Raw genomic sequence first — 223,548 nt, 5'->3', positions numbered from 1 at the left:
CGCGCACCAGCCCTTCGGCCAGGTGCCGTGGCTGACCGATGGTGACATCTCGATCTTCGAGAGCGGCGCGATCCTGCTGCATCTGGGCCAGCTCAATGCCGAGCTGATGCCGACCGATCCGCGCGGCCGCAACGAGGCGATGGAATGGGTGTTCGCCGCGCTCAACTCGGTGGAGATGGCAAGCCTGCCCTGGACCATGTCGAAATTCATGGGTCATCCGAGCGACACAGCGGCGTGGAAATTCATGGACGACTTCCTCAAGCTCCGCCTCAAGCATCTCGAGCCGGTGCTGGCCGGCCGTGAATGGCTGGCGGGATCCTTCTCGGTCGCGGACATCCTGATGTCCGACGTGCTGCGCGTGGTCGATGGTTTCGACGGGCTGGCGGATAGTCCTGCCTGCCGCGCTTACGTCGCGCGAGCGATCGGCCGTCCGGCGTTCGCAAAGGCCCACGCCGATCAGATGGCGCATTTCGCTGCAGCGGATCAGGCGCGCGGGATGTGACCCACCGCACATAATTAACCCGGGGTTAGCCATAGGCTCACAGCCACTGGAACGAAGCAATTTGCCTCAAATTATCCCGGCGGAAGGTGACACATGGCCCGCATCGACTATCTCAGAGAGCAAGTAGCCCGCGCCGAGCGTCTGGCGAAGGCGATCCTCGACCAGCAAGCCTCGGAACGGCTTCAAGCCTTCGCCGCCGAATGTCGCGCGGAAATGCATGTTCTGACCGTCAAGACTGCGGCATGAAGCAGCGCACTACACCAGCTTCATCGGCGTATCGGCAACCACGCGCAAATCGATCCTGCCGATCAACGCCGACCGACGCGCCTCGGCAGCAGCGATCGCATCGTCCGTCTGTCGCAACGTGCTGATGTTCGAGCCAAGCGAGACGATGCCCCCGAGCACCAGCGCGATCGAGCCGAGCGCGGCGGTCTGACCAAACCCGAACAATCCGAGGATAGTGACCAGCAGCAGCGCCCCACCGCCGCCGATCGCGATCTTGGACGCCAGGATGTACTTCCGGCATCGCTCTGCGATCTCGGCGAGCCGCTCGATCCGATCTTCGATGTCGGAGATTTCGTCGGTCGGATCGTCTTCGGTCATGAGTTTCCAAATTACCGATGCTGAGTCACGAACGAAGCTTGATACCAGATAGTTGAACCCACCGGCTCAGCCGAACCACGCCAACCGCATCGCTTCCAAAAAAAACTTGTCGATCTGCACGCCTGAGGCGCCCCCAAGGACACTATCAATTCCGCACTCGGGGCACAGGGCCGTGGAATCCTCGTCCACCCATTCGACAATTCGTTCAGGGGCAAACGTCGTTCTGCAATAGAAACAGCCGCAGAGCTGGCTGCGCGCGATATCTGCGCGATGATTGCTGCACTTCTTGTGTGCTGCGCGTAACGGATGGTCCTCACCCAGGTCGAATACATTCGGCATGTGAGGCGACCATTTCCAGTGCCAGGCGGGTTACGCTTTCGCTAACCCGCCCTACATTTCCTCACAACGGCAAATTGTCGTGCTTCTTCGCCGGCATTTCCGTCTTCTTGTCCTTCAGCATCGCCAGCGCCCGTGCGATGCGGCGGCGGGTCGAATGCGGCATGATGACGTCGTCGATGTAGCCGCGCTCGGCTGCGATGAACGGTGACAGGAAGCGGTCTTCGTATTCCTTGGTGCGGGCGGCGATCTTGTCGGGGTCGCCGATGTCGCTGCGGAAGATGATTTCCACCGCGCCCTTGGCGCCCATCACCGCGATCTGGGCGGTCGGCCAGGCGTAGTTCATGTCGGCGCCGATTTCCTTCGACGCCATGACGTCGAAGGCGCCGCCATAGGCCTTGCGGGTGATGATGGTGACGAGCGGCACGGTGCACTGCGAGTAGGCGAACAGCAGCTTTGCGCCGTGCTTGATCAGACCGCCATATTCCTGCGCGGTGCCGGGCAGGAAGCCCGGCACGTCGACGAAGGTGACGATCGGGATGTTGAAGGCATCGCAGAAGCGCACGAAGCGCGCCGCTTTCCGCGAAGCATCGCTGTCGAGCACACCGGCCAGCACCATCGGCTGGTTGGCGACGAAGCCGACGGTGCGGCCGGCGATGCGGCCAAAACCCGTGACGATGTTCTTGGCGAAGGCCTCCGCGATCTCGAAGAAGTCGCCCTCGTCCACGACCTTCAGGATCAGCTCCTTCATGTCGTAGGGCTTGTTCGGATTGTCGGGGATCAGCGTGTCCAAGGACATGTCGATGCGGGCGGTGTCGTCGAAGCTCGGCCATTCCGGCACGCCGTCGGTGTTGTTGGACGGCAGGAAGTCGATCAGGCGACGCATCTGCAGCAGCGTCTCGACGTCATTCTCGAAGGCACCATCCGCGATCGAGGAGCGCGTAGCGTGTACCGAGGCGCCGCCGAGCTCTTCCGCCGTGACGACCTCGTTGGTGACGGTCTTCACCACATCGGGGCCGGTGACGAACATGTAGCTGGTGTTCTTCACCATGAAGATGAAGTCGGTCATCGCGGGCGAATAGACGTCGCCGCCGGCGCAGGGGCCCATGATGACGGAGATCTGCGGGATCACGCCGGAGGCAAGCACGTTGCGGCGGAACACGTAGGAATAGCCGGCGAGTGCTGCCACGCCCTCCTGGATGCGGGCGCCGCCCGCATCATAGAGACCGATGATGGGCGCACGCGCCTTCATCGCCATGTCCTGGAGCTTTGTGATCTTCAGCGCATGCGTTTCCGACAGCGAGCCGCCGAACACCGTGAAGTCCTTGGCGAACACAAAGGTCTTGCGGCCGTTGACGGTGCCCCAGCCGGTGACGACGCCGTCGCCGGGGATCTTGTTCTTCTCCATGCCGAACTCGGTGGAGCGATGCTCGACGAACATGTCGAACTCCTCGAACGATCCCTTGTCGAGCAGGAGCTCGATGCGCTCCCGCGCCGTCAGCTTGCCGCGGGCGTGCTGCGCCTCGATGCGCTTCTCGCCGCCGCCGAGCTTTGCACCGGCACGACGATCTTCAAGGGCATCCAGGATATGTTTCATTTGCTCCCGCCAGTTCTTAAGCCTTAAGTGACCCGGGTTCTAACACGGCATTTTGCAGGGCGGGAAGCGGCTTTCGGTGCCGCAGGGCTGCCCTGCCGCAGCGTGAAAGCGCAAGGAATTCCAGAGTTTTGCCCGGGAGACTAGCATGAGCGAAGCAACGGCCGAGACCGGCGCGGCAACGGGCGGCGTCAAGATCCTGCTGCGGCTGGAAGGCCTGACCTTGTTTACTGGGATGGTGGTGCTCTACTGGGCCTGGGACGGCTCGTGGACGGTGTTCGCCCTGCTCTTCCTCGTCCCCGATCTCAGCTTCCTGGCCTATCTTGCCGACGCCAAATTCGGCGCGCTGGTCTACAATGCTGCCCACAGCTACATGGCGCCGGTGGCGCTGCTGACGCTGGGCTTCGGCGTCGCCTCGCCCCTCACCTTGTCCATCGCCTTGATCTGGCTCGCCCATATCGGCATCGACCGGGCGTTGGGCTACGGCCTGAAATATTCCGCCGGCTTCGGCTTTACCCATCTGGGGCGGATCGGCCGGCAGAGCCGCACCTGACCCGCGCGCGATTTGGCGGCGGATGGCCGTCATTTTGTCACGCCGCGCCGGTTGACCGGGTCCGCCGATTCAGGCTTGCTCACGTCACGATCAGGCGCCGAATGTTGCGTGAGCTCAGTCGGTACGGCGGCGGTCATCACGTCCGGCTGCAAGCAAGCATCGCCCATGTCCGCCACGGTCGTTCCCCTGCCTCCGAACAGCGCATCCGACACCACTGACTTCCTGCGGCGAATGGCCAGCATGGTGTCGGGACGGAATGGCGAGATGCTGCTGCGCGCGGCCAGCCTGATCGAGTCGCTGACGCAGCGGGCGATGTCGGCCGAGCGGCTGTTTCACGAACAGCAGGAAGAGAGCAAGCGCCATGCCGAGCGGCATCAGGCCGCCGAGCTTGCCTCTAACGCCATGGTCAGCCAGATCGCCGCGCTGCGGACGCAGCTTGCCGAAGTCACCGCGGCCGCCGCCGCCGAACGGGCCGCGTTCGACACCGAGCGCGGCAAGCTGCTCAGCCTGATGCGGGATGCCGAAAACCACATCGGCAAGCTCACGACCGAGCTCGATAGCCTGCGCGCCTCGGTCGACGCATTCAACGAGACCGTCGTCTCCGTGCCGATCGAGGTGCTGCGGTTGGCGCGGACCCAATTCGACTATCTCTCCAGCGGCTTTGCGCGGAAGGGCGACGTGATCTCGCAGGCAATGAGCGAGATCGGCGGCTTCGCCATCGACCAGGCGCTGACGGCGAAGCAGCCGACCGACAAGGCGTGATGCGCCCGCGCGCAAATTGACAGCGCGCACGCTCGTTGATCTACTTCCTAAAAATCACAAGGGAGGATCCCATGCCGACGGCATTCCGCGTCGTTGCAGCGCTCATCGCGCTTTGCGTTTCAACTGCGCTCGCCGGCGCCCAATCGCTGCCGAAGGAAGCCGCGGCTCGAGTCGAGATCTTCCCGATCCCGTCACTCACCCTATCCGACCAGCAATTTCTCAGCGGCGATGCAACCGCCGGTAAACCGGTCACGGTCGCCGGCGAATTCCGCGTCGCGCAGGGGGCAGGCAAGATGCCGGTCGTGGTGCTGATGCACGGCTCGAGCGGCGTCGGCGCCACCACTGAAGCCTGGGTGCACGAATTCAACGCCATGGGCATCTCGACCTTCGTGATCGACGGCTTTACCGGCCGCGGGCTCACCGTGGTTGGACCGAACCAGGCCCTACTCGGACGGCTCAATCTCATCATCGACATCTATCGCTCGCTGGAGATTTTGGCGAAGCATCCGCGCGTCGATCCCGATCGCATCGTGCTGATGGGCTTTTCGCGCGGCGGCCAGGCGACGCTCTATGCGAGCCTCGACCGCTTCCACAAGCTCTGGAACAAGTCCGGTTTGCAGTTCGCGGCCTACATTCCGTTCTATCCGGATTGCTCGACCACGTATCAGACCGACACCGAAGTCGCGGCGCGCCCCATCCGCATCTTCCACGGCACGCCTGATGATTATAACCCCGTGAGGAGCCGCAAGGCCTTCGTCGAGCGGCTCAAGACCGCGGGCCGCGATGTCGCGCTGACCGAATACCCCGACAGCGCACACGGCTTCGACAGCGGCCTGCTCGGCGTCAACACGGTGACGGTCTCGGCCAACGCGCAGACCGTGCGCAACTGCCATATCAAGGAAGGCGACGGCGGCGTGCTAATGAACGGCGATACCAATGCGCCCTTCACCTACAAGGATCCTTGCGTCGAGCTCAACCCACATGTCGGTGGCAATCCGACGACGGCTGCGGAGTCGCGAAAAGCAGTGGTGGAATTTTTGCAGGCGTTATTCAAGTTGGGATAGCAGCCCTACACTCCGTCAGTGCGAGCGCAGCGAAGCAATCCAGAGTCCCTCCGCAGAAAGATTCCGGATTGCTTCGCCGCGCTCGCACTGACGCATGGAGAGATGCGCGCCAGTGTCGTGTGTCAGCGTCCCCGGCCCGACATGCGCAGCACGAACACCAGCACCTCGGCGACGGCCTTGTAGAGATCGGGCGGAATCTCCTCGCCGAGCTCGACCTTGGAGAGTGCGCCGGCCAGCACCTCATTCTCCTCGATCGGGATATCGTGGGCCTTGGCGATCTCGACGATCTTGGTACCGATCGTGCCCTTGCCCTTGGCGACGACGACAGGCGCGCCAGAGCCCTTCTCGTAGTGCAGCGCGATCGCGAGCTTGGATGGATCGCTCATGTGGCGCGATCCAGGAAATGGCCGGCGCGAGCGGGTGCCTGCCGCGGCGGTGTGCCGTCGCGCACCACGATGTCGCCAGGCTTGAGGTCCGCTTTGGTCAGTGCCTGATTGAGCTCACCGATCCCGGCGCGGAGCTGCTGTGCCGTCGCCGGCCGCTCGGCCCACATCCGCACAAAGGTCTTGTCGCCGTTGAGCGTGATCAGCGCGTGCACGGGACCGCTGGGCTCGACATTGAGGGTGAAGCGTGCGCGCCAGGCGCGCTTGGCGGAATCTGGCGTTTCATTGCCGCCATCGCGCGAAATCTCGAATTGCGCCATCGCGGTGCCCTGCGGGGTCGCAAATGGAATCTCGAAATTCCACTGCGGCACGGTCGGATCGATGCGATGCCCGCCGGCGTCGGTGCGGTCGGGCAGCGACGCCACCTGCAGCAGGGTCTGCCGCGCGATCGCGGCATCCGTGTCGTCGAGCAGCCGATGCACGGTCGCAGCGAGCGGCGCATCCGGCGCGAGCGATGGCAAAGCGATCGGTTGCGACGACGGCAGTGCGCCGCGGAACGGCGGTGGCGTCGTGGTACGCGCGGCCGCTTCGAAGACGTGGCTGTCGGGCACGGCCTTGTTCGAGCCCGGCACATTGCCGGTCATGCGCGGCAGGCTTTGCGTGACCTCTTGCAGCAAGGTCGCGGCAAGACCCGCGGAGATGGTTCGCGGGAGGGCCGCCTGCGGCGTTTCGCGGGCCGTGCCTGCCAACACGACGGCCGCAGGCACAGCCTCGCGCGGCAATTGCGCGGGTTGGGCAACCCCCGCCTCCGGCGATGGCAACGCCGCCTGCGCAGCTTCGCCCGTCACCTGCAGCGCTGAAGCTGCAATCTGCGACGTGGCCGGAAGGCTGGACGGCAGTGCGATGCTTGGCGCTGCGACTTGTGGCGCGGCGGTCTCGAGCGCGCCCGATGTCGCCGCCAGCGTCTGGCGCAGCACCAGCAGCGCCGCCTTCAGGTCCGGCACCGGGCCTGACGGCAGCGTCGTGCCGGACGCAAGCGAGGCCTCGAGAAACAGGCCCGACTTCTGAAAGGCGGATTCGATATCGCCGCCATCGAGGGCGGTATTGAGCGGCGTCTGTTGCACCAGCACGTCCAGCACGGCCTGCTTCAGGCCAGCAGGCAGATCGCTGCCGGTGACGACCGAGGCCAAATTGGCGAACAGCGGCGCCTGGCTGCCCTGCTTGGTCACGGCCTCGGTAGAAGCGACCGAAACGGCAACCTGCTCGGCGGGCGTCAGGGGATTGCGGACCGCGGTCGCGGATGGCGCAAGCGGCGGGCCGTCGACCAGCGAGGCCGCCGCCGGCGTCAGCGTGACCTGATCGGCGCTTGCCTCGCCTGCGCCGTTGACGACGGCAAGCCGGATGGTGCCGTCGTTCTGCGACACCGCGAGCTGGAGGTTTTGTCCTGGTGTCAGCGACACCTCCGACATCACGTCCATCGACAGATTGGCGATCGCGATCCGCACCAGATTGTCGGCGAGCACGCTGACAACCCTGGCATCGACCACGCTTCCGGCCTGAAGCACAAGATCAGGCGTCGTCGCATCAGCCACGGGGCTGGCGGCACTGACGGGAAGGATCGAGCTTATCGGCGTCGGCATCTCGGGGGCCCGGACATCTGGCCCCCACCCTAAGGCTCCGTCGTAAACCTCTCGTTAAGGACCTTTGACCGGGGCCGGATTAACGGCAGCCAGCACAGTCACGGCGGCCTCGAAGTCCCTGAGGCGCGTGGCCCGGCGGGCGGCCGCCTCCTCATCCACGCCCCATTGGTCGATGTTCCAGTCCTCATCGACGTGGGCAGCGGCCCAGACCTGGTCGGCGTCACGCACGCCATGGGCCAGGGCCAGCGCCAACAGCGCCGAGCCGGTCAGGGTCGTCACCACATGGAGGGCCGCGACCGACCAGGCATCCACCGGCAGCGCGGCGCGGGCAGCCCGGAGCGCCTCGTCCGGTTGCTTCACATGCATGATGCCTTCAGAGAGGATGAAATGCGCCCCCAGCGCCTCCGCGGCCCAGAACAGCACGGGGTCCCAATGCGCGGCCTCGCGGGCGACCAGCCCCTCGGGATGGCCGGCACGATAAAACAGCAAATCCGTCTCGAAGTATTTCGCGAGGTCATCGGTGACGAGGTCGACGCGATCGACGACGCCCTCGACCACGCTGTTGGCGATCCGCGTCAGCGGCATGGTCACTGGATCGATCGCCTCGCCCTGGGCGGCCCATTCCGCGGCCACCGCATCGGCGAGCGTCCGCGAAGGTATCACCACCTGGCGGGCGGAGGGTGTGCGGATCGGCTTGCCGTCGAGCGTGATGGCAAAACCGCCCTCGGCCTCGGTGGCGCCGGCCTCCTTGTAGAAGCGCTTGCGCTGCGGTGTCCGTGCCGACGCGCGCGCCGATTCCCGGGGATCCGGCGGCGGCTGGCTGGCTGCATCTTCGAACAATTCGCGCATGTGAGTTTTCGGTCCCGGTCGCTGGATGCTAGGCTTTTAAAGTAAGACTTGCGGCCGATAAAGCGAGCGGCGGGCATGAGGGAACTTGCGGGGATTGGGGCCCTGTTCACCGGGCTTTGGCTGGCCGCGGCCGAAGCCGGCTTTCGCACCCCGGAATCGCTGATCCGTAACGTCTACGCCTATTACGGCGAGGGTGCGCCGGAGCTGTCCAAGGGCCTGCCGCGGGACGATGCGACCACCCGGCAATTCTTCGACCCAAGCCTGCGCAAGGCGTGGTCCGCGCCGCGCAGCGAACCCTATGATTTCCTGGTGCAGAGCCCGAGCTGGAAGCTCGGCCCGATCACGATCGCAATCGTCCGCAGGCAATACGACAAGACCTATGTGGCCGCGAATTTCGACAATCGCGGCCGGAAGGTCGCGCTGAACTTCATCCTGGTCAACGGTCGCGAGGGCTGGCTGATCACGGATGTCGAAAGCCCGCATGACAGTTTGCGGATGTTTCTGGAGCAGTTTCGGAATTGAGGGCGATATGCGGGGACAGAGTTCCGCTTGTCGTCCCGGCACTAGTGCGCGATTGCGCACTAGGCCGGGACGACATCGCGGAAACCCTACTCCTCCGGCGCGTTCTCGATCGGATCGAACCGGCTTGCATCCAGCCCGAGCAGATTCCAAGACTGCTGCATGTGCAGCGGCAGCGGCGCGGTCGCGTCGATCACGCCGCCGCGCGGATGCGGGATGACGATGCGGCGCGCGAGCAGGTGTAGCCGGTTCTGCAGGCCGCCCGGCAGCTGCCAGTTCTCGATGTTGAAATATTTGGGATCGCCGACGATGGGATGGCCGATATGGGCCATGTGGGCGCGCAGCTGGTGAGTACGACCCGTCACGGGCTTCAATGACACCCAGGTCAGCTTGTTGCCGGCGGTCTCGACCACCGCGTAATAGGTCACCGCGTGGCTGGCGCCCTCGTCGCCATGCTGGGCGATGCGCATGATGGTATCGTCCTCGCTCTCCTCCTTGGCAAGGAATGTCGAGATGCGGCCCTGCTTCGGCTTCGGCAGGCCCGGCACCAGCGCCCAATAGACTTTTCGTGCCGAGCGCGAGCGGAATGCCCCGGTCAGATGCGAGGCGGCAAAGCGCGTCTTGGCGATCAGCAGGCAGCCAGAGGTCTCGCGGTCGATGCGGTGCACGAGACGCGGCTTCTGGCCCTTGGAATCGCGCATCACCTCGAGCATCTGGTCGATGTGCCGCGTCATGCCCGAGCCGCCCTGCACGGCGAGTCCGGCGGGCTTGTTCAGGACGAGGACGTCGTCGTCCTCGTAGATCGTCATCTCCTTCAGCGCCTTGAGCGTCTTCTGCGCGGCCTCCGAGAGCTCGCCGACAACCTTCGGCGCGTCGAGCTTGAGCGGCGGAATGCGAACGCTCTGGCCCTCCTCCAGGCGATCCTTGCTGTCGACGCGCTTGCCGTCGACGCGCAGCTCGCCTTTACGCACGACGCGCTGAATGTGGGAGAACGACAGGCCGGGAAACCGCGCTTCGAGAAAGCGATCGACGCGCATATTATTCTCGTCAGCCGTCACCGTGACGGTCTGCACCTTGGTCGGCAACAGCGCCTCGACGGACTTGGCCGGCGCGGCCCTTTCCACTTCAGCCCTCTCGAGCTTAGCCTTGGGCGGACGCCGCTCGGCGCGCTCGCCCGCAAAGCGCGGCGGCTTGCCACCCGGGCGCGGCCCAGCCTTCTTCGCGCTCCGCGCCTTGAATGGACGCGATTCCTTGCGCTCATCGCGGTCCCGAGGCTGCGGGTTCATTCTCTTGATGCGACGACTCATGCGGTTTTTCCAAGCTTTCGTGTCGACTGCGCGTTGGCGCGGCGGGGCAGCGACGCAACTTTCGCGCCCACCTCTTTCTCCGCCAGTCGCAGCTCATATTGCTGTTGCAGGTTCATCCAGAACTGCGGACTCGTACCAAACCAGTGGCCCAAGCGCAGGGCCGTATCGGCGGTAACGCCGCGCTGTCCGTTGATGATACCGGTGATGCGATTGACCGGCACGTCGATCTGGCGCGCCAGCTCGGCGGCGGTAATGCCGAGTTCGTGCAGCTCTTCGGCAAGCTGTTCGCCGGGATGAATAGGCGTGCGGGGCATAAACTTCCTTCAGTGATAGTCGATGATCTCAACATCGATTGGACCGGGCGATCCCTCCGGCCAACCGAAGCAGATTCGCCATTGATCGTTGATCCGGATCGAGAACTGTCCAGCGCGATCGCCCTTTAGGGATTCAAGTCGATTGCCGGGCAATGCCGCCAAATCGGCCGGACTGGTCGCCGCGTCTAACCTGTCGAGGCGCGTCTCTGCCTGCCTGGCAAATCCTGTGAATTCCTTGACGTGCTGGCCAGCGGCAAATCGCTCGGTGCGCTTGTCGCGGTAGCTGACGATCATTGCCTAAATCTAAGCAGGATTTACGAGTTACGTAAATAGTAAACTTGATCGAAGCGCCTACTTTCCACCCCGCTCCTTGCGCAGCTTGGCCCAATAATCCAGCCGCTTGCGGATCTCGCGCTCGAAACCGCGCTCCGGCGGGTCGTAGAAGGTCTGGCGCCCCAGAGCCTCCGGGAAGTAGTCTTGGCCGGAAAAGGCGTCGGGGGCGTCGTGATCGTATTCGTAAGCTGCGCCATAGCCTTCGGACTTCATCAGCTTGGTCGGCGAGTTCAGGATGTGCTTTGGTGGCAGCAGAGAGCCGGCCTGTTTTGCGACCTGCATCGCCGAGCCGAAAGCCGTATAGACCGCGTTCGATTTCGGCGCGGTGGCAAGATAAACGACGGCCTGCGCGATCGCGAGCTCGCCCTCGGGATGGCCGAGGAAGTCGAAAGCGTCTTTCGCCGCATTGGCGATGACCAGCGCCTGCGGATCGGCAAGCCCGATGTCCTCGACCGCCATGCGCACGACGCGGCGGGCCAGGAACAGCGGATCCTCGCCGGCGTCCAACATGCGGGCAAGGTAATACAGCGCCGCATCGGGATCGGAGCCGCGCACCGATTTATGCAGCGCCGAGATCAGATTGTAATGGCCGTCGGCGGATTTGTCGTAGATCGGCGCCCGGCGTTGCAGGATATCCTGCAGCTGCGCAGCGTTGAAGATCTCGTCCGCCCGCGCCGAACGCCAGACCTCTTCGGCGAGCGTCAGGGATGCGCGGCCATCGCCGTCGGCCATGCGCACCAGCACCGCCCTCGCCTCCGCGTCGAGCGGCAGCTTGCGGCCCTCGACTTGCTCGGCATGCACGAACAGCTTTTCGATCGCGGCGGCGTCGAGCGAGCGAAACACCAGCACGCGCGCGCGAGACAAAAGCGCCGCGTTGAGCTCGAAGGACGGATTCTCCGTGGTGGCGCCGACCATCACCACGGTGCCGTCCTCCATGACAGGCAGAAACGAATCCTGCTGGGCGCGGTTGAAGCGATGCACCTCGTCGACGAACAGCAGCGTGCCCTTGCCCATCTCGCGGCGCGCACGTGCGGCATCAAACGCCTTCTTGAGGTCCGCGACGCCGGAGAACACCGCCGAGATCTGCTCGAAATGCAGATCGGTGGCATCCGCCAAGAGCCGCGCCACCGTGGTCTTGCCGGTGCCGGGCGGGCCCCAAAACACCAGAGAACCGAGCGTGCGCGTCTCCAGCATGCGTGTCAGCGCGCCGTCGGGGCCAAGGATATGATCCTGGCCGACGACCTCCGACAACGCACGCGGCCGCAGCCGGTCCGGCAGCGGATGCGGGGCCTCGTGATCGAGCCCCGCCGCGGCAAAGAGAGTTGGCGTCTCCTGTGGTCGCTTCGGACTCATCCGCCCAGCGTAACGTTGATCTGCTGACCGCCGCGCACCAGCGCGATACGCCAGAGCCGTGGCTGCTCCTTGGCGGCTTTCTCCAGGTCGCTGGTCTTGGCAATCTTCTGGTTGTTCACGGACAGGATGATGTCGCCCTTCTGGAAGCCGACATTTTGCGCCGCCGTACCATCGCCGATGTCGGTCATGACGACGCCCTCGGTGTCGGCATCGAGATGCAGCTCGTCGGCCACCGCCGGCGTGATGGTGGAGATCCTTGCGCCCTGGAACGGCGAACGCGTGGTGATGACGAGCTCATTGCGGCCGCTGTCCGGCGCGGTCTCGAGCGCGATCGCCAGCTTGAGCGGCTTGCCGCCGCGCTGCACGTCGATCTGCGCGGCACCGCCGAGTGGACGGGTGGCGAAACGGTAGTCGAAGGCGTTGGGATCATCCACGACCTGGCCATCGATGCCGGTGATGAGATCGGACGACTTCAACCCGGCCTTCGCCGCAGGACCGTTGGGAACGACGCTCGCGACCAGTGCGCCGGTCGGCGAACGCAGGCCGAGGCTCTCGGCGATCTCGGGCGTCACCGCCTGCAGCTTCGCACCGAGCCACGGCCGCTTCACCGCCGTGCCGCCGCTCTTGGCGGAGGCGACGACGACGCGCACCATGTTGGCGGGGATCGCAAAGCCGATGCCCTGCGAGCCGCCGGAGCGCGAGTAGATCGCAGTGTTGATACCGGCGAGCCGGCCGTTCATGTCGACCAGCGCGCCGCCGGAATTGCCTGGATTGATCGCAGCGTCCGTCTGGATGAAGAACTGGTAGTCGGTGATGCCGACCTGCGTACGCGCCAGCGCCGAGATGATGCCGTGCGTCACGGTCTGGCCGACACCGAAGGGATTGCCGATCGCCATCACGACATCGCCGACCATCAACTCATCAGAATTGGTGAATTCGAGCGCCGGAAACTTCTCCTTGGTGTCCTTCAGACGCAGCACGGCGAGATCGCTGCGGGAATCCTTCAGCACGATCTCGGCCTCAAACTCGCGCTTGTCCGACAGCGACACCTTCACCTGGTCGGCGCCCTCGATGACATGGACGTTGGTGACGACGAGCCCGGACGCATCGACGATCACGCCCGACCCCAGCGACCGCTGCACCTGCTCCTGCTGCTGGCCCGGCACACCGAAGAAGCGGCGGAAGAGCGGATCGTCCAGCAACGGATTGCGGTTCTGCACCACCTTGGCGGCATAGACGTTGACGACCGCCGGCTGCACCCGCTGCACGATCGGCGCATAGGACAGCCGCAGCTCGGCCTGCGACGACGGCACGCGACGGTCCTGCGCGGCAGTCGGATTGAAGTGGGCCGAAAAGGCTATGCACAATGCCGTGACGACGGCAGTCGGGATCGATCGAAACATTCCTACCTCTTGGAAAAGACGCCGGAATATAGGCGCGTTCGCCCTCCAATAGAAGGGCGCCGAGCGGCAATATTCAGCCCTCCTCCGGCGCTTCGGGCGCACAAGCTTTGCGTGCGGAATCACAATTTGCTTGGGGCGGTGGATTGGCATGATGCCCGTCATCCTGCATTCTCATCCCGGGCGGATTCGGTTGCGGCGAATTGGCATCAGTGGGAACCGCGCAGCCGAACGCACATCGTCGCGGGGCAGTCATCGATCGCTTCTAGGCTCTCCCGTTCTCGACTTGGGGAAGTTCGTCAAACGATGGAGTCATGACGTGAGCAAAACAAGGATTGCAGTCACGGCGATTGGTCTCGCCGGTGCGCTGGCGGCCTCACAGGCCCAGGCCCAATCGGCAAGCAACAGCGAGCAGGAAATCGCGCTGTTGAAGCAGCAGTTGAAGATGCTGGAGCAGAAGCTCGACAAGCTTCAGAACCAGACCGCCGCAAACACGGCGGCCACGGCGAAAGCCAGAGCCGAGGCGAAGGCCGAGGCCAAGGCTGAAGCGCGCTCGGAGGCGAAGGCTGCCGTCGCAAACGCCAACGCGGCAATTCCGGTCAAGGGCCCGGTAGCCCCGTCCGGCGTCGTGGTAACGATGCCGAACAACCGGCCGACCATCTGCACTGCAGACGAGCAGAACTGCGTTGCCATCACCAGCCGCGTGCACTGGGACGTCGGCGGATACAACTACCGTCCCGACACGGCTTCAACAGTGCCGCAGAAGCTCGACAGCGGCGAGAACGTCCGACGTGCGCGTATCGGCATCGTCGGCAAGTTCTTCGGCGATTGGAATTACGCCTTGATCTACGACTTTGGCGGCACGGCCGACGGCTTTGGCGGTACCGGCGCGGCCGGCGCCACCTCGGTCGGCTTCCTTCCGGGTGGCGGGACGTCGGGCATCGAAAACGCCTATCTGAGCTACGCAGGGCTCAAGCCGTTCGGCGGCAAGATGGCGATCGAAGCCGGCGTGATGGACATCCCCTGGACGCTCGACGAATCCACCAGCTCCAACGACATCATGTTCATGGAGCGCGCCTCGGCGGGCATCATCGCGCAGAACATCGCGGCCGGCGACTTCCGCTCGGCCGTCGGTACCCGCTGGTGGAATGACCAGCTCTGGATGGGAGCCTACGTCACCGGACCGACCACGGGCCAGATCCACTCCGCCTCCAGCGTCTCCCCGCCCGGCACCAGCGAGCAATATGGCGCGGTCGCCCGCATCGCCGGCAACCCGATCAGCGGCAACGGCTATTCGGTGCATATCGGCGCCGACGCCGAATGGCTGATCCAGCCGCCGCGCAATCTGGTGACGCAGGCGCAAACGCTGACGCTCAGTGACCGGCCGGAGCTGCGGATCGACCCGACGACGCTGATCTCGACCGGCGCGATCGCGAACGTCTCAGGCGCCCAGGTCTACGGCGTCGAGGCGGCCGCGACCTATGGCTCCTTCATCGCACAGGGCGAATATTACTGGTTCAATGTCGACCGCACGGCGAATACGGGTCTGCCGCCGGTCGGCGCGTCGAGCCTGAAATTCGATGGCGGCTACGCGCAGGTCGGCTACGTCCTGACAGGCGAGAGCCGCGCCTACAATCCTGCGACGGCCTCCTACGGCGGCATCAAGCCGGCCAATCCTTTCTCACTCGCCGGTGGCGGCTGGGGCGCCTGGGAAATCGCCGGACGCGTGAGCACGATGAACCTGAACGATCAGCTCGCGACCGCGGCCGGCATCGCGGGTGGACGGCAAACCATCTACACCGCCGCGCTGAACTGGTACGTCAACAACAACGTTCGCTTCATGCTGGACTATCTGCATGGCGATATCTCCAAGCAGGCGAGCGCCACCTCCGCGGTGAATGCGGGCTCGACGTTCAATGCAGTGGCGATGCGCACGCAGGTCGCGTTCTGAGGCTCGACACCTCTCCCATTGGGAAAGGTCGCGCCGAAGGCGCGGGTGAGGGGTTACGCACGATAGAGGATAGCGGCGCGCCCTCACCCGAATTGCTTCGCAATTCAGCCTCTCCCCGCTGGGGAGAGGTAAAGAACGCCGGCGTCCTTCAAATATTCACGCCGCCCGCTTCGGCTTCTTCACGACCACCGGCGGCGGCGCAGAGGACAGCCGCTGCTGATGACTCTCGCCCCAGGCCTTGAGGATATCGATCACCGGCTTGAGGCTCTCGCCAAGCTCGGAGAGGCAGTATTCGACGCGCGGCGGCACTTCGGCATAGACCTTGCGAACGACAAGCTTGTCCTCCTCCAGCGCGCGCAGCTGTTTCGTCAGCATGCGCTGGGTGATGCCGGGCATCCGGCGGCGCAGTTCGCCGAAGCGCTGGGTGCCGCTCTGCAAGTGATAGAGGATCACGCCCTTCCATTTGCCGTCGATCAGGTCCAGCGTCGCCTCGACCGAGCAGCCCGGACGCCGGGCAAAATTGCGCCGTTTCATCTATGTTTTCCCAATAGTATCCAAACAGGGACTATATCCCCGAATTTACAGTACTTGCCAAACGGGAGCCAGAGCGACAGTTAGGGTGGCAGGCGAATACGCCATCTGATGGAGACAAGTCATGAAGGCCGTCGGCTACAAAAAATCGCTTCCGATCGAGGATCAGGACGCGCTGATCGATTTCGAGACCGCCAAGCCAGAGCCCAAAGGACGCGACATCCGTGTTGCCGTGAAGGCAATCTCGGCCAACCCGGTCGATTACAAGGTGCGCAAGCGCGCCGCCCCGCCGGAGGGCGAGACCAAGATTCTCGGCTATGACGCCGGCGGCGTGGTCGATGCCGTCGGCCCGGAGGTCTCATTGTTCAAGCCTGGCGACGAGGTGTTCTATGCCGGCTCGATCCTGCGCCAGGGCACCAATGCCGAATTCCATCTGGTCGACGAACGCATCGTCGGCAACAAGCCGAAATCGCTTTCGTTCGCGCAGGCCGCCGCCCTTCCCCTCACCTCCATCACCGCCTGGGAATTGCTGTTCGACCGCCTCGGCGCGGTCCCCGGCAAGAGCGTCGATCCGCGCACGCTCTTGATCACCGGCGGCGCCGGCGGTGTCGGCTCGATCCTGATCCAGCTCGCCCGCCGCCTCACCGGTCTCACCGTGATCGCGACTGCGACGCGGCCGGAGTCGCAGAAATGGTGCCTCGATCTCGGCGCCCATGCGGTGATCGATCACGGCAAGCCGATGAAGGAGCAGATCGAGAAGCTGAAGCTGCCGCCGGTCGCACTGGTGGCGAGTCTCACCTTCACGGATCAACACTACAAGGGCATCGCGGAATTGATGGCGCCGCAGGGCCGCTTCGGTCTGATCGACGATCCCCCGGAATTCGCCATGAGCACCTTCAAGGGCAAGGCGCTCTCGGTGCACTGGGAATCGATGTTCACGCGCTCCTCGTTCCAGACACCCGACATGATCGCCCAGCATCATCTGCTCAACGACGTCGCCGACCTCATCGACAAGGGCGTGCTGCGCACTACGCTCGATCAGACCTTCGGCACGATCAACGCAGCCAATCTCAAACGCGCGCACGCGCTGCTCGAGAGCGGCAAGTCGCGCGGCAAGATCGTGCTGGAGGGGTGGTAAATATGACCGCGTAGGGTGGGCCCACCCACCCTACGCGATCTCCCCAGATCACTGCTTCTGGGCTGCGGCCTGAAGCGCCTTCCAGTCGAACTTGTCCGCCAGCGCCAGGGCCTCTTCCTCGGCCAGGCCCTCATAGGCGAAATTGAACATCGCGTTCTTGTCGAGTGCCACCATCAGGTTGCCCGACTTGTCCTTGGTGTTGAAGGCCTTCAAAACGGGCACGCCGCGCACGGTCGTCGTGACCATATGCCCTTCCGGCGTCTGGAGATTCATGCCGCTCTGAAGCGGAGCCAATGCGCCCTCGGCGCTCTGGCCCACCATGATGATGGCATGAATCTTGGCCCCGCTGCGCTCGTAGTCACGGGTCGCAGTCGTCATGCTGGTGTCGGACATCTGCATCGACATGCCGTCCGCTTTGCCGCCCTGCCATCCACTCAGATCAACCAGAAGGGGCAGGAAGCGCTGAAACGGCTGGTCGGCCTTCGCGATGCCATGCGGCAAGATCGTTGCAAGGGCCAAGAACACAAACAAAAACAAGTATCGCGGTCTGAACATCGGTTTCCCCCGGAGGTTGAACGCCGGAAGATAGGGTTCCATTCATGGCGCGATAAAGGCGGCGCGCCCCGCGCGCCTCGCCTTCCCGGATGAGCAGATGTCGCCGGCTAGGCGATCGTATTGACGATGCCGCCTTCTGCGCGAAGCGCCGCACCGTTGGTGGCGGAGGCTTCCTTGGAGGCGACGTAGACCACCATATTGGCGATCTCGTCGACGCTGGCAAAGCGCTGGATCAGCGAGCTCGGACGGTGCTGCTTGACGAAATTGGCGGCGGCCTCGTCGACCGACTGACCGTTCTGCTTCGCGAGATCCCTCACAAAGGTCTCCACGCCCTCGGACATCGTCGGGCCAGGAAGCACTGAGTTGACGGTAACGCCGGTGCCGCGGGTGAGCTGCGCGAGGCCTCGCGCGACCGCGAGCTGAGCCGTCTTGCTCATGCCGTAGTGAATCATCTCGACGGGAATGTTGAGCCCTGACTCCGAGGAGATGAAGACGATGCGGCCCCAGTTGCGCTTGAGCATACCCTTCATATACGCACGCGACAGCCGCACGCCGCTCATCACATTGACCTCGAAGAAGCGGCTCCAGTCCTCGTCCGGAATGTCGAAAAAGTCTTTTGGCTCGAAGATGCCGGCATTGTTGACGAGGATGTCGACGTCCGGGAGCGCCGCCACGAGCGCGGCGCATCCTGCCGCGGTCGAGACGTCGGCGGCGATGCCGCGAACCTTGGCACCCGTCCCTTCCAGCTTGCGCACGGCCGCATCGACCTTGTCCTGGCCGCGCCCGTTGATCACCACGCTCGCGCCCGAGCCCGCAAGGCCCTTGGCGATGGCGTGGCCAATGCCGGCGGTCGAGCCGGTCACGAGGGCGGTCTTTCCGGAAAGGTCGATCTTCATAATCATCTCCATTGATGCTGAAGCGGATATCGTGCGCTGCACCGGCAGGCGCAATCACTGCTCACCGACGCGTGAGTATCTGTCACCGCAATAACGGACTTGTAGGGCGGGCAAAGCGCAGCCGTGCCCATGACTTCGTCGCTATTAGAGTGAGATGGCGGGCACGGCGCTTTGCGCCTTTGCCCCACCCTACGGCAGCTATTTCTTGGGCGGCAGCGTTCTAACAAACGCGACGATGGCATCGAGATCCTGCGGCGTCATGCTGGCATAAGCAGCATATGCCATCGGCGGCTTGAGCTTGCGACCGTCACGCGCAATGCCTTGCGCAATCGCACGTTTGATTTCGTCGTCGCCCCACTGCCCGAGGCCTGCCACGGGATCTGAGGTGATGTTGGGTGAGACGGACTCGCCCCATGGGCCCTTGAAGGTGCGACCGCCTTTGCCGGTCGCCGCGGTGAAATCGTGCACGGCGGACGGGCCTTCCGGCGTGTGGCATTCGAGGCAATGGGCGATGGTGAGCAGATAGCGCCCGCGCGCGAGCTTGTCGGAGAGTTCCTGCTCGCTCGCCTGCTTGCCGGCATAGGTCGGCATCTCCGGCTTCAAGGCGATCCTGTATTCCGGCGCCGGCATCTCGCGGCGCACCGGCGACACCGCGCGCAAGTAAGCTGCGAGCGCGTCGAGATCGTGGGCCGTGAGCACCGTGTAGAACGCGGTCGGCATGATCGGCGCGACCTTGGTGCCGTTCGGCCTGACACCGCTGACGAGGAAACGCTTCAGCTCGGCATCGCTCCAATTGCCGATGCCGGTGTCCTTGTCAGGCGTGATGTTGGAACCGGAGACCTTGAAAGCGGGCACGTCAAAAACCTGACTGCCGCCGGAGAGTGCGCGCGAGAGATCGAGCCCTTGCGGCCCGCGCGGCGTGTGGCAGTTGTGGCAGACCATCACGCTATTGACGAGATAGGCGCCGCGCTCGGCCAGGGTCTCGCCCATGGCCGGCGAGGTCAGCAGCACGAGTGCAGCGGCAATCGCAGTCCTCATCAGATCCCCCAGACAAAAACCGTCCCTGCAAAATCATCGTGCGCGGCATGAGAAAATGGCCGTGTCATACAAAAAAACGGCGCCCTTGGGCGCCGCTTTCTGAAAACTTCATGCCGTCCGGCTTACGCCGCCTCGGCTTCCTTCGCCTGCACCGGACCCGAATCCTGGCCCTTGGCATCGACGTCGCGGTCGACGAACTCGATCACGGCCATCGCGGCGTTGTCGCCGTAGCGGAAGCCGGCCTTGATGATGCGGGTGTAGCCGCCCTGGCGATCCTTGTAGCGGGGCGCCAGCACGTCGAACAGCTTCTTGACCTGGTCCTTGTCGCGCATCTCGGAGATAGCCTGACGGCGCATCGACAGGCCGCCTTTCTTGCCGAGGGTGACGAGCTTCTCGACGATCGGACGAAGCTCCTTGGCCTTGGGCAGCGTGGTGACGATCTGCTCGTGCTTGATCAGCGCGGCCGCCATGTTGGCGAACATCGCGCGGCGGTGCTCGGCCGTGCGGTTGAGCTTCCGATGAACCTTGCCGTGACGCATGTGTGAAGTCCTTACTTAAAACTGCCGCGACGGTTCGTCGGACATGTTGCTCAGGTGGGCTGCCTGCGTTCGCCCTGGTCAGTCATTCCGGACGGCGCGAAGCGACGATCTGGAATCTCGAGGTTCCGGGTTCGATGCTTACGCACCGCCCCGGAACGACGAATTCTCAGTAGTGATCCTCGAAGCGCTTGGCGAGCTCGTCGATGTTCTCCGGCGGCCAGCCGGGCACTTCCATGCCGAGATGCAGACCCATCTGGGCCAGCACTTCCTTGATCTCGTTCAGCGACTTGCGGCCGAAGTTCGGAGTGCGGAGCATTTCGGCTTCCGACTTCTGCACGAGGTCGCCGATGTAGACGATGTTGTCGTTCTTCAAGCAGTTGGCCGAACGCACCGACAGCTCGAGCTCGTCCACCTTCTTGAGGAAGGCCGGGTTGAAGGCGAGGTCCGGGATGATCTCCTGGGCGACTTCCTTGCGCGGCTCTTCGAAGTTGACGAACACGTTGAGCTGATCCTGCAGGATGCGGGCGGCGTAAGCCACCGAATCATCGGGCGAGATCGCGCCGTTGGTCTCGATCGTCATGGTCAGCTTGTCGTAGTCGAGGATCTGACCCTCGCGGGTGTTCTCGACCTTGTAGGAGACCTTGCGGACCGGCGAGTACAGGCTGTCGACCGGGATCAGGCCGATCGGCGCATCCTCGGGACGGTTGCGCTCGGCGGGCACGTAGCCCTTGCCGGTCGAGACCGTGAACTCCATGCGGATCTCGGCGCCCTCGTCGAGCGTGCAGATCTGCAGGTCCGGGTTCAGCACGGTGACGTCGCCGACGGTCTGGATGTCGCCGGCGGTGACGACGCCCGGGCCGCTCTTCTTCACGACCATGCGCTTGGGGCCTTCGCCCTGCATCTTGATCGAGATGTCCTTGATGTTCAGCACGATGTCGGTGACGTCCTCACGAACGCCAGCGATCGAGGAGAACTCGTGCAGCACGCCATCGATGTGCACCGACTGCACCGCCGCGCCCTGGAGCGAGGACAGCAGGATGCGACGCAGCGCATTGCCGAGCGTCTGGCCGAAACCACGCTCGAGCGGCTCGGCAACGATGGTCGCGAAACGCGAGGGGTCGCCGCCGGGCGTGACCTGGAGCTTGTTCGGCCGAATCAGTTCTTGCCAATTTTTCTGGATCGTCACTGTTTCACCCATACAGGCCAGTCGATTTGAAAATTCAAATACTGGCGTTGGAGAAAGGCCGCAGATCAATCCCGCGGCTTCTTAAAAAACGCTTTGCGGGCGACGATGCGCCCGCAACTTCGTATCAGACGCGCCGACGCTTGCGCGGACGGCAACCGTTGTGCGGGATCGTGGTCACGTCGCGGATCGAGGTGACGGTGAAGCCCGCGGCCTGCAGCGCGCGCAGCGCCGACTCACGGCCCGAACCGGGACCGGCGACTTCGACTTCCAGCGTGCGCATGCCGTGCTCCTGCGCCTTCTTGGAGACGTCTTCGGCGGCGACCTGCGCGGCATACGGGGTCGACTTGCGCGAGCCCTTGAAACCCATCGTGCCAGCGGAGGACCAGGCAATCGTATTGCCCTGCGCGTCAGTGATGGTGATGGTCGTGTTGTTGAACGACGAATTCACGTGCGCAACGCCGGAGGCGATGTTCTTGCGCTCACGACGGCGAACGCGGGTGGCTTCCTTGCCCATTGATGACCTTTCCTGGAGATCTCAAACGCCGCCGTAATGCCAGCGGCTACACCTGTGAAAATGCGAGTGGCGAATGGCGAGCAGCGAATGAATCCATTCGCCACCCCCAATTCGCCATTCGCGTCGAATTACTTCTTCTTGCCGGCGATGGCCTTGGCCGGGCCCTTGCGCGTACGCGCATTGGTGTGGGTGCGCTGGCCGCGCACCGGCAGACCGCGACGATGACGAAGGCCGCGGTAGCAGCCGAGGTCCATCAGACGCTTGATGTTGATGCCGACTTCGCGGCGCAGATCGCCCTCGACGAGATAGTCGCGGTCGATGACTTCGCGGATCTGGAGCACTTCAGCATCGCTGAGCTGATTGACTCGACGATCCTCGGGGATCTTCACCTTTTCGAGGATCTCACCAGCGATCTTCTGGCCGATGCCATGGATATACTGGAGCGCGATCAGCACGCGCTTGTTGGTCGGAATGTTCACGCCGGCAATACGGGCCACGGCCTTCTCTCCTGTTGCCGATCCCTCGTCAGGAATCGGGCTTTAAGTGCTTATGTTTCTCGGGCAGGTGTTCACAAACGCGAACACGACGCCCACCCCTGGTCTTCCTGGGGCCCGGCATCGTTTGAAACTATCCGACTTGGATGCGGGGCTTATTAAGGGATTCAGGGGGCTTACGTCAACCGCCGCTAGCGTTTAGCTCGCTTTTTCGTGACCTTTTTTGGTCCCCTCTTCGAACCTTTTTTGACGGCCTTCTTGACGGCCTTCTTGGCGGTCTTTTTGACGGCTTTCTTGACGGTCTTCTTGGCCGCCTTTTTGGCGCCTTTCCCGGCTTTTTTCGCGGGTTTGGCTGGTTTTGCAGCCTTCTTGGCCGCTTTCGCCGGCTTTTTCGCCGTTTTCTTGGCTGCCTTGGCCTTTTTGGCCGCCTTCTTGGCAGGCGCCGCCTGGGCCGCGCTGCGGGCATGTGTCTTGGGCTCGACCGCGCCCAGCGCCAGCAGCTGGCGGTGGACGGCGCGGGTGACCTCGTCGATGGCCATCATACCGTCGATGGTCGAGAGCTTCCGGCGCTCGGAATAGTAGTGAATCAGCGGTTCCGTCTGGCTTCGGTAGCTGGCGAGTCGGCGGGTCAGGACCTCCGGGGTGTCGTCGACCCGGACCTCCTCCCCGCGCTCGCGCATCTGGGCAACACGGGTCTCCACGCGGCTCAGCAGCGCGCTCTCGTTGACGCGGAGCTCGATCACAGCGTCAAGCTTGAGGTGCTTGTGGCGGAGCAGGTCATCCAGCGCCTCGGCCTGCGGCACGGTGCGCGGGAAGCCGTCGAGGATAAAGCCGTTCTTCGCATCCGGCTGATCGATGCGGTCGGAGATGATCCCCACCACGACCTCGTCCGGAACGAGCCCGCCGCCAGCCATGATCTCCTTGGCCTTCAGCCCGACGGGCGTCCCGGCCGCAACCGCTGCGCGCAACATCTCGCCGGTCGAGAGCTGAACGATGCCATAGCGCTGCACCAGCAGCTGCGCCTGGGTCCCCTTGCCCGATCCTGGCGGTCCCAGAAGTATAATTCTCATCGGCGTACGCCCCCCGGATTGGTGAGCGATACGTCGCGCACCATTGTTTGAAACTTCAGAAACAGTGCAAATCATAATCAGCGCCGCACCGCTACCCATATCATAGGGGAGCAAATGCCCGGACGCCAAGAAGAGCTTTGAAATCAGTGATTGCGCTGCAGTGAAGCAGCTCTGCCGATGCGAGCGGAAGGTTGTCGATCGCTTTTCGAAGGCGCCTCGCGCGGCGAATCGGCGGCGCAGGCGCGCCGCCTTGAGAGCACGCCGCGGCTCTACCTGCGGCGGCCCCGCAGCTTCGACTTGCGGATCAGGCCTTCATACTGATGCGCCAGCAGATAGCCTTGCACCTGCGCCACCGTATCCATGGTAACGCTGACCACGATCAGCAGCGAGGTACCGCCGAAGTAGAACGGCACCGAGGCGTAGGAGATCAGGATTTCCGGAATCAAGCAGACGATCGCCAAATAGATCGCGCCGAGCACGGTGATACGCGACAGCACGTAGTCGATATATTCAGCGGTGCGCTCGCCCGGACGGATGCCCGGAATGAAGCCGCCATGCTTCTTCAGATTGTCCGCTGTCTCGGTCGGGTTGAACACGATCGCGGTGTAGAAAAACGCGAAGAACACGATCAGCGCGAGATAGAGGATCAGAAACAGCGGACGGCCGTGGCCGAGCTGGGTCGTGATCCACTGAAACCATTCCGGCCCGCTGCCCGCGTTGAAGTTCGCAACCGTCGTCGGCAAGAGCAACAGCGAGGACGCGAAGATCGGTGGGATCACGCCGGAGGTGTTGAGCTTGAGCGGCAGATGCGAGGACTGGCCCTCGAACATCTTGTTGCCGACCTGGCGCTTCGGATACTGAATCAGGAGCCGGCGCTGCGCACGCTCCATGAACACGATGAAGGCGATCACGGCGACCGCCATCACGATCACGATCAGGATCAGGCCGGTCGACATCGCGCCCTGACGGCCGAGCTCGAGCATATTGGCGAGCGCCGCGGGCAGCTCGGCGACGATGCCGGAGAGAATGATCAGCGAGATGCCGTTGCCGATGCCGCGCGAGGTGATCTGCTCACCCAGCCACATCAGGAACATGGTGCCGCCGGTCAGCGTGATCGCGGTGGAGAGGCGGAAGAACATGCCGGGATCGCTGACGACATTGCCGGCGCCTTCGAGGCCGACGGCGATGCCGTAGGACTGGAACGCGGCCAGAATCACCGTCAGGTAGCGGGTGTACTGGTTCAGCGTCTTGCGGCCCGCCTCACCTTCCTTCTTCAAGGCCTCGAGCTGCGGCGAGACGGTGGTGAGGAGCTGGATGATGATCGAGGCCGAAATGTACGGCATGATGTTCAGCGCGAAGATCGCCATGCGGTGGATGCCACCGCCGGCGAACATGTTGAACATGCCAAGGATGCCGCCTGCCTGCGACTTGAACACCTGCTCCCAGATGTTGGGATCGATGCCCGGCAGCGGGATGTAGGTTCCGAGCCGGTAAACGAGCAGCGCACCCAGGGTGAACCAGATGCGCTTCTTCAGTTCGTCGGCCTTGGCAAACGCGCCGAAATTCAGGTTGGCTGCCAGTTGTTCCGCTGCTGAGGCCATTTTGGACTTTCTCCCGCCGCCTTTTGCGCCGTCATACCCGCGGCCGGGCTATTCTAGCGGACGCCGGACATTATCTGGGGCTTCGGCTTCGATAAGTCCATCGTCCCGCATGCGCAAAGGCCCGCGAGGCGCGGGCCAATGACGCAGTTGTTACGCCGCCTCGCCTTCTTCCTTGGCAGGGGCGAGGATCTTCACCGAACCGCCGGCCTTCTCGACCGCCTCGATCGCGGACTTGGTGGCGCCGTGCACTTCGATGTTCAGCTTGGCCTTGAGCTCGCCGCGGCCGAGCAGCCGCAGGCCGGCCTTGGCGCGGCGCAGCACGCCGGCCTTCACCAGCACCTCGACATTGACGACGGCACCGGCCTCGAGCTTCTTGGCATCGACCGCATCCTGGAGACGGTCGAGATTGATCTCGGCGTACTCGACGCGGAAGATGTTGTTGAAGCCGCGCTTGGGCAGACGGCGATGCAACGGCATCTGACCGCCTTCGAAGCCCTTGATGCGCACGCCCGAACGCGCGGTCTGGCCCTTGCCGCCGCGGCCGGACTGCTTGCCCTTGCCCGAACCAATGCCGCGGCCGACGCGCATACGCTTCTTGCGCGAGCCGGCGTTGTCGGCGATATCGCTGAGCTTCATCGCCCTGCTCCTTGTGTTTTGCGCATGATCTGGCCCGAAAACCGGGATCCACTTTTCGGGATCATGCGCGCAATTTTACTTCTCGTCGACGATGCGAACGAGATGGTGAACCTTTTCGATCATGCCGCGGACCGCCGGGGTATCCGGCAGTTCGCTGGTGCGGCCGATCTTGTTGAGCTTGAGCCCGATCAGCGTCGAGCGCTGCGAGTGATGGCGGCGAATTGCGCTGCCGGTCTGCTCAAGCTTGATCGTCTTTGCGGACTTAGCGGCGTCCTTGGCCATCGTGGTCTACTCCGAAAAGCGTTGGTTAGTCCGCAGCCGCCTCGGCATCGCCGCCGACGCGACGACCCTGAAGGGTGGACACCTTGATGTTGCGGCGTGCCGCGACCGAACGCGGGCTGTCCTGGTGCTTGAGCGCATCGAAGGTCGCGCGAACCATGTTGTATGGGTTCGACGAGCCGATCGACTTCGCCACCACGTCCTGGACGCCGAGCGTCTCGAACACGGCGCGCATCGGACCGCCGGCGATGATGCCGGTACCGGCCGGAGCTGCACGCAGGTAGACACGGCCCGCGCCATGACGGCCGGCGATGTCGTGATGCAGCGTACGGCCCTCACGCAGCGACACGCGGGTCAGGTTGCGCTTGGCGGATTCGGTGGCCTTGCGGATGGCTTCCGGCACTTCGCGCGCCTTGCCGTGACCAAAGCCGGCACGGCCCTTCTGATCGCCGATCACGACCAGCGCAGCGAAACCGAAGCGTTTACCGCCCTTGACGACCTTGGCGACGCGATTGATGTGCACCAGCTTGTCGACGAACTCGCTGTCGCGCTCCTCGCGCTCCCTGCGTTCACGTCCGCCGCCGCCGCGTTGATCGCGTCCACCACGTTGTTCGCGTTCTGCCATTTTTCCAATCCTTCAGAGGCTTGCGCCTCAATCCTCAAATTCTGTTAGAAGCTCAGCCCGCTCTCACGCGCTGCGTCGGCAAGAGCCTTGACGCGCCCGTGGTAGAGGTAGCTGCCGCGATCGAACACGACTTCCTTGACGCCCTTCTCGGCGGCGCGCTCGGCCAGCAGCTTGCCGACCGCCTTCGCCGCATCGATATCGGCGCCGGTCTTGCCGCCGTCGCGCATCGACTTCTCGAGCGACGAGGCAGAGGCCAGCGTCTCGCCCTTCAGGTCGTCGATGACCTGAGCGTAGATGTGCTTGGACGAGCGGAACACCGACAGACGCGGACGACCGCCACCGGAGCGGCGCAGCTTCAGCCGCACACTCCGCTTGCGCCGGGCATTGGTAACCTTGGCTTTGGACATGACCGGCTCCGTTACTTCTTCTTGCCTTCCTTGCGGAAGATGAATTCGCCAACATACTTCACGCCCTTGCCCTTGTAGGGCTCCGGCGGACGATAGGAGCGAATCTCGGCGGCGACCTGGCCGACGCGCTGAATGTCGCTGCCCGTCACCGTGATCTCGGTCGGCTTCGGCACGGTAATCGTGATCCCTTCCGGGATCGCATAGACCACGTCGTGGCTGTAACCGAGCGCGAGTTGCAGGTTCTTGCCCTGCATCGCGGCGCGGTAACCGACGCCGGTGATTTCAAGCTTCTTCTCGAAGCCCTTGGTGACGCCTTCGACCAGATTCGCGACCTGGGCGCGAGCGGTGCCGTACAGCGCCCGCGCGCGATTGGTCTCAGCCCGCGGCTTGACCTTGATCTGGCCGCTCTCGAGCTTCACCTCGACATCGTCATGGACGACGAACTGAAGCTGGCCCTTCGGCCCCTTCATCTTGACGGTCTGCCCATCGACGGTCGCGGTCACACCGGACGGCACCGCCACAGGCCTTTTGCCAACACGTGACATGGATCAAAAATCCTTCTCAGAACACCGTGAAGAGGACTTCACCGCCCACGTTCGCTTCACGCGCACTGTGGTCGGCCATGATCCCCTTCGGCGTCGACAACACCGAAATACCGAGTCCGTTATTGACCCGCGGCAGGTTCTTCACCGAGGCGTAAACGCGACGCCCGGGCTTGGAGACACGTTCGATCTCGCGGATGACGGGCTCGCCGTCGAAATACTTCAGCTCGATCTCGATCTCGCTGCGGCCCGAGGAGTGCTCGAGCGTCGCGTAACCGCGGATGTAGCCCTCGCTCTTCAGCACTTCGAGCACGTTCTCGCGCATCTTCGAGCCGGGCGTGGACACCTTGGTCTTGGAACGCATCTGCGCGTTGCGGATGCGGGTGATCAGATCGCTGATTGGATCGTGCGTAGACATCTAAACGACCCTCCTTACCAGCTCGACTTCACGAGGCCCGGGACCATGCCCTTGGAGCCAAGGTCGCGTAGCGCGATACGGGACAGCTTGTTCTTGCGGTAGTTCGAGCGCGGGCGGCCCGACAGCTCGCAACGCAGACGGATGCGGGTGGCCGACGAATTCCGCGGCATTTCCGCGAGCTTCAGGGTCGCGGCGAACCGCTCCTCCATCGGCAGCGTCTTGTCGGCGATGATCGCCTTCAGGCGCTCGCGCTTCGGGGCGGCATTCTTCACCATCCGCTTGCGCCGGTTGTTCTTCTCGACTGAACTCTTCTTTGCCATGCTTGGCTCCTGGGTATCCGCGTTTGAGAGGCTTTAGGTCAGCGTCTCACTGCCGGAACGGGAAATTGAAAGCGGTCAACAAGGCCCTCGCCTCTTCGTCGGTCTTGGCCGTGGTGCAGACGGTGATGTCCATACCGCGGGCTTCCGTGACCTTGTCGAAGTCGATCTCGGGGAAAATGATGTGCTCCTTGATGCCGAGCGAGTAGTTGCCGCGGCCGTCAAAGCTCTTCGGGTTCAGGCCGCGGAAGTCGCGGACGCGCGGCAGCGCGACCGTCACCAGGCGATCCAGGAACTCGTACATGCGGGCCTTGCGCAGCGTGACCTTGCAGCCGATCGGCTGGTTCTCACGCAGCTTGAAGGTCGCGATCGCGATACGCGAATAGGTCACGATCGCCTTCTGGCCGGCGATCTGGGTCAGCTCGGCAGCGGCGGTCTCGGCCTTCTTGCGGTCGTTGACCGAATCGCCAACGCCCATGTTCAGCACGATCTTGTCGAGGCGCGGAACCTGCATCACGTTCTCATAACCGAATTTCTCGGTCATGGCCGTGCGGATCTTCGCGTCGTATTCCGCGCGCAGGCGCGGGGTGTAAGCGGCCTCAGCCATCGATCTCAGCTCCCGAGCTCTTGGCGATGCGGACCTTCTTGCCGTCCGCCAGAATCTTGAATCCGACGCGGGTCGGCTTTCCGTCCTTGCCGACATACGCGATATTGGACAGTTGGATCGGCGCCTCTTTCGAGATGATGCCGCCCTCCTGGGCCTGCGTCTGCTTCTGATGACGCTTGACCATGTTGATGCCGCGCACGAGCGCCGTGCCGGCGTCGGGGCGAACTTCGAACACTTCGCCAGTGCGGCCCTTGTCGCGACCGGTCAGCACGACGACCTTGTCGCCCTTGCGGATCTTCGCAGCCATCACAGCACCTCCGGCGCGAGCGAGATGATCTTCATGTGGTTCTTGGCGCGCAGCTCGCGCGGCACGGGCCCGAAGATACGGGTGCCGACCGGCTCGGACTGATTATTGATCAGGACGGCGGCGTTGCGGTCGAAGCGGATGACCGAACCGTCGGCGCGGCGGATGTCCTTGCGGACACGCACCACGACGGCCTTCATCACGTCGCCCTTCTTCACCTTGCCACGCGGAATGGCTTCCTTGATCGAGACGACAATGATGTCGCCGATCGTGGCATAGCGGCGCTTGGAGCCCCCGAGCACCTTGATACACATGACACGGCGTGCGCCAGAATTGTCGGCCACGTCGAGGTTGGTCTGCATCTGAATCATTGATGCACCTCGTCCTCTTTCTCTTTGCGCCAGCCTAGCCGGCGCTCAACATTTCCCTGAAGTCAGTCGGCCAAGGCCAACAGATCAGGCGGTTTTCTTGTGCTCGCCCCGGATCACGATCCAGGACTTCAACTTCGAAATCGGCTTCGATTCCTCGATCCACACCATGTCGCCCGGCTTGAACTCGTTGTTCTCGTCGTGCGCGTGGTAGTTCTTCGAACGGCGGATCGTCTTCTTGTAGATCGGGTGCGTGAAGCGGCGATCGACGCGCACCACGACGGTCTTGGCAGTCTTGTCGCTGACGACCACGCCTTGCAAAGTACGTTTCGGCATATCCGTTAGCCCCTTACTTCTTCTTCGCGCGCGCTTGAGCGGCGACGGTCTTGATCCGGGCGATGTCACGACGGGCCTCGCGCAGGCGCGAGGTGTTCTCGAGCTGCCCGGTGGCACGCTGGAAGCGCAGGTTGAAGCGCTCCTTCTTCAGGTTCAGGACGGCGTCGTCCTGCTGGTCGGGGCTCATCGCGCGGATGTCTTCGATCTTCATCTGGGCCATGGCCATTACTCCGCAATGCGCTCGACGAAGCGCGTCTTGATCGGCAGCTTGGCGGCCGCCAGCGTCAGCGCCTCACGCGCCGTCTGGGTGTTGACGCCGTCGATCTCGAACAGCACCCGGCCCGGCTTGATGCGGGCCACCCACAGTTCCGGCGAACCCTTGCCGGAGCCCATGCGGACTTCGGCCGGCTTCTTCGACACCGGAACGTCGGGGAACACGCGGATCCAGACGCGGCCGGCGCGCTTCATGTGGCGGGTCAGCGCGCGGCGGGCGGCTTCGATCTGGCGCGCGGTGACGCGCTCAGGCTCGGTCGCCTTCAGGCCGAACTGGCCGAACGCCAACGTCGCGCCCGAAGACGCGACGCCGTGGATGCGGCCCTTATGCGCCTTCCGGAACTTCGTTTTCTTAGGTTGCATCATGGCTTTAAGCCCTCAAATTCCTGTGCGGCTTTAGGCTGCAGCATTGTCGCGGCGCCCACGGCCACCACGATCACCGCTGCCACCCGTCTCGCCTTCGGCCATTCTCTTGTCCTGGGCCATCGGATCGTGCTCGAGGATCTCGCCCTTGAAGATCCAGACCTTGACGCCGCAGGTGCCGAAGGTCGTGAACGCGGTCGCAACGCCGTAGTCGATGTCGGCGCGCAGCGTGTGCAGCGGCACGCGACCTTCGCGGTACCACTCCATGCGCGCGATTTCCGCACCGCCCAGACGACCCGAGCAGTTGATGCGGATGCCTTCCGCGCCGAGACGCATCGCCGACTGCACGGCGCGCTTCATGGCACGGCGGAACGCCACGCGGCGCTCCAGCTGCTGCGCGATCGACTCGGCCACCAGCGTCGCATCGAGCTCCGGCTTGCGGATTTCGACGATGTTGATGACGACGTCGGACGAGGTGATGTCCGCGACCTTCTTGCGAAGCTTGTCGATGTCGGCGCCCTTCTTGCCGATCACCACGCCCGGACGAGCCGAGTGAATGGTGACGCGGCACTTCTTGTGCGGACGCTCGATCACGATGCGGGCGACGGCCGCCTGCTTGAGCTCCTTGTGCAGGATCTCGCGAATCTTGACGTCCTCGTGCAGCAGCTTGCCGTATTCCTGCTTGCCGGCGAACCAGCGGGAATCCCAGGTCCGGTTGATGCCGAGACGCAGACCGATCGGATTGATCTTTTGACCCATCGTTTTCTCCTGCGACCCTTAAGCCGCTGCTGCTTCGGCTTCGACCTGACGAACAATGATCGTCAGCTGCGAAAATGGTTTGTAGACACGGCCCGAGCGGCCGCGGCCGCGGGCGGCAAAGCGCTTCATCACGAGGCCGTTGCCGACGAAGGCCTGCGCCACGACGAGATCGTCGACGTCGAGGTCATGGTTGTTCTCGGCATTGGCGATAGCCGATTCCAGGCACTTCTTCACGTCAACCGCGATCCGCTTGCGCGAAAACTGCAGGTCGGCGAGCGCAGCGGAAGCCTTCCGGCCGCGAATGAGCTGGGCGACCAGGTTGAGCTTCTGCGGGCTCACCCGCAGCATCCGGGCGACCGCCTTGGCCTCGTTCTCGGCGAGGCTCCGTTCGCGCTTAGGTTTGCTCATCGTTTAATCCTCAAGCCTTCTTGGCTTTCTTGTCGCCGGAGTGGCCATGGAAGGTCCGGGTCGGCGAGAACTCGCCGAACTTGTGACCGACCATTTCCTCGTTGACGGCCACCGGCACGTGCTTCTGACCGTTGTAGACGCCGAAGGTCAGGCCGACGAACTGCGGCAGGATCGTCGAGCGACGGCTCCAGATCTTGATGACGTCGTGACGGCCGGACGCGCGCGCGGCATCTGCCTTCTTGAGCAGAGAACCCTCGACGAACGGGCCTTTCCAGACTGAACGAACCATGTCCGTCGTTCCTTACTTCTTCCGCTTGTGGCGGCTTAGGAGAATGAATTTGTTGGTCGACTTGTTGGAGCGGGTCTTCTTGCCCTTGGTCGGCTTGCCCCACGGGGTGACCGGGTGGCGACCGCCCGAGGTACGACCTTCACCACCGCCGTGCGGATGGTCGATCGGGTTCATCGAAACGCCGCGGTTATGCGGCTTACGGCCCAACCAACGGTTGCGGCCGGCCTTGCCGATCGAGGTGTTCATGTGGTCCGGGTTCGACACCGCACCGATCGTGCCGCGGCACCGTCCGTGCACCAACCGCTGCTCACCCGAGTTCAGACGGATGATGACGTAGTCCTGGTCGCGACCGACGAGCTGGGCGTAGGTACCGGCGGAACGGGCGAGCTGGCCGCCCTTCCCGATCTTGACCTCGATGTTGTGGATGATCGTGCCGACCGGCATGTTGCCGAGCGGCATGACGTTGCCCGGCTTCACGTCGACATAGTTGCCGGCCACCACCGAATCGCCGACCGCCAAGCGTTGCGGCGCCAGGATATAGGCCTGAGTGCCGTCTTCATACTTGACCAGCGCGATGAACGCGGTGCGGTTCGGATCGTATTCCAGCCGCTCGACGGTCGCGGGCGCGTCGACCTTGTCGCGCTTGAAGTCGACGATGCGCAGCGTCTGCTTGTGACCGCCGCCGCGGAAGCGCACGGTGATGCGACCGGTGTTGTTGCGACCACCCGAGGAGTGCTTGCCTTCGGTGAGCGCCTTGACCGGCTTGCCCTTGTAGAGGGCTGAACGATCGACCATGACCAGCTGGCGCTGGCCCGGTGTCGTGGGATTGAATTTCTTCAGTGCCATCGTCGTGCGACCTTACAGACCGGTGGTCACGTCGATCCGATGACCCTCTTCGAGGGTCACGATCGCGCGCTTGGTGTTCGACTGCGAGCCGAGATTGCCGCGGAAGACCTTGGTCTTGCCCTTGCGGACCAGCGTGTTGACGCTCTTGACCTTGACGTCAAACAGCTTCTCGATCGCTTCCTTGATCTGCGGCTTGGTCGCCTTCGCGGCCACCTTGAACAGAACCTTGTTGTGCTCGGACGCCAGCGTCGCCTTTTCGGTGACGACCGGGGCGACGATCACGTCGTAGTGGCGGGCCTCGATGTTCTTCGTCATTTGAAGCGCGCCTCCAGCGCATCGATGGCGGCCTTGGTCAGAACGAGCTTCTGACGGCGCAGGATGTCATAGACGTTGATGCCCTGGATCGGCAGCACGTCCATGTTCGGGATGTTGCGGGCTGCAGCGGCAAAGCCGTTGTTGAGCTCGGCGCCGTCGATGATCAGCGCGTTGGTCAGACCGAGGCCCGAGAAGTGACCGAGCAGCGCCTTGGTCTTCGCGGCTTCCAGCGCGGCCTTGTCGATCACGAGCAGATCGCCGTCCTTGGCCTTGGCCGAGAGCGCATGCTTCAGAGCGAGCGCACGGACCTTCTTCGGCAAGTCGGTGGCGTGCGAACGCACGACCGGACCGAAGGCACGACCGCCGCCGCGGAACTGCGGCACGCGGGCCGAGCCGTGACGAGCACCGCCGGTGCCCTTCTGCTTGTACATCTTCTTGCCGGTGCGCCAGATCTCGGCGCGCCCCTTGGCCTTGTGAGTGCCGGCCTGACGCTTGTTGAGCTGCCACTGCACGCAACGCGCAATGATGTCCTGGCGCGGCTCAAGGCCGAAAATGGCGTCGGAGAGCTGGACCGAGCCCGCTTCCTTGCCCTCGAGGGTGGTGACCTTCAATTCCATCTCACGCACCCTCTTGCTGGGCCGCAGCCTCGGCTTCGCCGCCCGCAACCTTGAACTTGCCGGGCTTCGGAGCATCCTTCGGCAGCGGCTTCTTGACGGCGTCGCGCACACGGATCCAGCCGCCCTTGGAGCCGGGAACGGCGCCTTCGACGAGGATCAGGCCACGCTCGACGTCGAGCTGAACGACGCGGAGGTTGAGCGTGGTGATGCGGTCGACACCCATGTGGCCGGGCATCTTCTTGTTCTTCCAGGTCTTGCCGGGGTCCTGACGACCACCGGTCGAACCGATCGAACGGTGCGAGACCGACACACCGTGCGTGGCGCGCAGACCGCCGAAGTTCCAGCGCTTCATACCGCCGGCGAAGCCCTTACCCACCGAGGTGCCGGTGACGTCGACGAACTGGCCGACGACGAAGTGGTCGGCCAGGATCTCGGCGCCCACGGGGATCATGGCATCCGCGGAGACGCGGAATTCCTCGACCTGCCGCTTCGGCTCGACCTTGGCGACCGCGAACTGGCCGCGCTCTGCCTTGGGCATGTACACGGTCTTGCGGCTGCCAGAACCAAGCTGGAGCGCGACATAACCGTTCTTCTCTTCAGTGCGGTGGCCTACGACCTGGCAATTGCCGAGCTTCAGCACGGTCACGGGGATATGTTCGCCGGCCTCTGTAAAGACCCGCGTCATCCCGACCTTTTGTGCGATCACTCCGGAGCGCATCGGCGTGCTTCCTGTTCTTTCTGTCCGCTAGGTGCGAACGTGATCCAAAAATCTTAGAGCTTGATCTCGACGTCGACACCGGCGGCCAGGTCGAGCTTCATCAAAGCATCGACGGTCTGCGGGGTCGGATCGACGATGTCGAGCAGACGCTTGTGGGTGCGCATCTCGAACTGTTCGCGGCTCTTCTTGTCGACGTGGGGCGAACGGTTGACGGTGAACTTCTCGATGCGGGTGGGCAGCGGAATGGGTCCGCGGACCTGCGCACCGGTGCGCTTCGCCGTGTTCACGATCTCGCGGGTCGACGTATCGAGGATACGATGGTCGAACGCTTTGAGACGGATGCGAATATTTTGGCCGTTCATTGCCGTGGTCTCTCTTCGTTGGGTGGCGAATAGCGAATAGCGAATGTCACCATTCGCTACTCGCCGATCCCTATTCTCGTAATTACTCGATGATCGAAGCGACGACGCCGGCGCCGACGGTGCGGCCACCTTCGCGGATCGCGAAGCGGAGCTTCTCTTCCATCGCGATCGGCACGATCAGGTGCACTTCCATCGCGATGTTGTCGCCCGGCATCACCATCTCGGTACCTTCCGGCAGATGCACGACACCGGTCACGTCGGTGGTGCGGAAGTAGAACTGCGGACGGTAGTTGGTGAAGAACGGGGTGTGGCGACCGCCCTCTTCCTTGGTGAGGATGTAAGCCTCAGCCTTGAACTTGGTGTGCGGCTTGACCGAACCCGGCTTGCACAGCACCTGGCCGCGCTCGACGTCTTCACGCTTGGTGCCGCGGAGCAGCGCACCGATGTTGTCGCCGGCCTGGCCCTGATCGAGCAGCTTGCGGAACATTTCGACGCCGGTGACGGTGGTCTTCTGGGTGGCGCGGAGACCGACGATCTCGATTTCCTCGCCGACCTTGACGATGCCGCGCTCGACACGGCCGGTCACGACGGTGCCGCGGCCCGAGATCGAGAACACGTCTTCAACCGGCATCAGGAACGGCTGGTCGATCGGACGCTCCGGCTGCGGGATGTAGCTGTCGACGTTCTTCATCAGCTCGATGATGGCGTCGTGGCCGAGCTTCTTGTCCGAGTCTTCGAGAGCGGCGAGCGCCGAACCCTTGATGATCGGGATCTTGTCGCCCGGGAAGTCGTACTTCGAGAGCAGCTCGCGGACTTCGAGCTCGACGAGCTCGAGCAGTTCCGGATCGTCGACCATGTCGCACTTGTTGAGGAACACGACCAGCGCGGGCACGCCGACCTGGCGGGCGAGCAGGATGTGCTCGCGGGTCTGCGGCATCGGGCCGTCGGCGGCCGACACGACCAGGATCGCACCGTCCATCTGGGCGGCGCCGGTGATCATGTTCTTCACGTAGTCGGCGTGGCCGGGGCAGTCGACGTGGGCGTAGTGGCGGTTCGGCGTCTCGTACTCGACGTGCGCGGTCGAGATGGTGATGCCGCGCGCCTTCTCTTCCGGCGCCTTGTCGATCTGGTCGTACGCGGTGAACGTCGCACCGCCGGCTTCGGCGAGAACCTTGGTGATCGCCGCGGTCAGCGACGTCTTGCCATGGTCGACGTGACCGATGGTGCCGATGTTGCAGTGCGGCTTGTTACGTTCAAACTTTGCTTTGGCCATTTGACTCTCCGTTCAATCGTCAGCTTTAGACCGACGACAATCAGGCAAACTTCTTTTGGACTTCTGCCGACACGTTAGCCGGCGCTTCTGCGTAGTGATCGAACTGCATGGTGAAGGTCGCGCGCCCCTGGCTCATCGAGCGCAGGTTGTTCACGTAACCAAACATGTTCATGAGCGGCACCATCGCGTTGATGACGTTGGCGTTGCCGCGCATGTCCTGCCCCTGGATCTGACCGCGCCGGGAATTCAGATCGCCAATGACCGAACCGGTGTAGTCTTCCGGGGTCACCACCTCGACCTTCATGATCGGCTCGAGCAGGACGGACTTGCCCTTCTGCAGCGCCTCGCGGAAAGCCGCGCGCGATGCGATTTCGAAGGCGAGCGCCGACGAGTCGACGTCGTGATACTTGCCGTCGACGAGCTGCACCTTGACGTCGACCACGGGGAAGCCCGCGACCACGCCAGAGCTCATCACACTGTTGAGGCCCTTTTCGACGCCGGGGATGTATTCCTTCGGCACCGCGCCGCCGACGATCTTCGACTCGAACTCGTAACCCTTGCCGGGCTCGTTCGGCTCGACGACGATCGACACTTCGGCGAACTGACCGGTACCGCCGGTCTGCTTCTTGTGGGTGTACTTGACCTCGGCCTTCTTGGTGACACGCTCACGGAACGCAACCTGCGGCGCGCCGATGTTGGCATCGACCTTGTAGGTACGCTTGAGAATGTCGACCTTGATGTCGAGATGGAGTTCGCCCATGCCCTTGAGGATGGTCTGGCCGGACTCCTGGTCGGTCGACACGCGGAAGGACGGATCCTCCGCAGCGAGCTTCGCCAGCGCCACGCCCAGCTTTTCCTGGTCGGCCTTGGACTTCGGCTCGATCGCGATCTCGATGACCGGCTCGGGGAATTCCATCTTTTCCAGGATCACCTGCTTGTCGGGGTCGCACAGCGTGTCACCGGTGCGCGCTTCCTTCAGGCCGGCCAGCGCGACGATGTCGCCGGCATAGGCTTCCTTGATGTCTTCGCGGTTGTTCGCATGCATCAGCAGCATGCGCCCGATGCGCTCCTTCTTCTCGCGGGTCGAGTTCACGACGCCGGTGCCGCTCTGCAGGACGCCGGAGTAGATGCGGCAGAAGGTGATGGTGCCGACGAACGGGTCGTCCATGATCTTGAACGCGAGCAGCGCGAGCGGCTCCTTGTCATCGGCCTTGCGCACGACCTCGTTGCCGCGGTCGTCGGTGCCCTTGATCGCAGGCACGTCGATCGGCGACGGCAGATAGTCGACGACGGCGTCGAGCAGCGGCTGCACGCCCTTGTTCTTGAAGGCCGAACCGCACAGCACGGGATAGAACGCGCCGGTGAGCACCGCCTTGCGGATCAGTCGCTTCAGCGTCTCTTCGTCCGGCTCCTTGCCGTCGAGATAGGCAGCCATGGCATCGTCGTCGAGCTCGACGGCGGCTTCCACCATCTTCTCGCGGTATTCCTTGGCCTGCTCGACCAGATCTTCGGGAATATCGACATAGTCGAACTTCGCGCCGAGCGATTCATCGTTCCAGATGATGCCCTGCATCTTCACGAGGTCAACGAGACCCTTGAAGTTGTTCTCGGCGCCGATCGGAAGCTGGATCGCAATCGGCTTGGCACCAAGGCGATCAACGATGTCGGCCAGACACTTGAAGAAGTCGGCGCCGGTCTTGTCCATCTTGTTGGCGAAGACGATGCGCGGAACCTTGTACTTGTCGCCCTGGCGCCAAACGGTCTCGGTCTGGGGCTCAACGCCCTGGTTCGAGTCGAGCACGCAGACGGCGCCGTCGAGCACGCGCAGCGAACGCTCGACTTCGATGGTGAAGTCGACGTGGCCAGGGGTGTCGATGATGTTCAGGCGCTTGCCGGCCCAGAACGCGGTGGTCGCAGCCGAGGTGATCGTGATGCCACGCTCCTGCTCCTGCTCCATCCAGTCCATCGTCGCGGCACCTTCGTGCACTTCGCCGATCTTGTGGCTCTTGCCGGTGTAATAGAGGATGCGCTCGGTCGTCGTGGTCTTGCCGGCATCGATATGCGCCATGATACCGAAGTTGCGGTAATTCTCTATGGCATGAACGCGAGGCATGGGCTGTTCCTTAGATTCCGTGTTTCGCCGTTACCAGCGATAGTGCGAGAAGGCGCGGTTGGCTTCCGCCATCCGGTGCACGTCTTCGCGCTTCTTGACGGCGTTGCCACGGTTGTTCGATGCATCCAGGAGCTCGGCCGAAAGCCGCTCCGTCATCGTCTTCTCGTTACGCTCGCGCGCCGCCGAGATCAGCCAGCGGATGCCCAGCGCCTGACGGCGGGTCGAGCGAACTTCGACCGGGACCTGGTAGGTCGCACCACCGACGCGGCGGGAGCGCACTTCGATCGTCGGCATGACGTTCTCGAGCGCCTGCTCGAACACGCCGAGCGGGTTCTGCTTGGTCTTGCTTTCGATGAGCCCGAACGCACCGTAGACGATGCCTTCGGCGACCGACTTCTTGCCGGCGTACATCACCGAGTTCATGAACTTCGTGACGACGATGTTCCCGAACTTCGGATCGGGAAGAACTTCGCGCTTTTCCGCTGAGTGGCGACGAGACATTGAGCTGGTTCCCGCTTACTTCGGACGCTTGGCGCCGTACTTCGAACGACGCTGCTTACGGTTCTTGACGCCCTGGGTATCCAGTACGCCGCGGAGGATGTGGTAGCGCACGCCGGGCAAGTCCTTGACGCGACCGCCGCGGATCATGACCACCGAGTGCTCCTGGAGGTTATGGCCTTCACCGGGGATGTAACCGATCACCTCGAAACCGTTGGTCAGGCGCACCTTGGCGACCTTACGAAGCGCCGAGTTCGGCTTCTTCGGGGTCGTCGTATAGACGCGGGTGCAAACACCACGCTTCTGTGGCGACTGCTGCAGCGCCGGCACCTTCTTGCGCGACTTCTGCACTTCACGCGGTTGAGCGATCAGCTGGTTGATCGTCGGCATCCTGGCCTTACCCTTTGTTATCGCAACCCCTTGCGGGTCTGCTGTCTTGCCGCGGCCCATTGGGACCGCAAATTCTTTCGAGCTACCCGCTCGCCGGGGCCCGCCCTGCGCAGAACAATCCACACAAAGCGAAATCGCGCCAACCGCCCATCGCTGAGTGGAAAGCGCTTCGACGCCACAGAGGACCGCAGTATTGAGGCCGATCAGCGTAAAGCCGCGGCCCGCGCACTGAGGTCATGCATCCGAATTCGGTCTCACGAGAACAGGCTCGAGAGACCTAAAATCGCACTGGCATTGCCTAGCTATTATCGACAGCGTTTGAGCGGCATTCGTCGAGGTTGGTGCCCGTTTTGCGATCCCTGAGGATCAACGGGTGGCCCGTTCCGACGTTGGCAATGCTCACCGCCTGTCGTTAAGTGAGGCGCTTTCTATAAGTGAGAATCGATCAAGTCAAGGCGAAACGACAGTCACAAAGCGCTTCTCGCACCTTGGGAAATCGCCCGCTTGGCGCCCTCACTGCGCGCCCCGGATATGGGAAGGAAGCGCAGGTTCCGCTAGCCCTAGACCGGTTTATATCCGGGTGAAATATACTTTTATAACCAATGCTAAGGCTTTTTTTCCTGTTGATGCGTCAATCTGCCGCCTTCGGCAGAGACAGGCGCCATGCGGTACACCGACATTGCCATCATCGGCGGGGGACTCGCCGGATCAACGGCCGCCGCGATGCTCGGGCGCGCCGGCATTTCGGCGGTGCTGATCGACCCGCACGAGGCCTATCCAGCCGATTTTCGCGTCGAGAAACTCAGCGGTCATGGGCAAGTCGAGCGATTCCAGCGCACGGGAATCGCCGACTCAGTCCTGCGCCGTGCGACTTTCTCCGGCGAGAACTGGATCGCGCGCTTCGGTCATCTCCTCGACAAGGCGCCAAGCCGGCAGTTCAACATCCTCTACGATTCCCTGGTTAACGCGATCCGCGACGAGATTCCCGACACAATCGAGCGAATCTGGAGCAAGGCGGTGTCGGTCGAGACCAGCACCGAGCGGCAGAGAATCGCGCTCGGCAACGACGAGACGATCTCAGCCCGTCTGGTCGTGCTCGCCAACGGCCTGAACGTCGGCCTGCGCCACCAGCTTGGTATCAAGCGAACCGTCATCAGCGCCTGCCATTCGATCTCGATCGGCTTCGACGTGGTGCCGGCCGGGCGGAATTCGTTCGACTTCCCGGCCCTGACCTATTTCTCGGAGCATCCAAGCGACCGCATCCCCTACATCTCGCTGTTTCCGGTCGGCACCCGGATGCGGGCCAATCTGTTCGTGTATCGCGGCTTCGACGATCCCTGGCTGCGCGAATTTCGCCGTGCGCCGGCCGAGACGTTGAACGCCGCCCTGCCCCGGCTCAAGCGCATCACCGGTCCGTTCGACATCATCGGCGAGATGAAGATCCGCCCGGTCGATCTCTATGTGAACGACTCCAGTCACCAACCGGGCGTGGTGCTGGCGGGCGACGCTTTCGCGACCTCCTGCCCCGTTGCCGGCACCGGCTGCGACAAGGTGTTCACCGACGTCGAGCGGCTCTGCAATGTCCACATCCCGCAATGGCTTGCGTCCGACGGGATGGATACGGGCAAGATCGCCGCCTTCTACGCCGATCCGGTCAAGCGGGCCTGCGACCAATGGGCGGCAGCCAAAGCCTTCGACTTCCGCTCGGTTTCGGTTGCGACGAACCCCTACTGGACCGCACAGCGCTGGGCGCGCTTCATGGCGTGGTCGACCCAGGGATTATTGCGGAGGCTCGGAGGCGCGTTCCATCTCGAGCCGAACTTCCTCGGTCACTCCTCGTCGTCCTCGTCCTCATCATCCTCGTCGAGGTCATCCTCATCGTCTTCGTCATCGTCGCTATCGTCGTCGGCCTGAGCGGCCGCGCCGTGGGGCTGATGGATCTGGTCGTTCCACAGCTTGCGATAGGTGCCGTTCCTGGCGAGCAGCTCGGCATGCGAGCCGCGCTCGATCGCCCTGCCCCCTGAAATCACGATGATCTCGTCCATCTCGACCACCGACGTCAGGCGGTGTGTCGACCAGATCATGGTGCGGCCCTTGGCGACCTTGAGCAAGGTGCGGTTGATCGCGGCCTCCGTGGTCTGGTCGAGCGCCGAGGTGGCTTCATCGAGCAGCAGCACGGAGGGATTGCGGATGATCGCGCGCGCGATCGCGAGGCGCTGGCGCTGGCCGCCCGAAAGCGTATCGCCACGCTCGCCGACCGGGGTGTCGTAGCGTTGCGGCAGGCTCATGATGTAGCGGTGGATCTCCGCCTTCTTGGCAGCGTCCTCCACCTCCTCGTCAGTCGCACCCTCCTTGCCGAGCCGGATGTTCTCGCGGATCGACATGTTGAACAACATGTTCTCCTGGAACACCACTGCCATGCTCCGGCGCAGCGAATCCAGCGTTACCTTGCGGACGTCGACACCATCGATGGTGACACGCCCCTCGTCCGGCACGTAGAGCCGCAGGATCAGATTGAGCAGCGTGCTCTTGCCGGAGCCGGAGGGACCGACGATGGCGATGCTCTTGCCGACATTGAGCTTGAGGCTGAGATTGTCCAGCACCGGCGTCTGGCCGCCCTCGTACTGGAACGTCACGTGGTCGAAGGTGATGTCGTTGGTGATGCGCGGCAGATCGGGCGCGCCGGGGCGATCGGCGCCCCGCGTCGGCTCGTCAAGCAACTCCTGGATGTGGCGGATCGCAGCGGCCGAGGAAATCGACACCGGAATGAAGTGCATCACGTGGGCGATGTTGTAGGAGACCTCCCAGAACGCGCTCTCGAAGGTGACGAAGGTGCCGATGGTGATCTGGCCCTTGGTCGCCAGATAGGCACCGATCGCAAGCACGACGAGGTGCAGCAGCAGCACCGAGATGGTGACCGTCCGTTCCACCATCGTCGACAGGAACCCGGCGGCCGCAATCCTGTTGCGGGTCTCGTCGTTGCGGAAGTTGAAGAAGCCGAACATCTTGCGCTGCAGGCTGAACGCCTTGATCACGGCCTGCGCCGCCACGTTCTCCTGCACCATGCCGAGCAGCGCGCTTTCGTTGAGCTTCTGCTCGTAATTGGCCTGCACCGCCTTCGGCGTCAGGATGCGCGGGCCGATCAGCGTGATCGGAAACACCAGCAGCGCGACCACCGCGAGCTGCCAGTTCAGGAACAGCATCAGGATGATGCCGGCGATCAACTCCAGGAACGGCAGCGCGGCACTGTTGGCAAAGGTCTTGACCGAGCCTTCGAAGGCCGAGAGGTCGACCGAGAAGCGCGACAGGATCTCGCCGCGCTTGGTGCGCCCGAAATAGGCCGCCGGCAGGTCCTGGACGTGCTCGAACAGGCGCTTGCGGACGTCGGAGATGACGCAGGCCGCCAGCCGCGCGTCCCAGCGCTCGTACCAGACCGCGACGATCGAGGTGAAGATGCCGGCGACCGCGAGCACGCCGAGGATCTTGTACAGCGCCTGGAAATCCTCCTCGCCGAGCGCATCGTCGATGAGGAACTTGAGGCTGAGCGGCATGATGACGTTGAACAGCGTCTCGACCAGAACGCCGAACGCCACATAGCCCAGGATGCGCTTGTAATTGGACAGGAACGGCTTGACGAAGCCTAGGATGGTCGCAAGCGCGCCGGCGGCTTCCCGGGCGGTAAAGACGACGAGATCCTCGTCATCATCGTCGTCAAGTTCGAGCTCGTCGTCCTCGTCTTCGTCGTCCGCGTCGTCTTCCGACTCGGGCTCGTGACCGGCGGCAAGCTTGTCCTCGAGCTCGGCTGCCTCTTGCGCGGCGAGCTTCTGTTTGTCGGGAGAGAGGGGCTTGGACGCCATGAAACCAACCGATGCTGACGGCCGGCATGACCGCAGAGAAAGCAGGGAAATAGCGGAGCGCCGCTATGACACCGATTCTATGCGATCAGGATGAATTCGGCAAAACAATTGGCGAATTCATCCGCCCTGTGATTCTAGTCGTCGTCTTCGTCCTCGACCTTGTCGAAGAAGGAATAGCGCAGGCTGTCGGCGTCGGCATACCACTGCCCCGGCCCCTTGTTGGCGGCGAGCGTCGCGGTCCAGAGCGCGTCGGTGCAGTCCTTGCGGTGCATCGACAGATCGAAACCATTGCCGAAGAACAGTTCAGACCATTCCCACCAGGTGCCGAGCTTCTTGACCCCGCGCAGCAGATCATAGCGGTCGATCACGGCTGATGCCATGTCCGAGGTGATCGAGCCGAACACGAGGCCGGTCTTGACCACGCGGTTCAACTCACGGATCGCGCGGACCACCTGCTTCGGGGCCACATGGCAGAGGCTGGTCTCGAACACGTAGTCGAACGCGCCATCCTTGAACGGCATGTCGGTGATCGAACCGAGCTTGTTGTACTTCTTCAGCGCCTTCGGCGTCTTGGCATGAATGGCGCGGTTGTTCTCGATGCCCCAGGCATCGATGCCGCGCTCACGCAGCGCGCCGACCAGTTCGCCACTGGCAGAGCCTGCAACCAGGAGCTTGGCACCTCTCGCCTTGCCCCAGACGATGCCGATCAGCCTGGTCAGATAGTCGGGATCGGTGAAGTGGCTCCACGCCTCGCTATAGGGCCCGAGGCCGCGATAATTATCGAAATAGTCGCGGTCGATCTTGTCGGAGATCGGCTCGCCGTCCTCCTGCGCGCGCTCGCGGCGCAGCCGCATCATCTCGGTCAGGATAATGTCGGTCGCCGCATCCGAGGAGTCGAGCAGGCCGTTCAGCGTGGAGTCGAACAGATAATCGCCGACCACGACGATGCCGGGATGCTCCTTCGGCTCGGGCCGGTGATTGGTCATGACGTCGCGCACCGGCAGACCGCCCGGGATCGCGTTCACCGACGACAGCCAGCGGTGGATCTTGCCTTCCATGAAATGCGCACGCGCATTGCCGAGCGAGGCCGGCAGCGATTTCAGTGCGGCGTCGATCAGCTCCTGGTCCGACAGATTGGCGAAGGCCAGCGCATCGGAGCCGGGGATGAGCCAGTTCAGGACGCCGTGCTTGCCGACGTCATGGCGTGCGCCCTCGTTGTAGACGCAGCAGCCGCCGAATGCTTCCGACATGAACCAGGCGCCAGGAATCTTGTCGCCCCAGAACGGGGAGTCGAACAGGATCGAAACGCGCAGGTAGTGCGCGGGACGGTCGAAATAGGCGACGTGCTTGACCATCGACTTGCGCAGCTGCTCGCCTTCCCACCCCATCGTGGAGAGCCAGGAATGCGGCAGGCAGACCAGCACGAGATCGAAGTCGCGCGTCTCCGGTCCCTTCCCGTTCATCATCTTGAGTTGATAGCGGCCGGTCGCCGCCTTGCCGACCGCGAGGACGCGATGATTGAGCTGGATGTCGGCATTGACCTCCGACTGCAGGCATTCGATCAGCTGCTCGTTGCCGTTCTGGATGGAATAGAGGCCGATATAGCCGTCGACATCCATCAGATAGTTCTTGAGCGCGTTGAGGCCGTTGGTGTTGTGGCTCTCGGTTGCGATGTCCGAGCGCGCCATCACCTTGAAGAAACGCTTTGCGGTCTCGTCCTCGACCTCCTCGTCGAGCACCTGCTCGGCGGTCTTGTAGGCCCAGGGGTTCTCGTTGTCGTGCGCGCCGACGCCCTCGTAATATTCGATTGGCGACATCGCTTCGGCACAGCGCTTGCGGAAGGCCTCGATCGCAGCCGCGGTCTTGGCGCCGTATTTGCGGCGCATGCCGGGGACGTCGTTCAGCAGTTCGCCGCCAAGGTGCACCTGCTCGGCGTCCATCGGAATGGTCTGAAGTCCGAAATGCTGGATCAGCTCGCGCAGCGGATCGGGACCCGTCATCGAGTAGTCGTAGATCTCGGCAACGCCGGCCTCGTACATCGCCGGGGCGGAATCGAATTTGCGCGTGACGATCTTGCCGCCAAGCCGGTCGGACGCTTCGTAGATGGTGATGCGGCAGAGGTCGCCGAGCTTACGCTTCAGGTACCAGGCGCTCATCAGCCCGCCGGGGCCGCCGCCTACGATTGCGAGATCAAGCATATCAGTTCCGTGGTCTCCGGCCCTGCCCCCGTCACGGGACCACCGGTCTAAGCTCCCCTAGCAGAAGCGCTTTTCTGACTGAAGGGAAGATGAACAAAGGTTGATCCCGCATCGCAACAGGTAATCAAAGCAGCAAAAAGGCCGGCTTTCGCCGGCCTTTTCGTTGTCCTCGGTATTCCTACGGATGAACCATCATTCCGCCGGCGGCAGCGCAGGAAGCTCGGCTTCCGGCGCCGGCGACACGACCGCCGCCTGCTTCTCGCGCTCGTCGAGAATCAGCTTGTCGCGCTTCATCGCGACTTCGCGGATCTTGGCCATGGAGGCGCCGGTGCCCGCCGGGATCAGCCGGCCGACGATGACGTTCTCCTTGAGGCCTTCGAGTGGATCGACCTTGCCGTTGACCGCCGCTTCCGTGAGGACGCGGGTGGTCTCCTGGAACGAGGCCGCCGAGAAGAAGGAGCGGGTCTGCAGGCTCGCCTTGGTGATGCCGAGCAGAACCGGCGTCCCCGTGGCGGGCTTCTTGCCCTCTTCCTTGGCCTTCTCGTTCAGCGCGTCGAACTCGATCTTGTCGACCTGCTCGCCGGAGATCATGTCCGTGTCGCCCTGGTCGGTGACTTCCACCTTCTGGAGCATCTGACGGACAATCACCTCGATGTGCTTGTCGTTGATGAGCACGCCCTGGAGCCGGTAGACCTCCTGGATCTCGTTGACCAGATAGGCCGCGAGCTCTTCGATGCCCTTGACCGCGAGAATGTCGTGCGGCGCCGGGTTGCCTTCCACGATGAAGTCGCCCTTTTCGACGACGTCGCCGTCCTGAAGGTGGATGTGCTTGCCCTTCGGGATCAGGTACTCGCGCGGCTCGTCGGTCTTGTCCATCGGCTCGATCGAGATGCGACGCTTGTTCTTGTAGTCGCGCCCAAACCGGATGGTGCCCGCGATTTCGGCGATGATCGCCGCATCCTTCGGACGCCGTGCCTCGAACAGTTCCGCCACCCGCGGCAGACCGCCGGTGATGTCACGCGTCTTGGCGCTTTCGGTCGAGACGCGGGCGAGAATGTCACCCGGGTTGACCTTGGCTCCGACGTCGACCGAGAGAATGGCGTCGACCGACAGCATGTAGCGAGCGTCGCCACCGCGGGCGAGCTTGAGCACCTTGCCGTCCTTGCCCTTCACCACGATGGCCGGACGCAGGTCCGAGCCGCCGCGGGTCGAGCGCCAATCGATGACCACGCGCTTGGCGATACCGGTGGCCTCGTCCAGCGTTTCCGAGATCGACTGGCCTTCGACCAGATCCTCGAAGCCGATGGTGCCTTCCACCTCAGTGAGAAGCGGACGGGTGTACGGGTCCCATTCGACGATGCGCTGGCCACGCTTGACCATGTCGCCTTCGTCGACGTGCAGGCGCGAACCGTACTGGACACGGTGCGTCGCACGCTCGGTGCCGTCGGCATCGACGACCGCCACCACCATGTTGCGCACCATCGCGACCAGATGACCTTCGCTGTTGCGGGCGATGGCCTTGTTCCGGATCACGATCTTGCCGTCGAAATTGGCTTCGACGAAAGACTGCTCGTTGAGCTGCGCCGCACCGCCGATGTGGAAGGTGCGCATGGTGAGCTGGGTGCCCGGCTCGCCGATCGACTGCGCCGCGATGACGCCGACCGCTTCGCCGTGGTTGACCGGCGTGCCGCGGGCGAGATCGCGACCGTAGCACTTGCCGCAGATGCCGTTGACGAGCTCGCAGGTCAGCGCCGAGCGGATCTTCACCTCCTGCACACCACCCTGCTGGATGGCGTCCAGGTGGCTTTCTTCCATCAGCGTGTCGCGCTTGATGATCACCTTGCCCGAGCTGTCACGAATGTCGTCGCAGGCCGTGCGTCCGAGGATGCGCGAACCGAGCGAAGCGACCACGGTGCCGGCATCGACGATGGCGCGCATCTTGATGCCGAGCTTGGTGCCGCAGTCGGACTGCGTGATGATGCAATCCTGCGCGACGTCGACCAGACGACGGGTCAGGTAGCCGGAGTTCGCGGTCTTCAACGCGGTGTCCGCGAGACCCTTACGGGCGCCGTGGGTCGAGTTGAAGTACTCGAGAACCGAGAGGCCTTCCTTGAAGTTCGAGATGATCGGCGTCTCGATGATCTCACCCGACGGCTTGGCCATCAGGCCGCGCATGCCGGCGAGCTGGCGCATCTGGGCCGGCGAACCGCGGGCACCGGAGTGAGCCATCATGTAGATCGAGTTGATGTCGGCATCAGCTCCGGCCGCCGTCTTCTTGGTGGCGGAGATCTCCTTCATCATCGCCTTGGCGATTTCTTCCGTGGCCTTCGACCAGGCGTCGACGACCTTGTTGTACTTCTCGCCGTGCGTGATCAGACCGTCGTTGTACTGCTGCTCGAAATCCTTCGCCAGCGTACGGGTGGTATCGACGATCTTCCACTTGCCGTGCGGCACGACCATGTCGTCCTTGCCGAACGAGATGCCGGCCTTGAACGCGTTGTAGAAGCCGAGCGCCATGATGCGGTCGCAGAAGATCACCGTCTCCTTCTGGCCGCAGTGACGGTAGACCTGGTCGATGACGCCCGAAATCTCGCGCTTGGTCATCAGCTTGTTGATGATCTCGTACGAAATCCGCGGGTTCTTCGGCAGCAGATTGCCGAGCATGACGCGCCCCGCGGTGGTCTCGATCCAGCGCTTGGAGACCTTGCCGGTCTCGTCCATGCCTTCCCACCGGTACTTGATCTTGGTGTGGAGGTGGATGACCTTCGCGTGCAGGGCGTGCTCGAGCTCGGCCATGTCGCCGAACAGCTTGCCCTCGCCGGGCAGGCCTTCGCGCATGATCGAGACGTAGTAGAGACCGAGCACGATGTCCTGCGACGGCACGATGATCGGCTGGCCGTTCGCGGGATGCAGGATGTTGTTGGTCGACATCATCAGCACGCGCGCTTCCAGCTGCGCTTCCAGCGACAGCGGGACGTGAACGGCCATCTGGTCGCCGTCGAAGTCGGCGTTGAACGCCGAGCAGACCAGCGGGTGAAGCTGGATCGCCTTGCCCTCGATCAGCACCGGCTCGAACGCCTGGATGCCCAGACGATGCAGCGTCGGCGCGCGGTTGAGCAGCACGGGATGCTCGCGGATCACCTCGTCCAGGATGTCCCAGACCTCGGGCCGCTCCTTCTCGACCAGCTTCTTCGCCTGCTTCACGGTGGTGGAGAGGCCCTTGGCGTCAAGACGCGAGTAGATGAACGGCTTGAACAGCTCGAGCGCCATCTTCTTCGGCAGGCCGCACTGATGCAGGCGCAGTTCGGGACCGACCACGATCACCGAACGGCCCGAATAGTCGACGCGCTTGCCGAGCAGGTTCTGGCGGAAGCGGCCCTGCTTGCCCTTCAGCATGTCGGCGAGCGACTTCAGCGGGCGCTTGTTGGCACCCGTGATGACGCGGCCGCGGCGGCCGTTGTCGAACAGCGCATCGACCGCTTCCTGAAGCATGCGCTTCTCGTTGCGGATGATGATGTCGGGCGCGCGCAGCTCCATCAGCCGCTTCAAGCGGTTGTTGCGGTTGATGACGCGGCGGTAGAGGTCGTTGAGGTCGGAGGTCGCGAAGCGGCCGCCGTCCAGCGGCACCAGCGGACGCAGGTCCGGCGGGATCACGGGAACGACGGTCAGGATCATCCATTCCGGCTTGTTGCCGGAGTGGCGGAAGGCCTCGACGATCTTCAGGCGCTTGGCGAGCTTCTTGTGCTTGATGTCGGAGTCGGTCTCCTGCATCTCGGCACGCAAAGACACTTCGAGCTTCTCGAGGTCCATGCCCTTGAGCAGCTCGCGGATCGCTTCCGCGCCGATCATGGCGGTGAAGGAATCCTGGCCGTACTCGTCCTGCGCCTTCAGGTACTCGTCTTCCGACAGCAGCTGACGGTCCTTCAGCGCGGTCAGGCCCGGCTCCAGCACGACGTAATATTCGAAGTAGAGGATCCGCTCGAGATCCTTCAGCGTCATGTCGAGCAGCAAGCCGATGCGCGACGGCAGCGACTTCAGGAACCAGATGTGGGCGACCGGAGCCGCGAGCTCGATATGGCCCATGCGCTCGCGCCGGACCCGCGAGAGCGTGACTTCGACCGAGCACTTCTCGCAGATGATGCCCTTGTACTTCATGCGCTTGTACTTGCCGCACAAGCACTCGTAATCCTTGATCGGCCCGAAGATGCGGGCGCAGAACAGGCCGTCGCGCTCGGGCTTGAAGGTACGGTAGTTGATGGTCTCCGGCTTCTTGATCTCGCCGTAGGACCAGGACAGAATCTTCTCCGGGGACGCGATCGAAATCCGGATCTGGTCGAAGACCTGAGCCGGCGTCGTCGGGTTAAAGAGATTCATAATTTCTTGGTTCATCGTCTTCTCCTCGCGTACCGGTCGCCTCCGGCCGCAAATTCGAAAATCACTCGAGCGGGGCGCCCTGCCCTCAAGGCATCGGGAGGGGCGCCAATGCCCGGCCGCGAAGGCCGGGCATGAAAGGTCGCGTTACTCGGCCGCTTCCGACGTCGGCGCCGGACCCATCTTGGAATTGTGCAGGTCGACGTTGAGGCCGAGCGAGCGCATTTCCTTGACCAGCACGTTGAACGATTCCGGAATACCGGCCTCGAAGGTGTCGTCGCCGCGCACGATCGCCTCGTACACCTTGGTACGGCCGGCGACGTCGTCCGACTTCACGGTCAGCATTTCCTGGAGCGTGTAGGCCGCGCCGTAAGCTTCGAGCGCCCACACCTCCATTTCGCCGAAGCGCTGGCCGCCGAACTGCGCCTTGCCGCCCAGCGGCTGCTGGGTGACGAGCGAGTACGGACCGATCGAACGCGCGTGGATCTTGTCGTCGACGAGATGGTGCAGCTTGAGCATGTAGATGTAGCCCACCGTCACCTTGCGATCGAAGGCATCGCCGGTGCGGCCGTCATAGACGGTCGACTGACCCGAAGCGTCGAGACCCGCGAGCTTCAGCATCTCCTCGATGTCGGTCTCCTTGGCACCATCGAACACCGGCGTCGCGATCGGCACGCCGCGGCTGAGATTGTGGCCGAGTTCGAGCAGCTCGTTGTCGTTGAGCGTCTTGATCGTCTCGTCCTCGCCGTAGACCTTCTTCAAGGTTTCCTTCAGCGGCTTGATGTCCTGCTTCGACAAGTAAGCATCGACCGTCTGGCCGATACGCTTGCCGAGGCCGGCGCAGGCCCAGCCGAGATGGGTCTCGAGGATCTGTCCGACGTTCATGCGCGAAGGCACGCCGAGCGGATTGAGCACGATGTCGGCATGCGTACCGTCCTCGAGGAACGGCATGTCCTCGATCGGCACGATCTTCGACACCACGCCCTTGTTGCCGTGACGGCCGGCCATCTTGTCGCCGGGCTGGATCTTGCGCTTCACCGCGACGAAGACCTTGACCATCTTCATCACGCCGGGCGGCAATTCGTCACCGCGCTGAAGCTTCTCGACCTTGTCGAGGAAGCGCTGCTCGAGCCCCTTCTTCGACTCGTCGTACTGCTTCCGCATGGCCTCGATCTCGGCCATCAGCTTGTCGTTCGGCGAGGCGAACAGCCACCACTGCGACTTCGGATACTCCTCGAGCACCGCACGGGTGATCTTGGTGTCCTTCTTGAAGCCCTTCGGGCCGGCGATGCCCTGCCGCCCCTCGAGGAGCTCGGCAAGACGGTTGTAGACGTTGCGGTCCAGGATCGCCTGCTCGTCGTCGCGGTCCTTGGCCAGACGCTCGATCTCTTCCCGCTCGATCGCCAGCGCACGCTCGTCCTTGTCGACGCCGTGGCGGTTGAACACGCGGACTTCGACGATCGTGCCCTGCACGCCCGGGGGAACGCGCAGCGAGGTGTCGCGAACGTCGGAGGCCTTCTCGCCGAAGATGGCGCGCAGAAGCTTTTCTTCCGGCGTCATCGGGCTTTCGCCCTTCGGCGTGATCTTGCCGACCAGGATGTCGCCGGCGCGCACTTCCGCGCCGATGTAGACGATACCGGCTTCGTCGAGGTTCTTCAGCGCTTCTTCCGAGACGTTCGGAATGTCGCGGGTGATTTCCTCGGGCCCGAGCTTGGTGTCGCGGGCCATCACCTCGAACTCCTCGATGTGGATCGAGGTAAACACGTCTTCCTTCACGATCCGCTCGGAGAGCAGGATCGAGTCTTCGAAGTTGTAGCCGTTCCACGGCATGAACGCGACGAGCACATTCCGGCCGAGCGCGAGCTCGCCGAGATCGGTCGACGGACCGTCTGCGATGATGTCGCCCTTCTTGACGATGTCGCCGACCTTCACCAGCGGACGCTGGTTGATGCAGGTCGACTGGTTGGAGCGCTGGTACTTCATCAGCCGGTAGATATCGACGCCCGACTTGGTCGGATCGAGATCTTCGGTGGCGCGGATAACGACGCGGGTCGCGTCGATCTGGTCGATCACGCCCGAACGGCGCGCCGCGATCGCAGCACCCGAGTCACGCGCAACCACGCCTTCCATGCCGGTGCCGACGAACGGCGCCTCGGCGCGAACCAGCGGCACCGCCTGGCGCTGCATGTTCGAGCCCATCAGCGCGCGGTTGGCGTCGTCGTTCTCGAGGAACGGGATCAGGGCCGCGGCGACCGAAACGAGCTGCTTCGGCGACACGTCCATGTAGTCGACCTTGTCGGGCGTCATCGGCACGACGTCGCGGGTGCCGCTCGCGCGGCAGACCACCAGGTCTTCGGTGAAGCGGCCCTTGGCGTCGACCGGCACGTTGGCCTGCGCGACGGAATAGCGGCCTTCCTCCATCGCCGAGAGGTACACGACCTCGTCGGTGACGCGGCCGTCCTTGACCTTGCGATACGGCGTCTCGACGAAACCGTACTTGTTGACGCGCGCGAAGGTGGCGAGCGAGTTGATCAGGCCGATGTTCGGACCTTCCGGCGTCTCGATCGGGCAGATGCGGCCGTAATGCGTCGGATGCACGTCGCGCACTTCGAAGCCGGCGCGCTCGCGGGTCAGACCGCCCGGTCCAAGCGCCGAGAGACGACGCTTGTGGGTGATTTCCGACAGCGGGTTGGTCTGGTCCATGAACTGCGAGAGCTGCGAGGAGCCGAAGAACTCGCGCACGGCGGCAGCCGCCGGCTTCGCGTTGATCAGGTCCTGCGGCATGACCGTGTCGATGTCGACCGAGGACATGCGCTCCTTGATCGCGCGCTCCATGCGCAGGAGGCCGATCCGGTACTGGTTCTCCATGAGCTCGCCGACCGAGCGCACACGGCGGTTGCCGAGATGGTCGATGTCGTCGATCTCGCCCTTGCCGTCGCGCAGATCCACCAGCGTCTTGATGACGCAAAGGATGTCTTCCTTGCGCAGCGTGCGCTGGGTGTCGGGCGCGTCGAGGTCGAGGCGCATGTTCATCTTGACGCGGCCGACCGCGGAGAGGTCGTAACGCTCGGCGTCGAAGAACAGCGACTGGAACATCGCCTGCGCCGAATCCAGCGTCGGCGGCTCGCCCGGGCGCATCACGCGGTAGATGTCGAACAGCGCGTCTTCACGCGTCATGTTCTTGTCGGCCGAGAGCGTGTTGCGGATGTAGGCGCCGACATTGACGTGGTCGATGTCGAGCAGCGGCAGTTCCTTGTAGCCGTGCTCGTTGAGGGCCTTCATCGACTTGTCAGTGATTTCCTCACCGGCTTCGGCATGGATCTCACCCGTCTTCGGGTTGACGAGGTCTTCGGCGAGGTAGTTGCCGACGAGCTCCTCATCCGACAGGCGCAGCGCCTTGAGCCCCTTCTCCTGGAGCTGGCGGGCGGCACGGACGGTGAGCTTCTTGCCGGCCTCGAGCACGACCTTGCCGGTATCGGCATCGATCAGGTCGTTGATGGTCGAATAGCCGCGGAAACGGTTGGCGTCGAACGGGACGCGCCAGCCTTCCTTGGTCCGCTTGTAGAGAATCTTCTTGTAGAACGTGGACAGGATCGCCTCGCCGTCGAGGCCGAGGGCGAACATCAGCGACGTCACCGGAATCTTGCGGCGACGGTCGATACGCGCATAGACGATGTCCTTGGCGTCGAACTCGATGTCGAGCCAGGAACCGCGATACGGGATCACGCGCGCCGCAAACAGCAGCTTGCCCGACGAATGGGTCTTGCCCTTGTCGTGATCGAAGAACACGCCGGGCGAACGGTGCATCTGCGAGACGATGACGCGCTCGGTGCCGTTCACGATGAAGGTGCCGTTCATCGTCATGAGCGGAATGTCGCCCATGTAGACGTCCTGCTCCTTGATGTCCTTGACCGACTTCGCGCCGGTTTCCTCGTCGATATCGAACACGATGAGGCGCAGCGTCACCTTGAGCGGAGCCGCGAAAGTCATGCCGCGCTGGCGGCACTCGTCGACGTCATACTTCGGCTGCTCGAACTCGTAGCGGACGAATTCCAGCATCGAGGTGCCCGAGAAGTCAGAGATCGGGAACACGGAGCGGAACACAGCCTGCAGGCCCTCGTCGAGGCGCCCACCTGCGGGTTCGTCGACCATCAGGAACTGATCATAAGACGCCTTTTGAACCTCGATGAGGTTCGGCATCTCGGCGACTTCCTTGATGTGTCCGAAGAACTTGCGAACGCGTTTGCGACCGGTGAATGTCTGCTGCGCCATCGTGGCCTCTCATTTTCGTCGCCCGCTCTGGGCGAACCGTCCGGAACGCGGCTGCCGCCGCTCCCCGGGTTGAATTTTTCGAACCCGCTTTGGGGGCCGGAGACTCAGTTTCAGGCGGGGAATGTCCTGAATCTGTTCTTCAGACCTTCAAAACGCAAAACGACGCGCGGGGCGCTGGTGCGCGCCCGCCCGTCACAACGATCGTCTTCACGGACTGCAAAAGCCCGAAATAGCCTGCTCTCCCAACGGCTTACAGGGAAATCCGGCATCCCTGCCCACCGCGCTTTCGTGCTGCCGAACCGATATGGGGCGACAATAGTGCAGATTCGAGGGGTAAACCCTCAAATCCCCACACTTTTTCGTGTTCGGCCTGCGTCGGGACGTTCCGTCGCACGCCTTTTGCATCTGGCCCACCCTTTTGAGGGATGGACCAAGACCCCAGGCTCGCGCGAGGCTCGCCTGGGATCCGGCCAGTAAGCGTTGCTTACTTGAGCTCGACCTTGGCGCCAGCCTTCTCGAGCTGCACCTTGATCTTGTCGGCCTCTTCCTTGTTCACGCCTTCCTTGACAGGCTTCGGCGCGCCCTCGACGAGGTCCTTTGCTTCCTTCAGGCCCAGGCCGGTGATGGCGCGGACTTCCTTGATGACCTCGATCTTCTTGTCGCCAGCCGAGGCGAGAACGACCGTGAACTCGGTCTTCTCTTCCGCCGGGGCAGCAGCGCCACCGCCAGCGGCCGGGCCGGCCACGGCGACAGCCGCGGCAGCCGAAACGCCCCACTTCTCTTCGAGGAGCTTCGCGAGTTCGGCAGCCTCGAGCACGGTGAGGCTCGAGAGGTCGTCAACGATCTTCTGCAAGTCAGCCATTGTTCAGTTTCCTTGAGTGTAAGTCTGGTTCGGGTTTGAGTTTTGCGAAGGGCGTCAGGCCGCTTCGCCCTTTGAGGCATGAGCCTGGATGACGCGCGCGAGCTTGCCCGCGGGCGCGTTGGCGAGCTGAGCGAGCTTGGTCGCCGGGGCCACAAGCAGGCCGACGATCTTGCCGCGCAGTTCATCAAGCGACGGCAGCGAGGCAAGCGCCTTCACGCCGTCGACATTCAGGACGGTCTTCCCCATCGAGCCGCCGACGATGACGAACTTTTCGTTCGCCTTGGCGAATTCGATGGCGACCTTTGGCGCCGCTACCGGATCGTTCGAAGTGGCGATCACGGTCGGTCCCTTCAGCATGGGGCCGATGGCAACGACGTCAGTGCCTTCAAGAGCAATTTTGGCGAGACGGTTCTTCGAGACCTTTACCGAGGCACCCGCCTGCTTCATCTGCTGGCGCAGCTTCTGCATCTGGGCGACGGTAAGGCCGGAATATTGAGCAACGACCGCGACGCTCGTGGTCTTGAAGACCCCGTTGAGCTGTTCGACCGCTTCCTTTTTTGCCGCTCGTTCCACAGCAAGCTCTTTCCGGTTGGCGGTCATCGCGAAAAGCGGGACCGCCGGGTTGCACCCATCGTCCCACCCAAACCTGAACCTCAGGGCCAAAACCCATCGGACACGCCGGGCAAGACGACAATTCAAAGCCTGCCCTCCGGGAACCCGTTGGGGCCCACGGCGTGTCGAGGTCCGAACCAGACCCGTTCCGCAACCACCCCTTAAGGTGGAAGGCGAAGTGAAATCCGGTCTTCACCCGTCTATGCAGGCCATGCGATTAAGCCTTTGGGAAATCGAAGCTTCCCGCGGGCGCCTGCAGTCTTGGACAGGACAAGGCCAGCCGGCGAACCGCCTGACCTCTGCCCGCACCCCAGCCGACCGATGGATTTTCCTTCCTTTTCGGGCAAATCCTTGCGGACGTCCTGAGAAGGAATGATCTCCTGCGTGTCGGGTTTTCGGAATGCGTGCACGGACGCGCCAGCCAAGGCCGGCACGTCCGGAGGCGGTTCTTTAACCGCTCTCTGCCGGCTTGCCAAGAGCAAAATTCACACCAGTTCCAATCCGTTGCCGGCCGGGCTTGAGGTGGCCCGACAAGGGCCGATTCAGGCCAATTTGACCCCGTAAGGCAGCGACCTTCCCGCGAAAAACGCGGTCAGGTTGGCCAGCACGCAGCTCTGCATGGCAACGTGCGATTCGAGGGTGTGGCCGCCGAGATGGGGGGCGAAGACCACGTTCGGCAGCCCCGTCAGCGCGTCGGGAGCATGCGGTTCCTTCTCGTAGACATCCAGGCCAGCGCCGGCGATGGTTTTGTCGATGAGCGCTGCGACCAGGGCTTTCTCGTCGACCACCGAGCCGCGCGCGATGTTGACGACATACCCGTCCGCGCCAAGGCGCTTGAGGATGTCGGCGTTGACTACATGCTGGGTCTCGGCCCCTGCCCGGACCGCGATCATCAGCACGCTGCACCAGTCGGCGAGTGCCTCGAGGGTCGGGAAATACTGATAGGGCAGATCGTATTTTCTGCGGCTGAAATAGCCGACCTCGCTCTCGAAAGCGGCGCAGCGCGCCGCGATCTTGCGGCCGATCTCGCCCATGCCGTAAACGCCGATGCGGCGGCCGGGCATGCCGGCCTGCGGGCGCATCATCGGCGATTGCTTTGACGCCGCCCAATCGCCGCTGCGGACATATTGGTCGGCGACCAGGATCCGCCGCGTCGCCGCCAGCATCAGGGTCATCGCGATATCGGCGACCGAGGTCGCGTTGGCGCCGGGGCTATGGCCGACCGCGATGTTGCGGGCCGCGGCCGCCTTCAGGTCGACGCCGTCATAGCCGGTGCCATAGCAGACGATTGCCCCGAGCTTCGGAAACAGGTCCATCGCCTCCGCACCGAGTGGCGAGCTGCCGGCCGTCAGCATGGCGCGGATATCGCCGAGCTCGTCCGCCGAAAACACCTCGCGCGCGGGCTTGCCACCGGTGTCGAGCAGTTCGAACCGCTCGGCGAAGCGCGCCATCATCGTCTTGGGAAAGCGCGAATAGATCAGGATCTTGTCAGCCATTGTTCGTGTTTCCGGTGAGTGCCGCCCACAAACGACGAGGGGCGGAACCGGTTGCCCGATTCCGCCCCTCACCTCATGCAATTTCCAGACTTAGCCGAGAATGGTGCCCGGCTCGACCTTCACGCCCGGGCCCATCGTCGAAGACACCGCAACGCGCTGGATGTAGGTGCCCTTGGAGCCGGCCGGCTTCGCCTTCGAGACAGCATCGGCGAGAGCCTTGATGTTCTCGACCAGCTTCTCCTCGGAGAATGAGGCCTTGCCGACGCCGGCCTGCAGGATGCCGGCCTTCTCGACGCGGAACTCGACCGAGCCGCCCTTGGCACCCTTCACCGCACCGGTGACGTCCATGGTCACGGTGCCGATCTTCGGGTTCGGCATCAAGCCGCGCGGACCGAGCACCTTACCGAGACGGCCGACCAGCGGCATCATGTCGGGGGTGGCGATGCAGCGGTCGAAATCGATCGCGCCGTTCTGCACCTTCTCGACTAGGTCTTCGGCGCCGACGACGTCGGCACCTGCGGCCTTGGCTTCGTCAGCCTTGGCGCCACGGGCGAACACGCCGACGCGCAGCGTACGGCCGGTACCGTTCGGCAGGGTCACGACGCCGCGGACCATCTGGTCGGCGTGACGCGGGTCGACGCCGAGATTGATCGCGACCTCGATGGTCTCGTCGAACTTCGCTTTCGCGCGTTCCTTGACCATCTTGATGGCGTCCGCGAGCGGGTAAAGCTTTTCGCGGTCAACACCTTCGCGGGCTTTGTTCAAACGCTTTCCGATTGCCATGACCGCTTACCCCGCAACTTCCAGACCCATCGAGCGAGCGGAGCCCTCGACCATCTTCATGGCCGATTCGATGGTGTCGCAATTGAGATCCTTCATCTTCTTCTCGGCGATCTCGCGCACTTGCGCCTTGGTCACCTTGCCGGCCTTGTCACGGCCCGGCGCCTTCGAGCCGGACTGGATCTTGGCAGCCTGCTTGAGGAAGAAGGACATCGGCGGGGTCTTCATCTCGAAGGTGAAGGAACGGTCCGCATAGATGGTGATGATCACCGGGATCGGGGTGTTCTTCTCTTCCTTCTGGGTCTGGGCGTTGAACGCCTTGCAGAACTCCATGATGTTGAGACCGCGCTGACCGAGCGCGGGACCGATCGGGGGCGAGGGATTCGCCGCACCGGCCGGGACCTGAAGCTTCAGGTATCCGGTCACTTTCTTTGCCATGTATCACTCCTGTTGTGCCGGCTAAGGCCGGCGGTTTCAGGTTCGTGGTCTGGGTCGGATGCGGCTGGCAACCGCCCTCTCCCTCCCACGGCCTCTCTTTGCCGGAAGCCTCATCGGCCTCCCGCGTGACCCGGTCAGACCTTTTCGACCTGACCGAATTCCAACTCGACCGGCGTTGCGCGGCCGAAGATCGACACCGCGACCTTCACGCGCGAGCGCGCTTCGTCGATTTCCTCGACCACACCCGAGAACGAGGCGAACGGGCCGTCAGCCACGCGCACGTTCTCGCCAATCTCAAACGACACCGACGCCTTCGGCCGTTCCACGCCCTCCTGCACCTGGTGCAGGATGCGCATGGCCTCGGACTCCGAGATCGGCATCGGTTTGTTCTCGGCACCGAGGAAGCCCGTGACCTTCGGCGTGTTCTTGATCAGATGAAACGCCTCGTCGGTCAGCTTCATCTTCACCAGCACGTAGCCCGGGAAGAACTTGCGCTCGGCGTCGATCTTGCGGCCGCGGCGCACCTCCGTGACCTTCTCGGTCGGAACCAGCACCAGCTCGAACAGCTCCTCGAGCCCACGCTGCTTGGCCTGCTCGCGGATCGATTCGGCGACCTTCTTCTCGAAGTTCGAATAGGCGTGGACGATGTACCAGCGCTTGTCGGACAGTTGAGCCGTTGCTGTAGCCATCAGTGAATGCCCAAAAGGAAGGTGATGAGGTAGCGGATGATCTGGTCGGCGGCGAAGAAGAAGATCGAGGCCACGGCGACCATCACGAACACCATGATGGTGGTGATCGTGGTCTCACGACGGGTCGGCCAGGTGACCTTGGCGGTCTCCGAGCGCACTTCCTGCAAGAACTTGAACGGGCTGACTGCCATCGTTTGCGACGCCAATAAAGATTTCAGGGATCCGAACAGCCGCCTGTGGCCCAACCCTCTGTCTCGAAGGATGAGCCGGAAAACCGGGCTCTGATGTTCGGGGGATTTCAAAGCCGCGCCGGAAATCCGCGTCTAACGGGCCGGCTGCGAGTGCCGGGTATCTACTGCGGATGGGGCCAAAGGTCAAGGTGCGGGCAACCGGCCCCTGAACCGCCCGGCTCCGCGGTACCCCCGCGAGAGCCGATCCGGATCAAGGGCTTATCCGCCCCGGATGAAGCACCAGACGAGCGTCGAACCCGCCGCTCGAATCCGGGTGCCTCACCGGCGCCAGCCGCCAAGGCCGGCGCGGTGCTGGGTGCAGGCGCGTTTGACGACTACTGGATCGGAGCTATGAGATTCCCGACGATATGGCAGGTGCCGCCTGTGACGGAGAAATTGTCGAACGCCGCAAATTGTATGAAGGGAAATCTCCCCTGTCCCACGAGGAAGCGGACCGGATGGTTCGTTGAGAAAACAATGTTGAGGGAATTGTATACGTAGGGAAGGGGCAAATACAAAGGAAGTCGACGCTGTAACCCAAAGCCACCAGCCGTGGTCGAAACCTGCAGCAATAATTGCACAAGCTGTTTGTCGGAGTTGCCGTAACAGGCGACATTGGTGATCTCGAGTAGCTTATCGGGCGGTGTCTGAGAGAACGAAGCCCGGCAGCCTGTATTGACGTCGCAACTGACAAACGTCGTCTCGTCGTAATAATTTCCGTAGATCGTCGCAGCGGCATTCGCCTTGGTTCCGAGCACCATGGCAAGAGCGAATAGCCAAATACCAAGCTTCATTTGAACCTCCGAAATCATTCGTTGTTGAAAAGGAACGGAAGGGTTACGTCGATACCTTCATGCCCGCCGCGAGCTAAGGCCGCGCTTCAGGGGTCTACAATCGGCGAATTTGCAGGATCCGTTTCATGATCACCCCCTAGCGACCCCCGCGATTGTTGAAGGCCTCTGTTTCGGGATCATGTCGCCCGCGCGCAGGAATGGTTTCGTGGTCCCTCCGCTCGCGGCGACCACCGCAACGTCTCGCGCAGGGCGCAACGAGGATCGTCGCACCAACAATGCTGGTATTAAATCAATGGGATAAAGCGACGCTGGCAGGAGTGGCAGGGCTCGAACCTGCGACCCCCGGTTTTGGAGACCGGTGCTCTACCAATTGAGCTACACTCCTACGGACCCGCGTCGCCACGAGTCAGGGCGCTTTCAAGCACAGGGGACGGCCCGATTGCAAGGACGGATTGCAGGGGTGAAGCGCGCTGGCTTCGCTTGTTCGTACTGCTGCTTCTGGGCCACTCTCCGTTCCCGATAATCAAGAACAACCGGGAGTGCCCATGACTGCCGCAGCCGCCCAAGCCGCAACCGCGTCGAAAACCCCGCCCCTCCCCGAGGCCAAGCCGGAAACGCTGGGCTTGTCGCGCCCCCGCCTGCAGGCGATGTCGGATGCGTTCAAGCGCGAGATCGACAAGGGAACCGTCCCCGGCGTCACCGTGCTGATCGCCCGGCGCGGCCAGGTCGGCTGGTTCGAGGCGCTCGGCAGGCAGAGCCCCGCGGGCGCGACGCCGATGGCACTTGATTCGATCTTCCGGCTCTTCTCGATGACCAAGCCGATCGTCTCGGTCGGCACCATGGCGCTGGTCGAGGACGGCCACCTCCTTCTCGGCGATCCCGTCGCCAAGTTCATCCCCGAGTTCGCCGACCAGAAAGTCGGTCTCGTCAGTGGCGGCAAGCTCGAACTGGTTCCCCCGAAGCGGCCGATGACGGTGCAGGACCTGCTCCGCCACACGTCCGGTTTGACGTATGAGCACCAGGGCAGCGGCCCCGTGCACGAGATCTATCAGGACTCCCGCGTCCGCAGCCGCAAGATCACCAACGCCGAGCACGCCGCACTGGTGGCGAGTTTCCCGCTGGTCTGCCACCCTGGCGACGAATTCAACTACAGCCGCTCGACCGACATTCTCGGACGCATCATCGAGGTCATCAGCGGCAAGTCGCTCGGCGAGTTCCTCGCCGAGCGCATCCTCGCGCCGCTGCAGATGACCGAGACCGGCTTCTCGACCTCCGAGGCCAACGCCAACAGGCTCGCCCAGCCGTTCGAAGTCGATCCCTGGACCGGCGACAAGGTCGCGCTGTTCAACATGCTCGAGCAGCCGGTGATGGAGTCCGGCGGCGGCGGTCTGGTCTCGACCACGATGGACTATGCCCGCTTCGCGCTGATGCTGCGCAACGGCGGCACGCTCGACGGCAACAGGATCATCGGCCGCAAGACACTGGAGCTGATGGCGTCCGATCACCTCGGGCCGCACGTTATGACCAACGGCACGCTGCTATCGCCCGGCCACGGCTTCGGTCTCGGCTTCGCCGTGCGCCGCGACGCCGGTATCGCGCCCTTCCTCGGCAGCGTCGGCACCTATTTCTGGAGCGGCATCGCCGGCACGTTCTTCTGGATCGATCCGAAGGAGGATCTGGTCGCGGTGTTCATGAGCCAGGGCCCGGGACAACGCGATTTTACGCGGACCTTGGTGCGGGATCTGGTTTACGCGGCGGTGGATTGAGGCTTAGACGCGTAGCTGCATCCACATTTTCGGTGTCATGCCCCGGCCTTGACCGGGTACTCCGCGGCGGCAGTTCGTTCACACAACTTCCGCCGCGGCGTACTGGATCGCCTGCTTTGGGCGGGCGATGACACCCGTTATTAGGCGGGCTGCGTAATCCTTCCCGCGCAGCACCTCAACTAATCGTCGCGCCGCCGTCGATCACCATGGTCTGGCCGGTCATGAAGTCGCCGGCCTTCGAACCCAGGAACACGGCTGCGCCTGCGATCTCGTCGGGGATGCCGATGCGCAAGAGCGGCGAGCGCGCGGTCGAGGCTTTCAGGTTCTCCGGATTGTCCCACAGCGCTTTCGCAAAATCGGTCTTGATCAGGCCGGGCGCGATGCAGTTCACGCGGATGTTGTGCTTGCCATATTCGCAGGCGAGGTTGCGCGCGAGCTGCATGTCGGCGGCTTTCGAAATTGCGTAAGCGCCGAGGATGGTCGACCCCTTCAGGCCACCGATCGAGGAGACGATGATGACCGAGCCATCCTTTCGCTCGATCATCTGCGGCACCACCATCGAGATCAGCCAGTTGTTGGCGACGATATTGTTGTCCAGAATCTTCCTGAACTGATCGTCGGAGATGCCGGCGAGCGGACCGTAATACGGGTTCGACGCGGCGTTGCAGACCAGCACGTCGATCTTGCCGAAGGCCCGATTGCTCTCGTCGACGAGATCTTGCAGATTTTCCTTCGACGAGATGTTGGCGGCGATCGCGACCGCAGTGCTGTGCCCGAACTTGTCGTTGATGCCCTTCGCCACCTCTTCGCACACGTCGGCCTTGCGCGAGGAGATCACGACCTTGGCGCCGTGCTCGGCCATGCGCTCCGCGATCGCGAGCCCGATGCCGCGCGTCGAGCCGGTGATAACGGCAACTTTGCCCTTCATGTCGAACAAGGTCATGTTTCTCTCCCGATTGATCTTCGTATTCAATGTCGTTACGTGGCGATGCGAAGCATCGTCCGGTCCTACGGACCGTCCTGGAATGACAGCTCGCTCAAGCGAGCTTCTTGACTTCCGGCCCCGCCGGCTGATGCATCGCCGCGTGCGCATCATCGGCGATCCACGGCTGCTGATTGACCATCGGCAGGCGCCAGACCTTGCGCTCAGACGCTTCGAAATAATCGAGCCGCGTAACCGAGCAATTGTCGATGTCGAAGGACAGGCCCCGCTCCGGCTGGCCGTCGAGCGCGAGACCGAGCGCAGCCTTGATCGTGCCGCCATGCGCGACAGCGATCACGTCCTGCCCTGCGGCTTCGACATTGATCCGCTCGATGGTTCGGCGAGTGCGATTGTAGAGATCCATAAAACTTTCACCGCCGGGCGCTGGCACGTTGATGTCGGCAAACCAGCTTGAGCCCGGTGGGCGGCTGGCGAGGAACGCGGCGCGGCTCGTGCCTTGCCACTCGCCGAGATGCTGTTCGGCGAGATCCGCTTCCCATTTCATCGTAGCGGGTCTTGGAAATCCCGCCTCCCAGATCGCCTCGGCCGTCTGATGCGTGCGCATCAGATTGCTCGAATACCAGACCGCCTTGCGCGGCAGCACCTTGGCAACAGCGTTGAACACGTAGGTGTCGCTGGTGTCGCAGGCGAGATCGCTCTGCCCGTAGATATTGCCGCCGTCGTTGCGCACCGGCGCATGACGAACCCACCACCAGCGCGTCGTGGTCACATTCGGCTTGTCTGCGGTTGCCATTGAAGCCCTTCCATCCCGTGTGATGTCGCTGTACGTGAGTAGCGAACGTGTCTCAAGACACTTTGCCGTTTGAAATTCTGTTTGAAATTCCGTCGCGCGGCAAGCGCCGCGCGCGTGCCAAAGGGAGAAACGCATGGGCCGCCTGCAAGGCAAATCCGTCATCATCACCGGCGCAGGCAGCGGCATCGGCCGCGCGGCTGCCTTGCTCTTCACCAGGGAAGGCGCCAAGCTGATCGCCGTCGATCGCACCGAAGCGGTGAAGGAGACCGTAGACGAGGTCAAGAAGGCCGGTGGTGTTGCGGAGGCGATGATCGCCGACGCGGGCTCCGAGACGGACGTTGCCGCCGTCATCGACAAGGCGGTGAAGACGCACGGCCGGCTCGATGTGATCTGGGCCAACGCCGGCGTCTCCGGCGGGCTCGTTCCGCTCGGCGAGCAGACTGTGGAACAATGGCAGGAAGTGCTGCGCGTCAATCTGATCGGACCGTTCCTCGCGGTGAAGCATGCGATGCCGCACATGGTGAAGCAGCAGTCCGGCGCGATCGTGCTGACCGCGTCCGTCGCTGGCCTCAAGGCCGGCGCGAGCGGACATCCCTATGCCGCGAGCAAGGCCGGCGTGATCTCCCTGGTGCAGACCACGGCCTACTCGCTCACCGGCACCGGCGTGCGCATCAACGCGGTCTGCCCCGGCCTGATCGAGACCGGCATGACCAAGCCGATCTTCGACCGCGCCAAGGAGCGCGGCACCCAAGACAAGATCGGCCAGCTCAATCCGCTGAAGCGCCCCGGCCAGCCGCACGAGCTCGCCGCGATGGGTTTGTTCCTGGCAAGCGATGAGGCGTCGTATGTGAATGGGCAGGCGTTCCCGGTGGACGGCGGCCTCACGGCGTCGATGCCGTATACGGGAAAGCCGGTTTGACGCTTCTCTCGTGTCCCGGACGCGACGCAGCGCGTAGCGGTGCGGCGCGGAGCCGGGACCCAGGAGGCCGCACGGCATATTGATAGATGGGCCCCGGCTCTGCAGCGCACCGTCGAAGAGACGCTGCGCTGCGTCCGGGGCACGAGACCTTTGCTCAACGATAGACACACCTTCGCGTCCTCGCGGCTCATTTCGCCCGAGCGTTGCCTGGTCGCTTCGCCCCCAACTGAAAGAGGGCGCAGGGAAGGCCGGGTGCCCGGCTGGCACCCGCGGTCCACTGTGCTTGGGTTGCGCTACAAGAGGCTGCACAGCGGCATACAGGTGAAGCCGAAACATCCGGCCTTCCCTGCGCAGTGGGGTGACGGCTTATGTCGTGATCTCCCCGGGGAGCGATGCACTATTGCCCCCGTCGCCTTGCAGATGGCTGATATGAGGGCCCGGTTGGGCCATACGCATCACCACAAGACTTGACGCACAGACTCCGGGCGCCAGGACCACACGATTTTGCCGTACGCAGTCACACCGGTCGTGTGCGCGATGGTTTCGCTCACGGTCGCCCGCCCTGCAAAACCCTTCGCGCCGACGTGACCACGTCCACCGCCGCCCGGCCCGCGTCGTGACGATCGCGATACGCCCCTCTTCCATGGGCCGGGTTGCGCGACGCATACGCCGTTTCCGAATTTCGGTAAAGCGGAATATTTTTAGGTGTGCGGATTGACGAAGATGTTGGGTATCTTGCCCGTCAGGCAACACAAGCTCTCGTAGCAGGAGTTCATTTGCCCAACAGACCGTCACATTGGTATGGTTCATGCAAGCAACCTCAGCCTCTGCAATCTCCGACAAGAAGTGACAATGCCCAATCCGATCTTTCCGAGTTCCCGCGCCGATCGCGTCCGCCATCTCCTCGCCGATCTCGTCGGCTTCGACACCATCAGCGATCGCACCAATCTGCCTCTGATCGCGCATATCGAGAGCTACCTCGCTTTCCTCGGCGTCAAGGGCGAGCGCATCACCGACGAGACGGGGCAGAAGGCCTCGCTCTGGGTGACGATCGGGCCGGAGGACAAGCCCGGTCTCGTGCTGTCGGGCCATACCGATGTCGTGCCGGTCGCCGGTCAGGACTGGAGCCATGATCCGTTCAAGCTGGTCGAACGCGACGGCAAGCTCTACGGCCGCGGCACCACCGACATGAAGGGGTTCGTCGCGGTGTGCCTCGCCATGGTGCCGGAAATGCTCGAGGCGAAGCTGACGACGCCGATTCATCTGGCGATCTCCTATGACGAGGAGATCGGCTGCGTCGGCGTGCGGCCGATGCTCGCCGAGGTCGCGAAGAAAAAGGTCAGGCCGCTCGGCGCTTTCATCGGCGAGCCGACCGAGATGAAGGTCATCATCGGCCACAAGGGCAAGCACGGCGTGCGCGCGACGTTCCGCGGCCTCGCCCGTCACTCCTCGATCGCGCCCGATGGCGTCAACGCCATCGAATATGCCGCCGAGATGATCACCGAGATCCGCCGCCGCGCGGTGAAGCTCGCAGGCGAGGCCGAGCGCAACAGTCTCTACGACGTGCCGCACACGACGCTGCTGACCAGCATCGTGCATGGCGGCGCGGCGCTGAACATCGTGCCGGACACCTGCACCGTGGATTTCGAATGCCGCGGCATCGGCATCACCGAGTCCAAGGAGGTGACCGATGCGATCGTCGCCTGGGCCAAGGCCGAGCTCGAGCCGGCGATGAAAGCGAAGAGCCCCGAATGCGGCATCGATTTCGAGGAGATCCTCGATTATCCCGCCCTCGACACCGCGGCTGACGCGACGATCGTCACGCTGGCAAAGCAGCTCGCGGGGCGCAACGACCACGCCAAGGTCGCCTTCGGCACCGAAGCGAGCCTGTTCGCCAGCATGGCCGATATCCCCTCGGTCGTGATCGGCCCTGGCTCGATCGCGCAGGCGCACACGCCGGATGAGTTCGTCGCGGTGGCGGAGTTGGAGAAATGCGCGGGGTTTGTGGCGAAACTGATCTCGCATTGCGCGAAAAATTGAAATCGCAGGGCGGACTGCGCTGCGCCAATCCGCCCTACAAATCCGAGCTGCGGGAGCGCGCTGCGCCTTAGCGCTCCTGCAACGCCAGCCGGACGCCTACTGCGCAATAAATGGTGCCAACCACCTTGCCCTGCCATTTCACCACGGCCGGATGACGGCGCAGGAGATTGCCGAGACGGCCGGCGCCGACGGCGAAGACAACGGTGCTGAGCAGGCCGAGCAGAACGAAGACGATGCCGAGGATGGCAAGCTGCACTGTGATCGAACCGTGCTCCGGCCTCACGAATTGCGGCAGGAAGGCGAGGAAGAACAGCGCGGTCTTCGGATTGAGCACTTCGGTCAGCACAGCCTGCCGGAAGGCGCGGCGCGCGCTGATGGCCGGCGCACCGCCGTTCAGCGCGATCGGCGCCTTGTCGATCATGGCGCGAACGCCGAGATAGATCAGGAAGCCGGCGCCAACATATTTGACGATGCTGAACAGCAGCGCCGACGTCGCGATGATCGCCGACAGGCCGACAATCGCCATGCTGGTGTGGATCACGTCACCTGCAGCGATGCCAGCGCCGGTGGCGATGCCGACCCTCGTTCCCGAGCTTGCCGCTCGCGCCATGGTGAGCAACGTTGCCGGGCCAGGAACGAAGACGAAGCCGAGAACGATCAGGACATAGGTGATAAGGGTAGCGTAACCGATCATGCGCGCGGCTCCGAGGCGAATTCGTGCGACAGGCTGCGCGACGGCGAATAGTCCACCGGCACCAGCAGGCGATCCTCGATCTGGCCGACCATCAGGCCGTGCTCCGCGTGGGTCACACGCTTGATCTCGCTCCACTCGGCGTCAGCCATGAAAGCCGTCCACGCCGATGTCTTGGTCGCCTTGTCTGGCCACTCCAGCAAATAGGCGAACTCTGTCCGATCGCCGAATTTCGTTTCCCACATCGCCACGATCTGGAAGCCGTATCTGGTTCGCATGATGCGGGCCGCGTGATCGCGGAAGCGGGCGTGGAATGCGGCCTTGTTCTTCTCGAAAATCTCGTAAATGCGCAGTTGCTGGACCATGATTGTTCTCCGTGCAAAGGAGATATGGTCAAGCTCGGTGGCTGAACAAGCTGCCGGCGCTGTCCTGGTCTGCGAGAAGCGAAGCAACGAAAAAGCGCGGTTGTCAGCCGCGCCCTTGTCTCGTCTACACCGCGCCCGCCTTCTGCGCGTAGTCCCATGACGCCTTCGACAGCGGCACGGTGCGCTTGGCGGATTCCAGCGCCTTGGCGTTGGCGGCGGTGCCGTCGCGGACGCGGCCGGCGATTCCCTGCGTGATGCCGGCGAGACGGAACAGATTGTAGGAAAAATACCAATTGAGATCAGGCACCGTCATCTTGGTGACGTTGCAATAGATCTGCGCGGCTTCCTCCACGCTCGGGATGTTGAGAGCCTTGAGGTCGGCGCCTTCGAGGCCCGGCATGATCCACTGCATCAGGAGATAAGTGAAGTCGGCCATGGGATCGCCGAGCGTCGACAGCTCCCAGTCCAGCACGGCCTGCACGCGCGGTTCCGTCGCGTGGAAAATCATGTTGTCGAGGCGGTAGTCGCCGTGGACGATCGAGACGCGCGCCTGCTCCGGCACAGTCTTGGGCAGCCATTCGGCGACCTTCTCGAATTCCGGAATGTGCTGGGTCTCGGACGCCCGATACTGCTTGGTCCAGCGGTCGATCTGGCGCGCGAAGTAATTCCCGGGCTTGCCGAAATCACCAAGGCCGATCGCGATGGGATCGTACATGTGCAGCTTCGCCAGCGTCTCGATCTTGCTGGTGAAGATCTTGCGCCGCGCGTCGTTGTCCTGGCTCGGCAGCGTCGGATCCCAGAATACGCGGCCCTCCTCCATCGACATGATGTAGAAGGCGGCGCCGATGATGCCGTCGTCCTGGCATAGCGCATAGGCGTGCGCGACCGGAAACCCCTGCTTTCCAAGCGCTGCAATGACGCGATATTCGCGATCGACCGCATGCGCCGAGGGCAGCAATTTGCCGAACGGTTTTCTGCGCATCACGTAGGAGCGCTTCGGCGTGTTGAGCCGGTAGGTCGGGTTGGACTGGCCGCCCTTGAACTGCAGCACGACCAGCGGACCCTCGAAGCCTTCGACGTTGTCGCGCATCCACGCTTCGAGCCGCAGCTCGTCGAAGCGATGACGCTCCTCGACCGGCTTGGTGCCCGAGAACTCTTCGTCTTTCCTGACGCCGTCAGCCACGATGACGCTCCCTCTTTTTTCTTTGTCCGTCATTCCGGGGCGCGCAAAGCGCGAACCCGGAATCTCGAGATTCCGGGTTCGATGCTTGCGCATCGCCCCGGAATGACGATGAGGAGAGCACGCTCGCGCTCTCCGCCGTCATCAATGCTTGGGAGAATTGGCATACTTCCGAACTTCGAGCCTTGCAATGGCGCGATTGTGCACCTCGTCCGGACCGTCGGCGAGACGCAGCGTGCGGATGTGAGCGTAGTCCTTGGCAAGGCCGGCGTCGTCCGAAACGCCCGCGCCGCCAAACGCCTGGATCGCTTCGTCGATGATCTTCAGCGCCATGTTGGGGGCTGCGACCTTGATCATGGCGATCTCGGCCTGCGCGGTCTTGTTGCCGACCTTGTCCATCATGTCGGCGGCCTTGAGGCAGAGCAGCCGCGTCATCTCGATGTTGGTACGGGCTTCACCGATGCGCTGCTCCCACACCGAATGTTCGACGATCCTCTTGCCGAAGGCGGTGCGCGAGGAGAGCCGCTTCACCATCTTCTCCAATGCCTCCTCGGCCTTGCCGATGGTGCGCATGCAGTGGTGAATACGGCCCGGTCCGAGGCGTCCCTGCGCGATCTCGAAGCCGCGGCCTTCGCCGAGCAGGATGTTCTCCTTCGGCACGCGCACGTTCTCGAGCAGTACCTGGGCGTGGCCGTGCGGCGCGTCGTCGAAGCCGAACACCGGGAGCATCTTCTCGACCTTGATGCCGGGCGTGTCGAGCGGAACCAGGATCTGCGACTGCTGCTGGTGCTTGGCGGCATTGAAATCGGTCTTGCCCATCAGGATCGCGATCTTGCAGCGGGGATCGCCGACGCCGGACGACCACCATTTGCGGCCGTTGATGACGTAGTGGTCGCCGTCCTTCTCGATGCGGGTCTCGATGTTGGTGGCGTCGGACGAGGCCACCGCCGGTTCCGTCATCAGGAAGGCGGAGCGGATCTCCCCGTCCATCAACGGACGCAGCCATTTGCGCTTCTGCTCCTTGGAGCCGTAGCGGATGAACACTTCCATGTTGCCGGTGTCGGGCGCGGAACAATTGAAGACTTCGGACGCCCAGGTGATGCGGCCCATCTCTTCCGACAGCAGCGCGTATTCGAGGTTGCTCAATCCCGCGCCGCGGAATTCGTCATCCTCATGCTCGCTCGGCGGCATGAACATGTTCCAGAGGCCCTCGGCCTTCGCCTTCTTCTTGAGGTCCTCGAGGATCGGGATCACCTTCCAGCGCTCGCCGCTGTGATCCTGCTCGTTATAGATCGGCACTGCCGGACGCACATGCTTGGCCATGAAGGACTGCACGCGGTCGAGCCATTCCTTCTGCCTGGGCGACATATCGAAATCCATGGGACGCTCCTCGTCTCTCTCTCTTTGCGATCTCGTTTTGCGCCGGACTGTCCTCCCGCATTGCGCGGCCCGCAAACGCGAATGCGTGCGCCTTGCGCGCCCTCGACACCGCCGCACGCGTTGCGAACGAGTTGCGATTGCGGATTGACTTTCTCCGGCCTTCAAACGATAGTTTCATACAAGTGTTTGAATTGCAACTCCCTCCGCCTTGAGGGCATCCATGGCCAGCGATCATACGAGGTCTGCCATTCTCGCCGCCGCCGAACGGCTCTACGCCGATCGCGGCTTCGGCGACGTCACGCTGCGCGACATCGTCGCGGAGGCCAACGTCAATCTGGCCGCGGTGAATTATCATTTCGGCTCGAAGGACGAGCTGATCGCAGAATTATTTGTCACGCGCTCGATCGCGACCAACCGCGAGCGTTTGCGCGAATTGAAAGCGGCCGAAGAGCAAGGCGGCGGCCGCGCGCCGATCGAGGTGATCTTGCGCGCGCTGGTGGGGCCGACGCTGCGCGGCTGCCTGGGGCCGGAAAACCAGCGCTCCACCGCGGCGCGCTTCATGATCCGGGCCTCCATCGAATCCGTGCCGCCGATCCGCCGCATCAAGAACCGCGAGATCGACCATCTGCGAAAATTCGCAGGCGCGATGCGAAGGGCCCTGCCCGATCGCAGCGACGTCGATATCTACTGGGGCTTGAACTTCGCGCTCGCGATGGCGCACCACACCATCCGCGAAAGCGAACGCCTGACGAAGTTGTCGGAAGGCCAATGCGATCTCGACGACGTCGAGGACGTGGTCGCGCGTGTCGTCAGCGTCGCGACGATGGCACTGAGGGCGGGCAAGGCCGAGGCCAGGGCCCCGGCCCGCGCGCTCGCACGCGACGCGCGCTGAACGTCAAACCATCGCGGTGCAGGCGAACCCGATGGCGGGCCGGTCCATTCGGGGATGCAGACGAAGATGCGCGCCGGCGGCTGGAGGAGCAGCCGGCATGCTTCGCCAAAGCTCGAAGTGTGGTTGCGGGGCTAGCCCCGCTGCGGCATCTCCTCGGCCTCTTCCTTGGCCAGTAGCAGCAGCATCTCGATGCCCATGTCGCCTTCCTGCGGCGAGCGGATGAACTTGATCTCCTCGGCACTTTGCCGCAGCGCGGCAATGATGGCGACCGCCTGGTTGGCCGTTGCCGCCTCTGTCGCCAGAATTGCCTTCTGGTCCTTCGCCTGGAACCCGATCGTGTAGGACATCCATTTCCCTCCCGAACTCAGTGGAGAGATCGAATCAGAGTCGGGCGCGAAGCGAAAGCCTGTGCGACTACGGACCGTGTTTATCTGGGGATTGTGCGCAAGCCCCACACAAGGCCGCATCATCGTCATGCTTCCGTCACCAGTCGATGCGCAGTGAACCGGCTCTGTTCGGGCTTCGTTGTGTCAGCCCCGCCTGCGAGGAGAGGGCGAAGACAGGGCTAGACGATCCCCTGCTTCTTCAGCTCCTCGATCTTCCCCGCATCAAAGCCGAGCTTGCCGCCAAGAATCTCCTGCGTGTGCTCGCCGAGCAGCGGCGGTGCGCGGTAGGTCTTGACCGGGGTCTCCGAGAAGGTCAGCGCGTTCCGGATCAGCGACAGATTGGGTTCGAAGGGATGGTCAACCTTCACCCGCATACCGCGCGACTGAACGTGCGGATCGGAAAACACCTGCTCGAAATTGTTGATCGGACCGGAGGGCACGCCCGCCTCCTCCAGCTTCTCCAGCCAATAGGCCACCGGCTGCTTCAGGAACAGGCCGGCAAAGATCGCCATGATCTCCTTGCCGTGCACGACGCGGTCGTTGTTCTTGACGAAGCGCGGGTCACTGGCGAGTTCCGGCTGGCCGAGCACGGCGCAGGTGCGCTGGAACTGGCCGTCATTGCCGACCACCAGCATCAGTTCGCCATCGGTGCAGCGGAACACGCCGGCCGGCATGCCGCCATTGCCCCAGGTGCCGCGGCGCGGCGGCGTCTTGCCGTTGACGAGGTAGATCTGCAGCCAGTGCGACAGCGAGGCGATGACGGTGTCGAACAGGCAGACGTCGATGTGCTGGCCCTCCCCGCCATTGACGTCGCGATGATAGAGCGCCGACAGAAGCCCGATCGAGGCGTTCATGCCGGTCATGTAGTCGACGATGGACGGGCCGACCTTCATCGGTCCTTCGCCGGGCTCGCCGTCGATATGGCCGGTGACGCTCATCAGGCCGCCCATCGCCTGCAGGATGGCGTCATAGCCGGCCCGCGGCGCGTAGGGACCGGTCTGGCCGAAGCCGGTCACCGAGCAATAGATGATCCTGGGGTTGATCGCCTTGATGGTCTCGTAGTCGAGGCCGTAGCGCTTGAGATCGCCGACCTTGTAGTTCTCCATGAAGACGTCGGCGTCTTTCGCCAACTCGCGAATGATCGCCTGCCCTTCGGGCTTGGCAATGTTGACGGTGACCGACTTCTTGTTGCGGTTGGCGCAAAGATAGAACGAATTGTTGTTGTTCGCCTTGCCCTCCGGATCGGTCAGATAAGGCGGGCCGAAGGCGCGCGCATCGTCTCCGGTGCCGGGCCGCTCGATCTTGATCACCTCGGCGCCGAGATCGCCCAGCATCTGGGCTGACAACGGCCCGGCGAGCACACGCGTGAGGTCAAGGATCTTGATGCCTGAGAGCGGCAGGGCCGACATGTCGATTTCCTCCAGGGAACTGGGTCTTAGAGCTGATTTTGGCGCAGCGGCGAGATCGCGGGCCGCGCTCCCTGCGGATACACCATATTGGCGGCCCGAGCACTGCGCTCTGGGCAATACGGCCATCTCTCACCAGCCGCCGGCGTCCAATTTCCGCATCGCGAATAACCGCTCAGGCCGCACGGGCGACCACAACGCCCGGACGACGCCGTCCGAGCAGGATCAGGATCAGCACCGTCGCGCAGGAAAACACCAGCGTCAGCCCAAGTGCGCCGCGGCTGCCGAACTGGGTGAGCAGGCCGGCCAGCAGCGGAGGCGAGATCGCAGAGGCCAGATTGAGCGGCAATGCGATCATCGACATCGCCTTGGCGAATTCGGCCTGATCGTAGAAGACGAGCGGGATCGTCGCCCGCGCGACGGCCATCGCGCCGCTGCCGGCGCCGTAGAGCAGGATGAAGACCGCAACCGCCCAGGTCGCGCCCTCGCTCAGCATCAGCAGCACCATGGCGACGGGAAGCGCCGTGCCTGCGACGAGCCCGGTCGTGATCCCGTCCCATCGGCCGCCACCGAGGAAGTCGAGACCGCGGGCGCTGACCTGGATCACGCCCAGCATCGAGCCGAAGGCAAGGGCCTGCGCGGGCGCGAGGCCCTCCGCTCGCAACAGCTCGATCAAAATGGCGCCAATGCCGAAATTGACGAAGGCGTTCATCGTTATCACGCAGACGACGAGACCGAAGGTGCTCTTTGGAATCGCAGGCGGCGGCGCAGCCTTGACGGCTCCGCCACGATCGTCAGTCGCAGTTTTCCGGCGCGGCGCAACAAACGCATAGAGCGGAAGGTTGATGGCGAGCATCATCGCCGCATAGACGAGACAGGTCCCGCGCCAGCCGAGCCAATCACTGAGGAACGACGTGGTCGGCCAGAAGATGCTGCTGGAGAGTCCGGTCACGAGCATCAACCCGCCGATGGCATTCTTGGCGCCCCGTCCGGCCACCTCGTTGAGCATGATATACGCGCCGGTCGACAGCGTGGCGCTGCCGCCGATGCCGAGAATGACCCAGCCGGCAAAATAGAGCATCGGCTCGCGCGCGAAACACAGAACGACGTAGCCCGGCGCGGAAACCACAGTGCCGACCATCATCACTCTGCGCGCGCCGTGCCGCGCAAAGGCCTTGGCGAGCCAGGGGGCGCACAGACCCATGGTGACATAGAGCACCGAACTGCCGGCGAACACCGCCGGCAAGCTCAGGCCAAGGTCGGCCCCGAGGTCGCGGCCGACCACGGCCGGAAGGCCGATCGTACCCCATCCAATGAGTTGGGTGATTGCAAGCACCAGCAGGACCCCGATGAGCCTGCTGTCAGATTTCAAGAACCGCATTCCAGTCGTCGCCTGCCCGGCAGGCGCCGATCACGCCTGTGAGCCTGTCTTACCCGGAGACTCGGCGCACGGGAACGCCGACCGCCGAATGGCAGAAGGCAGCCAGGAGCATGTCAGGCAGATGTCAGGTGCAGACGGTCGTCCCTACCCCACGATCCCGAGCAAGGATCGCGCCTCGGCTGCAGTCGCCGCGCGCCGGCCGTGGCGCGCGAGAGCCTCACAGGCGACGGTCACGAGCTCCGCATTGCTGGCAGCGAGGCGCGTCTTGTCGATCCGGATGTTGTCCTCGAGCCCGGTGCGAACTGCGTCGGCGCCCCGCGCCAGCGCCCAATCCATGACCTCGGCCTGGTGGCGTCCGATGCCGGCTGCGGTCCATGTCGCTTTCGGGATCAGCCGCTTGAGCTCTGCCAGCAGGATGTCGAGCACATGCTCGTCGGCCGGCATCGCGTTCTTGACGCCCATGACGAATTGCACGTGCGGGCGCGCGTCCATCAACCCCGCCTCGATCAGGCGGCGGGCGCCGTGCAGATGCGACAGATCGAAGATCTCGATTTCCGGACGAATGCCATTTGCCTTCATGCCGGTGGCGAGAGTCTCGACCAGGGCAGCGCTGTTTTCATAGACGATGGTCGGAAAGTTCACCGAGCCGGTGGAGAGCGACGCCATGTCGGGCTTCAGATAGAGCGACGATCCACGCGCCGAGGGATCGCGGCCGCGCCCGCCGGTCGAGAACTGCACGATCATGCCAGGACAATGCTTCCTGATGCCCTGCTGCACCAGGGCAAAGCGTTCCGGGTCGGATGACGGCGTCTCGTCGTCGTTGCGGACATGGATATGCGCGAGCGCGGCACCGGCCTCGAAGGCTTGTTGCGTCGATTCGATCTGCTCGGCCGGCAAGATCGGCACCGCGGGATTGTCCTTCTTGCGTGGAACGGAGCCGGTGATTGCGACGGCAACAACAGCGGGATTCATCCTGCAACCTCATCATGATCGCGCTCACGCGCTTAAAACTTCAATCGACAGTCACACTATATAGTGAAGCGTTGCCGCTGCGAACATCATCGCAGCGGCCTCTCTCCTGACGTCAGGTCCGAACCGCGGCAGCAGCGCCCGCCGCGCCCGCACGCTGCCGCTCATAGTCGGCCCGCGCCATCGGAACGGCGGTGGGGTTGCCGAGATCGTCGATGCTGATCCGATAGGTCTCCCGGGCCGTGAGGGCCGCCAGCGCCGCGATGACGGTGATGCCGAAGGCGATCGCCCCCACCGTCAACGGAATGTTGGCCGAGCCGGGAGGCGCCACGGTCGCAAACAGGGCCGGAAGCAACGCGGTGATGGTCGTTCCGATGTTCTGCGAGATCGCCATCGCCGACACGCGGGTGCGCGTCGGGAACAGTTCCGGATAGAAGCTCGGGAAGATCGCGTTGTAGCCCTGATAGACGACGCCCCACATCAAGAGCGAGACCAGGATCGCCAGCGGCACGTTCCTGATGCTGATGGCATAGAGATAGAGGAAGGCGAGCACGCCGGACAGGAGCGCACCCACGATGATCGGAGGTTTGCGGCCGATCTTGTCGGACAGACTGCCGACGAAGGGAATGACGAACACGGCCACCATATTTCCGAGAACCGGGATCCACAGATAGACGTCCTTGGCAAAGCCGATGCCGTAAGCCGGCTGGACCGCGTAGGCCGCGCCGAAGATGGTCGCAACCACCGGGATGACGTTCATCAGCGCCATGCAGATGACCCGGAGCATGTCGGGCCAGCTCAGCTTGATGGCCTGAACGATGGGCGCCCGCGGCGTTTCGCCCCGCTCGCCCTCTCGCGCAAATGCCGGGGTCTCGTCGACTTCGCGGCGAATGATGTAGCCCGCGACGATGACGAAGAAGCTGAGCAGGAAGGGAATCCGCCAGCCCCAGCTGTTGAAGGCGTCGGTCGGCATATAGGCCGCCAGCGGCAGGAAGACGGCTGCCGCCAGAATTTGTCCGGCCTGCACGCCCTGGAGGGCGAAGCTTGCATAGAAGCCGCGGCGACCGAACGGCGCGTGCTCCAGGATCATGGAGCTTGCGCCGGAGATTTCACCGGCCACGGCGAAGCCCTGCACCAGGCGAAGGACGACCAAGAGAACCGGCGCGAGGATGCCGACCTGTTGGTAGGTCGGCAGGATGCCCACTGCCATGGTGGAGAGGCCCATCAAGAACATGCAGACGATGAGGACGGTCTTGCGTCCATGGGTGTCGCCCCAATGTCCGAGGACGAAGGCGCCGATGGGCCGGGCCACATAGCCGACGCCGTAAGTCGCCAGCGATGCAACGATGGCGACGGTGGGATTGTCCGACGGGAAGAAGATTTGCGGGAAGATCAGCGACGCAGCGGTCGCATAGATGAAGAAGTCATAATATTCGAGAGCCGACCCGATCCAGCCGCTCGCAGCGGCCTTCCTCGACTGGCTCACGTGATGGATTCCGGTCATCCTGGGTTTCCTCCGAACTGGTTTGCTGGCGTCCCGTGGGCGGGCTTCTTGGAGAAACTGGGCAGCATTCGCCGCGCGCTGTACGGGGTCTCCGCAAGCGTTTGTCACTGCCGACAGGTGTTTGATTGACGCGACAATAGGCTTTCGCCGGGCTAACACAATTACCCAGTTATGCGATAAACCTAACATGATGTTATCTAGGCCAAAGCCCCCGGACTGCGCTCATACGCGCTGACGGAGGGCCCGGCACGCCGCCGCGCAAATCACTCCGGCGGATTGAACGTCCGCACGAAATACACGGGCTCCCTGCCCTTCTTCAGGCGATAGAGCTGAGCCGGACGGTTCGGGCCGCGCCGCATCTTCGCGACCGGCTCGATCATGTCGGCCGACAGAATGCGGGTGCGGAAAGCGCTCTTCTCAAGAGAACGGTCAAGCACGATCTCGTAGACGCGCTGCAAATCGGGCAGCGTGAATTCCGCGGGCATCAGGAACGCGGGCAGCGAGGTGTATTCGACCTTGTTGCGCAGCCGCTGGATTGCGCTGGCCAGGATGTCGCCGTGATCGAAGGCGAGCTTCTCCTTGAGCCTGCCGCCGCCGATCGGAAACCACCGCGCATCGTTCGTCAGTGCGCTTGCATCCGCCTGGATCAGCGCGAAATAGGCGTGGGTCGCCGACCAGCCGCGCGGATCGCGCGCAGCGCTTCCCCAGCTTCCGAGTTGCTCCAGATAAGGGCTGGTGACGCCGGTCTTGTCCTTGAGCTTGCGTGCCGCGCAGGCTGCGAGATCGCGATCTTTCGCGACATCGACGAAGCCACCGGGCAGCGCCAAGCTTAGCGGAAATGGTTCGCCCTCGCCGGCCGGACGCTGCACCAGCAATACCTGAAGCCTGTCGTCGCGAATCGCAAAGATCACGACATCGACCGTGGTCAGGGGCCGCGGGAAGTCCAATTGTCCCGCTTTTCCAAGCGCTTCGGCCCGAGCTTCACCCGCCATCGGCGACCTCCCCTGTTCGGCCTTGACAGTAGCATACTTAGTTGTACAGTCCAACTTACTTAGTTGTTCAGACCAACTTATAAGCTAACGACAGGAGTAAGCCATGTTTGGCCTCAGGTTCATCAAGGCGCAGCCCACCACCTACGTGATGAAGTACCGCGCCGGCGCTGTCGTCGCCGAGGGCACCGGCCTCTCCACGTTCTACTACGGCCCGGTGACCACGCTCGTCGCCGTCCCCGTCGGCAGCCGCGACGCCGCCTTCATCTTCCAGCAGATCGCGCGCGACTTTCAGACCCTGACCGTGCAGGGCCACGTCACCTATCGCGTCAGCGAGCCGAAGAAGGCGGCATCGATGCTCAACTTCACACTGAAGTCCGACGGCAAGACCTACGAGACCGACGATCCCGAGAAGTTGCCGGAGCGCATTCTCGGCACGGTCGAGGTGCTGGCGCAGCAGGCCATCAAGGAGCTGACGCTGAAGGATGCGCTGCAGGCTTCCGACCGCATCGCCGACATCATTGCGGGCGGCTTGCGCGGGCGCGCCGACATCGAAGCGCTCGGCCTCGAAATCCTCGGCGTATCGATCCGCGGCATCAAGCCGACGCCTGATACCGCCAAGGCGCTGGAGGCGCAGGCCCGCGAAGCGATCCTGAAGACTGCGGACGAGGCGATCTTCGCGCGGCGCAATTTCGCCGTCGAGCAGGAACGCGCCATTCGCGAGAGCGAGCTCGACACCGAGATCGCGGTGGAGCAGAAGAAGCGCTCGATCCGCGAGACCCAGATGGACGCCGAGGCCAGCGTCGCCGCCAAGCGCAACGAGCTGCGCCAGGCCGGCATGGCCGCGGATATCGTGCTGGAAGGCAAGCGCAAGGATTTTGTCGGCCTCAACGCCGAGAACACCCGGACGCTGGCCGATGCCGAGGCCTATCGCGTCGGCGCGCTGATGAAGATCTTCGAGGGCGTCGACACCCGCGTGATCCAGGCGCTCGCTGCGGCCGGCATGCAGCCGGGCCAGCTGATCGCGCAGGCCTTCTCCGGCATCGCCGAGAAGGCCGAGAAGATCGGCCAGCTCAACGTCTCGCCGGACCTGCTCAGCCAGTTGATCGACAAGCCGAAGCCGGAGGCCGCCAATGCCCGCCGCCAATGACCGCAAGATCGTGCTGGTGACGCGCAAGACCAGGCTGGAGGACCTGGTCGCGCGTTACCTGACGGCCGCGCAGGCGCGCTTCTATGTCGAGCATCTCGGCGCCGACTTCTCCGACTACGAGCGCGAGCACGAGGTCTATCAGGCGCAGCGGCACGCGACGCTGCAGGTGCTGGAGCAATGGGGACGCTATCAAGTCATCGAGCGCGGCTTCCTGCCCAACTTCATCTTCGCGCCCGACGACATCGTGGTCGCGCTCGGCCAGGACGGCGTCGTCGCCAACACGATGAAATATCTCGACGACCATCCGCTGATCGGGCTCAACCCGGACCCTGCGCGCTATGACGGCATCCTGCTGCCCTTCGCACCGCACGACCTCGCGAAGCTGCTGCCGGAGGTCGCCACCGAGAAGCGTGGCAGCCAGGCTGTGACCATGGCGGAAGCGCGGCTCAGCGATGGGCAGGTGCTTCATGCCGTGAACGACCTCTTCATCGGCGCCCGCACGCATGTCTCCGCGATCTACGAGATTGCGGCCGGCGGGACGACGGAGCGACAATCCTCGAGCGGGTTGATCGTCTCAACCGGGCTCGGATCGACCGCCTGGTTCAAAAGCATCGTGACCGGCTCGCTCGCGATCGCCGGCAGTTTGGGCTTGCCGCCTCCGCTGGACGGCTATGATGCCCTGCCCTGGGACGCACCCGAGCTGCGTTTCGCCGTGCGCGAGCCCTTCCCGAGCCGTCACTCGCAAACCAATCTCGTCTGCGGCCGGCTCGCTTCTGAGGAGCAGCTGCGCATCCGCTCGCTGATGGCGGAAAACGGCGTCATCTTCAGCGACGGCGTCGAGGCCGACCGCCTCGACTTCAACGCGGGCGCCGAAGTGACGATCGGACTTGCCAAGCGGCGTGGGCGACTGATCGTGTGAGGCTGCTAGCTTCCGAGCGCGTTCTCGCCTGCCTTGCGGCCGGGCACGCTGACATGCACCTCATGTCCCTGACGAAGCGCCAGCGAGGCGGCGGCAACCGCCGATTCGAATGCCGATTCCTTGGTGGCATATTTGCCGTTGACGTTGCCGTCGTGCAGCACGCCCCACTCGTCCTGGACCGGTACGATCGCGTATTGGGCAAGACCCATCATCCCTCTCCTGTCGCTGCGTGACCTTATCGTTGAGTCACCTGCGCATGCGCCGCCGTCACCCGCCACACCGTGTTGCCGCCGTCGTCGGCGACCAGCAGCGCGCCGATGAAGCCGGCGATCGTGATCGGCACCGGCACCGGATGAATGGGATGGCCCGCGATCTGCGCTGTCGAACGCACGCGCACGATGTCTTGCACGATTGGCCTCGTGTGGCATGTCACCCTGCCCCAGCGGCCAACTCGTGCTTGCGGTGATGGTTCCTAGGATTGCGCCGGAACCGGCGTAGCCGCCTGATACGCTTCGTAGGCGCGCTTCAGGCCGTCCTCGAGCGATGTCGTCGCGCGCCAGCCGAGCTTGTCGAGCCGACTGACATCGAGCAGCTTGCGCGGCGTACCGTCGGGGCGCGAGGTGTCATAGGAGATCTCGCCGCGATAGCCGACGATCTCGGCGACCACGCGGGCGAACTCGGCGATGGCGATGTCCTTGCCGGTGCCGATATTGATCAGCTCCGCACCCGAGTAGGTCTTCATCAAGTGCACGCAGGCATCCGCCATGTCGTCGACATAGAGGAATTCGCGCCGCGGCGTGCCGGTGCCCCAGACCGCAACGGTCTTCGCGCCCGCCAGTTTCGCTTCGTGAAAGCGGCGGATCAAGGCGGCGACCACGTGGCTCAATTCGGGATGATAATTGTCACCGGGGCCGTAGAGATTGGTCGGCATCACGCTGATGAAGTCGCTGCCATATTGGCTGCGATAGGCTTCCGCCATCTTGATGCCGGCGATCTTGGCAATCGCATAAGGCTCGTTGGTCGGCTCCAGCGGACCGGTGAGCACGGCATCCTCGCGCAGCGGCTGCGGTGCGAGCTTCGGATAGATGCAGGACGAGCCGAGGAACATCAGCTTCTCGGCACCATTTTGATGCGCAGCGTGGATCACGTTCGACGCAATCGCGATGTTGTCGTAGATGAATTCGGCGCGCAGCGTGTTGTTGGCGACGATGCCGCCGACTTTTGCCGCGGCGAGAAAGATCACTTGCGGCCGCACGCGCGCGAACCAGTCGAACACGGCGGCCTGGTTGCAGAGATCGACCTCGCGCCGGTCGACGGTGACGAGATTCACACTCTCCCGTGCCAGCCGGCGCACGATCGCGCTGCCGACCATGCCGCGATGACCGGCGACGTAGACGCTCTTGCCCTTCAGCTCAAACGGTACGCTTGCCATTCGCGATGTCCCGTTTGGCATCCGCCAGATCGTTCGTCATCATCTCTTCGACGAGCTGCCCAAAGGTCCGCTTCGGCTTCCAGCCGAGCACCTGGCGCGCCTTGCTGGCGTCGCCGACGAGGAGGTCGACCTCGGTCGGGCGGAAATAGGTCGGATCGATCTTCACTACAGTCTTGCCGCTCCTGGCATCGACGCCGGTCTCGTCCACGCCTGCACCGCGCCATTCGACGCGGCGGCCGACCTGCGCAAACGCCAACTCGACCATCTCGCGCACCGAATGCATCTCGCCGGTGGCGAGCACGAAATCGTCGGGCTTGCCGGCCTGCAGGATCATGTGCATGCCCTCGACATAATCCCGTGCGTGGCCCCAGTCGCGCTTGGCCTCGAGATTGCCGAGATAGAGCGTGTCCTCGAGTCCCACCTCGATCCGCGCCACGCCGCGCGTGATCTTGCGCGTCACAAACGTCTCGCCGCGGATCGGGCTCTCATGGTTGAACAGGATGCCGTTGCTCGCGAACATGCCATAGGCTTCGCGGTAGTTCACCGTGATCCAGTAGCCGTAAAGCTTGGCGACGCCGTAAGGCGAGCGCGGATAGAACGGCGTCGTCTCCTTCTGCGGAATCTCCTGCACGAGGCCGTAAAGCTCGGAGGTCGAGGCCTGGTAGAACCGCGTCTCCTTCTCCATGCCGAGGATGCGGATCGCTTCCAGGAGCCGTAGCACGCCGATCGCGTCGGCATTGGCGGTGTATTCCGGACTCTCGAAACTGACCGCGACGTGACTTTGCGCCGCGAGATTGTAGATCTCGGTCGGCCGGATCTGCTGCACCAGGCGGATCAGATTGGTCGAATCCGTCATGTCGCCGTAATGCATCAGGAACGGCACGTTGCCGACATGCGGGTCCTGGTAGAGGTGATCGACGCGTGCGGTGTTGAACGAGGACGAGCGCCGCTTGATCCCGTGCACGACATAGCCGAGCGACAGCAAGTGCTCGGCGAGATAAGCCCCGTCCTGGCCCGTCACACCGGTGATCAGAGCGACCCGCTCAGCCATATCCGCAAATGCTCCCAAAAATGCTCTACGGGCAGCCGGCTTCCAGCTCCCGGCCGAGACCTGTCCTTGTCTGACATATCGTTCGCCGGGGTCAACCCACTACGGCGCTAAACCGTTCTTTTTCCGAGGATTCCAGCCGCGAGCCCGAGACCACCGACGATGGCTGAAGGCCAACCTTGAGAAGCTGGTAACTCTTGTGTGGTGTGATTTTCCCGCAATATGGCGGGGTTGGGGTTCGCATGACGTTCCAGGAAACAGCAGCAGGCATCGACCCGCGCGAGGCTAATCCGCCGCCCTTTCCCCGTGAGCACGGCGACATTCAGACCGCGGTCGTGAATCTTGTCGACCGCCTGGCCCCCATCGTGCCCGTCGCGCGTCAGGTGGATGTCGCGCGCGAAATCGCAGGTTTGATCGCGCGCATGCCGAGCACGATGGGCAGCAACATGTTCCTGCGCCAGAGCATCATTCGCCGTAGCACCGCGACATCAGATCATGTGATCGACGGTTTGGCGGCCTGGATCACCGTCCTGTTCGACCTTGCCAATCTGCAGCAGGATCGCGGCAGGGCCACGAGCCTCGAAGCCAGGATTCCGAAAAAGGCTCTCGATCGTCTCGCACGGGCGCTTTCGCGATCACGCAACGGCTGCATCATCGCCGTGCCTCACATCGGCAGCCTCGAACTGTTCGCGGCACATCTCAAGGACCGTGGCTTCAACGTCGGCTTCGTCTATTCGATCGGCCGCCAGCCGACACCGACCGAACGGTGGATCTACGCCGGCCGGAGCGCGACTGCTGCTACGCCGATCGCGTTCGCACGACGCAACACCGGAGCCGAGATCTCGCGGATCCTCCAGAACAAGGGCGTCGTCTTCATGGTCGTCGACGTCTACCCCAGCGCCAAATACGCAGGGATAACCGTCAAGACCCACGATTCCGACTTCCGCTACCCACCCGGACCGGCGCGCTATGCGCGGACGGGCACGCTGGTCCTGCCAGGCTTTGCGTCCCGCCGTGATGCGACAGGCTTTTCGATGAACATCCTCGCCCCGGTCGAATACCGGACGTGGATGCCCGTTGAGGCCGCCGCGTCCGAATTCACCCAAGAGATCGCGGCTCAGGTCGATGGCTTCACGGCGGAGCAGCCTGCCGCCTATTGGCTCTGGCATCCGATCCCCAACGATCCCTATTTCGCCATCGCGCAGCGGCAGCGCCCGGATCTCCTGACCGCGATGGCGCCTGAAGATGACGAGGCCGTCGCTCTCGCGGTGGAGGCCGCTGACGCCAAATGGGCGGCATCTGATTTGACCGATCCGATCCGCTGGATGGAGGCTCCGCCTCTTGCAGCGTCCGCGTTGGCGGAAACTGTCGGCTGACTGACAGGCCGCAACATCCCATGAGCCGGCCGCTTGTCGCGATCCTCGCCTGCGCAGCCCTCGAGGCATCGGGCATCGCGCTGATCTTCCCGTCGCTGCCAAATCTGCTGCGTGCCATGGCCGGCACAAATAACGTATCCGCGCTTTACGGGACGCTACTGGCCCTGCACGCACTCACGCAATTCGTCGTCACGCCGGTGCTCGGCGTTCTGTCGGACCGGCTCGGCCGCCGACCGGTGCTGTTGCTCGCCCTTGCCGGGTCGACCGTCGACTATCTGATCATGGCCTTCACGCCATACCCGTGGCTGCTCTTCGTCAGCCGCACCATTGCCGGTCTCACGGCGGCGGGCGTGGCGATGATCACCGCCACCATCGCGGACATCACACCGGAGGCGGAGCGCGCTCGCCGCTTCGGCCTGTTCCACGCCTGCTTCGGCGCCGGCTTCGTCATCGGTCCTGTCATCGGTGGCATGCTCGGCGACATTTCACTACGTGCGCCGTTCCTTGCCGCTGCTGCGGTGAGCAGCGTGAACGTCCTGCTTGTCCTGTTCGTTCTCCCGGAGACGCACCGCACCGAGTGCAAGCCGTTCGCATGGCGGACGCTGAACCCATTTGCGCCGCTGCGCTGGGCGTTGACGTTTCGTACGCTGATCCCGCTGCTGTCCGTGTTCCTGCTCGTCAGCCTCGTCGGCCAGACCTACAGCACGGTCTGGGTGCTTTTCGTCACGGATCGTTTCCACTGGACCGCGACCGATATCGGCGTTTCGCTTGGCGTCTTCGGCGCATTGGTGACCCTGGTGCAGGCCTTCGCCATTGCTCCGCTCACGAGAAGGCTCGGCGAACGCGGCACGCTTCTTCTGGGCATCGGCTGCGAGGCCGTCGCGCTCTTTATCCTCGCCTTCGCGCAGGCAGGCTGGATCGCCTTCGCGCTGATCCCGCTGATCGCGTTCGGCGGCATCAGCGCGCCGGCACTGCGCGCGCTACAGTCGAAAGCTGTCGATGGCGAACGCCAGGGCCAATTGCAGGGCGTCGTCGCAAGCTTCGTCAGCCTGGCTGCCATCTTCGGCCCGCTCGCCTTCGGCGGCGTTTACGCCCTGTCGCGGCCGGGTTGGACCGGCCTCGTATGGGTTATCGGTGCCGCGATTTTCGCAGTCACGGTACCGATGGTGTTGGCCGTGCCGAAGCGAGCGGTCAAGCAAGGATGAGTGAGTGGACGGCGATCCCATCAGAGGACCGCCGCCCACGACAGCCCGTTCTACTGCGAACGATCCGAGGTCCAGCCCTTGTAATCCTTGATGTTGTCGCGGGTCACGAGCTTCGACGGCAGCAGTTCGACGGTCGAGGCCGGCTTCTGTCCGTTGAGAATGCCGACGCCGACCTGCACGGCGCGCCGCGCCATGAAGAACGGGTCTTGCGAGGCTGACGCCTGGATCTGCGGCGATGCCGGATCCTTGAGCGAGGCCTCGATGTCAGGCGCACCGTCGACCGCCGTGATGATGATGCCGCTGCGGTTTTGCTGCTTCGCCGCAAGATCCGTTCCGATCGCCTGCGGATCATTGATGGCGAAGATGGCGTCGATCTTGGAAAAACGAGTCAGGTAGCCTTGTGCAACGGTGAGCCCACCCTCGCGCGAGCCTTTTCCGTCCTGGTCGCTGGACAGCACCTTGATCCCCGCATTCTTCGCAAAGACGTTCTTGCAGCCGGTGACGCGGTCGATCACGGCCGAGACCTGCGGGCCGTTTTCGATGATGACATCGCCCTTACCTCCCAGCTTGTCGACGATGTACTGGCAGGAGATCTCGCCGGCCTGGACGTTGTTGGTGGTCACGGTGGCATCGGCGCCTTCAGCCGCGGTGTCGACAGCAACGACGACAATGCCCGCCGCCTGCGCCTTCTTGATCGCCGGCCCGATCGCCTTGGGATCGCCGGGGTTCAACAGGATCAGGTCGACGCCGGCAGCGATGAAATTGTCGATCTGGGTCACTTGCTTGCCGAGATCGTATTCAAAACCGACGGTGGTGATCTTCACATTGGGATTGGTCTTCTTGGCCTCGAACTCGGCGCCCTTCGACAGTGCGACGAAAAATGGATTGCCCATCGAGCCGAGCGAGACGCCGATCGACTTGAGCTCCTTGGCAGAGGACGGCACGGTGGTCAGGGCCAGCGCCATCGCGGCGCCGGCAAGCGAGATCGTCTTCAACATTGGCTTCCTCCCTGGTCTGTCTTCATCCCCGGGCACGGCAGACCAGTTGCCGTAGCCGAATTTCACGTCGCACACTCACATGCGCGCCAACCTTTAGGTTCTGGCAGAACCTTGCAGCCGATAACGATCCAGCGCGACCGCGCCGATGATCACCAGGCCTTTGATGACGTATTGCCAGATGTCGGAGACGCCGACGAGGATCAGGCCGTTCGAGAGCGCGGCGATGATCAGCGCGCCGATCAGCGTCCCCCAGATCGATCCGATGCCACCGACGAAAGACGTGCCGCCGAGAATGACTGCGGTAATGGCGTCGAGCTCGTAGCTTTGTCCGAGTTGCAGGCCGTTGGCCGCATAGAGCCGCGCCGCCTGCATGGCGCCGCCCAACCCGGCCAGCAGTCCCGACACGCCATAGACGAAGATCACGACGGCCCAGACCTTGATGCCGGCAAGCCGCGCCGCACTCTCATTGCCGCCCACCGCATAGATATGCACGCCGAGCACGGTCCGGCGCAGCACCAGCCAAGAGACCAGGATGACGAGCAGAGCGATCACCGAGAGCCATGGGATCGACGCCACGCCGGGCACGAGCGTCAGCGATCCGTTGCCGATGAAGGCATAGGGAATGGACGGATTGAACACCGTGGTATCGGCGCCGAGCAGCCGCGCCAGGCCGCGCACGGCAGTCAGCGAGCCCAGCGTGACGATGAAGGGTGGCAGGCGCAGCAGCGCGATCAGCGCACCATTGACGATTCCGAAGCCGAGGCCGGTGAGAACCGCGGCCGGCAGCCACAGCGCGCCCAGCTCGGGCAGTTTCGACATCGTCAGGCCGGCCATTGCCGACGCCGCCAGGATCGAGCCGACCGAAAGATCGATGCCCCCGGTAAGGATGACGAAAGTCATGCCCGCGGCGAGCACGGTGTTGACGGCAGCCTGCTGCAGGACAATGCCGAGATTCTGTCCGGTGAAGAAACGGCCGTCCGACAGGAAATGGAAGCCGAGGCTGAGGATCAGCAGCACGGGCAGCATGCCGAGCGCGCTGATCAGCATCCTCACCCGCTGGCGCTTCGTCTCTGCGGCGCCCCCGTTTGTCATCGTCGGAGCGGGTCTGGCCTCCGAGGCAGCATTGTCAGGCATCGATGTGCTCCGTCCCTGTGGCAAGCGCCATGATGTCTTCCTGCGTCAGCGGCGAGTTCGGTCCGCGCGTGACCTCGCCGGCGATGTGCCCGGCCCGCATCACGAGGACGCGGTCGCAGATTCCGATGATTTCGGGCAGATCAGACGAGATGACAAGGATCGCGGTGCCGGCCTTGGCGAGATTGTCGATGATCGAATAGATCTCCGACTTTGCGCCGACGTCAACGCCGCGCGTCGGCTCGTCGAGGATCAAAACCTTTGGCGCAATGGCGAGAAGCCGCGACAACAGCACCTTCTGCTGGTTGCCGCCGGAGAGGCCACCTGCGGGGACACCGACATTTGCGGCACGGATGCTGAGCCCCGTGAAGGCCCTGTCGGCGCGCTCGCGCGCCTTGTCACGATCCAGGAACCAGCGGAGCGTCGCGTCACGACCGAGCACGGCGAGATTGATGTTGTCCAGGCACGACATGTCGAGAAACAGGCCCAGCGCCTTCCTGTCCTCGGTCAGATAGGCAATGCCCGCCTCGAGCGCCTCGCCGGGCGTGCGAATGTCGATCGGTTGGCCTTCAAGCTCGAGACGGCCCGAGATTTTTGGCGCCGCACCGATGATGAGATGCGCAAGCTCGGTGCGGCCGGCTCCGATCAGGCCGGCAAGCCCCACCACCTCGCCCGCATGCACCCTGAGCGAGCAGCCCTTGACGCGTTGCCCGTCAGCCATGTCGATGGCGGTGAGCACCGGATGCCCCTTCCCTGCCTCGGGATCATGATCCTTCTTGTAGAAGGAGGAGACGTCGCGCCCGACCATCATGCGGACGATGGCGTCGGCGCGGATGTCCTGCTTGTCGAGCGAACCGACCAGGCGGCCGTCGCGCAGCACGGTGACGCGATCACCGAGCGCATAGACCTCATCCATGCGGTGCGAGATATAGATGATGGCAAGCCCCTCGGCGCGGAGCTGACGGATCAGCGCAAACAGCCGCTCGCTTTCGCCGGCCGACAGCGCGGTCGTCGGCTCGTCCATGATCAGGATTTTCGATCGCGCGTGCAGCGCACGCGCGATCTCGACGAGCTGACGCTGGCCCATGGACAGATGCGCCACCAATGTCGACGGCAGGAAATCCGCGCCCAGCCGCTCCAGGATCGGACCGACACCTTCACGCATGGTGCCCCGCGCCAGCAAACCTGAACGCGAGATCTCGCGGCCGAGATAAATATTCTCCGCAACGCTCAGATTGGGGGCCAAAGACAGTTCCTGATAGATGATCGAGATGCCCGCGGCACGGCCGCCAAGCGGGCCTTCGATCCGCGCCGGCTTGCCTTCGATGCGGATCTCCCCGCCAGGATCGGGTCGGTAGGCACCCGACAGGATCTTCATCAGGGTCGATTTGCCGGCGCCGTTCTCGCCCATCAAAGCATGGATCTCGCCGGCATAGACCGTCAGATCAACGGCGCGCAGCGCCTTGATGCCGAAGAAGGATTTTGAAACTCCCCGCATCTCGAGGATCGGATCGTTCATCGTGCCTCCCGGCACATTGCGTTTCCCCTCCGCGTCTCATTTTTCAGACGCGGTTCGCGCATTAAACAAAAGGCCGTCGCACAGGGCAACAGCGAAAGCGATGCTAGAGGCTCGGCCGGTACAACCCACGCCAGGCGGGAAGTCGTTCGGCATAGGATTCGGCCAGCCCGCGATCGGGCGCGAAAGTCTCGACGCGTTGCGGCGGCGTACAGACGGCTTCGATTGCCTCGCCGGTGACAGCAAGCCGCCCCAATCTCGCCGCACCGAACGCCGCTCCGGTTTCACCGTCGGCAAAGCGATGAATCGGAAGATTGAGGACATTGGCCAGCACCGACAGCCAGAACCGGGACCGCGAGCCTCCGCCGATGACATCGGCTTCCGCCACCACGATGCCGGCATCGCCCAGCGCGTCGCGGCAATCCGCAAGCGCGAAGGCAACGCCCTCGAGCACCGCCTGAACAATCGCCGTGCGGTCCGTGCCGTGGCTCAGACCATCGAGCATGCCGCGCACGACGGGATCGTCGTGCGGCGTCCGCTCACCCGCAAGATAAGGCAGGAAGCTCACCGCAGAGGGCGCCTGCGGGCGGGAGCCCAGCGGCACCAGTAGCTCGGCTTCAGTGACGCCGAACAATCGTGCGGCCCAGGCCAGGCATGACGCCGCCGAGAGGATCGCGCCGGCATGAATCCACATGCCGGGAATCGCGTGGCAGAACGTGTGGACCACGCGATCCGGGTTGGCGGCAATGTGGTTGGTCGGCGCCAACAACGCGCCCGAAGTTCCCAGCGAGATAAACGCAGTTCCAGGCCTGATCGCGCCGATTCCGATGGCGCCCGCCGGATTGTCTCCGGCGCCGCCCGCGATCATCGGACGCCTCGCCATACCCCAGCGCTGTGCGAATTCGCTCCGGAGCGTTGCCGCCGGCGCGCATCCTTCGACCAGACGGGGCATGTGCGCGCGCGACAGACCAGTTGCGGCCAATGCGGCATCCGACCAATCCCGGCGCGCGGCGTCCAGCCACAGCGATCCCGATGCGTCCGAGACGTCCTCGATCGCCTCGCCCGTCAGCACCAGCCGCAGATACGCCTTCGGCATCAGGACGCGCTTAGTCGCCGCGAAAATCTCCGGCTCATGTGTCCCGATCCAGAGCAGTTTTGGCGCCGTGAAGCCGGGCATCGCCTTGTTGCCGGTCGTCGCGCGCAAGGCAGGCCAGCGCTGCTCCAGGATGCGGCACTCCGCGGCGGATCGACCGTCGTTCCAGAGGATGCAGGGCCGCAACGGCCTGTCGCTCGCATCGAGCAACACCGCGCCATGCATCTGGCCGGACAATCCGATGCCTTCAACCGCCGCCAGCTCTTTTCCGTGCGATGCCTTCAAGGCGTCCAGCGTAGCAAAGGTCGCTTCGAGCCACTGCGCGGGATCCTGCTCGAAAAAGCCAGGCTGCGGCGAGGCTATCGTCAGAGCCCTGCTCTCGCTTGCAATCACGCGCTGGGCGTCGTCGACGAGGACCGTCTTGACTGCGGAAGTGCCGAGGTCGATGCCAAGATACATGGCGGATGTGGTTCCCGTGGGTTCAGCGGCCACTGCGAACGTGGCCCGCAACTGCGATCGCGTCCAATGAGCGCACGATCGCGGACAAGGTACTATCACATCAGATCGCAACATTTTGCGCGCGGATATTGCAACCGGCGCGGCGGTTGCAGGTTGCCAGCTGTGGTTGATTGGACCACAGTGATGGAAAGCGAGCACCGTCTGTCGCGTTTGCACAGGCTTGGTCCCCTTGCCACGCCGGAGCAGCCATGCAGCGATCCAGGGCCGTCTTTATCACGGGTTTCGTCTACGCCGTGATCGGCCTGGTGCTCGCGGGCGGCGGCCTCTGGCTTGCGGCATTGGGGGGATCCATCTTCTACGTCGTTCTCGGTGTCGGCATCCTTGCCACCGGCGCATTGTTGCTGGCACAGCGCCGCTCAGCGCTATGGCTGTTTGCGATCGTGCTGGTCGGCACGCTGGGATGGGCCGTCTCAGAAGTGCAATTCGACTGGTGGCCGCTCGCATCGCGCGGCGACATTGTCGTCCCCATGGCGCTCTGGTTGCTGACGCCGGTGATCGTTCGCGGGTTGGTGCGAGACCAGCCGGCCTCCTACCGCAGCGCGACACTGCCGCTCTGGATCGGCGTCGCCGCGTCGTCCGTCGCCCTTATCATCGCGCTGATGTCGAGCTACCACGACATCAACGGCACGATCGCCCAGCAGGCGGCGGCCGTGCCGCAAAGCGACGCCGATCCTCAGCCGGATGCCGATTGGCGCGCCTATGGACGAACGCAATTCGGACAGCGCTATTCGCCGCTGAAGCAGATCACGCCCGACAATGTCGGCAAGCTCCAGGTCGCCTGGACTTTCCGCACCGGCGACGTGCCGACGCCGGAGGATTCCGGCGAGACGACGTTCGAGGTCACGCCGATCAAGGTGCGCGACACGCTCTATCTCTGCTCGCAGCACCAGGTGCTGTTTGCGCTCGACGCCAAAACCGGCAAGGAACGTTGGCGATACGATCCCAAGCTGGTGTTCAACAAGACGTTCCAGCACATGACCTGCCGCGGGGTCTCCTACCACGAGACCGCGGCCGGCGCCGTCGACAGCAGCGGCGCTCCCGCGCCCGCCGAATGTCCCCGACGGATCTTCCTGCCCGTCAACGACGGCCGCATGATCGCCCTCGATGCCGATAGCGGCAAGCTCTGCGAGAATTTTGGCGATCACGGCAGCCTCGACCTGCAGCAAGGCATGGGGATCAAGACGGCGGGCTTCTTCGAGCCGACGTCACCGCCGGTCGTCAGCGACAAGATTCTGGTTGTCGCCGCCGCGGTGATCGACAATTACGGGGTCGACGTGCCCTCTGGCGTGATCCGCGGCTTCGACGTCTACACCGGCAGGCTGGTTTGGGTTTGGGACTCCGGCGCGGCGGACGAGAACGAGCTGCCGTCGCCGACGCGGCACTACACCAACGGTTCGCCGAATTCGTGGATTGCGGCCTCGTTCGATCCGAAATTGAACCTCGTCTACATCCCCACCGGCAATAACGGGCCCGACATCTGGGGCGGCAATCGCAATGCGCTGGTCGAGCGCTATTCCAGCTCGATCGTCGCGCTCGACGTCAACACCGGCAAGCGCGTCTGGTCGTACCAGACGGTGCATCACGACCTCTGGGACATGGACGTTCCCTCGCAGCCGAGCCTCGTCGATGTGAGCACGGCCAAGGGCGTCGTTCCTGCGATCATTCAACCGACCAAGGTGGGCAACATCTTCGTGCTCGATCGCAGGACCGGCGAGCTGATCGTGCCGGCGCCGGAGCGGGCCGTGCCGCAAGGGGCCGCGCCCGGCGACCGTACCGCGCCGACACAACCTTTCTCCGAGCTGACATTCCGCCCCGAGGCGAAACTGACCGGCGCGGACATGTGGGGCGGCACGCTCTTCGACCAGTTGCTGTGCCGGATCATGTTCCACAGGCTGCGCTATGAGGGCACGTTCACGCCGCCATCGTTGCAGGGCACGCTCGTCTTTCCCGGCAATCTCGGCATGTTCGAGTGGGGCGGCATCGCGGTCGATCCGGTGAGACAGATCGCCATCGCCAACCCGATGTCGCTGCCCTTCGCTTCAAGGCTCATTCCGCGCGGACCCCAAAATCCTCCGGCACCGACGGCCGAGAAGCCGGTCGGCAGCGAGGTCGGGACGCAGCCGATGTATGGCACGCCATTCGGGGTGGAGATCTGGAGCTTCCTCTCGCCGCTCTCCGTGCCGTGCTACCGGCCGCCCTGGGGCTCGATGGCGGCGATCGATCTGAAGACGATGAAGATCATCTGGCAGCATCCGAACGGCACCATCCGGGACACCACGCCACTGCCGCTGCCTTTCAGGATGGGCGTGCCGATGCTGGGGGGGCCGATCACGACCGCGGGCGGCGTCGCGTTCTACACCGGGACCTACGAATACACGATCCGCGCTTACGACGTGCGCAACGGCAAGGTGCTCTGGGAGGACCGCTTGCCGGCCGGCGCCCAATCGACGCCGATGAGCTACGAGGTGGACGGCAAGCAATATGTCGTCACCGCGGCCGGCGGCCACGGCTCGTTCGGCACCAAGCGCGGCGACTACGTCATCGCCTACGCCTTGAAGGATTGAGCCAGGAACGATCAGCCCGCGAACGTCCCATAGGGCGCCGTCAGCGAGTTGTAGGACGGGCTCTTGATGATGCTGTGCAGGTTTCTGCGGCGTGCGCCCATGTTGCCACCATCGTAGAGCGGGAAGCACATGGCATCATTCATCAACTCGGCCAGCGGGTGCATGTCGGTATAGCTGTCGACGCCGACCAGCCGCATCGCATCATAGACGACCTCGACGCAGGTCTCGGAGCAGAACACCTTTGTCATCACGGCGAGCTCGTGCTCCCTGCCCCTGGACAGATCGTATTGCTGGCAGGCTTTCCAGGTCATGTAGCGGCATGCCTCGATCTTCATTTTCATGTCCGCGAGCATGTATCCGACTGTCGAATACTCGATGATCGGGTGCGGTCCGGAGCGGGCGTCCTTCCTGGCGAATTCGACGGCGTGCTCGAAAGCGGCGCGCATCACGCCGACGCAGGCCGCGCCGATCAGCGCGGCGGTCCAGGCGAAGTTCGTCGAAACGATTTCGATGCCGTCGCCCGGCTTGCCGAGAATGTTGCCGGCGGGAACGCGCACGTTTTCGAACGTCATGCGCGGGGAAATCGTCGCCCGGTGCCCCGACGTATCCAGAAGCCCCGTCACCTTCACCCCTGGCGCGCTGCCGGGGACCATGATCACGGCCAGCGAGTCCTGAGCGCCCTTGTTCGGATCGGTTCGGCAGACCACCGCATAGAGATGGCAGTTCTTGCCGTCCCAGCCGGTGCCGTTCGTGGTGTAGTGCTTTTCACCATTGATGACCCAATCATCGCCCTCCCTGATCGCGAAGGTCTTGACGCCAAATCGCGGATCTGGCGCATCGAAATTGGCGCCACCCGTCACCTCGGTGAAGGCCAGCGCACCGAGCAACGATCCGTCCGCGACGAAGTCGGGAAGGAAACGCCGCTTTTGCTCCTCCGTGCCGAACATGCTGACGGGCTTGAGGCACAGCCCGGTTCCAAGCATCGCGCTCGGCACGTTGACGTCGACGACGCACAGCTCTTCCGCGGCAAGCGCAAAATCGAGCGTCGGGATGTCCGTGCCGCCGAACTCCTTCGGGATCAGCCCTTTGACGAAACCTGCATCGACGCCCTGCTTGTGAAACGGCCTGATCGCATAGAACCGTTCATCCGGCTTGGCGTATTTCCGGATCGTCGGCCGCACATCCTTGAGCACTCCTCTTGCAAACGCGCGCGCGCCGTCGCGAAGCGCAATTTGATCTTCGCTGAGCCTGAAATCGATACCCATGGCCGCTTCTCCCCGTGGAATGACCGCTGCGCAATTCTGACATTGCGGGCGTGACCATTCTTGGCGAGATGCGACCAAATAGTTGGTCTGGAGTGCACTCTGGAAGCGAGGCTAATCCGGCTGTTGCCTGTGCCGATAAGCGCGCGGCGAGGATCCGAAGCGCTGACGGAAGCTCTTGTTGAAATGCGAGATGTCGCCAAAGCCCCAACGGAACGCCACATCGGAAATGCGCCCGTCCGCCGACGCGCCGAGATCGTCCGCGCAGCGGAGCAGCCTGCGCTCCAGGACGACCTGCCCGAACGACTTGTCACTCTCCTCGAACAGCCTGTGAAGATAGCGGATCGAAATTCCAAAATGCGACGCAACAGACGTCGCCGACAGCTGCGGATCGGCCAGATTGGTTTCGACGAACTTCATGATGGCAAGGTGGAGCCCGCGCCGGACGGATTGACGCCGCGCCGTTCGCACTTCCTCGGTCGCGCCGAGCGACAGCGCCGTCAGATTGACGAGATCGCCCGCCAGCGGCTCCAGCGCTTCCGGCGGCAGATCCGCGACGCGCAGGGCAAGGGACTTCAGAAAGTCGACCGTGATCTGACCGAGCGCCTGACGGCTGGACACGCAGATGCCCGTCGAGCAGTCGGGCGCCCGCAACAGCGGCCGCAACATGTGCCGCGGAATGCGAAACGAGAGCACGTTCCAGTCGTCGATGAAATCCAGGAAGTAAGGCCGGGTCGAGTCGACCACGGCAAACTCGTTCGGTCCGACAATCGTTTCGCGGCCTTCCGTCTCGTACCGGCATCGGCCGGCCAATTGAAGATTGACGAAATAAACCTCGTGCGGCGACTTCCTGATTTCCGAGTCCCCCCGGATGACATGGTGGGCCTTCGACTGAACCGTCGTCACGTTGATGGTGGACAGCGGATGGGCCGTGACGCGGCTGGGAAACCGGCGCGAATTCTGGCCACGCGGCCGCTCGGGTCTCAGCGCAACAAAGGCCTCGCAGAGCACCTCGCGCCAATAGGCAAACTGCTCGTGCTCGGGCAACTCCTCGGTGTTCCAGATCTTCATCAGGCCACCTCCCGCAGACGCCATCGTCTGCCCGATCATGCAATACTAGCGCCACTCCGATCCGGATGCGACGAACTCCTTGCTGTGGGTGGCAGGATAAGGGACCCGACCATGCCCCCGGGCTGCCGTTGTCCACGCAGGGATCGTCGAGCAATCAGGTGAGATGGGAATTGCTTGTCGAAGCTCGTCGGATCGGGCCGCGCCCGACCGGCTAAGACATTGGAGGGATTGGAGCGGGTGAAGGGAATCGAACCCTCGTATTCAGCTTGGAAGGCTGCTGCTCTACCATTGAGCTACACCCGCGACAGGGGCTCCCTAACACGGCCGGGCGGCGGTCTCAACTGCTCCGGACCGGTCTTTCCCGCCTCGTCGAGGGACTTGTTCCCGCCTCCGGGCACGCCCCCTTAACGGCGCGGCGATTTAGCCCTATATTGAGGGTCCCGAAACCAACGAAAGGAGGTGATCCAGTGTCTTATCTCAAGCGCTGTCACCTCGCTGGGATCGCCCGCTAGGCTTTGATCAAAGGCTTGGCATCGGGGCGCTCTCAGCCCTGGACCAGCGAGCAAGAAATCGGGCGCGACGGGCGACTGCCCGCCGCGCCTTTGCTTTGGCAGGGCCCTTTTTTTTCGCGGCATCACGCGGACCGCTCAGAGCGATCCGTCGGCGGCGAACATCTCGCGAATCTTCTGCGACAGGTCAGCCTTTCGGTACGGCTTCCGGAGCAGCGCCACGCCGGGATCGAGATGTCCCTCGTGGACGATGGCGTTGTCGGTATAGCCGGAGGTGTAGAGCACCCGCACGCCCGGCCGGCGGAGCCGCACCGCCTCGGCCAATTCCCGCCCGTTCATGCCGCCGGGCATGATGATGTCGGTGAACAGGAGGTCGAAGCTCGCGCCCTGGTCGACCAGCGCAAGCGCGCTCGCGCCATCGCCGGCAGTCAAGGTGCGATAGCCAAGGCTGCCGAGCTGGGCGATGACATAGCCCTGCACGAGCGGGTCGTCCTCGACCACGAGGATGGTCTCGCGCCCGCGCGCCGGCGCTGGCGCCTGCACCGGCGCGGTCCTCACCGCCGCCTCGCCCGCTGATCGCGGCAGAAACAGCCGTACCACCGTGCCGCGGCCCTCCTCGCTCTCGATCGCGACCGTGCCGCCGGTCTGCTTGACGAAGCCGTAGACCATGCTCAGCCCCAGCCCGGTGCCACGGCCGACCCCCTTGGTGGTGAAGAACGGCTCGAACACGCGGTCGCGGACGTCGGCCGGAATGCCGTGGCCGGCGTCGGCGACGGCGACCATGACATAGGAGCCTGCATCGCTATCGCCAGTGCCTTCGAGCTCCCGGTTTGCGGTCTCGAGCGTGAGCCTGCCGCCATCCGGCATCGCATCACGCGCATTGACCGCGAGATTGACGATCGCCGACGAAAGCTGCGACGGATCGGCCATGGCCGGCCACGCATCATCCGCGAGCCGGGTCACGATCTCGACATGCTCGCCGAGGATCGGCCGCAACAGCTTCGCGGTCTCGACCACAAGAGCGTTGACGTCGATCTCGCGCGGCTCCAGCGGCTGGCGTCGCGCGAAGGTCAGAAGCTGCGACGTGATCTCGGCACCGCGCGAGGCCGCATCGTCGATCAGCTGGGCGATCGCGGCGAGCTCAGGCTGGTCTGCAAGCCCTTCCCGAATGATCTCGATGGTGCCGGTGATGACGGTGAGCACGTTGTTGAAGTCGTGCGCGACCCCGCCGGTGAGCTGGCCGATCGCATCCATTTTCTGGGACTGGCGAAGCCGCTCCTCGGTCTCGTGCTGCGCCGTGAGATCGGTGGCCGAGCCGCGATAGCCCATGAAACGCCCGTCCTCGGCAAAGATCGGCTGGCCGCTGACGCTGAAATGATGCAGGCGTCCCGCCGCATCGCGGCCGCGATACTCGAACTTCCGGAACGGTTCGTGGCGATCCAGCATCGCCATGTGCGCGCGCCATTTCTCTTGTTCCGCATCGCGATCGAAGGCGGCATCGGTGCGACGCTTGCCGATCATGGCCTTGTCCATGCCGAATGCGCTGACCCGGTCGGAGATGTAGGTGAACCGATGATCCGGCCCGGTCTCCCAGAACCAGTCGGATGCGGTCTCGGCATAGTCGCGGAAGCGCTGCTCGCTCGCGCGCGCATCCTCTTCGGCGCGACGGCGGATCTTCAGATCACGTTCGAGATTCGCATTGGCCTCGCGCAGCTCGCCATAGGCATGACCGAGGTTGACGCACATCGCGTTGAACGCGTCGACCACCTTGTCCAGCTCGTCGGGATCGTAGGACGGTCGCCGCTCCAGATGCAAAGGCGGCGTCGGTCGCGCCAGACTGTATCTGCTGACGAACTCGGCGATGGCGACCAGATGCCGCGTCACCAGAATGTGGACCACGTAGATGATGAACAGCGAGACGACGAATGTCTTTGCTGCCTGGCTTGCCAGGATGACCAGGGCCCGGTTCAGCAATTGCTGATAGACATCGCTCAGCGTCGCCTCGACATGCAGCACGCCGATGGTGCGCACGGCGCCCTGCGCGGTGGTGGTCAGGGGATAGTCGCGCGTCACGACCGAGCGGCTGCTTCGGCCGCCGACGGCGACACGGATGGGATTGGGGCGATCGGCAATTTCGCGGACCTCGGCGGCACGCATACCGGGCAATCGCAGGATACCATCGAGCTGGAGCTTGAGCTGGTTCTGGTCGAGATTCCACAGGCTTTCGCCGAGGCTGTCCGTGGTGCTGCGGCCGATCTCCTCGAGTCGCGTCGCGATCACGCCGACTTCGCGATCGTAGTCCAGATAAAGCTGGAGCGCGGTCAATGTCAGCGTCACGATCGAGGAGAACAGCAACACGGCGGCCAGCAGGCGCGGCCCGATGCCGCTCCGCGACCAGTTGAAGATCCGCGACAGCAGCGCCCCCAGCATCGGGGACGTGAACGCGGTTCCGATGCCGCTCAAATCCTGCTTCGCAGCGGCGGGCGCAACAGCGCGGCTGCGATCGGGATTCTCGTCACCTGCGTTGCCCATGCACCCCGTCCCGGAAAATGGCGACACCTCTCTTCGGCCTGCCGGTCGCAGCCGCGCGCAACACGACGGTTTTGATTCTTCCTCAGCACGCCATGCGCGCAGCAATCCTGTCGGCCCTTGGGCGATCTGAGGTCGGTGGGGTCATATCTTGCGCCCAGCAGCAGGATTCTCGCGCAAGCTACCACTTCGCATGCTAGAATGACACCGGTGAAATCCGGAGTCGCCTGCGTGGCCGGCGAAGAGTGAGCATGATGACTCCGCGCCCTTGCCATCTCCGGTAGATCGCGCGGATACCAAAACCCAATGGTAGCAGGAACCGAGCAGAGAGGCGCCCCATGTGGCGGATAGTCGTCGTCTGCCTGTCGCTGTTCGCAGCCGGCTCGACCCACGCGCAGTCGGTGATCCGGCTGGCGCGGATCGCCGATATCCCGGATCAATATGTCGGCGGCGAGATGCTGCGGGCCGTCTATGCCAAGCTGAACATCAAGCTCGAATTCGAGGACGTCCCCGGCAAGCGGGCGCTGGCGCTGTCGAGTGCCGGCGAGGTGGACGGCGAAATCCAGCGGATCGGAACGCTGTCGCGCGAATACCCGACGCTGCTTCAGGTGACGCCCGCGATCAATTACATCGAACCCGCCGTGTTCGCCACAAAGCTTCATTTCGACGTGGACGGCTGGAATTCGATCAGAAACTACAGCATCGGCATCGTCCGCGGCGTCGGCTCGTCGGAGGCAGGCACGCGCGGCATGGACCACGTCACCGCGACCACGAGCCTCGAGAGCATGATCAAGATGCTCGATGCCGATCGTTTCGACGTGATGGTCACCGACCTCTTCAGCGGACTGGTCGCCGTTCGCAAGCTCAATCTGCAGGCCAGGATTTATCCGCTCTCCCCGCCGCTCGAGCGCATCCGCATCTATCATTACCTGCACGAGCGCCACCGCGACCTCGTGCCGAAGGTTGGACAAGTGATCGCGCAGATGGAAGCGAGCGGCGAACTGGCGGCGCTGCGCGAGACCCTCGTCAAACAGGTTCTGAGCGCACCCTGACAGGGCCGGCTCGGAGCGTGCGCAGCCGCTCCCGCACGGCGACGGCGGCGATCAGCACGCCGACGCACCAGGCCACGACCGCCCGGTGGGGGTCACCGCCCAGGAGCACGGTGAGGATGCTCGTGAGCAGGCAGGGTGCGATCGCCTTGCCGGTTCGGCTGGCGAGCGAGAGCAGGAACGGCAGCGCTGCGATCGCAAATTGCAGGACATTCATTCTTGCGCGCCGTTTCGCCCGGCGAAACTCAAAAGCCGAAAATCGCGAACACGGAGGGGCGCTTGCCGCGGCGGCTCTCCACGATGCGCTCGCCGCCAGTCTCGACGGAACTGCCGTAGTAGCGGTGATGGCCCGCCTGGTCGTGCAGATCAGTGGGCTCCGACTTCCCTGCCCGCCGCGCATCGCAGATGATCTTGATGGTCTGACCCGACATTGCCGCCTCCGATGAGCCTCAACTGTTCTTGTGGCCATCAGTCGCCCCTTCTCCGGACGGCGTTCATCCCGGAAGGCGGCAATCGGGTTTCAGGACGGTTTCATCGCACATTTGCGATGCAATATTTTAGTCTCCGGGATTGTCGGTATCCGCGGCGGTCATACGTCCTTCGGGCTGCGCGCCCAAAAACAAACGAGGTGAAGATGCTTTACGCGATCCTGGCCTACCACGTGGAGAACGAGCTTTTGTCGTGGACGCCGCAAGAGGACGCCGCGGTCGTGGCGAAGGTCATCGAGGTGCAGGCGCCCCTCAGGGCAAGCGGACACCTTGGGCCGGCCGCTCGTCTGGACGACACGAGAAAGGCGCACACCTTGCGTGGCCCCGACGCGGGCATCGTGCTGGACGGGCCGTTTGCCGAGACCAAGGAGCAGCTTTTGGGCTTTCACCTCGTCGAATACGACACGGATGACGAGGCAATCGCGGCGGCGCGGAAGCTGCGCGAGGTCAATCCGTCGGCGGTCTACGAAATCCGACCGGTCAAGCTTTACGTGCCGGCCGATGGGTTCGGCGCGACAAAGACGGGCAAATAAGCACGTGGTCTACGCATCCTGCTCGCCCGGTGTCCCGTAAAAGCGCCGGATCAGGAGCCCGCCGAAGGCAATGAACCACAGGAACGGCGCGACGTGCGGCGCGAATGCCGCCACGATCGTGCCCGGAATGAATACGAGCAGCGGAAACAGCGAGGCCATGGTCTCACGCCGCCGGCCGCCCAGGATCGTCCACCACAGCCAGGCATTGAGACCTGCAATCGCGGTGAGGTGCAGGCCGTAGAGCACGGCAACGGCGCTGCTCATGGCATAATTGGTGTAGAGCCCGTTGGTCACCGGCAGCAGCACGATCGAAAGCAGGAAGAACAGATTGAGGATCACCACGCCACGACTGCCGACAGGCTGACGCGCGAGCCGGCGGTGATGACTGATCCAGAACAGGCCCGCGATGATGAAGCTGAGCGCAAAACCCGCTAGCTTGCCGGAGTAAGCCTGCGCGAGATCGCTCCAGTCGGGCGCGCTGGTGAACACCGTCGCCTTGGGCAGGTCGTAGGCGAGTAATGTCATCGCGACACCAAAAATGGTGTTGCTGAGCGATTCCAACCGTCGCATCTCGAACTGGTCGGGCTTGGGCTCAGTCATGCCGGCGCACTTTTGGGGCTGGAACTTTGGGCCATGTTTTCCCTAGGTGTTAAATCCGGTTCCGTCCAGCCGCATTGCGATTCGCCCGGGGATCGTTGATCCTGCCGGTTTCACCGGGGCGATTCGTGACGACCTATCTGGACACGCTCAATGCGGAGCAGCGCCGCGCCGTGGAGCATGGCGTGGCCGATGGCGCGACCGTGGGCGCCCCCCTGCTCGTCATTGCCGGCGCCGGCTCCGGCAAGACCAACACGCTTGCCCACCGTGTCGCGCATCTGATCGTCGCGGGCGCCGATCCGCGCCGGATCCTGTTGATGACGTTTTCCCGCCGCGCCGCGGCCGAGATGGCCGGACGCGTGGAACGCATCGCCCGAAAAGTGCTGGGCGAGAACAACGCCGCGATCATGCGCGACGCCCTCACCTGGGCCGGCACCTTTCACGGCATCGGCGCACGTCTCCTGCGCGAATATGCCGAACGGATCGGCGTCGATCCCGCCTTCACCATCCACGACCGCGAGGATTCGGCCGACCTGATGAACCTGGTGCGGCACGAGTGCGGCCTGTCCAAGACCGAGAGCCGCTTTCCGGCCAAGGGCACGTGCCTGTCGATCTACTCCCGCTGCGTCAATGCCGAGATGGAGATCGAGAAGGTGCTCGGGGCGCACTATCCCTGGTGCGCTGGCTGGGCGGCCGAGCTGAAAGGACTGTTTGCAGCCTATGTCGAGGCCAAGCAGGCCCAGCACGTCCTAGATTACGACGATCTCCTGCTGTACTGGTCGCAGATGATGAGCGATGCGCTGATCGCGGACGAGATCGGCGGTCGCTTCGATCATGTGCTGGTCGACGAATATCAGGACACCAACCGCCTGCAATCCTCGATCCTGCTGGCGCTGAAGCCCGACGGACGCGGGCTCACCGTCGTCGGCGACGATGCGCAGTCGATCTATTCGTTCCGCGCCGCCACCGTTCGCAACATCCTGGACTTCCCGCAGAGCTTCTCGCCGCGCGCCGAGCTCATCACGCTCGACCGCAATTACCGCTCGACGCAAGCCGTGCTGGCGGCGGCCAATGGCGTCATCGGTCTCGCACGCGAGCGCTTCACCAAGAACCTCTGGACCGACCGCAGCTCCGGGCAGAAGCCGCAGCTCGTCACCGTGCATGACGAGGCTGACCAGGCGCGCTACATCGTCGAGCAGGTGCTGGCAAATCGCGAGCAAGGCGCGCTGCTCAAGCAACAGGCGGTGCTGTTCCGCACCTCCTCGCATTCGGGCCCGCTCGAGATCGAGCTCACCCGCCGCAACATTCCCTTCGTGAAATTCGGCGGACTGAAGTTCCTCGATGCCGCGCACGTCAAGGACATGCTGGCCCTGCTGCGCTTTGCCGAAAACCCGCGCGACCGCGTCGCCGGCTTCCGCATCCTGCATCTTTTGCCCGGCATCGGCCCCGCGACCGCACAGCGCGTGCTGGACCAGATGGCCGAGAGCACCGATCCGCTGCACGCGCTCGGCCAGCTTCCGACCCCGTCCCGCACGGGTGACGACTGGACCGACTTCGTCCGCACCGTCGAGAATCTGCGCTATTCGGAATGGCCGGCGGACCTCGAGCGCGCCCGTCTCTGGTACGAGCCGCATCTCGATCGCATCCACGAGGATTCCGAAACACGCCGCGCCGACCTGATGCAACTCGAGCAGATCGCGAGCGGCTATTCCTCGCGCGAGAAATTTTTGACCGAGCTCACGCTCGATCCGCCGGATGCGACCAGCGACAAATCCGGTCCCCCGCTCCGTGACGAGGACTATCTGATCCTCTCCACCATCCACTCCGCCAAGGGCCAGGAGTGGAAATCCGTGTTCGTGCTCAACGTCGTCGACGGCTGCATGCCATCGGATCTCGGCGCAGGCACCAGCGCCGAGCTCGAGGAAGAGCGCCGCCTGCTCTATGTCGCGATGACCCGCGCCAAGGACGATCTGCATCTCGTGGTGCCGCAGCGCTTCTTCGTCCACGGCCAGGCCACCAAGGGCGACCGCCACGTCTACGCCTCGCGCACCCGCTTCATCCCGGAGCAACTGGTCTATCTGTTCGACCGCACCGCCTGGCCGAAGGCCGCCGCGGGCGCGGCCCGCACCGCCGCGCAAGGACCGAAGATCGACATCGGGGCGCGGATGCGGGGGATGTGGCGGTAGATCGAGCAAACGGAAACCGAGCATTTCCGAAAGCAGCCTTGTCGCTTGGCCGCGGTCCATTAACTCTGGCCGATCCTCCCACAGAGACCTGATCGATGACCGCACCGCTTCAATTCGGACTGGATACCTTTGGCGACGTCACCAGGGACGCCGCCGGCAACATGCTTCCGCATGCCGAGGTGATCCGCAACGTCGTCGAGGAGGCGGTGCTGGCCGATGAGCTCGGCCTCGACTTCATTGGGCTCGGCGAACACCACCGCGCCGATTTCGCGATCTCCTCGCCCGAGACCGTGCTCGCCGCGATCGCGGCGCGCACCAGGCGCATCCATCTCGGCTCGGCGGTCACGGTGTTGAGCTCGGACGATCCGATCCGCGTGTTCCAGCGCTTCGCCACGCTGGATGCGCTCTCGAACGGGCGGGCCGAGGTGATCCTCGGCCGCGGGTCGTTCACGGAGTCTTTCCCGCTGTTCGGCTTCGACCTGCGCAAATACGAAGAGCTGTTCGAGGAGAAGCTCGACCTGTTCGCCGCACTGCTGTCGCAGAAACCGGTGACGTGGCAAGGCAAGCTGCGCCCGCCACTGAACGATCAGCTGGTCTATCCGCCGGTCGCGAACGGCACGCTGAAGACCTGGATCGGGGTCGGCGGCAGCCCGCAATCGGTGGTGCGCGCCGCGCACTACGATTTGCCCCTGATGCTCGCTATCATCGGCGGCGATCCCGAGCGCTTTGCGCCCTACGTCGATCTCTATCACCGCGCCTTCAAGGAGTTTGGCCGTCCCGCGCAGCCGATCGGCGTGCACTCCCCCGGCTACGTCGCCGAAACCGATGAGCAGGCGCGCGAGGCGCTGTGGCCCGACTACAAGGCCATGCGCGATCGCATCGGCCGCGAGCGCGGCTGGCCGCCGATGGGCCGTGACGAGTTCGTCAGCGAGGCCGAGCACGGCTCGCTCTATGTCGGCTCGCCGGAAACAGTCGCGCGCAAGATCGCCAAGACCGCGAAGGCGCTGGGCATCACGCGCTTCCAGCTGAAATATTCGGCGGGACCGCTGCCGCACGAGAAGCTGATGAAGAGCATCGAGCTCTACGGGCGAAAGGTGGTGCCGATGGTGCGGGAGATGATGGGGTAGCGCTTCGCGATGGCCCGCCTACGCCCTTCGGGCTACGGCGTGGCAGCCTTCGCTCGCTTCGCGTGACGCAGATTTGGGCTGGCTTGCCCAGCCGTAGCTCGCGAAGCGAGCGAAGGCTGGTGGGGGAGGCAGGACTCGAACCTGCGAAGCCATGAGGCGGCTGATTTACAGTCAGCTCCCTTTGCCACTCGGGACACTCCCCCGCTCGACGGCAGCACAATCGGGCCGGACCTTGCCGGCGGACCGAAGACGGCCATGGAACGTGAAGGCCGCGACAGCCCGGATGGGGGCGCGACCGGGCGCGTTTATGGGCGAAGCGGTGGGGCAAAGTCAACCGAGGCGAACAGCTAAAATCGCGCTCGAAGCCACCCAAATTGCCATATTCCGGGACCCGTGACACAAGCAAGCCCATGAAGGACAAAAAATTCTCCCCGAGAGGCTCCCGCGGCGGGGCTAAGCCTTTCAACAGGCCCGGGAAATCAGCCGGCCGGCCGGCCTGGCGCGACCGCGATTCGCACCCCGACGGGCCCGTCATCCTCTATGGCTGGCACACCGTTACCATGGCGCTCGCCAACCCGCAGCGCCGGATCCGCAAGCTGACGCTGACCGAGAACGCCGCCCGGCGCCTGGCAGACGAGAACATCGAAACCCGCATCGCGCCCGAGATCGTCCGCCCCCAGGAGATCGACCGCCTGCTGTCGCCCGACGCCGTGCATCAGGGCCTGCTCGCGGAGGCCGATCCCCTGCCCTCGCCCGACATCGAGGATTTGGCCCTGGAAGGCATCGTGCTGGTGCTCGACCAGATCACCGATCCGCACAATGTCGGCGCGATCCTGCGCTCCGCCGCGGCGTTCGCGGTGAAGGCGATCGTCACCACCGCGCGCCACAGCCCGGAAGCGACCGGCGTGCTCGCCAAGGCGGCCTCCGGCGCGCTGGAGCTGGTGCCGATGATCAGTGTGCAGAATCTCGCCCGCGCACTGAACGAGCTGAACGACGGCGGCTTCCAGACTGTTGGTCTGGACAGCGAAGGCAGCGAGGACCTTTCCGACGTCGCGCTGCGCGAGCCGCTCGCGCTGGTGCTGGGCGCCGAAGGCAAGGGTCTGCGGCAATTGACCCGCGAGACCTGCAGCGTCGTGGCGCGGCTCGACATGCCCGGCGAGATCAAGAGCCTCAACGTTTCGAATGCCGCCGCGCTCTCGCTCTATGTTGGCGCGAGCCGGCTTGGCTTGATGAAGCGGTAGAGCGTTTTTCGAGCGACGTGGATTCCGGTTCGCGTCAAGAAAACGCGTCAAACAAGAATCTAGAGCCCCGTTTCGATTCCATCGGAACGGATAAGACTCTAGGCGTCGCCGCGCACATCCCGACGATGCCATCGTGCGCCTGTTTTGCCCGACGGGTCAAGCAAATTTCTGGTTTTTGGAAAAAATCGGACCGGAACAACGAGCCGATGCGCGATGATCACTCATCTCGATCTCGCTGCGCTTCAAGTCCTTGATTTCGCTGTCCGCGGCTACTGTGCATGGGGTTGTTTTGGAGACAAAACAAAGCGCCCGTCCGCATTGCGCGGACGGGCGCTTCATCAGCTCAACCGATCAGAGATCAGTAGTAGCGGCGCAGCACGCGGTGGCCGCCGTAATACGGCGCGGGCGCGTAGCGATGGGCGTAACCATAGCGCGGGGCATAGCCGTAATGCGTGCGCGGCAGATAGCCGTAACGCGGGCCGTAGCCGTAGCGATACGGACGGTAGTACGGCCGGTGATGATAGGCAGCCGCGCGATAGCCATAGCCGTAGCCATAATTGGCGGGCGCGACGACCGCGTCTTCCTGGTAGGTCGGGGTCGGTGCGAAAGCGCCCGGACCGGTGTAGGTCGGGCCCTGGTTGACGTAGTAATACTGCGTGGTCGGCTCGGCGAGGCGCTCATAGCCATAACCGGCGCCGTAGCCGTAACCGCCACAACCGGTGTTGCAGCCGGAATAGACCGGCGCAACCGGCTGGCACGGGTTGAAGCCGCAGGCCATGGCGGGCACGCTGCCCACGAACATCACGGCAGCCGCCGCGACCAGTCCCGAAATCATTTGACGCATTACTCTCTCCTGTTGATTTCCGTCTTTTGGATTTTGACGTTTTCTAACCCGGCGGCTTGCCGGGCATTTCTGTATGCGGCCGTGGTGGCGGGCGCCGCGGATGGTCGTTGATTTCCGGCGCGAGGATCACCGGCGGCGGATTGAGCGGCACGTCCATCTGCGGCGGCAACGGTGCAGACGAGGCGCCCCAGCTCTGGTGATAACCCTCTGCCGGCTGCGGCAATTTCCGGTTCGCAGGCGGCTCGACTTCGAGGCGGCCATAGCCGGGCTGCAGGCCCATGCTGGGATAATAATGGCCGACATCGGAGGGCTGACGTTCGGCTACGTAACGTCCGCCATAGATCGTGGGCTGCACCTGGACGTTCTTGCCCAGGCCCCAGACACCTTCGACGACGGTGTAGGACGCATCGATATTGTTGATGATGATGGGCACGCCGGGACGGCCGGGCACGACGATATCGAAACCGCCGCCGGCAAAGGCCGTCGCAGGCAGTCCGATCAGAAAGGCTGCAAGCGCGGATGCGCGCATGGAAGGATCTCGGTTGTCTGGAACACAACCTATCGGATCGCAGCGGAGAGAGGGTTAAGGACAGCTCACCAAATTCCGGTAAGCCTAACGCGTAAGGAGCGCGCGCTGCTCAAATGCAGCGACGCGCACTAGCGAAGCGTTAACGGCCACACCTCAGTTCCAGATTGCTCACGGCCGTTTGACCGAGGCCTGCGGAAAATCAGCTGTTCCTTCGGAACCACCTCCGCTCACGACATTTAGTCCCCGTCAATTCGAAGGGAGACACCTAATGACGAAGATGAAGCTCCTCGGCGCTGCCGCGATTGCGGCGACCATGGTGACCGGCTCCGCAATGGCACAAACGGCCGTCACCAATTCCAGCCGCTGCGCAGCGCAACCCTCCAACGTCAACTGCCAAAACCTCGGAGCCAACGGCTATCGCCATCACCGGGTGAGCTACCGCCAGAGCAACGGCGACTGGAACAGGACCCACACCGGATTCTGGCCGACTGATGTTGCGGGCGATGTCGCCGGCGCCGCGATCGGCACCGCTGGTGCGATTGCAACCGCCCCGTTCCGCGCCATGGACAACAGCTACGCCTACGATAACTCCTGGGATAATCGCGGCTGGGACACCCGCAGCTACGCCGAGCGCAACGGCTTTGTCTGTACGCCAGGGACCTGGTTCAAGGGTGGCGACGGCCGCCGGCACATCTGCCAGTAGGCCAATTTAACCGGCATTCGCGCGAACAGGCGGCCTCCAGGGCCGCCTGTTTCATGCCCACGAGGGCGCGCGGGTTCTGGCACTTTCCAACCAGGTCTGGTATTGCGACGCGCGGGCGGGCAGCCCGGCGCATGCCGGCCCCTGCCCGCACCCTCAAGGGCGTCGCCGGCTTAGCTCAGCGGTAGAGCAGCGGTTTTGTAAACCGAAGGTCGGGGGTTCAATCCCCTCAGCCGGCACCAATGTGCTACTTCAGCCGGCCTCACTACACACATCGAGGCCGCCCGACGGCACCCCTCACGAAGAAGGGCCGCTCAACGGCGCTCCTCGATCTGATGCTGATGCCCGTCGGATCAGCTGACCGTCAGTACCGATCTTGATTTGCGGCGATAAGCCATGAAGCCCACGCCCGCGAACCCAAGCATCATCATTGCCCAAGTGGAAGGCTCAGGCACAGCCGCAACCACCGGGAAGCTTGCGGTCCAGTGTCCGGCGGTCGGGAAGCCGGCATAGGGCGCACCGTGGTTGAGTGCGTTATACTGATCTTTCACGGCGCCCGAGACCGGATTGTCGGCGAGGATCGACACAAACGTGCTAAAATTCGGATCGCTGCTGTCGGAAGCAAAAATCGCGAAACCCTGATTATTGTCGTGGAAAACAAACTGCCCGTTCGCGGGATTTACGTAGGCCGCAAAATCGAATCCCGTCGCGCTGACGGTGAAAGTGTTCAACGTTATTCCGGGATAGGCTACCTGGATATTGGTCACATCGAGCATCGGAATCAGGCCCGCGAGCACGTCGCTCAATGGGACATCGAAGGTGGCGAGGGACGGCTGGCCCAAATGCGGGCCAAAACCCTGGCTCGTCGTTGTCCAAGTGTAGGTGACCATCGGAGCAGCGTGCGCCCCTGAGATTGAGCCAAGCCCGGCAATCGCGAGGGCGCCGATAGCTATGGTGAGAAGTTTTTGAACCTTCATTCACTTCCTCCATTTAATTTTATTTAATTGATATTAGGCTACGCTTACTTTCTTATTCAGGCAATGCCTTTTTGGCATGACGGCGCCGACGCCCCTCACCGTAAAAATCAACAACAAGATCAAAAAATTATACAGCCTTTAATGCCCCATCGCCTCCAGCACTTAAATGCGCATTCTTAGCTTGAAGCCCTCGCACACTGCCATGTGTGCAGATGCTCGACGACTGTCGCGCCGATCTCGCCCCACACATGCTTCGACTGCTCGAAAAGTTCGCGGCGATGACGACCGAGCGGCCCGTCAGACGGGCTCGGCGCCAACATCAGGCAATTCATCCAGCCGCCAGAGCCCGAGGCTCTTGTCGCGCCAGCCGCCGTCGCCCTCGTCGCAGCGTTCGTTGATCAGCTCCCGCGGCGACGGCCAGTTGAACGGCGGCATCGTCATGTTGAGCGCGCGCCAGTCGCCGTCCTCGCAATCGCGATTGTCGTCCCACTCGGGAAACGTCGTGGCCAGCAGGAATTGCGCGCCGCTCGCGCGAAAGCGGGCAATGGCGCGCACGATGTTCTGAAAGCTCAGATGCACGAGGCAATCGCGGCACAGGATCACGTCGCACCTCGGCAGCGGATCGCGCGTGACGTCGGCAACGAGAAAGCGGCCACGCACTTCGCCCCGCGCCGCGCGCGCCGTGTTGGCCGCGATCAGCGACGGCACGATGTCGATCCCGGTATACTCGACGCCGGCCTTCATGCTGCCGATCCAACCGGCATCGCCACAGGGCGCATCGAGCAGCGAACGCACGCCGAGCCGCTGCAACAAGCCGGGCAACGCTTCGCGGATCGCAGCAGTGGCGCGATTTTCCGAGCCGAGGCCCGAGACCGAGGTTGCAGCTCCCCACAAATTCGTCCGCTCGATCCGCTCGAAGCGCGCAGCGAGATCGAGACCGGCAAAATTCTCGCGGTCGGCAATGAACCGTTCATGGGCGAGCACGGCGGGACGATGGGCGATCATCGGATGGGACTCGCGTCAAGATTCCGTCGCGGCTCACCATACAGACGTGGCGTCGCGTCCGACATCATCAGCCTCCTGCCTCAAGCCGGCTTCTGCCACTCCATGATGAGGAAGAAGGGCACGCGTCGATGATAGGCAATTCTGTCGGGATTGCCGACTGTGGGCTGCGGTTCGGCGAACAAGCGCAGCTGGAGGCCGTGATCGAGCAGCAGCGTCATATAGGTGCTGAGCGGACGATGCCAGTTCTGGACACGGATGCCGCTCCAGCTGACCCAGATCGGCCGCTCGTCCATGTAGTGGTCGATGGCGAAGCGCGGGGCGCCGTTGCCGTCACGCGTCCAGCCGTCGGGCTGGCCCGCGGTGTTGAAGCTGGTCAGATTGGCGATCAGCAGCGTGCCGCCCAGCCTCAGCGCCGCCGCCATTTTGCCGATCGCCGCGGCGAGATCGGGCATGTCGATCAGGCTGAGATAGCTGACGACGAGATCGAACTCCGCTTCGACCTCCATCGTCTCGGCACGGCCGAGCCGGTAATCGCCATCAGGGTCGAGCTCCCTGGCACGCGCGAGCAGCGCCTCGGTCGGATCGATGCCGGTGGTGCGGATGCCAGCGCGCTGCATGACGCGGCAGAAGCGCCCTTCCCCACAGCCGACATCGAGCGCATTGCGGAAACCGCGGCCTTCGACACGCGCCCGCATCGGTGCATCCAGCACGAAACGGCGGCCATAGTCGCCGTGCTCGCCCTGCTCGACAATCCATGCAGACGCGGAGGCGGCCCAGCCGTCACTGACGTCACCGCTCATAGCCTGGCCTTCAGGACTGGATATTCGTCGCGCGAAAAGCGCGGGACGGCTACTGACCACAAATTGGATCGGAGTTCAACATGAGGTAGCATGCACGTTGCATGCCTCCCTCCACCAGCCGGGATAACGCCAAGATCATCGCCGGAGCGGTCGCAGCTGTCGTCGCGACGGTTTTTCTTTTCGCGATCGCGATGGCGCTTCTGCTGGCCGCAATAGGACCTGCGGCGCGCCGGCGGCGCAAGGCCGCCGGATTCTCGTACGCCGCGCGGGCTCAGGCCGCACGCACCGTCTGCAGGAATTTTCCGACTTCGTCCTTCAGCCGGGTGCTGTCGGTGGCCAGCATCTTCGCGGTCGAGAGCACTTGCGAGGATGCCGAACCGGTCTCGGCCGCGCCGCGCTGCACGTCGGTGATGTTGGTCGAGACCTGCTGGGTGCCGTGCGCGGCCTGCTGCACGTTGCGCGAGATTTCCTGGGTCGCAGCCCCCTGCTCCTCGACGGCTGCGGCAATGGTCGAGGACACTTCCGACAACCGCTCGATGGTCGCGGAGATGTCACGGATCGCCGTCACTGATTCCTGGGTGGCATTCTGGATGCCGGAAATCTGCTGGCTGATCTCGCCGACCGCACGCTCAAAACCATCAGCCAGGTTGAACATGTCGCGGCGGCGCTGCTCGGCAGCGTGCTTCTCGGCTTCCACTTGCGCCGCCTTGAGCCGCTCCACTTCGAGCGCGTTGGTCTTGAACACCTCGACCGTCCTCGCCATCTCGCCGATCTCGTCGCGGCGATCCTTCTCGGGCACCTCGGTCTTGAGGTCATTGCGTGCCAAACCCTCCATGGCGAGCTTGAGCCGGGCAATCGGCTTCGACATCGCCACAAGGCCGATGAAGAGCGCGATCGCGATGCCGACGATCAGGCCCCCGGCGCTGACGCTCATCACGGTCCAGATTGCGGACTTTGCGTCACGCTCGATGGCTTCCTTGCGCTTGGTCACGGCCTTGGACGTATCGGCTGTGAACTTGGCAATGCGCTCAAGAGCCGCATCGATCAGCGGGTCACACTCCTTGTGAGCGCGATCGGCGACCTTGGCATTTTCCTCCGGGCTGCTCGCGGCTGCGCCGGCCTGGAGCACCGGATCACAACCTGCGAAGGCGGCCGTCAGCTGCGCGCCGACGCTCTTCGTCTCGCCGGCCCGCGCCGGATCGTCCTGCTCCGCAGCGTTCAGAAACTGGGCGACTTCATTGCGGTTCTGGTTCGCGACCTTGAGGCGATTGGCGTTGCCTGCTTCGGTCGTCTCGGTAAACACCGCGTAGAGCGCCGCATGATAGGTCTCGATGCGGCGCTGAGTGCGCGTGAGGTTGAGGGCCGCTGACTGCATGGCGGTAAGCTCGCTGAAGCCGTCGACGGTCGCGGACAGCTCGCGGATGCCGAAGGCCGCGACGGCGACCAGGGCAACGCCCATCGTGGTCACGATCAGCGCAACCTTCAACACGATCTTCAAATTGTTCAAAAAGCTCATCTCAGCTGCCTAATCAATCACCCGGTTCCAGAACCGGAACAGTCCGGCGGTCGCATTGGAACCGCGGGACGGTTAAGATTTGATAGTAGGTGTCATTAATCAGGTTACGGAAAACTACCCACGCTAAGGCCGCCCCGTAAGCCTCGTGTAAGCTTCAGCTGTTCTTCGAGGCGCGCCGGGCCGCTGCTCCTATCAGAGAGCCTCCTCGGAAACAGATTGCCGACATCAGACAAATCGACAATCGCCGGCATCGGTCTGGAGTGGCGTCGCACCCTTGTATGCAAACCCCATCCGCGCCAGCGCTAGCGATTGGTCAGGGCGGGGAAATCTCCTGGCCGTCGTTCGGCCGGGTATGGGCGCGCACCAGATCTTCGACGAATGCAATCACCTCCGCCCGCTTGTCGGGCGGCAGCGAGAGAAAAGCACGCACGAGCCGTAAGCCCTGTGCTTCATCCGGCGGGTCGACCTTGGAGTCCATTCATCCAATGTCGGGCGTTCGGGAAAAATATGCAATCCCTCCCAGACAGTCTGCTTGATTCGGCGCCCGGGCTTTGATGGAATAGCTCCAACAGGGTGGTGGACGATGAAGTGGATCAGGGAGCGCGACGCGCTGATCGCGCAGACACTGGCCTTCGTGCAATCCGTGTCCGGAAGGAAGGACGATTTTCGTCAGCCGGATACCGTTGCGGTTGCGCCAGTCCTGGCCGCAGAGATCGTCTCCGTCCAGGCCGTGGCGGTCACGATCGAACCGCCACACGCCGAACCGCCGCAGCAGACTGCCCCGCCGGCCCAGCCCTTGCTCGCCTCCCCGTCAAGGAACGGCGACTTCCGCAGCGAGATGCAGGTCCGCATCGCCAATTTCAGAAAGCATCAGGAGCGCTTCGAGCGCGAGCGCGAGGAATATTGCGCGGCGACGTTGATCAAGCTACGCGCTGCCATTCGCGATCCGGAGCCGCGGCCACCGGCCCTGAAGTAAGACCTACAGCCAGGACCATACCAGCCAGAGATTGGCTGCGCAGGCGCCGAACAGTGCCAGCGTCAGTGGCAGTAGCATGTGCCCGCAGCAGGTTTTCAGGTCGGTCGTCATGGCCGGAAACATCCGCTGATTCCGCCAAACGAGTCCCAAAGTATCTTTTTTCGCGGATTCAGGACTCGTTAAGGACTCAGGGCCCGGCTGCCCGGCACCTCCGATCACGCCCCCCCGTGATCGACCCGGAACCCTCGCCCCGTTACGCCGTTAATGCGCTTTCCGGGAGCGGGAAGCATGCCCTACGCCCTGTTCTGCAACGACAGCCAGATCAGCAAAGCCTATCCGAGCGAAGCCGACGTCTGGAAACTCGCGCAGCGGAGCGGCCTGGTCGTAGACGTCGGCACCGACGAGGAGCGGCAGGGTCCGCGCCGGGTGCTCGACAACGACTATGAGATCAAATCGTGCCGGGCCGCCCAAGGCGAAGACCCCGCCAAGAACAAGGCGGATGCCGAACGGGAGTCCAGAATGGAGCTTCAGCTCAACTCGTGAGGCCCGGCCGAAGACCGGAAGCTAAGCCAGGTCGCATAGTCCTTTCGGAAAACCGCTTCGCGCTCTCCCAGATCATGCCTCAAGGCGTCGCGGTCGCCAGCGAGGCCTGCTCACCCGCGAGCGCCACGCAAGCCTTGCGACGGTGCAGCCCGCGGATCGCCCCGGTCACCTTTAGCACCTTGCCGGACGGACAGGAGACGTCCTTCACGAAGGCGACCTCGTAAGGTGCCAACATCAGAGGCTCGGATTTGAGGATTGTTTGAGCAGAGCACGGCAGGGCGACGAAGCACGAGACCACCACCACCGACGCCAAGATACGCATATTCGTTGTCCCACCAGCCCGGCAATTCAGTAATAACGCTATCCGAAGCGCGAGTTCCGTAAGTCGCAAAAATTATTTTTGCTTTACCCGCTCCCCGTGACACGCGTGAGAAGGCGCCCGCCGGACTGTTTGTCTGCAAATGACGCGCCAGATGGTTCACGCAATACAAACGGGGGGCCGGGCAAACGAAAGGCCGGCGCGAGGCCGGCCTTTGCGAGATCGTGGTTGTGCTTGTTCTCGGCGGGTCAATAGCGCGAGGCCGCCGGACCGCCCCAGCCGAAGCGGTAGTTCACACCGACCTTGACGGTATGCTCGTCATCCCGACCGCGGACGCCGACAATGTCGGCCGGACCGGAGGTGAAGGTGGTGCTGCCGAAATTATAGTACTGGTACTCGGCCTTGGCCGACCAGTTCGGAGCGAACATGTATTCGAGGCCGGCGCCGACGGTATAACCGTCCTTGCTGTTGCCGGTGGCGGTAAAGGTCTGCGGCACGCCGGCGACGTTGACCCCGAGGCCGCCATTGCGCCAGGCGTAACCGCCCTTGGCATAGAGGAGCGTCGGGCCCCAGGTGTAGCCGATGCGGCCGGTCACCGACCCGATCTGGTCGGTATTGGACGTCACCTGTGTGCCCAGCGGGAACGTAGCACCGTTGTTGTTGGTCGGCAGCCAGGAATACTGCGCCTCGATACCCACCACCCAATTGGGGGCGAACTGATAGTCGAAGCCGCCCTGCACGCCGCCCATGAAGCGGGCGTCGCTGGATTGGAAGGTGTTGTCGCCGGCAAAGGCGCCGCCGACATGGCCGCCGATATAGAAACCGGTCCAGTTGTAGATCACCTGCGGCGGCGTGTAGGCCGGCGCCTTGGCGTAGGTGCGCGGCTGCATGTCGGCTGCTGCGGCCGGCCCGGCCAGCGCAAGCAGAGCGACAGCGCCCAGCAAGATCTTCTTCATGATCGTCCCCGTTCTTTCATTAACGACACTCAGGAAACAACGTGGCGTGAATTGGGTTGCTTCGCGGCGATGCCGGAACGTTGATCGTTCGTTACTGTGACGGGGCGGCAACAACACGATTTTGTTCCGTCACGTCGACTTGCGGCGATCGATCTTGTCGTTGGCGCAAATTCAGCTGTAACGATTTGTCGCAAGGCAAAACCGCCCCGTTCAAAGCTCGCCAAAATGTGATCCAACGGCTCCGGCGGCTGCTGTCCTAGCACGGCCCGATGAAAGCGGGCTTTGCGCTACCTCGCCATCTTTTCCAGTTCTGGAAAGGGTGCGTAAACCGCGCCTGCACAGAGCTCATTGGTGCGATCGACGACGCGGTCGCCGCGGCCATTGACGAAGACGACAGCGCGCTCGCGCATCGCCTTATAGCTGCCGTCGGTCTCGCGCGGCGTGAAGTGCAGGCAGCTGATATAGAACTGTCGCCCGCCGACCTCGCGCAACACCGGATCGGCCATGCTGGCATCGCGCACCCCGACCGGATTGTTCAAGTAGGTGCGCATCAGGGCCAGCGTGTCGCCACGGAAATTGTCGGGAAACGGCTGCGGCCCGCCGGCCTGGCCCCCGTCCACCAGAGATGGACGGTCGCCATCGCTGCCGAAACAGGCCGTAAGCACCAAGGGCAGCACCAAGATCGCCGCGCGTTTAGCCAATCGCCCCAAGGAATCAAATTCTCCGGCAAGACAGTTTCGGAGACGTTCTAGCTCCAAGGTTGCACAAAGGGAATTCGCTTCCGCAAACGGCGCACCGGCCCGCCGCCAGTGCCTCGCGCTCTCGCGCGGGGCATGACGAAACGGGCCGGGCCTGAACTCCGCACGAGGCGGCGGGCAATGGATGCCGCCCCCGCAGGATCAGTCGTTAGCTGCGCTTCTCGATCGTCACCGGCTTGCCGATGTCCGGCTGCGCCTTGAGCGACTTCTTGGCTGACAGATGCTTGTGGTGATGGCGATGCGTCCGCACGGTCTTGTGCTCGTCGGGCGTAATCGCGGCATTGGCGTTCATCGCCTTCGCCTTGGTATCGACCTTGGCATCGGCCTTCACGTCCGGCTTGGCACCCGACTTGGCGCCGGAAGTTTTGGCGTCGGAAGTCTTGGCGTCGGAGGTCTTGGCGTCAGCCTTGACGCCGGTGTCGGGTTTGGCGGCGGTGGTCGACACCTTGCTCTGGGCCTGGTCCGCCTTGATCACCGGTGCAGTTGTCGTGGTCTTGCCGGCTTCAGCGGCGAAGGCCGGGGCTGCGATGACGGAGGCTGCGAGCAAGGCTGCGGAAATGGTCTTCAACATGATTGTCTCCTCTTGGAAAGATCTTGAGGCGGCGCCCTCTCGCCTACTCTTCGATCATGGGGAGAGCCTAGATCGCCTGCGCTGAACCCGTTCTGAAGCGCGTAGCAGGCTTCCGTTCATCTGGATGACAAGTTTGTCATCTTGCCGGGCAAGGCCGGACGGCCTGGGACCGGGAATGTTTTTACCGGCCGGGTGTTCCGGTCTTTGGGCAATCGTGTAGGATCGCCACGTTCCATTCGGGAGAACTTAGATGCGCAAACTTTCAATGCTTCTGGTACCGGGACTTGTCTCGATGGCGCTGGCGGCCGGACCGGCGCTGACGAGCGCCTATGCCGCCGGTAGCGACGATCCTTCGCCGCCGCCGAAGTCGGATAGCTCGGCCAAGAAGGGGAAGAAGAAGAGCTCTTCCGTCAGCGATCCGAAATTCCTCGCGGCCTATCGCACCGCCTACACCACCATCTACGACAAGAACGACTATACGAGCGCCATCGGCCAGCTGAAGCAGCTCAAGCGCGACGACGTCGCCGATGTCGCCAACCTGATCGGCTACTCCTATCGCAAGCTCGGCGACTACCAGTCGTCGAAGGCCTATTACGAGATCGCACTGAAGGACGATCCGAACCACGTCCGCACCTGGCAGTATTATGGCCTCTGGCAGCTCGAGCAGGGCAACCGCGAACAGGCTCAGTATCACCTGAACAAGATCGCCTCGCTCGCCGGCACCGACAGCTCCGAGTATCGCTCGCTCGCTGCCGCGCTCGACAAGCCGACCGGCGCGACGCTCGTCTACTGAGACATCGCACCTCGCATCAAGCGAACGGGCACAACCTTCTAGGTTGTGCCCGTTCTACTTTCTCGGCTAGCCTTCGCGCACCCATCCCCCTCGCGAACTGGTGCGCAATGGACACGTGGCTGCGATCCGCGATCGACTACATCGGCTCCTGGATTGAATTCCAGCAGACGACCTTCCAACAGCCCGGCGTCATGGTCGCTTTCGTTCATCGCGGCGAGGTCGTCGCCGAGCATGCGTTCGGGCTTGCCAATCTCGACACCGGCGAAAAGCTCACTCCGCGTCATCGCTTCCGCATCGCCTCGCACTCGAAGAGCTTTACGTCGGCCGGAATCATGAAGCTGCGCGAGCAGCGCAAGCTCCGGCTCGACGATCCCGTCGGCCAATATGTGAGCGGCTTGCATCCGCGCGTCGCCGAGACGACGATTGCGCAGGTGCTTTCGCACAGCGCCGGACTGACGCGCGACGGCGCCGATTCCGGCCAGTTCATCGACAGCCGTCCCTATCTCAACGCCAAGGAGCTGCTGGCCGAGTTGCAGCTGCCGACCGCGATCGCATCAGGCACGCGCTTCAAATACTCCAATCACGGCTTCGGCCTGATGGGCCTCGTCATCGAGACGGTGACCAAGGAGCCCTACTCTGCCTGGATCAAGCGCGAGATCATCGCGCCCGCAGGCCTTCGCGAAACCGAGCCGAATGCGCCGCTTCCCAGAGGCGCGCCGTTTGCGCGCGGCCATACGCGAAAACTGCCGCTAGGCGAGCGCTGCGTGATCCCCGGCGACAATCCTGCCCACGCGATGGCATCGGCCGCCGGCTTCGTGGCCACCGCCGCCGACACCGCGCGTTTCTTTGCCCAGCTCGCCCCCAACGCCAGAAAGAGCGTGCTGTCGGTCGCGAGCCGCCGCGAGATGACGCGACACCATTGGCGCGTCCCGCAGACGTTCGAGGGCTATTACGGCCTTGGCGTCAACGCCGGCAAGACCGACGGCTGGGATTGGTTCGGCCATGGCGGCGGCTTCCAGGGGTATATATCGCGGACCTGCTCCATTCCTGCGTGCGAACTTGCGATCAGCATCCTCAGCAACTCCATCGATGGCGCAGCACCCTTCTGGATGGACGGCGCGATGCAGATTCTGCGCGTCTTCAAGGCACGCGGCGCGCCGGACCGGCGCGTGCGCGACTGGACCGGCCGCTGGTGGACGATCTGGGGCGCGACTGATCTGGTGCCCGCCGGCAACCGCGTGCTCGTCGCCAATCCGCAGTTCAACAATCCGTTCATGGATGCCGCCGAAATCGAGGTCACCGGCCGCGATGCTGGCAGGCTCGCTTGGGCAGCCGGCTATTCCAGCCATGGCGAGCCGGTGCGTCGCGCCCGCGACAAGCGCGGGAGGATCAGCGGCATCTGGCTTGCCGGAGCCAACATCAAGCCTGCGAGCGCCGTGGCACGCGAGATCGCGCAGAGATACAAGCCGCGAAAACGACGGTCTACTCCCTGATCAATCCCTGGACTTCACCGCGAAGCGCCTGCCGCGAGCCATCGCGTGAATAGAACATATGGCCACCGGGATAGACGACGAACTTCACGCGCTGCGCCGCGAAGGCAGGCAACTGGTCGAGCGCCCGCTTTGTTCCGAAATAGGGCGTGGCGAGATCGAACAGGCCATGCGCGACCAGCACGTTCAGCTTTGCATCCGTGGCGAGGATCTGACGCAGCTCTGACAGCGATTGCGGCGGGTTGATGCCGCCGCCGAAGTCCCAATTGCGCTCGACGGCACCGTTGAGGACTTCATACGAGCCGTCCGGCCGCCAATTGAGTTTTCGCGTGATCACATCGACCGCAGCGCTCGTCAGCGGCGCCTGAAGCGCATCGCCCGAGGGGTCACCGAAGCGTGAGCTGCTCGAATCCGGATAGGGATCGAAGCCACGCACGGAAGCGTCATAGCGACCGGTCACCATGCCGTCCTTGCGATCGAGCTCGCGGCGGAATTCGCTGACATCGAAGCGGCCGGCGAGTCTGCGGCTCACCGCCTGGTCGATGCCGGTCAACTCCGCGACCTTGTCGGCCAGACGATTGGTGGCCTCCTTGTCCGCCTCGCCCTTGACGAGATCGGTCAGGAATTCGCCGCGCGCGTAGGCCTCCACATCGGCAAGATCGGCGCGCTTGACTGGCCCCTTGGCTTCGCGCGCGACTGCGACATAGCTCGGCAAGGTCGCGACATATTGCAGGAGGCTGGTGCCTGTGAACTCGCGGAAATCCAGCAACGGCGACACCAGGATCAATCCCCTGACGCCCACGCCGTGCTGAAGCTGCAACTGTCGCACGACCTTCGGTCCACGAATGCCGCCGTAGCTTTCGCCCGCAACGTATTTCGGTGAGGTCAGCCGGTTGTGCTTCTCGAGCCAGCGGCGGATCACGAGCGCAATCGAATTGACGTCACCATCGACCGAGTAGAACCGCTTGCGCGCATCCTCGCCGCTCGCGATGAGACGGCTATAGCCGGTGCCGACGGGATCGACGAAGACGAGATCGGTGAAATCGAGCCAGGTCTCCGCGTTGGGCTTCACCTCGGGCGAAGCCGATGGCGACAGCCTCTCGCCGTCGAGCGGCAACCGCCACGGCCCGACCGCGCCGAACTGAAGCCACGCCGAGGAGGCACCGGGCCCGCCGTTGAACAGGAAGGTTACCGGACGCGTAGCGCGATCGGCCCCGTCGAGCTCGTAGGACGTGGTGGCGATGTCGGCGAGCGGCTCGCCCTTGTCGTCGAACACACGGATCGAGCCGGCGGTCGCGGCGAAGTTGAGCGTTCGGCCCGGCAGATCGAGCGTCTGCTTCGTGGTGGAGTCACCGGGCAGACGATGCTGCTCGGCGGCCGATGGCGAGGCCTGCGCCGCATTGCTGCCGCGCCCGCCCTTCTGTCCCGCAGGTGCGGCCGTCTCGTTGCGCGGCTGCGGCGGATCGTCCGCACGCGCCGGGCCCCCGAGCGCGAAAGCAGACACCGCCAGGAGCAGGCCCACCCGGCGCAGCATCGGCAAGCTCATGACCATGATTGTTCTCCTCGCCCCGTTCGTCGGCCGTTAGCCGCAGTTGTGGCCGGCAATTGCGACGGTTTGGGGGATCGGAGGCCCAGGAAGGGCTTTTCGGCCCGATCCGCCCGGCTTTACCCCTTCCCGACCGGCGCGTTTGCCTTGCCGGGCGGTCATCCTCGACAATAGAGGCCCAGGTCGTATAGACGACCTCGGCGGAACTTTCTCAAGCCAGCGACACCTGCCTGGAAGCCATGACCAAGCCATCGCGATACGACCGGATCGCCTTCGTCGCCAGCCCGAGCAGCGAAGCGCAGGCCGCCTTCAGGCAGCTCACCCAAAGCTACGGCAATTGCGAGCCGAACGAAGCCGACGTCCTGGTGGCGCTCGGCGGCGACGGGTTGATGCTCCAGACCCTGCACCAGCACATGCACACGGGAAAGCCGATCTACGGCATGCACCGCGGCACGGTCGGCTTCCTCATGAACGAATATTCGACGGTCGATTTGCGCGCCCGCCTCGAGGCTGCGCATGAGTCCGAAATCAATCCGCTCTTGATGCGCGCGACCGACGTTAACGACCGCGTCCATCTGCACCACGCCATCAACGAGGTCTATCTGTTCCGCCAGACCTACCAGGCGGCGCGCCTGCGCATCCTGATCGACGAGCGCGAGCGCATGCCTGAGCTGATCGCCGACGGGATCATTGTGGCGACGCCCGCCGGCTCGACGGCCTATAATCTCTCCGCCCAGGGGCCGATCCTGCCGATCAACGCCGCCCTCCTGGCACTGACACCGATCAGCGCCTTCCGGCCGCGGCGGTGGCGTGGTGCCCTGCTGCCCAACACCGCCTATGTGGTGATCGAGGTGCTGGAGGACGACAAGCGCCCGGTCGCGGCCGTCGCCGACCATGAGGAGGTCCGCAGGGTCCGGCGCGTCGAGGTGCTGTCCGACAAGAGCATCTCGATGCGCATGCTGTTCGACCCCGGTCACAGCCTGGAAGAGCGCATTCTGCGCGAGCAGTTCGGCTACTGAACACCTGCCCCGCGCTCCGCCGGAGGCACCGTTCGCAACGCTTCGTTAACTCCCGGCGCGATATGGTTAACGAAGGTTGACCGCTTTGGCCTGGGCGTCATGTTCCGCATCGACTTCAACAAGCTGCGCTTTCTAGTCTGCGACGACAATCCGCACATGCGCCGCATCCTGCGGACGCTGCTGCATTCGTTCGGCGCGCGCGAGGTCTATGAGGCCGAAGACGGCGCGACAGCGCTCGAAATGTACAGCCATTACGTGCCCGACATCGTCATCACCGACTGGGCGATGCCGATCTTCGACGGGCTCGAGCTCGCACAAATGATCCGGCAGCCGGAATCCAAGGGCAACCCCTACGCGCCGATCATCATGCTGACCGGGCATTCCGAGAAGCGCCGCGTCACCGTCGCGCGCGATGCCGGCGTCACCGAATTCCTGGCCAAGCCGATTTCGGCCAAGGGTCTCTACCAGCGGATTCTCAACGTGGTCGCCAGTCCCCGGCCCTTCATCAAGACCAAAACCTATTTCGGCCCCGACCGGCGCCGCAACACCAACTCCGCCTATATGGGCCCGGAGCGCCGCGTCGGCGAAAAGCACGAGGTCCTCCAGCAGCCCTCGCTGCTCGACAAGGCCCGCTCCTCCATCTAGCGCAACGTCCCTCACGACGAGGCAGGCATCATGGCGAAGAACAGCGCAAAGGACATCGAGGTCAAGGCTTTCGCCACGCATCACGTCATCACGCAGCCCAATCCGCTGCGCAAGGTGCTGCGTCGTGTCGAAGAGAAGGACATGGACGATCCGATTGGCCGCGCCGAGCAGGCGCTGGCGGGGCTCGCCAACGAGTTCAAGGCCTGGATGACGATCGAGGTCAACCGGCTGTCAGCCGCCTACGTCGCCATCCGCAACGAGGGCTTCACCAAAGAGCGGCGCGACGAGTTGTTCCACGCCGCGCACGACATCAAGGGCGACGCTGCCACATTCGGTTTTCCGGCTGCAGCGGGCGTTGCCGAGAGCCTGTGCCGCATCATCGAGCACGCGCCGGATCTCGAGAAGGTGCCGGCCGAGCTGTTCACGCACCACATCAACGCGATCCTCGCCATCGTGCAGGAGAACACCAAGCTCGACAGCATCAGTGTCTCCGCCGAGCTCAGCCGCCGTCTGCGCAAGGTCGCCGACGATTATCTCGCCGACGTCAACCGCGACCGCCCCGAACATCTTGAAGTGATCCTGGCGCCGAGCATCGTGCCGGCGGAGTAGGCCCGGCTCTCTCCCCACATCATTGCGATCGCAATGACGGAGTTTGAGACCAACGCCATCGATACGATTGGTATCGTAGGCTGCGCGCCTTTGCCCGCCCTACGGCGTCTCGCTACGCCGCGATCAGATCGTCGTACACCGGATCGATCGTGTCCTCAGCGACGAGTTCGTCGCAGAACAATCGCGCCTCTTCGCGCGCAGACTCGGTGGCAAAGCGACGCAGCAGGACCATGAGCGGCTCGGTGGCGCCCCGATCGGTCTCGCAATGGGTGAGCACACGCTCGACCATGCGGCGCCGCAGCCGGGCCGCGGTATCGTCGGTGTCGACAAAGCCTTGCTCGTGGCAGGCATCGAGCGCAACCTGGAAGGCGGCGAACGTCGTCTCGGGCAACCCGGCGCGGCGCAGCAGCGCATGCAGGCTGTTGCCGCCGCGGTCGTGCAGCAGCGCTGAGACGCGCGCGAGCGGCAGGTCGGCCAATTCGGCGAGCGCCGCATCGAACAGGTCGAGGTTGCTCGAGAGCAGCGCGCGCAGGATCAGGCCGGCAGTGAGCTGGCCGGTGATACGCAGATGCTTCACCAGGCCCTGCATATCGTCGCCGCGCGAGCGTGCCGCGATGTTCATGGTGGAGCGGTCACGCGCCTCCGTCGTCATGCGCTCGGCGCGATCGGCGCTCAACCAGTTCCGTGCTACGACGAATTGCGCCAACGTCTCGGAGAGCTTTGCCACCAGCGCGGCGCGTGTCGCCGCCGGAATGTCGTCCAGCACCAGCATCGCCTCGCGGATCGCGGCGAGATGGCCATGACGCTCGACGATTCGATTCCAGGAGAATGGTGCGAGCTCGGCATGGGGATTTTCGATCAGCTCAAGTGCGGCGGCCGCGCAGCCGACTTCGGCGATGGCGGCGCAGACCGAGACCGGCAGCGCGATGCGGCGGGAGACCGCGCATTGGACCTCGTCATTACCGGTCGCAACGATATCGACGAGATCAGCATCGACCAGCAGCGGCGAATGTTCGAGCACGGGGAGCGCCACGGTCGGCTGGTCCGCCGACAACGCCCGCACGATCGATGCCGGCGCATCGGCGCTGCGCGCAAAAGCCTCGGCCATGGCCTGGCGCACCAGCGGCGATGGATCGTCGAGCAACATCAGCAGCGCGCCTTCGGCGGCGAGGCGATCGTCATGGGAAAGGTCTGAGATCAGCCAGGCCCGGGCCAACGCCCGCGTTGCCTCCGCGCGCTCACCGGCTGGCGCGGTCCTGATCCAATTGATGAACTGCCGAACAATCATGGTGCTTCCGGCTTACGCAACGAAAAAACGAAACGGTGACGGCTTGTCACCTGCAACACAAAATAAACCACGACGCTTAACAAAGCGTTCACCATAACTGGCTGGTTTTGTTGATGATTTATTAAGAGCTGGAAGCCGCCGCGCAGCGGGCTAGCTCGAGAACGTGCCGCTGCGATCGCTGAAGAGATCGAGCGGCTGCGGCGGGCGCACATCAGGCGTCGCCGAGGCAACGGATGTCAGCGAGGCGTTGCTGCCCCACAATTTCTGCACCGTCGTCGAAACCGGCTGCGTGGCATCACCAGGCTGATAGATCGAACGAAACGCAGGTGTCGTCGGCGTGTTGTCAGCCACCGTCGTCGGCGATGTCGCGCTCACCGGGGTCACCGAACGCGAGTCCGGAAAGGTCTGGAGATAGGCGGCACCATTGACCACCGGCGCGACGGGTTGCACGCCGTTGGCGCTGGCGACCTGCGTGGTCGACGGTGTGTCGCCATACATCGCCATCGCACTGCGCGTGGACCTCGCGTTCGCGGCGCCGGCATAGCGCGCGTTCAGCACCGAATAGACTTCGGAGACGCTGCGCGCACGACCGTCCTTGGCGTAGAAGATCGAGCGGTTGGCGGAGGCCGCATTGGGAAACAGCCGCGCGCCGACGGCTTGCGGATTGTCCTCGGCATTAGCGATCAGCTTTGCAGCTCCACCGACGCCCATGAAATGCGCCATGTAGAGCTCGCTGTCGGACGGCCTGCGGCCGAGCAGACCTGTGAGCTTGAAGCTGTTCGACTGCGTCAGGGCCGCCGCCATGCTTGATGCGGCCTCCGGATCGTCGCGCAGCTTCATGATCGAGCGCTTCATGAAGGGATCGTCGACGGTGTAGGTGCCTGAGGATGTCCTGGTGATCGCGTCGGCGTAGTTGCCGTAGCCGAGCTGGGTCCCCGCCTCCTTCACCGTGCCGAGCCAGGTCTGGTCGATGAACTGATAGAGGCCGTGGGCGGACGACGTGGTCGCACCGGCCGACGGATCGAAATCCGATTCCATCTTGGCGGTGGTCAGCATGTATTCAAAGCTGACGCCGGTCTGGCTCGAGGCCTGCTTGATCGCACCGGCAACGCGCGGCGCGCCCGTTGCGGCCGTCTGCGAGGCACTGGAATTATCGACCGACATGATGGCGTGACCGGCCCGCGCGGCGTTTAAGCGGCGCCGGCAATTCGGACGCCTGATCGTCTCACCGTGGGACAGTTATGGTTAATGCGGGGTTAATTTGGCTCTCGCGGTCATTCCGGGGCGCGCGAAGCGCGAGCCCGGAATCACGAACGTCATTTCCTATAAACCGCGTTCGGATCGAACAGCCTGTCCGCATCGACGAAGACGAGCTTCGCACCCTCCCCCTCCGCCTCGACCTTGCGATAGAAGCAGGATCGGCGACCGGTGTGGCAAGCCGCGCCGATCTGCTCAACGCGGAGCCAGACTGCATCCTGGTCGCAATCAGTGCGGATCTCGACCACGCGCTGGGTCTGACCTGACGTCTCGCCTTTTCGCCACAAGGCGTTGCGCGAGCGGCTGAAATACCAAGCTTCGCCGGTCGCGATGGTCTTGCGCAGCGCTTCGTCATTCATGTGCGCGACCATCAGCACGTCACCGGTGGCGACGTCGGTCGCCACGCAGGTCACGAGGCCGGCGGCATCGAACTTGGGGAGGAAGGCGAGGCCTTCCTCGATCTCGTGGGAATGAGCGGACACGACAAAATCTCGCCAGTTACTCGCGAGGTCAGCGCGTCAGGCCTCGCACCATGGACAGGAAGCGGGCCTGCTCCGCCGGATTGTCGCGGAACATGCCGGTGTAGCGGCTGGTGAAGGTCGAGGCGCCGTGCTTGGCCACACCACGCACCGACATGCAGGTGTGCTCGGCCTCGATCAGGACGGCCACCCCGCGGGGCTTCAGGATCTCGTCGATCGCGGCCGCAATCTGCGCCGTCAGATGCTCCTGCGTCTGGAGCCGGCGGGCGAAGATGTCGGTCAGGCGTGCGAGCTTCGACAGGCCGACGACGCGCTCCACCGGCGTATAGGCAATGTGTGCCTTGCCATAGAACGGCATCATGTGGTGCTCGCATTGCGAGGTGAACTCGATGTCACGCACCAGCACGAAGTCGTCATAGCCGGCGGTCTCGCCGAAGGTGCGGTCGAGCACCTCGGCCGGACACTGGTGGTAGCCCTGATAGAGCTCATCGAAAGCCTCGACCACGCGGCGCGGCGTGTCGAGCAGGCCCTCGCGCCCGGTGTTCTCGCCGATATAGGCGAGCAGCGTCTTCACCGCAGCTTCCGCCTCGGCGCGCGCCGGGCGCGGCTGGTCGGCGCGGACGGCGGCCGCGAGGAATTCGGCAGGATCAAGCTCTGCCGGGCGGCTCTCGGGCTGCCGGTCGGAAGGCTTGCTCGGGCGGATGGATTTGATGGTGGCGTCCATGTCTACTCCGTTCGACGGCCTCAACGGCCGGAGTGTCACCGGCAGACGGGGCGGACAAGCCGCCGGACGCCTGAAGAGAACAATTATGACGAAAAATGCCCTTGGGTCATCACCTCGGCAGCGCAGATCCGGATCGCCACCGACGCCCCCGCCGGACTGTTTTTCCGCCAGTTCCGACCCTATATAGGACCCTGGACGGCGCCCGCCAAGGCCGATTGGGTAGGTAAGTGTTGGACTCCATCACATGCTGAACGACATCTATAACAAGCGGATCATCGAGCTCGCCGGCAATATTCCGCGTCTCGGGCGGTTGTCGGCTCCCGATGCCTCCGCCACCGCCCATTCCAAGCTGTGCGGCTCGACCGTGAAGATCGACCTCAAGATGGAGGGCAATACCGTTACCGACTTCGCCCATGACGTGAAGGCCTGTGCGCTGGGACAGGCCTCCTCATCCATCATGGCAAGTCACGTCGTCGGCTCGACTGCGAGCGAACTCCGTGAGTTACGCGAAACCGTTCGCAAGATGCTGAAGGAGAATGGGGCCCCTCCTCAAGGTAAATGGGAAGAGATCAAGTTCCTCGAGCCGGTCCGCGACTACAAGGCGCGCCACGCCTCGACGCTCCTGACCTTCGATGCCGTGGTCGACGCGATCGGCCAGATCGAGGCCAAGGCGAAACAGCCGGCCCCCGCGCAAGACTGAAGCGAGATTAGAGGTCTTACTTCTGTGGCGCCGCAGCTGGCGCCACCGCGCCGCCGGTCGGGACCACGGCTTCCGCCGTCTTGGTCGACTTGGCCGCCTGCGGCTCCGGTTCCTCGCCAAACCTGGCCTGCGTCTTCGGCGCAAGCTCCGCCACTGCAGGCGCCGTGATGTCCACATGCGGGAGCACGTCGGCAACGAGATTGGTTGTCACGAGATTGGTCAGCTTCAGCTCGGCTGCGTCGAGCTCGTGCAGATCTTCCCAAGGCGGCACGCTGAGCGCGAGCGACAGCAGGTCCCCTGCCCCGCCCATGTCAAAGGTGTATTTGGCCAGCCGGCCAATGTCGCGTTCCACGATCATCAGATCCTGCGCACTGTAGCTTGCCGCCTTGGCGTCGTCTGCGCGGTCTCCCATCCAGATCTGATGCACGCGGACATGAGCGGCTTCGGGCACGTAGCGTTTCTTGCCGGCCAGCAGCAGGAACACGCACATGGATTCGCAATAGGCTTCTGAGGCGACCGCCGGACGGGCGCCCTGCCTGTTGGTCTGCTGCGTGATGCCGACGGTGGTCAGAAGGCCGAGATTGCGGAAGCGCCGGCCGAGCGTGATCGCGTCGTTGACGGAACCACCGCTGGAATCGAGTACGACGGTGGCACCGCCGAGCTGGCGCCCGCGGGCGAAGTCGTCAAAGTCCTTCGGTGTATCGGCGGTGATGATGCCGACCGCGCTGACCCAACCGCGGCAATTGGGCTCGCAGGCGACCCAGCCAAACTTCATCGGCAGCTTGCGTTCTTCGAGTGAGGCGCCGGCTCGGGCCGGCGAACCGACCGTCGCGACGGCGCCCGCCAACATGACACCACAGGCAGCGGTTCCCACCAACAACCAGCCGCGAAGGTTGAGCGACTTCAGAAGTTTCAAACTGGTTCCTTCCCCAAGCCCTAAAAGCAGTCAGGCAAGCCCCGTTTCGACGTTCCAACGAGTCTACACATTGACGTCATAAAAATGGTATCCGGGGGAATACAGATCGTCCATAGGTACTTGCTGCACTGCTCCCTGAAAGCAGGCAAAATATGGCGCGCCTGCAACAGCTCGCTGTTCCCCGCATTGGAACTGACCATCACTGCGCACAGGACGTCGGCACAGCGCACATGAAGCACACAACCTGCGAGCACTGTTCCACTCCCGTTGTCGAGGCGTTACGGCTGCCGCGCAGATTCGGCCGCGCGCTGATCTGGCTGTATCGACATACGCTGTCGCCGCTGGTCGGTTACAATTGCCGACACTTGCCGACATGTTCCGTCTATGGCGACGAGGCGATCGAGCGTTTCGGACTCTGGGCCGGCGGCTGGATGACACTCGCACGCTTGTTGCGCTGCAATCCCTTTGGTACCTCGGGCATCGACAACGTACCTCTCACCGCGCCGCAAGGTGCGCGCTGGTACTTGCCATGGCGATACGCGCGCTGGCGCGGCGTCAACGCTTCCTAAGCGTGCTGCGGTGCTTTGCGCATCGCTGCCCCGAGCGGAACCGGAACTCTGCCCTCGCGTTGTTGTGATGCTCCCACGGGAGGAAACAACAATGCGCTGGAAAATCAGCCCTCATTTTCACTTCAGGCCCGGTTCGCATCTTAGGTTTAATCCCAGGGATCACGATCCCCGAACGATCGACATGCTCGCGATCATCGCCCTGCTCGTCTTCGTCGTCGGCTCCGGGTGGTATCTGGCGACCAGTCTTGCAACGCCGCCAAGCACGACGGCGTTCATCGTGCCGAGCCAGAGCGTGCACTGGTAGTTAGCGGAACCAGAAGAAGCGTCCGGGGGGCGGCGGAATCGGCTCGGGCGGACGCGGTCGCTTCGGGCGCGTCGGTTTCGGCGGCAGTTCGGCCGACGATGTCGTGTCTGCGGCGGGAGCGATCTCGCCTCCGGGAATCTTCACCGACAGCAGCAGATTCGACTCATGCATCCGCCAGCGGTAGCCGACGCCAAAATCGATTGGTTGGGCGCGGGTGAACAATTCAGCGTAGCGCTCCTGGTAGCGGCCAGGAAATTCGTTGATCGGTCCGAGATAGCGACCAAACGGGAAGAAGCGCCATTGCCGCGGATTGTAATTGGCAAGCGGAATGCCGGAATCGTCCTGGATAATGGTCGCGCTGTTGGCGAGCAGCCAGTCGCGGGCAACGGTGAAGTTGCCTGCGTGCAAGAGATACGACGCGCTCTTGAGCAAGCTGTTGCCTGGCCCGAGCGTCTCGCAAAATTTCAGGAAGCCCGCCGCGCGTGCGCCGGAATTGGAGAGATCGGTCGAGAAATAATACAGCGTACGCGCCTCGCCGTCGGCACTTGCGAACGTGATGCGGACGCCGCGCGTGGCGTTCAGCCCCGGATTATCATTGCCAACGTGCATTCCGCCCTTGTTGTCGAGCGCGACCATCTCGACGTTGCGAATGGTTTTGCCGGAACGCGCCAGGAACACGTAGAGGATGGGCAAGGTGCCATTGACCTGGTTGGCGTGCAGGTCGACCTTCATCTGCTTGGTGATGAAGAAGGAAAAGCTCAGGATCGAGCCGAGCGAACGCTCAACATTGTAGAGCGCGGCGTCGACCGAGACGCGTGACAGCTTGGACAGGTCGGGCACCGCACCAACCGGCTCCAGCGCACCCAGCACGTAAGTGCTGGCCTTGGAATAGAACGCGTTGGCGTAGAGGAAATCCGGGCCGCTGAACAAATAGAACATGGTCGGCCTGGGCGCGGCGAGATTGACGTCAGACCAGTCCCGGATCTTCGACAATTGGCGCTGCTCGAGTTGCGCGAAGGCGCCGTCGAAGAATTTTTCGTGATGCTGCCAGGATGGATCCCTGGTCAGCGGCACCAGCGGTGACTCCGCCGAAGGCTGCATGCCCGCGAGGAAGCGCGCAGTGTCGTCGAAGGTGACCTCGGCCGCCCGCGCGGACGAGATGACCGCAGCCATAAGGGCAAAAGCGACGGCCGCAAGTCTCATGACTCGAAACATGTCTATTCGCGATTGTGTGACGTGGCAGCGGCGACCGGCCGCCTGCGGAAAACAGCATAAATCAGCAGGCCCGAGAGCATGACGAGCATGCCCGACAGCGACTGCACGGGCCGCTCGATCAAGAGGTAGTACATCATGAAGGCGGTCACGAGCAGGAAGATGAGCGGCGTGAACGGGTATCCCCAGGCACGATAGGGTCGTGGCAGGTCGGGATCGGTGATGCGCAGCTTGATCACGCCGGCAACCGTGAAGAACGAGCAGAACAGCAGCGCGAACTGGATGAAGTCGAGCACCGCCTCGAAGCTGCGGGTGAACAGCAACAGATTGGCGACCGCGAGTTGAAACAGGATGGCGTAGGCCGGCGCGCCGCTCACCGATTTCTTCGAGAACACGCGCAGCGCCGGGATATCCTCCCCCATCGTCATCATCACACGAGGGCCAATCCACATCATCGCGCTGATCGAGGAGATCAGGCCGACGCAGATCATCGCGCCGACGATGCGACCGCCGAGATTGCCGAAGATGGCGCTGCCGGCCACACTTGCAACGTCGAGCTGGCCGGCCAGAGATCTGATTGGCGTCGAATAGAGGAACACCGCGTTGAGCGCGACGTACAGCACCAGCACGATCAGCGTGCCCGCAAGCAGCGCACGCGGCAGATCCCGCTGCGGCATGTTCATCTCGCCGATGATGTAGGTCGCGGCGTTCCAGCCTGAGAACGAATACATCACGAACACGAGCCCGATCGCGAAGGGCGCGCTGACGATATGGGCGAGATCCCCCGGCTGCGGCGTGAAGGCGATCGGCTGCGGCGTGCCGATGACGAATCCGGCGACGAGGAAAGCGACGATCAGCACGACCTTGAGGATGGTCGAGATCAGCTGGAAGGTCGAGGAGTGCCTGACGCCGGTCAATTGCACGATCGAGACCAGCCACACCACGCCGATCGCGAGCGGAATCGGCGGCAGATCGGGCACGACGGACTTGGCATATTCGCCGAAGGCCATGGCGGCGAGCGCCACGGGCGCTGCGAAGCCGACCGTCGCGGAGACCCAACCGGCGAGAAAGCCGAAGGCCGGATGATAGGCGCGACCGAGGAAATTGTACTCCCCGCTCGAGCGCGGAAACATCGCGCCCAGTTCGCTGTAGGAGAACACGCCGCACAGCGCGACGATGCCGCCGACCGTCCACAGCGCGAGGATTGAAAAGCCCGAGGGGATGTCCTTGACCTGGAAGCCAAGACTGGTGAAGACGCCGACCCCGATCATGTCGGCAACGACAATGGCAATTGCAACCAGAACGGAAACCCCGGAGCCGCCTCCGATCAGCCGCCCGGTCCAGGGCGTGGTTCCCGCATCTGATGCCGTCATCTGGGTCCTTAGCCTCAGGCGTCGCGCCTCATGGGAGGCATCGTGCAGATTGGTCCAGTCAATTCAAGCAGGGTTAACAAGGGTTAAATGAGGCGGTTGAAATCGGTAATTAGTCACCTTTTTCGCCCGCTTTCGTACAATAAACCCGTAATCGGCCCCGGAAATACGCGCGCCGCTCCCACAATCGCGACACGATTGCGTGGTCTTTTTTGACCGTTCCGGATGTGGGGAAAGTTTCTCCGGACGCTTAACGTCACCTAAACGCCAGTCGGCTCAATTGGCTTGGACGTAGCCGCTGGACGTGGTTCATGGCTTGGGGTCATGGGTGGATGGTCGGGGCCGTTCCGAAATTGAAAGCAGACATGCGTGCTGACCGGACCAAGGCGTCCGGGGCGCGCGGTCGTGCGCTTCGGATCGCCCTGATCTCCGCCTTTGTGCCGCTATCACTGGCGCTGGTTCAATGCGGCCAGGCGCCCAATCCGACAGCGCTCGCCACGAATTCGCAGGCCAACGTCCAGGTCATTGCGAAGACCAATCCGCAAGTCTTCAATCAGCAAGTCGCAAGCGGCGATACCTTCGAAGATCGCTTCCCTGCCCCGCAGTTCAAAGAGCGCTTTCCGTCGGCGAGCGAGAGCTTCCTGCAACGGCAGATGTCGGACTTCTCGCCCAAGCGCGCCGTACAGCAACAGCCTCAGCCGGCGCAGGCGCCGTACAAGGTAGCTTCGCTGGAGCCGCAGATCCCCTATCAGCGTCCGCCACGTGAAGACCTGACGACCCTCGTCAGCATGAAATCCTCGGCCTTCCCCTATTTCGGCAACAACCCCGCCTCCGACGCGCCATTCCTCAACATCTCCAAGGGAGAGCGCCGCGGACATCGCAGCTACTCGGGACGCGTGTTCTGGCAGGACGAGACCTACAACGACAGCCGGGTGCTGGTGCACGTCCCCGAGCATTTCGACGTGCGCAAGCCTGGGGTGATCGTGGTGTTCTTCCACGGCAATGGCGCGACGCTTGAGCGCGACGTGCGCGACCGCCAGTTGGTGCCGCAACAGATTACCGCTTCAGGCGCCAACGCGGTACTGCTTGCCCCGCAGATGGCCGTCGATGCCGCCGATTCCAGCGCCGGAAAGTTCTGGCAGGCGGGCGGCCTCAAGCGCTTCATGGATGAATCGGCGAGCCACCTCGCCCGTCTCACCGGCGATCCCAACAGCGTGCGCGCCTTCGCCAGCATGCCGATCGTGATCGTCGGCTATAGCGGCGGCTTCCTGCCGACCGCCTGGAGCCTCGAGGTCGGCGGCATCAGCGATCGCGTCCGCGGCGTCGTGCTACTCGATGCGGTCTACGGCGAGATGGACAAGTTCGCGTCCTGGATCGAGAGCCATCGCTCGGGCTTTTTCGTCAGCTCCTATACCCACTACACCGCGCGGCGCGACCGCGAATTGATGAACATACTGCGGCAAAAGGGTATCGGCGTATCCGAGGACATGGACGGCCCATTACGTCCCGGCAGCGTCGTATTCGTCGAAACCGGCGACGGCATCACCCACCGCGACTACGTCAATCGCGCATGGACGCAGTACCCGCTCAAGGACGTACTGGTGAAGATGTCGGCAACGCCGGCGCTCGCCCTGACGCGCGTCGCAGCCACCAGCCCGTCGGTATCGAGCCGTTAATCCAAATATTGCGCACGCCGGTATTTCGACGCACTGCGTGCAACTCTCCCGGGCTGTGATCAAAATGTGATGTTGATGGACGACATCCCCGGGGGGCTCCGGATTGCTTCCGTTGGCCACGGCCATATTTTGCCGGCCACATTGCACTTGAACGAGTGCGCCTCTTCTGCAGGGACAGGTCGTGCGTCAGGGACTGTATAAGGTCGATTTCCACACGGTTCACGGAACCGGATGCGGCGTCGTCTATGTGACGGATGGCAAGATGCGCGGCGGCAATTCAGCCTTCGCGTTCATCGGCACCTACACGGGCGAAGGCGAAAGCATCAAGGTCAAAATCTCGACCGAACGCTACAACGACGACCCCGCGTTCAAGGCGCTGTTCGGCGTCGACCGGATCACGCTGACGCTCGCCGGCCGCGAGGATGGCGACACGGCTGAATTCGAAGGCAACGCGCTGCAAGTGCCGGGCGTTGCCTTCAGAGCAGTGCTGAGCCGGATCACCGACTAGGCGCCCAGCCCCCCAGACTCTCAGCTCTTCGGCAGCTTCGGAATGCTCTCGGCAAAGCCGTTGAAGCACGCCAGCCGTTCGTCCTCTTCCTTGAGGAAGCGGCAATCGGCGACACCCTTGGCCTTGGGCGGCTTGGGCTTCGGCGTCGGCGGAATCACGGCGTCGTAGCAGTTGAGACGGTCCTTGGTACCGTCGTCGGTATCGAGGCAAGCCTGGAGCCGCACTGCGATCGACTGCGGCTTGCCCTTCGGCGCCGCGGCGGCCGGCTTCGCAGCTGCCTCCTTCGCGCCTTTGGGCTTGACCTGCACCAGCGGCTTGTCCCCCACCATCGGTGGCTTGTCGGCTTGCGCAAACGCGGAGGCTGAATAGAGCACCGCGGCAACCGCCAAAATCATCCTCATTTCAGTCAACTCTCTTTGGTCCCCATGACCGGCCTTCTAGCGCTCTCCCGCGCGGTTTGCCAAGCGCCTTGCGCACCGGAAACATCGGCTTTCAGCGGGAGCCGACAGCAGCAGGCCGGGGCCGGCTCACAACGACCAGGACCAGCGCAAGAAAGACGAAGCCGACCGCCACAAAGGCTGTGCTATGCAGCAATTCGCGGGCAAACAGCAGTCCACCGACGGCAGAGCCGATGGCCTGGCCGATGTAGAGAACCGACGTATTGAGCGCGACGGTTGCGGGCGCAAGCGGCGGCGCGGCCGAGACCAGCCGCACCTGCTGCATGGAATTGGTCGATGCAAAGCCCAGTCCCCAGACCGCGACCCCCGTCGCCATCAACACAAGGTTGCCCGCGCTCAGCGCCCATCCCGCAATGCCCGCCAGTAACAGGCACGTGAACAGCAACGACGTCCGTACGGCCCCCATGTGTCGACGATGCGGCTCGCCACCGCAACGCCAAGGAAGCCGCACACTCCGTAAGTGGCGAACACCAAGCCGATCGCATCCGGGCCCGCGTCGGTCAGCTTCTTGAGCAGCGGGCCCATGAAAGTGAACACCGTGAACTGGCCCGACATCTGCAGCGTCGTGATCGCCAGCAAGAGCAGGATGGTCCTGCTGCGGCCGACCTCGCTCCAGGTCTTCAGATCGACCGGCGTGCCCTTCAAGCCGGCTGGCAAACGCACCAGCAGCAACAGGAAGCTGACACAGCCGAGCGCGCCGATCTCGCCATAGACCGCGCGCCAGCCGTAGCGGCTGGCGATGAAGGTGATCAGCGGGAGGCCGACGGCTGCAGCGAGCGACCAGCCCAGGAAGATATAAGCAATCGTGCTGCCGCGCCGCTCCGCCGGCACGATCAGCGCCGCCGTGCCCGCCGCCTGCGGCGTGTAGAGCGCGCCGACGGCGAGCATCACCAGGCGGACGATAAGGAGGGTCGAATAGTCTGGTGCGAATGCCGAAGCGAGATTGCCAACAGCGAGCACCGCGAGCGTGATCGTGAGCAATATCCGCCGTTCAATGCGGCTGGTTAGCCACGCCGTCAGCGGCGAGCCGATGCACAGCGTGATCGCGCCGAAGGTGATCAGGAGCCCGGCCGCGCGGATGCTGATGCCGAGCCCTGCCGACAATTCCGGCAGCATCCCCGCCGGCGCCAGCACCGAGCAACCGGTGACGAGATTGCCAAGCATCAGGGCAGTTGGCGCAAAACGGCCGGCGCGGGGATTTTCCATGCAATTGCATGTAGAGCAGACCCGCGGCCAGTTAAAGGCCACGTCCCGAAATAGTTGGAGCACCGCCCCGGCTTTTGCGCGCCACTTTCTTGGAATTGCCGGATTGCACAGGCCGAATCGCCTGATATATCGCTCGTTCCCGCTTACCTGCGCTCGTTCGCAGGAGTGAGCCTCAGGAGAAAAGCAATGTCCGACCAGCCCAAATCCGAATCCGGCTTTCAATACAGCCTCAGCAATCTGAAGCCCGTGACCCCCGCCGCCAAAGTCACCCTCACCTTCCCCGACGGCGCCCAACGCCAGTTCGACCAGAGCATCACCGGCCTCGATATCGCCAAAGGCATCTCGCCCTCGCTGGCCAAGCGCACCGTGGCGATGGCGCTCGACGGCGTGCTCACCGATCTCAACGATCCCATCGAGGCTGACGCCAAGCTCAGGCTGATCACGCGCGACGAGCCGGAGGCGCTCGAGCTGATCCGCCACGACTGCGCCCACGTGCTGGCGGAAGCCGTGCAGTCGCTGTGGCCGGGCACGCAAGTCACCATCGGCCCGGTGATCGAGAACGGGTTCTATTACGACTTCTTCCGCAACGAGCCGTTCACGCCTGAGGATTTCGCGGCCATCGAGAAAAAGATGCGCGAGATCATCGCGCGCGACAAGCCTTTCACGAAAGAGGTTTGGGATCGCGAGAAAACCAAGCAGGTGTTCCGCGACAAAGGCGAGGCCTTCAAGGTCGAGCTGGTCGATGCCATTCCCGGCAACGAGCCGATAAAGATCTATTACCAGGGCGACTGGTTCGATCTCTGCCGTGGCCCGCACATGACCTCGACCGGCAAGGTCGGCAACGCCTTCAAGCTGATGAAGGTGGCCGGCGCCTATTGGCGTGGCGATTCCAACAATCCGATGCTGACGCGCATCTACGGCACGGCCTTCGCCAAGCAGGAGGATCTCGATCTCTATCTCAAGCAGATCGAGGAAGCCGAGAAGCGCGACCATCGCAAGCTCGGACGCGAGCTCGACCTCTTCCATTTCCAGGAGGAGGGTCCGGGCGTCGTATTCTGGCATCCGAAGGGCTGGACCATCTTCCAGCAGCTGATCGCCTATATGCGCCGCCGCCTGACCGGCGACTACAGCGAGGTCAACGCGCCGCAGATCCTGGACAAGGTGCTGTGGGAGACCTCTGGCCATTGGGGCTGGTACCGCGAGAACATGTTCGCGGCTCAGTCCGCCGGCGACGAGGCCGAGGACAAGCGCTGGTTCGCGCTGAAGCCGATGAACTGCCCCGGTCACGTCCAGATCTTCAAGCACGGCCTGAAGAGCTACCGCGACCTGCCGCTCCGCCTCGCCGAATTCGGCGTGGTGCATCGCTATGAGCCGTCCGGCGCCATGCACGGCCTGATGCGCGTGCGCGGCTTCACCCAGGACGACGCGCATATCTTCTGCACCGAGGACCAGCTCGCCGAAGAGTGCCTGAAGATCAACGACCTCATCCTGTCGACCTATGCCGATTTCGGCTTCACCGGCGATCTCACCGTGAAGCTGTCGACGCGGCCGGAGAAACGCGTCGGCACCGATGCGATGTGGGATCACGCCGAGCGCGTGATGGCGACGGTTCTGCGCGAGATCCAGTCGCAGAACAATCACATCAAGACGGAGATCAATCCCGGCGAAGGCGCCTTCTATGGGCCGAAGTTCGAATATGTGCTGCGCGATGCCATCGGCCGCGACTGGCAGTGCGGCACCACGCAGGTCGATTTCAACCTGCCGGAACGGTTCGGTGCGTTCTACATCGACCATGACGGCGGCAAGAAACCGCCGGTGATGGTGCACCGTGCGATCTGCGGCTCGATGGAGCGCTATATCGGCATCCTGATCGAGCACTATGCCGGCAACTTCCCGCTCTGGCTCTCGCCGGTGCAGGCGGTGGTCACGACCATCACCTCGGAAGGCGACGAATACGCCAAGGTCGTGCTGGAGCAGGCGCGGCGCGCAGGCCTGCGGGTCGAGATCGACCTGCGCAACGAAAAGATCAACTACAAGGTCCGAGAGCACTCGCTGGCCAAGATCCCGGCGCTGCTCGTGGTCGGCAAGAAAGAGGCCGAGACGCATTCGGTCTCCATCCGCCGGCTCGGCAGCGACGGCCAGAAGGTGATGACGACCAAGGAGGCGATCGCCGCCCTGGTCGACGAGGCGACCCCGCCGGATGTCCGACGGATGCGCGGCGCGGTCTGATCCCTGAAATCGATCTAAATTCGCTTCCGGTTGCGGGCGGGCCTGCCTATCTCGGCATGGCACGCCCGACGACCAGCCGAAGAGGACATCGCAGTGCCCGACGCCATCGAACTCCTGAAAACCCGCCGCTCGGTCAAGCCGCGCGAAATGACCGGCCCAGGCCCCTCGCCGGCCGAGCTCGAGACCATTCTCACCATCGGCGCGCGCGTGCCCGATCACGGCAAGCTCGCGCCCTGGCGCTTCATCATTTTCGAGGGCGATGCCCGCCAGCGCGCCGGCGAGGTCATCGCCAAGGTCTTCGCCCGCAAGAATCCCGGTGCGCCCGCGGCTGATATCGAGACCGAGCGCAAGCGTCTCACCGATGCGCCGCTGGTGATCGGCATCGTCAGCTTCACCAAGCCGCACCCCAAGGTACCGGCGTGGGAGCAGGAATTGTCGGCCGGCGCCAGCGCCATGAACATCGTGACGGCCGCGACCGCGCTCGGCTATGGCGCGGCCTGGCTGACGGGCTGGTTCGCCTTCGACCGCGACGTGCTGGACGGTCTCGGCCTCAAGGCCGACGAAAAGCTCGCCGGGCTCATCCATATCGGCAAGCCGACCAAGCCGAGCGAGGACCGTCCGCGACCGGTCCTTTCCGAAATCGTGACGCGGTTTTAATCGATGTCTTGTTGACGCTCCTGACGTCTTGCGGCTTTGTTCCCGGCAAGGGAGGAAGCCCGGATGAAGCGTCGTGAATTTCTGGTCGGGGCCACGATGCTGGCCGGCACGATGGCGCGAAGCCGTGCCACCGCCGACATCCCTGCTCCGGCGCCCGACAAGCTGCAACGCATCACGGCGTTCTTCGAGAACGAGGTGACCAACGGCCGGCTGCCGGGGGCCATGGTCCTGATCCAGCAGCACGGCAAGCCGGTCTATTTCAAGCTGTTCGGCGTGCGCGACGTCAGGACTCGCCTGTCGATGACGCCGGACACGATCTTCTCCGTCCATTCCATGAGCAAGCCGATTACCAGCCTGCTTGCGATGATGCTGATCGACGAGGGCAAGCTCGCGCTCACCGATCCCGTGGCGAAATACATCCCCCTCTTCGCGGACACGAAGGTGGGGGTCGAGGTCACCAAGCCGGATGGCTCGATGGTGCTCGACATGGTGCCGCCGGTCCATCCGGTGACGATCCGGGATTTGATGCGGCACACCTCGGGCATCAGCTACGACTATATCGGCGGCAGATGGGTCGAGCTCGCCTACAGGGCGGCCAACATCTTCGCGGGCCCGTTCAACAACAGGGAATTCGCCGACCGTATCGCCAGGCTCCCGCTGGCGCGTCAGCCGGGAACGCTGTGGCGCTACGGTCACTCCACCGACGTGCTCGGCAGCGTCATCGAAATTGTCACCAAGCAGACGCTGTACGAGGCCTTGAAACAGCGCATCTTCGATCCGCTTGGCATGACCAGCACCAAGTTCGTCCTCACGACCCCCGATGAGATCGAGCGCATGGCGCGGCCGCTGCCGAGCGATCAGATCCTGCTCGATGCCGAGCGCGACCGTCTCGCCCATCCCGAGTGGCAATCCGGCGGCGGCGGTCTGCTCTCGACCATCACCGACTATCAGCGCTTCGCCCAGATGCTGCTCAACGGCGGCGAGTTCGACGGCAAGCGCTATCTCAGCCCGGCCGCCTTCAAAGACATGACGACCGACCAGATCGGACCGGGCTCCGGCGTCGATCGCGACTATTTCTATTTCCCGGGCGACGGCTTCGGTTATGGCTATGGGCTCGCGGTGCGCACCGATCCAGGCAATGCAAAGCCGCCGCCGGCGGGCTCGATCGGCGAGCTGAAATGGGACTCAGGAAGCGGCACCTATTTCGGCGTCGATCCCAGGCTCGACATGGTCTACGTGTTGATGCAGCAGACCCAGAACGAGCGCGGCCGCATCACGCCGGCGTTCAAGGAGCTGGTCTACGGCACCTTTCCGCCCGAGCTAAGCCGCCCGTGAGGCGCGCCGACCGAAATCGGCGAGCAGCTTTGCGATCTCGGCGGCAGGCCGCGCCGCGCTGAACAGGAAGCCCTGCACCTCGTTGCAACCTTCGGCGCGGAGCCAATCGAGCTGATCCTCGGTCTCGACGCCCTCCGCGGTCGTGGTGATGTTGAGGCTGCGGCCAAGCCCGGAGATTGCGCGCACGATCGCGCCGCAGTCGGGCCGCTGCGCCAGATCCTTCACGAATGAGCGGTCGATCTTGATCTTGTCGAAGGGGAAGCTGCGCAGATAGCTGAGGCTGGAATAGCCGGTGCCGAAATCATCCATGGAGATGCCGACGCCGAGCTCGCGCAATTGATGCAGGATCGCAAGGTTGGCATCGGTCTCGGCGAGGAAGATCGACTCGGTGATTTCGAGCTCGAGCCGCGCCGGTGACAGACCGGATTGCGCCAGCGCCGAGATCACGACTTGAACCAGATTGCGGCTGCGGAATTGCGCCGGCGAGAGGTTGACCGCAACTTTCACGTCGGAGGGCCATTTCACCGCTTCGGCGCAGGCCTCGCGCAACACCCACTCGCCGAGCTGTGTGATGAGGCCGATGTCCTCCGCGACCGGAATGAACTCCGCCGGCGAGATCATGCCCTTGTCGGGATGACACCAGCGCAGCAGCGACTCGAAGCCGGAAATGCGATCTGAGGCGATCGACACCAGCGGCTGGTAGTGCAGCTCGAACTCGCCATTGGCAAAGGCGCGGCGCAGATCGAGCTCCATATCGCGGCGCTTCTGCGCCAGGAGATCCATCTCGCGCTCGAAGAAATGATGCACGCCGCCGCCATCGGACTTCGCCCGGTACAGCGCCATGTCGGCGTTGCGCATCAGCTCCTCCGTCGTCACGCCGTCGCCCGGCGACAGCGCGATGCCGATGCTGGCACCGATCACCATCTCCTGACCGTCGATGTCATAGGGTGCCTTCAGCATATCGATCAGCAGGGTCGCGCAGGCGCTCGCCTCGTTCGGCGAGACATCGGCCGCCAGAATGACGGCGAACTCGTCGCCGCCAAGCCGCGCCGCCAGATTGGCGCCGCGGACTACGGTGGTCAGGCGTCCGGCTACCTCCTTGAGCAGGCGATCGCCCGCGGGATGCCCGAAGGAGTCGTTGATATTCTTGAACAGATCGAGGTCGATATAGAGCACGCCGACACGCTTGCCGCCGGCCTGGTCGAGCGCCTGCTTCAAGCGCTCCTGGAAATATTCCCGGTTCGGCAGATCGGTGAGACCGTCATGATGGGCCATGTGGGCGATCCGCGCCTCGGCCTTGCGTCGCTCGGTGATGTCGACCACTGCGACCAGATAGCCGTCGCGACCGTCGAAGGCGACGCGCCGGCCAAAGGTCAGCACCTCGATCTCGCTGCCATCGGCGCGCAGATGCCGCCAGTTGCGCGAGGAATGATAGGCATCGCCGATGCGTTCGAGCGCCTCGGCGTGGCTGTCCCACTCATCCTCGGGCCAGATCTCGTGCAGCCGCATGCGCAGGAAGGCCGCGCGGCTGTAGCCGTAATGCTGGACCGCCGCATCGTTGACGCCAAGAAACTGCTTGGTGTCGGCGTCGAACACCCACATCGGCATCGGATTGTTGTCGAACAGCAGACGAAACGAGGCGTCGCGCCGCTTCAACGCTGTGACATCGGAGATCGTCAGCGAGACCACATCGGCAAACGCGGTGGCGCTCAGCCGGAGATAACGGCTCTCGTGCTCGATCTCGAGCTGCTCGCCGCGGCCGCCGGAAACCGCCTTGAGCAGGAGTTCCATGATCTCGGGCGCGGCAAGCAGCGTGTGGCCATCGCAAATCCGCCGCCACAACAGGCTCGAACCTTCGGTCTTCAGCAGCAGTCCAGCGCTGTTGTTATGATGCACGATCTGGAGATCGAACGGCCTGCCACCGGCGTCGCGCAGCGTTGCCAGCGAGACCACCGCATCGTCAGTCGCGGCAAAGATCGCGTCCAGCAAATTGTACTGCGCGCCGCGCTCGTTGACGTAGACACCCACAAGCCGGGCGCCCCAGCGCGAGGCCGTCGGCAAGGCCAGCACATCATAGGTCCTGACCATTCCGTCGCGCACGCAATGTGCACTCGCATGATGCGGCTGCCCGGCGGCCAGCGCATTCGCGGCTGCTTCCGACAGCGCCGTGGCGCAATCCGGCGACAGCTCCCTGACTGGAATATCCCAGCGCTCCTCGCCGAGCCATTTCTGAACATAGCGTCCGCTGCGCGACAGCTCGAGCGTGCCGTCGCCCTTGAGCAGCGCAATATGGTCGGCGAGCCGTCCAAGGCTGCCGAGCATCACATCCTCATAGCGGGGCAGCCGGTCACCCGGCTTCAACGCGGCGCGCCATTTGCGCTGAAGCACCGTGATGTCGTCAAACATTTCGGCGGCCGGCTTGCCCGGCATCTTCCTCGCGGCACTCATTGCAGTCCCCAACGCACTTTCACGCCGCATCCAATGCAACCTCGCTTAATGGCGTGTAAAAAGCGCGCAGGCGCGGGTTCGGTTCGGCGATTATGACAGTTTTAAGTCGCGCGGTGGTTAGTGCGATTTAGAGACTATGACAGTGATTTGAAATGCGATTCATACGATTACGAACGCTTCTGCACACAGCTGCAGTCTTTCCGCGGAAACAGTCCGGATTGCTTCGTCGCAAGAGCTCCTCGCAATGACGGAGCAAGTGGCGCCAAAATGCTTCTGCGGCTTGTATCATCATCGCAGACACACCTTCGCATCCTCGCGGCGCTTTTCGTCCGAGTCTTGCTTCGTCGTCTTGCCCTCGAATTGAACGAGGGCGCAGGGAAGGCCGGGAGCCGACTGGCACCCGCGGTCCACTGTGCGAAGGTTGCGCTACAAGAGGCTGCACAGCGGCATACAGGTGAAGCCGGAGACATCCCGGCCTTCCCTGCGCAGGGGAAAATAAATATCCGCATGGCCTCGTAGAGAACCATATGGAATGTCCATCTCATTGATTTAACAAAACTTCTTGCCATATGATGCCACGCAACTTCCTCCGCATTCCCACCCACCATTGGGACAAAAACGGGGACACTCATGGCACGCAAGGTTCGTCACAGCGCCCTCGAAAGCCGCAGCGCACGCTTGAAATTGCCGGTTCATCGGAAGCCCTATCCTGGCCCCTCGCTCGCGCGTGGCGTGTCACTGCTCTACCGGCGCAATCGCACGAATGGCGCCTGGGTCGTGAAGGCCAGCGATGGTCACGGTTCGTATTGGACCAAGCGGATCGCCGATGCGGATGACTTCGACGAGGCCAACGGCAAAGATATTCTGACGTTCTTTCAAGCGCAGGACACTGCGAAACAACTCGCGCGCGGCGATGGTGTTGGCGCGGGCGCTGCTGCGATCACAGTCGATGGAGCGCTGAACGACTACAAGCGCGATCTCGAAGCGCGCAGCGCGAATCCTTACAACGCTGACAGCCCGCGCGTGCACTTGACTGCGGCACTGCTCGCGAAGCCAGTGCAGCTCCTCACTGCTCCCGAGTTGCGCAGATGGCGGGATGGTCTGCTCGGCAAGATCAAGCCCGCCACCATTAATCGCGTTGCTCGCTGCTTGTGCGCGGCGCTGGAACAGGCAAGGCAACACGACGAGCGAATTCAAAATCGGCAAGCATGGGAAGTCGGCCTCGCCAGCCTGCCGGATGCGCAGGAAGCCCGCAACGTGATCCTCTCGGACGATGAAGTCCGAGACTTTGTCGCTCGTGCCTATGCACTCGACGGCAAGCTCGGATTACTGACCGAAACACTGGCGGTAACCGGAGCGCGGCCAAGCCAAGCCGTTCGTTTGCGTGTCGCCGATCTGGATGCTCATCCGGTCCGGCCGAAGCTCTCAATGCCAAAATCAGCCAAGGGCGGCGGTCGCAATCGCGCCAAGAAGAAAGTCGAGCGCTATAGCGTACCAATCACGCCGCAGCTCGCGACTAGGCTGAAAGAGGCGGCGAAAGGTCGCGAGGCCGGCGCACCGCTGCTGTTGCAGAGCGATGGCACGCCCTGGGGCGACAATCCCGGCCAGACCTATCATCGCCAGATCGACAAGATCGTCACCGCGATCGGGCTCGACCCTTCCGTGGTGACGGTGTACGCGTTGAGACACAGCTCGATTGTCAGGATGTTGTTGAAGAACATCCCGATCAGGCTGGTCGCGTCGCTGCACAACACCAGCGTCGCAATGATCGAACGGACCTATTCGAAGTACATCACCGAGCACGGCGACGACATCTCTCGCAAGGCGCTGCTCCAGAATGAGCCGGCAAGCGGTGACAATGTCGTTGTGCTGGTGAGTTGATCGGGGGACGCCCTCGCGCATTTGGTTCTGGCAAACACCATCGCCCGGCGGCATGTTATGAACGCCGCTGCATGGGATTCCGTTCATGACATTCACTGCTCTCACCGAAGCGCAACGGAACGCGATTCAGTCAACTCAGAACTGGCCTGACCACACCGATTGGCTAAGCGAGATTGAGCAGGTTGGGCGGCATTTTTCCGAGGCTAGGGCCGAGAGGGAGGCGTGGCTCAAGTCATTGCGGGAACCACCGGCGGAGGAGCGGGCAAAGGTTGAAGGGTTGCTGCGACTAACGCGCGAGCTGCGAAGGGCGTGGGCCGATAGCAGCCTCGACGAGACCGATCTTCCGGATCTCGGTCTCAAGTTGCGGCAACAGCGAGCTGAGGCGTGGCTCCATTACTACGATATTTGGGTTACGCCATTCGCTGGCAAAAGCGATCCCATGCAAAAGCAGCTCGAATGGGAATTGATGTCGATATGGGTCGAGGCAGGCGGAAGGTTGGACTATTCGAGGAAGCAAGAAAAAAAGCCTTCCAGTGAGACGCGTGGATATCGTCGCGCGGGTCGGCACGCGCCCACCGAAGACAGGGTGGCTGATAATCCTTCGGCGGACCGCCCAGGCACCCCCTATGGGCAGTTGATCAATTTCCTCACGATCGCCCTAGAGGCCATTCTCGGAAAGAAGTATCAGCCATCCGGAATCGCCAAAATGATCGACGCTCACCGTCCCGAAATCGCGAACGCGCGGGGGATGACCAGGCGGCGGCGCGGCGGACGATTCGCTTAACTCGATCGCGCTGCGTGCGGATAGAGCCGCCAGACGCCTTCGACCGCAGCGGCTCACGGTCAGCGTAAGTGCATGAATTCGCGCCGGGATTTGGTTACTTCCCCTATCAATGTTTGAATGAGGATTGAACGTAGCACGCCACGGATGGTGCCGACGAAGGTCTCTTGCTTCCTCCAAGCAACCACACGCAGTAGGAGCAGAGAAACTTATGGCCCGCCGTGAAACCACCGGCCGCAAGATCGCATCAGCCGACACAACTGACGAAGCTGATGCATTCACAGTGAATGAGTTTTGCGCACGTCACCGCTTCTCGGTGCAGCTGTTCTACAAGAACCGCAAACAGATGCCCCGCACGTTCAACGTGGGCACTCGCGTCTTGATCAGCAAGGAAGCCGCGACTGCTTGGCGCCGCAACCGCGACCGCGCGCAGCAGCGCTGAGCAGTGGCCTAGGCGCAGAAAAGACGGCCCGCCAGCCGCCCTCTCAACCCTCATTCTAGGAATACATCTGATGTTTCTCAGCAACACCAGTGCGTCCGCGAGCGTGCAAGCCGGGGGCGATTTCTCTGAACCGGAAACAGCGGCATCGTTCTTCGCTCCCTTGCCGATGCGCAGCTACGATCTGATTGTTGCCGATCCACCGTGGCCGTTCAAAACCTGGAGTGCGGCGGGTCAAGGCAAGTCGGCCTCGAAGCAATACCGTACCATGACGCTCGCCGAGATCATGGCGCTGCCCGTTCGCGACCTGTTGCGAGATGATGCTGTCGTGTACCTCTGGGCGACCGGCGCCATGCGCGAACATGCGCATGCTGTCATGGCGGCGTGGGGGATCACCTACAAGACCGAACTCGTCTGGCGCAAGGTCACGCGCAACGGCAAGATCCGCTGGGGCACAGGGTTCTGGGCGCGCAGCATGCACGAGCCGCTCTTGCTGGGCACGTTCGGCAAGCCCGAGAAGTTCGCCCTGCCGTCCTGTTTCGACGGCATCGCACGCGAGCACAGCCGTAAGCCGGACGAGTTCTATCGGATGGTTGCCGAGAAGACGCCGGGTTTGCGCCGCGCCGATGTGTTTGCGCGTCAGCAGCGTGAAGGCTGGGACTGCTGGGGTGACGAGGTCGGGAAGTTTTCGTCGGTCCCCAGCGGCACGATCCTGATTCCTGACAGTAAGCGTTTCGGGGCGCAGCCGTGAACGCGCACGATCCCACTTCGCCGATTGGCGAGCCCGTGGGCGCAGATGGCGCCGACGTGCCGCAGATCACGATCGTCACCAAGCGCGACCTACCTTCACTGATGTCGAAGCGGATTGGTCTCGACGCCAGTGGCAAGCTCCAGAGTGACGGCTCGGAGTGTCGGATGACGAGCGGCACGGCCGCCCGCGAGTTCGTGGAAAGCGCCAGCGCACTTGCGTTGATCATTGCGGGCTGCCGTTCCGATCAAGCGATCACCCTCGGTGCGCTGAAGCCGGAGTTCGCGGACTCTGTTGCGGTGACGATCCCGAGCAAACTCGCCAATCATCCCGGAGCCATCACGCGGTCCCGAAGCTGCATCGACTATCAGCCGAGAGTTCCCGCTTGGTGTCTGATCGACTTCGACTCCAAGGGAATGCCGAACGAAGTTCGCGAGCGGATCGAGGCCGCTGGCGGCATGTGGAACGCGCTGTTGACGGTGGCGCCGCAACTCGCGAAGGCAGCGCGGGTTAGTCGCGCGAGCACCACCGCCGGACTTTTTCGAGTTGACACCAAGGAGCTGGTCGCCGGCTCCAACGGCATGCATCACTATGTGCTTGTTCGAGATGGTAGCGACATTGAGCGGTTCCTGAAAGATCTGCATGAGCGCTGCTGGCTGCACGGCTTGGGGTGGCATCTGATCGGCGGTGCGGGGCAACTGCTCGACCGTTCCATTGTCGATCGCATGGTCGGCTACGGCGAACGCCTCTGCTTCGAGGGCGCTCCGGTCATTGCCGCGCCTCTGGCTCAGGATCAGGCCAAGCGGGCGCCCGAATCCATCGAAGGGGAGCCGATCGACTCCTCTCTCGCCGTACCCAGGCTCACCCAATACGAGCGTCAGCGCGTCACCGGAGCAAAGGCCGCCAGTGCGAAAGCGCAGGGGAAGGCGGCGACGGAGATTCGCACCAAGCACGACGAGGAGCTTGCCAAGAAAATCTCGGCCAAGTCCGGCACGTCCATTGCGACCGCCCGTCGCCTCGTCGAGTCACGGCACCACGGCGTGCTCTATTCCGAAGTCGAGCTGCAATTCGATCATCTGGATGAACTCGTGACGGTCGGGGCCGTGATGGCCGACCCGGACCACTATGTCGGCGAAACGCTCGCCGATCCCTTGGAGGGCATCGACTACGGCCGCTGCAAGGCCAAGGTGATACGCGGTGGTGACGGTGACCTGTTCGTTCATTCATTTGCCCATGGCCGCAGTATCTATCGGCTGCGCCACGACCTGAAATCGGCGAAGGAAGCGCTTGAGAAAATCGAGGGCGGCAGCGTTGACGACGCAATGGCGATCTTGGCGCAAGCCGAGCTGGAGGACGACGAGGAAGATCAGTTCGCCAAGCTCGTGTCCAAGAAGACCGGGTCGAGCATTGGATCCGTTCGGGTTCGGATCAAGAAGAAGCGCGAGGAACGCTGGGCCAAGAATTATAAGCTCCTAAGCGACCGAACCTATTTAGGTCAGCGCAAAACTACCAATCCCAAGTTGGAGGAGTTGGCGAGTGAGTTCGAGTATTGGCTCAAGCAGCGCTACCTGATCCACTTCATCTTCATCAGCTCAGGGGAGTCATCAGACAAAACCAATGCATTGGTCGACAAGTTCACAAGGGACAACCAAAATAAAAACGTCAAATTCGACGTTTGGGACATCACCGGTCTGAGGGATGAATTTGTTTCGGTAAAAAGCATCGAGGAAAAATATCCGGACACAATCATCCTAACCCTCGCCGAAAAACACTTCATGCAACCGGAAGGCAAGCTCCATAACCTGACGTTCGCGATTCGCGGTAACGCTCTCAAGCAAATCGCGATGGACCACAAGGATAGTCTTTTCAATTGGAATATCCGGCGTTTCTTAGGACGCAAAGGTGAGGTCAACACTGGCCTCAACACGACGCTCGCCGAAGCGCCAGAGAATTTCTATTATTTCAACAATGGCATATCCGCGCTCTGCGAAGACTTTGAGTTCAATCCCAAGACCGGCAAACTGGTCATTCAAAAATTACAGATCGTGAACGGTGCGCAGACAGTTGGTGCGCTTAAGCACGCGCTTGTCGATAAGCTGAAAGAAACTCTGGTTCTCGTAAAACTAACAGCTGTAAGGCACGCGACCCGAGAGAAGGGCATAGCCGCTTCCCTGATCAAGACCAACAATACGCAAAACACTCTTCGCGTGCCGGACTTCCGTTCAAACGACCCAATCCAATTGTGGCTCGAATCAAAATTCAAGGCGACAAAACCACGAGGGGATCTAAATCAAATCGCATATGGGAGAAAGCGTCCCTATCCGCGCGCAAATTCGACAACGTCGGTGCTTAAACTTCAAGACCTCGGCAAAATAAGATATGCTTGGTATCATGATCCTCGTATTCCAATTTCGGATCCGGCCAAGCTGTTTCAGCTTCAAGAAGAGAACGGCCTGTATGGCTACTCGTTCGGCGTAGACGGCGAGACCACTGAGATGTGGTCAGACGAGCAGTTCAAGGAGACGCTATTAGCGATCCATGCGTATGACAAGATAGTTGCTGAACTAGAGAAGTTACAAAAGTCGAGCGAAGATCTCAAACAGGTTAGCCGACTAAAATACTACGGCTTGAAACTGTTTAAATTCTACGTTGACCAAATGCTCCCATCGACACCGAACGTAACGATGGAGGACCTCTATGCGTTCGGAGCGAAGTTCAATTCCTTTTTCGAGAAAGCAAATCGCATTATAGGGCTCACGCTTTCGCAGTCGTACAAGGAGATCTTAACCCGCGAAGAAGGCACTGCTTTCTCGCTCCCCCGCGATGCTAAGGTGTGGGAACTGGTGAAACGAAAATTCGACGACAACCTCGCTGTCTTTCGACTCGCTCAGCAGCAGTGACTCATTTGCAGCTAATCTCTAGCTCGTCATTGTCACGCGGCATATCGTCCTTGTCGTTCGCCTTGGTGTTGAGAAATTTCATGTTGACCCGAGGCGGGATAGCAAAATCGACATCGAGATAGGCCGTGCCCATCTTCATCGTGCTCTGAATGCGCTTTGCTGTTGCAGCGCTGCTGATGAGAGCGGACACCAACACGCCGCTGCTCGTTGCTTTCGCCGCAATGGCGTTCACCTTGGTTAGATCCGTTCCGCCCATAGACTTCAGCCGAAGCCGGGCCTTGGGCGGCAGGCCCCACGTCACTTTGAACACCGACACCTCGTAACCCATCTGTTCGAGGATCGGCAGCGCGTCGCCGACTTGCTGCGTGAAGGTGTTAAACTCCGACATCATCTTGCCGGTGGCGTCGGAAAAATCCGGCAAGGAAAGGTCCGGCATCGACGGCAACGAGACGGATGGCATCGACGGCATCGCGGGCATCATGTCGCGCGCTGATTTGGTGATGCTATCGATCCGGCTCGACGGCGCGTCCTCCGCAACAGCAACGTCCATGGTCGCGAGCATCATCACGAAGATGATCCGAACCGCCTTCATTTGCCCCCCTGTCTGCCGGCCTTTTGTTGTGGTTCCGTCAGCCTTTTTTGCATCTTACGCGGGTTGTCGCGACCGCCGCCAGCTATCACCGCGATCCACAGGGCTTGATAGGCATTCATATAATTTTCTCGCGGCCGGTCCGTCACCGGATCGCGACACAAATGTGGACACAATGGCCCAAGTACATTGATATATTGAGGTTTTTCGGATCTGGGTACTCCCTGCGCAGTGGTTTGACGGCTTATGTCGCGCTCTCCCCGGGGCCCTGCGAAGCCCTTCGCGCCGATGTGGCCCACGTCCACCGCCGTCCGGCCCGCGTTCGTGACGATCGCGATACGCCCCTCGTCCTTGGGCGGGGTTGCGCAACCCATACGCCATTTCCGAATTTCGGCAAAGTGGAATATTTTCGATGGCGGGCGTTGCCCGAGACCTAGCGTGTTTTGCCCGTCGAGCAACGCAAGGTCTCGTAGTCCGCCAACCTTTCGATCACCAGATCCAGCAACGCGCGCAGCCGCGCCAGCCGCCGGAGATCGCGGTGATAGCCAACATACGTGTCGCGGCCGGGTGGTGTCACGCCGACGTCCAGTGCCACCAGGCGGCGATCGCGGTCGCCGAGCGGACGCGGCAGCACGGCGAGCCCGCCGCCGCCGGCGCAAAGCTCGGCCTGCGCCTGGCGATTGTTGCTGCGCGAGGCGATCTCCGCCTTCGGCAGCATACGCTTCAGCCAGACGGCGTCGGGCATGTCGGAAAATTCCGCGTTCATGGTCACGACGCGGACGCCGCTGCCGTCACCGGCCCGCGGCGGCTTGCTGCCCTTCTTGCCGTAGAGCGCGTAGGGAATGTGGAGTAGTTTTCTGGAAATGACTTCGGGCTCGTCGAACGGCTTGATGCGAAAGACCAGATCAGCCTCGCGACGCGGCAAGCTGTAGAGCCGCGCATCGGTCAGGAGCTCGACGATGACCTTCGGATGGCGCTTGCCGAAGGCGGCGATCACCGGCGACAGCATCACCGTGCCGAACCAGTCCGACGACGACAGGCGCAAATTGCCTTCGAGCTGCATCTCGGCTCCCGTCGCGTGCCGCTGAAGCGCGAGCGCCTGCTCCTCGATCCGCTCGGCATGCGCAAATGCAGCCGTGCCTTCGTCGGTGAGGACAAAACCGTCGGCCGTGCGCTGGAATAGCGTCTGCCCGAGCGCCAGTTCGAGCGCGCGCAGCCGCCGCCCCATCGTCGGCTGGGTCTGGCCGATCTTGCGTGCGGCAGCTCCAAGCGTGCCCTCGCGCGCAATCGCCAGGAAGATGCGCAAATCGCTCCACTCCATCGGAATCCCCGTCCATTCAAAAATGCACGAATATCGTACATCCTTGTTCCTTCCCATGCAAAAAATCATGGTCATATTGGAGGGCGACAACGGAGCAAGACGATCATGACAAAGCAAGCGACGATGCGCGCAAGCGTCCTGGAAACCCACAACGCGCCGCTGCGGCTCTCGACCATCTCCATGCCGGAGATCGGTCCGCGCGAGGTGCTGGTCCACGTGCGCGCGAGCGGAGTGAATCCGCTCGACACCAAGATCCACGCCGGCACTGCCGCGCATGCGCGCCATCCACTGCCCGCGATCCCTGGGATCGACCTTGCCGGCGTGGTCGAGCAAACCGGGCGCGAAGTCTCGCGCTTCAAGGCGGGCGACGAAGTCTACGGCATGACCGGCGGCGTCGGTGGGGTTCAGGGTTCGCTCGCCGAATTCGCCGCAGTCGATGCCGACCTGCTGGCGTTGAAGCCTGCCAATCTCAGCATGCGCGAGGCAGCCGCCCTGCCCCTGATCTTCATCACGGCCTGGGAAGGCCTGATCGACCGCGCAGCGTTGAAGGAAGGCCAGAAGGTATTGATCCATGGCGGCGCGGGCGGCGTCGGTCATGTCGCGATCCAGATCGCGCGCGCGATCGGTGCAGACGTGTTCGCGACCGGCTCGCTGGCACAGCGCGCGACGATCGAACGCTTTGGCGCGACCTTCATCGATCGCGACACCGCCGTTGAGGCTTACGTCGCCGATCACACCGGCGGCCGCGGCTTCGACGTCGTCTATGACACCGTCGGCGGCAAGGTGCTCGATCTATCCTTTGCGGCGGTGCGGCGTTTCGGTCATGTCGTGAGCGCGCTCGGCTGGGGCACGCATGCGCTGGCGCCGCTATCGTTCCGGGCCGCTACCTATTCCGGCGTGTTCACGCTGCTGCCGCTGCTCTCGGGCGAAGGCCGCGCGCATCACGGGGAGATCATGGCGGAAGCCACGCGGCTCGCCGAGGCCGGCAAGCTCCTGCCGCTGCTCGATGCGAGGCGCTTCACGATGGAGAGCGTCGGCGAGGCCTATGCGCTGATCAGGGCTCACGCCGCCAAGGGCAAGCTGGTGGTCGATATTTGAAAGCGCAGGCGCCGCTAATCCTCGCTCGACGCCGCTGAGCGGTTGCGCAAGTAGGCCTGCGACAACAGGAAGAACAGCGCGCGCTCGCCCTGGTATTTGGCGGACGGCCGCGTGCGCTCGAAGCCGTCGGCAAATATCTTGCCGGACTGGTCGCAGACCTGCCACCGCCAACCGAACCGTTTGCGCCTGGTGAGGATCACTTCGAACATGCCGACGCGCTTGGTCCCTGCTCCTTGCCGGTCGCGCGAGCCCACCAAGGCTGCGCCGGCCTCCCCCATTGGACGGATGCCCGACATATAACGCAGCAGGACGGAAAGCGAATGAAATTGATTATCGGAAATACGTATCTTGCACCGGTAATGACGAAGTCGCAGCCAGATGGAATAAGCCGATGCCGCCGGTGTTTTTGGTCGCTCCGCGGCGCAGCGTGGTAGCGCTGGCACCGGTATTCAAGTCAAAACACAAGACAAATGTCCGGTAAGCAATCGCTCACCGGACATTCACAACAAATGTTAGCGGCCGACCCGCGCCTGGAGGTGCGCAGGATAACGCTCGCCTTGCACCGCGACCCTGGCCAGCACCTCTGCAATGGCCGCAAGATCGGCTTGTGACAGCGCCACCGCAGCTGCGCCGAGATTTTCCTCGAGCCGGTGCAGCTTGGTGGTGCCGGGAATCGGCACGATCCAAGGCTTTTGCGCGAGCAGCCAGGCCAGCGCGATCTGCGCCGGCGTCACTTTCCGCGCTGCAGCGATCTCGCCGAGCAGATCGACCAGCGCCTGATTGGCCTTGCGTGCGCTGGATGAGAAGCGCGGTACGATGTTGCGGAAATCGCTGCTGTCGAACGTCGTGCTCTCGCTGATCGCGCCGGTCAGAAAGCCCTTGCCGAGCGGGCTGAAGGGCACAAAGCCGATGCCGAGCTCCTCCAGTGTCGGCAGGATCTCCTGCTCCGGCTCGCGCCACCACAACGAATATTCGCTTTGCAATGCGGTGACGGGCTGCACTGCGTGGGCGCGACGGATGCTCGAGGCGCTCGCTTCCGACATGCCGAAATGCAGCACCTTGCCTTCGCGGATCAGGTCCCGGACCGCGCCCGCGGTCTCCTCAATCGGCACTGAGGGATCGACGCGATGCTGATAGAACAAGTCGATGCGGTCGGTCTTCAACCGCTTCAACGCGGCCTCGGCCACCGCCTTGACATTGGCGGGCCGGCTGTCGAGCCCGGCCTCGACCTTGCCGTCCCTGAAGCCGAACTTGGTGGCGATCACCACCTTGTCGCGGAACGGCGTGAGCGCCTCACCCACCAGCTCCTCGTTGACGAAGGGGCCATAAGCCTCGGCGGTGTCGAACAGGGTCACGCCGCGTTCGAACGCGGCCCTGATCACCGCAATCGCCTGCGACGTCTCGGTCGCGGGGCCGTAGCCATAGCTCAATCCCATGCAGCCGAGGCCGAGGGCCGAGACCTCAAGACCGCTCTTGCCCAGTTTGCGCGTCTGCATCGCAGCTCTCCTTTGAAGATCATGTTCGGCAACGAATTTAGGCCGCGCGGCCATCTACGATTAGGTGATAAAATCGGCACGTACTCATGATCAGGACTCATGAATGGCCCGCACCAACACCAATGACCTGCTCGCCTTTCTCGCCGTCGCGCGCGAGCGCAGCTTTACCCGCGCCGCCGCACAGCTCGGCGTGTCGCAATCGGCATTGAGCCACACCGTGCGCGGCCTGGAGGAACGGCTGGGCTTGAGGCTCCTCACCCGCACCACCCGCAGCGTCGCGCCGACTGAGGCCGGCGAGCGGTTGCTGCACCATGTCGGGCCGCGCTTCGACGAGATCGACGCCGAGCTGGCGGCGCTGACGGAGCTGCGCGCGACGCCGGCCGGCACGGTCCGCATCACCACGGGCGAGCACGCGGCGCAGACGATCCTTTGGCCGGCGCTCGCAAAGCTCTTGCCGCGCTACCCCGATATCAAGGTCGAGCTCGTCGTCGATTACGGTCTCACCGACATCGTCACAGAACGCTACGACGCCGGCGTCCGTCTCGGCGAGCAGGTCGCCAAGGACATGATCGCGGTGCGGATCGGGCCGGAGATGCGGATGGCCGTGGTCGGCGCGCCCGCTTATTTCGCCACGCAGGCCAAGCCGAAGCAGCCACAGGATCTCACCGAGCACAATTGCATCAACCTGCGCCTGCCGACCTATGGCGGGATCTATGCCTGGGAGTTCGAGAAGCGCGGCCGAACGATGAAGGTGCGTGTCGACGGGCAATTGGTGTTCAACACCGGGCTGCTCAGGATGAATGCCGTGCTGGCTGGCCTTGGCCTCGCCTACATCCCCGAAGATCTCGTCAAGCGCGAGATCGCCGACGGCCGGCTGATCCGCGTGCTCGCCGATTGGTGCGCACCGTTCGCCGGCTATCACCTCTATTATCCGAGCCGGCGACAGCCGACCCCAGCATTCGCGGTGCTGGTGGAGGCGTTGCGGTATCGGAAGTGAGGATCAGCGCGCGACGACTTCGACTTCGCCGTCGACGCCGTTGACGACGTTGAAGCCGCGCTCGTAGACCTTGCCCTCGTTCTTGGCGATGGCGCGGTATTCGCCTTCGGAGAGCACGACACGCGGGAAGGCGCCGATGGATTCCTTGATGACGTCGCCGCCCGGCGTCAGCACCGACCAGGCGGTGTTGGCGAGCGCCTCGCCACCCTTGTCGCTGACGAGCTTGAGCGTGATCACGGCGGCGCGGTGGGTGATGGTGACGTCGGTGAGCTTGCCGGCCTGGACGCGGATGTCCGAGCGCACCACCGAATTGGCGTCGCCATAATTGGAGATGATGTAGTAGGTGCCCTCCGGCAGCAGCACGACGTCGCCGGCGGCAACGTTGGGCACCAGCGAGGCACGTTCGCCGGATTCGAACTGGCTGCCCTTGTAGATCGCGAACGAGATCTGGTTCTGCGGGATGCGGCTGGTGCCGACGCGGCCCTCGATACGCAGGCCGCCGGCCGGAAGCACGAAGGACTCGCGGTCGGTCTCGGCCTTCAGGCTGACGGTGCGCACCGCGCTGACGAGGCCGAAAGCGACGTGCACGACGTAATTGCCCGGCGGCAGCACGATGTTGGGCGTGGCATTGCGGTCCTCGCGGATCAGCTTGAAGGTGCCGTTCTCGTCGGGCCGATCGGCAAACACGCGCCACACCAGGCCGCTGGTGATTGGAGGCGTGTCCTTGCCGTATTTGGCGGTCAGCGACAGCACGGCCTGACCGGGCGCAGCCGCATTGAGAGGTGCGGCCGGCGGCACGGTCGTCACCGCGGGCGGCGGCATGCTCGGCGTATTCGGCTGCGTCAGGGTTGGCGGCAGGCTTGGCGGACCGGCACCCGGACCTGAGGGCGGCGCCAGGCTGACGGCGTTTCCGGGGTCGGGCACGGACGCCGGGGGCACCGGCGGCGGGCGATCGGAAAAGAGCTGCGCCTGAGCGGTATTTTGGCCTAGGGCCATGAGGCAAACGGCAAGGACAAGCGCCGGCAGCAGCCTGCCGCCGCGCCGCCATCCAATGATGCCGTCACCCCCGAAAGTCATGCCCCCTGCTTTTCACCGAAAACGCGGCAAATTCAAGCCTCTGAAACCCCAAGAAATACGGCCCCGAGGCGGTTCTTTGGAACCCGGTTGACGCCTGCGTGATTCCATCGGAGGCAACCGGACCTCGCCACATTCCTGCCCCCTGCGTCCCGAACGCTATAAACCAAGCTTTGCTCTCTTTCTGGCGAAGCGGAAGCACGGTGCCTACTCTGGAGTGAGGACTGGCCCGGAGTAGGAGAGTTTCGGTGCTGGATATCTTGAAAGGTCGGAGCGTGAACGGTGCGAATGGCGAAAAGGTCGGCCTCGGCAGTATCCGCCGGCCCATCCTCGGCCTCGCGCTCGGCGGCGGCGCGGCGCGCGGCTTTGCCCATATCGGTATCATGAGAACGCTGCTGGCCAACGGCATCGTGCCCGATGTCGTGGTCGGCACCTCGATCGGTGCCGCGGTCGGCGGCACCTTTGCGGCCGACCGGCTCGACACGCTGGAGGACTGGGCACGCAGCCTGCAAGGCGTGCGCAACATCCTCAGTTATCTCGACATCCGTCTCGATGGCTCGGGCCTGATCGGCGGCGAGAAGCTCGCAAGCCGGCTCGAGAACGCGGTCGGCCAGATCATGATCGAAGACCTGCCGATGAAGTATGCCTCGGTCGCGACCGAGGTCCGCACCGGCCACGAGATCTGGCTGACGCGCGGCCGCCTGGTCGAGGCGATGCGCGCCTCCTATGCGCTGCCCGGCATCTTTTCGCCCGTGATGATCGGCGACCGCTGGCTGGTCGACGGCGCGCTGGTGAACCCGGTGCCGGTATCGGCTGCGCGGGCGCTCGGCGCCGAAATCGTCATCGCGGTCAACCTCTCTACCGACGTCTTCACACATTCGACGACAATCCACGCGCACGGCGCGATACCTTCGCCGGTCGCGCCCGTGACCGAGGAGACGCCGGCCAAGCGGCGCTTTCCGCGCTTCTTCTCGCCGGAGAAGACCGTCAAGCGCGAGTTCTTCGGCACCGCCAGCCGTCCCGGCATCTCCTCGGTGATGGTGGATGCCTTCAACATCATGCAGGACCGCATCACCCGCGCGCGGCTAGCGGGCGATCCGCCGGACCTCCTGATCACGCCGCGGGTCGGCCAGTTCGGCTGGTTCGATTTCCATCGTGCCGAGGAGCTGATCGCACACGGCGCGCGCGCCGCCGAACGCGCGCTGGAGTCGATCCAGGAGACCATCGACGTGCTGGCGCCGGCGCCCGCCGGCACCGCGCCCAAAGCGGTCGAGTAAGCTCAGCGCTTGAGCGCGAGCTCAGGCCGTCTTGATGTAGTCGCGCAGGGCTTCCTGCTCCGACTCATATTCCTGGACGCGGCGCTTGACGATGTCGCCGATCGAGATCAGCCCGACCACCTTGCTGTTCTCCAGCACGGGCAAGTGGCGGAACTTGCCGGTGGTCATCATCTCCATGAGCTCGGCGACCGTGTCGGTCTCCTTGCAGGTCACGACCTTGCGGGTCATGACCTGGCTCACCGGCTCGTCCAGGACGCCGGCACCGCGCTCACCGAGCACGCGCACGATGTCGCGCTCGGACAGGATGCCCTCGAGCCGGCTCTGGTTCATCACCAGCACCGCGCCGATCTTCTTCTCGGCCAGCAGCTTGACTGCGGCGACCAGCTTCGCGTCGGGCTCGACGCTCATGATCTGGTGGCCCTTGGTGTTGAGAATGGAACGTACCGTCATTGTTGCCTCCCTGAATCGGATCCGTCCGCCTTGCGCGGTCCGGACTTGTTCGCGAGTCTTCAACTAACAGTTTGGGCGCCGGTTTCACGTTCAGGCGCTTTGCGAAGCGCAGCCTCTATGGGCTTGCTGCTTCGGAACATTCTTCGCCGAAATGATGGATGAATTCGGGCCGCGCCGCAAGCGCCGCCTCAAATACCGTTTGAAATGTCCTGTGATGACGCATCCGCAGCATCATCGTTTCGCACGCGCGGCACGGGATCGAACAATGCGAACAGCAACAGCCCTGCGAAGAAGCCGCCGATATGGGCCTGCCAGGCGACGCTCGCGCTGTTGCCCTCGACGCCGATCGCGCCAACACCGAAGATGATGTTAAGGACGAACCATACGCCCAGGAAGCCGACGATCCGCCCGTCGCGCAGCGCCTGCAGCAGCGGCAGCGCCGGAACCTTGGCGGCGGTATCGGCGTCCGAACGGCTGAACGACAGGAAGCTGCCGCGCACGAAGGCGAAGCGGATCGCCGCCGCCATCGCGCCAGACACCGAGGCCGAGGCGCCAATCATCGGCACCACCGCATGCTCGTGGGTCACCAGATGGGCGAGCGCACCGGCGGCCGCCGTCACCGCCAGGAACACGAAAAAGCGCCAAGCGCCGAAGCGGCGCGCCAGGGCGCTGCCGAACGGCAGCATCCACAGCACGTTGAAGGCGAGATGGGTGAGATTGGCGTGCAGCAGCGAATAGGTGACGAAGCTCCAGACCTTGGCCCCGGCACCGCCCGCGAACTGCAAATTGACCAGCGAGGAATCGTAGCGCTTCGGGATGAAGCCGAAGACGTCGATGGTCCAGTTCTCCAGCTCCGGCGGCAGCAGCACCCGCAGATGGATCAGCGCCAGCAGGGCGACGTAGGCCGTCAGCGGCAACGGCAGCGTCAGAATCGGCTCGTGCGGAGCCTTATCGACGACGACCGGCTGGTCCGGGGGTGGTGGTGGCGGGGAATCCAAGGCGGTTTCGCTTTCAGGCGCAATCGAAGCAAGAGCTTGGAGATAGTCGCGTTTGCCAGCCTTGCGCAAGTGCACAAAAGGAAAAGGCAGGGCCCTGGGAAAGCCCTGCCTGTCCGTGTCGATCTTCCTGACCCCTAAAGCGCATTACCGCGCTTCAGGTTGTTGTTTGAGCATGATCTTGCCGGAAAACCGCTAAGCACTTTTCCGGATCATGCCGCGGAGGAACAAGGAGCATCCCCACCCCTCCCCGCGGCCAGTGACCAAACTGTTTGACGCCTGCGTAAAGGCCCCGCCGAGAACCTGGAAAAAGCGGCGAGGCTTGCGACCGCAATCACCATAGCAGCCGCGACGCGGCGCGAAAGCGCATAGTTAATTTAACGTTAACAACGTAAAGGCAGCGGGAATGACGCCGAAAACGCGCCCGCGGCATGGACGCTGCAATTCCCCTCCTGCACAACAACACAGGGATCTCAGGTGCACTGAAGCGGGACAGGTTTGTCCCATGAGGTTGCGCCGAGGGGTGAGCGTCAATCATGAAGCATCCATCGAGCCGCGCGTTCTTCGCGTATTGGGACAAGAAGCGCGGCCATGCGCGAGCCCCTGACCGGGCCGATATCGACCCGGCCGCCGTGCGCGAGCTGTTGGGCGACATCTTCGTCCTGTCCTGCGAACCGAAGCTCGGCTTTCCGTTCCGCGTCGCCGGCACCCGCGTCTGTGCGCTCGCCGGCTGTGATCTCAAGGACCAGGGCTTTGCCGCGATGTTCGCGGAAGGCAGCCGCGGCGAGATCGAGGAGATCGCGACCGTGGTCGCCGACGAGACGTTAGGTGCCATCGCCGGTATCACTGCGCAGCGCGAGGACGGCAGCAAGGCCCATCTCGAGCTGCTGCTGCTACCGTTCAACGCCCGTCCGCACACGCCGGTGAGCGTGACCGGCGTGCTTGCGCCGTTCGACGACGAGTGTGGTGCGCTGGGCCCCTTCACCGTCACGTCCTGGCGCTATCTGCATCAACCGGAGAAGCTGCTGCCGCGCGCGATCCGCAAGCTGCAGATTGCACGCGGGCTGATGGTGTATGAGGGGCTCAGGTAGAGCAACGTTGGTGCCGTAGCGCCCAGCGTGTGCAAACGGCACCGGGCATCTCTGAATCGAAAGCGATCAGACACGCGGGCCGTCAGGGCTTGCGATCCATTAGCGGAACCTTACCTAATACGGTACGTTTGCCTGTTTGCCGGGCGAGTATCTGCACGGCAGCGCGGCTCGGCCGGATACGATGCGTTTCCTAGCCGCTTCCGTCGAGGGATGATTGCCCGTGATGGAGCACGCGACCAGAGTTGGCAATCGCCTGTTAGCTGCGTTACCGCCAGCCGACTTCGCTTTGCTTGCACCGCATTTGCGCAAGGTGCCGTTGCAGCACGACGCAGTCCTGGTTCGATCGGGTGACAGGATTGATCACCTCTACTTCCCCTGCAGCGGCGCAATCGCTTTCATCATGGAGCTGCCGAACGGACAGACGGCCGCAACCGCCGTGATCGGCAACGACGGCGCCGTCGGACTCATGACGGCGCTCGGCCCCCTCCGCTCACCAATGACGGCCGTCGTCCGCGTCGCCGGCACCGCGCTGCAAATCTCACCCGCGCGATTTCAAACGGCGCTCGAACGCAGCCCCGCCCTCAGAAGTCTGGTTCAGCTTCTCACCAGGGCGCTGATGACACAAATCCAGCACGTTGCTGCCTGCAATGCGCTGCACTCCGTCGAAGCCCGCTTGGCTCGCTGGCTGCTTCACATTCATGATCGGACGGACGGCGGTGACGTTCTGCCCTTGACACAAGAGACGCTGTCGGAATTGCTCGGCGTCCGGCGGACCACGGTCACGCACGTCGTGGGCGCACTTCGAACGTCAAGGGCCCTGAAATCCAGTCGGCGCGGCCAACTCGAGATCGACAGGCCGCGACTCGAGGTCGTCGCATGCGAGTGCTACAAGGTGATGAGCCGCAGGATCGATCGGATCGTTTCGCAGGACGCCTTGAGGCTCCTTCACGCCGCGCCGCCGCCGAACGTCTCCCTGCCCCCGGACGTCCCGTTCGCCAAGGCCGACTCGTAGACCCAGGCCTCTTTGGCGAACCACTCATGCGTCGCCGCACACATCCTGCAATAGGTCCGCGAAAAGAACACGGCACTGCATCGAAACCGTTCGCTATCCATCTCGATGCCCGTCGAAATGATCCTTCCCGTTTCCGGGCACTTGATCACCACCATACCCATCTTGATTCCTCCAGCTTGGCATCACCTCTCGGCGCCGCCATCGGCTGGACGGCGTCTCTTCTGGCGAAGACGCTCGTCCAGCCGATCCACGCGGCCGGTACCTTTCAAGAACTCCTATGCAGAACCCGGTCGAAGCTCTTCTTGATCGGTTCGGTCGTCTCGATCGCGGCCTGTTGGGCCAGGTCCCAAAGCTCCTGGTTCTGGACGGAAGCCGCTTCAAAGGTCTTGCGGCTGTGGGTGGTGGCGAGGTTCACGAGATCCGCAAACGATCTCGCATCTGCAAGCTGGGCGATGAAGTCCAGCGCCGAGGTGGTCCTGGTGTTGGATATTTCGACGACCTTGGTGCCGTACTCGGCGGCACGCTTGGCATTGGTCGAGCAGGCTTCGTAGAGAGCTCCGCTGATTTCCTCGGAAGTTGCCTTTATCTGCTCGAAATTTGCCCTAGCCCGCGCAGCGGCCGGCTCGGCGAGATTGCCGAACACCGTCTGGATGTTGAAGAAGGGTAAGTCGAATTGGAGCTTTGCGCTTCCGTTGGCCATTCCATTCAGCGGAGCCGCATTCGCTTCGGCTTTCACATTGGCATCACTCACGGGCTTTCATCCTTTCAAGCGAAACTAGATGATGGATTGAAGACTCCCCGACGCGTCCAGGTGCTTGCTACACCGGGACACCAGTGCTCCTACTTTCATATCGGTGGGATGCCGCTTGCGGATGTACCGCTCTCGCCCCCTGCCGAAGCCAACTATGGCCAACGAGGGTCGAATCTTCGGTTCGCTTTCGGACTCTTGGCTTGATTTAATTCGAATCATGCGACGAAGCAGCGCAGGTCGAATCCTTCCTCTCTAAAGTTGCTGCGATCGTATGCGCCAACTTGAGATGAGCGCCGGCGTTGGCGCCGGACATCGTCTGCATCAGCGATGCCCGGCCCCGTACTATCGATCCATTACGGCATCGCCAGATGCCAGGCGCCGTTCAGGAAACCATCGCCGGTGATGTCGCCGGGCTTGGTGTCCTTGGCGAAAGTGTACAGCGGTTTGCCCTTGTGGGCCCACTGCTTGGAGCCGTCGTCGCGTATGATGATGGTGTAGCCGTCGCCGGCAGCGTCGCTGGCCTCGGCCTTCAACGCCGGCCAGTTTGTCGCACACGGACCGTTGCAGGCCGACTTGCCGTCCATGTCCTTGTCGAAGGTGTAGAGCGACATGCCCTTGGCGTCGGTGAGCACATTGCCCTTGTCGGTCTTACCGGTCTTGGTCGGTGGCGCCGCGAAGGCGGCCGACGTGAGCGCGAGCGTTGCTGCGAGCGTGAGCGCGAGGCGGATCGGGGATGTCGTCATGGTGTCTCCTGTCATGCAATTGGCTTGCACGAGGTAGGACGCCGCATCGCGCGCACTATTCCTCGGACGCGAGCAAAGATATTTTTGGCTGCGTACGTCAGCGCGACGGAATAAATTGCGGTGGTTGATACGGAACATCCGAGATGAGCAAGCCGCATTGGCGCCGCGCGCACGCCACTGACCTCGCTGCGATCAGCACGATCGCAGCGCGGATTCATCCCGACCTCCCCGAGCGCCCGGACGTGTTCGCGGAGAAGATGCAGCTTTATCCGGACGGCTGTTGCGTGCTCACGGCAGGCGACGCGATCGCCGGCTACGGCCTCGCCCATCCCTGGATGCAATACCAGATCCCGCCGCTCGACGGCTTCCTCGACCGGTTGCCCGATGCTGCGGACTGTCTCTATGTGCACGATGTCGCCGTGCTGCCCGGCTTCCGCGGCGGCGTGGCGCGGGCTTATGTCGCAGAGATCGAACAACTCGCGCGATCATCCGGCATCCCGACGCTGGCACTGGTCTCGGTCTACGCCACACGCGTGCTGTGGGAGCGTCTCGGCTTCCACCCCGTGGCACCGGATGCGGGGCTGCGCGCCAGGCTCGCAACCTATGGCGCGAGTGCAACCTACATGTTGCGCGAGCTCGCTGACCAGGTCTCCGTAGACCGGCGCTAATCCGCCACGCGGTCAGCGATGAACGTGCCGTTTGGCTGATGAAAGACGATCTGATCGACACTCTCGCCTTCTCCGCGAAACTCGACGGCAAATCCGTCCAGCTCGACGATACGAAACCGCCGGCCCTGCTGCGGCTCCAGCCGATAGGCCGGCTGAAAATCCGACTTCAGGATCAGCCGCCCTTCACTGTCCAGCGTCACCCGATGGGTGATCGAACCGCTGCTGAAATGCCCGACACAGCGGGCGCGGAAGACAGGATCAAGGCAGTCTCCGGCGGCGCGCCGCTCGAAGACGACGTCCTTCACCATCGGCTCAAGCGGCACCGAGAGGTGCACGATGTTGCCGTCGCGGTCGGTCTGGAAGGTGATGGAAAGATTGTCGGGATGCAGCTTGTCGATGATCTCCGGCGTCACGAATGTCTCGAAATGCCGGTGCGACAGCGGCGCGCCCATTCCGCGCCACGACCAGTGCAGCACGCCGCCCTGCTCGCGGATCGATATCACGCCATAGGCGGGATGGGCGTAATCAGCGGCGTAGGCCGACAATGCGCGCGCGGGCTTCGTGTCCTTGTGGCGCGACTTCTCGCGCGCCTCCTTGTCGGCGGGGATGTGCGCAATGAAGTTGTCGCGCATCTTGCGAAAGCGCGCGAGCCAGTCGACCGGCTCGCGTCCGCGCAGCCGGTCGATGATGTGCCAGGAGAGGATCGGCGGGACCTCACTCGGGCTGCGGTTGGTCAGGACGGCAATGCCGATGCCCGCGTCCGGCACCAGCGTCATCAACGACCCCCACCCGTTCCATCCGCCGCTGTGCGAGACGATGCGATCGCCAAGATAGCTGTTCGACTGAAAACCCAATCCATAATGCGCCTGGCCGAACTCGGAAAACTCCGACTTGGCAACATGCGCCAGCGGTGCATGCAGCTGCTCGGCCAGCGCCGCCGGCAGCAGGCGTTCGCCGGCAAACTCGCCCTTGCCGAGATGCAGCAGCATCCAGTTGGCGAGGTCCGCCGCCGAGGTGTTGACGGCCCCGGCGGCCGTGGTGCGGATCGGCAGTCGCAGCGCCGGCAATCGCGTGTCGACGTTGATCATGTAAGGCTTCGCCGGCTCCAGCCCGGCTTCAAGCTCATCCAGCGAGAAACTGACGCTCATGCCGAGCTTGTTGGTCAGCCGCTCGCGGATGAAGGCTTCAAAGCTCTGCCCGCTCAATCGTTCGATCAGCAGACCAGCCGCGTTGTAGCAAAGATTGTTGTATTGCCAGGCGGCGCGGATATCTCGGCTGAGCTCGAGATGGCGCATCAAGGGCAGCATCTCGGCCGGCGAGAGATCTCCCGGCAGGTGAAGCCAATCGTGCCGCGGCAGCCCCGACTGATGGCTGAGCAGATCGCGAACGGTGACGCGTTCGGTCGCGACAGGATCGGAAAGGCGAAACTCCGGCAGATAGTCGCGGACCGGCTTGGTCCAGTCGAGCACGCCCTCGTTATGGAGCAGCGCGATTGCTGTGGCCGTGAATGATTTCGTGATCGAGCAGATCACGAAATGCGTCTGTGGCGTGACCGGCAGATCGGCTTCGACGTCGCGCTGCCCATAGCTACGGGTGAGCGCGACCTTGCCGTCCTGCACGATGGCAAGTGCGGCACCAGGCACTTTCCAGACCGCCATCGCATCCGCGGCCAGCCGGTCGATGTCGGGAATCAGCGATGCGAGCGAAGCGTCGGGACGTTCGGATGACGTATCCATGATACCTGCAGACCTTGCGAGGTGTGCAGGCTAGCGGCTTCAACGTCGAATGGAAACCCTGAGACAGGCCTGAAGCGATGCGCGGCCCTCAGCCGCGACGCTTCTTCTTGCCTTTTTTTCCCTGCGCGCCCGGCCATTCGGTGACCGACGGCGCAAATTTGGCGTCCCCGGACTTGCTTCCGAATTTCTTGTTTTTCTTCCCGAACGCCGGCTTGCCGAATTTGCCGCCGTCGTGAGGCTTCGCGTCAGGCTTGGCATAAGTCTTGGCGTGCGGCTTGCCCTGGTGCCTGGCTTCAGGCTTTCCCCGCGGCCTGTCGTGCTGCTTTGGCTCGTTCGCGTTCCAGGGATCGTCGCTGCGGCGGACAACATGATCGTCGTCAGCTTCCTCGCGCTGCGGAGCGCGTGAGCGCTTCTCTGCCGGCGCCTGCGCTTGCGGTGCACCCGTCATCGGCTCGATGCGGATGCTGTCTTCCTTGTCCGGACGCTTGACCTTGGCGGCGAAGGAGGCCGCGACGCGTTCGGAGATCTCGAACTCGGTGGTGGTGTCAGAGATCTTGATCGCACCGATGTCGCGCTTGTCGATGCCGCCGCGGCGGCAGATCATCGGCAGCAGCCAGCGCGCCTCCGCATTCTTGCGGCGCCCGATGGCGGCGCGGAACCAGACGGTGGGCTCCGCCATGACATGCTTTTTCCCCGATTTGACACGAGGCCTCTCGGACCGATCGTCGCCACGCGGCTTTCGATCGTCGCGCGGCGTGCGATCGTCGCGGTGACGATCGTCCCGCGGCCGGCTGCTTCGCTCGCCGGGATCGATGATGTCTTCCGGCGACGGCAGCCGCGCGCGGTAAAGTCGCGCGAGCGCTGCGGCGATATCCTCGGCGGACCGCTCGGCCAGCAGGGCCTTCGCCAGCTCCAGATCGTCGGCGGTCGTCTCCTCGGTGAACAACACGTCCTTCATGCGTTCATGATCGAGCTTGCGGATTTCATCCGCCTGCGGCGCCGTGCCCCAGACTGCGTCGGTACCGGAGAGATTGAGCAACAGCTCCGCACGACGCCGCCGGGCCGGCGGCACCAGGAGAACGCTTGTCCCCTTGCGGCCCGCGCGCCCGGTTCGGCCCGAACGATGCTGCATCACCTCAGGGTCGTTCGGCAGGTCGGCATGAATGACGAGGTCGAGGCTTGGGAGGTCGATGCCGCGGGCGGCAACGTCGGTCGCGACACAAACGCGGGCGCGTCCGTCCCGGAGCGACTGCAGCGCCAAAGTGCGCTCGTTCTGGGTCAACTCGCCCGACAGAGCGACCACCGAGAAACCGCGTTCCAGCAGCGCCGCCTGCAAATGCCTGACGGCATCGCGCGTGTTGCAGAACACCAACGCGCTCGGCGCCTCATAGAAGCGCAGCACATTGACGGCTGCATGCTCGACATCGCCGGGAGCGACCCGGATGGCGCGATACTCGATGTCGGCGTGACCGCCCTCGTCGCCGGCGACCTCGATTCGAAACGCGTCCTGCTGGTATTGCTTGGCGAGCGCCACGATGCCGCGCGGGAACGTGGCCGAGAACAGCAGCGTGCGCCGCGTCTCCGGCGTGGTCTCGAGGATGAACTCCATGTCCTCGCGAAAGCCGAGATTGAGCATCTCGTCGGCTTCGTCGAGAACGACGACCTTCAATTCCGAGATGTCGAGGCGGCCCCGCCGCAGATGATCGCACAGGCGGCCGGGCGTGCCGACGACGATGTGGGCACCCGCGGCCAGCTCGCGCTGCTCGCGGCGCGGGTCCATGCCACCGACGCAGGAGACGACGCGCGCCGCGGCATGCTCATAGAGCCAGGTGAGCTCGCGCTGGACCTGCAAGGCGAGCTCCCGGGTCGGCGCGACGATCAGGGCCAGGGGCGCTCCGGCCTGCGCGAACCGCTCGGCCCCATCGAGCAAATCCTTGGCCATGGCCAATCCGTAAGCGACGGTCTTGCCCGAGCCGGTTTGGGCCGACACCAGCAGGTCGCGGTCGACCGCCTTCTCGTCGAGCACGGCGAGCTGGACCGGGGTTGGTGAATCGTAATTGCGCTCAGCCAAGGCACGGGCGAGCGGCGGGGTCAGGGCCGGAAAGGACACGGGATGGAAAACCTTGGTTGGTCCGGGGGCGCGGAACGGAAAGAGCCGAGGGGCCTTGACGCTGCACTCACTGCAGAAGGCCCGGTCACACCCATGATGATTTGATTTGGACGCTCTTTACGACAGAAGCGGCCAAACCACCATGCCTTTGACGCATGGCATTGGCGACAGGGTGAACAGGTTTGGGACGCTCAACCAGGCGCTTTTGGGCCCGGAACGGCGGACTTTTGCTTACATTCGCCTGGATTGCGCGCGACTGGACGTACCCGAGAGCAGGATACAGGTGAAACATGGCCGACAGCATTTCCCTTGCCGACAAGCTTGCGACCTTTGAGGATTACTGGTCGCCGCGCACGATCACGACCTTCAACGATTGCGACGTGATGGTGGTGAAGGTGAAGGGAGAATTCACCTGGCACAAGCACGACGACACCGATGATTTCTTTCTCGTTCTGAAGGGCCGGCTGGACATCGAATTGCGGGACCGCACCGTGACGCTCGGACCGGGCGAGCTCTACGTGGTGCCCAAGGGTGTCGAGCATCGCCCCGTGGCCCTCGAGGAGGTTCATCTCATGCTGATCGAGCCGAGCGGTACGCCGAACACGGGCGACAAGACCACCGCCGCAGCGCGCAAGTTCGCATAGGGCACGCGGTTCTAGTCTCTTGACGCCACGAGCTTGCTGAAGCTCCCAGCGAGCCTTGTCCTGAGCCGCACGACATAGTCTTTCGCTGCGCGGCTCACGGCGCGGATGGCACGCCAGGCTTCGGTGGCCTGGAGCCAAGCCTTCATCTCGGAGAACCTCCGGTAGCACCACGCGAACGCCGGGATCCGCATCAGCTTGTCACGCGTCAGGTGGAACAGGCGCTCGACCAGCACGAGCTTGAGCAGTTCGCAGCCGATGAACGCCGCTACGCCGCTCAGGAACTGGCCGGTCGCGACGAGGTAAGCGGCCACCGGCTTGATCGGCTCCAGGATGATCACGGGCACGGAAAACAGCGCGAGCGACGGATATGGCGGCAGCGATTTGATCCAGGCGCGCAGCCGCTTGAATTCGAAATGCCGCGCCAGCCAGCGCGCGATCGGCCGCGCCACGGCCATGAACACCGCATCCACCAGGAAGTAGATGGCGGCCAGCACGTAGGTGATGGGTTTCAGGATTCGCTTCACGATTACCTCTCCCGCGAACTGAAAGCCGGAACCCGGGCCTAAGTTTCACCTCCGCATGGATCATTCGCGGATTCCTTGTGGAACTTTTAGGGCATTTGGTCCCGCCCGTCTCAGATCTCGGCATAGATCTCCGCGTTTATCGCAGCAGACCGCCACTATAGCGCAACCCGTAAAGTGGTGCGCCGTCATCTCGCGCGATTGTCTCGACACCATGAAAACGATCGAGGGATCCCTCGACCTCATTGCGATAGACCATGCCTGCCTGCTCGAACAGGCGCGGTCCTCGAAAGGGCTCCTCGGCGCGCACGCCCAGCAGCGCCTGACGCAAGAACTTATAGATCGCCAGAAAAACGTCCCGGTCCATGATGTCCGCGCGGGCGCCGCCACTGTAGCTCATCGACCAGATGATGCGTTCGTCCCGTGCCACGGTCTCCTGCCCGACAAAAAAACCCATCCCGAAATAGATATCGCGATAGGTGTAAGGCGGTGCGCTATGCCCGAGCTGCTTTGAGCCAGTGAGCAGCGGCGTGGCCACCGTTGCGTCGTCGTCGAGGCCCGCATAGGTGCGCCGCTTGGCTTCGACCAGGAACGCCGCGAGATCGTGGGGGACAGACGGCATCGCCTAGTCCACCAATTCCGGCCACGGCACGATCGTCGACTTTACCGTCTTCATCGCCATCGCATCCTTCACGGCTCGCGCGACTCCCTCTTCCGTAAACGGATAGATCGTTTGCATCTGTAGCCAGGGATATTTGTCGCGGGTGCGGTAGAGCATGTCGACGCCGAGCGGCAGATCATTGCCGGTAAAACCCCAGGAGCCGAGCACGTTGAGGTCCTTGGTGCAGATCCGGTGCCAGGACGTCTCGATCGAGCCGGCGTCGGTGAACTGGCCCATCTCGACATAGGTGCCGCCGTCGCGCAGCATCTCGATGCCCTCGGGCCCGGCTGAGGGGTGACCCGAGCAATCCATGACGAGATCGGCGCCGAAGCCGCCGACCATCTCGCGGACACGCGCGATGCGATCTTGCGGCGATGTGATCTCCTCGATGTTGACCGTCGCCTCCGCACCAAACTCGCGCGCGAGCTTGAGCCGCGGCTCCTCCGGCGCGCCGACGCAGATGACGCGCCCTGCCCCCATCTCCTTGGCGGCTGCGACCGCCAAAATGCCGATCGGGCCCGAGCCCTGGATCACCACCGTGTCGGCCCAGGTGAAGCCGCCGGCACGGGTCGCGCGGTTGAAGGCGCGGATGCAGGAGGTCAGCGGCTCCGACAGCGCGCCAAGGCGCAGCGACATGTCATCGGGCAGCTTGTAGATCTTGGTGCCCGGCAGCATCTCGATATCGACATAGACATATTCGGCCCAGCCGCCCCACATGTGCGGCGCCTTGTCGAAGCCGAGATAGCGGCCGTAATAGACCGGCGTCAGGCATTTGTTGGCGGTCTGCGGATAGTGAATGCAATAATAGCATTTGCCGCAGGGCATCAGCGGCGGGATCATCACCTTCGATCCGACCTTGAGCGGCTTGCTCATGAAGTCTTCGGTGAACTCGTCGCCGCATTCGACGATGACGCCGCCAATCTCGTGGCCGAGCGTGAACGGCCAGGGCAGCGGCTTCGGCCAATGCCCTTTCAGGATATGCAGATCAGTGCCGCAGACGCCGCACGCGCCGATCTTGATCAGCGCCCCCCTGCGGCCGACCTTCGGCCACGGCACGGTCTTGATCACGGGCTCCGAGCCCGGCCCTGCGTGGGTGCAGACGCGGATTTGGTCCATGGCGGTTTCCTCAAAGTCCGCTTGTTGTGTTTTGATGGTGCGAGCGTGAGGCCAAGCGTATGTGAGATGCGCAATCGTGCCAAGGTGCGATAGTTCGCAGCCCGCCTGGATCTAGTATCATTCCCGAATGACAAACTGGATTCGTGGCACCTGTACGGCCAATGGCATCGACATCCACTATCTGCGAACGAGTGGAGACAAGCGTCCCTTGCTTGCACTGCATGGATTGACCGGAAGCGGCGCTTGCTGGACGCCGTTGGCCCGCGCTCTCCAGGATCGCTACGACGTCTTCATGCCGGACGCGCGCGGGCACGGCGCATCGAGCGCCCCGCCGCACGGATATTTGTATTGCAACCTCGCAGACGACGTGATCGGTCTGATCAAGACGCTCGGACTCGTCGCGCCGGTGCTGCTCGGCCATTCCATGGGCGGCATGACAGCCGCCGTGGTTGCGCACGAGATGGGCACGGCCATTCGCGGCGTGATCCTCGCCGATCCGACGTTCCTAAGCGCCGAGCGCCAGCGCGAAGTCTACGAGAGTGACGTCGCCGAGCAGCATCGGCGGCTGCTCGGTCGGGACAAGGATGCGGTGCTGGCCGAGACGAAGGCGCGCCAACCGCACCGCTCGCTCGAATTGCTTGAATTGATCATCGACGCGCGGCTGCAGACCGACACCCGTGCGTTCGAGGTCCTCACGCCGCCAAACCCGGATTATCGCGAGCTGGTCAAAGGCATTGCCGTTCCGAGCCTGCTTGTCGTCGGCACCAATGGCGTTGTCTCCGTCGAGACCGCGCGCGAGCTGCAGGAGCTCAATCCACGCCTTCGCCACTGGGTGATCGCGAACGCGGGCCATGGGCTGCCGTATGACCAGCCGGTTGAATTTGCGGCGGCGGTCGGGTCGTTTCTGGCGACCGTGGATGCGCCCACGCCCAATTGTCTTGAGCGCTCGCCGACGACCGTGTAAGGCCCCAAACGTCCTGCCAGTGGTGCCCGCTTGAACCCCCTTCCGCAAAATCCCGTGGCCGCGTCCGGATCGTTCGCGGCGATGAAGTCCGTGCCCTATCGGCTTCAATTCATCGCCTATGTGCTGGCGATGATGGCCGACAATATCGAGCACGTGATCAGCTATTGGGTGGTGTTCCAGAAATTCCACTCGCCGACGCTGGGCGGCTTTGCCGTGCTGTCGCACTGGCTGCCGTTCCTGCTGTTCTCGGTCGTGGTCGGCGAACTTGCCGACCGCTTCGATCCGCGCCGCATCATCCAGTGCGGCATGCTGCTGTTCATCGTGGCCTCGGCCGGATGGGGCTTCTTCTTCATCACCGACACGATCCAGATGTGGCATGCGATGCTGCTGCTGGTGATCCATGGCTGCGCCGGCGTGCTGTGGCAGACACCGAACCAGCTGCTGCTCTACGATCTCGTCGGGCCCGCAGACCTTCCGAGCGCAGTGCGGCTGAATGCGATGGCGCGCTATCTCGGCATCCTGGTCGGGCCTGCGGTGGGCGGCCTCATCATGCTGACGCTCGGCACCTCGCACGGCATCATCTTCAACACGCTGTTCTATCTGCCGATGCTGCTCTGGCTGTTCTGGGCGCCGGTGCGCGATAAGAGCCTCGCTGCGCGGCGCTTCGCCGTGCGCGGCTTCGCCGACATTCTGCTCACCATCCGCGCCATCGGCACCCAGCCGGTGCTGACGGCGATGACCTGGCTTGCCGGCCTCACCTCCTTCATGATCGGCAACGCCTATCACGCCCAGATGCCGGGCTTTGCCGGCGATCTCGGCCATGGCGATCCCGGCGTCTCCTACAGCGTGCTGCTCGCGGCCGATGCGGCCGGCGCGCTGCTTGCCGGCATCGCGCTGGAATCCTGGGGACGGCTCAGGGGCACACCGCGCACCGCGATCCTGCTCGCAACACTCTGGAGCGTGGCGCTGCTCGGCTTCGCCGCGGTGCGGATCTATCCGGTCGCGATCGTGCTATTGTTCTGCGCGGGCTTCTTCGAGCTGTCGTTCAACACCATGGCCCAGGCGCTGGTGCAGTTGAACGCGCCGGCCGACATCCGTGGCCGCGTCGTCGGCCTCTATAATATGGCCGGCCTCGGCATGCGCGCGTTCAGCGGCATCACGGTCGGCGTCTTTGGGGCCGCGATCGGGATCCACTGGTCGCTGGGGCTATCGGCCGCGGTGCTGCTGGCGCTGCTGGGCCTGCTCTATGGGCGCGCGACCAGGAAGGCCTAGGGGCGGCCCGGTCACCGGCCGGAACTCCCGCCGTCCCCCGACCCCGGCACACCAAGGCAGGGCCCGCCCTTGGTGCGGTTTTTGGAACGCATTGTGTCCGTCCGTATTCGCCGCGCCCAATCATAACGCGGCATTAACCCTATGCACCTTAGGGTCGTGCCGGACTCCGCCCGGGCGGGGGGTCGGGTAGTGAAAATGGCGTTGGCGAACAAAAAATTTCTTCCGGCCGCCGAGGAACGTCGGCGTTTCCAGCGGGTGAAGGTGCACCTGCTCGGCCGTTACATGCTGCCGGACCGCCGAGAATTCCCCTGCCAGGTGATCAACATGTCGCCCGGCGGGCTCGCGCTGTTGGCGCCCGGCATCGGCAATGTCGGCGACCGCGTGGTCGCCTATCTCGACCATATCGGCCGGGTCGAGGGCAAGATTACCCGGATCATCGACAACGGCTTCGCCATGACGGTCGGGGCGACGCCGCGCAAGCGCGACAAGCTCGCGGCCCAGCTGACCTGGCTCGCCAACCGCGACATCCTCAATCTGCCGGAGGACCGCCGCCACGACCGTATCGTGCCGCGCAACCCGATCGCGGTGCTGACGCTCGAGGACGGCACCAAGATGACCTGCCGCATCATCGACCTCTCGCTGTCGGGCGCGGCCATTGCCGCGGAAAACCGTCCGCCGCTGAAGTCGATCGTTCTGCTCGGCCGGGTGCAGGGCCGCGTGGTCCGAAACCTCGAAGACGGCTTCGCGCTGGAGTTCATGCACGAGCAGCCGATCGAGACACTCGAAGAGAGCGTTACCGCGCGGTAAATCGAAAGCGCGCCAGAATCCCTGTTATTCCAGCCTCAAAGGCGGCCTTCGCGATGCGGACGCCGCCTTTTTCGCGTCCGGCGGTCGTCTCGCGCGGGGTTAACGCGCGGCCTTCTCGGGGCAGAAACAGCAGTTCCGCCAGCGTTCCCGCGTTAATCGCTACAATTTGAATCAATTGCAGTCATCTCAAATTTTATTCGACTTTGATTCAAGTATAGATCGAATTTGCAGCGCGTTTTACTTGCATTCGTCTCGAGTTGACTTGGATGACTTAGCGGCAACTCAAAAGCTCCATGCGAAATGTGGTCCCAACAAGAAACGGGGGCCGCAATGTTGGACTTCAGGGGACAGGGGAAGGCACTGGCACTTGCTGCCATGCTGTTCGGGATCAGCGCGGCAGCGCAGGCCGGCGAAAGCCGTCTGCTCTACGCGAGCCTCGGCGACACCACGCGTGCGCCGATCGGCTGGGTCGAGTTTTGTGCAGAGAATGCCGCTCAGTGTCAGGGCGGGCCGTCGCAGCCGCGCGACATCGTGATGTCGCAGGCCGCGTGGCGTGACCTGACCAAGGTCAATCGCTGGGTCAACGAGACCATCAAGCCTTTGACCGACCAGGACCACTGGGGCGTGATCGAGAAGTGGTCGCTGCCGACCGACGGTTACGGCGACTGTGAAGACTACGTGCTGTTGAAGCGCAAGATGCTGATCGATGCCGGTTGGCCGCGCGAGGCCCTACTCATCACCGTCGTGCGCGACAAGAAGGGTGAAGGACACGCGGTGCTGACGGTGAAGACCGACAAGGGCGAGTTCGTTCTCGACAATCAGAACGAGAGCGTCGTTGCCTGGACGGAGACCGGCTACCGCTTCGTCAAGCGCCAGTCGCAGAGCGACCCCAATGTCTGGGTCTCGCTCGGCGATACCAAGCCGGCGGTCTCCACCGCCAGCGCAAGAGACCAGTAAGTGGATCAGTAGAGACAAACGAACGAGTTACGCGACCCGGTCACATCCCCACCCCTCCCCGTCCCAGACCGGTTCGCGCGCGCCCAGCCATCCCCCAATGGCTGGGCGCAACTTTTTGGTGGCTGAAATCGCACCGCAACAAGAAGGAAGCAGCGCGAAGCCGCAACCGGATTGTTGCTCAACTACAGGCTGATGTGTAGTTTTCCTGTGGGAGGCAGGGATGCGCGAAGCTTGGGCGACGCAATGCGAGAATGCGCATTTCGTCCTGCGCTGCCTTCGCTATCGATTTCGAACAGAACGCCTCCAGCTCCAGACGATCAGCCGCCTGAATCTCCACGGCGCCACCGTGCTCGACATCGGCGCCAACAAGGGCATCTATTCGTTCTGGCTTGCGCGCGCCGCCGGCCCCGATGGCCTGGTCCTGGCTTTCGAGCCACAACCTGAGATGGTTGAATATATCGGCAGGCGCCGGGTGCAGTTCGGCTGGCGCAACCTCAATATCATGCCGGTCGCACTTTCGGACATCCACGGCTCCGCGCAGCTCTCGCGCCAGCGGATTGGCGATGGCAGCGCATCCCTTTCGCGATCAAACGGCGAAACCATATCCGTCCCGACCATGAGGCTCGATGAGCTGCCGGACGTCGCGGGCGTGAAGTTCATCAAATGCGACGTCGAAGGACACGAGCTGAAAGTGTTTGCCGGCGGCGAGCGCACCATCAGGACGTCTCGGCCGGTGATCCAGTTCGAGGCAACGCCGCCCGAAGACCGGCAGTTGTTCGAATTCTTCGAGAGCCTCGGCTATTTGGGCGTCATGCTTCTGGGTCGAAGCTATCTTCCGCCGACCAACCCCGATCGGGTCCCGCACTACAAATTCGGATTGGGCGGCCATCGCGACTTTCTGTTCTTCCCGCCAGAGGCGATCGGAACGATCATTCCGGAGGCATTGGCACGCGCATTTCCCGCGCCGTGCTCACGCTGATCATCCCGCCCCGAGCACATCCGCGAGCCGCAGCTCGTCGGCGGCGGGATCCTTCAAAAACAGCTCGGCCTCGATCTCGTTCAGATGCGACAGCATCTGCGCGCACGCGGTCTGCTTGTCGCGCTTGCGGATCGCGGTGACGATCTCGGCGTGATGATCGGTGCCGCAAGCCGGCGTGTCGTGACGACGATAGAGCAATATGATCAGCGAGGAGCGCGCGATCAATTCCTTCAGGAAGCCGAGATAGATGCTGTGGCCGCTCATCTCGGCAACGAGGCGGTGAAATTCGCCGGAGAGCCGGACCGACGCGCGCGCGTCGCCGCGCAGCTCCGCCTCGCGCTCTTCAGTGAGATGCTGCTGCAGGCGATCGAGCCAGGCGGGCGAGACGGCATCGACGGCATGGTCGACGATGGTGGGCTCGATCAGCCGGCGCGCCTCGAACACTTCGCGGGCATCCGCCGGCGTCGGGCGCGCGACGAAGGCGCCGCGATTCTTCTCGATGTTGACGATGCCCTCATGCGCGAGCTGCTGCAGTGCGGTGCGAACCAGCGTGCGGCTCGCGCCATAGATCTCACCGATCTCGTCCTCGCCGAGCTTGGTGCCCGGCAGCAGCCGATGTTCGAGGATCGCCGCGGTCACGCCCTCTCTGATCCGGCTGACGCGATCGCTCACGTCGGGCACATCGGATTTCGGGCGGGATTTGGCGGCCATTAGTTCGAGGGCGGGTTTGAGGGCTCGATCGGTGACGTTTGGACCTCGAATGGTAATCGACGATCTGTATCCAATCACAGGCGAAACTTTATACAATCTTCGCCCATTTCGTGTGCACATCCCTGCCCGCCCGTGCGCCGCACAAATGCACGGATTCGACCTAACGAGCTGACTCCGCTGCACAGTTTTTAAATTCGGCCTGATTTGAGTTTTTGGCACGGACCTTGCGGAGAGAGGCGTAGCATCGCCCCTCTCGCGGACACGCCATGGCCACTCCCGCCGCTCTCGAACTGGTCGCCGTCACCAAGCGCTACGACACGACGCTGGCGGTCGACGACGTCAACCTGAAGATTCCCGCCGGCACCTATTGCTGCCTGCTCGGCCCGTCCGGCTGCGGCAAAACCTCAACCCTGCGCATGGTCGCGGGCCACGAGGCCGTCAGCGAAGGCGACATCATTCTGGGCGCGCAGAACGTCACGGACCTCGAGCCCGCCAAACGCGGCACGGCGATGATGTTCCAGTCTTACGCGCTGTTTCCTCACCTGAGCGTGCTCGACAATGTTGCGTTTGCCCTGAAAATGCGCGGCGTCGATCGCGCGACCAGGCACAAGCGCGCCGGCGAGCTTTTGGAGCTGGTGGCGATGAGCCCCTATGCCGGCCGCCTGCCGGCCCAGCTCTCCGGCGGCCAGCAGCAGCGTGTGGCGCTTGCCCGCGCGCTGATTACCGAGCCGCAGATCCTCCTGCTCGACGAACCGCTGTCCGCACTCGATCCGTTCCTGCGCGTGAAGATGCGCGGCGAGCTGAAGCGGCTGCAGCGCGAGCTCGGCATCAGCTTCATCCAGGTCACCCACGGCCAGGAAGAGGCAATGGCACTCGCCGACCACATCGTGGTGATGAACCAGGGCAGGATCGAGCAGCAGGGCACGGCCCGCGACATCTTTCACCATCCCCGCACCGAATTCGTGGCCCGCTTCATCGGCGGCCATAACGTTCTCAGCGACGCCGGCAACCTCATCGCGGTGCGCGCCGATCAGCTCGGCATCAAGCCGGTCACTGATGGCGCGTTCGGCGCGCCGGCGCTGCTGACCCAGACCGAGTATCAGGGCTCCTACGTCGCCGTCTCGCTCACGCTCGACGACGGCACCGCCCTGTTCTCGCACGTTCCCGAAGCCACTTTCGACGTCCATCCGTTCCGGCCGGGCGATCGCGTGCTGGCCACCTGGGATCCCGCCAAGGCGCAACGTCTGCAATAGCGCCGTCATTTTAGAAAATGCGCAACACAGAGGAGTGACTGGAATGACCGAGACGACCAAAAAGACCGGCGTCAGCCGCCGCACGCTACTCAAGGGCACCGCGGGTCTTGCCGGCCTTGCCGCTGGCTCCGGCGCCATCACCGGCTTCCCCTACGTGATGTCGGCCGAGCCGAAGGTGCTGCGCTATCTCGGCACCGCCGTGAACGAGGGCGACGACATCTCCAAGCAGTGCCTGAAGGACACCGGCATCAAGATCGAGTACATCACCGCGACCACTGACGACGTCACCAAGCGCGTGATGACCCAGCCGAACTCCTTCGACGTGCTGGACACCGAATATTTCTCGCTGAAGAAGCTGGTGCCGTCGGGCAACATCCTTGCCCTCGACGCCAAAAAGATCAAGGAGTTCGACAACATCACGCCGGTCTTCACCAAGGGTGAGACGCCCGGCGGCAAGAAGATCGGCAATCAGGGTACCGCGCCCTGGAAGGTGCTCTATCTCGAGGGCAAGGATTCCAAGACCTTCTCCAAGACCGCAACCGAGTTCGTCACGCTGATCCCGACCGTCTACAACGCCGACACGCTCGGCATCCGCCCCGACCTGATCAAGCGTCCGATCAGCTCGTGGTCGGAGCTGCTCAACCCCGAGTTCAAGGGCAAGGCCTCGATCCTCAACATCCCCTCGATCGGCATCATGGATGCCGCAATGGTCGTGGAAGCCACCGGCAAGTACAAATATGCCGACAAGGGCAACATGACCAAGGAAGAGATCGATCTCACCATGAAGGTGATGACCGAGGCGAAGAAGGCCGGCCAGTTCCGCGCATTCTGGAAGGACTTCAACGAGAGCGTCAACCTGATGGCTTCGGGCGAAACCGTAATCCAGTCGATGTGGTCGCCGGCGGTGACGAAAGTGCGCTCGATGGGCATCGCCTGCACCTTCCAGCCGCTGAAGGAAGGCTACCGCTCCTGGGCCTCGGGCTTCTGCGTCTCCAAGGGCGTGTCGGGCGCGAAGCTCGACTGGGCCTATGAGTTCGTCAACTGGTTCCTGTCCGGCTATGCAGGCGCCTATCTCAACCGCCAGGGCTACTACTCGGCCGTACTCTCGACCGCGAAGGCCAACATGGAGCCCTACGAGTGGGCCTATTGGATGGAAGGCAAGCCGGCTGAGAAGGACATCAAGGCGCCCGACGGCTCGCTGCTGGAGAAGGCAGGCGCGGTGCGTGACGGCGGCTCCTATGAAGACCGCATGGGCGGCGTCGCGTGCTGGAACGCCGTGATGGACGAGAATGACTACATGGTCCGCAAGTGGAACGAGTTCATCGCCGCGTGATGGATACGTCGGAAGACATCCTGCAACAGCCATCCCCGGACCTCGTCCGGGGATCGGAGACGGCGCGCCCTGCGAAAGCGGCGCGCCTGTCGCCCTCCTTCATCTCCTGGCTGCAGGCCGGGCCGATGATGCTGGTGTTTCTCGCCTTCTTCCTGATTCCACTCGTCTTCGTCGTTATCGTCTCGTTCTGGGACTACAACGAATATCAATTGCTGCCGGCCTTCTCCGGGCGCGGCTACACCGACACGTTCGAAGGCTGCATCGCGCAGCTCCCCGATCTCTGCACCATCGCCAAGACCTATCTGAAGACGCTCAAGCTGTGCTTCCTGGTCTGGGCCATCACGCTCTTCATCGGCTTCTGGGTCGCCTACTTCCTTGCCTTCCACGTCAAGTCCAAGACTTGGCAGATGGGACTATCGCTGCTCTGCACGATCCCGTTCTGGACCTCCAACGTCATCCGCATGATCGCCTGGATCCCGCTGCTCGGACGCAACGGCCTGGTAAACTCCGGGCTGATGAAGACGGGCCTGATCAATCAGCCGGTGGAATGGCTGCTGTTCTCCGAATTCTCGGTGGTGCTGGCGCTGGTGCACCTCTTCACCTTCTTCATGGTGGTGCCGATCTTCAATTCCATGATCCGCATCGACAAGTCGCTGATCGAAGCGGCCTATGACGCCGGCGCCACCGGCTTCCAGACGCTGGTCAACGTCATCATTCCCTTGGCCAAACCCGGCATCGTGATCGGCTCGATCTTCGTCATCACGATCGTGATGGGCGACTTCATCACTATCGGCGTGATGGGCGGCCAGCAGATCGCAGCCGCCGGCAAGATCATCGAGACACGGGTCAACGCGCTGCAATTCCCGGCCGCGGCCGCCAATGCCGTGATCCTGCTCGTCATCACGTTCCTGATCATCACCATGATGTCCCGCATCGTCGACATCAAGAAGGAGCTCTAGGCGATGAAGGAAGGACGCCCGCGCAGCTTCTACGTTCTCGCGATCTTCTTCGCGGCCTATGTGCTGTTTCTCTACGGCCCGATGATCGCGATCTACGTGCTGTCGTTCCAGGGGCCACAAGGCGGCCTCACCTTCCCGATGAACGGGGTATCGACCTACTGGCTGACCAAGCTGTTCCAGGGGACCGGCATCGTCGACCTCGGCGCCGCCTTCCGCCGCTCGCTGCTGCTCGGCGTCATCGTCATGGCCGTCACCGTCGTGCTGTCGGTCGCCGCCGGCATGGCCTTCCGCAGGAAGTTCAGGGCGCAGAGCATTCTGTTCTATTCGGCGATCGCGAGCCTGATCGTTCCCTCGATCATCACCTCGCTCGGGATCTCGCTTGAATTCCGCATCGTCGACGACCTGATCAAAGCGCACTGGAATGAGAACTTCGAGACCTCGATGGGCCTGCTCACCTCGGGACTCGGCGCGCATCTGACCTGGACGCTGCCGTTCGGCCTGTTGATCATGTTCGCGATCTTCAATCGCTTTGATCCCCGGCTCGAGGAAGCTGCGCGCGACCTCGGTGCCACGCCATGGCAGGCCTTCCGTCATGTCGTGCTGCCGATCATCCTGCCGTCGGTAATCGGCATCGGCCTGTTCGGCTTCACGCTGTCTTGGGACGAGCTTGCGCGTTCCAGTCAGGCGATCGGCGCGGTGAACACGTTGCCGCTCGATCTGCAGGGCCTCACCACAACAGTGACGAACCCGGACATCTATGCCCTCGGCACCATCATCTCCGCTGTGTCGTTCGCGGTGATCACGCTTGCGCTCGGTACCATCCACACGCTCAACAGGCGGCAGGCGGCCAAGGGCTCGGACGCCGGCAAAGGGCTCGTCTAACTGCGATGCGACTGCACATCGTCAATCCCAACACCACCGCCTCCATGACGGCGAAGATCGCCGCGGCAGCGCGCGCGATCGCGTTGCCCGACACGGTGATCGATGCGCGCCAGCCGACGATGGGACCGGTCTCGATCGAAGGGTTTTACGACGAGGCCTTCGCCGTTCCGGGCATGCTCGGCTGCATCCGCGAAGCCGACCGCAACGATGCGGACGCACACATCATCGCCTGCTTCGACGACACCGGCCTCGACGCCGCACGCGCCGCGGCGAAAGCTCCGGTAATCGGCATCGGCGAAGCCGGCTTCCACATGGCCAGCCTGATCGCGGCGCGCTTTGCCGTGGTGACCACGCTCGGCGTCTCCATCGTGCCGATCGAACATAATCTGAAGAAGTACGGCCTCGCCGAACGCTGCGCCCGCGTCCGCGCCGCCGAAGTCCCGGTGCTCGCGCTCGAAGAGCGCAACGCAGACGCCCTTGGAAAAATCTCCACGGAAATCACGGACGCAATCCGCGACGACCGTGCCGAGGCCATTGTGCTCGGCTGCGCAGGCATGGCCGATCTTGCCGCAGAGCTCGCCGCCACCCATGGTCTGCCCGTGGTCGACGGCGTCGCTGCCGCGGTGACGCTGGCCGAAGGACTGGTGCGGCTGGGGTTAGCGACTTCCCGGCTCGGCCCCTACGCGGCGCCGCGTTCGAAGGCCTATTCGGGCCCGTTTGCGCCGTTTCAGCCGTAGGCATGGTCCGCGCACGGCGGGCTGCTGAGCGTACCGCGATACTCCCGCTCCAGCCAATTTCGGCTTGAGCGGGGTTTCTTTTTGGCGCCCCGCCTTCGACCGCTGAAGCCGCCGCCTTGGCAGAGCTACGCTTTTTCCACCGGCGGCCACCTTTTCGTCCCATTTGTTGCTGAACTGTAACACTTTCGGGACTCCCCGGCCGCCTTGTTCTGCGTTCTTGTGCTGCCGCTCTTCGCCACTCACCAAGTTTCAATTTGGGTTTTGTCAGCGATGATCGATCTCGCAGAGGACACACAGTCCAATCGCCTTCTCCGTCTCGGTGCCCAGCCGATCGCCTTGACGGCTGCGGCGCTGCTGCTGCTGATCGCCGGCGTTACTTCGATCGCGATCTGGCGTGCCTATACCGGCGCTGCGCCCGAGACCGACCGGGTGGTCGCGTCGCGCCAGCTTCAGGCGCGCACCGCGCAAGCCTCCGAGCAGCTCGTCGAGAAAACCAAGGGGTTGGAGGCGACCCAGCAGGAATCGATCGACCAGCTCCAAGTGGTGCAGGACCAGCTTCAGAGCATGAAGCGGCTGCTCGCCGCGCAACAGGCCGACACCAAGCGCCTGTCGGAGCAGGTCGCGAATCTGAACGAATCCATCGACGGGCTGCGGCAATCCTTTGCCAGTGCCCGCTCAACCGAGTCCGACACGCCCTCGGTTACTCCTAGGAAACCGGCGCGCCATCGTGTCCACGCCAGCGCGCGCAAACGCTCTCGCGGCTGATTAGATCCAGGGCCGTCACCTTTTATTTTCGCGACTTGTGAAATGGATCACATTCGTCCGTGTGATTCCGCGCGATGTTCGCTCATACCGGATGGCGTGAGCCGATTTTAATGTCCGGGGCTGGCAAGGTCGTTGACGGTATACTGCGTCAACGGCCTTGTTTTTTAGGCTTGCGGTATTTAGGTGCCTCAGCAGCGCGCCTGGCCTAGAGACAAGCCCCTATTCACAGACCTGAGCACGGCGGACGCGCCAGCCCCATTTCGTCATCACGCGCTGCCGCACGAGATAGCACTGCGCGCCATACCCGCCATCGTCATAGCCGGAGCCGTAATAATAGGAGTCCCCGTAATAGGGATAGCCGTAGCCATACGCGCCGTAATAGCCGGCGCCCGCGATGCCAGCACCGATTGCGACACCCGGCCAGAAGCCGCCATGCCAGCCGTGGCCCCAGCCGCCATGGCCCCAGCCACCTCCGCCGTGGCCCCAACCGCCGCCACCCATGTGGCCACCTCCATGTCCGAAACCGCCTCCCGCCTGCGCTGCCTGAGGCGCTGCGAGACCGACCGCCGCGACAGCCAGTGCGGCCATGATCATCTTGCGTAACATCAACTCACCCTCTGCGCGAAAACGCTCCGCGCTTCAAACAGGCCCAAGCTAATGTCACTCGATCATTGATGATAGGCAGGGAGGCTCACTTCCGCGCGAGCATCAGCAGCCACGGCAGATGCTCTTCATCTTCTTGTCGAGCAACCGGTTCTCGGTATTCACGGTGGCATCGACGTTGCGATTCGTCCCCGAGGCTGCGCCGGTGGTGACACCGGGCGACGTGTTCGCGCCGGACGACTGCGCTGTGCCCAGACTGTTGGTGCCAGGCGGCGGCGCTGGCGCATTCGTCACGCCGCCGGCCGATCCGTTGGATCCGCCGGCGCCCTGCGCGAAAGATATTGCCGGCATCGCGGCAAGGCTGAAGATGACGATCAACGTCCTGATCGAAGCGCTTGCGGACAATCTGGTCATCGTGAATTCTCCTCGACCCGTCAACGGCCGCGGCAAAGACAGGTTCCGGAACAAATTCCGTCACATCGGCTTGAAGCAGGAGGCTGCCACGATCATGCGCAAACTGATCGCGTTCGACGAGGATACGTTCGACAAGCTGAAGCAATTGGGGCGCGACCGAATGGCGACGTTTCAGGAGCTTGCGGATGAAGCCTTCGCCGACCTCCTGAAGAAGCACGGCATTCCCATCGACCTCAGAGACGCCTTGCGCAAGAGCGCACGCCTCGACCGCAAGGAGGACAAGGCGACGCCGCGCTCCAGAACCAGAAAGGCAAGACCAAGATGACAGATCGCGATCCCTTCGCAGAGGGCGAGCGCGCAGCGCGCGAGAGCATCCCGGCCGGAGCAAATCCGTATCAAGACGGCAGTGACGAACACGCCCTGTGGGCAGCCGGCCACGAGAAAGTCGCAGGCACAATCGAAGCGCGCGAATCCGAGGGAAGCTGACGCGTCGATGCGGGCCGCCGGTCGCTACGCGGCAGCCACCAACTTCTCGGTCCGGTCCTCGACCATGGTCACGAACATGTGCGAGTCCTCGCCGGTGCCGCCGATCTGCACCCGACGAGCCGAGATCACGCGACGGCCACGCGCGGGATTGTCGATGGTATCGACGATCGGCTCCAGCTGCTGCTTCTGTGCGAGCAGTTGCTGGTCGCGCCGCTCGATCAATTCGGCCGCCTCGGCGGAGAACAATTCGCGCGCGGTCTTGCCGATGATCTCGCCGCGCGACATGCCGATCATCTTCTCGGCAGCCTTGTTGACGAACACGTAGCGCAGATTGCGCGCATCCTTGGCGATGATGCCTTCGGTCACATTCTCGATGATGGTAGCGAGAAAACGCTCCATCCGCTCGAGGATGCGCTCGCGCTGACGTTGCTCGGTGACGTCCTCCTGCACCGATACCCAGCCGCCGCCGTCCATCGGGCGCTCGTAGATCTTGATGGTGCGGCCGTCATTCAGGCTGATCTCGTAAGCCGTCGGCTCACGCTTGGCGATGCGTTCGAGAACCGCCCCGACATATTTCGTGACGTCGCCGCTGAACAATCCGCTCTTGACCCGGTGCCGAAGGATTTCCTCCAGCGTCGATCCGGCCTGGATCGCCTCGGGCAGGTTGTAGATCCGCCGGTAGTTGGCATTCATCGCAACCACATCGGCTTTGCCATCAAGCATGATCAGGCCCTGCGGCATGCTGTTGATCGCGGCCGAGAGCTGCCACTTCTTGGCCTGGTACTTGTCGTTGAACTTGTCGCGCTCGGTCATCGCCGCGTCGCGCGCTTGTGCGGTGCCGAGCTCGAGCTCCTCGAGCTCGAAGATGCGCGCCACGGCATCGCGGAAATTCTGGACGGCGCGTGCAAGATGCCCAATCTCGTCGTGGCGGCCCAGATGCGGCACCTCGCTCTTGACGTCGCCTTGCGCGATCCGATCGGTCGCCTGCGTGATCTCGGCCAGCGCGCCGACCACCGAGCCGCGCATGACGACGACGTTCAGCCCTGCCAGAAGGAGCGCCGCGAGCCCTAGCATGAACAGGTAGGCGGCGGCGTAGCGGTTCTCGTCGGCGAGCTGGTCGGCCTGGCGGGCGCGCTCCCCGTAGATGCGTTCGAGTGCCTCGAGATCGCTGTTGAGCTTGCTGCGCAGGGTTCGGTTGGCATCATTGTCGCCCCATTCGCGCCCTGCGGCGGGGCTGATCTCGAGCCCGCGCCGCACCAGCTCCTGACGGAACTCGATGAACTGCGCGATGCGCTGCCGGAAGGTGGAGAATAGTTCGGCGTCGTCGTCGCCGACGGTCCGCTCCATGGCTTTCACTGCGTCGGCGAGTTCGCGGTTGCGTCGTATCAGCCCGTCGGCGAACTGCTTCATCGCGCGGCGATCGGCGGACATGTAGATGCCGCGCGATTCCATCACGATTGCGTAGATCAGCGCATTGATGCGCCCAACGCCGATCGCGGCCTCTGCGGAGGTCGCGTACATGTGGCGATAGGTCGTCTGCAAACGCACGGTCTGGATCGACATCACGAGCAGGAAGGTGGTCACGATCGCGAGAAAGCCCGCGATGCTGTAGACCTTCTCCGCAACGCTCAGCGTGTCGGTGCCACGCGCGAAACGGACGAATTTCTTCAATAGTCTGGTTCCGGCGTCGAACGCGGATCCCGGTGCCGCAGCGTCCATCGCGCCGCTCCCCCTGGTTGAAAGCGCTCACACTATCTGTGGTTGCACTAGCGGAGGATTAAAATACCAGCAGGTATTGTTACGGTATGGAACCTGCGCGGGGCCTCAGCCGATCCGCTTCAGGCCTTTCTTGAAGCGGGGGCCATTGGCGACATAGAACTTCGCCGCACTCCCCATCCGCTGCACCTGGGCGTCGTCGAGCGTGCGGATCACGCGCGCGGGCGAGCCGATGATCAGCGAGCGCTCGGGAAACTCCTTGCCCTCGGTGATGACGGAGCCGGCGCCGACGATGCTGTTGCGGCCGATCTTCGCGCCGTTCATCACGATCGAGCCCATGCCGATCAGCGCGCCCTCCCCGATAGTGCAGCCGTGCAGGATGACGTTGTGGCCGACGGTGCAGTCCTTGCCGATCACAAGCGGGAAGCCGAGATCGGTATGGCAGGTCGAGCCATCCTGCACATTGGCGCCCTCGCCGATCTCGATCCACTCATTGTCGCCGCGCAGCACGGCGCCGAACCAGACGCTGGCGCCCGGCTTCAGGCGCACGCGGCCGATCACGGTCGCTGTCTCCGCGATGAAGTAATTGCCGTCCGAGGGAAGATCGGGCGCCTGCCCGTCGAGCTCGTAGATCGCCATGGAGGTCTCCTGTCACGCTGAGACTGGCATAGCGAAACGGGAGCGAGGTGGCAAAGGGCTGCGACGCAGCCCTGCAAGGCGTCAGCCCAGCACGCCGGTCGCGCGCAGCGTCATCAGGAAGAAAGTGCCGCTCATCATGCTCCAGAAGCCGGCGATGACGGTCGCCATCATCACGAACTCGAAGCGGCGGCTTTCCAGCCGCATGCCCCGCAGCGTGTTGCGCATGATGATGAAGGGCGCCGCAAACACCAGGAACGGCACCGCCGCGAAGGTCCGGGGAGCCACGCCCTCCTGCAACAGCCCGAAGCCGGCGGGCCTCTGCGACATGGCCTGATATCCATTTGCGAGCGCGCCCGCGAGCGCGAAGCCGATGCAGATCGCGAAGAAAGTATTGAGAGCTTCAGGTGTCATCGGAACAGTCCGCCCATACGCAACGCCGAGCCTTCCTGTGACAAATAGTGCCGGTTAACGCTACATTATCCTTAAGCGAAGGTTAACGCCGCTGCCCGGTGCGCGCAGAGCCCCCTCCCGTACCCAGCTGCCCGGAACTCTCCGCGAAATCGCCGCCGCGTGGCATATTCGCCGGTGATTCGTCGGCCATCGGCCGACCCAGGGCTCATTTGCGCGACGTCATGACGGTGTTTTCGGCAACCTCCCCTCGGTCTTCCCGGACAGGCGCAAAGACGCGCCGAGGTGCGCATCTCGTTCCGCTTGCGCTCACCGGCGTCTTTGCGGCGGGCGCGGTCGCGCTGGTTGCCTACCTGCTGTGGCCGACCTGGAGCACAGGCGGCGCTGATACGCCGGACAAGCTGCCGGTGAGCGTCGGCGGCACGCTGTTCAACCTGCCGATCCCGGCGATCCGGATGAAGATCCAGCGGCACTCCGGACCGCAGGAGCGCATCGATCTCGATTTCCTCTATCCCTCGCTGGAAGCCCCTAACGGGCCGCGGCACGTCACCGCTGACACCGTGGACACGGCGATGCAGCCGATCGACCGCATCTTCCTGTCGATCGCGGCACATCACGATGGGCTCGCGCCGGAGCAGCGCACGGCGACGATCTATCCGCGCTATCTCGAGCTGTCAGCGACGGCGCCGGACGACGGACTGACGATGCGCGCCTTCCGCAGCGACACGCCCTATGGCAGCGAGGATCTGTATTCCGCAAGCTCGCCCGCACTTACCGCGCGCTGCACGCGCGATGCGGCCACGCCCGGCATGTGCCTGTCCGAGCGCCGCGTCGGCGCCGCCGACCTCACCTTCCGCTTTCCGCGCAGCTGGCTGTCGCAATGGCGCGACGTCGCGGACGCCATGGACAGGCTGACGGCGCAGCTGCGCGGGCCGCACGGCTGAACCCGCCGCGGCAAAAAGTCGAAAACAACCCCATGCACAGTAGCCGACGCTCGGCTGCTGCGATTCGTCTTTACCGAATCTTGGCTTGACCCGTCGGGCAAAACAGGGGCAGGATGGCATCGTCGCATGATCCCGTCGGCCGCGCCCTGCCTGACGTTCAGGCGACCGCGCGAACCGGCAGATTGCCGCTCTCGGCAAGGACCCGTGCGAACCGGTCGACATCCTCGGCCGTATTGAACAGGCCAAAGGACACGCGGATGCCGTCGCGCTCGGGCGACACGCGCACCTGCCGGCTGGCCAGATAGTCCGCCCATTCGTCCGCCGGCAAATCCAGCACGTAGATGTGCGGTGAGCGATCGGCGCGGTCGCGCGGTCCGACGAGGCGGATACCGAGATCGTCGATGCGCTCGATCAGGCGGTCGCCAAGATCGTAGAGATGCGCCTCGATGGCAGGCAACCCGACGCTCTCGATCAGCGTCAGCGAGGCGTCCAGCGCGTGAATATCGGGCAAATTGAGATTGCCAATCTCAAATCGCCCGGCGCCGGCCTTCGGCATCATGTTGTCTGCACGCGCAATGTAGTCGCTTGGCGGATGCGCGAGGCTCGACATGGCGAGATAGGCCGGCTGCAGTTCGTCGAGACCCTGCCGGCAATAGAGGAGGCCGAGGCCCTGCGGCACCAGCAGCCCCTTGTGGCAGCCCGAACCGATCAGGCTTGCCCCGCTCGCTCCGGCATCGAGCGGGATGACACCGGTCGACTGCATCGCATCGATGACGAAATAGAGCTTCTTCTGCGCACAGAGCGCTCCAATGCTGTCGATGTCGAAACGATGCCCCGCGTGAAAGGTGACATGCGAGAGCGAGATCGCGCGCGTACGGGAATCGATATGCGGCGCGAACATTTCCGCGCGTGCCGTCTCGCCCGTCATCGGCACGAACCGCACCTCGATCCCCTTTCGTCGAAGATTGAGGAATGCATAGGCGTTGTTCGGGTGGTCGCCCTCGACGAGGAGCACATTGTCGCCCGCCACCAGCGGCAACGCGTTCGCGGCGATATTCATGCCCTCGGAGGTGTTCTTGGTGAAGGCGATCTCGTCCGGCGCGGCGTTCAGCAGCTTCGCCACCCGGGCACGAACCTGCTCGACACGCTCGAGCCAGACGGGTTTCGGGCCCGCCATCTCATGACCTTCCCGATAGAAGCCGAGCAGGGCTTCGCGAACGCTGGTCGCAAGGGGCGTCTGATGTGCAGAGTCGAGATAGAGCAAGCGCTCGGTCACAGGGAATTGGCTGCGGACCGCGGCGACGTCGTAATGGCGTTTCATGATGAATGGCTCTGGTATCAATCGACAAAGGACGGAACGGGGTGGGCGCTGGCCAGATCCTTCAGCCTGCGAAGCCGCGCCGGATCTACTGAAGCGGTCGGGCCTGCACGCAGGATTGCCGCGACATCGCGACCAAGCCCGGTGGCCTCGGCCGTATCGAGGCCACGGATCGTCAGCGCGATGCTGCCGAACCGGAACGCGGTCCGTGGTTCGCCGGCTTGCCCCGGCGCGCGCATCGCGTTGCCGACGATCCCGTAGGCACCGAGCCCCGCGACCAGTTCCGGCTGCGTCCAGCTTTCGCCGGTGTAGGCCATGATCATGTGCGAGTCCGTGCCACCGGTGTAGAGTTCGATGCCGCCCGCTTCGAGGCCAGCGCCGAACGCCTTGGCATTCGCGACGACGTCCCGCATGAGCTGCGCAAAGGCCGGACGAGTGATCATCTCCATCTGCACCGCACGCGCCGCGATCATGTTCGAGGCTGCCGGGCCCTGCAGACCGGGATAGACGGCGGCGTCGATGGCGGCGGCGAAGCGCTCCCTGGCGAAGACAAAGGCGCCGTTGCGCGGTCCGCAGAGAGTCTTCTGTGTCGACGTCGTGGACACGTCGGAGAAAGGAACGGGATTGGCATGAAGGCCGGCCGCGATCAGCCCAGCCACATGAGCGATGTCGGTGAAGAGCAGTGCGCCGACCTCGTCGGCAATGGCCTTCAATCCGGCGAAGTCGATCTCGCGCGGATACGACGACGGGCCTGCAAGCAGGACGTGCGGCTTCACCCTGCGCGCGAGGTCACGGGCCTGATCCAGATCGACCACGCCGCTGGGGGTGACGCCGAACGAGGCCACCTCGCGGTTCGCACCCGTGATGTGCCGCATGGCGCCGTGGCTGACATGGCCGCCGGCGAGCTCGTCGAAGGTGAGCAGGCGCGCGCCATCGGCCGGCAGGATCGCGCGCAGCACGGCCACGTTGGCGATGGTCGAAGAGAGCGCCTGCACGTTGACATATTCGGCGCCGAAAATCGCCTTCGCGCGATTGATGGCGAGGTTCTCGATCGCGTCGAGCTCTTCGCAATTGGCGACGCTGCGACGGCCGGGCAGGCCCATCGGGGCACGGTTGACGAGATGCGTTCCCTCGATCTGTCGCAGTCCGAGCGGCGCGTAGGACGCCGAAGCGATCATGTTGAGGGACGACGTCTCCCTCTTGCGATCCCGGTCGATCAGCGCGACGACATCGGCGCCGATCTGATGGGCATCGGCGCCAAAGAGAGTGGGCCAGTTGGCGTCAGCTAAATGGGCCTGAACGGCGCCGGTCGAAAATGACATGTGTGATCCTCTTGCCAGGTGATCGGAATGCGCTTGGTCCGCGCGTGGGGTGGTGCCGGCTCTGTCAGTGACGGAGCACGCGCGAGAGAAAGGTTTTGGTTCGTTCATGGGTCGGCCGGTCGAAGATCTCAGTCGGCGTGCCGATCTCCAGGATGCGTCCGTGATCGATGTAGACGACGCGGTCGGCGACCTCGCGGGCGAAGCCCATCTCGTGGGTCACGATCATCATCGTCATGCCTTCACGCGCGAGCTCGCGCATGACGTCGAGCACTTCGCCGACCATCTCAGGATCGAGCGCCGAGGTCGGCTCGTCGAACAGCATGATATGCGGCTCCATCGCGAGTGATCTCGCAATTGCAACGCGCTGCTGCTGACCGCCGGACAATTGCGCCGGAAGCTTGTGAGCATGATCGTGCAGCCCGACCCGATCGAGCAGACGCAACGCGCTCGCCCTCGCCTCGTCCGGCTTGCGGCCGCGAACGCGGATCGGCGCAATGGCGACATTGTCGATCGCGCTCATATGCGGAAACAGATTGAACTGCTGGAACACCATGCCGACGCCCTTGCGGATCCTGGCCAGCTCCTTCTCGCCGCCGATCGCGCGATCCGCTTCGGTCGGCATGTTGAAGCCGTCGACCGTCAGCCGCCCGCTCTGGTACATCTCCAGGCCGTTGACACAGCGGATCAAGGTCGACTTTCCGGAGCCGCTGGCGCCGATGATGACGACGACCTCGCCGCGACCGACGTCGAGATCAACGTCCTTCAGGACATGAAACGCGCCAAAGGACTTGTTGAGGCGGCCGATGCTGACGATGACATCGCGCGACGTTGCGGCTGTCGGAATCTGGATGGCGTTCATCGTGATCCCCTTGCGAGATGGGCTTCTAATCGGCGCGAGGCGTAGGTGATCGCCCCGCCGATGGCGAGATAGACGGCGAACAGGAAGACGTAGATTTCGTAGGTCCGGCCGCTGTTCTGGGGATCGGCGAGGATCATCTGTCCGGCGCGCAGGAAATCGGTCAGGCCGATGATGAAGACCAAAGTCGCGCCGTTGAAGATGTCGAGGATCTGTCCGACCAGCGAGGGAACGACAACCCGCAGCGCCTGCGGCAAGACGATATCAACGTTGAGCGTCCAGCTGCTCATCGCGAGCGATTTCGCCGCCTCGATCTGGCCTTTCGGAACCGCCTGAAGTCCGCTGCGGACATATTCGGCGACATAAGCCGCGAAGAAGAGCGCAAAACCGGCCATGCCGCGCAGCAGACCCGGAACGGACGTATCCGGCGCCAGCAGCGGCACGATGATCCAAATCCAGTAAACGACGAGGATCAACGGCACCGACCGCATCGTCTCGATATAGGCGGTCGAGATCACGCGCAGGCTGGTGATGCGGCTTTGCCGGCCAAGCGCGAGCAGGATGCCGAACGGCAGGGTCAGGATCGAGACCGCGATCGTCAGGACGACGCTGAGCAGCAGACCACCCCAGACCTCGAAGCCCGGCGGCGAGAGCACGACGAAGATGGCGACCACGCCCGCGAGGAGTCCTGACAGCACGATGCGCTGGTCCACAGCCGAACGCTGGGTGCCGATCCAGGCGGCCATGCCGAGCGCAGCGCAGGCCGCGGTGAGCATGCCGGAATGCACGTCGATCGCGGCTGCCAACGCCGCCGCGATCAGGATCGCGACCGACGCGACGGCCGTCAGCGCCGCGCGGCCCGGGCGCAGCGAAAGGCCGAGGCCCGCGCCGAACATCGCGCAGAGCGTCGCAACGGAGAACCATGCCCGCCACAACTGGCCGGCCGGATAGATGCCGGTCATCAGCACCTTGAAGCTGCCGCCGACGACCTGCCAATGCGCCTCGATCAGCGCCCAGTGCGCAAAGGCATAGACCGCCCAGGCCAGCATCGGGATGACGACGAGCGAAAGTGCTGTATCGAACGGCTTGGCGAACAGATTGCGGTGGACCCACCGCAGCGCGACCGTGGTCATCGCCCCCTCCGTCCATTGACGCGTGCATTGATGCCGTTCACGCAGGCGCTGATGATCCAGCTTAGTGCGAGGTACGTCAGCATCACGATCACGACGCCTTCGAGGTTTCGCCCGGTCTGGTTCGAGACGGTGCCGTAGACGTTGAACAGATCCGGAAAGCCGATGGCGATCCCGAGCGAGGTGTCCTTGGTCAGGCTGATGTAGCGGTTGGCGAGCGACGGCAGGACGATCCGGAAGACTTGGGGAAGGATGATGTCGCGCAGCGTATGGGAACGCGACAATCCGAGCGAGGCCGAGGCCTCCCATTGTCCCTTCGGCAGGGACTCGATCGCGCCGCGGACGATCTCGGCGACATAGGCGGAGCTGTTGACGACGATCGCAAGGAGCAGTGCCGTCATCTCCGGTGAAATGGCAAAGCCTCCGCGCGCGCCGAACCGGGTCGCGACCGGAAGGTCAAGGCCAAGCGGAAAACCGATGAAGGCGGCTGCCATCAGGGCCGAGATCGCCGCTGCCAAGAGGATCAACCGGAGTCGCAATCCACGCAGAACCAGGCAGGCGACGACCAGTGCAACGGCAGCGACGAGCAATCCCCATGACGCAGCGCCGGCACGCCCGGAGATCGCAAGGCCGGGAAAGAACACACCCGAACGACTGGCAAGCAGGCCGCCGAACCAGTTCGATGCGGCATTGGCGGGAGGAAACCGCAGGACCACGGCGAAATACCAGAACACGATCTGGATCAGCAGCGGCGTGTTGCGGATGGCTTCGACCAGACCAAAGCAGAGGTTGCGCACCAGCCAGTTGGTCGAGAGCCGGCCGATGCCGACCAGCGTGCCGAACATGGTGCAGAGAACGATCGCCGAAAGCGCGACCTTCAGCGAATTCCACAGGCCCGCCAGCAGGGCCTGCAGATTTGTGTGAGCGGGAGAGAAAGGCTCCAGGTCCGGCCAGTGGCCCACGAACGAAGGCACGACCCCTTCACTGAGGCTGAAATTCGCGACGTTGCCGAGATAGCCGAACGAGAACTGGATGCCCTTGCGAGCCAGTGCCTCGCGGACGGCGAGGCCGAGCCAAATGACGAGCCCTGCCACCACGAGAACGATCGCAGCCTGAAACAACCATTTGGACGCAATCAGCAGGCCGCGACGCGCGGGCGGGATGCTGTGATATTCGGCGATCTCTGTGCTCACGACGCCCTCCCGAGATCGAGGCGAGCCGTTAGGTTCGCCCCATGTGCTCAGTTCCACGGAGGCGAGTACTCGGCACCGCCCTTGGTCCACATGGCATTGGGCGTGCCGGCACGATCGATGAAGTATGGCGTCTTGGGTCCGAGATTGCGATCATAGATCTCGCCGTAATTGCCGACCGACTTGATCATGCTGGCGACGAAATCGTCAGCGACGCCGAAATCCTTGCCGAAACCGTCTTTCACGCCGAGGAATTTCTGCACGAAGGCGCTCTCGTCCTTCATCCTGTCGGACAGATTGGCTGTCGTGATGTCCCATTCTTCCGCCTGGAACAGCGCGAAGGTCGCCCAGCGCAGGAGATTGCGCCATTTGGAATCGTTGGCGATCACGAAGCCGGCGAACGGCGACTTGTTCAGCGTCTCGGGCAGAATCGTGTAATCGTCCGGCTTTCCGGAGTTGCCGCGCCACGCCGCGAGCGCGGATTTGTCCGTCGACATCGCGTTGCAGCGGTCGCTCTGGAGCGCACCAAACAGCTTCTCGAGATTCTCGAAGGTGAGCACCTTGGTGGTCTTGAAGCCGCGCTGGCGAACGAAGGCGGCGAGCGTGGCTTCGGTGCCGGAGCCCTGCGTCGTGCAGATCGTCGCGCCGTCCAGCTCCGCGACGGATTTCACACCGGACGCAGCTTTCACCATCATGCCGGTGCCGTCGTAGAAATTGATCGGCAGGAAATCGATGCCGATCGCCGACTCGCGCACCGGCTTGATGGTCGTATGAGCAAAGACGACATCGGCCTGCCCGGTCTGCAGGGCGTTGAAGCGGCTCTTGTCGGTGACGATGACGAAGTTGACCTTGCTGGCGTCGCCGAGAACGGCAGCGGCCATGGCGCGGCAGAAATCGGCATCCAACCCTTCGATCTTGCCGGTCTTGGTGTTGAGATAGCCGAAGCCCGGCGCCGTGTTGTCGGTGCCGCAGTTGAGGATGCCGCGCTGCTTGACGTTGTCGAGAACGGAGGCGGAAGCACCGCTCGCCCACAGCGATGCTGCGGCAAGCGCAGCGACCAGAAATTTGAAACGAGCCATTCGAAACCCCTCTGTTGCCGTCGTCCCACGTGTCTCAGCCGGGCTTGGGATGTGCTCCTCTTGTGAAGACCCGAACTGCTCTGAGGAATGAGGCTACTGCCGCAAAACAATTCTGGTCTACTTAATTAATTTCGCTATATACATTAGAATAAATGCATGATTGTGTCCTGAGCACTTTTTGGAGCTGACGGATGGATTTCGCCCGACTCCGCACCCTTCGTGAGCTTTCGCTGCGAAAAACAATGGCAGCGGTGGCCGAAGCCTTGCTGATCTCTCCGTCGGCCGTTTCGCAGCAAATCGCGCAGCTCGAAGACGAGACCGGAGTTGAACTGGTCGAACGCAGGGGCCGCGGCGTGCGGCTGACGCCGGCGGGACAGCGTCTGGTGGATCATGCCGGGCGGGTCATTGGCATTCTGGAGGAAGCGAAGACCGACCTCGCGGAGCTGAAGAAGACCGTCGCCGGCGAACTGCGCGTCTCGGCGTTTCCCTCGGTCGCCGCATCCCTGATTCCGCCAACGATCCGGGCGATGTCGGCTCGCTTCCCCGATCTGGTGACGATCTTCGAGGAGTTGGAGCCCGACGACAGCCTCGCGGCTTTGCGCGCGTGGCAGACGGACGTCGCCATTGTCGACGACCTGACCACATCAGCAAGTCTCTCGGAGACACAGGTCGAGATGCTGCATCTTCTGGACGACCACCTGCACGTCCTGCTGCCGCGCGACCATCCGCTGGCGGAGCGGCCTCACCTCACCTTGCCGGAGTTGGCGACGGAACGATGGGTGCTCGACACGACGTCCGCCACCTATTCGGACGTGATTGTCGGCGCCTGTCGCAATGCCGGCTTCGATCCCATCGTCAATGCGCGCTGCCACAGTTTCGAAGTTGTCCGGGCCATGGTCGAGGCGGGCTGCTCGGTCTCGATCAATCCGGGGCTGCGTGGGCGCGATCATATCGGCACGCTACGCCTCAAGGAGATCAAGCCGATCATCACGCGACGGATATTCGCGGCGTTTCGCACCGGTGAAAGGCGCAATCCAGCGATCGCCGAGTTCGTCAAAGAGCTTCAGGCGGTGGCGACGGCGATGACGGCTCAGCGCTGAGCACCGCAAGCCAAGCGCATTCTGCAGCCATCAAGCCAGATCATAGACCATGATGACGCGCGTCTTACCGAGATATTCGAGCTCCTCGATCGGCCGCCAGTGGCGAGACGCATAATAGCCCGGCAAGGTCCCCGACGTGTAGAGATAGAGCCGTTGATAGCCCAACTTCGCAGCGCTAGCGACAGCAGCATCAATGAGCGCGTTTCCAACCCCTTGGCTCCGCTCATTACCAGGCACGAACAGCTGCGCCATCCATGGCGAAAGTGCAGGACGTATCGTCATCTCGCTGGCGAGCAGATTGACTGAGCCAACGAACGTCGTGCCACGCCGGGCGACCAGAACTTCCGGCAATTGGCGGGAACGAGCCGCACGGCAAAGAAACTGCTCGTAATCTGTGGCCGAGCTATAGCCTGTCAACGCCCCCCAGAACGCGAATTGAAGTGCAGCGATTGTTTTCGGCAGGCCCGATTCCTCGGTCAGGCGAGCGATTTCAAAAGACTCTGCGTCCATATCGAGGTAATGATATCAGGGCGAGCCGCGGCACTCTAGATACGCGCGATCGCGCCTCCTACTCACAGATTGTTGCCGATCGCCTCGTCACCGAGAGGTCTTGCGCCGGATCGACTGCTTGATACCCTCCCGTTGAGAAAACAGTGCGATGACCGACGTGAGCGACGCAACAGCACATCTACCGCCCGGAGCCCAACTGCTCGGACGCGAGTGGCTGGGGTTTGACGAAACGGGCGAGATCGCACTGATCCGTTTCCAGGCTCAGCAATCCTTCACCAACAGGCACGGGACGATCCAGGGCGGCTTCCTCGCCGCGATGCTGGACTCCGCAACCGGAATTGCCGGGCTTGCGATGCTCTCCGCAAACCTGACCGTCGTAACCCGGAGCCTCGATACGCGCTTTTTGAAGCCAGCCGGCGTCGGGCCGATCACGGCGAGAGCACGCGTCGTCGAGCGAACGGAGCGCGACATGGTCGTGCAGGCCGACCTCGTCGACGGGCAAGGTGTGACGGTCGCCGACGCCATTGCACGCCTGCGGATTCTCGAAAGGAAATAGATCGTACCGCACGGGGCCCACGCGCCCGGCGCCACCTCAGTCGCGGCCCCTCCGCGCCCGATACAGGCTCGGCGTCGTGCCGACCGCCTTGCGGAAGGCGCGGTTGAAATTGGCCTGCGACGAGAATCCCGTGGCATAGGCGATGTCGACCAGCGGGCGATCGCTGGTCGACAGCAGCCGCTTGGCGAGATCGAGGCGCTGGCGGCTGATATATTCGTGCGGCGCAGTGCCGGTTGCCGCCTTGAAGCTGCGGGAGAAGTGTGCCGGGCTCATGCAGGCCACCGATGCCAGATCCTTCACCGTGACGTCGCGCTCGACGGAATCGTCGATGAACTCCGTCACGCGCAGCAGCCGCTTGGCATCGAGCGGCTTCTGAACGGCGTAGGATTGCCTGAGACGAACGGACGTCGCCGAGTAGGCGTGCACCAGATGCGCCGACAACGCGCGCCCGAGGCTTTCGATCAGCAGCCGGCCGGTGGAGGTCTCCCGTTCAAGCTCCTTCAGGATCCGATCCGCGACATGCTCGATGAACATGTCCTGGTCGATGCTTTCGTAGCGGATCGAGATTCCCGACGGGTCGATATCGAGATCCCTGAGCATGGTGTCGTCGAACGGCTTGCCGGGCAGAAAGAGATGCAGGCATTCCCGCATCTGGCTCTCGACACGGATGAAGTCTTCGCGGATGCCGGCCGGGCAGAGCCAGACGGTGCCCTTCCTGCCGAAAGTGCGCTGCCGCATGCCCGCGCCTTCACGATCGACGACCGAGTTGCCGCGCAGCAGGATCGCGATCTCGGTGTCACGCGGCAATTGCGGCGGCAGATCGCCCGGCTCGTGGCTCCATCGCTCGGCGAGTAGATGCCCCCATCGCCGATCGTTGGACGTCTGAAGCATTCTGCCGGTAACATATTTATCGACAGAATTGCCGAGCATACCCATCGTGAATCTCCGCCAGATAGCGCGATGTGGGTAAGGAGTATTGCCGGGTCCAGCAATTAGCATGCCAGACATCCGGCCGGACGTCCACCAACCGAGAGCAGTCCGGGACAACAACACCGCACGTTTTGAAAAGCCAGCCCGCCCCCGGCCGCCGCATCCTCGGCCCCGTTGAATCGGGAAGCGGAGAGACCCATGGCCCGGACCACGGTAATAGGCGCGTGCCCCCATGATTGCCCGGACACCTGCTCCATCCTGACCACGGTCGAGGATGGCAAGGCGATCGCCGTCCGCGGCAATCCCGATCATCCGTTCACGCGCGGACGGCTCTGCGTGAAGGTCAACAACTATGAGGAGCGCGTCTACAGTGACAAGCGCATCCTCCATCCGCTGAAGCGGGTCGGCCCCAAGGGTTCGAGGCAGTTTCAACGGATCTCCTGGGACGAAGCCATCGAGACCATCGCATCGCGCTGGAAAACAATCATTGCCGAGCACGGCGCGCAGGCGATCCTCCCCTACAGCTATCTGGGCACGCAGGGCATCATCAACGGACTGAACGTCGGAGATCCCCTCTTCAACAAGTTGGGGGCGACGGTTCTGGAGCGCACGTTCTGCGATTCCGCCTCGTGTACCGCCTACATGATGACGATCGGGCACACCCCGGGCGTCGATCCCGAAAGCTTCGTGCATTCGAAGTACATCATCCTGTGGGCCTGCAACACGCTGAGCACGAACTCGCACCACTGGCCGTTCATCGAGCAGGCGAAGAAGGCCGGCGCCAAGCTCGTGGTCATCGATCCCGTAAAGACCCGCACGGCGCGCCTCGCCGACTGGCATATCCCGATCCGCCCCGGCACCGATGCTGCGCTCGCGCTTGCGATGATCCATGTCATCATCAAGGAGAACCTGGTCGATCGCGACTACGTCGACAAATACACCGTCGGCTACGACGAGCTGGCGGAACGGGCGGCGAGCTACACCCCGGAATTCGCGTCGCAGGAAACCGGCATTCCCGTCAGTGACATCGTCAAGCTGGCCAGGGAATTCGCGACCACGCCGCCCGCCGTCGTGCGGATCGGCGTCGCGGTCGAACGGCATGCCGGCGGCGGCCAGACCGTGCGCGCGATCGCCTGCCTTCCGGGACTGATCGGGGCGTGGAAACATGTCGGCGGCGGCCTGCTCCAGCTTCCGATCTGGGCGTTCCCGGTCAGATGGGACGTGCTGATGCGTCCCGATCTGCAGCCGGAGAAGATGCGCGTGCTCAATTCCTGGCGGCTCGGAGCGGCACTGACCGGCGAGCTCGGCTTCGATCCGCCGATCAAGGCGCTGTTCGTCTACAACGCCAATCCGATGGCGATGGTGACCGAGCAGGGCAAGCTCGAAAAGGGCCTAGAGCGCGAGGATCTCTTCACCGTCGTCAGCGAGCACTTCCTGACCGACACCGCAAAATATGCCGACATCGTTCTGCCGGCGACCACCCAGCTCGAGCAGAAGGACATCATGTTCTCCTGGGGACATCTTTACCTGTCCTACAACAACCAGGCGATCGCGCCGCTCGGCGAAGCCGTTTCCAACACCGAGCTGTTCCGCCGGCTCGCGCGCGCAATGGGCATGACCGACCCGGCCTTCTTCCGGAGCGACGACGAGATCATCGAGGGCTCGCTGGACTGGAGCAACCCGGTGCTTGCGGGCATCACGCTCGATGACGTCAAGACCAAGGGCTATGCGCGCCTCAACATGCCGGCGCCGGCGGACTGGGCGCCGCATCGCGAGGGCAATTTTCCGACTGCGTCCGGCAAGTGCGAGTTCAAATCAACCATCGCCGGCGGCGGCAACTTCGTGGTGCCGCTGTTCCGCCAGGGCTACAATGGCGACCAGGATGGCACGCCGGTCGATCCCCTGCCCCACTACATCCCGCCGAACGAGAACGCGCGAACGGCGCCGGCGCTCGCAACGCATTATCCGCTCAGCCTGATCTCGCCAAAGAGTCACGCCTTCCTGAATTCGAACTACGGCAACCTGCCGGCCCAGACCGCCCAGGCCGGCGAGGAGCAGGCGGTGCTTCTCAACCCCGATGACGCGGCCCAACGCGGCATCGTTGCGGGCGCGCCCATTCGCGTGTTCAACGACCGCGGCTCGTTCGAGGCCTTTGCGACGGTTTCACCGGACATCATGCCGGGCGTCGTGGTTGCACCGTCAGGCTATTGGCAGCGCTCCAATCGCAAGGGCGCAACGGTGCACGCGCTGACGCCGCCCGCGTTCGCCGACCTCGGCCGCGCCCCGACATTCTCCGACATCCTCGTTCAGGTCAGTGGTGCCTGACGATGACATATGTGGTCACCGACAATTGCCGCGGCTGCCGATACACCGAATGCGTCACCGTCTGCCCCGTCGAATGTTTCCATGTCGACGACACCATGACCTATATCGATCCGGAGAATTGCATCGACTGCGGCGGCTGCGCACCGGCCTGCCCGGTCGGTGCGATCGAGCCCGACTATCGTTTGCCTGCGGACAAGACATTCTGGATCGACGTCAACCGCAAGCGAGCGGCTGAAACGCCCGTGCTGAGCGCGCGCCTGGTGCCCCTGCCGGGCGCCGATGAGCGCAAGGTGGCGCTCGGCCGATGACGAGGCCTGCTGCCAGCGAGCGCCGCGTCGCCGTCATCGGCAGCGGGCCGAGCGGCTTCTACACGAGTGAAGCCTTGTTGCGCTCGGGCGTGCCGATGACCATCGATATGTTCGAGCGGCTTCCCGTGCCCTACGGGCTGGTGCGGTTCGGCGTCGCGCCCGACCATCCGAAGCTCAAGCAGGTCACGACGGCCTTCGACCGCATCGCCGCAATGCCCGGCTTCCACTTCATCGGCGGCGTGACGGTCGGAGACGACGTCACGGTCGACGAGCTGCGCATGGCCTACGACGCCGTCGTGCTCGCGACGGGCGCCGAGCTGAGCCAGGCCCTCGACATCCCCGGCGAAACGCTACCGGGCAATCACAGCGCCGGCGATTTCGTCGCCTGGTACAATGGGCATCCCGACTTCCGCGATCGCCAGTTCGATTTCGGCCACGAGGCCGCGGTCGTGATCGGCCATGGCAACGTCGCGCTCGACGTCGCGCGGATTCTCGCAAAAACGGCCGACGAGCTGCGCCGGACAGATATCGCGCGCCATGCGCTCGAAGCTCTGGCGGAGAGCCGGGTTCGCGAGATCTACGTCGTCGGCCGCGGCGGGCCGGCGCGGGCCAAGTTCACGGCAAAGGAATTGCGCGAGTTTGTCGAACTCGCGGCGTGCGACACACGGGTCGATCTGCGCGACGTCACACCGGATGAATTCGAGCCGCAACGCTCCGACGATCCGGAAACCAATGAAAAGCTGTCGCTGCTGCGCGCGTTTTCGCAGCAAGCCGCGACCGGGCCGCGGCACTGTGTCTTTCGGTTTGGTCTGTCTCCGGTCGCGATCCGAGGACGAGACCGCATCGAGACGATCTCGTTCAAGCATCGATCGGGCGTCGTCGAGGACATCGCGTGCGGCCTGTCCTTCAGCAGCATTGGCCGCAGGACGATGCCTGTCGCCGGCGTTCCCTATGACGCCCATCGCGGCGTCCATGCCAATATCGACGGACGCGTCGCGATCGGTTCTGCTCTGGTCGAAGGCCTCTATGTCTGCGGATGGAGCAAGCGCGGACCGAACGGCACGATCGGCACCAACAGGGGCTGCGGGATTGCGACGGCTGAGGCCCTGCTGGCCGATCTGTCCTACCGCCGGCCGCGCTCGGATGGCCGCGACGCGCTGCTTGCGCGCCTCGCCGGCCGGGCCGCACGCCTCGTGAGCTATCCGGATTGGATGACGATCGATGCGGCCGAGAAACGCAGGGGAGCCGCGCTCGGCAAGCCTCGGGAGAAATTCGTCACGATCCCGGACATGCTGGCGGCGTTGGATACGTGCCCCCGAGGGGCACGCATCGGCTCTTATTCCTGATCGACCAGATCGTCCTCGAGGATCGCCATCTGGAACTGGAACGAGCGATCGTCGTCCTCGTCGTCGACGAAGAGCACGCCGATGAATTCCTCACCGATATAGACCTCGGCGGAATCGTCCTTCTTGGGCCGCGGCACGACGCGGATCTTGGGATTGCCGAACACGCGCTTCAGATACGCATCCAGCTTTCTGACTTCTTTGACGTCCACGGCAAGTCTCCGATCGAAATTGGTCGGCGGGTTTTAGGACGAGACGCGACGAACCGCCAGCATGAATTGCCAAAGAATTTGGGGACGACAAGGCCGGCAAAACCCGGCCCCAAAATCCGGCCCCTGGACTTGCGAGATCAAAGCCCCATCGCGTTGATCATCTGGTCCATGGTGCGCGACGGCTCGGCACAGCCGGCCTCGCCGACGATCTTGGCCGGCACGCCCGCGACCGTGACGTTATGCGGCACCGGCTTCACCACGACCGAGCCGGCCGCGATGCGCGCACAATGGCCGATCTCGATGTTGCCGAGGATCTTTGCGCCGGCGCCGATCAGCACGCCATGACGAATCTTCGGATGACGATCCTCGTTCTCCTTGCCGGTGCCGCCGAGCGTGACGCCGTGCAGGATCGAGACGTCATCCTCGATCACCGCCGTCTCGCCGCAGACGAAGCCGGTGGCATGATCGAGGAAGATGCCGCGGCCGATGCGCGCGGCGGGATTGATGTCGGTCTGGAACACCGCCGAGGCGCGGCTCTGCAGGTAATACGCAAAATCCTTGCGGCCCTTCAGATAGAGCCAGTGCGCGAGCCGATGGGTCTGGATGGCGTGGAAGCCCTTGAAGTAGAGCAAGGGATCGATGAAGCGCGAGGTCGCGGGGTCGCGATCGTAGACCGCGACGAGATCGGCGCGGAAGGCGTTGCCGAGATCGGGATCGTCGCGCAAGGCCTCGTCGAAGGTCTGGCGCACCAGATCGCCCGAGAGCGCGGAGTGATCGAGGCGGTCGGCGACGCGATGGACCACAGAATCTTCGAGGCGGCTATGATGCAGCACCGTCGAATAGATGAAGGTCGCAAGCTCGGGCTCGCGGTGGACGATGTCCTCGGCTTCGCCCCGGATCCGATCCCAGATCGGATCGAGCGTCGCGAGCTTGCCTCCCGGATTGACCTGATGCACTGCCATGGATTTTCTCTCTGGGATCTGCTCTTCGAATGGGCTGGTTTTGTTGGCTCTATAGCACAGTGTAGGCGACAAAGTCCTGACGGGCTTGCCTGAGAGTGAACAGCGCGTTGCCCGGCGAAAGCATACCAACGCGTTGAAACACAACAGGTTCTTTTGGCGCCCCCAGGCGGCAAGGTCGGCTCAAAATGGTCAGAGTCTGGCCAAATTCAAGCCGGGCGGCGTCAAACTATTGGTGAATTTCACCTCGACCGTTATTGCGGGCATGGTCCAGCGGACGACGGAGCGGTTTTGAGCATCACCACCGACCAATTGCGCGCGAGCGCCGCGGGGACGTTCTGGCTGCGGCTGGCGGCGGTGGCCCTGCCCCTCCTGATGATCGCGCCCGCGTTCTGGAACGGCTATCCACTGTTGCAATGGGATACCGGCGGCTATCTGGCGCGCTGGTACGAGGGCTACCTCGTCCCCAGCCGCTCCACCGTGTTCGGCCTCTATCTGCATTATGGCGAGAATTTCGGCTTCTGGATCAACCTCGCGGTCCAGTCGCTGGCGACGCTGTGGCTGTTGCAGCTGACGCTGCGCGTGCTCGGCCTGATGCAGACATTCCGCTTCGTCGCGATCAGCCTGCTGCTGATCCTGTCGACGGCGCTGCCCTGGCTTGCGAGCATGCTGCTCACCGACATTTTTGCAGGGCTCTCGATCCTGTCGCTGTTTCTCCTGATCGTCGGCGGCCGCCGCATCTCGGGAATCGAAAGAGTCTCGCTGTTCGTCTTCACCGCCTTTGCCGCGGCGACCCACAGCGCCACGCTCGGCGTGCTGCTCGGGCTCTGCGCCGTTGGCTGGATGGCCCGGCCGTTCCTGGGACCTCGCCTGCCGATCGCCGGACTGGCCCAGGCCAGCCTCACGATCGTCGCGGGCGGCCTGATGCTGATCTCCGCCAACCACGCGCTGTCAGGCACGTGGGCCTGGACGCCCGGCGGCACCGGCGTCGCCTTTGGCCGCATGATGCAGGACGGCATCGTCGCGCGCTACCTCAACGACCGCTGCCCGCATGAGAGCTTCAAGCTCTGTCCCTATCGCAATGAGCTGCCCGCGACCGCCGATGAATTCCTGTGGGGCAAGAGCATGTTCAACACGCTCGGCCGCTTCGAGGGAATGAACGACGAAATGGGATACATCGTCGTGCATTCGCTCGCGGCCTATCCGGCCTGGCAGGCCGAGGCGGCGTTGCAGGCGATGGGGCAGCAAATGCTCCACGTCGCGACCGGCGAAGGCACCAGCGGCTGGATTCCCCACACCTACGGCATCATCGAGCGCTATATCCCGGCGCAGGTGGCCGCGATGCGCGCCGCACGCCAGCAGCGATGGGCCCTCGATTTCAGCTACGTCAACTGGCTCCATGTCCCGGTCGCGCTGGTCTCGATGCTGGGGCTGCTCGGGCTGCTTGGACACGCGCTTGCCCACCGCAGGCTCGACGATCTGACGCTGCTGGCGACGACGGTGACGCTGGCCCTGCTCGGCAACGCCTTCATCTGCGGCGTGATCTCGGGCCCGCATGACCGCTACGGTGCACGCATGGTGTGGGTTGCGACCTTCGTCGTGCTGATGGCGCTGTTTCGCTGGCTTGGCGACGACGAATCCAAAGCGCGATGAGACTTCAGGCGCGGCGTGACAGGAAATCCAGGACGCCGGTCTTGTAGACCTTGTCGCCGACCGCACGCATGTGATCGCGGCCCGGAATATCGAGCACTTCCGAACCTGGGATGAGCGCGCCGAGCGCGCTCGCGGAGCCCGCGACATCATCGGTCGAGCCGACCGCGATCAGCACGGGCACGTCGATGCGCGCGGCCTCGCCCCTGGTCATGAGATCGCGCGTGCCGCGCAGGCAGGCTGCGAGCGCACGGCGATCCGAGCGGGTTTGGTCCGCAAACGCACGAAACGTGCGGCCCACGGGATCGGTGACCTCGTCGAGCGAGGGCGCCTCCAACGCCTTGGCGACGCTCTCGCCGGGCCCGGTGCCCTCGATCAGGCCGCCGATGCCGATGCCACCGAGAATGGCCGAGCGGAGACGCTGCGGCTCGTTCAGCCCGAGCCAGGCCGTCATCCGCCCGCCCATCGAATAGCCCATGATGTCGGCCTGCGGGATGGCGAGATGATCCATCAACGCGAGCACGTCGCCGGCCATGGTCGGGATCGAGTATTGCGCGGGCTCGTAGAGCTTTTCGCTTTCGCCGTGGCCGCGATTGTCCAGCGCAATGACGCGGCGGCCGTTCTTGCGCAGCTCCGACACCCAGGTCGGGTAGACCCAGTTCACGTTCTTGCTCGAGGCGAAGCCGTGCACCAGGATGATCGGATCACCCTCGCCTTCGTCAAGATAGGCCATTTCAACGGCGCCGTTGTGAAAGCTCGGCATCAGCAGTTCCGCAATGTTGTGGGGAAGATTGATCTTAGGCTGTAAGTGCCGCGTCCGCCAGAGCGGCTTCCGCTGCAATCTGCGCCCGGCGAAGGCGCCGGGCCCGTCTGCGATCACACCAAGCCTGCGTCAGGCGCTCGGTGGTCGCCTTGATCGAGGACAACAGACCGAACAGCGTCAGCGCCGCGCCGAGCAGCCACAGCGTGAGATCGAACGCGCCGCCGACGAGCAGCAGCGCGCCGCGGCCGAGCACCTTCATGATCGCGCGCGTCTTGCTGCCTTGCGCTTCGGCAAGCCGAGCCGCGCGCGCGACATCCTTGGGCCCTTCGGCGATGCGCAAGCTATCCATCGCGCCGCGTGTGCCGGTCTTCTCGGCGACGCGCGTGACGTCCTTGCCGAGCCGGACCAGCGCACCGGCCTTCTCGACGCGGAACGCGGCCTTGATCGCGCTCGCGGTCTCGCCCGGACGAAACACCGATCCCTTGGCGACCGCGTTCTGAAGCATCGGCGTGTCGACCACCTCGCGCGCCGAGCGGCCGGCCCATGCGGCGAGACCTTCGCCGAGCCGTCCGACCTTGCGCGCATCCTTCACCAGCGTCAGCCCGGCGCGCACCGGCGCGGCGCCGCCGGCGGACACGTAGGTCACGGCCGTCACGGCAAGGCCCGCGGTGGCAAGACCGAGCACCAGGCGGTCGGTATCCTCGCCCATGGCGAGATGCTTGCCCTCGCGCACGACGTCCCTGATATCGCCGATCACGAAGAGATCGCCGGCCACCGTTCCAGAAAGGCTCGCGACGTCGTCGGCATTGCCGGTGACGAGGCCGGTGGCAAAGCGCTTGGCGAAATGCGAGGAGGAGTTCTCGGCTTTGACGGCATCGCCGACCCGGCTCAGGAGGTCGTCGGGCAGCGCGATGTTGCGGTCACGCGCGAGCGCGACAAAGCTGTCGGCGAGATCGGCATCGCCGGCCGTGAGCGCGGCTTCGATATTGTCCTGGACCAGGTGGTCGTCCTTCGCGAGGGCCGCATCGAGCTTGAGCTCGGACATGGCCGCCGGATCGTCCTGGGCGGCGAGAATCGCGCCGGCCTCGCGCGCATGCGGCGCTACCTGTGCGAGCACAAGGCTGCATGCAGCAATCCCGGTCAACGCTGAGCTGATTCGCAGCCACTTCATGCCGAAAGCCTGGACATTCGCAGGGTCACTTGCGCAGGGTCATTTGCGCGCGATGGTACGTCTTTCGCCGCATTTGCGCGTGTCCACAGACATAGTATGCCAAAATTGCGACACAACGTCCCCGACGAAAGAAGGGCTTCTCTGAGGCGACAAGATTGTGTCGAATTTGCATGAGCAAATGAGCATGGGGCAATTGCGAACCTTTCGGTTCCGTCGGGCTAGCAATCAACTGCACCCATCAGTATGGTCCGCGGCGTCAATAATATGCCGCGTCACTGCTGATTGTGTCTGCCGCCATTGCCACTCCAGGATGAACTACGATGTCCGACCATGTCGTCCCGCACTTTCATAACGATGCCGGTGTTCCCGTCATCGAGATCGGCTCGCAAGAGTTCATGTGCGTCGGCGCCAATCCTCCGTTCGATCATCCGCACGTCTTCCTGGACCTCGGCAACGACAACGAGATCATCTGCCCGTACTGCTCGACGCTGTACCGCTTTGCCGCCGACCTGAAGCCGGGCGAAGCCCGCCCCCCCGAATGCGTGCTGAAGGACAAGGTGGCCTGACCGTTCCCTTCGGTCAGTGGCCCTCCCGCGAACGATCGTCATTGCCGGTGCCGGAATCGGAGGACTGACGGCTGCGCTTGCGCTGGCAGCCCGCGGTTTCCGCATCGTCGTGCTGGAGAAGGCCGAGCGGCTCGAGGAAGTCGGCGCCGGCCTGCAACTTTCCCCCAATGCCAGCCGCGTGCTGGTCGAGCTCGGCCTCACGGAACGGCTGAAGCTGCGCGCCGTCGTTCCGGAGGCGGTTTCGATCATGAGCGCGCGCGCCGGCGGTGAATTGCTGCGCATGCCGCTCGGCGAGGCGGCGACAGCGCGCGCCGGCGCCCCCTATTGGGTGGTGCATCGGGCCGACCTGCAATCCGCGCTCGCCGGCGCGGTCGCAGACCATCCCGATATCGATTTGAAATTGGGCGCGACCTTCGAGGATGTCGCGCCCCACGCCAAGGGACTGACGGTGGTCCATCGCAGCGGGACCATTCGCCGCAGCGACCTCGCCAGCGCCCTGATCGGCGCCGACGGCATCTGGTCGACGGTGCGCCAGCATCTGTTCCCCGAGGTGCAGCCGCGTTTCTCCGGCCTGATCGCGTGGCGCGGCACGCTCGATGCGACGCAACTGCCGAAGGAGTACACCGCGCGGCGGGTACAGCTCTGGATGGGCCCAAATGCCCATCTCGTCGCCTATCCCATTGCGGGCGGCCGCCAAGTCAACGTGGTGGCGGTGCTGCCGGGCAGCTGGAACAGGCCGGGCTGGAGCACTCCGGGGGATCCCTCCGAGGTGATGGACGCCTTCGCCGCGCCGCGCTGGCCGCCGGCGGCGCGAATGATGCTCGCAAGCGTCGACAGCTGGCGCAAATGGGCGCTGTTCGGCGTGCCCGATGGCTGCCCCTGGAGCAAGGGCCCGGTCGCGCTGCTCGGCGATGCCGTGCACGCGATGCTGCCGTTCGCGGCCCAAGGCGCCGGCATGGCGATCGAGGATGCGGCCGTGCTCGCCCGGCATCTGAGCATCAAGGCCGCAGAGGACGCGGGCAGCGTCGCGGCAGCGCTGACACACTATGGCCGCGCCCGTCAGGTCCGTGTCAGGAAAGTGCAGCGCACGGCACGGCAGCAAGGCCGAATCTATCATCTCGGAGGCCCGCTCGCGCTCGCGCGCGATCTTGCGATCCGCGCACTCGGTCCGAACCGCATGCTGGCGCGGCAGGACTGGATCTACGGCTGGCGTCCCTGACGCAGGAGCGAGACAGCCTTAGCGCTTCGGAGCGGGCTTGATGTCCGGCCGCTGCGGCCCAGAAGGCGCCGGCTTCGCATCAGGCGGCGTTTCCCGGCACCGGTTGCGGCGCCAGGCGTCCTCCGCCAACTGCGCCGAGCCGCGCACCGCGACGTAGTCGTTGCGATAGGCAAGCTCGGACACGACGGCGCCGCCGGCCCCGGTCTCGGCCTTGTCCATCAGCTTCTGCAATTCGGCGGTGCGGGCGGCGAGCGCCTTGCGTTCGCCCTCGAGCTGCTTGCAATCGTACAGTTCGTATTTGGCAGGATCGGCGAACGCCGGAGCGACCGTCTCGCTCATGCCGGCGCAACCGGACAGCGCGAAGCCGGCCGCGACCAGCGCGGCCATCGCGCAGCAGGCGCGCAAGGAAGAGGAAAGCGAAGCAAGCATGGGCAGAAAAATAGTCCCCGTGAATTGAGAATGCCTAAAGCAGGACCAGATGTCCGGATTGAGGCTTTGCCTTGTGCCGCCGGCTCGCTTAAGGAAGAGCCCCTGTCCGGCGCAGCAGCACCAATTCCAGGCCGCCGGACAGGACTTAAGTGTTTGATCTCGTTGGATCAAGCGGGCATGGCGGAATTGGTAGACGCAAGGGACTTAAAATCCCTCGGTGCGCAAGCGCTGTGCCGGTTCGACCCCGGCTGCCCGCACCAACGCGCTCGCTCTCCGATGTTTGAGCCCAAATCCTCACCGAAAGCCGCTTCACAGTTTTCCGAATCGCTTTCAGCCAGATTTGGCCCGGTTTGGCTGCATCGCCAACGTCGAGATTCCCAACGCGATTCCCTTGAGCGGCCTGTCATCATCAACGGAATATCTTGCGCCGCAGAGGTCGAGACCTCACGCGCCTTCCGTAAGACAACGGGAAGCAACCAGTTCCATCGTATCGAACGCGCGTGAGCCGCAATGCGTCCGGCTCTATCCCCATTCAATCTTAACCGATCGTCCCGATCATAGAGGCATTGCAGACAATTCTGGCGCGGTACATGGATAGGGCCGAGTTCGAGAGCGAGATCGCGCGTGCGTCCTGCTGGTCGTTTCGGCCGGCCCTGGAAGACATGTACGTCGCGCGCTGTGGGCCTTCGATGGCCCGTCACATGGCCCGCGCGGCGACCGTCAACGCCGTTTTGACGCTTGCCGCCATCGGCTTCGATCGATCAAACAGCCTGGAGGTGTTCGCCGCCGCGTGGCCATGGCGTTGCCTCGCTGCAATGCTCTGTGCGGGCGTAGCAATGTTCGGCTTTCGATCCCGCGACGGCGGTCGGACCGGCCTCGCCTATGGCATCTCTGTCCTCGCCATCATGGCAAGCATCGAGTTCGCCGGTGTCGCCGCTCCGCCGGCAACGCAGGAGAACTACATGCTGGCGGCGATCATCCTGTTCGCCGTCTGCCTCGCGGCCGTTCCCATTCCGTTTGTCGCTGGTCTGATGACGTGCCTGATCGGTGCAATCCTGCATCCGCTTCTGCCGGTTCTGTATGGAGCCGGCACGAGCCACCTCTTGAGCGACTCCATCATCGGCTCCGCTGCGTCACTGACAATCCTGCTCGTCATCCGCAAAAATGAAATTGGTCGGCGGCGCCGTTTCCTGGAGACACTCCGCTACGAACTCGCCGCGACCGAATTGAGCCTGATGAACAGGGAATTGCTCCGGCTGTCCAATACCGATGCGTTGACCGGCCTTCCGAACCGGCGCTTCTTCGAAGCCGAGGCCGCGCGGCTGTGCGCGGAAAGAGGAAATCGCAGCATCGGCGCGATCCTGATGGATGTCGACCACTTCAAGAAGTACAATGACGCGGCCGGGCACATTGCCGGAGACGTGTGCCTGCGCACGGTTGCGCAAGCGCTTGCCGGCAAAGCTCGCGAAGACGGCGTCAGCATCGTCCGCTATGGCGGCGAGGAATTCGCGGCGATGATTCCGGCGAACACGCCGTCCGAGTTGGAGACCCTTTGCGAGGGCCTGAAGAACGCGGTCGCCAATATTAAGCTGTCTCATCCCGGGCTGCCCGGCCAAAACGTGAGCATCAGCATCGGCCTAGCCTGGCGGGATGAATTGGCAGACGAACCGCAATCGCTGCTCGAAGAGGCTGACAGGGCCCTGTACGACGCAAAAGCTGCCGGGCGAAATTGCATCTCCTGGCCCCGCGCAGCCACACCCTCGCCCAGCATCATCCCGGTGCAGGGAGTGTCCGGCGTCATTTCGAACGTACACTCCTAAAATCCCGCGGCAGCGCTATGCCGGCTCGGCCCCGGCTGCCGGGATTCTCGCGACGAGACTTTGCCTCATCGCGCCGTTGACGCAGAGGCGCGATCGCACCTAATAGTTCCGCCAACTATTCGGTTATCCCAACGAAACATTCCACACCAATCGGAGAGTCGGACGAGCAGAGGCCGCTTCCGGGTGGCCTTCGCATTTTCAACTGACGCATCATTTCAAATGGAGACTCGCATGCGCTTTGCTGAATTCGCCAAATCCGCGGCCACCGCGCTGCTGTTTGCCGTCGCTCTGGCCGCCCCGGCGCATGCGCAGATCAACAAGCAAGTCATCTCGGGCACATGGTACGAGGATCGGGCTACGGCAAATGGCAATACCAACTCGCTCATTCTGACACTCACTCAAGTGCCGGCAAACAAGTTTCTCAATATCACTCACGTCGCTTGCACGATCGCCACGCAAACCAGCCAGGTTCTGGATCGTGTCGATTTGAACACCGGATCGACCTCGGGCAATTCCGATCTTGGCCGGTCCTATCCCCTCCGAGGAAACGTCTCTCCACAGGTCGTGGCCAGCGCCAATAGCTGGTCCGTTGTGACGGACAAGGTCTATTTCAAGATTGGACCGGGCCGTTATCCGTCGATCAGCATCTCGACCTATAGCTCGGGAGGAGCCACGCCCTACGTCACCGCGAGCTGCGTCATCGTCGGAGATCTGTCGGACTCCTGAGGCGCTGGCAAGCGCTAAGCCGCTTCGCCCGCGGCTGCCCGCGCGCCTTGCGCTGGCGCCGCCAACCACGCCCACAACATGATCCAGAAGCAGACGAGCGCAGCCGCAATCTGCACGAAGCTGCCTTCGATCGACATTCCCGTGATCGAGACCAGCGTCGGAACCGCAATGCCGATGGTCAGCACGGCGGCGAGGGCGGCGGCCGGGAGGTCGACGATCAGGACCGCGAAGTAGACCGCGAGCTCCAGGAAGGCATATTCCTTGAGGCGCGGCGAGCAGAGATAGAGGCCCGACATCGCGAGCACCGTCATCCGCATCGCCGCCTGCGGATGATCGATCAGCCAGCCGTCGAGGCGTGCCGGCAACGATCCCGCATTGTTGCGGATCGCACGCAGCAGCGACCAGCCGAGCGGCGCGAGCACGAACGCGGTTGCCGCCAGCGCGTAGATCGCAAACACGAGCGGCTTGCTGTCGGCGACACCGGCACGATCCACAATGCTTTGCGCCAGCAGCAGCAGCGACGGATTGGTTTCCTCGAGCTGGACCGAATGCTGATCGGGGATCCCTCCGGTGATCGCGAGCAGCCAACTCGAGAACAGGTTCGGATAGAAAACAATCGAGACCAGGATCGGCAGCACGAAGCCGAGGCCCGCCACGGTCATCAGGACAAGTTTCCGCCGCCGTGACAGCGGCAGAAAATAGAGTGCGGCCAGCACCGGGCAGAACACCAGCTTGAACGACATCACGACGCCGAGCAGCGCCGCCCCTGCCAGACGGGCGAAGTCATGGCGATCGTCGGGCTCCGTGGAGCGAAGCAGAAGGGCGAGTGCTGCAGCGGTGAGCGCGCCTCCGAGGATTGCGAAATTGCCCGAGGCCAACACCCATTCGAAGCCGACGAACGCACCGAACACGGTGAGTCCCTTCAAGGCCACGTCGTGCAAGCTGCGCGTCCGGCCGATCGCCGGCAGCAGCAAGCTGCTGAGCATGGCGAGGATGAGAAACACACCGCGGTGATGGCCGACGAGAAGGCCGCCTGCACACAGCGGGCGGAAGGCGTCGAGCGTCACCGGCAGATAAGGATAAGAGAGCTTGGTGCCCTTCAGATTTTTCACGAAATAGGGATCGAGCCCGTCAGCATGCGCATCGACCGCTGCGCAATTGACGCGAACGTCCCAGCCGTATCGCGTATCGAGCGCGGCGTCGTTGGCGAGATTGGCGAACACCAGAAACGCCACCAGGGCGATCAGGCAGGCAAGCCAAAGGCTCCGCTTGCCGACCATGTCGGTCGAAGGTCCCGACCATCGTGCTGTCCCGGTGATATCAGACACGTCCGATCCTGCCTGTGGCTTGGTTCCCCCGGCGCCCGACAGGCGTCCGGTCGGGCCACATTGGAGAGGATGCGTTGCGGATTCATCTCTCCGATATGCCGTCCCCGCTGTTATGGTGAATCCCTGGTTTCCAAACCGCGCCCGGCGTGAGGCGCGGGCGGCGAGCCAGGCATCGAGCGCCTCCCTCGTATCCCGCATCGCCTGATCCTGCTCGACGGCGCCGCGACCGCGATGCTGATCCCACCGCATCCTGCCCCGCCGGACAGCCATCCCAAAACATGGGTTGTGCGACGCAGCATGGGCGCTAGATATGACCTTTGAAATCAGAGGTGAGCTGCTTGTCCGACGTCAATGCCGACGATTGGGTGTCCTCGGGACACCGTCCGATGGGTTTTCCCGAATTCGTTGTCGTGATCGCGTCCATCATGGCGCTGAATCCGCTCGCGATGGACATGATGTTGCCGGCGCTGCCCAATATCGGGGCGGCCTTCACCATTGCCAACGCCAACCATCTCCAGCTCGTGCTGTCGACCTTCCTGATCGGCTTCGGCGCCGGCCAGTTCGTCATGGGTCCGTTGTCGGACCGCTTCGGGCGGCGGCCGGTGCTGCTCGGCGGCATGGCGGTCTATGCGGTGGCGAGCGTGCTCGCGGTCGCGGCGCCTTCGTTCGAAACACTGCTGCTCGCGCGCGCGCTGCAAGGCCTCGGCACCTCGGCGACGCGCGTGATCGCGACCTCGATCGTGCGCGACTGCTATGCCGGCCGCCGCATGGCAAGCGTGATGTCGCTTGCGATGATGGTGTTCATCGCCGTGCCCGTGATCGCGCCCTCGTTCGGACAAGCGGTGCTGCTGGTCACGCAATGGCGCGGCATCTTCGTCGTGCTGATGCTCTACGGTGTGCTCGCGCTGGCATGGAGCGTACTGCGGCTGCCTGAAACCCTGCCCGAGTCCGAACGCCGCTCGCTGGCGCCCGCCGACGTGCTCTCGGCCTTCCGACAGACCGTCACCAACCGCCAGACCATCGGCTATGCGACAGCCGCCGGCAGCGTCATCGGCGCTCTCTTCGCCTTCGTATTCTGCGCGCAGCAGGTCTTCACCGGCATCTATCATCTCGGCCACTATTTCCCCCTCGCCTTCGCCACAATCGCGGCCGGCACGGCCATCGCCGGCTTCCTCAATGCGAAGCTGGTCGGACGGCTCGGCATGCGCGTGATCTCGCATGGCGCGCTGACGCTGTACGCCGTGGTGGCCGGCGTGATGCTGCTGACCGAAATCCTCGGCCTGCTGCCCCTACCCCTGTTCATGGTGCTGTCGGCGCTGATGATGTTCTCGTTCGGCATGATGGTCGCCAATTTCACTGCGCTCGCGATGGAGCCGCAGGGCCACATCGCCGGCACCGCCTCCTCGCTCTACGGCTCGATCACGACGCTGATCGGCATCGCCGTCGGCACGGCCATCGGCCAAAGCTTCGACGGGACACTGCTGCCGTTCTCCGTCGGCTTCTTCCTGTCGACGCTGGCGGCGCTCGCGATCGTGCTCGTGGTGGAGAAGGGACGGCTGTTCAAGCCGCACCATCGCCCCATCGCCTGAGGAACTTCGCGGACCTCTCGATGTTGTCCTGCAGCATTTCGAGAGGCGGCTTCAATGGAACTGGAACAGCACGACGAACGTCACGGGTCAGAGCGGCGGCAGACTGGGGAGCCGGCCGCGGCCGCCGAGCAAGCCGTCGTCAACCCGCCGTTTGCCAGCGAGGGGCTCGAGCAGGTGCGCGACAGCCACTGCTGAACGATACGCCCCATTTCGTCCCGCTTCGCGCAACAGAAAACGGCGCCGCTGATGACAGCGGCGCCGCGCGATGATCGAGACGAAAGGTGCAGGAAGCCCTTCCCTGATCCGGACTTGTCTTACTCGGACTTGTCGATGTTCCAGAACACCGGCGTCGCCGGGCCGTCGAGCACGCCGGACAGCGACTTCCGCCACGCGCTCGGCGCCAGATACTGGCCGAGCGGGATGTAGATCACCTGGTCGTAGGCTTCCTTCTGGATCTCGGTTGCGATCTTCTTCTGATCGTCGAGCGAGGCAGCACGGACGAAGTCGTCCTTGAGCTTCTCGATCTTGGCGTCTTCCGCCCAGCCGAACCAGCCACCCTTCTTGCCCTGGCCGCCGATCGAGAGATTGGAGATCGGGTTGGACACGTCGGCGCTGACCCAGTTGGTGAAGAACATGTTCCAGCCACCCTCCTTCGGAGGCTTCTGGCTGGCTCTGCGGCTCACCACCGTCTGCCAGTCGGTCGCCTGCGCGTCGACCTTGAAGCCGGCTTCACGGAGCAGCTGCACGGCAACCGTCGGCTGCGCCTTCAACGTCACGACATCGCCGGGCACCATGACGACGACGGGCGTGCCGTCGTAGCCGGACTCCACGAGCAGCTTCTTGGCCTCCGCCATGCCGTTGCCTTTGACCAGCGATTCGGAGCCGAGGTCGGTCGCGAACGGCGTGTCGCAAATGAAGAAGGCGCCGCAGATCTTGTAGTATTTGGGATTGCCGACGAGCGCGTCGAGCACGTCCTTCTGGTTCATGGCCAGAAGTGCGGCGCGGCGGATCTTCGGATTGTCGAAGGGCGGAAACAGGAAGTTCATGCGGCCAAGCGTCTGGTAGCCGAACTTGTTGAGCGTCTCGACCTTGAGGTCGGAATTGCCTTCAAGCACGGGGAGCAGATCCCACGGCGGAACTTCCATGAAGTCGATGTCGCCCGATTGCAGCGCGTTCACCGCGGTCTGCGAGTCCGGCATGGTGATCCACTCGACGCGGTCGACCTTCACCACCTTGCCGCCGGCAGTCCAGCTCGCCGGCTCCTTGCGCGGCACGTAGTCGGTATTCTTGACGTAGACCGCCTTCACGCCGGGCTGGAATTCACCCTGCACGAACTTGAACGGGCCGGAGCCGATCTGTTCGGGGATCTGCTTGTCCGGCGGAGTCTCGGCGAGGCGCTTGGGCATCATGAAGGCCACGCGCGAAGAGGGTTTGCCGATCGAATCCAGCACGAGGCCGTAGGGCTCCTTCAGCTTCAGCGTGATGGTCTTGGGATCGGTCGCCTCGATGCTCGCGGTGAACTGCATCATCTGCTGACCCATGCCGTCGACCGCAGCCCAGCGCTTCAGCGAGGCGACGCAGTCCTCCGCCGTCACCGGTGCGCCGTCATGCCATTTCAGGCCGTCGCGCAGCGTGAAGGTGTAGGTGAGCTTGTCGTCGGAGATCTTCCAGTCCGCCATCTGCGGCTGGATCTTGAAGTTCGCATCCGTCGTGATCAGCGTGTCGTAGACCATGTAGCCGTGGTCGCGCGTGATGTAGGCGGTGGTGAAGATCGGATCGATGATGCGCAGATCCGAATGCATCACCGCGGTGATGGTCTTGCCGGCCGCGAATACCGGCGAGGCCATCGCCGTCGAAAGCGCGACGACCGACAGCGCGAGTGTGGAGGCGAACGCGCGACGCCCCCGGCGCATCAAGCTCAACATAGAAAGTTTCTCCTGACGTGAAACTGTTCAAAGGCAGGTTATTGGTTGAGCATCAGGTTCGTTCTTTAGGCGAACTAACCCCATGCAATGCCTTTATCTTTCGAGACTTGCAGACAGTCTTGAGCGCGTCAATCCGGTTTCGGTGCAGCCCATGGCATCGCACGCACGGGCTCCACAAAGATCGGTTTGGTTCTACAACTCTCTCCACTTGTCCTGCCGGCGCTGATGCAATGCGCATTCCATCTTTCTCAGCTTGAGAGACATTGAGATGAATCCAGCCAATCTTCCCTTCGATTCCGAGGCCATGCTCGAGGGCCTGCGCACCTGGGTGGAATGCGAAAGCCCGACCTGGGACGCGAGTGCGGTCAATCGCATGCTCGATATCGCAGCGCGGGAGATGGCCATCATGGGTGCGACCATCGAGCGCATCGCCGGCCGTCAGGGCTTTGGCGGCGTCATCCGCGCGCGTTTTCCGCATCCCAAGCAAGGCGAGCCGGGCATCCTGATCACCGGCCACATGGATACAGTCCATCCGCTCGGCACCATCGAGAAGCTGAAATGGCGCCGCGAGGGCAACAGATGCTACGGCCCCGGCATCTACGACATGAAGGGCGGCAACTACCTTTCGCTGGAAGCGATCCGACAGCTCGCGCGCGCGTCCTTCGCCACGCCCCTGCCGATTACCGTGCTGTTCACGCCAGACGAGGAAGTCGGCACGCCTTCGACGCGCGACATCATCGAGGCGGAGGCCGCGCGCAACAAATATGTGCTGGTGCCCGAGCCCGGCCGCGCCGACAACGGTGTCACCACCGGACGTTACGCCATCGCGCGATTCAATTTGGAAGCGACGGGGCGGCCGAGCCACGCCGGCGCGACCTTGTCGGCGGGACGCTCGGCAATTCGCGAGATGGCACGGCAGATTCTCGCGATCGACGCGATGACGACGGAGGACTGCACCTTCTCGGTCGGCGTCGTGCATGGCGGCCAATGGGTCAATTGCGTTGCGACCACCGCCACCGGCGAAGCGCTCTCCATGGCCAAGCGCCAGGCCGATCTCGACCGCGGCGTCGAGCGAATGCTGGCACTGTCGGGGACCGCGAACGACGTCACCTTCAAGGTGACGCGCGGCGTCACCCGCCCGGTGTGGGAGCCGGATGCCGGCACCATGGCGCTTTATGAAAAGGCGCGCGGCATCGCCAAATCTCTCGGCGCGGAATTACCGCATGCGAGTTCCGGCGGCGGCTCCGACGGCAACTTCACCGGCGCGATGGGCATTCCGACACTCGACGGCCTGGGCGTACGTGGCGCCAACGGCCACACGCTCGAAGAGTATATCGAGGTCGAGAGCCTGGTTGAGCGTGGCCGGTTGATGGCGGGGCTGCTGGCGACGCTGGAGTGATTCAGATCGTCGTTCCACGGCACATCGAGCACACGAGCTCGGAAAACAACTGGCCGCACTGCAAAATCTGTGGCCCTGATGGCACGGGAATTGCTGAAATGTTAGGCTGATGGCAGAACGGGCCATGACCGTTGCCGCCGATTTGACTCTCATCTGACGGATCCAACTTGCTCGGATATCTCCTTCGCCGAATCTTCGCCGCCGTGCCCGTGATGGGTGTCGTCGCACTGTTCGTGTTCCTGTTGTTGCGGCTGACGCCCGGCGATCCCGCCGCGATCCTCGCCGGCGACAATGCCACGCCGGAACGGCTGGAGCGCATCCGCACCTCGCTCGGCCTCAACGAGCCCTTGATCGTGCAGTTCATCACCTGGGTGAACAAGTTGCTGCATGGTGATCTCGGAACGTCCCTGATCTCCAACCTGCCGGTCATCAAGATGATCGGCCAGCGTGTCGAGCCGTCGATCTCGATCGCGCTGTCGACCATCATCCTCGCCGTCGTCGTCGCCGTGCCGCTCGGCGTCATCGCGGCCTGGAAGCACGGCACCTGGATCGACCGGTTCGTGATGGGCCTGTCCGTCCTCGGCTTCTCGGTGCCGGTGTTCGTGGTCGGCTATGTCCTGATCGAGGTCTTTGCGATCGACCTGCGCTGGGTGCCGGTGCAGGGCTTCAAGAGTATCTCGGCCGGCTTCGGGCCGTTCTTCGAGCGCATCATCCTGCCGACCTGCGCGCTTTCCTTCATCTACATCGCGCTGATCGCACGCATGACGCGCGCAGCCATGCTCGACGTGCTCGGCGAGGACTACGTGCGGACGGCGCGCGCCAAGGGCATCACCGAGGTCGCCGTGATGATGCGGCACGCGCTGCGCAACGCCGCCGTGCCCGTGATCACGGTGATCGGCACCGGCTTTGCGCTCTTGATCTCCGGCGTCGTCGTCACCGAGAGCGTGTTCAACATCCCCGGCATCGGCCGTCTCACGGTCGATGCCGTGCTGGCCCGCGACTATCCGGTCATCCAGGCGATGATCCTGCTGACCTCGCTGATTTACGTCGTCGTCAATCTCCTGATCGACGTCGCCTACACGCTGCTCGATCCCCGGATCCGGTACTAGGGCCAAGGACAAGAACAACCATGACGGTCGATAGCCTTCCCCAGTCCTCGATTCCGATCACGTCGCCGCTGCGGCCGCGCCTCGGATTCCTCACCTCGACGCCGATCATCGCGGCGGCCACGATCCTGCTCGCGCTGATCGTGGTGATCTCGATCCTGGCGCCGCTGATCGCGCCGCACGACCCGATCCAGCTTGCGCCCTCGCAGCGCCTCAAGCCCGCCTCCGCGCAGTTCCTGCTCGGCACCGACGCCTACGGCCGCGATCTCTTGTCGCGCGTCATCTATGGCGGCCGCATCTCGCTTCTGATCGGCATCGGCTCGGCGATCCTGTCGATCGCCATCGGGCTCGTGATCGGTCTCGTCTCCGGCTTCTTCAAGCTGGTCGATTCCATCCTGATGCGCGTCATGGACGGCCTGATGGCGATGCCGAGCATCTTGCTTGCGATCGCCGTGGTCTCGCTCTCGGGCGCCAGCATCTGGACCGTGCTTGTTGCCATCACGATCCCCGAAATTCCGCGCGTCGCACGCCTGGTGCGCTCGGTCGTGCTGTCGGCGCGTGAAGAGCCCTATGTCGAAGCGGCGATCTCGGTCGGCTCCTCGCTGCCGAAGATCATGTGGTGGCACCTGATGCCGAACACGATCGCGCCGCTGATCGTCCAGGGCACCTATGTCTGCGCCTCCGCGATCCTCACCGAGGCCATCCTCTCCTTCCTCGGCGCCGGCATCTCGCCGGAGACGCCGACCTGGGGCAACATCATGGCCGAGGGCCGCCAGTATTTTCAGCTCAAGCCGACGCTGATCTTCTGGCCCGGCCTTTTGCTCTCAATCGCCATTCTCAGCATCAACCTGATCGGCGACGCCGCCCGCGACGCACTCGATCCCCGCATGAAGCAGCGGGAGGGGAAGTGATGACCGATCAAGCGATGACCACCCCCGTCCTCGACATCAACAACCTCGTCGTCTCCGTCGGCAAGAAGCCGGGCGGACCGAAGATCATCGACGGCATCTCGATCCAGGTGCACGAGCGCGAGACGCTGTGTCTCGTCGGCGAAAGCGGTTCGGGCAAGTCGGTGACCTCGCTCACCACGATGGGCCTGCTGCCGAAGGGTACCCTGGTTCCAACGGGCGGCAGCGTGAAGCTCGTCGGCGAGGAGATCCTCACCGCGACCGATCGTCGCCTGCGCCAGTTGCGCGCCACGAAAATGGCGATGATCTTCCAGGAGCCGATGACCGCGCTCAATCCGGTGGTCCCGGTCGGCCGCCAGATCGACGAGGTGCTGCGCGCCCATACCGATCTCGATGCGAAAGCGCGCAAGAGGCGCATTCTCGACATGATGGAGCAGGTCCGTCTGCCCCAGGTCGAGCGCATCTTCGCCTCCTACCCTCATCGTCTCTCCGGCGGCCAGCGCCAGCGCATCATGATCGCGATGGCGCTGGTGCTGGAGCCGAAGCTGCTGATTGCCGACGAGCCGACCACCGCGCTCGACGTCACCACGCAGAAGCAGATCCTGACCCTGATCCGCGACCTCCAGCGCGATCACGGCATGGCCGTGCTGTTCATCACCCACGACATGGGCGTGGTCGCGGAGATCGCCGACCGCGTCGCGGTGATGCGGCAGGGGCGCTTGGTCGAGACCGGTCCGCTCGAAACCGTGCTGCGCAATCCGACTATGGAATACACCCGCAATTTGCTCGCCTCGGTGCCGAGCCTGGTGCCGCGACCGCCGCGCGAGGAGAGCCGCGAGCCGGTCGTGCTTGAGGCCAACGAGCTCAGCAAGGTCTACAAGGAGCGCGCCTTCTTCGGCAAAGGCCGCGAGGTCGTTGCCGCCGACAAGGTGACGCTGACGCTGCGCAAGGGCCGCACGCTCGGCATCGTCGGCGAAAGCGGCTCGGGCAAGTCGACGGTGGCGCGCTGCATCGTGCGCCTGATCGATCCGACCTCCGGCGGCGTGCGCCTGTCCGGCCGCGAGATCTCCGACATCTCGCGCCGCCTGCTCCAGCCGCACCGCCAGAAGATCCAGATCGTGTTTCAGGATCCCTACCGCTCGCTCAACCCGCGCGTCAGCGTCGGTGAAAGCATCGCGGAAGGTCCGATCAATTACGGCGTCTCGCATGCCGATGCGATGAAGCGGGCCCGCGAGCTGCTCGAGCTGGTCGGCCTGCCGGCCGATGCCGTGTCGCGCTATCCGCACCAGTTCTCCGGCGGCCAGCGCCAGCGCATCGCCATTGCGCGCGCGCTCGCGCTCGATCCGGACGTCCTGGTCGCGGATGAAGCGGTCTCCGCGCTCGACGTCTCCGTGCAGGCGCAGGTGCTGGACCTGCTCGACGAGATCCAGAAGCGGCTCGGCATCGCCATCCTGTTCATCACCCACGATCTGCGCGTCGCGGCGCAGATCTGCGATGAGGTCGTGGTGATGCAGCACGGCCGCGTCGTCGAACAGGGCCCGGCCGCGGAGGTGCTGACGCATCCGCAGGAGGCCTACACCAAGGCGCTGCTGGATGCAGCACCGGGACGCAACTGGGACTTTGCGAATTTCCGACCGGTGTCGGAGGGCGTGGCGGCGAGCGCCTAGCTGTATCCCCAATGTCGTCCTGGCGAAAGCCAGGACCCATTACCCCAAGGAGACGTTTGGCGAAGACTGGTCGTTCGGGACTCGCACCAGACGCAATCGATAGACCTCGCGGTATGGGTCCTGGCTTTCGCCAGGACGACACCGAGGTTGTGGCGAGTGTTGACGCTCACAACACCACCCACCGCATCCGCAGCATTCCCAAAACAGCTTGACCCTATGCATGGCGCGATTGCTTCCCAGCTTGCTCTCCTCACAAAGCCAAGGCTAACGTCGCGCACTTTCAATCGGCTGGACTGAACTGAATGACACGTATCGCCGTCGGCGGCTTCCTGCATGAGACCAACACCTTCGCCCCGACGAAGGCGACATTCGCGGACTTCCAGCACGGCGGCGGCTGGCCGGCGATGACTGTCGGTGCAGACGTGCTGAAGGTGATGCGGCGCATCAATGTCGGGCTCGCCGGTTTCGTCGACAGCGCCGAAACCAGTGGCTGGGAACTCGTTCCGACCATTGCCTGCGGTGCAAGCCCGTCCGCGCATGTCACCAAAGATGCCTTCGAGCGCATCGTGAAGGTGATGGTCGACGGCATCGCAGCTGCCGGCCCGATCGACGCCGTCTATCTCGACCTCCACGGCGCCATGGTCACCGAGCATCTCGACGACGGCGAAGGCGAGATCCTGGCGCGCGTGCGCCGCGTCATCGGCAAGGATGTTCCGCTGGTCGCGAGCCTCGACCTGCACGCCAACGTCACGCCCGCCATGATGGAACATGCGGATGCACTGATCGCCTACCGCACCTATCCGCATGTGGACATGGCCGACACTGGCCGCGCCGCGGCAAAGCACCTTGCTTTGCTCCTGAAGACGAAGCAGCGCTTTGCAAAGTCGTTTCGCCAATTGCCGTTCCTGATCGCGATCAGCTGGCAGTGCACCAATGACTTCCCCACCAAGGGCATCTACGAAAAGCTCGCCGCACTCGAGAGCGATGCGGTTCCGACACTGTCCTTTGCGCCGGGCTTCCCCGCCGCCGATTTCCGCGATTGCGGACCGAGCGTATTCGCCTATGGCAAGACGCAGGACGACGCCGACCGCGCCGCGGATGCGATCGTCAAGCTGATCGAAAGCCACGAGGACGATTTCGACGGCAAGATCTGGTCGCCCGACGACGGCGTGCGCCACGCCATGGAACTCTCCAAGAGCGCGAACAAGCCGATCATCATCGCCGACACCCAGGACAATCCCGGCGCCGGCGGCGATTCCGACACGACCGGCATGCTGCGCGCGCTGGTGCGCAACAAGGCGAGCGCCGCAACCGGCGCGATCTACGATCCGGAATCCGCCAGAGCTGCGCATGCGGCCGGCATCGGTGCCACCGTGACGCTCTCGCTCGGCGGCAAGTCCGGCATTCCCGGCGACGAGCCCCTCACCGAGACCTTCGTCGTGGAACAGCTCTCGGACGGCCGTTTCATCGCGCCCGGTCCCTATTACGGTGGCCGCGAGATGGAGATGGGCCCCTCCGCGGCCTTGCGCATCGGCGACGTCCGCGTCGTCGTCTCCTCGCACAAGGCCCAGCTCGCGGACCAGGCGATGTATCGCTATGTCGGCATCGAGCCGACGACGGAAAAAATTCTGGTCAACAAGAGCTCGGTGCATTTCCGCGCCGACTTCGAGCCGATCGCGGAAAAGCTGATGATCTGTGCCGCGCCCGGCGCGATGCCGGCCGACACCGCCTCGCTGCCCTGGACGCGGCTGCGTCCGGGCATCCGCATCAAGCCGAACGGCCCCGTCTTCAATCCTCCTTCACGCTAACCGGACAGGACATATGCCCACCATTGACCGCATCGACGGCTACGCCGACGAACTCACCGCCATTCGCCGCGACCTCCACGCCCATCCAGAGATCGGCTTCGAGGAAGTCCGCACCTCCGGCATCGTCGCCGACAAGCTGAAGAGCTGGGGAATCGAGGTGCATCGCGGTCTCGGCGGCACCGGCGTGATCGGCGTCATCAAGGGCAAGGGTTCGAGCAGCAAGCGCATTGGGCTCCGCGCCGACATGGACGCGCTGCCCATGGAAGAGAACACCAATCTGAAATGGAGCTCGAAAATCCCCGGCCGCTTCCACGGCTGCGGCCATGACGGCCACACCACCATGCTGCTCGGCACCGCGCGCTACCTCGCCGAGACCAGGAATTTTGACGGCACCGTGCACCTGATCTTCCAGCCGGCCGAGGAAGGCCTCGGCGGCGCCCGCGCCATGATCAAGGACGGCCTGTTCGAGAAATTTCCGTGCGACGAACTCTACGGCCTGCACAACGCGCCCGACCTCAACCACGGCGAGATCGCGATCCTGCCCGGCCCGGCGATGGCCGGCGCCGACTTCTTCGACCTCCGCATCACCGGCTACGGTGCGCATGGCGCGATGCCCGAGCGCTCCAAGGACGCGGTCGTGATCGCGACCACGCTGGCGCAGGCGATCCAGACCATCGTCAGCCGCAACGTCGAGCCGCTGCAGGCCGCCGTGGTGTCGATCACGCAGATTCACGCCGGTTCCGCCTACAACGTGATCCCCGGCGACGCGCATCTCTGCGGCACCATCCGCACCTTCTCGAAGGAAGTCCGCGTCCTGATCGCCGAACGCATCCGCACGATCTGCGCCGGCATTGCAGCCGCGTATCAGTGCACGATCGAAGCCGACATCCGCGACACCTTCGGCGTGCTGGTCAACCAGGTCGAGCAGTCCAAGGTGGTCGAGGAGGTCGCGCGCACGATCGTCGACCCCGCCAACGTGATCACCCGCACCCAGCCGAAGATGGGCAGCGAGGATTTCGCCGACATGCTGGAGACCATTCCCGGCGCCTATTTCTGGGTCGGCCACGACGGCTCGGTGCCCGTGCACAATCCCGGCTTCGTGCTCGACGACAAGATTCTGCCGGTCGGCGCGAGCATGTTCGCCCGCATCATCGAAACGCGGATGCCGGTGGGTTAGCAATGCACAAGAAGAGCGTCGAGGAGACGGTCACCTCGCTGCACGATCTGTCCGCGGTCGATCTGATCGCGGGCTATCGGGCCAAACAGTTCTCGCCAAGCGAGGTGCTGGAGGACGTGCTTGCGCACGTCGCTGCGTGGGAACCGCACCTGAAGGCGCTCTATGCATTCGATCCCGACGGCGCGCGCGAGGTCGCGGAGGCCTCGACCGCGCGCTGGTCCGGCGGCGAGCCATCCGGCGCGCTCGACGGCGTGCCTGTCACGGTGAAGGACAACATCGCGACCAAGGGCGTGCCGGTGCCGCTGGGGGCTGCCAGCGTCAAGCTCGTCCCCGCCGAGAAGGACGCACCGCCTGCGGCGCGGCTGCGTGAGGCCGGCGCCGTCATCTTCGCCAAGACCACCATGCCCGATTATGGCATGTTGTCCTCGGGGCTTTCCTCTTTCCACGCGCTTGCGCGCAATCCCTGGGACCTCTCCAAGAATCCCGGCGGCTCCAGTGCGGGCGCTGGCGCGGCAGCCGCGGCCGGCTACGGTCCCTTGCATCTCGGCACGGATATCGGGGGCTCGGTCCGCCTGCCGGCCGCCTGGTGTGGCCTCGTCGGATTGAAGCCGAGCTTTGGCCGCGTGCCGATTGATCCCGCCTATGTCGGCCGCGTTGCCGGCCCGATGACCCGCACCGTCGATGATTGCGCACTGATGATGAGCGTGATCGCGAAGCCCGACCGGCGCGACGGCATGAGCCTGCCTGCCGAGCCGCTCAACTGGAAGGGATTGGAAAAGTCCCCGCGCAAACTGCGCATCGGGCTGATGCTCGATGCCGGCGTCGGCCTGCCGGCGGAGAGGCCGGTCCGCGAGGTCGCGGTGAAGGCCGCAAAGGCGTTCGAATCCGCCGGCAGCGTCGTCACCGAAATCGACGGCATCCTCACGCGCGAGATGCTCGACGGCCTCGACAATTTCTGGCGCGCGCGGATGTGGGACGATCTGTCGAAACTGACGCCGGCCGAACAGGCAAAGGTGCTGCCTTACATTTTCAAATGGGGCGCGTCGGGCGCGAAGCTGTCCGGCGTCGAGGTGATCCGCGGCTTCAACCAGACCATGGCAATCCGCGCGGCTGCGTCAAAGCTGTTCTGCGACCTCGACTACGTCATCTCGCCGACCGCACCGAACGTGAACTATGCGGCGGAATGGGCCTCGCCGACCAACGATCCGATGAGGCCGTTCGAACACATCTGCTATACCGTGCCATGGAATATGTCGGAGAATCCCGCCGTCTCCATTAATGGCGGCTTCGATGCCGCGGGATTTCCGATCGGTGTCCAGATCGTCGGCCGCCGCTTTGACGACATCGGCGTGCTCGGCCTGGCCAAAGCGTTCGAGGGCCTGCGTGGTGCGCAGAAGCCCTGGCCGAAGCCGCCGGCGAAGTAAAACTCTTTCGTCATTCCGGGGCGTCGCGAAGCGCGAGCCCGGAATGACGTGCTACAGAGAGAGCAACAAATAGCGGAAGGAAACCTCCATGGCGTATGAGACGATCAAGTACGAGGTCGCCGAGCAGATCCTCACCATCACGCTGAACCGGCCCGACAAGCTCAACGCCTTCAACGCGCAGATGCAAGGAGAGCTGATCGACGCGTTCGATGCCGCCGACAAGGACGACAATGTCCGCGCGATCATCGTCACCGGCGCCGGCCGCGGCTTTTGCGCGGGCGCGGACCTCTCCTCCGGTGCAGATACCTTCGATCGCGACGCGCGGCGTGGGCCGGTGAAACGTCTTGCTGATGGCAAGGTCGACTACAGCGATCCGCAGGTCCGCGATGGCGGCGGCCAGGTCACCTTGCGCATCTTCAAGTGCCTCAAGCCTGTCATCGCCGCGGTGAACGGCCCTGCGGTCGGCATCGGCGTCACCATGCAGCTCGCGATGGACATCCGTATCGCCTCCGACGCTGCGCGCTTCGGCTTCGTGTTCTCCCAGCGCGGCATCGTGCCGGAGGCGGCTTCGAGCTGGTTCCTGCCGCGCATCGTCGGCATCTCGCAGGCGCTGGAATGGTGCTATTCCGGCCGCGTCTTCCCGGCGCAGGAGGCCCTCGCCGGCCGCCTCGTCAGCACGGTCGTCGCGCCCGACGATCTCTTGCCGACCGCTCGCGCGCTTGCCAGGGAGTTCGCCGCCAAAACCGCACCCGTGTCAGTGGCACTCATCCGCCAGATGATGTGGCGCATGATGGGCGCCGACGATCCCATGGAAGCCCACAAGGTCGACAGCCGCGGCATCTATACCCGTGGCCGCTCCGAAGACGTCAAGGAAGGCGTGGTGTCGTTCCTGGAGAAACGGCCGGCGCAGTTCAAGAACAAGGTGTCGAGCGACATGCCGGACTATTTCCCGTGGTGGACCGAGCGGGAATATAGGTAGTTCATCGTCATTCCGGGGCTCGCGAAGCGAGAACCCGGAATCTCGAGATTCCGGGTTCGCCC

At 63.6% G+C, this 223,548-nt stretch carries 224 protein-coding genes, 5 tRNA genes and 2 pseudogenes (1 of these 231 cut by a window edge); 86 read left to right on the top strand and 145 right to left on the bottom strand.

Features of this window, described 5'->3' with window-relative positions; all coding sequences use genetic code 11:
- Both ACWAT4_RS17025 and ACWAT4_RS17020 read left to right on the top strand, forming a co-directional pair.
- A protein-coding gene (locus ACWAT4_RS17025; protein ID WP_449730961.1) for a glutathione S-transferase family protein crosses the window boundary here: on the top strand, positions 1-502 show its 3' portion. 152 nt of this gene lie to the left of the window's left edge; 502 of the gene's 654 nt are visible here — the last part of the coding sequence; its start codon lies off the left edge, out of view; its stop codon occupies positions 500-502.
- 93 nt (positions 503-595) lie between these two features.
- Positions 596-748, top strand: a complete 153-nt coding sequence (locus tag ACWAT4_RS17020; protein WP_212301576.1) for a hypothetical protein — start codon at positions 596-598, stop codon at positions 746-748.
- A gap of 9 nt (positions 749-757) precedes the next feature.
- On the opposite strand, the gene ACWAT4_RS17015 is transcribed toward ACWAT4_RS17020, so the two are convergent.
- The 3 genes from ACWAT4_RS17015 to ACWAT4_RS17005 all read right to left on the bottom strand — a co-directional run bounded on the left by ACWAT4_RS17015 (position 758) and on the right by ACWAT4_RS17005 (position 3,038).
- Positions 758-1,105: a hypothetical protein gene (locus ACWAT4_RS17015; RefSeq protein WP_212301577.1), complete on the bottom strand. Its 348-nt coding sequence runs from the start codon at positions 1,103-1,105 to the stop codon at positions 758-760.
- Positions 1,106-1,171: 66 nt separating this feature from the next.
- Positions 1,172-1,444 (bottom strand): cytoplasmic protein, encoded by a 273-nt coding sequence (locus ACWAT4_RS17010; protein ID WP_212301578.1) that lies wholly within the window; start codon positions 1,442-1,444, stop codon positions 1,172-1,174.
- Positions 1,445-1,505: 61 nt separating this feature from the next.
- Positions 1,506-3,038, bottom strand: coding sequence for an acyl-CoA carboxylase subunit beta (locus ACWAT4_RS17005; RefSeq protein ID WP_212301579.1), 1,533 nt, complete (start codon positions 3,036-3,038; stop codon positions 1,506-1,508).
- Between the two features lie 145 nt (positions 3,039-3,183).
- Between ACWAT4_RS17005 and ACWAT4_RS17000 the strand changes: the two genes are divergently transcribed.
- The 3 genes from ACWAT4_RS17000 (at position 3,184) to ACWAT4_RS16990 (ending at position 5,414) form a co-directional block, all read left to right on the top strand.
- Positions 3,184-3,588: a DUF4260 domain-containing protein gene (locus ACWAT4_RS17000; protein ID WP_449730960.1), complete on the top strand. Its 405-nt coding sequence runs from the start codon at positions 3,184-3,186 to the stop codon at positions 3,586-3,588.
- 165 nt (positions 3,589-3,753) lie between these two features.
- Positions 3,754-4,350, top strand: coding sequence for a hypothetical protein (locus ACWAT4_RS16995; protein ID WP_449730959.1), 597 nt, complete (start codon positions 3,754-3,756; stop codon positions 4,348-4,350).
- 71 nt (positions 4,351-4,421) lie between these two features.
- Positions 4,422-5,414, top strand: coding sequence for a dienelactone hydrolase family protein (locus ACWAT4_RS16990; RefSeq protein WP_449730958.1), 993 nt, complete (start codon positions 4,422-4,424; stop codon positions 5,412-5,414).
- Positions 5,415-5,536: 122 nt separating this feature from the next.
- On the opposite strand, the gene ACWAT4_RS16985 is transcribed toward ACWAT4_RS16990, so the two are convergent.
- The 3 genes from ACWAT4_RS16985 to ACWAT4_RS16975 are packed head-to-tail and all read right to left on the bottom strand — an operon-like array spanning position 5,537 to position 8,286.
- Positions 5,537-5,800, bottom strand: coding sequence for an EscU/YscU/HrcU family type III secretion system export apparatus switch protein (locus tag ACWAT4_RS16985; RefSeq protein ID WP_212301582.1), 264 nt, complete (start codon positions 5,798-5,800; stop codon positions 5,537-5,539).
- Positions 5,797-7,437, bottom strand: coding sequence for a flagellar hook-length control protein FliK (fliK, locus tag ACWAT4_RS16980; RefSeq protein ID WP_449730957.1), 1,641 nt, complete (start codon positions 7,435-7,437; stop codon positions 5,797-5,799). Before fliK ends, ACWAT4_RS16985 begins: the two co-directional genes overlap by 4 nt.
- A gap of 54 nt (positions 7,438-7,491) precedes the next feature.
- Positions 7,492-8,286, bottom strand: coding sequence for an ATP12 family chaperone protein (locus ACWAT4_RS16975; protein WP_449730956.1), 795 nt, complete (start codon positions 8,284-8,286; stop codon positions 7,492-7,494).
- Positions 8,287-8,361: 75 nt separating this feature from the next.
- Between ACWAT4_RS16975 and ACWAT4_RS16970 the strand changes: the two genes are divergently transcribed.
- Complete coding sequence (locus ACWAT4_RS16970; protein ID WP_212301585.1) at positions 8,362-8,808, top strand: hypothetical protein; 447 nt, start codon at positions 8,362-8,364, stop codon at positions 8,806-8,808.
- Between the two features lie 86 nt (positions 8,809-8,894).
- Here ACWAT4_RS16970 and ACWAT4_RS16965 read toward each other — a convergent pair whose 3' ends face one another.
- Genes ACWAT4_RS16965 through ACWAT4_RS16945 form a run of 5 tightly spaced genes read right to left on the bottom strand, consistent with a single transcriptional unit; the run spans position 8,895 to position 13,515 of the window.
- Positions 8,895-10,112 (bottom strand): RluA family pseudouridine synthase, encoded by a 1,218-nt coding sequence (locus ACWAT4_RS16965; protein ID WP_449730955.1) that lies wholly within the window; start codon positions 10,110-10,112, stop codon positions 8,895-8,897.
- Positions 10,109-10,426 (bottom strand): HigA family addiction module antitoxin, encoded by a 318-nt coding sequence (locus tag ACWAT4_RS16960; protein WP_212301587.1) that lies wholly within the window; start codon positions 10,424-10,426, stop codon positions 10,109-10,111. Before ACWAT4_RS16960 ends, ACWAT4_RS16965 begins: the two co-directional genes overlap by 4 nt.
- A gap of 9 nt (positions 10,427-10,435) precedes the next feature.
- Entirely contained in the window at positions 10,436-10,720 is a 285-nt protein-coding gene (locus ACWAT4_RS16955; protein WP_212301588.1) for a type II toxin-antitoxin system RelE/ParE family toxin, read from the bottom strand.
- Between the two features lie 57 nt (positions 10,721-10,777).
- Positions 10,778-12,112: a replication-associated recombination protein A gene (locus ACWAT4_RS16950; protein WP_212301589.1), complete on the bottom strand. Its 1,335-nt coding sequence runs from the start codon at positions 12,110-12,112 to the stop codon at positions 10,778-10,780.
- Positions 12,109-13,515 (bottom strand): DegQ family serine endoprotease, encoded by a 1,407-nt coding sequence (locus ACWAT4_RS16945; RefSeq protein WP_212301590.1) that lies wholly within the window; start codon positions 13,513-13,515, stop codon positions 12,109-12,111. The genes ACWAT4_RS16950 and ACWAT4_RS16945 overlap by 4 nt, the downstream gene beginning before the upstream one ends.
- A 316-nt stretch (positions 13,516-13,831) precedes the next feature.
- Here ACWAT4_RS16945 and ACWAT4_RS16940 point away from each other — a divergent pair, with 316 nt between their 5' ends.
- Positions 13,832-15,463, top strand: coding sequence for an OprO/OprP family phosphate-selective porin (locus ACWAT4_RS16940; RefSeq protein ID WP_449730954.1), 1,632 nt, complete (start codon positions 13,832-13,834; stop codon positions 15,461-15,463).
- A 156-nt stretch (positions 15,464-15,619) separates the two neighbouring features.
- On the opposite strand, the gene ACWAT4_RS16935 is transcribed toward ACWAT4_RS16940, so the two are convergent.
- Positions 15,620-15,997, bottom strand: coding sequence for a winged helix-turn-helix transcriptional regulator (locus ACWAT4_RS16935; protein WP_449730953.1), 378 nt, complete (start codon positions 15,995-15,997; stop codon positions 15,620-15,622).
- Positions 15,998-16,118: 121 nt separating this feature from the next.
- On the opposite strand from ACWAT4_RS16935, the gene ACWAT4_RS16930 reads away from it, so the two are divergent.
- A complete protein-coding gene (locus ACWAT4_RS16930; RefSeq protein WP_449730952.1) occupies positions 16,119-17,132 on the top strand; it encodes a zinc-binding alcohol dehydrogenase family protein in 1,014 nt (337 codons plus the stop codon).
- A gap of 48 nt (positions 17,133-17,180) precedes the next feature.
- On the opposite strand, the gene ACWAT4_RS16925 is transcribed toward ACWAT4_RS16930, so the two are convergent.
- The 34 genes from ACWAT4_RS16925 to rpsL all read right to left on the bottom strand — a co-directional run bounded on the left by ACWAT4_RS16925 (position 17,181) and on the right by rpsL (position 39,088).
- Positions 17,181-17,657 carry a hypothetical protein gene (locus tag ACWAT4_RS16925; RefSeq protein WP_449731221.1) on the bottom strand — a complete coding sequence of 159 codons (477 nt, stop codon included), beginning with the start codon at positions 17,655-17,657 and terminating at the stop codon, positions 17,181-17,183.
- A 137-nt stretch (positions 17,658-17,794) separates the two neighbouring features.
- The gene (locus tag ACWAT4_RS16920; protein ID WP_212425063.1) at positions 17,795-18,583 is read right to left on the bottom strand and encodes an SDR family NAD(P)-dependent oxidoreductase; all 789 of its coding nucleotides are present in this window, start codon (positions 18,581-18,583) and stop codon (positions 17,795-17,797) included.
- 198 nt (positions 18,584-18,781) lie between these two features.
- Entirely contained in the window at positions 18,782-19,621 is an 840-nt protein-coding gene (locus tag ACWAT4_RS16915; protein ID WP_212425064.1) for a c-type cytochrome, read from the bottom strand.
- A 122-nt stretch (positions 19,622-19,743) separates the two neighbouring features.
- Positions 19,744-20,160 (bottom strand): 50S ribosomal protein L17, encoded by a 417-nt coding sequence (gene rplQ, locus ACWAT4_RS16910; RefSeq protein WP_057745449.1) that lies wholly within the window; start codon positions 20,158-20,160, stop codon positions 19,744-19,746.
- Positions 20,161-20,326: 166 nt separating this feature from the next.
- Positions 20,327-21,358 (bottom strand): DNA-directed RNA polymerase subunit alpha, encoded by a 1,032-nt coding sequence (locus ACWAT4_RS16905; protein ID WP_212301596.1) that lies wholly within the window; start codon positions 21,356-21,358, stop codon positions 20,327-20,329.
- A gap of 112 nt (positions 21,359-21,470) precedes the next feature.
- Positions 21,471-21,860, bottom strand: coding sequence for a 30S ribosomal protein S11 (gene rpsK, locus ACWAT4_RS16900; RefSeq protein WP_007603045.1), 390 nt, complete (start codon positions 21,858-21,860; stop codon positions 21,471-21,473).
- A gap of 128 nt (positions 21,861-21,988) precedes the next feature.
- Positions 21,989-22,357, bottom strand: coding sequence for a 30S ribosomal protein S13 (gene rpsM, locus ACWAT4_RS16895; protein WP_014494511.1), 369 nt, complete (start codon positions 22,355-22,357; stop codon positions 21,989-21,991).
- Positions 22,358-22,545: 188 nt separating this feature from the next.
- On the bottom strand, positions 22,546-23,424 hold the full coding sequence (locus ACWAT4_RS16890; protein WP_449731220.1) for an adenylate kinase: 879 nt from the start codon (positions 23,422-23,424) through the stop codon (positions 22,546-22,548).
- Between the two features lie 269 nt (positions 23,425-23,693).
- Complete coding sequence (gene secY / locus ACWAT4_RS16885) at positions 23,694-25,025, bottom strand: preprotein translocase subunit SecY (RefSeq protein ID WP_212301597.1); 1,332 nt, start codon at positions 25,023-25,025, stop codon at positions 23,694-23,696.
- Positions 25,026-25,175: 150 nt separating this feature from the next.
- Complete coding sequence (gene rplO, locus ACWAT4_RS16880; RefSeq protein WP_449730951.1) at positions 25,176-25,661, bottom strand: 50S ribosomal protein L15; 486 nt, start codon at positions 25,659-25,661, stop codon at positions 25,176-25,178.
- Between the two features lie 75 nt (positions 25,662-25,736).
- On the bottom strand, positions 25,737-25,943 hold the full coding sequence (gene rpmD, locus ACWAT4_RS16875) for a 50S ribosomal protein L30 (RefSeq protein ID WP_092294155.1): 207 nt from the start codon (positions 25,941-25,943) through the stop codon (positions 25,737-25,739).
- A 25-nt stretch (positions 25,944-25,968) separates the two neighbouring features.
- A complete protein-coding gene (gene rpsE / locus ACWAT4_RS16870; RefSeq protein WP_092228454.1) occupies positions 25,969-26,565 on the bottom strand; it encodes a 30S ribosomal protein S5 in 597 nt (198 codons plus the stop codon).
- Between the two features lie 44 nt (positions 26,566-26,609).
- Positions 26,610-26,972 (bottom strand): 50S ribosomal protein L18, encoded by a 363-nt coding sequence (rplR, locus tag ACWAT4_RS16865; protein ID WP_007603036.1) that lies wholly within the window; start codon positions 26,970-26,972, stop codon positions 26,610-26,612.
- Between the two features lie 11 nt (positions 26,973-26,983).
- Entirely contained in the window at positions 26,984-27,517 is a 534-nt protein-coding gene (gene rplF / locus ACWAT4_RS16860; protein WP_212301599.1) for a 50S ribosomal protein L6, read from the bottom strand.
- A 16-nt stretch (positions 27,518-27,533) separates the two neighbouring features.
- Complete coding sequence (gene rpsH, locus ACWAT4_RS16855; RefSeq protein ID WP_188104669.1) at positions 27,534-27,932, bottom strand: 30S ribosomal protein S8; 399 nt, start codon at positions 27,930-27,932, stop codon at positions 27,534-27,536.
- A 14-nt stretch (positions 27,933-27,946) separates the two neighbouring features.
- A complete protein-coding gene (rpsN, locus tag ACWAT4_RS16850; RefSeq protein ID WP_057745473.1) occupies positions 27,947-28,252 on the bottom strand; it encodes a 30S ribosomal protein S14 in 306 nt (101 codons plus the stop codon).
- A gap of 46 nt (positions 28,253-28,298) precedes the next feature.
- The gene (gene rplE / locus ACWAT4_RS16845; protein ID WP_212301600.1) at positions 28,299-28,856 is read right to left on the bottom strand and encodes a 50S ribosomal protein L5; all 558 of its coding nucleotides are present in this window, start codon (positions 28,854-28,856) and stop codon (positions 28,299-28,301) included.
- Positions 28,849-29,163 carry a 50S ribosomal protein L24 gene (rplX, locus tag ACWAT4_RS16840; RefSeq protein WP_011088142.1) on the bottom strand — a complete coding sequence of 105 codons (315 nt, stop codon included), beginning with the start codon at positions 29,161-29,163 and terminating at the stop codon, positions 28,849-28,851. The genes rplE and rplX overlap by 8 nt, the downstream gene beginning before the upstream one ends.
- Positions 29,163-29,531, bottom strand: coding sequence for a 50S ribosomal protein L14 (gene rplN, locus ACWAT4_RS16835; RefSeq protein WP_007603030.1), 369 nt, complete (start codon positions 29,529-29,531; stop codon positions 29,163-29,165). The genes rplX and rplN overlap by 1 nt, the downstream gene beginning before the upstream one ends.
- Before the next feature lie 84 nt (positions 29,532-29,615).
- Positions 29,616-29,864, bottom strand: coding sequence for a 30S ribosomal protein S17 (rpsQ, locus tag ACWAT4_RS16830; protein ID WP_212301601.1), 249 nt, complete (start codon positions 29,862-29,864; stop codon positions 29,616-29,618).
- Positions 29,865-29,877: 13 nt separating this feature from the next.
- Positions 29,878-30,084, bottom strand: coding sequence for a 50S ribosomal protein L29 (rpmC, locus tag ACWAT4_RS16825; protein WP_027535297.1), 207 nt, complete (start codon positions 30,082-30,084; stop codon positions 29,878-29,880).
- A 5-nt stretch (positions 30,085-30,089) separates the two neighbouring features.
- On the bottom strand, positions 30,090-30,503 hold the full coding sequence (gene rplP / locus ACWAT4_RS16820) for a 50S ribosomal protein L16 (protein WP_449730950.1): 414 nt from the start codon (positions 30,501-30,503) through the stop codon (positions 30,090-30,092).
- A gap of 30 nt (positions 30,504-30,533) precedes the next feature.
- Positions 30,534-31,259 carry a 30S ribosomal protein S3 gene (gene rpsC / locus ACWAT4_RS16815; protein ID WP_128951223.1) on the bottom strand — a complete coding sequence of 242 codons (726 nt, stop codon included), beginning with the start codon at positions 31,257-31,259 and terminating at the stop codon, positions 30,534-30,536.
- 18 nt (positions 31,260-31,277) lie between these two features.
- Positions 31,278-31,667: a 50S ribosomal protein L22 gene (rplV, locus tag ACWAT4_RS16810; RefSeq protein ID WP_057745488.1), complete on the bottom strand. Its 390-nt coding sequence runs from the start codon at positions 31,665-31,667 to the stop codon at positions 31,278-31,280.
- Between the two features lie 10 nt (positions 31,668-31,677).
- Positions 31,678-31,956, bottom strand: coding sequence for a 30S ribosomal protein S19 (gene rpsS / locus ACWAT4_RS16805; protein WP_008136357.1), 279 nt, complete (start codon positions 31,954-31,956; stop codon positions 31,678-31,680).
- A gap of 12 nt (positions 31,957-31,968) precedes the next feature.
- Positions 31,969-32,802: a 50S ribosomal protein L2 gene (gene rplB / locus ACWAT4_RS16800; RefSeq protein WP_128951222.1), complete on the bottom strand. Its 834-nt coding sequence runs from the start codon at positions 32,800-32,802 to the stop codon at positions 31,969-31,971.
- Positions 32,803-32,814: 12 nt separating this feature from the next.
- Complete coding sequence (locus tag ACWAT4_RS16795) at positions 32,815-33,117, bottom strand: 50S ribosomal protein L23 (RefSeq protein WP_027535292.1); 303 nt, start codon at positions 33,115-33,117, stop codon at positions 32,815-32,817.
- Positions 33,114-33,734: a 50S ribosomal protein L4 gene (gene rplD, locus ACWAT4_RS16790; protein ID WP_011088150.1), complete on the bottom strand. Its 621-nt coding sequence runs from the start codon at positions 33,732-33,734 to the stop codon at positions 33,114-33,116. The genes ACWAT4_RS16795 and rplD overlap by 4 nt, the downstream gene beginning before the upstream one ends.
- Position 33,735: 1 nt before the next feature.
- Positions 33,736-34,452, bottom strand: coding sequence for a 50S ribosomal protein L3 (rplC, locus tag ACWAT4_RS16785; protein ID WP_200293126.1), 717 nt, complete (start codon positions 34,450-34,452; stop codon positions 33,736-33,738).
- 53 nt (positions 34,453-34,505) lie between these two features.
- Positions 34,506-34,814: a 30S ribosomal protein S10 gene (gene rpsJ, locus ACWAT4_RS16780; RefSeq protein WP_002712302.1), complete on the bottom strand. Its 309-nt coding sequence runs from the start codon at positions 34,812-34,814 to the stop codon at positions 34,506-34,508.
- Between the two features lie 82 nt (positions 34,815-34,896).
- Positions 34,897-36,087 (bottom strand): elongation factor Tu, encoded by a 1,191-nt coding sequence (gene tuf / locus ACWAT4_RS16775; RefSeq protein ID WP_212301602.1) that lies wholly within the window; start codon positions 36,085-36,087, stop codon positions 34,897-34,899.
- 40 nt (positions 36,088-36,127) lie between these two features.
- A complete protein-coding gene (fusA, locus tag ACWAT4_RS16770) occupies positions 36,128-38,200 on the bottom strand; it encodes an elongation factor G (RefSeq protein WP_018322261.1) in 2,073 nt (690 codons plus the stop codon).
- Between the two features lie 30 nt (positions 38,201-38,230).
- On the bottom strand, positions 38,231-38,701 hold the full coding sequence (gene rpsG / locus ACWAT4_RS16765; protein WP_449730949.1) for a 30S ribosomal protein S7: 471 nt from the start codon (positions 38,699-38,701) through the stop codon (positions 38,231-38,233).
- Positions 38,702-38,716: 15 nt separating this feature from the next.
- On the bottom strand, positions 38,717-39,088 hold the full coding sequence (gene rpsL, locus ACWAT4_RS16760) for a 30S ribosomal protein S12 (RefSeq protein ID WP_007603006.1): 372 nt from the start codon (positions 39,086-39,088) through the stop codon (positions 38,717-38,719).
- Positions 39,089-39,751: 663 nt separating this feature from the next.
- On the opposite strand from rpsL, the gene ACWAT4_RS16755 reads away from it, so the two are divergent.
- The gene (locus tag ACWAT4_RS16755) at positions 39,752-41,002 is read left to right on the top strand and encodes an FAD-dependent oxidoreductase (RefSeq protein WP_449730948.1); all 1,251 of its coding nucleotides are present in this window, start codon (positions 39,752-39,754) and stop codon (positions 41,000-41,002) included.
- On the opposite strand, the gene ACWAT4_RS16750 is transcribed toward ACWAT4_RS16755, so the two are convergent.
- From ACWAT4_RS16750 to ACWAT4_RS16690, 13 genes are all read right to left on the bottom strand, one after another.
- Positions 40,918-42,945 (bottom strand): ABC transporter ATP-binding protein, encoded by a 2,028-nt coding sequence (locus ACWAT4_RS16750; RefSeq protein WP_449730947.1) that lies wholly within the window; start codon positions 42,943-42,945, stop codon positions 40,918-40,920. The two genes, ACWAT4_RS16755 and ACWAT4_RS16750, sit on opposite strands and share 85 nt — an antisense overlap.
- A gap of 134 nt (positions 42,946-43,079) precedes the next feature.
- Positions 43,080-45,143 carry an FAD-dependent oxidoreductase gene (locus ACWAT4_RS16745; protein ID WP_212425067.1) on the bottom strand — a complete coding sequence of 688 codons (2,064 nt, stop codon included), beginning with the start codon at positions 45,141-45,143 and terminating at the stop codon, positions 43,080-43,082.
- Between the two features lie 192 nt (positions 45,144-45,335).
- On the bottom strand, positions 45,336-49,532 hold the full coding sequence (gene rpoC / locus ACWAT4_RS16740) for a DNA-directed RNA polymerase subunit beta' (protein ID WP_212301606.1): 4,197 nt from the start codon (positions 49,530-49,532) through the stop codon (positions 45,336-45,338).
- Positions 49,533-49,661: 129 nt separating this feature from the next.
- Positions 49,662-53,786 carry a DNA-directed RNA polymerase subunit beta gene (gene rpoB / locus ACWAT4_RS16735; RefSeq protein WP_128951215.1) on the bottom strand — a complete coding sequence of 1,375 codons (4,125 nt, stop codon included), beginning with the start codon at positions 53,784-53,786 and terminating at the stop codon, positions 49,662-49,664.
- 484 nt (positions 53,787-54,270) lie between these two features.
- Positions 54,271-54,648 (bottom strand): 50S ribosomal protein L7/L12, encoded by a 378-nt coding sequence (rplL, locus tag ACWAT4_RS16730; protein ID WP_212301607.1) that lies wholly within the window; start codon positions 54,646-54,648, stop codon positions 54,271-54,273.
- A 54-nt stretch (positions 54,649-54,702) separates the two neighbouring features.
- Positions 54,703-55,221, bottom strand: coding sequence for a 50S ribosomal protein L10 (rplJ, locus tag ACWAT4_RS16725; protein WP_092192758.1), 519 nt, complete (start codon positions 55,219-55,221; stop codon positions 54,703-54,705).
- Between the two features lie 581 nt (positions 55,222-55,802).
- Entirely contained in the window at positions 55,803-56,756 is a 954-nt protein-coding gene (locus ACWAT4_RS16720) for a 2-hydroxyacid dehydrogenase (protein ID WP_449730946.1), read from the bottom strand.
- 90 nt (positions 56,757-56,846) lie between these two features.
- The gene (rplA, locus tag ACWAT4_RS16715; protein ID WP_063682741.1) at positions 56,847-57,539 is read right to left on the bottom strand and encodes a 50S ribosomal protein L1; all 693 of its coding nucleotides are present in this window, start codon (positions 57,537-57,539) and stop codon (positions 56,847-56,849) included.
- 6 nt (positions 57,540-57,545) lie between these two features.
- Entirely contained in the window at positions 57,546-57,974 is a 429-nt protein-coding gene (rplK, locus tag ACWAT4_RS16710) for a 50S ribosomal protein L11 (protein WP_027554142.1), read from the bottom strand.
- A gap of 134 nt (positions 57,975-58,108) precedes the next feature.
- Positions 58,109-58,663: a transcription termination/antitermination protein NusG gene (nusG, locus tag ACWAT4_RS16705; protein WP_008136441.1), complete on the bottom strand. Its 555-nt coding sequence runs from the start codon at positions 58,661-58,663 to the stop codon at positions 58,109-58,111.
- On the bottom strand, positions 58,663-58,854 hold the full coding sequence (gene secE, locus ACWAT4_RS16700) for a preprotein translocase subunit SecE (protein WP_007611620.1): 192 nt from the start codon (positions 58,852-58,854) through the stop codon (positions 58,663-58,665). Before secE ends, nusG begins: the two co-directional genes overlap by 1 nt.
- A 374-nt stretch (positions 58,855-59,228) precedes the next feature.
- Positions 59,229-59,687 carry a hypothetical protein gene (locus tag ACWAT4_RS16695; RefSeq protein WP_212425069.1) on the bottom strand — a complete coding sequence of 153 codons (459 nt, stop codon included), beginning with the start codon at positions 59,685-59,687 and terminating at the stop codon, positions 59,229-59,231.
- A gap of 309 nt (positions 59,688-59,996) precedes the next feature.
- Positions 59,997-60,072, bottom strand: a tRNA-Trp gene (locus tag ACWAT4_RS16690).
- Positions 60,073-60,232: 160 nt separating this feature from the next.
- Here ACWAT4_RS16690 and ACWAT4_RS16685 point away from each other — a divergent pair.
- Positions 60,233-61,453, top strand: a complete 1,221-nt coding sequence (locus tag ACWAT4_RS16685; protein WP_449730945.1) for a serine hydrolase domain-containing protein — start codon at positions 60,233-60,235, stop codon at positions 61,451-61,453.
- Between the two features lie 175 nt (positions 61,454-61,628).
- On the opposite strand, the gene ACWAT4_RS16680 is transcribed toward ACWAT4_RS16685, so the two are convergent.
- Positions 61,629-62,396 carry an SDR family NAD(P)-dependent oxidoreductase gene (locus ACWAT4_RS16680; protein WP_212301611.1) on the bottom strand — a complete coding sequence of 256 codons (768 nt, stop codon included), beginning with the start codon at positions 62,394-62,396 and terminating at the stop codon, positions 61,629-61,631.
- A 94-nt stretch (positions 62,397-62,490) separates the two neighbouring features.
- Positions 62,491-63,189: a histidine phosphatase family protein gene (locus ACWAT4_RS16675; protein ID WP_212301612.1), complete on the bottom strand. Its 699-nt coding sequence runs from the start codon at positions 63,187-63,189 to the stop codon at positions 62,491-62,493.
- 133 nt (positions 63,190-63,322) lie between these two features.
- On the opposite strand from ACWAT4_RS16675, the gene ACWAT4_RS16670 reads away from it, so the two are divergent.
- Positions 63,323-64,108: an SDR family NAD(P)-dependent oxidoreductase gene (locus ACWAT4_RS16670; protein ID WP_212301613.1), complete on the top strand. Its 786-nt coding sequence runs from the start codon at positions 63,323-63,325 to the stop codon at positions 64,106-64,108.
- An 852-nt stretch (positions 64,109-64,960) separates the two neighbouring features.
- Positions 64,961-66,148 carry an acetylornithine deacetylase gene (gene argE / locus ACWAT4_RS16665; protein WP_449730944.1) on the top strand — a complete coding sequence of 396 codons (1,188 nt, stop codon included), beginning with the start codon at positions 64,961-64,963 and terminating at the stop codon, positions 66,146-66,148.
- 67 nt (positions 66,149-66,215) lie between these two features.
- Here argE and ACWAT4_RS16660 read toward each other — a convergent pair whose 3' ends face one another.
- The 4 genes from ACWAT4_RS16660 to ACWAT4_RS16645 form a co-directional block, all read right to left on the bottom strand.
- A complete protein-coding gene (locus ACWAT4_RS16660) occupies positions 66,216-66,842 on the bottom strand; it encodes a LysE family translocator (protein ID WP_212425074.1) in 627 nt (208 codons plus the stop codon).
- Entirely contained in the window at positions 66,839-67,204 is a 366-nt protein-coding gene (locus ACWAT4_RS16655) for an NIPSNAP family protein (protein ID WP_449730943.1), read from the bottom strand. The genes ACWAT4_RS16660 and ACWAT4_RS16655 overlap by 4 nt, the downstream gene beginning before the upstream one ends.
- Before the next feature lie 124 nt (positions 67,205-67,328).
- Positions 67,329-68,387, bottom strand: a complete 1,059-nt coding sequence (locus tag ACWAT4_RS16650; protein ID WP_212425076.1) for a phosphotransferase family protein — start codon at positions 68,385-68,387, stop codon at positions 67,329-67,331.
- Between the two features lie 141 nt (positions 68,388-68,528).
- A complete protein-coding gene (locus tag ACWAT4_RS16645; RefSeq protein WP_212301618.1) occupies positions 68,529-69,764 on the bottom strand; it encodes an acyl-CoA dehydrogenase family protein in 1,236 nt (411 codons plus the stop codon).
- A gap of 220 nt (positions 69,765-69,984) precedes the next feature.
- On the opposite strand from ACWAT4_RS16645, the gene ACWAT4_RS16640 reads away from it, so the two are divergent.
- On the top strand, positions 69,985-70,656 hold the full coding sequence (locus tag ACWAT4_RS16640) for a TetR/AcrR family transcriptional regulator (protein WP_449730942.1): 672 nt from the start codon (positions 69,985-69,987) through the stop codon (positions 70,654-70,656).
- Positions 70,657-70,787: 131 nt separating this feature from the next.
- Here the strand turns inward: ACWAT4_RS16640 and ACWAT4_RS16635 are convergent, their stop codons facing one another.
- The 6 genes from ACWAT4_RS16635 to ACWAT4_RS16610 all read right to left on the bottom strand — a co-directional run bounded on the left by ACWAT4_RS16635 (position 70,788) and on the right by ACWAT4_RS16610 (position 77,294).
- Positions 70,788-71,003 carry a hypothetical protein gene (locus ACWAT4_RS16635; protein ID WP_128966853.1) on the bottom strand — a complete coding sequence of 72 codons (216 nt, stop codon included), beginning with the start codon at positions 71,001-71,003 and terminating at the stop codon, positions 70,788-70,790.
- A gap of 218 nt (positions 71,004-71,221) precedes the next feature.
- Positions 71,222-72,451 (bottom strand): CaiB/BaiF CoA transferase family protein, encoded by a 1,230-nt coding sequence (locus tag ACWAT4_RS16630; protein WP_449730941.1) that lies wholly within the window; start codon positions 72,449-72,451, stop codon positions 71,222-71,224.
- A gap of 172 nt (positions 72,452-72,623) precedes the next feature.
- Complete coding sequence (locus tag ACWAT4_RS16625; RefSeq protein WP_212425079.1) at positions 72,624-73,829, bottom strand: MFS transporter; 1,206 nt, start codon at positions 73,827-73,829, stop codon at positions 72,624-72,626.
- Between the two features lie 144 nt (positions 73,830-73,973).
- Positions 73,974-74,801, bottom strand: a complete 828-nt coding sequence (locus tag ACWAT4_RS16620; protein WP_212425080.1) for a 3-oxoadipate:acetyl-CoA acetyltransferase — start codon at positions 74,799-74,801, stop codon at positions 73,974-73,976.
- Positions 74,802-74,913: 112 nt separating this feature from the next.
- The gene (locus tag ACWAT4_RS16615) at positions 74,914-76,302 is read right to left on the bottom strand and encodes an MFS transporter (protein WP_212425081.1); all 1,389 of its coding nucleotides are present in this window, start codon (positions 76,300-76,302) and stop codon (positions 74,914-74,916) included.
- A gap of 263 nt (positions 76,303-76,565) precedes the next feature.
- Positions 76,566-77,294: an NUDIX hydrolase gene (locus ACWAT4_RS16610; protein WP_449730940.1), complete on the bottom strand. Its 729-nt coding sequence runs from the start codon at positions 77,292-77,294 to the stop codon at positions 76,566-76,568.
- A gap of 103 nt (positions 77,295-77,397) precedes the next feature.
- On the opposite strand from ACWAT4_RS16610, the gene ACWAT4_RS16605 reads away from it, so the two are divergent.
- Positions 77,398-78,441: an SPFH domain-containing protein gene (locus tag ACWAT4_RS16605; protein WP_212425083.1), complete on the top strand. Its 1,044-nt coding sequence runs from the start codon at positions 77,398-77,400 to the stop codon at positions 78,439-78,441.
- Positions 78,425-79,360 (top strand): diacylglycerol kinase catalytic domain-containing protein, encoded by a 936-nt coding sequence (locus ACWAT4_RS16600; RefSeq protein WP_212301626.1) that lies wholly within the window; start codon positions 78,425-78,427, stop codon positions 79,358-79,360. The genes ACWAT4_RS16605 and ACWAT4_RS16600 overlap by 17 nt, the downstream gene beginning before the upstream one ends.
- Before the next feature lie 5 nt (positions 79,361-79,365).
- Here ACWAT4_RS16600 and ACWAT4_RS16595 read toward each other — a convergent pair whose 3' ends face one another.
- The 4 genes from ACWAT4_RS16595 to gmd form a co-directional block, all read right to left on the bottom strand.
- Positions 79,366-79,569 carry a hypothetical protein gene (locus ACWAT4_RS16595; RefSeq protein WP_212301824.1) on the bottom strand — a complete coding sequence of 68 codons (204 nt, stop codon included), beginning with the start codon at positions 79,567-79,569 and terminating at the stop codon, positions 79,366-79,368.
- Positions 79,570-79,595: 26 nt separating this feature from the next.
- Positions 79,596-79,769 carry a DUF2231 domain-containing protein gene (locus ACWAT4_RS16590; RefSeq protein WP_449730939.1) on the bottom strand — a complete coding sequence of 58 codons (174 nt, stop codon included), beginning with the start codon at positions 79,767-79,769 and terminating at the stop codon, positions 79,596-79,598.
- A gap of 63 nt (positions 79,770-79,832) precedes the next feature.
- The gene (fcl, locus tag ACWAT4_RS16585; RefSeq protein WP_283815606.1) at positions 79,833-80,792 is read right to left on the bottom strand and encodes a GDP-L-fucose synthase; all 960 of its coding nucleotides are present in this window, start codon (positions 80,790-80,792) and stop codon (positions 79,833-79,835) included.
- A complete protein-coding gene (gmd, locus tag ACWAT4_RS16580) occupies positions 80,773-81,843 on the bottom strand; it encodes a GDP-mannose 4,6-dehydratase (protein ID WP_212301627.1) in 1,071 nt (356 codons plus the stop codon). Before gmd ends, fcl begins: the two co-directional genes overlap by 20 nt.
- A 239-nt stretch (positions 81,844-82,082) precedes the next feature.
- Here gmd and ACWAT4_RS16575 point away from each other — a divergent pair, with 239 nt between their 5' ends.
- Together ACWAT4_RS16575 and ACWAT4_RS16570 are read left to right on the top strand one after the other, a co-directional pair.
- Positions 82,083-83,216 carry a lysophospholipid acyltransferase family protein gene (locus tag ACWAT4_RS16575; RefSeq protein WP_212301628.1) on the top strand — a complete coding sequence of 378 codons (1,134 nt, stop codon included), beginning with the start codon at positions 82,083-82,085 and terminating at the stop codon, positions 83,214-83,216.
- Positions 83,217-83,236: 20 nt separating this feature from the next.
- Positions 83,237-84,421, top strand: a complete 1,185-nt coding sequence (locus ACWAT4_RS16570) for a TCR/Tet family MFS transporter (protein WP_212301629.1) — start codon at positions 83,237-83,239, stop codon at positions 84,419-84,421.
- 50 nt (positions 84,422-84,471) lie between these two features.
- Here the strand turns inward: ACWAT4_RS16570 and ACWAT4_RS16565 are convergent, their stop codons facing one another.
- From ACWAT4_RS16565 to xylB, 4 genes are all read right to left on the bottom strand, one after another.
- Positions 84,472-85,419 (bottom strand): ABC transporter substrate-binding protein, encoded by a 948-nt coding sequence (locus ACWAT4_RS16565; protein WP_212301630.1) that lies wholly within the window; start codon positions 85,417-85,419, stop codon positions 84,472-84,474.
- Positions 85,420-85,512: 93 nt separating this feature from the next.
- A complete protein-coding gene (locus ACWAT4_RS16560) occupies positions 85,513-86,553 on the bottom strand; it encodes an ABC transporter permease subunit (RefSeq protein WP_212301631.1) in 1,041 nt (346 codons plus the stop codon).
- Entirely contained in the window at positions 86,546-88,069 is a 1,524-nt protein-coding gene (locus tag ACWAT4_RS16555) for a sugar ABC transporter ATP-binding protein (protein ID WP_212301632.1), read from the bottom strand. The genes ACWAT4_RS16560 and ACWAT4_RS16555 overlap by 8 nt, the downstream gene beginning before the upstream one ends.
- Positions 88,070-88,172: 103 nt before the next feature.
- A complete protein-coding gene (gene xylB, locus ACWAT4_RS16550; protein WP_212301633.1) occupies positions 88,173-89,618 on the bottom strand; it encodes a xylulokinase in 1,446 nt (481 codons plus the stop codon).
- A gap of 248 nt (positions 89,619-89,866) precedes the next feature.
- Between xylB and ACWAT4_RS16545 the strand changes: the two genes are divergently transcribed.
- A complete protein-coding gene (locus tag ACWAT4_RS16545) occupies positions 89,867-92,242 on the top strand; it encodes a glucose/quinate/shikimate family membrane-bound PQQ-dependent dehydrogenase (protein ID WP_449730938.1) in 2,376 nt (791 codons plus the stop codon).
- An 11-nt stretch (positions 92,243-92,253) separates the two neighbouring features.
- Here the strand turns inward: ACWAT4_RS16545 and ACWAT4_RS16540 are convergent, their stop codons facing one another.
- The 4 genes from ACWAT4_RS16540 to ACWAT4_RS16525 all read right to left on the bottom strand — a co-directional run bounded on the left by ACWAT4_RS16540 (position 92,254) and on the right by ACWAT4_RS16525 (position 97,616).
- Complete coding sequence (locus ACWAT4_RS16540) at positions 92,254-93,507, bottom strand: acyl-CoA dehydrogenase family protein (RefSeq protein WP_212301634.1); 1,254 nt, start codon at positions 93,505-93,507, stop codon at positions 92,254-92,256.
- Positions 93,508-93,618: 111 nt separating this feature from the next.
- The gene (locus ACWAT4_RS16535) at positions 93,619-94,575 is read right to left on the bottom strand and encodes a helix-turn-helix domain-containing protein (RefSeq protein ID WP_449730937.1); all 957 of its coding nucleotides are present in this window, start codon (positions 94,573-94,575) and stop codon (positions 93,619-93,621) included.
- A gap of 229 nt (positions 94,576-94,804) precedes the next feature.
- Positions 94,805-94,878: transfer RNA gene (locus ACWAT4_RS16530), tRNA-Gly, on the bottom strand.
- A 344-nt stretch (positions 94,879-95,222) separates the two neighbouring features.
- On the bottom strand, positions 95,223-97,616 hold the full coding sequence (locus ACWAT4_RS16525) for an ATP-binding protein (RefSeq protein ID WP_212301636.1): 2,394 nt from the start codon (positions 97,614-97,616) through the stop codon (positions 95,223-95,225).
- Between the two features lie 335 nt (positions 97,617-97,951).
- On the opposite strand from ACWAT4_RS16525, the gene ACWAT4_RS16520 reads away from it, so the two are divergent.
- Positions 97,952-98,665 (top strand): substrate-binding periplasmic protein, encoded by a 714-nt coding sequence (locus ACWAT4_RS16520; RefSeq protein WP_212301637.1) that lies wholly within the window; start codon positions 97,952-97,954, stop codon positions 98,663-98,665.
- On the opposite strand, the gene ACWAT4_RS16515 is transcribed toward ACWAT4_RS16520, so the two are convergent.
- Both ACWAT4_RS16515 and ACWAT4_RS16510 read right to left on the bottom strand, forming a co-directional pair.
- Complete coding sequence (locus ACWAT4_RS16515) at positions 98,640-98,879, bottom strand: hypothetical protein (protein WP_449730936.1); 240 nt, start codon at positions 98,877-98,879, stop codon at positions 98,640-98,642. The two genes, ACWAT4_RS16520 and ACWAT4_RS16515, sit on opposite strands and share 26 nt — an antisense overlap.
- 28 nt (positions 98,880-98,907) lie before the next feature.
- Complete coding sequence (locus ACWAT4_RS16510; protein WP_449730935.1) at positions 98,908-99,093, bottom strand: hypothetical protein; 186 nt, start codon at positions 99,091-99,093, stop codon at positions 98,908-98,910.
- A gap of 203 nt (positions 99,094-99,296) precedes the next feature.
- Between ACWAT4_RS16510 and ACWAT4_RS16505 the strand changes: the two genes are divergently transcribed.
- Positions 99,297-99,683 (top strand): YciI family protein, encoded by a 387-nt coding sequence (locus ACWAT4_RS16505; RefSeq protein ID WP_449730934.1) that lies wholly within the window; start codon positions 99,297-99,299, stop codon positions 99,681-99,683.
- Positions 99,684-99,692: 9 nt separating this feature from the next.
- On the opposite strand, the gene ACWAT4_RS16500 is transcribed toward ACWAT4_RS16505, so the two are convergent.
- Positions 99,693-100,283, bottom strand: a complete 591-nt coding sequence (locus ACWAT4_RS16500; RefSeq protein WP_212301641.1) for a TMEM175 family protein — start codon at positions 100,281-100,283, stop codon at positions 99,693-99,695.
- 125 nt (positions 100,284-100,408) lie between these two features.
- Here ACWAT4_RS16500 and ACWAT4_RS16495 point away from each other — a divergent pair, with 125 nt between their 5' ends.
- Positions 100,409-102,466 carry an ATP-dependent helicase gene (locus tag ACWAT4_RS16495; protein WP_449730933.1) on the top strand — a complete coding sequence of 686 codons (2,058 nt, stop codon included), beginning with the start codon at positions 100,409-100,411 and terminating at the stop codon, positions 102,464-102,466.
- Positions 102,467-102,561: 95 nt separating this feature from the next.
- Entirely contained in the window at positions 102,562-103,593 is a 1,032-nt protein-coding gene (locus ACWAT4_RS16490) for an LLM class flavin-dependent oxidoreductase (RefSeq protein WP_449730932.1), read from the top strand.
- Positions 103,594-103,710: 117 nt separating this feature from the next.
- Here ACWAT4_RS16490 and ACWAT4_RS16485 read toward each other — a convergent pair.
- A tRNA-Tyr gene (locus ACWAT4_RS16485) sits at positions 103,711-103,796 on the bottom strand.
- Between the two features lie 207 nt (positions 103,797-104,003).
- Here ACWAT4_RS16485 and rlmB point away from each other — a divergent pair.
- Positions 104,004-104,834: a 23S rRNA (guanosine(2251)-2'-O)-methyltransferase RlmB gene (gene rlmB, locus ACWAT4_RS16480; protein WP_212301644.1), complete on the top strand. Its 831-nt coding sequence runs from the start codon at positions 104,004-104,006 to the stop codon at positions 104,832-104,834.
- A 358-nt stretch (positions 104,835-105,192) separates the two neighbouring features.
- Here the strand turns inward: rlmB and ACWAT4_RS16475 are convergent, their stop codons facing one another.
- The gene (locus ACWAT4_RS16475; protein ID WP_449730931.1) at positions 105,193-105,678 is read right to left on the bottom strand and encodes a hypothetical protein; all 486 of its coding nucleotides are present in this window, start codon (positions 105,676-105,678) and stop codon (positions 105,193-105,195) included.
- 43 nt (positions 105,679-105,721) lie between these two features.
- Positions 105,722-106,207: a hypothetical protein gene (locus ACWAT4_RS16470; protein WP_212301646.1), complete on the bottom strand. Its 486-nt coding sequence runs from the start codon at positions 106,205-106,207 to the stop codon at positions 105,722-105,724.
- Positions 106,208-106,475: 268 nt separating this feature from the next.
- Between ACWAT4_RS16470 and ACWAT4_RS16465 the strand changes: the two genes are divergently transcribed.
- Both ACWAT4_RS16465 and ACWAT4_RS16460 read left to right on the top strand, forming a co-directional pair.
- A complete protein-coding gene (locus tag ACWAT4_RS16465; RefSeq protein ID WP_212444286.1) occupies positions 106,476-106,910 on the top strand; it encodes a hypothetical protein in 435 nt (144 codons plus the stop codon).
- A gap of 164 nt (positions 106,911-107,074) precedes the next feature.
- Positions 107,075-107,149: transfer RNA gene (locus ACWAT4_RS16460), tRNA-Thr, on the top strand.
- A 111-nt stretch (positions 107,150-107,260) separates the two neighbouring features.
- On the opposite strand, the pseudogene ACWAT4_RS16455 reads toward ACWAT4_RS16460, so the two are convergent.
- The 5 genes and pseudogenes from ACWAT4_RS16455 to ACWAT4_RS16435 form a co-directional block, all read right to left on the bottom strand.
- Positions 107,261-107,365 (bottom strand): annotated as a pseudogene (locus tag ACWAT4_RS16455) (PEPxxWA-CTERM sorting domain-containing protein); the annotation flags it as partial.
- Between the two features lie 816 nt (positions 107,366-108,181).
- Positions 108,182-108,889: a class I SAM-dependent methyltransferase gene (locus tag ACWAT4_RS16450; RefSeq protein WP_449730930.1), complete on the bottom strand. Its 708-nt coding sequence runs from the start codon at positions 108,887-108,889 to the stop codon at positions 108,182-108,184.
- A gap of 80 nt (positions 108,890-108,969) precedes the next feature.
- A complete protein-coding gene (locus tag ACWAT4_RS16445; protein WP_449730929.1) occupies positions 108,970-109,689 on the bottom strand; it encodes a class I SAM-dependent methyltransferase in 720 nt (239 codons plus the stop codon).
- Positions 109,690-109,960: 271 nt separating this feature from the next.
- A complete protein-coding gene (locus ACWAT4_RS16440; RefSeq protein WP_449730928.1) occupies positions 109,961-111,205 on the bottom strand; it encodes a HAMP domain-containing protein in 1,245 nt (414 codons plus the stop codon).
- A 313-nt stretch (positions 111,206-111,518) separates the two neighbouring features.
- A complete protein-coding gene (locus ACWAT4_RS16435) occupies positions 111,519-111,683 on the bottom strand; it encodes a hypothetical protein (RefSeq protein ID WP_212301652.1) in 165 nt (54 codons plus the stop codon).
- Between the two features lie 105 nt (positions 111,684-111,788).
- Here ACWAT4_RS16435 and ACWAT4_RS16430 point away from each other — a divergent pair, with 105 nt between their 5' ends.
- Entirely contained in the window at positions 111,789-112,181 is a 393-nt protein-coding gene (locus tag ACWAT4_RS16430; RefSeq protein WP_449730927.1) for a hypothetical protein, read from the top strand.
- A gap of 288 nt (positions 112,182-112,469) precedes the next feature.
- Entirely contained in the window at positions 112,470-112,724 is a 255-nt protein-coding gene (locus tag ACWAT4_RS16425; RefSeq protein ID WP_212301654.1) for a hypothetical protein, read from the top strand.
- Between the two features lie 79 nt (positions 112,725-112,803).
- Here ACWAT4_RS16425 and ACWAT4_RS16420 read toward each other — a convergent pair whose 3' ends face one another.
- The 4 genes from ACWAT4_RS16420 to ACWAT4_RS16405 all read right to left on the bottom strand — a co-directional run bounded on the left by ACWAT4_RS16420 (position 112,804) and on the right by ACWAT4_RS16405 (position 115,328).
- Positions 112,804-113,046: a DUF6719 family protein gene (locus tag ACWAT4_RS16420; RefSeq protein WP_212301655.1), complete on the bottom strand. Its 243-nt coding sequence runs from the start codon at positions 113,044-113,046 to the stop codon at positions 112,804-112,806.
- A 245-nt stretch (positions 113,047-113,291) separates the two neighbouring features.
- Positions 113,292-113,999: an outer membrane protein gene (locus tag ACWAT4_RS16415; RefSeq protein WP_212301656.1), complete on the bottom strand. Its 708-nt coding sequence runs from the start codon at positions 113,997-113,999 to the stop codon at positions 113,292-113,294.
- 287 nt (positions 114,000-114,286) lie between these two features.
- Positions 114,287-114,682, bottom strand: a complete 396-nt coding sequence (locus ACWAT4_RS16410) for a hypothetical protein (RefSeq protein WP_449731219.1) — start codon at positions 114,680-114,682, stop codon at positions 114,287-114,289.
- A gap of 223 nt (positions 114,683-114,905) precedes the next feature.
- Positions 114,906-115,328: a His-rich protein BRANT gene (locus tag ACWAT4_RS16405; RefSeq protein ID WP_449730926.1), complete on the bottom strand. Its 423-nt coding sequence runs from the start codon at positions 115,326-115,328 to the stop codon at positions 114,906-114,908.
- Between the two features lie 250 nt (positions 115,329-115,578).
- On the opposite strand from ACWAT4_RS16405, the gene ACWAT4_RS16400 reads away from it, so the two are divergent.
- Together ACWAT4_RS16400 and ACWAT4_RS16395 are read left to right on the top strand one after the other, a co-directional pair.
- Complete coding sequence (locus tag ACWAT4_RS16400; RefSeq protein WP_212301659.1) at positions 115,579-116,121, top strand: tetratricopeptide repeat protein; 543 nt, start codon at positions 115,579-115,581, stop codon at positions 116,119-116,121.
- A gap of 107 nt (positions 116,122-116,228) precedes the next feature.
- The gene (locus ACWAT4_RS16395; protein WP_449730925.1) at positions 116,229-117,614 is read left to right on the top strand and encodes a serine hydrolase domain-containing protein; all 1,386 of its coding nucleotides are present in this window, start codon (positions 116,229-116,231) and stop codon (positions 117,612-117,614) included.
- On the opposite strand, the gene ACWAT4_RS16390 is transcribed toward ACWAT4_RS16395, so the two are convergent.
- Positions 117,604-119,163: a S10 family peptidase gene (locus tag ACWAT4_RS16390; RefSeq protein ID WP_449730924.1), complete on the bottom strand. Its 1,560-nt coding sequence runs from the start codon at positions 119,161-119,163 to the stop codon at positions 117,604-117,606. The genes ACWAT4_RS16395 and ACWAT4_RS16390 overlap by 11 nt on opposite strands.
- A gap of 233 nt (positions 119,164-119,396) precedes the next feature.
- Between ACWAT4_RS16390 and ACWAT4_RS16385 the strand changes: the two genes are divergently transcribed.
- The 3 genes from ACWAT4_RS16385 (at position 119,397) to ACWAT4_RS16375 (ending at position 121,430) form a co-directional block, all read left to right on the top strand.
- Positions 119,397-120,176, top strand: coding sequence for an NAD kinase (locus tag ACWAT4_RS16385; protein ID WP_212425161.1), 780 nt, complete (start codon positions 119,397-119,399; stop codon positions 120,174-120,176).
- Positions 120,177-120,275: 99 nt separating this feature from the next.
- Positions 120,276-120,821: a response regulator gene (locus ACWAT4_RS16380; RefSeq protein WP_008133731.1), complete on the top strand. Its 546-nt coding sequence runs from the start codon at positions 120,276-120,278 to the stop codon at positions 120,819-120,821.
- A 30-nt stretch (positions 120,822-120,851) separates the two neighbouring features.
- Positions 120,852-121,430, top strand: coding sequence for an Hpt domain-containing protein (locus tag ACWAT4_RS16375; RefSeq protein ID WP_212301663.1), 579 nt, complete (start codon positions 120,852-120,854; stop codon positions 121,428-121,430).
- Positions 121,431-121,542: 112 nt separating this feature from the next.
- Here the strand turns inward: ACWAT4_RS16375 and ACWAT4_RS16370 are convergent, their stop codons facing one another.
- The 4 genes from ACWAT4_RS16370 to folE form a co-directional block, all read right to left on the bottom strand.
- Positions 121,543-122,718 carry a DUF2336 domain-containing protein gene (locus tag ACWAT4_RS16370; RefSeq protein WP_212301664.1) on the bottom strand — a complete coding sequence of 392 codons (1,176 nt, stop codon included), beginning with the start codon at positions 122,716-122,718 and terminating at the stop codon, positions 121,543-121,545.
- 150 nt (positions 122,719-122,868) lie between these two features.
- Positions 122,869-123,882 carry a lytic transglycosylase domain-containing protein gene (locus tag ACWAT4_RS16365; RefSeq protein WP_212301665.1) on the bottom strand — a complete coding sequence of 338 codons (1,014 nt, stop codon included), beginning with the start codon at positions 123,880-123,882 and terminating at the stop codon, positions 122,869-122,871.
- A gap of 152 nt (positions 123,883-124,034) precedes the next feature.
- Positions 124,035-124,457, bottom strand: a complete 423-nt coding sequence (gene hisI, locus ACWAT4_RS16360) for a phosphoribosyl-AMP cyclohydrolase (RefSeq protein WP_212444297.1) — start codon at positions 124,455-124,457, stop codon at positions 124,035-124,037.
- A 28-nt stretch (positions 124,458-124,485) separates the two neighbouring features.
- Entirely contained in the window at positions 124,486-125,178 is a 693-nt protein-coding gene (gene folE / locus ACWAT4_RS16355) for a GTP cyclohydrolase I FolE (RefSeq protein ID WP_212301667.1), read from the bottom strand.
- Between the two features lie 244 nt (positions 125,179-125,422).
- On the opposite strand from folE, the gene ACWAT4_RS16350 reads away from it, so the two are divergent.
- Positions 125,423-125,878, top strand: a complete 456-nt coding sequence (locus ACWAT4_RS16350) for an iron-sulfur cluster assembly scaffold protein (protein WP_212301668.1) — start codon at positions 125,423-125,425, stop codon at positions 125,876-125,878.
- Positions 125,879-125,894: 16 nt separating this feature from the next.
- On the opposite strand, the gene ACWAT4_RS16345 is transcribed toward ACWAT4_RS16350, so the two are convergent.
- Positions 125,895-126,794, bottom strand: coding sequence for a COG3904 family protein (locus ACWAT4_RS16345; protein WP_212425164.1), 900 nt, complete (start codon positions 126,792-126,794; stop codon positions 125,895-125,897).
- A 230-nt stretch (positions 126,795-127,024) separates the two neighbouring features.
- Between ACWAT4_RS16345 and yidD the strand changes: the two genes are divergently transcribed.
- Together yidD and ACWAT4_RS16335 are read left to right on the top strand one after the other, a co-directional pair.
- The gene (gene yidD, locus ACWAT4_RS16340) at positions 127,025-127,363 is read left to right on the top strand and encodes a membrane protein insertion efficiency factor YidD (RefSeq protein WP_212301670.1); all 339 of its coding nucleotides are present in this window, start codon (positions 127,025-127,027) and stop codon (positions 127,361-127,363) included.
- 91 nt (positions 127,364-127,454) lie between these two features.
- A complete protein-coding gene (locus ACWAT4_RS16335) occupies positions 127,455-127,667 on the top strand; it encodes a hypothetical protein (protein WP_212301671.1) in 213 nt (70 codons plus the stop codon).
- Here the strand turns inward: ACWAT4_RS16335 and ACWAT4_RS16330 are convergent, their stop codons facing one another.
- Both ACWAT4_RS16330 and ACWAT4_RS16325 read right to left on the bottom strand, forming a co-directional pair.
- The gene (locus ACWAT4_RS16330; RefSeq protein ID WP_449730923.1) at positions 127,668-128,882 is read right to left on the bottom strand and encodes a hypothetical protein; all 1,215 of its coding nucleotides are present in this window, start codon (positions 128,880-128,882) and stop codon (positions 127,668-127,670) included.
- A 2-nt stretch (positions 128,883-128,884) separates the two neighbouring features.
- Complete coding sequence (locus ACWAT4_RS16325; protein ID WP_449730922.1) at positions 128,885-130,252, bottom strand: APC family permease; 1,368 nt, start codon at positions 130,250-130,252, stop codon at positions 128,885-128,887.
- A 362-nt stretch (positions 130,253-130,614) separates the two neighbouring features.
- On the opposite strand from ACWAT4_RS16325, the gene ACWAT4_RS16320 reads away from it, so the two are divergent.
- Both ACWAT4_RS16320 and ACWAT4_RS16315 read left to right on the top strand, forming a co-directional pair.
- Complete coding sequence (locus ACWAT4_RS16320; RefSeq protein WP_449730921.1) at positions 130,615-131,925, top strand: alpha/beta hydrolase; 1,311 nt, start codon at positions 130,615-130,617, stop codon at positions 131,923-131,925.
- 181 nt (positions 131,926-132,106) lie between these two features.
- Positions 132,107-132,433, top strand: coding sequence for a GrlR family regulatory protein (locus tag ACWAT4_RS16315; protein WP_212425167.1), 327 nt, complete (start codon positions 132,107-132,109; stop codon positions 132,431-132,433).
- A gap of 20 nt (positions 132,434-132,453) precedes the next feature.
- On the opposite strand, the gene ACWAT4_RS16310 is transcribed toward ACWAT4_RS16315, so the two are convergent.
- Both ACWAT4_RS16310 and ACWAT4_RS16305 read right to left on the bottom strand, forming a co-directional pair.
- On the bottom strand, positions 132,454-132,834 hold the full coding sequence (locus tag ACWAT4_RS16310) for a hypothetical protein (protein WP_212301677.1): 381 nt from the start codon (positions 132,832-132,834) through the stop codon (positions 132,454-132,456).
- A 91-nt stretch (positions 132,835-132,925) separates the two neighbouring features.
- Positions 132,926-134,097, bottom strand: a pseudogene (locus tag ACWAT4_RS16305) (MFS transporter).
- Positions 134,098-134,283: 186 nt separating this feature from the next.
- Between ACWAT4_RS16305 and thrS the strand changes: the two are divergent.
- The 3 genes from thrS (at position 134,284) to ACWAT4_RS16290 (ending at position 138,318) form a co-directional block, all read left to right on the top strand.
- Positions 134,284-136,326 (top strand): threonine--tRNA ligase, encoded by a 2,043-nt coding sequence (gene thrS / locus ACWAT4_RS16300; protein ID WP_449730920.1) that lies wholly within the window; start codon positions 134,284-134,286, stop codon positions 136,324-136,326.
- 93 nt (positions 136,327-136,419) lie between these two features.
- Positions 136,420-136,983 carry a nitroreductase family protein gene (locus ACWAT4_RS16295; RefSeq protein ID WP_212301682.1) on the top strand — a complete coding sequence of 188 codons (564 nt, stop codon included), beginning with the start codon at positions 136,420-136,422 and terminating at the stop codon, positions 136,981-136,983.
- Between the two features lie 63 nt (positions 136,984-137,046).
- A complete protein-coding gene (locus ACWAT4_RS16290; protein ID WP_212425169.1) occupies positions 137,047-138,318 on the top strand; it encodes a serine hydrolase domain-containing protein in 1,272 nt (423 codons plus the stop codon).
- Here the strand turns inward: ACWAT4_RS16290 and ACWAT4_RS16285 are convergent.
- Complete coding sequence (locus ACWAT4_RS16285; protein ID WP_449730919.1) at positions 138,304-140,766, bottom strand: putative bifunctional diguanylate cyclase/phosphodiesterase; 2,463 nt, start codon at positions 140,764-140,766, stop codon at positions 138,304-138,306. The genes ACWAT4_RS16290 and ACWAT4_RS16285 overlap by 15 nt on opposite strands.
- A gap of 777 nt (positions 140,767-141,543) precedes the next feature.
- Here ACWAT4_RS16285 and ACWAT4_RS16280 point away from each other — a divergent pair.
- The 5 genes from ACWAT4_RS16280 (at position 141,544) to ACWAT4_RS16260 (ending at position 147,515) form a co-directional block, all read left to right on the top strand.
- Complete coding sequence (locus ACWAT4_RS16280; RefSeq protein WP_449730918.1) at positions 141,544-142,647, top strand: tyrosine-type recombinase/integrase; 1,104 nt, start codon at positions 141,544-141,546, stop codon at positions 142,645-142,647.
- Between the two features lie 85 nt (positions 142,648-142,732).
- Entirely contained in the window at positions 142,733-143,431 is a 699-nt protein-coding gene (locus ACWAT4_RS16275) for a hypothetical protein (RefSeq protein WP_449730917.1), read from the top strand.
- A gap of 208 nt (positions 143,432-143,639) precedes the next feature.
- Positions 143,640-143,870, top strand: coding sequence for a hypothetical protein (locus tag ACWAT4_RS16270; protein WP_449730916.1), 231 nt, complete (start codon positions 143,640-143,642; stop codon positions 143,868-143,870).
- A 70-nt stretch (positions 143,871-143,940) separates the two neighbouring features.
- Positions 143,941-144,618 (top strand): MT-A70 family methyltransferase, encoded by a 678-nt coding sequence (locus ACWAT4_RS16265; protein WP_449730915.1) that lies wholly within the window; start codon positions 143,941-143,943, stop codon positions 144,616-144,618.
- Positions 144,615-147,515, top strand: coding sequence for an AIPR family protein (locus ACWAT4_RS16260; protein ID WP_449730914.1), 2,901 nt, complete (start codon positions 144,615-144,617; stop codon positions 147,513-147,515). The genes ACWAT4_RS16265 and ACWAT4_RS16260 overlap by 4 nt, the downstream gene beginning before the upstream one ends.
- A gap of 1 nt (position 147,516) precedes the next feature.
- On the opposite strand, the gene ACWAT4_RS16255 is transcribed toward ACWAT4_RS16260, so the two are convergent.
- Together ACWAT4_RS16255 and ACWAT4_RS16250 are read right to left on the bottom strand one after the other, a co-directional pair.
- Entirely contained in the window at positions 147,517-148,083 is a 567-nt protein-coding gene (locus ACWAT4_RS16255; RefSeq protein ID WP_449730913.1) for a hypothetical protein, read from the bottom strand.
- Between the two features lie 454 nt (positions 148,084-148,537).
- Positions 148,538-149,425, bottom strand: a complete 888-nt coding sequence (locus ACWAT4_RS16250; protein WP_449730912.1) for a LysR family transcriptional regulator — start codon at positions 149,423-149,425, stop codon at positions 148,538-148,540.
- 105 nt (positions 149,426-149,530) lie between these two features.
- Between ACWAT4_RS16250 and ACWAT4_RS16245 the strand changes: the two genes are divergently transcribed.
- Complete coding sequence (locus ACWAT4_RS16245; RefSeq protein ID WP_249154240.1) at positions 149,531-150,523, top strand: zinc-dependent alcohol dehydrogenase family protein; 993 nt, start codon at positions 149,531-149,533, stop codon at positions 150,521-150,523.
- A 14-nt stretch (positions 150,524-150,537) separates the two neighbouring features.
- On the opposite strand, the gene ACWAT4_RS16240 is transcribed toward ACWAT4_RS16245, so the two are convergent.
- The gene (locus ACWAT4_RS16240) at positions 150,538-150,732 is read right to left on the bottom strand and encodes a hypothetical protein (protein WP_025037121.1); all 195 of its coding nucleotides are present in this window, start codon (positions 150,730-150,732) and stop codon (positions 150,538-150,540) included.
- 303 nt (positions 150,733-151,035) lie between these two features.
- Entirely contained in the window at positions 151,036-152,019 is a 984-nt protein-coding gene (locus tag ACWAT4_RS16235) for an aldo/keto reductase (RefSeq protein ID WP_449730911.1), read from the bottom strand.
- Between the two features lie 103 nt (positions 152,020-152,122).
- Between ACWAT4_RS16235 and ACWAT4_RS16230 the strand changes: the two genes are divergently transcribed.
- Positions 152,123-153,016, top strand: coding sequence for a LysR family transcriptional regulator (locus ACWAT4_RS16230; RefSeq protein ID WP_212425173.1), 894 nt, complete (start codon positions 152,123-152,125; stop codon positions 153,014-153,016).
- A gap of 3 nt (positions 153,017-153,019) precedes the next feature.
- Here the strand turns inward: ACWAT4_RS16230 and ACWAT4_RS16225 are convergent, their stop codons facing one another.
- Entirely contained in the window at positions 153,020-154,093 is a 1,074-nt protein-coding gene (locus tag ACWAT4_RS16225) for a hypothetical protein (RefSeq protein WP_212425174.1), read from the bottom strand.
- A 245-nt stretch (positions 154,094-154,338) separates the two neighbouring features.
- Between ACWAT4_RS16225 and ACWAT4_RS16220 the strand changes: the two genes are divergently transcribed.
- Positions 154,339-155,367, top strand: a complete 1,029-nt coding sequence (locus tag ACWAT4_RS16220; RefSeq protein ID WP_212425175.1) for a patatin-like phospholipase family protein — start codon at positions 154,339-154,341, stop codon at positions 155,365-155,367.
- A 21-nt stretch (positions 155,368-155,388) separates the two neighbouring features.
- Here the strand turns inward: ACWAT4_RS16220 and ACWAT4_RS16215 are convergent, their stop codons facing one another.
- Positions 155,389-155,817 (bottom strand): CBS domain-containing protein, encoded by a 429-nt coding sequence (locus tag ACWAT4_RS16215; protein ID WP_212301692.1) that lies wholly within the window; start codon positions 155,815-155,817, stop codon positions 155,389-155,391.
- Between the two features lie 188 nt (positions 155,818-156,005).
- Positions 156,006-156,815, bottom strand: a complete 810-nt coding sequence (locus ACWAT4_RS16210) for a rhomboid family intramembrane serine protease (RefSeq protein ID WP_212301693.1) — start codon at positions 156,813-156,815, stop codon at positions 156,006-156,008.
- Positions 156,816-157,348: 533 nt separating this feature from the next.
- On the opposite strand from ACWAT4_RS16210, the gene ACWAT4_RS16205 reads away from it, so the two are divergent.
- On the top strand, positions 157,349-157,903 hold the full coding sequence (locus tag ACWAT4_RS16205; protein WP_212301695.1) for a PAS domain-containing protein: 555 nt from the start codon (positions 157,349-157,351) through the stop codon (positions 157,901-157,903).
- A 223-nt stretch (positions 157,904-158,126) separates the two neighbouring features.
- Positions 158,127-158,915, top strand: a complete 789-nt coding sequence (locus ACWAT4_RS16200) for a Crp/Fnr family transcriptional regulator (RefSeq protein ID WP_449731218.1) — start codon at positions 158,127-158,129, stop codon at positions 158,913-158,915.
- 265 nt (positions 158,916-159,180) lie between these two features.
- Here ACWAT4_RS16200 and ACWAT4_RS16195 read toward each other — a convergent pair whose 3' ends face one another.
- Both ACWAT4_RS16195 and ACWAT4_RS16190 read right to left on the bottom strand, forming a co-directional pair.
- Entirely contained in the window at positions 159,181-159,666 is a 486-nt protein-coding gene (locus ACWAT4_RS16195) for a phasin (protein ID WP_449730910.1), read from the bottom strand.
- 353 nt (positions 159,667-160,019) lie between these two features.
- Positions 160,020-160,409 carry a COG4315 family predicted lipoprotein gene (locus ACWAT4_RS16190; RefSeq protein ID WP_212444309.1) on the bottom strand — a complete coding sequence of 130 codons (390 nt, stop codon included), beginning with the start codon at positions 160,407-160,409 and terminating at the stop codon, positions 160,020-160,022.
- A 143-nt stretch (positions 160,410-160,552) separates the two neighbouring features.
- On the opposite strand from ACWAT4_RS16190, the gene ACWAT4_RS16185 reads away from it, so the two are divergent.
- The gene (locus ACWAT4_RS16185) at positions 160,553-161,077 is read left to right on the top strand and encodes a GNAT family N-acetyltransferase (RefSeq protein WP_449730909.1); all 525 of its coding nucleotides are present in this window, start codon (positions 160,553-160,555) and stop codon (positions 161,075-161,077) included.
- On the opposite strand, the gene ACWAT4_RS16180 is transcribed toward ACWAT4_RS16185, so the two are convergent.
- Both ACWAT4_RS16180 and ACWAT4_RS16175 read right to left on the bottom strand, forming a co-directional pair.
- Complete coding sequence (locus tag ACWAT4_RS16180) at positions 161,074-162,813, bottom strand: serine hydrolase (protein ID WP_212301702.1); 1,740 nt, start codon at positions 162,811-162,813, stop codon at positions 161,074-161,076. The genes ACWAT4_RS16185 and ACWAT4_RS16180 overlap by 4 nt on opposite strands.
- 88 nt (positions 162,814-162,901) lie before the next feature.
- On the bottom strand, positions 162,902-164,923 hold the full coding sequence (locus ACWAT4_RS16175) for a DEAD/DEAH box helicase (protein ID WP_449730908.1): 2,022 nt from the start codon (positions 164,921-164,923) through the stop codon (positions 162,902-162,904).
- Between the two features lie 290 nt (positions 164,924-165,213).
- On the opposite strand from ACWAT4_RS16175, the gene ACWAT4_RS16170 reads away from it, so the two are divergent.
- Complete coding sequence (locus ACWAT4_RS16170) at positions 165,214-165,567, top strand: cupin domain-containing protein (RefSeq protein ID WP_449730907.1); 354 nt, start codon at positions 165,214-165,216, stop codon at positions 165,565-165,567.
- An 11-nt stretch (positions 165,568-165,578) separates the two neighbouring features.
- Here the strand turns inward: ACWAT4_RS16170 and ACWAT4_RS16165 are convergent, their stop codons facing one another.
- The 3 genes from ACWAT4_RS16165 to ACWAT4_RS16155 all read right to left on the bottom strand — a co-directional run bounded on the left by ACWAT4_RS16165 (position 165,579) and on the right by ACWAT4_RS16155 (position 167,865).
- Complete coding sequence (locus tag ACWAT4_RS16165) at positions 165,579-166,091, bottom strand: hypothetical protein (protein ID WP_449730906.1); 513 nt, start codon at positions 166,089-166,091, stop codon at positions 165,579-165,581.
- Positions 166,092-166,227: 136 nt separating this feature from the next.
- Positions 166,228-166,710 (bottom strand): DUF5680 domain-containing protein, encoded by a 483-nt coding sequence (locus ACWAT4_RS16160; RefSeq protein ID WP_449730905.1) that lies wholly within the window; start codon positions 166,708-166,710, stop codon positions 166,228-166,230.
- A 3-nt stretch (positions 166,711-166,713) separates the two neighbouring features.
- Entirely contained in the window at positions 166,714-167,865 is a 1,152-nt protein-coding gene (locus ACWAT4_RS16155; RefSeq protein WP_449730904.1) for a zinc-binding dehydrogenase, read from the bottom strand.
- A gap of 208 nt (positions 167,866-168,073) precedes the next feature.
- Here ACWAT4_RS16155 and ACWAT4_RS16150 point away from each other — a divergent pair, with 208 nt between their 5' ends.
- The 3 genes from ACWAT4_RS16150 (at position 168,074) to ACWAT4_RS16140 (ending at position 170,908) form a co-directional block, all read left to right on the top strand.
- The gene (locus ACWAT4_RS16150; protein WP_449731217.1) at positions 168,074-168,829 is read left to right on the top strand and encodes an alpha/beta fold hydrolase; all 756 of its coding nucleotides are present in this window, start codon (positions 168,074-168,076) and stop codon (positions 168,827-168,829) included.
- A gap of 81 nt (positions 168,830-168,910) precedes the next feature.
- The gene (locus ACWAT4_RS16145) at positions 168,911-170,101 is read left to right on the top strand and encodes an MFS transporter (protein WP_449731216.1); all 1,191 of its coding nucleotides are present in this window, start codon (positions 168,911-168,913) and stop codon (positions 170,099-170,101) included.
- Between the two features lie 195 nt (positions 170,102-170,296).
- Positions 170,297-170,908: a PilZ domain-containing protein gene (locus ACWAT4_RS16140; protein WP_028154094.1), complete on the top strand. Its 612-nt coding sequence runs from the start codon at positions 170,297-170,299 to the stop codon at positions 170,906-170,908.
- Here the strand turns inward: ACWAT4_RS16140 and ACWAT4_RS16135 are convergent.
- The gene (locus ACWAT4_RS16135) at positions 170,895-171,083 is read right to left on the bottom strand and encodes a hypothetical protein (protein ID WP_449730903.1); all 189 of its coding nucleotides are present in this window, start codon (positions 171,081-171,083) and stop codon (positions 170,895-170,897) included. The two genes, ACWAT4_RS16140 and ACWAT4_RS16135, sit on opposite strands and share 14 nt — an antisense overlap.
- A gap of 155 nt (positions 171,084-171,238) precedes the next feature.
- Between ACWAT4_RS16135 and ACWAT4_RS16130 the strand changes: the two genes are divergently transcribed.
- Positions 171,239-171,865, top strand: a complete 627-nt coding sequence (locus ACWAT4_RS16130; RefSeq protein WP_212301713.1) for a transglutaminase-like cysteine peptidase — start codon at positions 171,239-171,241, stop codon at positions 171,863-171,865.
- Positions 171,866-172,085: 220 nt separating this feature from the next.
- Positions 172,086-172,844: an FkbM family methyltransferase gene (locus ACWAT4_RS16125; protein WP_212425186.1), complete on the top strand. Its 759-nt coding sequence runs from the start codon at positions 172,086-172,088 to the stop codon at positions 172,842-172,844.
- Here the strand turns inward: ACWAT4_RS16125 and ACWAT4_RS16120 are convergent, their stop codons facing one another.
- On the bottom strand, positions 172,845-173,555 hold the full coding sequence (locus ACWAT4_RS16120; RefSeq protein ID WP_212301718.1) for a GntR family transcriptional regulator: 711 nt from the start codon (positions 173,553-173,555) through the stop codon (positions 172,845-172,847). It lies immediately after the preceding gene.
- Between the two features lie 266 nt (positions 173,556-173,821).
- Here ACWAT4_RS16120 and ACWAT4_RS16115 point away from each other — a divergent pair, with 266 nt between their 5' ends.
- From ACWAT4_RS16115 to ACWAT4_RS16090, 6 genes are all read left to right on the top strand, one after another.
- Positions 173,822-174,808 (top strand): ABC transporter ATP-binding protein, encoded by a 987-nt coding sequence (locus ACWAT4_RS16115; protein ID WP_212301720.1) that lies wholly within the window; start codon positions 173,822-173,824, stop codon positions 174,806-174,808.
- 43 nt (positions 174,809-174,851) lie between these two features.
- Positions 174,852-176,141 (top strand): ABC transporter substrate-binding protein, encoded by a 1,290-nt coding sequence (locus ACWAT4_RS16110; RefSeq protein ID WP_212301721.1) that lies wholly within the window; start codon positions 174,852-174,854, stop codon positions 176,139-176,141.
- The gene (locus ACWAT4_RS16105; RefSeq protein ID WP_449731215.1) at positions 176,141-177,100 is read left to right on the top strand and encodes an ABC transporter permease; all 960 of its coding nucleotides are present in this window, start codon (positions 176,141-176,143) and stop codon (positions 177,098-177,100) included. Before ACWAT4_RS16110 ends, ACWAT4_RS16105 begins: the two co-directional genes overlap by 1 nt.
- A gap of 3 nt (positions 177,101-177,103) precedes the next feature.
- Complete coding sequence (locus ACWAT4_RS16100; RefSeq protein ID WP_212301731.1) at positions 177,104-177,982, top strand: ABC transporter permease; 879 nt, start codon at positions 177,104-177,106, stop codon at positions 177,980-177,982.
- Between the two features lie 5 nt (positions 177,983-177,987).
- A complete protein-coding gene (locus tag ACWAT4_RS16095) occupies positions 177,988-178,719 on the top strand; it encodes an aspartate/glutamate racemase family protein (protein ID WP_449730902.1) in 732 nt (243 codons plus the stop codon).
- Between the two features lie 270 nt (positions 178,720-178,989).
- Positions 178,990-179,484: a hypothetical protein gene (locus ACWAT4_RS16090; protein WP_212301741.1), complete on the top strand. Its 495-nt coding sequence runs from the start codon at positions 178,990-178,992 to the stop codon at positions 179,482-179,484.
- 219 nt (positions 179,485-179,703) lie between these two features.
- Here the strand turns inward: ACWAT4_RS16090 and ACWAT4_RS16085 are convergent, their stop codons facing one another.
- Positions 179,704-180,090, bottom strand: coding sequence for a hypothetical protein (locus ACWAT4_RS16085; protein WP_212425188.1), 387 nt, complete (start codon positions 180,088-180,090; stop codon positions 179,704-179,706).
- A gap of 102 nt (positions 180,091-180,192) precedes the next feature.
- Positions 180,193-180,501 carry a hypothetical protein gene (locus ACWAT4_RS16080; protein ID WP_212301744.1) on the bottom strand — a complete coding sequence of 103 codons (309 nt, stop codon included), beginning with the start codon at positions 180,499-180,501 and terminating at the stop codon, positions 180,193-180,195.
- 94 nt (positions 180,502-180,595) lie between these two features.
- On the opposite strand from ACWAT4_RS16080, the gene ACWAT4_RS16075 reads away from it, so the two are divergent.
- A complete protein-coding gene (locus ACWAT4_RS16075) occupies positions 180,596-180,826 on the top strand; it encodes a hypothetical protein (RefSeq protein WP_212301745.1) in 231 nt (76 codons plus the stop codon).
- A 185-nt stretch (positions 180,827-181,011) separates the two neighbouring features.
- On the opposite strand, the gene ACWAT4_RS16070 is transcribed toward ACWAT4_RS16075, so the two are convergent.
- The 3 genes from ACWAT4_RS16070 to ACWAT4_RS16060 all read right to left on the bottom strand — a co-directional run bounded on the left by ACWAT4_RS16070 (position 181,012) and on the right by ACWAT4_RS16060 (position 183,753).
- A complete protein-coding gene (locus ACWAT4_RS16070; protein WP_449730901.1) occupies positions 181,012-182,706 on the bottom strand; it encodes a PAS-domain containing protein in 1,695 nt (564 codons plus the stop codon).
- Positions 182,707-182,811: 105 nt separating this feature from the next.
- A complete protein-coding gene (locus tag ACWAT4_RS16065) occupies positions 182,812-183,342 on the bottom strand; it encodes a gamma carbonic anhydrase family protein (protein ID WP_212301748.1) in 531 nt (176 codons plus the stop codon).
- Positions 183,343-183,423: 81 nt separating this feature from the next.
- Positions 183,424-183,753, bottom strand: coding sequence for a DUF6949 family protein (locus tag ACWAT4_RS16060; RefSeq protein WP_212301749.1), 330 nt, complete (start codon positions 183,751-183,753; stop codon positions 183,424-183,426).
- A 221-nt stretch (positions 183,754-183,974) separates the two neighbouring features.
- Between ACWAT4_RS16060 and ACWAT4_RS16055 the strand changes: the two genes are divergently transcribed.
- A complete protein-coding gene (locus tag ACWAT4_RS16055; RefSeq protein ID WP_449730900.1) occupies positions 183,975-184,694 on the top strand; it encodes a hypothetical protein in 720 nt (239 codons plus the stop codon).
- A gap of 157 nt (positions 184,695-184,851) precedes the next feature.
- On the opposite strand, the gene ACWAT4_RS16050 is transcribed toward ACWAT4_RS16055, so the two are convergent.
- From ACWAT4_RS16050 to ACWAT4_RS16025, 6 genes are all read right to left on the bottom strand, one after another.
- Positions 184,852-186,015: an aminotransferase class V-fold PLP-dependent enzyme gene (locus tag ACWAT4_RS16050; RefSeq protein ID WP_449730899.1), complete on the bottom strand. Its 1,164-nt coding sequence runs from the start codon at positions 186,013-186,015 to the stop codon at positions 184,852-184,854.
- Positions 186,016-186,032: 17 nt separating this feature from the next.
- Complete coding sequence (locus tag ACWAT4_RS16045) at positions 186,033-187,334, bottom strand: serine hydroxymethyltransferase (RefSeq protein ID WP_449730898.1); 1,302 nt, start codon at positions 187,332-187,334, stop codon at positions 186,033-186,035.
- 64 nt (positions 187,335-187,398) lie between these two features.
- Positions 187,399-188,193 (bottom strand): amino acid ABC transporter ATP-binding protein, encoded by a 795-nt coding sequence (locus ACWAT4_RS16040; protein WP_249154243.1) that lies wholly within the window; start codon positions 188,191-188,193, stop codon positions 187,399-187,401.
- Positions 188,190-189,323, bottom strand: coding sequence for an amino acid ABC transporter permease (locus ACWAT4_RS16035; protein WP_449730897.1), 1,134 nt, complete (start codon positions 189,321-189,323; stop codon positions 188,190-188,192). The genes ACWAT4_RS16040 and ACWAT4_RS16035 overlap by 4 nt, the downstream gene beginning before the upstream one ends.
- Complete coding sequence (locus ACWAT4_RS16030; RefSeq protein ID WP_449730896.1) at positions 189,320-190,513, bottom strand: ABC transporter permease subunit; 1,194 nt, start codon at positions 190,511-190,513, stop codon at positions 189,320-189,322. Before ACWAT4_RS16030 ends, ACWAT4_RS16035 begins: the two co-directional genes overlap by 4 nt.
- Positions 190,514-190,560: 47 nt before the next feature.
- Positions 190,561-191,589 carry a transporter substrate-binding domain-containing protein gene (locus tag ACWAT4_RS16025; RefSeq protein WP_212301755.1) on the bottom strand — a complete coding sequence of 343 codons (1,029 nt, stop codon included), beginning with the start codon at positions 191,587-191,589 and terminating at the stop codon, positions 190,561-190,563.
- Between the two features lie 191 nt (positions 191,590-191,780).
- Between ACWAT4_RS16025 and ACWAT4_RS16020 the strand changes: the two genes are divergently transcribed.
- Positions 191,781-192,689 (top strand): LysR family transcriptional regulator, encoded by a 909-nt coding sequence (locus ACWAT4_RS16020; protein WP_212301756.1) that lies wholly within the window; start codon positions 191,781-191,783, stop codon positions 192,687-192,689.
- Positions 192,690-192,719: 30 nt separating this feature from the next.
- Here ACWAT4_RS16020 and ACWAT4_RS16015 read toward each other — a convergent pair whose 3' ends face one another.
- Entirely contained in the window at positions 192,720-193,199 is a 480-nt protein-coding gene (locus tag ACWAT4_RS16015; RefSeq protein ID WP_449730895.1) for a GNAT family N-acetyltransferase, read from the bottom strand.
- A 148-nt stretch (positions 193,200-193,347) separates the two neighbouring features.
- Between ACWAT4_RS16015 and ACWAT4_RS16010 the strand changes: the two genes are divergently transcribed.
- Complete coding sequence (locus tag ACWAT4_RS16010; protein ID WP_212301758.1) at positions 193,348-193,755, top strand: PaaI family thioesterase; 408 nt, start codon at positions 193,348-193,350, stop codon at positions 193,753-193,755.
- Positions 193,756-193,791: 36 nt separating this feature from the next.
- Here ACWAT4_RS16010 and ACWAT4_RS16005 read toward each other — a convergent pair whose 3' ends face one another.
- Entirely contained in the window at positions 193,792-194,691 is a 900-nt protein-coding gene (locus ACWAT4_RS16005; protein ID WP_449730894.1) for an AraC family transcriptional regulator, read from the bottom strand.
- A 192-nt stretch (positions 194,692-194,883) separates the two neighbouring features.
- On the opposite strand from ACWAT4_RS16005, the gene ACWAT4_RS16000 reads away from it, so the two are divergent.
- The 3 genes from ACWAT4_RS16000 to ACWAT4_RS15990 are packed head-to-tail and all read left to right on the top strand — an operon-like array spanning position 194,884 to position 198,664.
- Positions 194,884-197,010, top strand: a complete 2,127-nt coding sequence (locus tag ACWAT4_RS16000; RefSeq protein ID WP_212425197.1) for a molybdopterin-containing oxidoreductase family protein — start codon at positions 194,884-194,886, stop codon at positions 197,008-197,010.
- A gap of 2 nt (positions 197,011-197,012) precedes the next feature.
- A complete protein-coding gene (locus ACWAT4_RS15995; protein WP_212301760.1) occupies positions 197,013-197,318 on the top strand; it encodes a ferredoxin family protein in 306 nt (101 codons plus the stop codon).
- Positions 197,315-198,664, top strand: coding sequence for an FAD-dependent oxidoreductase (locus ACWAT4_RS15990; protein ID WP_449730893.1), 1,350 nt, complete (start codon positions 197,315-197,317; stop codon positions 198,662-198,664). Before ACWAT4_RS15995 ends, ACWAT4_RS15990 begins: the two co-directional genes overlap by 4 nt.
- On the opposite strand, the gene ACWAT4_RS15985 is transcribed toward ACWAT4_RS15990, so the two are convergent.
- Complete coding sequence (locus ACWAT4_RS15985; RefSeq protein WP_007602550.1) at positions 198,655-198,873, bottom strand: DUF3126 family protein; 219 nt, start codon at positions 198,871-198,873, stop codon at positions 198,655-198,657. The two genes, ACWAT4_RS15990 and ACWAT4_RS15985, sit on opposite strands and share 10 nt — an antisense overlap.
- A gap of 137 nt (positions 198,874-199,010) precedes the next feature.
- Positions 199,011-199,835, bottom strand: a complete 825-nt coding sequence (gene cysE, locus ACWAT4_RS15980) for a serine O-acetyltransferase (RefSeq protein ID WP_212301762.1) — start codon at positions 199,833-199,835, stop codon at positions 199,011-199,013.
- 288 nt (positions 199,836-200,123) lie between these two features.
- Between cysE and ACWAT4_RS15975 the strand changes: the two genes are divergently transcribed.
- Complete coding sequence (locus ACWAT4_RS15975) at positions 200,124-201,485, top strand: hypothetical protein (protein WP_212301763.1); 1,362 nt, start codon at positions 200,124-200,126, stop codon at positions 201,483-201,485.
- 4 nt (positions 201,486-201,489) lie between these two features.
- Here the strand turns inward: ACWAT4_RS15975 and ACWAT4_RS15970 are convergent, their stop codons facing one another.
- Positions 201,490-202,245: an alpha/beta fold hydrolase gene (locus tag ACWAT4_RS15970; protein ID WP_212301764.1), complete on the bottom strand. Its 756-nt coding sequence runs from the start codon at positions 202,243-202,245 to the stop codon at positions 201,490-201,492.
- A gap of 34 nt (positions 202,246-202,279) precedes the next feature.
- A complete protein-coding gene (locus ACWAT4_RS15965; protein WP_212301765.1) occupies positions 202,280-203,416 on the bottom strand; it encodes a hypothetical protein in 1,137 nt (378 codons plus the stop codon).
- Positions 203,417-203,736: 320 nt separating this feature from the next.
- On the opposite strand from ACWAT4_RS15965, the gene ACWAT4_RS15960 reads away from it, so the two are divergent.
- Together ACWAT4_RS15960 and ACWAT4_RS15955 are read left to right on the top strand one after the other, a co-directional pair.
- Positions 203,737-203,982 carry a zinc-finger domain-containing protein gene (locus ACWAT4_RS15960; protein ID WP_008562814.1) on the top strand — a complete coding sequence of 82 codons (246 nt, stop codon included), beginning with the start codon at positions 203,737-203,739 and terminating at the stop codon, positions 203,980-203,982.
- A gap of 16 nt (positions 203,983-203,998) precedes the next feature.
- Positions 203,999-205,201 carry an FAD-dependent monooxygenase gene (locus ACWAT4_RS15955; protein WP_449730892.1) on the top strand — a complete coding sequence of 401 codons (1,203 nt, stop codon included), beginning with the start codon at positions 203,999-204,001 and terminating at the stop codon, positions 205,199-205,201.
- Positions 205,202-205,219: 18 nt separating this feature from the next.
- Here the strand turns inward: ACWAT4_RS15955 and ACWAT4_RS15950 are convergent, their stop codons facing one another.
- Positions 205,220-205,630 (bottom strand): twin-arginine translocation pathway signal, encoded by a 411-nt coding sequence (locus tag ACWAT4_RS15950; protein WP_212301767.1) that lies wholly within the window; start codon positions 205,628-205,630, stop codon positions 205,220-205,222.
- A 171-nt stretch (positions 205,631-205,801) separates the two neighbouring features.
- Here ACWAT4_RS15950 and ACWAT4_RS15945 point away from each other — a divergent pair.
- The 3 genes from ACWAT4_RS15945 to ACWAT4_RS15935 all read left to right on the top strand — a co-directional run bounded on the left by ACWAT4_RS15945 (position 205,802) and on the right by ACWAT4_RS15935 (position 208,176).
- Positions 205,802-205,890, top strand: a tRNA-Leu gene (locus ACWAT4_RS15945).
- Positions 205,891-206,220: 330 nt separating this feature from the next.
- Positions 206,221-207,450 (top strand): GGDEF domain-containing protein, encoded by a 1,230-nt coding sequence (locus ACWAT4_RS15940; RefSeq protein WP_449730891.1) that lies wholly within the window; start codon positions 206,221-206,223, stop codon positions 207,448-207,450.
- Positions 207,451-207,681: 231 nt separating this feature from the next.
- Positions 207,682-208,176, top strand: coding sequence for a hypothetical protein (locus ACWAT4_RS15935; protein WP_212425202.1), 495 nt, complete (start codon positions 207,682-207,684; stop codon positions 208,174-208,176).
- A 14-nt stretch (positions 208,177-208,190) separates the two neighbouring features.
- On the opposite strand, the gene ACWAT4_RS15930 is transcribed toward ACWAT4_RS15935, so the two are convergent.
- Complete coding sequence (locus ACWAT4_RS15930) at positions 208,191-209,504, bottom strand: hypothetical protein (RefSeq protein ID WP_449730890.1); 1,314 nt, start codon at positions 209,502-209,504, stop codon at positions 208,191-208,193.
- 338 nt (positions 209,505-209,842) lie between these two features.
- On the opposite strand from ACWAT4_RS15930, the gene ACWAT4_RS15925 reads away from it, so the two are divergent.
- Positions 209,843-211,093: a multidrug effflux MFS transporter gene (locus ACWAT4_RS15925; RefSeq protein ID WP_212301770.1), complete on the top strand. Its 1,251-nt coding sequence runs from the start codon at positions 209,843-209,845 to the stop codon at positions 211,091-211,093.
- A gap of 54 nt (positions 211,094-211,147) precedes the next feature.
- Positions 211,148-211,288 carry a hypothetical protein gene (locus ACWAT4_RS15920; RefSeq protein ID WP_212301771.1) on the top strand — a complete coding sequence of 47 codons (141 nt, stop codon included), beginning with the start codon at positions 211,148-211,150 and terminating at the stop codon, positions 211,286-211,288.
- Between the two features lie 119 nt (positions 211,289-211,407).
- Here the strand turns inward: ACWAT4_RS15920 and ACWAT4_RS15915 are convergent, their stop codons facing one another.
- Complete coding sequence (locus ACWAT4_RS15915; protein WP_449730889.1) at positions 211,408-213,018, bottom strand: ABC transporter substrate-binding protein; 1,611 nt, start codon at positions 213,016-213,018, stop codon at positions 211,408-211,410.
- Positions 213,019-213,286: 268 nt separating this feature from the next.
- On the opposite strand from ACWAT4_RS15915, the gene ACWAT4_RS15910 reads away from it, so the two are divergent.
- The 8 genes from ACWAT4_RS15910 to ACWAT4_RS15875 all read left to right on the top strand — a co-directional run bounded on the left by ACWAT4_RS15910 (position 213,287) and on the right by ACWAT4_RS15875 (position 223,486).
- Entirely contained in the window at positions 213,287-214,417 is a 1,131-nt protein-coding gene (locus tag ACWAT4_RS15910; RefSeq protein WP_449730888.1) for a M20/M25/M40 family metallo-hydrolase, read from the top strand.
- A 167-nt stretch (positions 214,418-214,584) separates the two neighbouring features.
- Positions 214,585-215,526 (top strand): ABC transporter permease, encoded by a 942-nt coding sequence (locus ACWAT4_RS15905; RefSeq protein WP_212301774.1) that lies wholly within the window; start codon positions 214,585-214,587, stop codon positions 215,524-215,526.
- A 20-nt stretch (positions 215,527-215,546) separates the two neighbouring features.
- A complete protein-coding gene (locus tag ACWAT4_RS15900) occupies positions 215,547-216,434 on the top strand; it encodes an ABC transporter permease (RefSeq protein WP_449730887.1) in 888 nt (295 codons plus the stop codon).
- A 14-nt stretch (positions 216,435-216,448) separates the two neighbouring features.
- Positions 216,449-218,098 (top strand): ABC transporter ATP-binding protein, encoded by a 1,650-nt coding sequence (locus ACWAT4_RS15895; RefSeq protein ID WP_449731214.1) that lies wholly within the window; start codon positions 216,449-216,451, stop codon positions 218,096-218,098.
- Between the two features lie 302 nt (positions 218,099-218,400).
- The gene (locus ACWAT4_RS15890) at positions 218,401-219,906 is read left to right on the top strand and encodes a M81 family metallopeptidase (protein ID WP_212425205.1); all 1,506 of its coding nucleotides are present in this window, start codon (positions 218,401-218,403) and stop codon (positions 219,904-219,906) included.
- Between the two features lie 13 nt (positions 219,907-219,919).
- On the top strand, positions 219,920-221,083 hold the full coding sequence (locus ACWAT4_RS15885; RefSeq protein WP_449730886.1) for a M20 aminoacylase family protein: 1,164 nt from the start codon (positions 219,920-219,922) through the stop codon (positions 221,081-221,083).
- 2 nt (positions 221,084-221,085) lie between these two features.
- Positions 221,086-222,507, top strand: coding sequence for an amidase (locus ACWAT4_RS15880; protein ID WP_449730885.1), 1,422 nt, complete (start codon positions 221,086-221,088; stop codon positions 222,505-222,507).
- 88 nt (positions 222,508-222,595) lie between these two features.
- On the top strand, positions 222,596-223,486 hold the full coding sequence (locus ACWAT4_RS15875) for a crotonase/enoyl-CoA hydratase family protein (RefSeq protein WP_449730884.1): 891 nt from the start codon (positions 222,596-222,598) through the stop codon (positions 223,484-223,486).
- Positions 223,487-223,548 lie beyond the last annotated feature (62 nt).

The sequence above is a fragment of the Bradyrhizobium sp. T-1 genome (genome assembly GCF_053592855.1).
Note: the sequence above shows the minus strand (reverse complement) of the source record. Positions and strands in the feature narration are given on the sequence as shown.

Coding starts and splice junctions, on each gene's coding strand:
- ACWAT4_RS17020 (WP_212301576.1), top strand. CDS start 596: ATGGCCCGCATCGACTATCTCAGAGAGCAAGTAGCCCGCGCCGAGCGT.
- ACWAT4_RS17015 (WP_212301577.1), bottom strand. CDS start 1,105: ATGACCGAAGACGATCCGACCGACGAAATCTCCGACATCGAAGATCGG.
- ACWAT4_RS17010 (WP_212301578.1), bottom strand. CDS start 1,444: ATGCCGAATGTATTCGACCTGGGTGAGGACCATCCGTTACGCGCAGCA.
- ACWAT4_RS17005 (WP_212301579.1), bottom strand. CDS start 3,038: ATGAAACATATCCTGGATGCCCTTGAAGATCGTCGTGCCGGTGCAAAG.
- ACWAT4_RS17000 (WP_449730960.1), top strand. CDS start 3,184: ATGAGCGAAGCAACGGCCGAGACCGGCGCGGCAACGGGCGGCGTCAAG.
- ACWAT4_RS16995 (WP_449730959.1), top strand. CDS start 3,754: ATGTCCGCCACGGTCGTTCCCCTGCCTCCGAACAGCGCATCCGACACC.
- ACWAT4_RS16990 (WP_449730958.1), top strand. CDS start 4,422: ATGCCGACGGCATTCCGCGTCGTTGCAGCGCTCATCGCGCTTTGCGTT.
- ACWAT4_RS16985 (WP_212301582.1), bottom strand. CDS start 5,800: ATGAGCGATCCATCCAAGCTCGCGATCGCGCTGCACTACGAGAAGGGC.
- fliK (WP_449730957.1), bottom strand. CDS start 7,437: ATGCCGACGCCGATAAGCTCGATCCTTCCCGTCAGTGCCGCCAGCCCC.
- ACWAT4_RS16975 (WP_449730956.1), bottom strand. CDS start 8,286: ATGCGCGAATTGTTCGAAGATGCAGCCAGCCAGCCGCCGCCGGATCCC.
- ACWAT4_RS16970 (WP_212301585.1), top strand. CDS start 8,362: ATGAGGGAACTTGCGGGGATTGGGGCCCTGTTCACCGGGCTTTGGCTG.
- ACWAT4_RS16965 (WP_449730955.1), bottom strand. CDS start 10,112: ATGAGTCGTCGCATCAAGAGAATGAACCCGCAGCCTCGGGACCGCGAT.
- ACWAT4_RS16960 (WP_212301587.1), bottom strand. CDS start 10,426: ATGCCCCGCACGCCTATTCATCCCGGCGAACAGCTTGCCGAAGAGCTG.
- ACWAT4_RS16955 (WP_212301588.1), bottom strand. CDS start 10,720: ATGATCGTCAGCTACCGCGACAAGCGCACCGAGCGATTTGCCGCTGGC.
- ACWAT4_RS16950 (WP_212301589.1), bottom strand. CDS start 12,112: ATGAGTCCGAAGCGACCACAGGAGACGCCAACTCTCTTTGCCGCGGCG.
- ACWAT4_RS16945 (WP_212301590.1), bottom strand. CDS start 13,515: ATGTTTCGATCGATCCCGACTGCCGTCGTCACGGCATTGTGCATAGCC.
- ACWAT4_RS16935 (WP_449730953.1), bottom strand. CDS start 15,997: ATGAAACGGCGCAATTTTGCCCGGCGTCCGGGCTGCTCGGTCGAGGCG.
- ACWAT4_RS16930 (WP_449730952.1), top strand. CDS start 16,119: ATGAAGGCCGTCGGCTACAAAAAATCGCTTCCGATCGAGGATCAGGAC.
- ACWAT4_RS16920 (WP_212425063.1), bottom strand. CDS start 18,583: ATGAAGATCGACCTTTCCGGAAAGACCGCCCTCGTGACCGGCTCGACC.
- ACWAT4_RS16915 (WP_212425064.1), bottom strand. CDS start 19,621: ATGAGGACTGCGATTGCCGCTGCACTCGTGCTGCTGACCTCGCCGGCC.
- rplQ (WP_057745449.1), bottom strand. CDS start 20,160: ATGCGTCACGGCAAGGTTCATCGGAAGCTCAACCGCACGGCCGAGCAC.
- ACWAT4_RS16905 (WP_212301596.1), bottom strand. CDS start 21,358: ATGGGTGAAACAGTGACGATCCAGAAAAATTGGCAAGAACTGATTCGG.
- rpsK (WP_007603045.1), bottom strand. CDS start 21,860: ATGGGCAAGGAAGCCACCCGCGTTCGCCGTCGTGAGCGCAAGAACATC.
- ACWAT4_RS16890 (WP_449731220.1), bottom strand. CDS start 23,424: ATGAGAATTATACTTCTGGGACCGCCAGGATCGGGCAAGGGGACCCAG.
- secY (WP_212301597.1), bottom strand. CDS start 25,025: ATGGCCTCAGCAGCGGAACAACTGGCAGCCAACCTGAATTTCGGCGCG.
- rplO (WP_449730951.1), bottom strand. CDS start 25,661: ATGAAGCTCAGCGATATCGCCGACAACGCCGGCTCGCGCAAGAAGCGT.
- rpmD (WP_092294155.1), bottom strand. CDS start 25,943: ATGGCCAAGGACGCCGCTAAGTCCGCAAAGACGATCAAGCTTGAGCAG.
- rpsE (WP_092228454.1), bottom strand. CDS start 26,565: ATGGCAGAACGCGAACAACGTGGTGGACGCGATCAACGCGGCGGCGGC.
- rplR (WP_007603036.1), bottom strand. CDS start 26,972: ATGTCCAAAGCCAAGGTTACCAATGCCCGGCGCAAGCGGAGTGTGCGG.
- rplF (WP_212301599.1), bottom strand. CDS start 27,517: ATGTCACGTGTTGGCAAAAGGCCTGTGGCGGTGCCGTCCGGTGTGACC.
- rpsH (WP_188104669.1), bottom strand. CDS start 27,932: ATGTCTACGCACGATCCAATCAGCGATCTGATCACCCGCATCCGCAAC.
- rpsN (WP_057745473.1), bottom strand. CDS start 28,252: ATGGCAAAGAAGAGTTCAGTCGAGAAGAACAACCGGCGCAAGCGGATG.
- rplE (WP_212301600.1), bottom strand. CDS start 28,856: ATGGCTGAGGCCGCTTACACCCCGCGCCTGCGCGCGGAATACGACGCG.
- rplX (WP_011088142.1), bottom strand. CDS start 29,163: ATGGCTGCGAAGATCCGCAAGGGCGACAAGGTCGTCGTGCTGACCGGT.
- rplN (WP_007603030.1), bottom strand. CDS start 29,531: ATGATTCAGATGCAGACCAACCTCGACGTGGCCGACAATTCTGGCGCA.
- rpsQ (WP_212301601.1), bottom strand. CDS start 29,864: ATGCCGAAACGTACTTTGCAAGGCGTGGTCGTCAGCGACAAGACTGCC.
- rpmC (WP_027535297.1), bottom strand. CDS start 30,084: ATGGCCCAGATGAAGATCGAAGACATCCGCGCGATGAGCCCCGACCAG.
- rplP (WP_449730950.1), bottom strand. CDS start 30,503: ATGATGCAACCTAAGAAAACGAAGTTCCGGAAGGCGCATAAGGGCCGC.
- rpsC (WP_128951223.1), bottom strand. CDS start 31,259: ATGGGTCAAAAGATCAATCCGATCGGTCTGCGTCTCGGCATCAACCGG.
- rplV (WP_057745488.1), bottom strand. CDS start 31,667: ATGAGCAAACCTAAGCGCGAACGGAGCCTCGCCGAGAACGAGGCCAAG.
- rpsS (WP_008136357.1), bottom strand. CDS start 31,956: ATGGTTCGTTCAGTCTGGAAAGGCCCGTTCGTCGAGGGTTCTCTGCTC.
- rplB (WP_128951222.1), bottom strand. CDS start 32,802: ATGGCACTGAAGAAATTCAATCCCACGACACCGGGCCAGCGCCAGCTG.
- ACWAT4_RS16795 (WP_027535292.1), bottom strand. CDS start 33,117: ATGACGAAGAACATCGAGGCCCGCCACTACGACGTGATCGTCGCCCCG.
- rplD (WP_011088150.1), bottom strand. CDS start 33,734: ATGGAATTGAAGGTCACCACCCTCGAGGGCAAGGAAGCGGGCTCGGTC.
- rplC (WP_200293126.1), bottom strand. CDS start 34,452: ATGCGCTCCGGAGTGATCGCACAAAAGGTCGGGATGACGCGGGTCTTT.
- rpsJ (WP_002712302.1), bottom strand. CDS start 34,814: ATGAACGGCCAAAATATTCGCATCCGTCTCAAAGCGTTCGACCATCGT.
- tuf (WP_212301602.1), bottom strand. CDS start 36,087: ATGGCCAAAGCAAAGTTTGAACGTAACAAGCCGCACTGCAACATCGGC.
- fusA (WP_018322261.1), bottom strand. CDS start 38,200: ATGCCTCGCGTTCATGCCATAGAGAATTACCGCAACTTCGGTATCATG.
- rpsG (WP_449730949.1), bottom strand. CDS start 38,701: ATGTCTCGTCGCCACTCAGCGGAAAAGCGCGAAGTTCTTCCCGATCCG.
- rpsL (WP_007603006.1), bottom strand. CDS start 39,088: ATGCCGACGATCAACCAGCTGATCGCTCAACCGCGTGAAGTGCAGAAG.
- ACWAT4_RS16755 (WP_449730948.1), top strand. CDS start 39,752: ATGCGGTACACCGACATTGCCATCATCGGCGGGGGACTCGCCGGATCA.
- ACWAT4_RS16750 (WP_449730947.1), bottom strand. CDS start 42,945: ATGGCGTCCAAGCCCCTCTCTCCCGACAAACAGAAGCTCGCCGCGCAA.
- ACWAT4_RS16745 (WP_212425067.1), bottom strand. CDS start 45,143: ATGCTTGATCTCGCAATCGTAGGCGGCGGCCCCGGCGGGCTGATGAGC.
- rpoC (WP_212301606.1), bottom strand. CDS start 49,532: ATGAACCAAGAAATTATGAATCTCTTTAACCCGACGACGCCGGCTCAG.
- rpoB (WP_128951215.1), bottom strand. CDS start 53,786: ATGGCGCAGCAGACATTCACCGGTCGCAAACGCGTTCGCAAGTTCTTC.
- rplL (WP_212301607.1), bottom strand. CDS start 54,648: ATGGCTGACTTGCAGAAGATCGTTGACGACCTCTCGAGCCTCACCGTG.
- ACWAT4_RS16720 (WP_449730946.1), bottom strand. CDS start 56,756: ATGGCTGACAAGATCCTGATCTATTCGCGCTTTCCCAAGACGATGATG.
- rplA (WP_063682741.1), bottom strand. CDS start 57,539: ATGGCAATCGGAAAGCGTTTGAACAAAGCCCGCGAAGGTGTTGACCGC.
- rplK (WP_027554142.1), bottom strand. CDS start 57,974: ATGGCAAAGAAAGTGACCGGATACCTGAAGCTTCAGGTCCCGGCCGGT.
- nusG (WP_008136441.1), bottom strand. CDS start 58,663: ATGGCTACAGCAACGGCTCAACTGTCCGACAAGCGCTGGTACATCGTC.
- secE (WP_007611620.1), bottom strand. CDS start 58,854: ATGGCAGTCAGCCCGTTCAAGTTCTTGCAGGAAGTGCGCTCGGAGACC.
- ACWAT4_RS16695 (WP_212425069.1), bottom strand. CDS start 59,687: ATGAAGCTTGGTATTTGGCTATTCGCTCTTGCCATGGTGCTCGGAACC.
- ACWAT4_RS16685 (WP_449730945.1), top strand. CDS start 60,233: ATGACTGCCGCAGCCGCCCAAGCCGCAACCGCGTCGAAAACCCCGCCC.
- ACWAT4_RS16680 (WP_212301611.1), bottom strand. CDS start 62,396: ATGACCTTGTTCGACATGAAGGGCAAAGTTGCCGTTATCACCGGCTCG.
- ACWAT4_RS16675 (WP_212301612.1), bottom strand. CDS start 63,189: ATGGCAACCGCAGACAAGCCGAATGTGACCACGACGCGCTGGTGGTGG.
- ACWAT4_RS16670 (WP_212301613.1), top strand. CDS start 63,323: ATGGGCCGCCTGCAAGGCAAATCCGTCATCATCACCGGCGCAGGCAGC.
- argE (WP_449730944.1), top strand. CDS start 64,961: ATGCCCAATCCGATCTTTCCGAGTTCCCGCGCCGATCGCGTCCGCCAT.
- ACWAT4_RS16660 (WP_212425074.1), bottom strand. CDS start 66,842: ATGATCGGTTACGCTACCCTTATCACCTATGTCCTGATCGTTCTCGGC.
- ACWAT4_RS16655 (WP_449730943.1), bottom strand. CDS start 67,204: ATGGTCCAGCAACTGCGCATTTACGAGATTTTCGAGAAGAACAAGGCC.
- ACWAT4_RS16645 (WP_212301618.1), bottom strand. CDS start 69,764: ATGGATTTCGATATGTCGCCCAGGCAGAAGGAATGGCTCGACCGCGTG.
- ACWAT4_RS16640 (WP_449730942.1), top strand. CDS start 69,985: ATGGCCAGCGATCATACGAGGTCTGCCATTCTCGCCGCCGCCGAACGG.
- ACWAT4_RS16635 (WP_128966853.1), bottom strand. CDS start 71,003: ATGTCCTACACGATCGGGTTCCAGGCGAAGGACCAGAAGGCAATTCTG.
- ACWAT4_RS16630 (WP_449730941.1), bottom strand. CDS start 72,451: ATGTCGGCCCTGCCGCTCTCAGGCATCAAGATCCTTGACCTCACGCGT.
- ACWAT4_RS16625 (WP_212425079.1), bottom strand. CDS start 73,829: ATGCGGTTCTTGAAATCTGACAGCAGGCTCATCGGGGTCCTGCTGGTG.
- ACWAT4_RS16620 (WP_212425080.1), bottom strand. CDS start 74,801: ATGAATCCCGCTGTTGTTGCCGTCGCAATCACCGGCTCCGTTCCACGC.
- ACWAT4_RS16615 (WP_212425081.1), bottom strand. CDS start 76,302: ATGACCGGAATCCATCACGTGAGCCAGTCGAGGAAGGCCGCTGCGAGC.
- ACWAT4_RS16610 (WP_449730940.1), bottom strand. CDS start 77,294: ATGGCGGGTGAAGCTCGGGCCGAAGCGCTTGGAAAAGCGGGACAATTG.
- ACWAT4_RS16605 (WP_212425083.1), top strand. CDS start 77,398: ATGTTTGGCCTCAGGTTCATCAAGGCGCAGCCCACCACCTACGTGATG.
- ACWAT4_RS16600 (WP_212301626.1), top strand. CDS start 78,425: ATGCCCGCCGCCAATGACCGCAAGATCGTGCTGGTGACGCGCAAGACC.
- ACWAT4_RS16595 (WP_212301824.1), bottom strand. CDS start 79,569: ATGGGTCTTGCCCAATACGCGATCGTACCGGTCCAGGACGAGTGGGGC.
- fcl (WP_283815606.1), bottom strand. CDS start 80,792: ATGGCAAGCGTACCGTTTGAGCTGAAGGGCAAGAGCGTCTACGTCGCC.
- gmd (WP_212301627.1), bottom strand. CDS start 81,843: ATGGCTGAGCGGGTCGCTCTGATCACCGGTGTGACGGGCCAGGACGGG.
- ACWAT4_RS16575 (WP_212301628.1), top strand. CDS start 82,083: ATGACGTTCCAGGAAACAGCAGCAGGCATCGACCCGCGCGAGGCTAAT.
- ACWAT4_RS16570 (WP_212301629.1), top strand. CDS start 83,237: ATGAGCCGGCCGCTTGTCGCGATCCTCGCCTGCGCAGCCCTCGAGGCA.
- ACWAT4_RS16565 (WP_212301630.1), bottom strand. CDS start 85,419: ATGTTGAAGACGATCTCGCTTGCCGGCGCCGCGATGGCGCTGGCCCTG.
- ACWAT4_RS16560 (WP_212301631.1), bottom strand. CDS start 86,553: ATGCCTGACAATGCTGCCTCGGAGGCCAGACCCGCTCCGACGATGACA.
- ACWAT4_RS16555 (WP_212301632.1), bottom strand. CDS start 88,069: ATGAACGATCCGATCCTCGAGATGCGGGGAGTTTCAAAATCCTTCTTC.
- xylB (WP_212301633.1), bottom strand. CDS start 89,618: ATGTATCTTGGCATCGACCTCGGCACTTCCGCAGTCAAGACGGTCCTC.
- ACWAT4_RS16545 (WP_449730938.1), top strand. CDS start 89,867: ATGCAGCGATCCAGGGCCGTCTTTATCACGGGTTTCGTCTACGCCGTG.
- ACWAT4_RS16540 (WP_212301634.1), bottom strand. CDS start 93,507: ATGGGTATCGATTTCAGGCTCAGCGAAGATCAAATTGCGCTTCGCGAC.
- ACWAT4_RS16535 (WP_449730937.1), bottom strand. CDS start 94,575: ATGAAGATCTGGAACACCGAGGAGTTGCCCGAGCACGAGCAGTTTGCC.
- ACWAT4_RS16525 (WP_212301636.1), bottom strand. CDS start 97,616: ATGGGCAACGCAGGTGACGAGAATCCCGATCGCAGCCGCGCTGTTGCG.
- ACWAT4_RS16520 (WP_212301637.1), top strand. CDS start 97,952: ATGTGGCGGATAGTCGTCGTCTGCCTGTCGCTGTTCGCAGCCGGCTCG.
- ACWAT4_RS16515 (WP_449730936.1), bottom strand. CDS start 98,879: ATGAATGTCCTGCAATTTGCGATCGCAGCGCTGCCGTTCCTGCTCTCG.
- ACWAT4_RS16510 (WP_449730935.1), bottom strand. CDS start 99,093: ATGTCGGGTCAGACCATCAAGATCATCTGCGATGCGCGGCGGGCAGGG.
- ACWAT4_RS16505 (WP_449730934.1), top strand. CDS start 99,297: ATGCTTTACGCGATCCTGGCCTACCACGTGGAGAACGAGCTTTTGTCG.
- ACWAT4_RS16500 (WP_212301641.1), bottom strand. CDS start 100,283: ATGACTGAGCCCAAGCCCGACCAGTTCGAGATGCGACGGTTGGAATCG.
- ACWAT4_RS16490 (WP_449730932.1), top strand. CDS start 102,562: ATGACCGCACCGCTTCAATTCGGACTGGATACCTTTGGCGACGTCACC.
- rlmB (WP_212301644.1), top strand. CDS start 104,004: ATGAAGGACAAAAAATTCTCCCCGAGAGGCTCCCGCGGCGGGGCTAAG.
- ACWAT4_RS16475 (WP_449730931.1), bottom strand. CDS start 105,678: ATGCGTCAAATGATTTCGGGACTGGTCGCGGCGGCTGCCGTGATGTTC.
- ACWAT4_RS16470 (WP_212301646.1), bottom strand. CDS start 106,207: ATGCGCGCATCCGCGCTTGCAGCCTTTCTGATCGGACTGCCTGCGACG.
- ACWAT4_RS16465 (WP_212444286.1), top strand. CDS start 106,476: ATGACGAAGATGAAGCTCCTCGGCGCTGCCGCGATTGCGGCGACCATG.
- ACWAT4_RS16450 (WP_449730930.1), bottom strand. CDS start 108,889: ATGATCGCCCATCGTCCCGCCGTGCTCGCCCATGAACGGTTCATTGCC.
- ACWAT4_RS16445 (WP_449730929.1), bottom strand. CDS start 109,689: ATGAGCGGTGACGTCAGTGACGGCTGGGCCGCCTCCGCGTCTGCATGG.
- ACWAT4_RS16440 (WP_449730928.1), bottom strand. CDS start 111,205: ATGAGCTTTTTGAACAATTTGAAGATCGTGTTGAAGGTTGCGCTGATC.
- ACWAT4_RS16435 (WP_212301652.1), bottom strand. CDS start 111,683: ATGGACTCCAAGGTCGACCCGCCGGATGAAGCACAGGGCTTACGGCTC.
- ACWAT4_RS16430 (WP_449730927.1), top strand. CDS start 111,789: ATGAAGTGGATCAGGGAGCGCGACGCGCTGATCGCGCAGACACTGGCC.
- ACWAT4_RS16425 (WP_212301654.1), top strand. CDS start 112,470: ATGCCCTACGCCCTGTTCTGCAACGACAGCCAGATCAGCAAAGCCTAT.
- ACWAT4_RS16420 (WP_212301655.1), bottom strand. CDS start 113,046: ATGCGTATCTTGGCGTCGGTGGTGGTGGTCTCGTGCTTCGTCGCCCTG.
- ACWAT4_RS16415 (WP_212301656.1), bottom strand. CDS start 113,999: ATGAAGAAGATCTTGCTGGGCGCTGTCGCTCTGCTTGCGCTGGCCGGG.
- ACWAT4_RS16405 (WP_449730926.1), bottom strand. CDS start 115,328: ATGTTGAAGACCATTTCCGCAGCCTTGCTCGCAGCCTCCGTCATCGCA.
- ACWAT4_RS16400 (WP_212301659.1), top strand. CDS start 115,579: ATGCGCAAACTTTCAATGCTTCTGGTACCGGGACTTGTCTCGATGGCG.
- ACWAT4_RS16395 (WP_449730925.1), top strand. CDS start 116,229: ATGGACACGTGGCTGCGATCCGCGATCGACTACATCGGCTCCTGGATT.
- ACWAT4_RS16390 (WP_449730924.1), bottom strand. CDS start 119,163: ATGGTCATGAGCTTGCCGATGCTGCGCCGGGTGGGCCTGCTCCTGGCG.
- ACWAT4_RS16385 (WP_212425161.1), top strand. CDS start 119,397: ATGACCAAGCCATCGCGATACGACCGGATCGCCTTCGTCGCCAGCCCG.
- ACWAT4_RS16380 (WP_008133731.1), top strand. CDS start 120,276: ATGTTCCGCATCGACTTCAACAAGCTGCGCTTTCTAGTCTGCGACGAC.
- ACWAT4_RS16375 (WP_212301663.1), top strand. CDS start 120,852: ATGGCGAAGAACAGCGCAAAGGACATCGAGGTCAAGGCTTTCGCCACG.
- ACWAT4_RS16370 (WP_212301664.1), bottom strand. CDS start 122,718: ATGATTGTTCGGCAGTTCATCAATTGGATCAGGACCGCGCCAGCCGGT.
- ACWAT4_RS16365 (WP_212301665.1), bottom strand. CDS start 123,882: ATGTCGGTCGATAATTCCAGTGCCTCGCAGACGGCCGCAACGGGCGCG.
- folE (WP_212301667.1), bottom strand. CDS start 125,178: ATGGACGCCACCATCAAATCCATCCGCCCGAGCAAGCCTTCCGACCGG.
- ACWAT4_RS16350 (WP_212301668.1), top strand. CDS start 125,423: ATGCTGAACGACATCTATAACAAGCGGATCATCGAGCTCGCCGGCAAT.
- yidD (WP_212301670.1), top strand. CDS start 127,025: ATGAAGCACACAACCTGCGAGCACTGTTCCACTCCCGTTGTCGAGGCG.
- ACWAT4_RS16335 (WP_212301671.1), top strand. CDS start 127,455: ATGCGCTGGAAAATCAGCCCTCATTTTCACTTCAGGCCCGGTTCGCAT.
- ACWAT4_RS16330 (WP_449730923.1), bottom strand. CDS start 128,882: ATGTTTCGAGTCATGAGACTTGCGGCCGTCGCTTTTGCCCTTATGGCT.
- ACWAT4_RS16325 (WP_449730922.1), bottom strand. CDS start 130,252: ATGACGGCATCAGATGCGGGAACCACGCCCTGGACCGGGCGGCTGATC.
- ACWAT4_RS16320 (WP_449730921.1), top strand. CDS start 130,615: ATGCGTGCTGACCGGACCAAGGCGTCCGGGGCGCGCGGTCGTGCGCTT.
- ACWAT4_RS16310 (WP_212301677.1), bottom strand. CDS start 132,834: ATGAGGATGATTTTGGCGGTTGCCGCGGTGCTCTATTCAGCCTCCGCG.
- thrS (WP_449730920.1), top strand. CDS start 134,284: ATGTCCGACCAGCCCAAATCCGAATCCGGCTTTCAATACAGCCTCAGC.
- ACWAT4_RS16290 (WP_212425169.1), top strand. CDS start 137,047: ATGAAGCGTCGTGAATTTCTGGTCGGGGCCACGATGCTGGCCGGCACG.
- ACWAT4_RS16285 (WP_449730919.1), bottom strand. CDS start 140,766: ATGAGTGCCGCGAGGAAGATGCCGGGCAAGCCGGCCGCCGAAATGTTT.
- ACWAT4_RS16275 (WP_449730917.1), top strand. CDS start 142,733: ATGACATTCACTGCTCTCACCGAAGCGCAACGGAACGCGATTCAGTCA.
- ACWAT4_RS16270 (WP_449730916.1), top strand. CDS start 143,640: ATGGCCCGCCGTGAAACCACCGGCCGCAAGATCGCATCAGCCGACACA.
- ACWAT4_RS16265 (WP_449730915.1), top strand. CDS start 143,941: ATGTTTCTCAGCAACACCAGTGCGTCCGCGAGCGTGCAAGCCGGGGGC.
- ACWAT4_RS16250 (WP_449730912.1), bottom strand. CDS start 149,425: ATGGAGTGGAGCGATTTGCGCATCTTCCTGGCGATTGCGCGCGAGGGC.
- ACWAT4_RS16245 (WP_249154240.1), top strand. CDS start 149,531: ATGACAAAGCAAGCGACGATGCGCGCAAGCGTCCTGGAAACCCACAAC.
- ACWAT4_RS16240 (WP_025037121.1), bottom strand. CDS start 150,732: ATGTTCGAAGTGATCCTCACCAGGCGCAAACGGTTCGGTTGGCGGTGG.
- ACWAT4_RS16235 (WP_449730911.1), bottom strand. CDS start 152,019: ATGCAGACGCGCAAACTGGGCAAGAGCGGTCTTGAGGTCTCGGCCCTC.
- ACWAT4_RS16230 (WP_212425173.1), top strand. CDS start 152,123: ATGGCCCGCACCAACACCAATGACCTGCTCGCCTTTCTCGCCGTCGCG.
- ACWAT4_RS16225 (WP_212425174.1), bottom strand. CDS start 154,093: ATGACTTTCGGGGGTGACGGCATCATTGGATGGCGGCGCGGCGGCAGG.
- ACWAT4_RS16215 (WP_212301692.1), bottom strand. CDS start 155,817: ATGACGGTACGTTCCATTCTCAACACCAAGGGCCACCAGATCATGAGC.
- ACWAT4_RS16205 (WP_212301695.1), top strand. CDS start 157,349: ATGAAGCATCCATCGAGCCGCGCGTTCTTCGCGTATTGGGACAAGAAG.
- ACWAT4_RS16200 (WP_449731218.1), top strand. CDS start 158,127: ATGGAGCACGCGACCAGAGTTGGCAATCGCCTGTTAGCTGCGTTACCG.
- ACWAT4_RS16190 (WP_212444309.1), bottom strand. CDS start 160,409: ATGACGACATCCCCGATCCGCCTCGCGCTCACGCTCGCAGCAACGCTC.
- ACWAT4_RS16185 (WP_449730909.1), top strand. CDS start 160,553: ATGAGCAAGCCGCATTGGCGCCGCGCGCACGCCACTGACCTCGCTGCG.
- ACWAT4_RS16180 (WP_212301702.1), bottom strand. CDS start 162,813: ATGGATACGTCATCCGAACGTCCCGACGCTTCGCTCGCATCGCTGATT.
- ACWAT4_RS16170 (WP_449730907.1), top strand. CDS start 165,214: ATGGCCGACAGCATTTCCCTTGCCGACAAGCTTGCGACCTTTGAGGAT.
- ACWAT4_RS16160 (WP_449730905.1), bottom strand. CDS start 166,710: ATGCCGTCTGTCCCCCACGATCTCGCGGCGTTCCTGGTCGAAGCCAAG.
- ACWAT4_RS16155 (WP_449730904.1), bottom strand. CDS start 167,865: ATGGACCAAATCCGCGTCTGCACCCACGCAGGGCCGGGCTCGGAGCCC.
- ACWAT4_RS16145 (WP_449731216.1), top strand. CDS start 168,911: ATGAAGTCCGTGCCCTATCGGCTTCAATTCATCGCCTATGTGCTGGCG.
- ACWAT4_RS16140 (WP_028154094.1), top strand. CDS start 170,297: ATGGCGTTGGCGAACAAAAAATTTCTTCCGGCCGCCGAGGAACGTCGG.
- ACWAT4_RS16130 (WP_212301713.1), top strand. CDS start 171,239: ATGTTGGACTTCAGGGGACAGGGGAAGGCACTGGCACTTGCTGCCATG.
- ACWAT4_RS16125 (WP_212425186.1), top strand. CDS start 172,086: ATGCGCGAAGCTTGGGCGACGCAATGCGAGAATGCGCATTTCGTCCTG.
- ACWAT4_RS16120 (WP_212301718.1), bottom strand. CDS start 173,555: ATGGCCGCCAAATCCCGCCCGAAATCCGATGTGCCCGACGTGAGCGAT.
- ACWAT4_RS16115 (WP_212301720.1), top strand. CDS start 173,822: ATGGCCACTCCCGCCGCTCTCGAACTGGTCGCCGTCACCAAGCGCTAC.
- ACWAT4_RS16110 (WP_212301721.1), top strand. CDS start 174,852: ATGACCGAGACGACCAAAAAGACCGGCGTCAGCCGCCGCACGCTACTC.
- ACWAT4_RS16105 (WP_449731215.1), top strand. CDS start 176,141: ATGGATACGTCGGAAGACATCCTGCAACAGCCATCCCCGGACCTCGTC.
- ACWAT4_RS16100 (WP_212301731.1), top strand. CDS start 177,104: ATGAAGGAAGGACGCCCGCGCAGCTTCTACGTTCTCGCGATCTTCTTC.
- ACWAT4_RS16095 (WP_449730902.1), top strand. CDS start 177,988: ATGCGACTGCACATCGTCAATCCCAACACCACCGCCTCCATGACGGCG.
- ACWAT4_RS16090 (WP_212301741.1), top strand. CDS start 178,990: ATGATCGATCTCGCAGAGGACACACAGTCCAATCGCCTTCTCCGTCTC.
- ACWAT4_RS16085 (WP_212425188.1), bottom strand. CDS start 180,090: ATGTTACGCAAGATGATCATGGCCGCACTGGCTGTCGCGGCGGTCGGT.
- ACWAT4_RS16080 (WP_212301744.1), bottom strand. CDS start 180,501: ATGACCAGATTGTCCGCAAGCGCTTCGATCAGGACGTTGATCGTCATC.
- ACWAT4_RS16075 (WP_212301745.1), top strand. CDS start 180,596: ATGCGCAAACTGATCGCGTTCGACGAGGATACGTTCGACAAGCTGAAG.
- ACWAT4_RS16070 (WP_449730901.1), bottom strand. CDS start 182,706: ATGGACGCTGCGGCACCGGGATCCGCGTTCGACGCCGGAACCAGACTA.
- ACWAT4_RS16065 (WP_212301748.1), bottom strand. CDS start 183,342: ATGGCGATCTACGAGCTCGACGGGCAGGCGCCCGATCTTCCCTCGGAC.
- ACWAT4_RS16060 (WP_212301749.1), bottom strand. CDS start 183,753: ATGACACCTGAAGCTCTCAATACTTTCTTCGCGATCTGCATCGGCTTC.
- ACWAT4_RS16055 (WP_449730900.1), top strand. CDS start 183,975: ATGACGGTGTTTTCGGCAACCTCCCCTCGGTCTTCCCGGACAGGCGCA.
- ACWAT4_RS16050 (WP_449730899.1), bottom strand. CDS start 186,015: ATGAAACGCCATTACGACGTCGCCGCGGTCCGCAGCCAATTCCCTGTG.
- ACWAT4_RS16045 (WP_449730898.1), bottom strand. CDS start 187,334: ATGTCATTTTCGACCGGCGCCGTTCAGGCCCATTTAGCTGACGCCAAC.
- ACWAT4_RS16040 (WP_249154243.1), bottom strand. CDS start 188,193: ATGAACGCCATCCAGATTCCGACAGCCGCAACGTCGCGCGATGTCATC.
- ACWAT4_RS16035 (WP_449730897.1), bottom strand. CDS start 189,323: ATGACCACGGTCGCGCTGCGGTGGGTCCACCGCAATCTGTTCGCCAAG.
- ACWAT4_RS16025 (WP_212301755.1), bottom strand. CDS start 191,589: ATGGCTCGTTTCAAATTTCTGGTCGCTGCGCTTGCCGCAGCATCGCTG.
- ACWAT4_RS16020 (WP_212301756.1), top strand. CDS start 191,781: ATGGATTTCGCCCGACTCCGCACCCTTCGTGAGCTTTCGCTGCGAAAA.
- ACWAT4_RS16015 (WP_449730895.1), bottom strand. CDS start 193,199: ATGGACGCAGAGTCTTTTGAAATCGCTCGCCTGACCGAGGAATCGGGC.
- ACWAT4_RS16010 (WP_212301758.1), top strand. CDS start 193,348: ATGACCGACGTGAGCGACGCAACAGCACATCTACCGCCCGGAGCCCAA.
- ACWAT4_RS16005 (WP_449730894.1), bottom strand. CDS start 194,691: ATGGGTATGCTCGGCAATTCTGTCGATAAATATGTTACCGGCAGAATG.
- ACWAT4_RS16000 (WP_212425197.1), top strand. CDS start 194,884: ATGGCCCGGACCACGGTAATAGGCGCGTGCCCCCATGATTGCCCGGAC.
- ACWAT4_RS15995 (WP_212301760.1), top strand. CDS start 197,013: ATGACATATGTGGTCACCGACAATTGCCGCGGCTGCCGATACACCGAA.
- ACWAT4_RS15990 (WP_449730893.1), top strand. CDS start 197,315: ATGACGAGGCCTGCTGCCAGCGAGCGCCGCGTCGCCGTCATCGGCAGC.
- cysE (WP_212301762.1), bottom strand. CDS start 199,835: ATGGCAGTGCATCAGGTCAATCCGGGAGGCAAGCTCGCGACGCTCGAT.
- ACWAT4_RS15970 (WP_212301764.1), bottom strand. CDS start 202,245: ATGCCGAGCTTTCACAACGGCGCCGTTGAAATGGCCTATCTTGACGAA.
- ACWAT4_RS15965 (WP_212301765.1), bottom strand. CDS start 203,416: ATGAAGTGGCTGCGAATCAGCTCAGCGTTGACCGGGATTGCTGCATGC.
- ACWAT4_RS15960 (WP_008562814.1), top strand. CDS start 203,737: ATGTCCGACCATGTCGTCCCGCACTTTCATAACGATGCCGGTGTTCCC.
- ACWAT4_RS15950 (WP_212301767.1), bottom strand. CDS start 205,630: ATGCTTGCTTCGCTTTCCTCTTCCTTGCGCGCCTGCTGCGCGATGGCC.
- ACWAT4_RS15940 (WP_449730891.1), top strand. CDS start 206,221: ATGGATAGGGCCGAGTTCGAGAGCGAGATCGCGCGTGCGTCCTGCTGG.
- ACWAT4_RS15935 (WP_212425202.1), top strand. CDS start 207,682: ATGCGCTTTGCTGAATTCGCCAAATCCGCGGCCACCGCGCTGCTGTTT.
- ACWAT4_RS15920 (WP_212301771.1), top strand. CDS start 211,148: ATGGAACTGGAACAGCACGACGAACGTCACGGGTCAGAGCGGCGGCAG.
- ACWAT4_RS15915 (WP_449730889.1), bottom strand. CDS start 213,018: ATGTTGAGCTTGATGCGCCGGGGGCGTCGCGCGTTCGCCTCCACACTC.
- ACWAT4_RS15910 (WP_449730888.1), top strand. CDS start 213,287: ATGAATCCAGCCAATCTTCCCTTCGATTCCGAGGCCATGCTCGAGGGC.
- ACWAT4_RS15900 (WP_449730887.1), top strand. CDS start 215,547: ATGACGGTCGATAGCCTTCCCCAGTCCTCGATTCCGATCACGTCGCCG.
- ACWAT4_RS15895 (WP_449731214.1), top strand. CDS start 216,449: ATGACCACCCCCGTCCTCGACATCAACAACCTCGTCGTCTCCGTCGGC.
- ACWAT4_RS15890 (WP_212425205.1), top strand. CDS start 218,401: ATGACACGTATCGCCGTCGGCGGCTTCCTGCATGAGACCAACACCTTC.
- ACWAT4_RS15885 (WP_449730886.1), top strand. CDS start 219,920: ATGCCCACCATTGACCGCATCGACGGCTACGCCGACGAACTCACCGCC.
- ACWAT4_RS15880 (WP_449730885.1), top strand. CDS start 221,086: ATGCACAAGAAGAGCGTCGAGGAGACGGTCACCTCGCTGCACGATCTG.
- ACWAT4_RS15875 (WP_449730884.1), top strand. CDS start 222,596: ATGGCGTATGAGACGATCAAGTACGAGGTCGCCGAGCAGATCCTCACC.